The 230,686-nt window shown below is 50.7% G+C and carries 221 protein-coding genes and 2 tRNA genes (1 of these 223 cut by a window edge); 169 read left to right on the top strand and 54 right to left on the bottom strand.

Going from position 1 to position 230,686, the window contains the following annotated elements:
• From aceB to ABT56_RS10815, 3 genes are all read left to right on the top strand, one after another.
• Positions 1 to 1,579, top strand: the 3' portion of a protein-coding gene (aceB, locus tag ABT56_RS10825) for a malate synthase A (protein ID WP_047878871.1). The gene continues 32 nt to the left of window position 1, outside the view; only the last 1,579 of its 1,611 coding nucleotides appear in the window; its start codon lies beyond the left edge, outside the window; its stop codon occupies positions 1,577 to 1,579.
• Between the two features lie 107 nt (positions 1,580 to 1,686).
• Positions 1,687 to 2,994, top strand: coding sequence for an isocitrate lyase (gene aceA / locus ABT56_RS10820; RefSeq protein WP_047878870.1), 1,308 nt, complete (start codon positions 1,687 to 1,689; stop codon positions 2,992 to 2,994).
• Positions 2,995 to 3,167: 173 nt separating this feature from the next.
• Positions 3,168 to 3,680, top strand: coding sequence for a hypothetical protein (locus tag ABT56_RS10815; protein ID WP_047878869.1), 513 nt, complete (start codon positions 3,168 to 3,170; stop codon positions 3,678 to 3,680).
• 92 nt (positions 3,681 to 3,772) lie between these two features.
• Here the strand turns inward: ABT56_RS10815 and ABT56_RS10810 are convergent, their stop codons facing one another.
• Positions 3,773 to 4,240, bottom strand: coding sequence for a CBS domain-containing protein (locus ABT56_RS10810; RefSeq protein ID WP_047878868.1), 468 nt, complete (start codon positions 4,238 to 4,240; stop codon positions 3,773 to 3,775).
• Between the two features lie 218 nt (positions 4,241 to 4,458).
• On the opposite strand from ABT56_RS10810, the gene ABT56_RS10805 reads away from it, so the two are divergent.
• From ABT56_RS10805 to secF, 6 genes are all read left to right on the top strand, one after another.
• The gene (locus ABT56_RS10805) at positions 4,459 to 5,565 is read left to right on the top strand and encodes a S1 family peptidase (protein WP_053062443.1); all 1,107 of its coding nucleotides are present in this window, start codon (positions 4,459 to 4,461) and stop codon (positions 5,563 to 5,565) included.
• Between the two features lie 65 nt (positions 5,566 to 5,630).
• On the top strand, positions 5,631 to 6,683 hold the full coding sequence (gene queA, locus ABT56_RS10800) for a tRNA preQ1(34) S-adenosylmethionine ribosyltransferase-isomerase QueA (protein WP_047878919.1): 1,053 nt from the start codon (positions 5,631 to 5,633) through the stop codon (positions 6,681 to 6,683).
• A gap of 269 nt (positions 6,684 to 6,952) precedes the next feature.
• On the top strand, positions 6,953 to 8,083 hold the full coding sequence (gene tgt, locus ABT56_RS10795; RefSeq protein WP_047878867.1) for a tRNA guanosine(34) transglycosylase Tgt: 1,131 nt from the start codon (positions 6,953 to 6,955) through the stop codon (positions 8,081 to 8,083).
• Positions 8,084 to 8,099: 16 nt separating this feature from the next.
• Positions 8,100 to 8,432 (top strand): preprotein translocase subunit YajC, encoded by a 333-nt coding sequence (gene yajC / locus ABT56_RS10790; RefSeq protein ID WP_047878866.1) that lies wholly within the window; start codon positions 8,100 to 8,102, stop codon positions 8,430 to 8,432.
• A gap of 26 nt (positions 8,433 to 8,458) precedes the next feature.
• Positions 8,459 to 10,312: a protein translocase subunit SecD gene (secD, locus tag ABT56_RS10785; protein WP_047878865.1), complete on the top strand. Its 1,854-nt coding sequence runs from the start codon at positions 8,459 to 8,461 to the stop codon at positions 10,310 to 10,312.
• A gap of 12 nt (positions 10,313 to 10,324) precedes the next feature.
• Positions 10,325 to 11,272, top strand: a complete 948-nt coding sequence (gene secF / locus ABT56_RS10780; protein ID WP_047878864.1) for a protein translocase subunit SecF — start codon at positions 10,325 to 10,327, stop codon at positions 11,270 to 11,272.
• Between the two features lie 78 nt (positions 11,273 to 11,350).
• Here the strand turns inward: secF and ABT56_RS10775 are convergent, their stop codons facing one another.
• A complete protein-coding gene (locus ABT56_RS10775; protein ID WP_047878863.1) occupies positions 11,351 to 12,037 on the bottom strand; it encodes a leucine-rich repeat domain-containing protein in 687 nt (228 codons plus the stop codon).
• A 207-nt stretch (positions 12,038 to 12,244) separates the two neighbouring features.
• The gene (gene suhB / locus ABT56_RS10770) at positions 12,245 to 13,045 is read right to left on the bottom strand and encodes an inositol-1-monophosphatase (protein WP_047878862.1); all 801 of its coding nucleotides are present in this window, start codon (positions 13,043 to 13,045) and stop codon (positions 12,245 to 12,247) included.
• 237 nt (positions 13,046 to 13,282) lie between these two features.
• On the opposite strand from suhB, the gene trmJ reads away from it, so the two are divergent.
• From trmJ to ABT56_RS10660, 22 genes are all read left to right on the top strand, one after another.
• A complete protein-coding gene (gene trmJ / locus ABT56_RS10765) occupies positions 13,283 to 14,020 on the top strand; it encodes a tRNA (cytosine(32)/uridine(32)-2'-O)-methyltransferase TrmJ (RefSeq protein WP_047878861.1) in 738 nt (245 codons plus the stop codon).
• A 112-nt stretch (positions 14,021 to 14,132) separates the two neighbouring features.
• Entirely contained in the window at positions 14,133 to 14,639 is a 507-nt protein-coding gene (iscR, locus tag ABT56_RS10760) for a Fe-S cluster assembly transcriptional regulator IscR (RefSeq protein ID WP_047878860.1), read from the top strand.
• Between the two features lie 31 nt (positions 14,640 to 14,670).
• The gene (locus tag ABT56_RS10755; protein ID WP_047878859.1) at positions 14,671 to 15,885 is read left to right on the top strand and encodes an IscS subfamily cysteine desulfurase; all 1,215 of its coding nucleotides are present in this window, start codon (positions 14,671 to 14,673) and stop codon (positions 15,883 to 15,885) included.
• A gap of 34 nt (positions 15,886 to 15,919) precedes the next feature.
• Positions 15,920 to 16,306 (top strand): Fe-S cluster assembly scaffold IscU, encoded by a 387-nt coding sequence (iscU, locus tag ABT56_RS10750; protein ID WP_047878858.1) that lies wholly within the window; start codon positions 15,920 to 15,922, stop codon positions 16,304 to 16,306.
• A gap of 18 nt (positions 16,307 to 16,324) precedes the next feature.
• A complete protein-coding gene (iscA, locus tag ABT56_RS10745; RefSeq protein WP_047878857.1) occupies positions 16,325 to 16,648 on the top strand; it encodes an iron-sulfur cluster assembly protein IscA in 324 nt (107 codons plus the stop codon).
• Positions 16,649 to 16,728: 80 nt separating this feature from the next.
• Complete coding sequence (gene hscB, locus ABT56_RS10740; protein ID WP_047878856.1) at positions 16,729 to 17,244, top strand: co-chaperone HscB; 516 nt, start codon at positions 16,729 to 16,731, stop codon at positions 17,242 to 17,244.
• A gap of 39 nt (positions 17,245 to 17,283) precedes the next feature.
• Entirely contained in the window at positions 17,284 to 19,140 is a 1,857-nt protein-coding gene (gene hscA / locus ABT56_RS10735) for a Fe-S protein assembly chaperone HscA (protein ID WP_047878855.1), read from the top strand.
• Positions 19,141 to 19,142: 2 nt separating this feature from the next.
• Positions 19,143 to 19,481: an ISC system 2Fe-2S type ferredoxin gene (gene fdx / locus ABT56_RS10730; RefSeq protein WP_047878854.1), complete on the top strand. Its 339-nt coding sequence runs from the start codon at positions 19,143 to 19,145 to the stop codon at positions 19,479 to 19,481.
• Positions 19,482 to 19,615: 134 nt separating this feature from the next.
• Positions 19,616 to 19,816, top strand: a complete 201-nt coding sequence (gene iscX, locus ABT56_RS10725) for a Fe-S cluster assembly protein IscX (RefSeq protein WP_047878853.1) — start codon at positions 19,616 to 19,618, stop codon at positions 19,814 to 19,816.
• Between the two features lie 454 nt (positions 19,817 to 20,270).
• Positions 20,271 to 21,563: an aminopeptidase PepB gene (pepB, locus tag ABT56_RS10720; protein ID WP_047878852.1), complete on the top strand. Its 1,293-nt coding sequence runs from the start codon at positions 20,271 to 20,273 to the stop codon at positions 21,561 to 21,563.
• Positions 21,564 to 21,616: 53 nt separating this feature from the next.
• Positions 21,617 to 22,897, top strand: a complete 1,281-nt coding sequence (gene pepB / locus ABT56_RS10715; protein WP_047878851.1) for an aminopeptidase PepB — start codon at positions 21,617 to 21,619, stop codon at positions 22,895 to 22,897.
• Between the two features lie 98 nt (positions 22,898 to 22,995).
• Positions 22,996 to 23,424 carry a nucleoside-diphosphate kinase gene (ndk, locus tag ABT56_RS10710; protein WP_047878850.1) on the top strand — a complete coding sequence of 143 codons (429 nt, stop codon included), beginning with the start codon at positions 22,996 to 22,998 and terminating at the stop codon, positions 23,422 to 23,424.
• Positions 23,425 to 23,709: 285 nt separating this feature from the next.
• Positions 23,710 to 24,831: a dual-specificity RNA methyltransferase RlmN gene (gene rlmN, locus ABT56_RS10705; RefSeq protein ID WP_047878849.1), complete on the top strand. Its 1,122-nt coding sequence runs from the start codon at positions 23,710 to 23,712 to the stop codon at positions 24,829 to 24,831.
• 100 nt (positions 24,832 to 24,931) lie between these two features.
• The gene (gene pilW / locus ABT56_RS10700) at positions 24,932 to 25,690 is read left to right on the top strand and encodes a type IV pilus biogenesis/stability protein PilW (RefSeq protein WP_047878848.1); all 759 of its coding nucleotides are present in this window, start codon (positions 24,932 to 24,934) and stop codon (positions 25,688 to 25,690) included.
• Complete coding sequence (rodZ, locus tag ABT56_RS10695) at positions 25,680 to 26,660, top strand: cytoskeleton protein RodZ (protein ID WP_047878847.1); 981 nt, start codon at positions 25,680 to 25,682, stop codon at positions 26,658 to 26,660. The genes pilW and rodZ overlap by 11 nt, the downstream gene beginning before the upstream one ends.
• 15 nt (positions 26,661 to 26,675) lie before the next feature.
• Positions 26,676 to 27,791: a flavodoxin-dependent (E)-4-hydroxy-3-methylbut-2-enyl-diphosphate synthase gene (ispG, locus tag ABT56_RS10690; RefSeq protein ID WP_047878846.1), complete on the top strand. Its 1,116-nt coding sequence runs from the start codon at positions 26,676 to 26,678 to the stop codon at positions 27,789 to 27,791.
• Between the two features lie 103 nt (positions 27,792 to 27,894).
• A complete protein-coding gene (hisS, locus tag ABT56_RS10685) occupies positions 27,895 to 29,163 on the top strand; it encodes a histidine--tRNA ligase (RefSeq protein ID WP_047878845.1) in 1,269 nt (422 codons plus the stop codon).
• A gap of 13 nt (positions 29,164 to 29,176) precedes the next feature.
• A complete protein-coding gene (locus tag ABT56_RS10680; protein ID WP_047878844.1) occupies positions 29,177 to 29,788 on the top strand; it encodes a YfgM family protein in 612 nt (203 codons plus the stop codon).
• Between the two features lie 9 nt (positions 29,789 to 29,797).
• A complete protein-coding gene (gene bamB, locus ABT56_RS10675; RefSeq protein ID WP_047878843.1) occupies positions 29,798 to 30,955 on the top strand; it encodes an outer membrane protein assembly factor BamB in 1,158 nt (385 codons plus the stop codon).
• Between the two features lie 178 nt (positions 30,956 to 31,133).
• A complete protein-coding gene (der, locus tag ABT56_RS10670; RefSeq protein ID WP_047878842.1) occupies positions 31,134 to 32,630 on the top strand; it encodes a ribosome biogenesis GTPase Der in 1,497 nt (498 codons plus the stop codon).
• Between the two features lie 154 nt (positions 32,631 to 32,784).
• Positions 32,785 to 33,663: an alanyl-tRNA editing protein gene (locus ABT56_RS10665; RefSeq protein ID WP_047878841.1), complete on the top strand. Its 879-nt coding sequence runs from the start codon at positions 32,785 to 32,787 to the stop codon at positions 33,661 to 33,663.
• 403 nt (positions 33,664 to 34,066) lie between these two features.
• Positions 34,067 to 34,309 (top strand): zinc ribbon domain-containing protein, encoded by a 243-nt coding sequence (locus ABT56_RS10660; RefSeq protein ID WP_047878840.1) that lies wholly within the window; start codon positions 34,067 to 34,069, stop codon positions 34,307 to 34,309.
• Between the two features lie 66 nt (positions 34,310 to 34,375).
• Here the strand turns inward: ABT56_RS10660 and xseA are convergent, their stop codons facing one another.
• Positions 34,376 to 35,728: an exodeoxyribonuclease VII large subunit gene (xseA, locus tag ABT56_RS10655; protein WP_047878839.1), complete on the bottom strand. Its 1,353-nt coding sequence runs from the start codon at positions 35,726 to 35,728 to the stop codon at positions 34,376 to 34,378.
• Positions 35,729 to 35,974: 246 nt separating this feature from the next.
• On the opposite strand from xseA, the gene guaB reads away from it, so the two are divergent.
• The 3 genes from guaB to ABT56_RS10640 all read left to right on the top strand — a co-directional run bounded on the left by guaB (position 35,975) and on the right by ABT56_RS10640 (position 41,108).
• A complete protein-coding gene (guaB, locus tag ABT56_RS10650; RefSeq protein ID WP_047878838.1) occupies positions 35,975 to 37,438 on the top strand; it encodes an IMP dehydrogenase in 1,464 nt (487 codons plus the stop codon).
• A gap of 114 nt (positions 37,439 to 37,552) precedes the next feature.
• The gene (gene guaA / locus ABT56_RS10645; RefSeq protein ID WP_047878837.1) at positions 37,553 to 39,136 is read left to right on the top strand and encodes a glutamine-hydrolyzing GMP synthase; all 1,584 of its coding nucleotides are present in this window, start codon (positions 37,553 to 37,555) and stop codon (positions 39,134 to 39,136) included.
• A 412-nt stretch (positions 39,137 to 39,548) separates the two neighbouring features.
• Positions 39,549 to 41,108, top strand: a complete 1,560-nt coding sequence (locus tag ABT56_RS10640) for an AbgT family transporter (RefSeq protein WP_047878836.1) — start codon at positions 39,549 to 39,551, stop codon at positions 41,106 to 41,108.
• A gap of 68 nt (positions 41,109 to 41,176) precedes the next feature.
• Here the strand turns inward: ABT56_RS10640 and fghA are convergent, their stop codons facing one another.
• Together fghA and ABT56_RS10630 are read right to left on the bottom strand one after the other, a co-directional pair.
• Positions 41,177 to 42,022 (bottom strand): S-formylglutathione hydrolase, encoded by an 846-nt coding sequence (fghA, locus tag ABT56_RS10635; protein WP_047878835.1) that lies wholly within the window; start codon positions 42,020 to 42,022, stop codon positions 41,177 to 41,179.
• 62 nt (positions 42,023 to 42,084) lie between these two features.
• Entirely contained in the window at positions 42,085 to 43,215 is a 1,131-nt protein-coding gene (locus ABT56_RS10630; RefSeq protein WP_047878834.1) for an S-(hydroxymethyl)glutathione dehydrogenase/class III alcohol dehydrogenase, read from the bottom strand.
• 207 nt (positions 43,216 to 43,422) lie between these two features.
• On the opposite strand from ABT56_RS10630, the gene ABT56_RS10625 reads away from it, so the two are divergent.
• Both ABT56_RS10625 and tadA read left to right on the top strand, forming a co-directional pair.
• Positions 43,423 to 44,295: a LysR family transcriptional regulator gene (locus tag ABT56_RS10625; RefSeq protein WP_047878833.1), complete on the top strand. Its 873-nt coding sequence runs from the start codon at positions 43,423 to 43,425 to the stop codon at positions 44,293 to 44,295.
• A gap of 59 nt (positions 44,296 to 44,354) precedes the next feature.
• Positions 44,355 to 44,912: a tRNA adenosine(34) deaminase TadA gene (gene tadA, locus ABT56_RS10620; RefSeq protein ID WP_047878832.1), complete on the top strand. Its 558-nt coding sequence runs from the start codon at positions 44,355 to 44,357 to the stop codon at positions 44,910 to 44,912.
• Positions 44,913 to 44,955: 43 nt separating this feature from the next.
• Here tadA and ABT56_RS24585 read toward each other — a convergent pair whose 3' ends face one another.
• Positions 44,956 to 45,078, bottom strand: a complete 123-nt coding sequence (locus tag ABT56_RS24585) for a hypothetical protein (protein ID WP_276203181.1) — start codon at positions 45,076 to 45,078, stop codon at positions 44,956 to 44,958.
• 240 nt (positions 45,079 to 45,318) lie between these two features.
• Positions 45,319 to 46,860 carry a membrane-bound lytic murein transglycosylase MltF gene (mltF, locus tag ABT56_RS10615; protein WP_047878831.1) on the bottom strand — a complete coding sequence of 514 codons (1,542 nt, stop codon included), beginning with the start codon at positions 46,858 to 46,860 and terminating at the stop codon, positions 45,319 to 45,321.
• Positions 46,861 to 47,279: 419 nt separating this feature from the next.
• Between mltF and purL the strand changes: the two genes are divergently transcribed.
• The 4 genes from purL (at position 47,280) to glnB (ending at position 53,021) form a co-directional block, all read left to right on the top strand.
• A complete protein-coding gene (gene purL, locus ABT56_RS10610) occupies positions 47,280 to 51,185 on the top strand; it encodes a phosphoribosylformylglycinamidine synthase (protein ID WP_047878830.1) in 3,906 nt (1,301 codons plus the stop codon).
• A gap of 137 nt (positions 51,186 to 51,322) precedes the next feature.
• Positions 51,323 to 52,015: an HAD family hydrolase gene (locus ABT56_RS10605; protein WP_053062442.1), complete on the top strand. Its 693-nt coding sequence runs from the start codon at positions 51,323 to 51,325 to the stop codon at positions 52,013 to 52,015.
• 157 nt (positions 52,016 to 52,172) lie between these two features.
• Positions 52,173 to 52,577, top strand: coding sequence for a hypothetical protein (locus ABT56_RS10600; protein ID WP_047878829.1), 405 nt, complete (start codon positions 52,173 to 52,175; stop codon positions 52,575 to 52,577).
• 105 nt (positions 52,578 to 52,682) lie between these two features.
• On the top strand, positions 52,683 to 53,021 hold the full coding sequence (glnB, locus tag ABT56_RS10595) for a nitrogen regulatory protein P-II (protein ID WP_047878828.1): 339 nt from the start codon (positions 52,683 to 52,685) through the stop codon (positions 53,019 to 53,021).
• Between the two features lie 126 nt (positions 53,022 to 53,147).
• Here the strand turns inward: glnB and ABT56_RS10590 are convergent, their stop codons facing one another.
• Complete coding sequence (locus ABT56_RS10590; protein ID WP_047878827.1) at positions 53,148 to 53,768, bottom strand: YitT family protein; 621 nt, start codon at positions 53,766 to 53,768, stop codon at positions 53,148 to 53,150.
• A gap of 437 nt (positions 53,769 to 54,205) precedes the next feature.
• Between ABT56_RS10590 and glyA the strand changes: the two genes are divergently transcribed.
• The 10 genes from glyA (at position 54,206) to ABT56_RS10540 (ending at position 63,974) form a co-directional block, all read left to right on the top strand.
• A complete protein-coding gene (gene glyA, locus ABT56_RS10585) occupies positions 54,206 to 55,456 on the top strand; it encodes a serine hydroxymethyltransferase (protein ID WP_047878826.1) in 1,251 nt (416 codons plus the stop codon).
• A gap of 179 nt (positions 55,457 to 55,635) precedes the next feature.
• Positions 55,636 to 56,085 carry a transcriptional regulator NrdR gene (nrdR, locus tag ABT56_RS10580; RefSeq protein WP_047878825.1) on the top strand — a complete coding sequence of 150 codons (450 nt, stop codon included), beginning with the start codon at positions 55,636 to 55,638 and terminating at the stop codon, positions 56,083 to 56,085.
• A gap of 51 nt (positions 56,086 to 56,136) precedes the next feature.
• Positions 56,137 to 57,264 (top strand): bifunctional diaminohydroxyphosphoribosylaminopyrimidine deaminase/5-amino-6-(5-phosphoribosylamino)uracil reductase RibD, encoded by a 1,128-nt coding sequence (gene ribD, locus ABT56_RS10575; protein WP_047878917.1) that lies wholly within the window; start codon positions 56,137 to 56,139, stop codon positions 57,262 to 57,264.
• Between the two features lie 15 nt (positions 57,265 to 57,279).
• Positions 57,280 to 57,933, top strand: coding sequence for a riboflavin synthase (locus ABT56_RS10570; RefSeq protein ID WP_047878824.1), 654 nt, complete (start codon positions 57,280 to 57,282; stop codon positions 57,931 to 57,933).
• Positions 57,934 to 57,965: 32 nt separating this feature from the next.
• Positions 57,966 to 59,069 carry a bifunctional 3,4-dihydroxy-2-butanone-4-phosphate synthase/GTP cyclohydrolase II gene (gene ribBA, locus ABT56_RS10565; RefSeq protein ID WP_047878823.1) on the top strand — a complete coding sequence of 368 codons (1,104 nt, stop codon included), beginning with the start codon at positions 57,966 to 57,968 and terminating at the stop codon, positions 59,067 to 59,069.
• Between the two features lie 157 nt (positions 59,070 to 59,226).
• Positions 59,227 to 59,697 carry a 6,7-dimethyl-8-ribityllumazine synthase gene (gene ribH / locus ABT56_RS10560; protein ID WP_047878822.1) on the top strand — a complete coding sequence of 157 codons (471 nt, stop codon included), beginning with the start codon at positions 59,227 to 59,229 and terminating at the stop codon, positions 59,695 to 59,697.
• The gene (nusB, locus tag ABT56_RS10555) at positions 59,697 to 60,164 is read left to right on the top strand and encodes a transcription antitermination factor NusB (RefSeq protein WP_047878821.1); all 468 of its coding nucleotides are present in this window, start codon (positions 59,697 to 59,699) and stop codon (positions 60,162 to 60,164) included. The genes ribH and nusB overlap by 1 nt, the downstream gene beginning before the upstream one ends.
• Before the next feature lie 78 nt (positions 60,165 to 60,242).
• Positions 60,243 to 61,217, top strand: a complete 975-nt coding sequence (gene thiL, locus ABT56_RS10550) for a thiamine-phosphate kinase (RefSeq protein ID WP_047878820.1) — start codon at positions 60,243 to 60,245, stop codon at positions 61,215 to 61,217.
• 3 nt (positions 61,218 to 61,220) lie between these two features.
• Positions 61,221 to 61,706 carry a phosphatidylglycerophosphatase A gene (pgpA, locus tag ABT56_RS10545; RefSeq protein WP_047878819.1) on the top strand — a complete coding sequence of 162 codons (486 nt, stop codon included), beginning with the start codon at positions 61,221 to 61,223 and terminating at the stop codon, positions 61,704 to 61,706.
• A 288-nt stretch (positions 61,707 to 61,994) separates the two neighbouring features.
• A complete protein-coding gene (locus tag ABT56_RS10540; RefSeq protein WP_240478292.1) occupies positions 61,995 to 63,974 on the top strand; it encodes a hypothetical protein in 1,980 nt (659 codons plus the stop codon).
• A gap of 84 nt (positions 63,975 to 64,058) precedes the next feature.
• On the opposite strand, the gene dxs is transcribed toward ABT56_RS10540, so the two are convergent.
• From dxs to xseB, 3 genes are read right to left on the bottom strand one after another with little or no spacing between them, the layout of a single operon-like run.
• A complete protein-coding gene (gene dxs, locus ABT56_RS10535; RefSeq protein ID WP_047878818.1) occupies positions 64,059 to 65,921 on the bottom strand; it encodes a 1-deoxy-D-xylulose-5-phosphate synthase in 1,863 nt (620 codons plus the stop codon).
• A 38-nt stretch (positions 65,922 to 65,959) separates the two neighbouring features.
• The gene (ispA, locus tag ABT56_RS10530) at positions 65,960 to 66,862 is read right to left on the bottom strand and encodes a (2E,6E)-farnesyl diphosphate synthase (protein WP_047878817.1); all 903 of its coding nucleotides are present in this window, start codon (positions 66,860 to 66,862) and stop codon (positions 65,960 to 65,962) included.
• On the bottom strand, positions 66,855 to 67,097 hold the full coding sequence (xseB, locus tag ABT56_RS10525; RefSeq protein WP_047878816.1) for an exodeoxyribonuclease VII small subunit: 243 nt from the start codon (positions 67,095 to 67,097) through the stop codon (positions 66,855 to 66,857). Before xseB ends, ispA begins: the two co-directional genes overlap by 8 nt.
• A 256-nt stretch (positions 67,098 to 67,353) precedes the next feature.
• On the opposite strand from xseB, the gene pomA reads away from it, so the two are divergent.
• The 3 genes from pomA to thiI all read left to right on the top strand — a co-directional run bounded on the left by pomA (position 67,354) and on the right by thiI (position 70,774).
• Entirely contained in the window at positions 67,354 to 68,118 is a 765-nt protein-coding gene (gene pomA, locus ABT56_RS10520; protein ID WP_047878815.1) for a flagellar motor protein PomA, read from the top strand.
• A gap of 8 nt (positions 68,119 to 68,126) precedes the next feature.
• Entirely contained in the window at positions 68,127 to 69,056 is a 930-nt protein-coding gene (locus ABT56_RS10515; RefSeq protein ID WP_047878814.1) for a flagellar motor protein MotB, read from the top strand.
• A gap of 269 nt (positions 69,057 to 69,325) precedes the next feature.
• The gene (gene thiI, locus ABT56_RS10510) at positions 69,326 to 70,774 is read left to right on the top strand and encodes a tRNA uracil 4-sulfurtransferase ThiI (protein ID WP_047878813.1); all 1,449 of its coding nucleotides are present in this window, start codon (positions 69,326 to 69,328) and stop codon (positions 70,772 to 70,774) included.
• A gap of 98 nt (positions 70,775 to 70,872) precedes the next feature.
• Here the strand turns inward: thiI and ABT56_RS10505 are convergent, their stop codons facing one another.
• From ABT56_RS10505 to ABT56_RS10465, 9 genes are all read right to left on the bottom strand, one after another.
• On the bottom strand, positions 70,873 to 71,505 hold the full coding sequence (locus ABT56_RS10505; RefSeq protein ID WP_047878812.1) for a DJ-1 family glyoxalase III: 633 nt from the start codon (positions 71,503 to 71,505) through the stop codon (positions 70,873 to 70,875).
• A complete protein-coding gene (gene panE / locus ABT56_RS10500) occupies positions 71,495 to 72,394 on the bottom strand; it encodes a 2-dehydropantoate 2-reductase (protein WP_047878811.1) in 900 nt (299 codons plus the stop codon). The genes ABT56_RS10505 and panE overlap by 11 nt, the downstream gene beginning before the upstream one ends.
• Before the next feature lie 63 nt (positions 72,395 to 72,457).
• Entirely contained in the window at positions 72,458 to 73,288 is an 831-nt protein-coding gene (locus tag ABT56_RS10495) for a nucleoside-specific channel-forming Tsx family protein (protein WP_205626070.1), read from the bottom strand.
• A gap of 317 nt (positions 73,289 to 73,605) precedes the next feature.
• Positions 73,606 to 74,361, bottom strand: a complete 756-nt coding sequence (locus ABT56_RS10490) for an outer membrane protein OmpK (protein ID WP_047878809.1) — start codon at positions 74,359 to 74,361, stop codon at positions 73,606 to 73,608.
• A 340-nt stretch (positions 74,362 to 74,701) separates the two neighbouring features.
• Positions 74,702 to 76,087 (bottom strand): AmpG family muropeptide MFS transporter, encoded by a 1,386-nt coding sequence (locus tag ABT56_RS10485; RefSeq protein ID WP_047878808.1) that lies wholly within the window; start codon positions 76,085 to 76,087, stop codon positions 74,702 to 74,704.
• Between the two features lie 169 nt (positions 76,088 to 76,256).
• Positions 76,257 to 76,619, bottom strand: coding sequence for a hypothetical protein (locus ABT56_RS10480; protein WP_047878807.1), 363 nt, complete (start codon positions 76,617 to 76,619; stop codon positions 76,257 to 76,259).
• 45 nt (positions 76,620 to 76,664) lie between these two features.
• On the bottom strand, positions 76,665 to 77,219 hold the full coding sequence (locus tag ABT56_RS10475; protein WP_047878806.1) for a peptidylprolyl isomerase: 555 nt from the start codon (positions 77,217 to 77,219) through the stop codon (positions 76,665 to 76,667).
• Positions 77,219 to 77,788: a YajG family lipoprotein gene (locus ABT56_RS10470; RefSeq protein ID WP_047878805.1), complete on the bottom strand. Its 570-nt coding sequence runs from the start codon at positions 77,786 to 77,788 to the stop codon at positions 77,219 to 77,221. The genes ABT56_RS10475 and ABT56_RS10470 overlap by 1 nt, the downstream gene beginning before the upstream one ends.
• A 60-nt stretch (positions 77,789 to 77,848) precedes the next feature.
• Positions 77,849 to 78,982 (bottom strand): methyltransferase, encoded by a 1,134-nt coding sequence (locus ABT56_RS10465; RefSeq protein WP_047878804.1) that lies wholly within the window; start codon positions 78,980 to 78,982, stop codon positions 77,849 to 77,851.
• A 138-nt stretch (positions 78,983 to 79,120) separates the two neighbouring features.
• Here ABT56_RS10465 and bolA point away from each other — a divergent pair, with 138 nt between their 5' ends.
• The 10 genes from bolA (at position 79,121) to dinB (ending at position 88,681) form a co-directional block, all read left to right on the top strand.
• Positions 79,121 to 79,438: a transcriptional regulator BolA gene (bolA, locus tag ABT56_RS10460; protein WP_205626069.1), complete on the top strand. Its 318-nt coding sequence runs from the start codon at positions 79,121 to 79,123 to the stop codon at positions 79,436 to 79,438.
• A 718-nt stretch (positions 79,439 to 80,156) separates the two neighbouring features.
• Positions 80,157 to 81,497 (top strand): Na(+)-translocating NADH-quinone reductase subunit A, encoded by a 1,341-nt coding sequence (locus tag ABT56_RS10455; RefSeq protein ID WP_047878802.1) that lies wholly within the window; start codon positions 80,157 to 80,159, stop codon positions 81,495 to 81,497.
• Positions 81,498 to 81,500: 3 nt separating this feature from the next.
• Positions 81,501 to 82,745, top strand: a complete 1,245-nt coding sequence (locus ABT56_RS10450; RefSeq protein ID WP_047878801.1) for an NADH:ubiquinone reductase (Na(+)-transporting) subunit B — start codon at positions 81,501 to 81,503, stop codon at positions 82,743 to 82,745.
• On the top strand, positions 82,735 to 83,529 hold the full coding sequence (locus ABT56_RS10445) for a Na(+)-translocating NADH-quinone reductase subunit C (protein WP_047878800.1): 795 nt from the start codon (positions 82,735 to 82,737) through the stop codon (positions 83,527 to 83,529). The genes ABT56_RS10450 and ABT56_RS10445 overlap by 11 nt, the downstream gene beginning before the upstream one ends.
• A complete protein-coding gene (locus ABT56_RS10440; RefSeq protein ID WP_047876591.1) occupies positions 83,522 to 84,154 on the top strand; it encodes an NADH:ubiquinone reductase (Na(+)-transporting) subunit D in 633 nt (210 codons plus the stop codon). Before ABT56_RS10445 ends, ABT56_RS10440 begins: the two co-directional genes overlap by 8 nt.
• Positions 84,155 to 84,161: 7 nt before the next feature.
• On the top strand, positions 84,162 to 84,758 hold the full coding sequence (nqrE, locus tag ABT56_RS10435) for an NADH:ubiquinone reductase (Na(+)-transporting) subunit E (protein ID WP_047878799.1): 597 nt from the start codon (positions 84,162 to 84,164) through the stop codon (positions 84,756 to 84,758).
• A gap of 21 nt (positions 84,759 to 84,779) precedes the next feature.
• Positions 84,780 to 86,003: an NADH:ubiquinone reductase (Na(+)-transporting) subunit F gene (gene nqrF, locus ABT56_RS10430; protein ID WP_047878798.1), complete on the top strand. Its 1,224-nt coding sequence runs from the start codon at positions 84,780 to 84,782 to the stop codon at positions 86,001 to 86,003.
• A gap of 158 nt (positions 86,004 to 86,161) precedes the next feature.
• Positions 86,162 to 87,154: an FAD:protein FMN transferase gene (locus ABT56_RS10425; protein ID WP_420835125.1), complete on the top strand. Its 993-nt coding sequence runs from the start codon at positions 86,162 to 86,164 to the stop codon at positions 87,152 to 87,154.
• A gap of 10 nt (positions 87,155 to 87,164) precedes the next feature.
• Positions 87,165 to 87,386, top strand: a complete 222-nt coding sequence (gene nqrM / locus ABT56_RS10420) for a (Na+)-NQR maturation NqrM (RefSeq protein ID WP_047878796.1) — start codon at positions 87,165 to 87,167, stop codon at positions 87,384 to 87,386.
• 206 nt (positions 87,387 to 87,592) lie between these two features.
• The gene (dinB, locus tag ABT56_RS10415; RefSeq protein ID WP_084722215.1) at positions 87,593 to 88,681 is read left to right on the top strand and encodes a DNA polymerase IV; all 1,089 of its coding nucleotides are present in this window, start codon (positions 87,593 to 87,595) and stop codon (positions 88,679 to 88,681) included.
• 168 nt (positions 88,682 to 88,849) lie between these two features.
• On the opposite strand, the gene ABT56_RS10410 is transcribed toward dinB, so the two are convergent.
• Positions 88,850 to 90,310, bottom strand: a complete 1,461-nt coding sequence (locus ABT56_RS10410; protein WP_047878794.1) for an aminoacyl-histidine dipeptidase — start codon at positions 90,308 to 90,310, stop codon at positions 88,850 to 88,852.
• Between the two features lie 1,231 nt (positions 90,311 to 91,541).
• On the opposite strand from ABT56_RS10410, the gene ABT56_RS10405 reads away from it, so the two are divergent.
• The 6 genes from ABT56_RS10405 to ABT56_RS10380 all read left to right on the top strand — a co-directional run bounded on the left by ABT56_RS10405 (position 91,542) and on the right by ABT56_RS10380 (position 98,013).
• Positions 91,542 to 92,831, top strand: coding sequence for an NCS2 family permease (locus ABT56_RS10405; RefSeq protein WP_047878793.1), 1,290 nt, complete (start codon positions 91,542 to 91,544; stop codon positions 92,829 to 92,831).
• 54 nt (positions 92,832 to 92,885) lie between these two features.
• Complete coding sequence (gene gpt, locus ABT56_RS10400; RefSeq protein WP_047878792.1) at positions 92,886 to 93,344, top strand: xanthine phosphoribosyltransferase; 459 nt, start codon at positions 92,886 to 92,888, stop codon at positions 93,342 to 93,344.
• Between the two features lie 218 nt (positions 93,345 to 93,562).
• Complete coding sequence (gene frsA / locus ABT56_RS10395) at positions 93,563 to 94,822, top strand: esterase FrsA (protein ID WP_084722214.1); 1,260 nt, start codon at positions 93,563 to 93,565, stop codon at positions 94,820 to 94,822.
• A 188-nt stretch (positions 94,823 to 95,010) separates the two neighbouring features.
• Positions 95,011 to 95,424, top strand: coding sequence for a sigma factor-binding protein Crl (crl, locus tag ABT56_RS10390; protein ID WP_047878790.1), 414 nt, complete (start codon positions 95,011 to 95,013; stop codon positions 95,422 to 95,424).
• A gap of 113 nt (positions 95,425 to 95,537) precedes the next feature.
• Complete coding sequence (gene proB / locus ABT56_RS10385; protein WP_084722213.1) at positions 95,538 to 96,722, top strand: glutamate 5-kinase; 1,185 nt, start codon at positions 95,538 to 95,540, stop codon at positions 96,720 to 96,722.
• A 34-nt stretch (positions 96,723 to 96,756) separates the two neighbouring features.
• Positions 96,757 to 98,013 carry a glutamate-5-semialdehyde dehydrogenase gene (locus tag ABT56_RS10380; RefSeq protein ID WP_047878789.1) on the top strand — a complete coding sequence of 419 codons (1,257 nt, stop codon included), beginning with the start codon at positions 96,757 to 96,759 and terminating at the stop codon, positions 98,011 to 98,013.
• 314 nt (positions 98,014 to 98,327) lie between these two features.
• Here the strand turns inward: ABT56_RS10380 and ABT56_RS10375 are convergent, their stop codons facing one another.
• The 4 genes from ABT56_RS10375 to ABT56_RS10360 are packed head-to-tail and all read right to left on the bottom strand — an operon-like array spanning position 98,328 to position 100,752.
• Positions 98,328 to 98,546: a DUF2897 family protein gene (locus ABT56_RS10375; RefSeq protein ID WP_047878788.1), complete on the bottom strand. Its 219-nt coding sequence runs from the start codon at positions 98,544 to 98,546 to the stop codon at positions 98,328 to 98,330.
• Entirely contained in the window at positions 98,547 to 99,257 is a 711-nt protein-coding gene (locus ABT56_RS10370; protein WP_420835124.1) for a M15 family metallopeptidase, read from the bottom strand.
• Complete coding sequence (gene dapE / locus ABT56_RS10365) at positions 99,254 to 100,384, bottom strand: succinyl-diaminopimelate desuccinylase (RefSeq protein WP_047878787.1); 1,131 nt, start codon at positions 100,382 to 100,384, stop codon at positions 99,254 to 99,256. Before dapE ends, ABT56_RS10370 begins: the two co-directional genes overlap by 4 nt.
• Positions 100,385 to 100,398: 14 nt before the next feature.
• Positions 100,399 to 100,752 carry an ArsC family reductase gene (locus ABT56_RS10360; RefSeq protein ID WP_047878786.1) on the bottom strand — a complete coding sequence of 118 codons (354 nt, stop codon included), beginning with the start codon at positions 100,750 to 100,752 and terminating at the stop codon, positions 100,399 to 100,401.
• A 394-nt stretch (positions 100,753 to 101,146) separates the two neighbouring features.
• On the opposite strand from ABT56_RS10360, the gene ABT56_RS10355 reads away from it, so the two are divergent.
• On the top strand, positions 101,147 to 101,428 hold the full coding sequence (locus ABT56_RS10355; RefSeq protein WP_047878785.1) for a winged helix-turn-helix domain-containing protein: 282 nt from the start codon (positions 101,147 to 101,149) through the stop codon (positions 101,426 to 101,428).
• A gap of 121 nt (positions 101,429 to 101,549) precedes the next feature.
• On the opposite strand, the gene ABT56_RS10350 is transcribed toward ABT56_RS10355, so the two are convergent.
• Both ABT56_RS10350 and narQ read right to left on the bottom strand, forming a co-directional pair.
• Positions 101,550 to 102,176, bottom strand: a complete 627-nt coding sequence (locus ABT56_RS10350; protein WP_047878784.1) for a response regulator — start codon at positions 102,174 to 102,176, stop codon at positions 101,550 to 101,552.
• 5 nt (positions 102,177 to 102,181) lie between these two features.
• Complete coding sequence (gene narQ / locus ABT56_RS10345) at positions 102,182 to 103,879, bottom strand: nitrate/nitrite two-component system sensor histidine kinase NarQ (protein ID WP_047878783.1); 1,698 nt, start codon at positions 103,877 to 103,879, stop codon at positions 102,182 to 102,184.
• A 367-nt stretch (positions 103,880 to 104,246) separates the two neighbouring features.
• Here narQ and napF point away from each other — a divergent pair, with 367 nt between their 5' ends.
• The 6 genes from napF (at position 104,247) to ABT56_RS23555 (ending at position 108,818) form a co-directional block, all read left to right on the top strand.
• The gene (gene napF, locus ABT56_RS10340; protein ID WP_047878782.1) at positions 104,247 to 104,738 is read left to right on the top strand and encodes a ferredoxin-type protein NapF; all 492 of its coding nucleotides are present in this window, start codon (positions 104,247 to 104,249) and stop codon (positions 104,736 to 104,738) included.
• 2 nt (positions 104,739 to 104,740) lie between these two features.
• Positions 104,741 to 105,013, top strand: a complete 273-nt coding sequence (locus ABT56_RS10335) for a chaperone NapD (protein ID WP_047878781.1) — start codon at positions 104,741 to 104,743, stop codon at positions 105,011 to 105,013.
• Positions 105,010 to 107,496 carry a periplasmic nitrate reductase subunit alpha gene (napA, locus tag ABT56_RS10330; protein ID WP_047878780.1) on the top strand — a complete coding sequence of 829 codons (2,487 nt, stop codon included), beginning with the start codon at positions 105,010 to 105,012 and terminating at the stop codon, positions 107,494 to 107,496. Before ABT56_RS10335 ends, napA begins: the two co-directional genes overlap by 4 nt.
• An 87-nt stretch (positions 107,497 to 107,583) precedes the next feature.
• Positions 107,584 to 108,051 carry a nitrate reductase cytochrome c-type subunit gene (locus tag ABT56_RS10325; RefSeq protein ID WP_047878779.1) on the top strand — a complete coding sequence of 156 codons (468 nt, stop codon included), beginning with the start codon at positions 107,584 to 107,586 and terminating at the stop codon, positions 108,049 to 108,051.
• A 20-nt stretch (positions 108,052 to 108,071) separates the two neighbouring features.
• Complete coding sequence (locus ABT56_RS10320; RefSeq protein WP_047878778.1) at positions 108,072 to 108,647, top strand: NapC/NirT family cytochrome c; 576 nt, start codon at positions 108,072 to 108,074, stop codon at positions 108,645 to 108,647.
• 21 nt (positions 108,648 to 108,668) lie between these two features.
• On the top strand, positions 108,669 to 108,818 hold the full coding sequence (locus tag ABT56_RS23555) for a TIGR02808 family protein (RefSeq protein WP_084722212.1): 150 nt from the start codon (positions 108,669 to 108,671) through the stop codon (positions 108,816 to 108,818).
• 88 nt (positions 108,819 to 108,906) lie between these two features.
• Here the strand turns inward: ABT56_RS23555 and ABT56_RS10315 are convergent, their stop codons facing one another.
• From ABT56_RS10315 to ABT56_RS10305, 3 genes are all read right to left on the bottom strand, one after another.
• Entirely contained in the window at positions 108,907 to 109,116 is a 210-nt protein-coding gene (locus tag ABT56_RS10315) for a hypothetical protein (RefSeq protein WP_157037815.1), read from the bottom strand.
• Positions 109,117 to 109,183: 67 nt separating this feature from the next.
• Positions 109,184 to 109,663, bottom strand: coding sequence for a DUF1499 domain-containing protein (locus tag ABT56_RS10310; protein ID WP_047878776.1), 480 nt, complete (start codon positions 109,661 to 109,663; stop codon positions 109,184 to 109,186).
• Between the two features lie 86 nt (positions 109,664 to 109,749).
• On the bottom strand, positions 109,750 to 110,100 hold the full coding sequence (locus tag ABT56_RS10305; protein WP_047878775.1) for a DUF2956 domain-containing protein: 351 nt from the start codon (positions 110,098 to 110,100) through the stop codon (positions 109,750 to 109,752).
• Positions 110,101 to 110,602: 502 nt separating this feature from the next.
• Between ABT56_RS10305 and ABT56_RS10300 the strand changes: the two genes are divergently transcribed.
• From ABT56_RS10300 to ABT56_RS10290, 3 genes are all read left to right on the top strand, one after another.
• A complete protein-coding gene (locus tag ABT56_RS10300; protein WP_240478291.1) occupies positions 110,603 to 111,082 on the top strand; it encodes a DUF2919 domain-containing protein in 480 nt (159 codons plus the stop codon).
• A gap of 5 nt (positions 111,083 to 111,087) precedes the next feature.
• Positions 111,088 to 111,486, top strand: coding sequence for a hypothetical protein (locus ABT56_RS10295; RefSeq protein ID WP_047878774.1), 399 nt, complete (start codon positions 111,088 to 111,090; stop codon positions 111,484 to 111,486).
• Positions 111,487 to 111,792: 306 nt separating this feature from the next.
• Positions 111,793 to 112,686, top strand: a complete 894-nt coding sequence (locus ABT56_RS10290; RefSeq protein WP_047878773.1) for a Dyp-type peroxidase — start codon at positions 111,793 to 111,795, stop codon at positions 112,684 to 112,686.
• A 137-nt stretch (positions 112,687 to 112,823) separates the two neighbouring features.
• Here ABT56_RS10290 and crr read toward each other — a convergent pair whose 3' ends face one another.
• The 5 genes from crr to cysZ form a co-directional block, all read right to left on the bottom strand.
• On the bottom strand, positions 112,824 to 113,333 hold the full coding sequence (gene crr, locus ABT56_RS10285) for a PTS glucose transporter subunit IIA (protein WP_047878772.1): 510 nt from the start codon (positions 113,331 to 113,333) through the stop codon (positions 112,824 to 112,826).
• A 39-nt stretch (positions 113,334 to 113,372) separates the two neighbouring features.
• Positions 113,373 to 115,100 (bottom strand): phosphoenolpyruvate-protein phosphotransferase PtsI, encoded by a 1,728-nt coding sequence (gene ptsI / locus ABT56_RS10280; protein WP_047878771.1) that lies wholly within the window; start codon positions 115,098 to 115,100, stop codon positions 113,373 to 113,375.
• Positions 115,101 to 115,153: 53 nt separating this feature from the next.
• Positions 115,154 to 115,411 carry a phosphocarrier protein Hpr gene (ptsH, locus tag ABT56_RS10275; protein ID WP_047878770.1) on the bottom strand — a complete coding sequence of 86 codons (258 nt, stop codon included), beginning with the start codon at positions 115,409 to 115,411 and terminating at the stop codon, positions 115,154 to 115,156.
• A 312-nt stretch (positions 115,412 to 115,723) separates the two neighbouring features.
• Positions 115,724 to 116,692 (bottom strand): cysteine synthase A, encoded by a 969-nt coding sequence (gene cysK, locus ABT56_RS10270; protein WP_047878769.1) that lies wholly within the window; start codon positions 116,690 to 116,692, stop codon positions 115,724 to 115,726.
• Positions 116,693 to 116,868: 176 nt separating this feature from the next.
• Entirely contained in the window at positions 116,869 to 117,630 is a 762-nt protein-coding gene (gene cysZ / locus ABT56_RS10265; RefSeq protein ID WP_047878768.1) for a sulfate transporter CysZ, read from the bottom strand.
• 404 nt (positions 117,631 to 118,034) lie between these two features.
• Between cysZ and zipA the strand changes: the two genes are divergently transcribed.
• From zipA to ABT56_RS10230, 6 genes are all read left to right on the top strand, one after another.
• Complete coding sequence (zipA, locus tag ABT56_RS10255; protein ID WP_047878766.1) at positions 118,035 to 119,255, top strand: cell division protein ZipA; 1,221 nt, start codon at positions 118,035 to 118,037, stop codon at positions 119,253 to 119,255.
• A 114-nt stretch (positions 119,256 to 119,369) separates the two neighbouring features.
• A complete protein-coding gene (gene ligA, locus ABT56_RS10250; protein WP_047878765.1) occupies positions 119,370 to 121,385 on the top strand; it encodes an NAD-dependent DNA ligase LigA in 2,016 nt (671 codons plus the stop codon).
• 543 nt (positions 121,386 to 121,928) lie between these two features.
• Positions 121,929 to 123,296 carry an OprD family porin gene (locus ABT56_RS10245; protein ID WP_047878764.1) on the top strand — a complete coding sequence of 456 codons (1,368 nt, stop codon included), beginning with the start codon at positions 121,929 to 121,931 and terminating at the stop codon, positions 123,294 to 123,296.
• A gap of 141 nt (positions 123,297 to 123,437) precedes the next feature.
• The gene (locus ABT56_RS23895) at positions 123,438 to 123,620 is read left to right on the top strand and encodes a hypothetical protein (RefSeq protein WP_157037814.1); all 183 of its coding nucleotides are present in this window, start codon (positions 123,438 to 123,440) and stop codon (positions 123,618 to 123,620) included.
• A gap of 197 nt (positions 123,621 to 123,817) precedes the next feature.
• Positions 123,818 to 125,242: a glutamate--tRNA ligase gene (gene gltX, locus ABT56_RS10240; RefSeq protein ID WP_047878763.1), complete on the top strand. Its 1,425-nt coding sequence runs from the start codon at positions 123,818 to 123,820 to the stop codon at positions 125,240 to 125,242.
• A gap of 222 nt (positions 125,243 to 125,464) precedes the next feature.
• Positions 125,465 to 125,540, top strand: a tRNA-Ala gene (locus ABT56_RS10230).
• Between the two features lie 207 nt (positions 125,541 to 125,747).
• On the opposite strand, the gene ABT56_RS10225 is transcribed toward ABT56_RS10230, so the two are convergent.
• Both ABT56_RS10225 and ABT56_RS10220 read right to left on the bottom strand, forming a co-directional pair.
• Positions 125,748 to 125,824: transfer RNA gene (locus tag ABT56_RS10225), tRNA-Arg, on the bottom strand.
• A gap of 98 nt (positions 125,825 to 125,922) precedes the next feature.
• Positions 125,923 to 127,077, bottom strand: coding sequence for a flagella assembly protein FlgT (locus ABT56_RS10220; protein ID WP_047878912.1), 1,155 nt, complete (start codon positions 127,075 to 127,077; stop codon positions 125,923 to 125,925).
• 261 nt (positions 127,078 to 127,338) lie between these two features.
• Here ABT56_RS10220 and ABT56_RS10215 point away from each other — a divergent pair, with 261 nt between their 5' ends.
• Complete coding sequence (locus ABT56_RS10215) at positions 127,339 to 127,974, top strand: FlgO family outer membrane protein (RefSeq protein ID WP_047878761.1); 636 nt, start codon at positions 127,339 to 127,341, stop codon at positions 127,972 to 127,974.
• Between the two features lie 106 nt (positions 127,975 to 128,080).
• Positions 128,081 to 128,518 (top strand): LPP20 family lipoprotein, encoded by a 438-nt coding sequence (locus tag ABT56_RS10210; RefSeq protein ID WP_047878760.1) that lies wholly within the window; start codon positions 128,081 to 128,083, stop codon positions 128,516 to 128,518.
• 154 nt (positions 128,519 to 128,672) lie between these two features.
• Here ABT56_RS10210 and ABT56_RS10205 read toward each other — a convergent pair whose 3' ends face one another.
• The 3 genes from ABT56_RS10205 to flgA form a co-directional block, all read right to left on the bottom strand.
• Entirely contained in the window at positions 128,673 to 129,101 is a 429-nt protein-coding gene (locus ABT56_RS10205; protein WP_047878759.1) for a flagella synthesis protein FlgN, read from the bottom strand.
• Positions 129,102 to 129,122: 21 nt separating this feature from the next.
• Positions 129,123 to 129,443: a flagellar biosynthesis anti-sigma factor FlgM gene (gene flgM / locus ABT56_RS10200; protein ID WP_047878758.1), complete on the bottom strand. Its 321-nt coding sequence runs from the start codon at positions 129,441 to 129,443 to the stop codon at positions 129,123 to 129,125.
• Between the two features lie 114 nt (positions 129,444 to 129,557).
• Complete coding sequence (gene flgA, locus ABT56_RS10195) at positions 129,558 to 130,265, bottom strand: flagellar basal body P-ring formation chaperone FlgA (protein ID WP_157037813.1); 708 nt, start codon at positions 130,263 to 130,265, stop codon at positions 129,558 to 129,560.
• 152 nt (positions 130,266 to 130,417) lie between these two features.
• Here flgA and ABT56_RS10190 point away from each other — a divergent pair, with 152 nt between their 5' ends.
• From ABT56_RS10190 to flgJ, 11 genes are all read left to right on the top strand, one after another.
• Positions 130,418 to 131,335: a chemotaxis protein CheV gene (locus ABT56_RS10190; RefSeq protein ID WP_047878757.1), complete on the top strand. Its 918-nt coding sequence runs from the start codon at positions 130,418 to 130,420 to the stop codon at positions 131,333 to 131,335.
• Between the two features lie 22 nt (positions 131,336 to 131,357).
• A complete protein-coding gene (locus ABT56_RS10185; RefSeq protein WP_047878756.1) occupies positions 131,358 to 132,188 on the top strand; it encodes a CheR family methyltransferase in 831 nt (276 codons plus the stop codon).
• A 183-nt stretch (positions 132,189 to 132,371) separates the two neighbouring features.
• Positions 132,372 to 132,770: a flagellar basal body rod protein FlgB gene (gene flgB / locus ABT56_RS10180; RefSeq protein ID WP_047878755.1), complete on the top strand. Its 399-nt coding sequence runs from the start codon at positions 132,372 to 132,374 to the stop codon at positions 132,768 to 132,770.
• Positions 132,771 to 132,773: 3 nt separating this feature from the next.
• A complete protein-coding gene (flgC, locus tag ABT56_RS10175) occupies positions 132,774 to 133,190 on the top strand; it encodes a flagellar basal body rod protein FlgC (RefSeq protein ID WP_047878754.1) in 417 nt (138 codons plus the stop codon).
• 19 nt (positions 133,191 to 133,209) lie between these two features.
• A complete protein-coding gene (locus ABT56_RS10170; RefSeq protein ID WP_047878753.1) occupies positions 133,210 to 133,932 on the top strand; it encodes a flagellar hook assembly protein FlgD in 723 nt (240 codons plus the stop codon).
• Positions 133,933 to 133,950: 18 nt separating this feature from the next.
• Positions 133,951 to 135,264 (top strand): flagellar hook protein FlgE, encoded by a 1,314-nt coding sequence (gene flgE, locus ABT56_RS10165; RefSeq protein ID WP_047878752.1) that lies wholly within the window; start codon positions 133,951 to 133,953, stop codon positions 135,262 to 135,264.
• 246 nt (positions 135,265 to 135,510) lie between these two features.
• On the top strand, positions 135,511 to 136,260 hold the full coding sequence (locus ABT56_RS10160; protein ID WP_047878751.1) for a flagellar basal body rod protein FlgF: 750 nt from the start codon (positions 135,511 to 135,513) through the stop codon (positions 136,258 to 136,260).
• Positions 136,261 to 136,282: 22 nt separating this feature from the next.
• Positions 136,283 to 137,071 (top strand): flagellar basal-body rod protein FlgG, encoded by a 789-nt coding sequence (gene flgG, locus ABT56_RS10155; RefSeq protein WP_047878750.1) that lies wholly within the window; start codon positions 136,283 to 136,285, stop codon positions 137,069 to 137,071.
• Between the two features lie 17 nt (positions 137,072 to 137,088).
• On the top strand, positions 137,089 to 137,862 hold the full coding sequence (flgH, locus tag ABT56_RS10150; protein ID WP_047878910.1) for a flagellar basal body L-ring protein FlgH: 774 nt from the start codon (positions 137,089 to 137,091) through the stop codon (positions 137,860 to 137,862).
• A gap of 75 nt (positions 137,863 to 137,937) precedes the next feature.
• Positions 137,938 to 139,026, top strand: coding sequence for a flagellar basal body P-ring protein FlgI (locus tag ABT56_RS10145; RefSeq protein WP_157037812.1), 1,089 nt, complete (start codon positions 137,938 to 137,940; stop codon positions 139,024 to 139,026).
• Positions 139,027 to 139,038: 12 nt separating this feature from the next.
• On the top strand, positions 139,039 to 140,040 hold the full coding sequence (flgJ, locus tag ABT56_RS10140; protein ID WP_047878749.1) for a flagellar assembly peptidoglycan hydrolase FlgJ: 1,002 nt from the start codon (positions 139,039 to 139,041) through the stop codon (positions 140,038 to 140,040).
• A gap of 249 nt (positions 140,041 to 140,289) precedes the next feature.
• Here the strand turns inward: flgJ and ABT56_RS10135 are convergent, their stop codons facing one another.
• Positions 140,290 to 140,472 (bottom strand): hypothetical protein, encoded by a 183-nt coding sequence (locus tag ABT56_RS10135; protein ID WP_047878748.1) that lies wholly within the window; start codon positions 140,470 to 140,472, stop codon positions 140,290 to 140,292.
• A gap of 286 nt (positions 140,473 to 140,758) precedes the next feature.
• Between ABT56_RS10135 and flgK the strand changes: the two genes are divergently transcribed.
• From flgK to fliR, 23 genes are all read left to right on the top strand, one after another.
• The gene (gene flgK, locus ABT56_RS10130) at positions 140,759 to 142,726 is read left to right on the top strand and encodes a flagellar hook-associated protein FlgK (protein WP_047878747.1); all 1,968 of its coding nucleotides are present in this window, start codon (positions 140,759 to 140,761) and stop codon (positions 142,724 to 142,726) included.
• Between the two features lie 12 nt (positions 142,727 to 142,738).
• Complete coding sequence (gene flgL, locus ABT56_RS10125) at positions 142,739 to 143,965, top strand: flagellar hook-associated protein FlgL (protein ID WP_047878746.1); 1,227 nt, start codon at positions 142,739 to 142,741, stop codon at positions 143,963 to 143,965.
• A gap of 277 nt (positions 143,966 to 144,242) precedes the next feature.
• Entirely contained in the window at positions 144,243 to 145,664 is a 1,422-nt protein-coding gene (locus ABT56_RS10120) for a flagellin (RefSeq protein ID WP_047878745.1), read from the top strand.
• Between the two features lie 287 nt (positions 145,665 to 145,951).
• Positions 145,952 to 147,358 (top strand): flagellar filament capping protein FliD, encoded by a 1,407-nt coding sequence (gene fliD, locus ABT56_RS10115; protein ID WP_047878744.1) that lies wholly within the window; start codon positions 145,952 to 145,954, stop codon positions 147,356 to 147,358.
• Between the two features lie 9 nt (positions 147,359 to 147,367).
• Complete coding sequence (locus ABT56_RS10110) at positions 147,368 to 147,664, top strand: flagellar biosynthesis protein FliS (RefSeq protein ID WP_047878743.1); 297 nt, start codon at positions 147,368 to 147,370, stop codon at positions 147,662 to 147,664.
• 9 nt (positions 147,665 to 147,673) lie between these two features.
• Positions 147,674 to 148,072 (top strand): flagellar export chaperone FliS, encoded by a 399-nt coding sequence (gene fliS / locus ABT56_RS10105; RefSeq protein ID WP_047878742.1) that lies wholly within the window; start codon positions 147,674 to 147,676, stop codon positions 148,070 to 148,072.
• 284 nt (positions 148,073 to 148,356) lie between these two features.
• Entirely contained in the window at positions 148,357 to 149,814 is a 1,458-nt protein-coding gene (locus ABT56_RS10100; RefSeq protein ID WP_047878741.1) for a sigma-54 dependent transcriptional regulator, read from the top strand.
• 143 nt (positions 149,815 to 149,957) lie between these two features.
• Positions 149,958 to 151,022, top strand: coding sequence for a sensor histidine kinase (locus tag ABT56_RS10095; RefSeq protein WP_047878740.1), 1,065 nt, complete (start codon positions 149,958 to 149,960; stop codon positions 151,020 to 151,022).
• Positions 151,019 to 152,419, top strand: coding sequence for a sigma-54-dependent transcriptional regulator (locus tag ABT56_RS10090; RefSeq protein ID WP_047878739.1), 1,401 nt, complete (start codon positions 151,019 to 151,021; stop codon positions 152,417 to 152,419). Before ABT56_RS10095 ends, ABT56_RS10090 begins: the two co-directional genes overlap by 4 nt.
• 92 nt (positions 152,420 to 152,511) lie before the next feature.
• Positions 152,512 to 152,823, top strand: coding sequence for a flagellar hook-basal body complex protein FliE (fliE, locus tag ABT56_RS10085; RefSeq protein WP_047878738.1), 312 nt, complete (start codon positions 152,512 to 152,514; stop codon positions 152,821 to 152,823).
• 15 nt (positions 152,824 to 152,838) lie between these two features.
• Positions 152,839 to 154,587 carry a flagellar basal-body MS-ring/collar protein FliF gene (fliF, locus tag ABT56_RS10080; RefSeq protein ID WP_047878737.1) on the top strand — a complete coding sequence of 583 codons (1,749 nt, stop codon included), beginning with the start codon at positions 152,839 to 152,841 and terminating at the stop codon, positions 154,585 to 154,587.
• Positions 154,580 to 155,620, top strand: a complete 1,041-nt coding sequence (gene fliG / locus ABT56_RS10075) for a flagellar motor switch protein FliG (protein ID WP_047878736.1) — start codon at positions 154,580 to 154,582, stop codon at positions 155,618 to 155,620. Before fliF ends, fliG begins: the two co-directional genes overlap by 8 nt.
• A 30-nt stretch (positions 155,621 to 155,650) precedes the next feature.
• Positions 155,651 to 156,553 (top strand): flagellar assembly protein FliH, encoded by a 903-nt coding sequence (gene fliH, locus ABT56_RS10070; RefSeq protein WP_084722211.1) that lies wholly within the window; start codon positions 155,651 to 155,653, stop codon positions 156,551 to 156,553.
• Positions 156,553 to 157,872, top strand: coding sequence for a flagellar protein export ATPase FliI (gene fliI, locus ABT56_RS10065; RefSeq protein WP_047878735.1), 1,320 nt, complete (start codon positions 156,553 to 156,555; stop codon positions 157,870 to 157,872). The genes fliH and fliI overlap by 1 nt, the downstream gene beginning before the upstream one ends.
• 55 nt (positions 157,873 to 157,927) lie before the next feature.
• Positions 157,928 to 158,386, top strand: a complete 459-nt coding sequence (gene fliJ, locus ABT56_RS10060) for a flagellar export protein FliJ (RefSeq protein WP_047878734.1) — start codon at positions 157,928 to 157,930, stop codon at positions 158,384 to 158,386.
• A gap of 71 nt (positions 158,387 to 158,457) precedes the next feature.
• Positions 158,458 to 160,410, top strand: coding sequence for a flagellar hook-length control protein FliK (locus tag ABT56_RS23245; RefSeq protein ID WP_053062441.1), 1,953 nt, complete (start codon positions 158,458 to 158,460; stop codon positions 160,408 to 160,410).
• Positions 160,411 to 160,540: 130 nt separating this feature from the next.
• Entirely contained in the window at positions 160,541 to 161,047 is a 507-nt protein-coding gene (locus ABT56_RS10050) for a flagellar basal body-associated FliL family protein (RefSeq protein WP_047878733.1), read from the top strand.
• A gap of 7 nt (positions 161,048 to 161,054) precedes the next feature.
• Positions 161,055 to 162,110, top strand: a complete 1,056-nt coding sequence (gene fliM / locus ABT56_RS10045) for a flagellar motor switch protein FliM (RefSeq protein WP_047878732.1) — start codon at positions 161,055 to 161,057, stop codon at positions 162,108 to 162,110.
• Positions 162,110 to 162,499 carry a flagellar motor switch protein FliN gene (fliN, locus tag ABT56_RS10040; RefSeq protein ID WP_047878731.1) on the top strand — a complete coding sequence of 130 codons (390 nt, stop codon included), beginning with the start codon at positions 162,110 to 162,112 and terminating at the stop codon, positions 162,497 to 162,499. The genes fliM and fliN overlap by 1 nt, the downstream gene beginning before the upstream one ends.
• A gap of 9 nt (positions 162,500 to 162,508) precedes the next feature.
• The gene (fliO, locus tag ABT56_RS10035; RefSeq protein ID WP_047878730.1) at positions 162,509 to 162,922 is read left to right on the top strand and encodes a flagellar biosynthetic protein FliO; all 414 of its coding nucleotides are present in this window, start codon (positions 162,509 to 162,511) and stop codon (positions 162,920 to 162,922) included.
• Positions 162,923 to 163,004: 82 nt separating this feature from the next.
• On the top strand, positions 163,005 to 163,793 hold the full coding sequence (fliP, locus tag ABT56_RS10030) for a flagellar type III secretion system pore protein FliP (protein WP_047878906.1): 789 nt from the start codon (positions 163,005 to 163,007) through the stop codon (positions 163,791 to 163,793).
• Complete coding sequence (gene fliQ, locus ABT56_RS10025) at positions 163,790 to 164,059, top strand: flagellar biosynthesis protein FliQ (protein WP_047878729.1); 270 nt, start codon at positions 163,790 to 163,792, stop codon at positions 164,057 to 164,059. The genes fliP and fliQ overlap by 4 nt, the downstream gene beginning before the upstream one ends.
• Positions 164,060 to 164,069: 10 nt before the next feature.
• Positions 164,070 to 164,852, top strand: a complete 783-nt coding sequence (gene fliR / locus ABT56_RS10020; protein ID WP_047878728.1) for a flagellar biosynthetic protein FliR — start codon at positions 164,070 to 164,072, stop codon at positions 164,850 to 164,852.
• Between the two features lie 91 nt (positions 164,853 to 164,943).
• Here fliR and ABT56_RS10015 read toward each other — a convergent pair whose 3' ends face one another.
• Positions 164,944 to 166,554 (bottom strand): methyl-accepting chemotaxis protein, encoded by a 1,611-nt coding sequence (locus ABT56_RS10015; protein ID WP_047878727.1) that lies wholly within the window; start codon positions 166,552 to 166,554, stop codon positions 164,944 to 164,946.
• Positions 166,555 to 166,897: 343 nt separating this feature from the next.
• On the opposite strand from ABT56_RS10015, the gene flhB reads away from it, so the two are divergent.
• The 13 genes from flhB (at position 166,898) to ABT56_RS09950 (ending at position 181,772) form a co-directional block, all read left to right on the top strand.
• Entirely contained in the window at positions 166,898 to 168,028 is a 1,131-nt protein-coding gene (gene flhB / locus ABT56_RS10010; protein WP_047878726.1) for a flagellar biosynthesis protein FlhB, read from the top strand.
• 189 nt (positions 168,029 to 168,217) lie between these two features.
• Entirely contained in the window at positions 168,218 to 170,317 is a 2,100-nt protein-coding gene (flhA, locus tag ABT56_RS10005; RefSeq protein WP_047878725.1) for a flagellar biosynthesis protein FlhA, read from the top strand.
• A 93-nt stretch (positions 170,318 to 170,410) separates the two neighbouring features.
• Positions 170,411 to 172,084: a flagellar biosynthesis GTPase FlhF gene (flhF, locus tag ABT56_RS10000; RefSeq protein ID WP_047878724.1), complete on the top strand. Its 1,674-nt coding sequence runs from the start codon at positions 170,411 to 170,413 to the stop codon at positions 172,082 to 172,084.
• Positions 172,077 to 172,964 (top strand): MinD/ParA family protein, encoded by an 888-nt coding sequence (locus tag ABT56_RS09995; protein WP_047878905.1) that lies wholly within the window; start codon positions 172,077 to 172,079, stop codon positions 172,962 to 172,964. Before flhF ends, ABT56_RS09995 begins: the two co-directional genes overlap by 8 nt.
• The gene (locus ABT56_RS09990) at positions 172,957 to 173,676 is read left to right on the top strand and encodes an RNA polymerase sigma factor FliA (RefSeq protein WP_047878723.1); all 720 of its coding nucleotides are present in this window, start codon (positions 172,957 to 172,959) and stop codon (positions 173,674 to 173,676) included. Before ABT56_RS09995 ends, ABT56_RS09990 begins: the two co-directional genes overlap by 8 nt.
• 53 nt (positions 173,677 to 173,729) lie before the next feature.
• Positions 173,730 to 174,101 carry a chemotaxis response regulator CheY gene (cheY, locus tag ABT56_RS09985; protein WP_047878904.1) on the top strand — a complete coding sequence of 124 codons (372 nt, stop codon included), beginning with the start codon at positions 173,730 to 173,732 and terminating at the stop codon, positions 174,099 to 174,101.
• 29 nt (positions 174,102 to 174,130) lie between these two features.
• Complete coding sequence (locus tag ABT56_RS09980) at positions 174,131 to 174,850, top strand: protein phosphatase CheZ (protein ID WP_047878722.1); 720 nt, start codon at positions 174,131 to 174,133, stop codon at positions 174,848 to 174,850.
• Positions 174,851 to 174,859: 9 nt separating this feature from the next.
• Positions 174,860 to 177,247 (top strand): chemotaxis protein CheA, encoded by a 2,388-nt coding sequence (locus ABT56_RS09975; protein WP_047878721.1) that lies wholly within the window; start codon positions 174,860 to 174,862, stop codon positions 177,245 to 177,247.
• A gap of 206 nt (positions 177,248 to 177,453) precedes the next feature.
• A complete protein-coding gene (locus ABT56_RS09970) occupies positions 177,454 to 178,632 on the top strand; it encodes a protein-glutamate methylesterase/protein-glutamine glutaminase (protein WP_047878720.1) in 1,179 nt (392 codons plus the stop codon).
• An 11-nt stretch (positions 178,633 to 178,643) separates the two neighbouring features.
• The gene (locus ABT56_RS09965; protein ID WP_047878719.1) at positions 178,644 to 179,423 is read left to right on the top strand and encodes a ParA family protein; all 780 of its coding nucleotides are present in this window, start codon (positions 178,644 to 178,646) and stop codon (positions 179,421 to 179,423) included.
• Positions 179,413 to 180,771, top strand: coding sequence for a chemotaxis protein CheW (locus ABT56_RS09960; protein WP_053062440.1), 1,359 nt, complete (start codon positions 179,413 to 179,415; stop codon positions 180,769 to 180,771). Before ABT56_RS09965 ends, ABT56_RS09960 begins: the two co-directional genes overlap by 11 nt.
• A 78-nt stretch (positions 180,772 to 180,849) precedes the next feature.
• Positions 180,850 to 181,344 (top strand): chemotaxis protein CheW, encoded by a 495-nt coding sequence (locus ABT56_RS09955; protein WP_047878718.1) that lies wholly within the window; start codon positions 180,850 to 180,852, stop codon positions 181,342 to 181,344.
• Positions 181,344 to 181,772, top strand: coding sequence for a DUF2802 domain-containing protein (locus ABT56_RS09950; protein WP_047878717.1), 429 nt, complete (start codon positions 181,344 to 181,346; stop codon positions 181,770 to 181,772). Before ABT56_RS09955 ends, ABT56_RS09950 begins: the two co-directional genes overlap by 1 nt.
• Before the next feature lie 13 nt (positions 181,773 to 181,785).
• On the opposite strand, the gene ABT56_RS09945 is transcribed toward ABT56_RS09950, so the two are convergent.
• Complete coding sequence (locus tag ABT56_RS09945; protein ID WP_047878716.1) at positions 181,786 to 182,085, bottom strand: EscU/YscU/HrcU family type III secretion system export apparatus switch protein; 300 nt, start codon at positions 182,083 to 182,085, stop codon at positions 181,786 to 181,788.
• 40 nt (positions 182,086 to 182,125) lie between these two features.
• Positions 182,126 to 183,442, bottom strand: coding sequence for a hypothetical protein (locus tag ABT56_RS09940; protein WP_157037810.1), 1,317 nt, complete (start codon positions 183,440 to 183,442; stop codon positions 182,126 to 182,128).
• Positions 183,443 to 183,554: 112 nt separating this feature from the next.
• Between ABT56_RS09940 and ccmA the strand changes: the two genes are divergently transcribed.
• The 26 genes from ccmA to ABT56_RS09810 all read left to right on the top strand — a co-directional run bounded on the left by ccmA (position 183,555) and on the right by ABT56_RS09810 (position 210,802).
• Entirely contained in the window at positions 183,555 to 184,205 is a 651-nt protein-coding gene (gene ccmA, locus ABT56_RS09935; protein ID WP_047878714.1) for a cytochrome c biogenesis heme-transporting ATPase CcmA, read from the top strand.
• 6 nt (positions 184,206 to 184,211) lie between these two features.
• Positions 184,212 to 184,880 (top strand): heme exporter protein CcmB, encoded by a 669-nt coding sequence (gene ccmB / locus ABT56_RS09930; protein WP_047878713.1) that lies wholly within the window; start codon positions 184,212 to 184,214, stop codon positions 184,878 to 184,880.
• 311 nt (positions 184,881 to 185,191) lie between these two features.
• Complete coding sequence (locus ABT56_RS09925) at positions 185,192 to 185,923, top strand: heme ABC transporter permease (RefSeq protein WP_047878712.1); 732 nt, start codon at positions 185,192 to 185,194, stop codon at positions 185,921 to 185,923.
• 7 nt (positions 185,924 to 185,930) lie between these two features.
• The gene (gene ccmD, locus ABT56_RS09920; protein WP_047878711.1) at positions 185,931 to 186,137 is read left to right on the top strand and encodes a heme exporter protein CcmD; all 207 of its coding nucleotides are present in this window, start codon (positions 185,931 to 185,933) and stop codon (positions 186,135 to 186,137) included.
• A complete protein-coding gene (gene ccmE, locus ABT56_RS09915) occupies positions 186,134 to 186,619 on the top strand; it encodes a cytochrome c maturation protein CcmE (protein ID WP_047878710.1) in 486 nt (161 codons plus the stop codon). The genes ccmD and ccmE overlap by 4 nt, the downstream gene beginning before the upstream one ends.
• Positions 186,619 to 188,613: a heme lyase CcmF/NrfE family subunit gene (locus ABT56_RS09910; protein WP_047878709.1), complete on the top strand. Its 1,995-nt coding sequence runs from the start codon at positions 186,619 to 186,621 to the stop codon at positions 188,611 to 188,613. Before ccmE ends, ABT56_RS09910 begins: the two co-directional genes overlap by 1 nt.
• Entirely contained in the window at positions 188,610 to 189,200 is a 591-nt protein-coding gene (locus ABT56_RS09905) for a DsbE family thiol:disulfide interchange protein (protein ID WP_047878708.1), read from the top strand. Before ABT56_RS09910 ends, ABT56_RS09905 begins: the two co-directional genes overlap by 4 nt.
• Positions 189,197 to 189,775: a cytochrome c-type biogenesis protein gene (locus ABT56_RS09900; protein WP_084722210.1), complete on the top strand. Its 579-nt coding sequence runs from the start codon at positions 189,197 to 189,199 to the stop codon at positions 189,773 to 189,775. Before ABT56_RS09905 ends, ABT56_RS09900 begins: the two co-directional genes overlap by 4 nt.
• Positions 189,772 to 190,983: a c-type cytochrome biogenesis protein CcmI gene (gene ccmI / locus ABT56_RS09895; RefSeq protein ID WP_047878707.1), complete on the top strand. Its 1,212-nt coding sequence runs from the start codon at positions 189,772 to 189,774 to the stop codon at positions 190,981 to 190,983. The genes ABT56_RS09900 and ccmI overlap by 4 nt, the downstream gene beginning before the upstream one ends.
• 299 nt (positions 190,984 to 191,282) lie before the next feature.
• A complete protein-coding gene (locus tag ABT56_RS09890; protein WP_084722209.1) occupies positions 191,283 to 192,590 on the top strand; it encodes an ABC transporter ATP-binding protein in 1,308 nt (435 codons plus the stop codon).
• A 300-nt stretch (positions 192,591 to 192,890) separates the two neighbouring features.
• Entirely contained in the window at positions 192,891 to 193,820 is a 930-nt protein-coding gene (locus tag ABT56_RS09885; RefSeq protein ID WP_240478290.1) for an MlaA family lipoprotein, read from the top strand.
• Positions 193,821 to 194,707: 887 nt separating this feature from the next.
• The gene (locus ABT56_RS09880; RefSeq protein WP_047878706.1) at positions 194,708 to 196,357 is read left to right on the top strand and encodes a GspE/PulE family protein; all 1,650 of its coding nucleotides are present in this window, start codon (positions 194,708 to 194,710) and stop codon (positions 196,355 to 196,357) included.
• Complete coding sequence (locus ABT56_RS09875; protein ID WP_047878705.1) at positions 196,354 to 197,538, top strand: type II secretion system F family protein; 1,185 nt, start codon at positions 196,354 to 196,356, stop codon at positions 197,536 to 197,538. The genes ABT56_RS09880 and ABT56_RS09875 overlap by 4 nt, the downstream gene beginning before the upstream one ends.
• A 9-nt stretch (positions 197,539 to 197,547) precedes the next feature.
• The gene (gene gspG / locus ABT56_RS09870) at positions 197,548 to 197,967 is read left to right on the top strand and encodes a type II secretion system major pseudopilin GspG (RefSeq protein ID WP_047878704.1); all 420 of its coding nucleotides are present in this window, start codon (positions 197,548 to 197,550) and stop codon (positions 197,965 to 197,967) included.
• Positions 197,957 to 198,388, top strand: a complete 432-nt coding sequence (locus ABT56_RS09865; protein WP_047878703.1) for a pilus assembly FimT family protein — start codon at positions 197,957 to 197,959, stop codon at positions 198,386 to 198,388. Before gspG ends, ABT56_RS09865 begins: the two co-directional genes overlap by 11 nt.
• Complete coding sequence (locus ABT56_RS09860; protein ID WP_047878702.1) at positions 198,378 to 198,773, top strand: prepilin-type N-terminal cleavage/methylation domain-containing protein; 396 nt, start codon at positions 198,378 to 198,380, stop codon at positions 198,771 to 198,773. Before ABT56_RS09865 ends, ABT56_RS09860 begins: the two co-directional genes overlap by 11 nt.
• Entirely contained in the window at positions 198,770 to 199,462 is a 693-nt protein-coding gene (locus ABT56_RS09855) for a PulJ/GspJ family protein (RefSeq protein WP_169753897.1), read from the top strand. Before ABT56_RS09860 ends, ABT56_RS09855 begins: the two co-directional genes overlap by 4 nt.
• A complete protein-coding gene (locus tag ABT56_RS09850; protein ID WP_047878700.1) occupies positions 199,462 to 200,349 on the top strand; it encodes a type II secretion system protein GspK in 888 nt (295 codons plus the stop codon). The genes ABT56_RS09855 and ABT56_RS09850 overlap by 1 nt, the downstream gene beginning before the upstream one ends.
• Positions 200,350 to 201,492 carry a PilN domain-containing protein gene (locus tag ABT56_RS09845; RefSeq protein WP_047878699.1) on the top strand — a complete coding sequence of 381 codons (1,143 nt, stop codon included), beginning with the start codon at positions 200,350 to 200,352 and terminating at the stop codon, positions 201,490 to 201,492.
• Entirely contained in the window at positions 201,485 to 202,096 is a 612-nt protein-coding gene (locus ABT56_RS09840; protein WP_047878698.1) for a hypothetical protein, read from the top strand. Before ABT56_RS09845 ends, ABT56_RS09840 begins: the two co-directional genes overlap by 8 nt.
• A 1-nt stretch (position 202,097) precedes the next feature.
• Positions 202,098 to 202,598: a hypothetical protein gene (locus tag ABT56_RS09835; protein WP_047878697.1), complete on the top strand. Its 501-nt coding sequence runs from the start codon at positions 202,098 to 202,100 to the stop codon at positions 202,596 to 202,598.
• A 12-nt stretch (positions 202,599 to 202,610) separates the two neighbouring features.
• Entirely contained in the window at positions 202,611 to 204,764 is a 2,154-nt protein-coding gene (locus ABT56_RS09830) for a secretin N-terminal domain-containing protein (protein WP_053062439.1), read from the top strand.
• A gap of 1,251 nt (positions 204,765 to 206,015) precedes the next feature.
• Positions 206,016 to 207,491 carry a VapA family S-layer protein gene (locus ABT56_RS23240; RefSeq protein ID WP_053062438.1) on the top strand — a complete coding sequence of 492 codons (1,476 nt, stop codon included), beginning with the start codon at positions 206,016 to 206,018 and terminating at the stop codon, positions 207,489 to 207,491.
• Between the two features lie 431 nt (positions 207,492 to 207,922).
• The gene (locus ABT56_RS09820; RefSeq protein ID WP_047878696.1) at positions 207,923 to 208,324 is read left to right on the top strand and encodes a helix-turn-helix domain-containing protein; all 402 of its coding nucleotides are present in this window, start codon (positions 207,923 to 207,925) and stop codon (positions 208,322 to 208,324) included.
• Positions 208,325 to 208,751: 427 nt separating this feature from the next.
• On the top strand, positions 208,752 to 210,062 hold the full coding sequence (locus tag ABT56_RS09815) for an ABC transporter ATP-binding protein (RefSeq protein WP_084722207.1): 1,311 nt from the start codon (positions 208,752 to 208,754) through the stop codon (positions 210,060 to 210,062).
• The gene (locus ABT56_RS09810; protein WP_047878695.1) at positions 210,059 to 210,802 is read left to right on the top strand and encodes a sulfotransferase family protein; all 744 of its coding nucleotides are present in this window, start codon (positions 210,059 to 210,061) and stop codon (positions 210,800 to 210,802) included. The genes ABT56_RS09815 and ABT56_RS09810 overlap by 4 nt, the downstream gene beginning before the upstream one ends.
• Positions 210,803 to 210,886: 84 nt before the next feature.
• On the opposite strand, the gene ABT56_RS09805 is transcribed toward ABT56_RS09810, so the two are convergent.
• Positions 210,887 to 212,494, bottom strand: a complete 1,608-nt coding sequence (locus ABT56_RS09805; RefSeq protein ID WP_047878694.1) for a sulfatase-like hydrolase/transferase — start codon at positions 212,492 to 212,494, stop codon at positions 210,887 to 210,889.
• Between the two features lie 494 nt (positions 212,495 to 212,988).
• Here ABT56_RS09805 and ABT56_RS09800 point away from each other — a divergent pair, with 494 nt between their 5' ends.
• Complete coding sequence (locus ABT56_RS09800; protein ID WP_047878693.1) at positions 212,989 to 213,795, top strand: ABC transporter permease; 807 nt, start codon at positions 212,989 to 212,991, stop codon at positions 213,793 to 213,795.
• A gap of 152 nt (positions 213,796 to 213,947) precedes the next feature.
• On the opposite strand, the gene ABT56_RS09795 is transcribed toward ABT56_RS09800, so the two are convergent.
• From ABT56_RS09795 to rffG, 6 genes are all read right to left on the bottom strand, one after another.
• A complete protein-coding gene (locus tag ABT56_RS09795) occupies positions 213,948 to 216,125 on the bottom strand; it encodes a glycosyltransferase (RefSeq protein WP_053062437.1) in 2,178 nt (725 codons plus the stop codon).
• Positions 216,126 to 216,135: 10 nt separating this feature from the next.
• Positions 216,136 to 217,278, bottom strand: a complete 1,143-nt coding sequence (locus ABT56_RS09790) for a sulfotransferase family protein (RefSeq protein WP_157037808.1) — start codon at positions 217,276 to 217,278, stop codon at positions 216,136 to 216,138.
• 51 nt (positions 217,279 to 217,329) lie between these two features.
• Complete coding sequence (gene rfbC / locus ABT56_RS09785) at positions 217,330 to 217,869, bottom strand: dTDP-4-dehydrorhamnose 3,5-epimerase (RefSeq protein WP_047878691.1); 540 nt, start codon at positions 217,867 to 217,869, stop codon at positions 217,330 to 217,332.
• A 52-nt stretch (positions 217,870 to 217,921) separates the two neighbouring features.
• Entirely contained in the window at positions 217,922 to 218,797 is an 876-nt protein-coding gene (rfbD, locus tag ABT56_RS09780) for a dTDP-4-dehydrorhamnose reductase (RefSeq protein WP_047878896.1), read from the bottom strand.
• Between the two features lie 72 nt (positions 218,798 to 218,869).
• Positions 218,870 to 219,748, bottom strand: coding sequence for a glucose-1-phosphate thymidylyltransferase RfbA (gene rfbA / locus ABT56_RS09775; RefSeq protein ID WP_047878690.1), 879 nt, complete (start codon positions 219,746 to 219,748; stop codon positions 218,870 to 218,872).
• Positions 219,749 to 219,757: 9 nt separating this feature from the next.
• Positions 219,758 to 220,837, bottom strand: coding sequence for a dTDP-glucose 4,6-dehydratase (rffG, locus tag ABT56_RS09770; RefSeq protein ID WP_053062436.1), 1,080 nt, complete (start codon positions 220,835 to 220,837; stop codon positions 219,758 to 219,760).
• A gap of 336 nt (positions 220,838 to 221,173) precedes the next feature.
• On the opposite strand from rffG, the gene ABT56_RS09765 reads away from it, so the two are divergent.
• From ABT56_RS09765 to ABT56_RS09750, 4 genes are read left to right on the top strand one after another with little or no spacing between them, the layout of a single operon-like run.
• On the top strand, positions 221,174 to 221,557 hold the full coding sequence (locus ABT56_RS09765) for a GtrA family protein (RefSeq protein WP_047878688.1): 384 nt from the start codon (positions 221,174 to 221,176) through the stop codon (positions 221,555 to 221,557).
• A complete protein-coding gene (locus tag ABT56_RS09760) occupies positions 221,557 to 222,462 on the top strand; it encodes a glycosyltransferase family 2 protein (RefSeq protein ID WP_047878687.1) in 906 nt (301 codons plus the stop codon). Before ABT56_RS09765 ends, ABT56_RS09760 begins: the two co-directional genes overlap by 1 nt.
• A 9-nt stretch (positions 222,463 to 222,471) precedes the next feature.
• Positions 222,472 to 222,918, top strand: coding sequence for a hypothetical protein (locus ABT56_RS09755; protein ID WP_047878686.1), 447 nt, complete (start codon positions 222,472 to 222,474; stop codon positions 222,916 to 222,918).
• Positions 222,896 to 224,152, top strand: a complete 1,257-nt coding sequence (locus ABT56_RS09750) for a hypothetical protein (RefSeq protein WP_047878685.1) — start codon at positions 222,896 to 222,898, stop codon at positions 224,150 to 224,152. Before ABT56_RS09755 ends, ABT56_RS09750 begins: the two co-directional genes overlap by 23 nt.
• Before the next feature lie 86 nt (positions 224,153 to 224,238).
• Here ABT56_RS09750 and ABT56_RS09745 read toward each other — a convergent pair whose 3' ends face one another.
• Both ABT56_RS09745 and ABT56_RS09740 read right to left on the bottom strand, forming a co-directional pair.
• Positions 224,239 to 224,997, bottom strand: a complete 759-nt coding sequence (locus ABT56_RS09745) for a glycosyltransferase family protein (RefSeq protein WP_047878684.1) — start codon at positions 224,995 to 224,997, stop codon at positions 224,239 to 224,241.
• 175 nt (positions 224,998 to 225,172) lie between these two features.
• Positions 225,173 to 227,083 carry a nucleoside-diphosphate sugar epimerase/dehydratase gene (locus ABT56_RS09740; RefSeq protein ID WP_047878895.1) on the bottom strand — a complete coding sequence of 637 codons (1,911 nt, stop codon included), beginning with the start codon at positions 227,081 to 227,083 and terminating at the stop codon, positions 225,173 to 225,175.
• A 608-nt stretch (positions 227,084 to 227,691) separates the two neighbouring features.
• Between ABT56_RS09740 and ABT56_RS09735 the strand changes: the two genes are divergently transcribed.
• From ABT56_RS09735 to ABT56_RS09720, 4 genes are all read left to right on the top strand, one after another.
• Positions 227,692 to 228,636, top strand: coding sequence for an NAD-dependent epimerase/dehydratase family protein (locus tag ABT56_RS09735; RefSeq protein ID WP_240478289.1), 945 nt, complete (start codon positions 227,692 to 227,694; stop codon positions 228,634 to 228,636).
• Positions 228,636 to 229,211, top strand: a complete 576-nt coding sequence (locus tag ABT56_RS09730) for a sugar transferase (protein WP_047878682.1) — start codon at positions 228,636 to 228,638, stop codon at positions 229,209 to 229,211. The genes ABT56_RS09735 and ABT56_RS09730 overlap by 1 nt, the downstream gene beginning before the upstream one ends.
• A 73-nt stretch (positions 229,212 to 229,284) precedes the next feature.
• Positions 229,285 to 229,833, top strand: a complete 549-nt coding sequence (locus ABT56_RS09725) for an elongation factor P hydroxylase (RefSeq protein ID WP_047878894.1) — start codon at positions 229,285 to 229,287, stop codon at positions 229,831 to 229,833.
• Positions 229,834 to 229,894: 61 nt separating this feature from the next.
• Positions 229,895 to 230,161: a YfcL family protein gene (locus tag ABT56_RS09720; protein WP_047878681.1), complete on the top strand. Its 267-nt coding sequence runs from the start codon at positions 229,895 to 229,897 to the stop codon at positions 230,159 to 230,161.
• The last annotated feature ends 525 nt before the right edge of the window (positions 230,162 to 230,686 follow it).

The raw sequence follows: 230,686 nt of genomic DNA, 5'->3' as shown, positions 1-230,686 counted from the left end.
TAAATTATCCCTTCAGGCAGCATTGACCCCCGAGCAGGCATCTATTCTCAGTAAGGACGCTTTGCAATTTCTGGAAAAACTCGTTCAACGTTTTGCTTCCCGTGTCCCTGAACTTCTTGCTACCCGCGAACAGCGTCAGGCGGCGATTGACGAAGGTCAGTTGCCGGACTTCTTGCCAGAGACGGCATCGATTCGCCAAGAGGGCTGGAAGATCCAGAGTATTCCTAAGGATCTGCAGGATCGCCGAGTTGAAATTACTGGGCCGGTCGAGCGCAAGATGGTCATCAATGCCTTGAATGCCGATGTAAAGGTTTTTATGGCTGACTTCGAGGACTCTTTCTCACCCGCATGGGATGAAGTGATTGAGGGTCATCGCAATTTGCGAGATGCGGTGAATGGTACGATTTCCTATACCCAGCCAGAAACGGGAAAGCACTATGAGCTGGCGGAGGATCCCGCAGTGCTGATCTGCCGGGTTAGGGGGCTTCATCTGCCGGAAAAACATCTGTTTTGGCAAGGCGAGCCGATCCCTGGCTGCTTGATGGATTTTGCCCTGTATTTCTTCCATAACCACCGGCAGTTGCTTGAAAAGGGAAGCGGTCCGTACTTTTACATCCCCAAGTTGCAAGCGTATCAGGAGGCGGCATGGTGGAGCGATGTCTTCAGTTTTGCTGAAGATGAATTCGGTCTGGCTCGCGGGACAATCAAGGCTACGGTCTTGATCGAAACCTTGCCTGCAGTGTTTGAAATGGACGAGATCCTCTATAGCCTCAAGGAGCATATTGTCGGTCTCAATTGTGGACGTTGGGACTATATTTTTAGCTATATCAAGACATTGCGCAATCATCCCGACCGTATCCTGCCTGATCGCCAAGTCGTGACGATGGAGAAGCCCTTCCTCAATGCCTATTCCCGCCTGTTGGTGAAAACCTGCCATCGCCGTGGTGCATTTGCGATGGGGGGGATGGCGGCCTTTATTCCGTCTAAAGAGCCGGAGCAGAACGCTTGGGTGCTGAACAAAATTCAGACCGACAAATCTCTGGAGGCCAACAATGGGCATGACGGTACATGGGTCGCGCATCCTGGTCTAGCCGGTACGGCAATGGCGGTATTTGATGCCGTACTTGGTGAGCGCAGCAATCAGTTGGATGTCATGCGGCACGAGGATGCGCCGATCAGTGCCGCTGAGTTATTGGCACCGTGCGAGGGCGAGCGTACCGAGGAGGGGATGCGGCATAACATTCGGGTGGCCGTGCAATATATCGAAGCATGGATCTCCGGTAATGGCTGTGTCCCAATTTACGGTTTGATGGAAGATGCCGCTACGGCGGAGATCTCCCGAGCCTCTATCTGGCAGTGGATCAGACACGGCCAGTCATTGAGTAATGGCAAGGTCGTGACCAAAGCCTTGTTCGAGCAGATGCTCAGCGAAGAAATGCAGGTATTGGAGCAGGAGCTGGGCGAGGCGCATTTTGCCAAAGGGCGTTATGACGAAGCGGCTGTGTTGATGGCCCAGTTGACCACCAGTGATGAATTGGTGAATTTCCTGACCTTGCCGGGATACGAGTACTTGCCTTAGTCATAACAAGAAAGGAAGGCCGGTCGGCATTGGTCGGGAATGGCCTGAGTCAGTTCAATAACGAAATGTGATGCGAATTATCGCCAAATGAAACGAGGGACATCATTATGACATTAACTCGCCAGCAACAAATTGAAGCATTGGAAAAGGACTGGGCTGAGAACCCACGTTGGAAGCATGTAAAGCGTACCTACACCGCAGAGGAAGTGATTAACTTGCGTGGCTCGTTTGCGCCAGCCAATACCATTGCTCAGCGTGGTGCCGACAAGCTATGGGATCTCGTGAACGGTGGAGCCAAGAAAGGGTATGTCAATTGCCTAGGGGCATTGACTGGCGGTCAGGCGGTGCAGCAGGCGAAGGCCGGTATTGAGGCTATTTACCTCTCTGGCTGGCAGGTTGCTGCTGATAACAATACGGCCAGTTCGATGTACCCCGATCAGTCGCTTTATCCCGTAGATTCTGTACCTGCCGTTGTTAAGCGAATCAACAATTCATTCCGCCGTGCGGATCAAATTCAATGGTCGAACGGAAGTTCACCAGAGGAGGGGATTGATTACTTCTTGCCGATTGTTGCCGATGCCGAGGCCGGATTTGGCGGCGTACTTAATGCCTATGAGCTGATGCGTAATATGATTGATGCTGGGGCGGCGGGTGTGCATTTTGAAGATCAGTTGGCATCGGTCAAGAAGTGTGGCCATATGGGCGGCAAGGTATTGGTACCGACTCAAGAAGCGGTGCAGAAGCTGGTTGCTGCACGTCTGGCGGCCGATGTGGCAGGTACGACAACACTGGTTATCGCCCGTACCGATGCCAACGCGGCAGACTTGCTGACATCTGACTGCGACCCGTATGACAAGGACTTCATTGTTGGCGAGCGTACTGCAGAAGGTTTCTACCGTGTGCGTGCCGGTATTGATCAGGCGATAGCCCGCGGTTTGGCTTATGCCCCGTATGCTGACTTGATTTGGTGTGAAACGGCTACGCCTTGCCTTGAGGAGGCACGTAAGTTCGCCGAGGCTATCCATGCCCAGTACCCGGATCAGTTGCTGGCATATAACTGCTCGCCATCGTTCAACTGGGAGAAGAACCTCGACGCAGAGACCATTGCTAAGTTCCAGCAAGAGCTGTCGGACATGGGCTATAAGTACCAGTTTATTACGCTGGCGGGGATCCATAACATGTGGTTCAACATGTTTGAGCTTGCCCATGCTTACGCACAGGGTGAGGGCATGCGCCACTATGTTGAGAAAGTACAGCGTCCAGAGTTTGAGGCGGCCGAGAAGGGTTACACCTTCGTGGCTCACCAGCAGGAAGTGGGTACCGGTTATTTCGACAAGATGACCAACACCATTCAGGGGGGGAACTCATCAGTAACCGCCTTGACGGGCTCAACCGAGGAAGAGCAGTTCAAATAGCAGCATCAGCAGTAAACCTGCTGTTAGCAAGCAATAGTTCACCAAACGAAGAGCGCCGCTGAGGCGCTCTGTTTGTTTGTGGATAAAAGCGACACAGTCATTGCACGGGATTGGTGATGTCACTCGCTAATGTGGGCCGCTCTCCCCACTGAATCTTAAGTTATTGATAGTCTATGGTTTTGTTTGATGGCTGGTCAGCTGGGATTATTGACTTGGGTATGTATCTTAAAAGTGGCCTATTGATAGCAATAGGGGTTGGGGCAAGTTTGTCTGCTTGGGCGCAGGATAGTTATTGGCATGGTCGGGTAAATACGCTGTCAGAAAGCGAGCCCTGGACGGTTGAAATTGTGCTTGATCTTGCGGAAGGGGAGCTGGATACGACGGTATCGCAGTTGGCGTCTTGTGAACAGGTTACGGTAAGTATGGGCAATGACAGCGACTCTTTTCTTGACGCGATGCGGCATATGATGATCAAGCTGAATTACCGTCATGAGACCCTGTTGGCGATGCAGTTTATCAAGGAGAAGTATCTTAGCCGCGAGCAGGTATCTTTCACGGCACAATCACAGGGGGGGGCTGCTGTGGTTACGTCAGATTGCCACGTCTATTTTAGCCGGATCCAGTTGGAGAGCGATCCGCAGGGAAATGCACCGACAGTAACGTTTGTTAGTAACGGCCATATCTAAGCCATGCATGAGCTGTTTGCAAGGCAATTGAACCGCAAAAGAGTATGGCCAGAAAGCCTATCTCATGACTTTCTGGCGCTATTTGCTAATGGCTAAAAGTCTGTTTCGAGGTTATCCCCGTCTTCATCGATAGGCTCTATCTCTTCTTGTATCTCCAGTAAATTAATCGCAATCGAAACGAAATCGGTGTCAGTGATGATGCCGATTAATTTATTGTGGTTAACAATCGGCAAGCAGCCAATTTGGCGTTTTTGCATATACATTGCTGCTTCTTTTAGGCCTGCATTGGGAGCAACGCTGTGGAGCTGGCGGTGCATCGCTTGCTCGAGCGGGATATCCAGCGCAGAGATGAAGTTGCTTTTCGTAATGTGTTCGAGGCAGGACTCCTGGGCTGCCAGTATGTCCCGCTGGCTAACGAGGCCGATTAGGTGGTTGTCTTTGTCGGTCACCGGAATGTGGTGAACGTGGTGCTTGTCCATGAGGTGCTTGGCATCGGCAAGAGTGTGCGATGCTGTCAGGGTATGGGGGTGCGGGGTCATCATATCTGCGACGGTAAACATACAGGCCTCCAAGCTTGTTTTTACTGCCTGCATGAGCAGGCCTATAAGATCGTATTGCCTTGCTACTTATTTGACTGTAGCGAATCCTGCCATTCTCTCCTATGACGAGAGTCAAAGAATCGGAAGGTTGTTTGCTTGTGTCTCATTTGTTTCTCATAAGTTAATTTTCAATAGCTGTCATATACTCATTACATAGTATGTTATATAGGAATGTGTAGATGGGTAGGTCGTTGCTTTTGCTGTGCTTTATTTGCCTGTTTGGTACAGGGGAGAGTTGGGGTAGCGATCCTGCACCAGAACCTAGGGTCATAGGGGGGATTGTTTCAGGCAATAGTGAGTTGCCTTGGCAGGCATATCTCAATATGACCTATCGTACGAACGGCACGGTGAGGACATTTATCTGTGGTGGGGTGGTTATTAGTCCGGATGTCGTTGTGACGGCTGCCCATTGCCTACGAAATGACGGAGAGACGGTATCGGTTAATGATATTGAGGTGTGGGCGGGGATCACCAGTATTTTCAGTGCCAGCGCCTCTAACGCTGTGTCAGTAAGGGAATTGGTTATCCACCCTAGCTACAATGCCTTTCGATTTGCCAATGATATCGCGATTTTGAAGTTATCATCCGCGCTGCCTGATACGGTGGTACCGATTCAAGTGGCAACGACCGATGAGCAATTTGATGCTGACTTGGCTTTCAATAGCGGTTGGGTGGATAACGGCGAGCGTATCGCCAATCTGCTAGTTTCTGGCTGGGGGAGTACCGATCCTAGCGATCCCAACTCGGGATCGACTCGACTGCGTCAGACCTTACTTTCCGGTGTCCCGGATTTTCGCTGCGACAGTTTGTGGGGAGCCAATATCACCGGCCTTGATTACCCTATTTATCTCTGTGCCGGCTCGACATCGCCGGATTTAGCCCGCGATAGCTGTTTTGGTGATTCCGGCGGGCCGCTTGTCTGGCAGAACCCACAGCGGGCTGGGGATAGTGATTTTGGCTTGCGTCTGGTTGGGTTGGTCAGCTTTGGCGAAGGATGTGCCGGTCGCCTCCCTGGCGTGTACACGGAAACGGCGACATACCGTGACTGGATCGCCGCAGAGGTGGGAGAGTCGATTTTCGGGCAGCCAACGCCGAGTTTCAAAGTGAATCCCTTTGAGGCTGATTATCCGGCAGAGAACGAGGAGGGAGTAACCACTATCACCATCGACAACACCGGTGGCGACAGTGGTGGTGGTAGCTTATCGTGGTGGTGGCTATGTGCTGTGGGTTGGCTAGCCCTGTATCGTCGGAGGCGTGTCGTGCCTGCATCCTCGTTGCAGCAATAGTAGAGTCGACTCTCAATACCGCATATGGATATAATGGCGGCTTGCTGTAATTTAGGGCCATGATGATGCAAGTTTCCGATTTTCACTTTGATCTTCCCGATGAGCTGATTGCTCGTTACCCACAACCTGAGCGTACGGCGAGCCGCCTACTGCAGTTGGACGGCAATACCGGCGAGCTGACGCATAAAGGCTTCAAGGATGTACTTGATTTAGTTATGCCTGGCGATTTGTTGGTATTTAACAATACCCGCGTGATCCCTGCCCGTTTGTTTGGTCGCAAGGCGTCTGGTGGCAAGATTGAGGTACTGGTTGAGCGTATGCTTGACGACAAGTCGATTCTGGCACACGTACGTGCGTCAAAAGCACCGAAGCCGGGCAATGAGTTGTTACTGGGCGAAAATGACGATTACAAGGCAGAGATGGTCGCCCGCCACGACGCACTGTTTGAAATCCGCTTTGATAGCGAAAAGACAGTGTTGGAAATTCTCGAAGAAGTAGGCCATATGCCACTGCCTCCGTACATTGACCGTCCGGATGAAGATGCAGACAAAGAGCGTTACCAGACCGTGTATAACGCCAAGCCGGGTGCGGTTGCGGCACCGACAGCCGGTCTGCACTTTGACGATGAGCTGCTAGCGGCGATCAAGGCCAAAGGTGCAAGCTTTGCATTCGTTACCTTGCACGTTGGTGCAGGTACTTTCCAGCCGGTGCGGGTGGACAATATTCTTGATCACCACATGCATGCCGAGTACGTTGAAGTACCGGCTGATGTTGTTGCTGCTGTTAATGAGACCAAGGCCAATGGCGGCCGGGTGATTGCGGTAGGTACGACTTCTGTACGCTCGCTCGAGAGTGCCGCTCAGGATGCTGTGAAAAATGGCACTGAGCTGAAGCCGTTTTTCGGTGATACCGAGATCTTTATCTACCCGGGGTATGAGTTCCAGCTGATTGATGTGCTGATCACTAACTTCCACCTGCCTGAGTCAACGTTGATCATGTTGGTCAGTGCGTTTGCCGGCTATGAGCATACGATGAATGCTTATCAGCAAGCTGTTGAAAATAAATATCGATTCTTTAGTTACGGCGATTCGATGTTTGTTACTCGGCAGGTTAAATAATCAGCAATTAATTACATCTAAGTCAGTGTGACTTCAGGCTGCATTTGGTAAAATGCAGCCTTTGTCTTTTTTATTGGCTGAGAAAGTGTTTTTCGGCTGATAGCGAATTCCTCCGCTTGTCGATACGGCAAGGTGGAGAATAGGCAGCGGGCCCTTGCCATTGCTGCTTTAATGTAAGACTGGGTGGCGAATGGCTGCCTTGTCGGTCCTCTTGAACATTGTGTTCGGGAGGGGTATGTCAGATTGTTTCTCTGGCTGTTGGAGGCTGTGTGAAATTTGAATTAGATAAAACCCAAGGCAATGCCCGTCGAGGCCGCTTGGTGTTTGAACGTGGTACGGTAGAAACCCCGGCATTCATGCCAGTAGGTACTTACGGTACGGTAAAAGGTATGACACCGGAGGAAGTGAAAGACACCGGTGCGCAAATCTTGTTGGGTAACACCTTCCACCTGTGGCTACGCCCAGGTCAAGAAGTGATGAAGCTACACGGTGACCTGCATGATTTCATGAATTGGCAGGGCCCAATCCTGACGGATTCAGGCGGTTTCCAGGTATTCAGCCTAGGTGCTATGCGTAAAATCACTGAAGAAGGTGTGCATTTCCGCAACCCGGTAAACGGCGACAAGATCTTCATGGATGCAGAGAAATCAATGCAAATCCAATACGATCTTGGCTCTGATATTGTGATGATTTTTGATGAATGTACGCCTTATCCTGCGACGCATGATGAAGCGAAAACATCGATGGAAATGTCACTGCGCTGGGCACAACGTAGCCGTAACGAGTTTGACCGCCAAGAAAATCCAAATGCACTGTTTGGTATTGTTCAAGGTGGTGTATACGAAGACTTGCGCGACGTGTCTGTGGAAGGCCTGACTAAGATCGGTTTCGACGGCTACGCGGTTGGCGGCTTGGCCGTTGGCGAGCCGAAAGAAGACATGCACCGTATTTTGGAGCATACCTGTCCTCAGTTGCCACAAGACAAGCCTCGCTACCTGATGGGTGTGGGCAAGCCAGAAGACTTGGTTGAGGGTGTGCGTCGCGGTATCGATATGTTCGACTGCGTAATGCCTACTCGAAATGCCCGAAATGGCCACCTGTTTGTGACCGGCGGTGTGATCAAGATCCGTAATGCGAAACATAAAACAGATACAACCCCTCTCGATCCGCACTGTGACTGTTACACTTGTCGCAACTACTCGAAGGCGTATCTGTACCACCTAGATAAGTGTAACGAAATTCTGGGTGCGCGCCTAAATACAATCCACAACTTGCGTTACTACCAGCGTTTGATGGCAAGTATCCGCAAGGCGATTGAAGAAGATCGTTTCGATGCATTTGTAGAAGAGTTCTATGCGCGTCGTAACCGTGAAGTTCCACCACTAAACGACAACAACTAAACGAGGACGTTAGTAAATGAGTCTGATTTCTCAAGCACACGCAGCAGCAGAAGGTGCACCACAGGGCGGCAGCATGCAGCTGTTCATCATGCTGGGCCTATTTGCCGTTATTTTCTACTTCATGATTTACCGTCCACAGGCGAAACGCGTTAAAGAGCACAAGAACCTTATGTCTTCTATGGGCAAGGGCGATGAAGTGCTTACTAACGGTGGCCTAGTTGGCAAAATCACCAAGGTGTCAGAAGAGAACGACTACATTGTAATCGCGCTTAACGACAACAATGAAGTAACCATCAAGAAAGATTTCGTGACTGCCGTACTACCGAAAGGCACGATGAAGTCTCTGTAACAAATTTGCTTTGAAGGATCACAGCAGTGTTAAACCGTTATCCCTTGTGGAAGAACTTGATGGTAGTGTTCGCACTGATCGTCGGTTTGCTTTACGCACTTCCCAATGTATACGGTGAGGATCCGGCAATTCAAGTCTCCGGGGCGCGTGGCGCCTCGGTAGACATGGCTGCCCTGGATGCCGTCACCGAAGATTTGAAACAAAACAATCTCCCATATAAGTCTGTCGCATTCGAAAACGGTACTGTCTTGGTCCGATTCAACGACACTGACACTCAAATCAGTGCTCGCGATATCCTCAATGACAAACTGGGCGATGATTACGTCGTTGCCTTGAACCTCGCACCATCAACGCCAACTTGGCTAGAGTCTATTGGTGCTACGCCAATGAAACTGGGCCTAGACCTGCGCGGCGGCGTGCACTTCCTGATGGAAGTTGACATGGATGCTGCGATGGAGAAATTGCTTGGTCAGCAGGAGGAGACTTTCCGTACCGAGTTGCGTGAAGCCAAAATCCGTTACCGCGCGATCAGCAAGACCAAGGACGCGGTGGAAGTTCGCCTGCGTAATGCGGAACAGCTGGAACAAGCCTCACAGGCATTGGCGAAACTGCATCCCGATATGGTCTTTACCGACAGCGACAAGAATGGTCGTTTTGTCTTGAGTGCGACGTTTACGGAAGCCCGCCTACAGGAAATCCGTAACTACGCTGTTGAGCAAAACATTACTATCTTGCGTAACCGAGTGAACGAACTGGGTGTTGCCGAGCCATTGGTTCAGCGCCAAGGTGCCAACCGTATCGTGGTTGAGCTACCGGGTGTCCAGGACACAGCGCGTGCCAAGGAAATCCTTGGTGCAACCGCAACGCTTGAGTTCCGCGAAGTTGACAGCTCGGCTGATCTAGCTGCAGCTGCATCAGGCCGCGTACCTGCTGGTAGTGAAGTGAAGTACACCCGTGACGATCGTCCGGTGGTGCTGAAGAAACGCGTGATCCTATCGGGTTCACACATCACAGATGCAAGCTCAAGTGCCGATGAATATGGCCGTCCTCAGGTTAACATCTCGCTAGATAGCGAAGGTGGCAGCAAGATGACTGCTTTCTCGCGCAACAATGTCGGCAAGCTGATGGCAACTGTCTTTACCGAATACAAAGACAGTGGCAAGCGCGATCCTGACGGCAAAGTCATGCTTGAGAAGCACGAAGAAGTTATCAACCAAGCAACCATCCAGACTGCACTGGGCCGCAATTTCCGCATCACGGGAATCGACTCGCAGGCAGAAGCCCATAACCTGGCCCTGCTATTGCGTGCCGGTGCCTTGATTGCACCCATTTCCATTGTCGAAGAGCGTACCATTGGTCCATCAATGGGTCAGCAGAACATCGACATGGGCATCCAGGCGTGTATCTGGGGCATGATTGCCGTTATGTTGTTCACCGTCTTCTACTACCGTCGCTTTGGTTTGTTTGCCAATGTGGCGCTGATGATGAACCTTGTGCTGATTATCGGCATCATGTCGATGATTCCAGGGGCTACCATGACCTTGCCGGGTATTGCCGGTATCGTTCTGACAGTCGGTATGGCGGTTGACGCCAACGTTTTGATTTTCGAACGTATCCGTGAAGAGCTACGCGATGGACGCAGTCCGCAGCATGCGATTCAGCAGGGCTATGCCAACGCATTCAGCACCATTGCCGATGCCAACATCACAACGTTGATCACCGCGATCATTTTGTTTGCTGTGGGTACGGGTGCGATTAAAGGTTTTGCCGTGACTCTGTCTATCGGTATTTTGACTTCCATGTTTACGGCTATTATCGGTACCCGTGCACTGGTTAACTTGGTTTACGGCGGCAAGCGCGTCGATAAACTGTCGATCTAAGGAGACGCTGACATGTTTGAATTGATGAAGGCGGATAAAGTGATCGACTTTATGCGCTGGTCGAAGTTCGCTTTCGTGTTCTCGGCGATTATGATTGTTGCCTCGCTAGGCACTGTGGCCACCCAGAAGCTGAATTGGGGACTTGATTTTACCGGCGGTACCTTGATTGAGGTGAGCTTCGAGCAACCGGTAGAATTGCCTAAGATCCGTCAATCACTGGAAACTGCGGGTTTTGGTGATGCCATCGTGCAGAACTTCGGTACCGCCCGTGATGTGATGGTTCGTCTGCAGCCACGCGAAGATGCCAAAGGTGAAAAACTGGGTAACCAGATCATCGAGGCACTGAAGAGCGGGACTGGCCAGAACGTAGAGATGCGCCGTATCGAGTTCGTTGGCCCTAATGTGGGTGACGAGCTGGCAGAAGCGGGTGGTTTGGCCATTTTGGCGGCCCTGCTTTGTATCTTGCTGTATATCTCAATGCGTTTTGAATGGCGTCTGGCAGCCGGTGCGGTATTGGCACTGGCTCACGATATCATCATTACTATTGGTATCTTCTCGTTCACCCAGATCGAAATTGACCTGACGATTGTTGCGGCATTGCTGACGGTTGTCGGTTACTCGCTCAACGATACCATCGTTGTCTTTGACCGTATCCGTGAAAACTTCCGTAAGATGCGCAAGGAAACGGCTATCGAGGTGATGAACAGCTCGATTACCCAGACCTTGAGCCGTACCTTGATCACTTCGGCAACGACCTTGTTCGTGGTTATTGCCCTGTTCGTGAAAGGCGGTAGCATGATCCACGGCTTTGCTGCTGCATTGCTGATCGGTATCACTGTGGGTACGTATTCATCTATCTATGTTGCATCGGCGTTGGCGCTTAAACTGGGTATCACCCGTGAGCACCTGATGCCACCACAGGTAGACAAAGAAGGTGAGGAGTTCGACGCGATGCCATAAGGTATGGCTAGAACGACGAGATCAAAAACGGAGCTTCGGCTCCGTTTTTTATGTTTGTTGCCGTGAGGCTCAGCGCGATCAGTGCCGCCATTCGCTAGCTGGGCGTTGCTTGCCTCCGTTCATTTTGTTGCCTTTTTCAATCAAGCCCGTCAGTTTTTTGTTGTTGTTCAGATCAAGCGCGGTCAGCTCGTTGTCCATCACGTTCAGCTTTTTGAGTTCGCTGGCTGTACTTAGATCGAGCGCGGTGAGCTCGTTGGTGGGAACGGCAAGGTGGGAAAGACGTTTTGCCTTGCCAAGCTGAATGCTTTCCAGCTCGTTGTTGCCTGCCAGTACATCTTCAAGCTTGTGGTTGGCTCGAAGATCCAAGGTTTCCAGCTCGTTGTCGGTGACGATCAGGCTGCGTAGTTGTTCATTCTCGCTTAGATCCAGCTCATCAATTTCATTGTCCGCCAGATTAATGCTGCGGAGCTCAGGGTTGTGGGTCAGATCGATGGTCGTGAGGTGGTTATCTTTGAGGGAAAGCTCGCGTAAGTTTTCAAAGTACTTCAACTCGGCAACAGACTTGATATTGCTGTTATCGCACTCCAGCTCCGTGATGTCTTCGGAATACTGCTCGTCGGCTTCTAGGACGCAGTTGCGAAAGTTGTTGTCGGCAAATGGGATGGCAGCAACGGTCTCGTAATGCTTGTCGCAGCCACTGAGGAGCGTGGCGCAGAGAAGAGTGATTGCTGATAATGGGAGGATTCGAGGGGAAATGGTAGGCATGGCCGTCACCTAAGTTAGATAAACAAGCTGGCATTCTACATAACAATAGGAGACTCAATCTATTCGTTTCGTATTGTTTTAAAAGGTATTGTTTGGGTTTTCTGAATATGCGGGATGAGTATTTGGGTGACGGGTGAAATGGCGAGGATAAAAAAACGCCCCAGTACAGTGTACCGGGGCGTTTTAGTAATTAGGCAATCGTAATGATTACTTAGTTAGAGCATCGCTACCGTGTTCACGGATTTTGCTCAGTAGTGGCTTAACTACGCGAGCGTTACCAGCAACGATGTTGCCAGAAGTCAGGTAGTTAGTGTTGCCGGTAAAGTCAGTACAGATAGCACCAGCTTCACGCGCGATTAGTTCACCAGCTGCGATTTCCCAAGGCTTAAGGCCTAGCTTGAATACGCCGTCAACGCGGCCAGCGGCTAGGTAGCAAAGGTCCAGAGCAGAACAGCCAGACTGACGCATGTCGTCACAATCAACGAACAGGGCGTTCTGGATTTTCATGTAGCTTTCAGCGTGCTGTTTTGCAGCAAACGGCAATGCAGTAGCAAGTGTTGTACCAGTTAGGTCACGTGGCTGAGAAGCACGGATACGCTGGCTGTTCAACTGAGCGCCTGAACCGCGAGTAGCAGTGAAAAGCTCGTTACGGGAAGGGTCGTAAACAGCTGCAACTTCAGTACGGCCGCGCATGCGCAGTGCAACAGAAATTGCGTAGTGAGGATAACCACGAACGAAGTTCTTGGTGCCATCCACTGGGTCGATGATCCACTGACATTCTTTGTCACGGCCTTCGATTGTGCCGCTTTCAGCTGCGATAATGCAATGCTCCGGGTAAGATTTCCGGATTGTTTCGATGATGATAGCTTCCGCTTCATGATCGATGTTGGTAACAACATCATTACCTTTGTTAGCTACTTCGATAGCTTGTGTTTTTTCTAGTGATTTAATGACATGGTCACCTGCCTTTCGTGCAGCACGAATGGCGATGTTTAGCATCGGATGCATAGGATCTTCCCAACGGATGTTAAAGAACTAAAAAGCGGCGGCGAGTATATCAGAGCTAGACGAAAAGGGAAGTGGTTATTTTTTGCCCTGGCGATGATCTTACATGATCCGATGCGTTTTTCGTCAGTCGGGCAGGGGTTTGCGTTATTGGTATAATGTTTTTACATGTTTTCACCTATTTTAAAATCTCTGTGCTAAAATCCTCGGTTCTATTGAAGAGTCGAAGTTACACCTCCTATGTTAGATAAAGTCAGTGTGGTTTTGGTGGGGACATCCCATCCCGGCAATATTGGGTCTGCAGCTCGTGCGATGAAAGTCATGGGGCTGACCAATCTGGTTCTGGTTGATCCTCAGTGTGATATCGATGAGACGACCTATGCACTGGCTGCGGGGGCTGCGGACGTTGTCGAGAACGCCAGAATTGTGGCGACGCTGGACGATGCGATTGCCGATTGCGGTTTGGTGATTGGTTCTAGCGCCCGTTCCCGAACATTGGAGTGGCCGCAACTAAATCCGCGAGAGTGTGGCCGCCGCTCGATGGCTGAAGCACCTAGTCACCCTGTTGCTATCCTATTCGGCCGAGAACGTACCGGTTTGACGAACGAGGAATTGCAGCGCTGCCACTGTCACGTCTATATCCCGGCCAATCCCGAGTACAGCTCGCTTAACCTAGCGATGGCAGTTCAGACCATCGGTTACGAAATTCGCATGGCACACCTCGAGAATCAAGCCTTAGAAGGTGATGCCGAGCAGGATGATGCTGACTATCCCCGGATGAAAGAGCTGGAAATGTTTTACCAGCATCTTGAAAATGTCGCGACTCAAACCAACTTTATCAATAAAGATAAGCCAAGCATGGTGATGACCAAGTTGCGCCGGCTTTTTTCCCGCGCACGCCCTGAAGCTCAGGAGCTGAATATCTTGCGCGGCATCCTCACTGCCGTAGAAAAAACACTCAAAGGGCAGGATAAATAGTCACACTGTCTGAAAGGTTAAAAGCCTGACTAAATTGGTCAGGTAAATACTTGACCGTATTAGTCGGGTATGCGACACTGCTTCCATAAATTGACGTGGGTAGCGGTGTGTTATGAGATTGACATCAAAAGGAAGATACGCAGTCACAGCCATGCTGGATGTGGCATTGCATTCTCAGGATGGTCCAGTCCCTTTGGCTGACATTTCCGAGCGCCAGGGGATTTCACTGTCCTACCTGGAACAATTATTTTCTCGCCTACGCAAGGCCGGCCTAGTGGCCAGTGTGCGTGGGCCAGGTGGTGGTTACCGCCTTGGCGAAGATGCCAATAATATTGCTGTAGGCATGGTAATTGCGGCTGTTGATGAATCGGTTGATGCCACCAAGTGCCACGGGAAAGGGGATTGTCAGGGTGGCGTACGTTGCCTAACCCATACCCTGTGGCGTGATCTGAGCTCCCGTATCAGCGGCTTTTTGAACAACATCACTCTCGGTGAGTTGATGCAAGACAATGACGTACAAACGATTTCTGATCGCCAAGATCAGATCCTTAGTAAATCGTCATTTGGACATAAAAACACACACGACAGCACCACGATCGGTGTCGATGTTCGCTCCTAGAGACTAGACGTCCGTGTTTTCGGAGATGAAGATGAAACTGCCAATTTATTTTGATTATTCAGCTACTTGCCCGGTGGACCCTCGCGTTGCAGAGAAAATGATGCAATGCATGACGATGGATGGAAATTTCGGTAACCCGGCTTCTCGTTCACACCGTTACGGTTGGCAGGCAGAAGAAGCAGTCGACACTGCGCGTGAGCAAATTGCCGAACTGCTAAACGCAGACCCGCGCGAAATCGTATTTACGTCTGGCGCAACAGAGTCAGACAACTTGGCGATCAAAGGCGCAGCCCACTTCTACGGTAAGAAGGGCAAGCACGTGATTACCTGCAAGACCGAGCACAAAGCTGTGCTGGACCCTTGCCGCCAGTTGGAGCGTGAAGGTTTCGAGGTGACTTACCTTGAGCCAGAATCCAACGGTCTGATTGACCTTGCCAAGTTAAGCGATGCAATCCGTGAGGATACCGTGCTGGTATCTATCATGCATGTAAACAACGAAATTGGCGTGATTCAGGATCTTGCTGCTATTGGCGAAATGTGCCGCGACAAGAAAGTGATCTTCCACGTCGATGCTGCTCAGTCTGCAGGTAAGCTGCCAATCGATGTTCAGACGATGAAAGTCGATCTGATTTCACTGTCAGCGCACAAAATTTACGGCCCTAAGGGTATCGGTGCCCTGTATGTTCGCCGTAAGCCGCGTATCCGTCTTGAAGCGCAGATGCACGGTGGCGGCCATGAGCGTGGTTTCCGCTCTGGTACCCTGGCGACTCATCAGATCGTCGGTATGGGCGAAGCATTCCGCATTGCCAAAGAAGAGATGGACAAAGACTACCAGCACGCGCTGGCCCTGCGTAACCGCCTGCTTTCCGGCCTGGAAGGTATTGAAGCGATGACCATCAATGGTGATATGGAACAGCGCCTGCCAAATAACCTGAACATCAGCTTTGCCTTCGTTGAAGGTGAGTCGCTGCTGATGGCACTGAAAGATCTTGCTGTCTCTTCAGGTTCGGCTTGTACTTCTGCGAGCCTTGAGCCGTCTTACGTACTGCGCGCGCTTGGTTTGAATGATGAACTGGCGCATAGCTCAATTCGTTTCTCTTTCGGTCGCTTCACGACGGAAGAAGAAGTAGACTACGCAGTTTCACAAATCCGCGGTGCGGTAGAGAAACTACGTGACATGTCTCCGCTGTGGGATATGTACAAAGAAGGTATTGACCTCAACACGGTCGAGTGGGCACACCACTAAATCTTGCGGTCATCACGTATTCGAGGAAACTGTCATGGCATATAGTGAAAAAGTTATCGATCATTATGAGAACCCGCGTAACGTGGGCTCATTTGACAACAATGACAAAAACGTCGGCAGCGGCATGGTGGGTGCACCGGCTTGTGGTGACGTAATGAAGCTTCAGATCAAAGTATCTGAGGAAGGCATCATTGAAGATGCCAAGTTTAAGACTTACGGTTGTGGTTCTGCGATTGCTTCAAGCTCTCTGATCACTGAGTGGGTAAAGGGCAAGACCCTTGACGAAGCCGCTTCGATCAAAAACTCGGCGATTGCCGAAGAACTTGAGCTACCGCCTGTAAAAGTTCACTGTTCAATCCTTGCTGAGGATGCCATTAAAGCGGCAGTGAGCGATTACAAAAAGAAACACGAACAAAATTAATGTTTGAAGGGTTGTTGTATGGCCATCACAATTACTGAAGCGGCGGCAAGTCGTGTCGCTACTTTCCTAGAAAACCGCGGAAAAGGCATTGGCCTCCGGCTTGGTGTCCGTACCTCCGGCTGTTCTGGTATGGCCTATGTGCTGGAATTTGTCGATCACCTCGATGAGGGTGATCAGGTATTCGAAGAGAAGGGCGTCAAAATCATTGTTGATGCCAAGAGCTTGGTTTACCTCGAAGGTACTGAATTGGATTTCGCCAAAGAAGGCCTGAATGAAGGCTTCAAGTTCAACAACCCGAACGTGTCTAGCGAATGCGGTTGTGGTGAAAGCTTCAACGTGTAATCGCTAATCTGACCGAACCTGATCGCGGCCTCTTATTGGGCAGTTATCAGGTTCTGTCTTTTTCTAGATACTGATGCGATATGAATCATTTCGAACTCTTCGGGCTACCTTTTCAGTTTCAACTGGACGGTAGCCTTCTTTCAACGCAATTCCGGGAATTGCAGCGTCGTTTCCATCCCGATAATTTTGCCGTTGCTTCTGAGCGAGACCGCCTGTTGGCCGTCCAGAAAGCGGCACAGATTAACGATGCCTTCCAAACTCTGAAAAATCCGGTATCTCGTGCAGAGTACATGCTGTCAGTCAATGGTCACGAAATTCGCGGTGAGCAAAAAACGCTCCAAGATCCGGCCTTTTTGATGCAGCAGATGGAGCTACGCGAAGCGTTGGAAGAGATCCCCCAAGCCAGCGACCCTGAGTCGGCCCTGTTTGATTTTGAGCAGGAAGCATCGGCGTTGTATAAGACGCAACTGGCACAACTCGAACAATTACTCGATGATGAAAGCTGGGACTCGGCGGCAGATGCCGTGCGCAAGCTAAAATTTATTGTTAAGCTGCGTGAAGAAGTAGAGCGTTTGGAAGAGCGCCTGCTTGACTGAATTTGTCCGTACCCGGTACTAAACACCACAGGAACCAACATGGCACTGTTACAGATTGCTGAACCTGGTCAGAGCGCAGCCCCGCATGAGCACAAGCTTGCGGTGGGTATTGACCTTGGGACTACAAACTCTCTCGTAGCTGCAGTTCGCAGCGGCGTTCCGGAAACCCTCAAAGATGCGCAGGATCGTGCGATTTTGCCATCAGCAGTTCACTACCAAGCTAGCGGCGTGGTTGTCGGCCATCAGGCGCGTGAAGCTGCTCAGCAGGATCCGGCCAACAGCATCATCTCGGTAAAGCGGATGATGGGGCGTTCGCTGGCTGATATTCAGCAGCGTTACCCGCAATTGCCTTACCGCTTTAGCGCGTCAGACAACGGTCTGCCGCTGTTGGAGACAGTAACAGGTGCTGTTAATCCGGTACAGGTCTCAGCTGAGATTTTGAAATCGCTCAAGGCACGTGCCGAAGACAGCTTGGGCGGTGATCTTCAAGGTGTGGTCATTACCGTACCGGCTTACTTTGACGATGCGCAACGTGCTGGCACCAAAGACGCTGCCAAGCTGGCGGATCTGAATGTGCTGCGTTTGCTTAACGAACCGACTGCGGCCGCGATTGCCTATGGCTTGGATTCGGGCCAAGAGGGCGTGATTGCGGTGTTCGACTTGGGTGGCGGTACTTTTGATATCTCCATTCTTCGCTTGTCCAAGGGCGTGTTTGAGGTACTGGCAACCGGCGGCGACTCTGCACTGGGTGGTGATGATTTTGACCACCTGCTGGCGCAGTGGTTGGCGGAGCAGGCGGGCATGGCCGATTCGGCGCTGAGCGCTTCGCAATTGCGTATTTTGCAAGATGCGGCTCAGTCAGCCAAGGAAGCCCTGTCGGCGAGTGATGAAGTTAATGTAGACGTACTTGGCTGGCAGGGAACCGTGACCCGTGATCAGTTTGACGCTTTGATCCAGCCATTGGTGAAGAAGACCCTGATGGCCTGTCGCCGTGCGTTGAAAGATGCTGACGTGACCACCGACGAGGTGCTTGAGACCGTGATGGTCGGTGGCTCGACCCGTGTGCCGTTAGTTCGCTCTATGGTGGGCGAATACTTTGGCAAGCCGGCATTGACCTCGATCGACCCTGATCAGGTTGTGGCAATTGGTGCGGCTATCCAGGCGGATATTCTGGTTGGCAACAAGCCGGATGCCGATATGCTGCTGCTGGATGTGATCCCGCTGTCGCTGGGTATTGAAACCATGGGTGGTATGATCGAGAAGATCATCCCGCGTAATACGACAATTCCTGTCGCGAGAGCACAGGAGTTCACAACGTTCAAGGATGGCCAGACCGCAATGTCTGTCCATGTTGTGCAGGGCGAGCGTGAGATGGTGGACGACTGCCGCTCTTTGGCCCGCTTTACCCTGCGCGGTATCCCGGCGATGGCCGCGGGTGCTGCACATATTCGAGTAACCTATCAGGTTGATGCCGATGGTCTGCTGTCGGTCACTGCGATGGAAAAGAGCAGCGGCGTACAGTCATCAATTCAGGTTAAGCCGTCTTACGGGTTGAGTGATGATGAAATTGCGACCATGCTTCGCGATTCGATGACCCATGCGCAGCAGGACAAGGACGCACGTGCCTTGGCCGAGCAGCAGGTGGAAGCTGACCGGGTACTGGAAGGCTTGATTACAGCGCTGGCTCAGGATGGGGAAACCTTGCTGAGCACAGAAGAGCGCGAAGAGCTGGAAGCTGTGATGATGGAATTGGTTCAGCTGCGTCAGGGCAACGACCCGCACGCCATTGAAGCTGGAATTAAAAAGACAGATAAAGCTAGCCAGGAATTTGCGTCACGCCGGATGGATCAGTCAATCCGTCGTGCACTGGCCGGCCATTCGATTGATGAGGTTTAGGCATGCCTAAAATTGTTGTACTACCCCATGAAGATCTTTGCCCTGAAGGGGCGGTGCTGGAAGCGCAAGAAGGTGAAACCATTCTAGACGTGGCACTGCGCAATGGTATTGGCATTGAGCACGCGTGCGAGAAATCGTGTGCGTGTACCACCTGTCACTGCATTGTACGTGAAGGTTTTGACTCGCTTGACGAGAGTGACGAGCTGGAAGATGACATGCTGGACAAGGCGTGGGGCCTTGAGCCTGAATCTCGCCTAAGCTGCCAGGCCAAAGTGGCCGACGAAGATTTGGTGGTGGAAATTCCGAAGTACACCCTGAATCTGGCCTCGGAAAACCACTAAAATGATGATGCCACTTGCCGTGATTCGGCAGGTGGCATTTTTTTATTCCTCTAGCCTTTGCATGGCCTGCTCTAGCACGAGAGGCTTGAGGAATAACAGTCCATCGCCTTTATCTCAACTCGGAGGAATATGTTATGAGTTTGAAGTGGATTGATTCGCGTGAGCTTGCCATCGAGCTGGCAGAGCGTCATCCGGAGGTTGATCCGGTTACGGTGCGTTTTACGGATTTGCGCGACTGGATTTTGGCGATTGACGGGTTTGATGATGATCCCGAGCACTGTAGCGAGCGGGTGCTCGAAGCGGTGCAGATGTGCTGGATCGAAGAAGCCGATTAGTCCCATTCATTCATTTATTAGTGAGCCAGCCAGATTCATCGCGTGTTCGTCACGCCTTGCTGGCTGCTTGTTAGCCTCCTTTGACCTCCTGCGTCTCAATGCTCTGGCTCCCAGCAGCAAGATCCTGATCTTGATCTGACTCCTGTTGTAAACAGCTTGTTTATTTCATGCCCTCAAGGCAAGGTTGAAAAACTACTGGGAATAGCCATTTTTGGTGAATTTTTCCTCTGTGTTTTCTGTGAAATCTGGACGAGTTATCTGATTTTATTCGCAAAACCACGATACCCCCTTGTAATGCATTGATGTGCCCCCATTGAAACTGTTATCGGGGTAACATGATTGTCATCGAACTGTTATTCGAATACGTTAGGAAAAGGTATCGCACTGACTCGTTATCCACCTCTTTATGTTATCGGTCATGTTGGACCATAACAGACCAATCAAGGAGTAATTCATGTCTGCCAAAATGAACGTTCTTTTATCTAGGGAAGCGGCCGCCGAGCAATGGGGGAAAAATGCGCAGATCAGCTTTGCTGCCGATGGCGCAATCGTGCACCTGACCGATGGGAATGTATTGGCTGCCGTGCAGCGCGCGGGACGCAAGCTCGATGGCCAGGGGATCAAGCAGGTTCATTTGGCTGGTGATGGCTGGGATCTGGAGACGATCTGGGCATTTGTCCAAGGCCACCGCAATGCCAAGCCAGGCAACGAGGTGAGCTGGGGTGAGTTGGAGAGTGCCGACGAAGCCGAATTGCAGGCGCGTTTGATGGCGACTGGCTGGGTATGCGAGATCATCAACCAGCCGGCAGAGCTTGTGCGTCCGTCCCAGTTGGCGGCCCGTGCCGGCGAGCTGATCAAGGCATTGGCCCCAGAGCATGTGACTTACAAAATCATCAAGGGTAACGATCTGCTTGATGAAGGCTGGAACGGTATTCATACCGTTGGCCGAGGCTCTGAGCGCTCTCCGGCGATGCTGCGCCTTGATTACAACCCGACCGGTAACCCGGATGCGCCAGTGCATACTTGCCTTGTCGGTAAGGGGATCACGTTTGATTCCGGTGGTTACAGTATTAAGCCATCAGCCGGTATGACGGCAATGAAAACCGATATGGGCGGCGCGGCGCTGGTAACCGGTGCATTGGCACTGGCCATTGCCCGTGGTACCAACAAGCGAATCAAGTTGGTTCTGTGTTGTGCCGAGAATATGGTTTCTGGCCGAGCCTACAAGTTGGGTGATGTAATCACCTACAAGAACGGCAAGACAGTCGAGATCCTCAATACCGATGCCGAAGGGCGTTTGGTATTGGCCGATGGCCTGATTTATGCCAGCAGCCAGAACCCGGCGTTGATTATTGACTGCGCCACCCTGACCGGTGCGGCGAAGAATGCGTTGGGCAATGATTACCATGCGCTGTTTAGCTTTGACCATGCACTGGCCCAGAAAGCATTGATGGCCGCTAGCGATGAGAACGAAGGGTTGTGGCCGTTGCCGTTGGCTGAAATGCACCGTGGCATGATGCCGTCGAGTTTTGCCGACCTGTCGAATATTTCGATGGGCGACTTTACCCCGGGTGCCAGCACAGCGGCGGCATTCCTGTCGTACTTTGTCGAAGATTACCAGCATGGCTGGATGCACGTTGATGCCAGCGGTACTTACCGCAAGTCGGCATCGGATATGTGGGGTGTCGGTGCGACGGGCATGGGGGTGCGAACCTTGGCCAACATCCTGTGTGATGACGAAGAATAACAAACAACACTCACTGCCTCGATTTTCGGGGCAGTGTTCAAAAGGAAGGAACCATGCTTAACATTTCACTTTCGTCGCAGCCGCACTCCGGCGTGTGGGGCGACAATGCCTTGGTATCATATTCTGGTGACGGCGCCGTGATCCATTATGGCGGCGATTACCCGTTGCGCCGGATCCAGCAGGCGGCCCGCCAGCTTCAGGGGCAGGGCGTTACCGCAGCCAATCTTGAGGGCAAGGGATGGAGCTATGAGCGCCAATGGGCATTCTACTGCGGCTTTGCAACCACGAAAACAACGGTGCAGCTAAGCTGGGCCTCAATCGATGAGGACGAGCTGGAACTGCTCAATGCCCGCCGCCGCAGTGCTGATTGGGTGCGGCGGGTGGTCAATGCCGGCCCGCAGGAGATGTACCCGGAGAAATTAGCCGAGGAGGCGGTGGCCTTTCTCAAGGGAATTGCTGGCGATGCCGTTAGCGCCCAGCGTATTGTGGGTGACGAGTTGCTGGAGCAGGGCTGGATCGGAACGCACAGTGTCGGTCGGGGCAGTGTCCGCCCACCGGTGATGCTGACCGTTGACTACAACCCAACCGGCGATCCTGACGCCCCGGTGGCGGCCTGCTTGGTCGGCAAGGGGATCACGTTTGATTCCGGTGGTTACAGCATCAAAGCCAGTGCTGGGATGGTGACCATGAAGTGCGATATGGGAGGCGCGGCGACAGTCACGGCGGGCTTGGGGTATGCGATCGAGCAGGGGCTGCGCCAGCGGGTTAAGCTCATTCTGTGCTGCGCCGAGAACTTGATTGCCGGAAATGCTTACAAGTTGGGGGATATCCTGACTTACAAGAACGGCCAGACGGTAGAAATCGTCAACACCGATGCCGAGGGCCGTTTGGTGCTGGCGGATGGCCTGATTGCCGCGAGCGAGATGAAAGCGCCATTAGTGATTGATGCCGCGACCCTGACCGGGGCGGCGATGGTTGCGGTTGGGGCTGATTACAATGCCCTGTTCAGCCTTGACAGGGAGTTGCTGTCTAAGGCTCAGCAGCTGTCTGACTTGGTCAATGAGCCCGCCTGGCCGCTGCCGTTGGAAAAATGGCACCAAGGGCATTGCCCGTCCCACTATGCCGATACGGCAAACAGTGCTGTGCAGAAAGGGGGCGGTTTCGGCGGGGCATCGAATGCGGCGGCATTCCTCTCTCGTTTCGTCGATACGGATAACTGCCGTTGGCTGCATATGGACCTGGCCGCCTGTTTTCATGACAGCGGCAACGCCCGTTGGTCAGCCGGGGCGACGGGGTTGGGTGTAGCCAACATTGCTGCATTGCTGTTACAGTAGTTCTAAAGCTGTTAACGTGTATTAGCGCTATTTGCCTGAGGGGCGTTGTCGCCGGCTAGGTGGCAGCAAAAACAAACTGATTCAAAAGGATTATAATAATGACAATTCAAAAAACGTTCTCAATCGTCAAGCCAGATGCCGTCAAGCGTAACCTGATTGGTGCTATCTACCAGCGTATCGAACAGGCTGGTCTGAAAGTGGTTGCCGCCAAGATGATCCATATGGATGCCGACAAGGCCAAGGGTTTCTATGCTGAGCATGAAGGCAAGCCGTTTTTCGATGATTTGGTAGCCTTCATGACCTCCGGCCCGGTTATGGTGCAGGTGCTAGAAGGTGAAAATGCCGTTGCCCGCTACCGTGAGCTGATGGGCAAGACTAATCCTGAAGAGGCGGCCTGCGGGACGTTGCGTGCCGACTACGCATTGAGTTTGCGCCACAACTCAGTGCATGGTGCCGACAGCCCAGAATCAGCCGCTCGTGAAATCGCCTATTTCTTTGCTGATGACGAAATCCACACTCGTGGCTAACGCATAAATACAATCTTGTTACTAAGGGGGAGCGATGGCTCCCTTTTTTATTGGGTGACGGCCAGCGGAAGCAGAGTGGCTCTGGGGCGGAGGTGTTGGTAACTGGTGGAAACTCGCAGGCAAAGCCTGTACAATTTCGCGCCTTAAACCAAACTGAACATAAAATAGGGCGAAAGCCGGTTTGGTGATATCTCAGATATACAAAGGTCCTGTCGTATTCGGTGCCGGAGATGGCCCAATACCTAAGGTACAGACAACGTCACGCATAGAAAGAGGCAACAACCGATGACCACTGTTAAAACTAATCTACTGGATTTCGATCGCAAGGGGCTGCGCCAGTATTTCGCTGATGAACTGGGCGAGAAAGCGTTCCGAGCCGATCAGGTCATGAAGTGGATTTATCATTTCGGTTGCGATGACTTCGATCAGATGACCAACATCAACAAGAAGCTGCGTGAAAAGCTGAAACTGGTTGCCGAAATCCGCGCCCCGTATGTCTCAGAGGCCCAGCACTCTTCAGACGGTACCATCAAATGGGCAATGCGCGTTGGTGATCAGGATGTTGAAACGGTTTATATCCCAGATGAAGATCGTGCGACGCTGTGCGTATCCTCTCAGGTTGGTTGTGCGCTGGAGTGTAAGTTCTGCTCTACCGCGCAGCAGGGTTTCAACCGCAACCTTCGTGTATCCGAGATCATTGGCCAGGTGTGGCGTGCAGCCAAAGAGATCGGTGTCGAGAAAGAGACTGGTCGTCGCCCGATCACTAACGTGGTGATGATGGGTATGGGTGAACCGCTGCTGAACATGAAGAACTTGATCCCGGCGTTGGAGATCATGCTTGATGATTTGGGCTTTGGCCTATCCAAGCGTCGTGTGACCGTGTCGACGTCAGGGGTTGTTTCTGGTCTTGATCAGATGACGGGCAATATCGACGTGGCACTGGCGATCTCGCTGCATGCACCGACCGATGAGCTGCGCTCTGAAATTATGCCGATCAACAACCGTTGGAACATCGAAGAGTTCTTGGCATCAGTACGTCGCTATATCGCGTCGTCGAACGCCAACCGCGGCCGTGTAACAGTGGAATACGTATTGCTTGACCATGTCAACGATGACATGGAGCATGCTCGCCAGCTTGCAGAGGTGCTTAAAGATACCCCAGCCAAGGTGAACTTGATCCCGTTCAACCCGTACCCGGGTTCTCCGTACAACAAGCCGAGCAATTCTCGCATCGACCGTTTCATGAAGACGCTGATGGAGTACGACTTTACGGTGACAGTGCGCAAGACCCGCGGCGATGATATCGATGCAGCTTGCGGACAATTGGTTGGTGATGTGATTGACCGCACGAAACGTACCCAAGCAAAGCTTCAAAACGGTGAACAAATCCCGGTAAAATCAGTCTAATAGAAAATGTAGCTGGTATCTGTGATGTAATCGGGTACCAGCGATGTCTTGCTCACGGTGGGCAGGATACTTAGACGATGGATTGGAATGCGGGGATAGCATGGTACGGTGGACGGTGTACCCATTATTGTGTAGTTTATTAATCGGCTGTGTAACAGTGGATGAAAGCGGCACAGAGCAAAGGGAAGTGGATGAAATTCAAGCAGCTGAAGCAAGGATTACGCTTGGGCTGACCTATATGAAAAATGGCCAATGGCAGCGCGCTCGTGACAATTTGGAGCTTGCCTTGGAATATGCGCCAAAATATTACCGCGCTCAGAATGCTATGGCCTATTATTATCAACGGGTTGATGAACCCGAGCAGGCTGAGGCCATGTACCGCCAAGCGTTGCGCGATTCGCCGAAAAATGGCGATGTGAAGAATAACTTTGGGGTATTCCTCTGTTCTCAGGGGCGTTATGACGAAGCTATTAGTGCTTTTGAAGGCGCGATAAAGCAACCTTACTATTACCTGACATCAGCCAGCTACGAAAATGCTGGACTATGTAGCCTCAAGGCCGGAAATAATCCTGAGGCGAGAGAATATTTTACCAAGGCGCTGTCTTACGATCCTTACCGAGCGAAATCAATGTTGGAGCTGTCATTGCTTGACATTGAAGAGGGTAACCTTAACGAGGCAAGGGTGAGGCTGTTTAAATTTAATAAGAGATATGGGTACAAGGCCGACAGTTTGTGGCTGTTGGTGCAGCTGGAACATAAAGCTGACCGAGAAAGCTTGGTATCTAAATATGCAGGCATTCTCGAGCAGGAGTACCCTGACTCACTGCAATATCAAAAATATCTAGCTAATGAATACTGAACAGAACGAAGAACGCACAACAGAAGATATTATGCTTCCTGGAGACATGCTGCGTCAGGCTCGTGAAGCACAGGGCTATTCGCAGAAAGATGTTGCCAGCCGGCTCAGGCTACGCCTGTCAGTCGTCAATGATATCGAACAAAATAATTTCGAGCAGGCTCAGCTTGCCACCTTTACACGCGGTTACGTCCGCTCCTATGCCAGATTCGTCGGGATTGATGAGGCTGAGATCCTAGCTCGCCTTGATCAGCTTGGTCAGGCTCAGCCGCAAGAGCAGGAAATGCAAAGCTTTTCTCGTCGCACCAAGCGCGAGGCCCATGATAACCGCATTATGCGTTTGACTTGGGTGCTGGCAGCACTGTTTATCGGTCTGACCGGGGTATGGTGGTGGCAGAGTCTGCATATGTCGCCGGAGGCCGAGTTGCCAGCGACACTGACGACTCAGCAGCCGCTTGACGAGTCCCTTGCCAACTCTGGTACCAATCAAGCTGCGGTGGTGACAGTATCGCCTGATGCTAATCCCGTCGAAGAAGCCAGCGTCGTGACCACGGTTGACAGCCCGCTCGAGGCGAAGGTTATGCCGGCGGGTGATCTGAATAGCGAGCCGAAAGCTGAGTTTGCAGACAGCTTTACCGATCCGGAGCCCGCCGAGCCAGCGATAGTCGACAGTGCGGATAGTTTGGCTGCCGAGCAGGTGACCGAGGTTGTACCGGAAGCCCCAGTTGTTGTTGCTACCGGGCTAGAACTGACTTTCAGTGGTGATTGCTGGATTGATATTCGCGATGCCAAGGGGCGTCGCCTTGATTCAGGGATCAAAAAAGCCGGTGAGGTACTAAAGCTCGACGGGGACGCGCCGTTTAAAATTGTGCTTGGCGCCCCTGGCGTAGTGAGCATGAGCTATAAAGGCGAGCCAGTTGATTTGAGCCGGTATCCTGCCGGTAAAGTGGCACGCCTGAAGCTGCCGCAGTAATACAGAGTGAATGTAATGCATAACGAGTCTCCAATTAAACGTCGCCAGTCCACACGTATTTATGTGGGTAACGTACCTGTCGGCGATGGTGCACCTATTGCGGTGCAGTCGATGACCAATACCCGTACCACGGATGTGGATGCAACGGTGGCCCAGATTAAGGCACTGGAAAAAGTCGGTGCGGATATTGTCCGTGTTTCGGTGCCGACGATGGATGCCGCTGAGGCTTTCCGCCTAATCAAGCAGCAGGTCAATGTACCGCTGGTGGCAGACATTCATTTTGATTACCGCATCGCCCTCAAGGTCGCAGAATATGGCGTCGACTGTCTGCGGATCAACCCTGGCAATATCGGCCGTGAGGATCGTATCCGCGCGGTGGTAGATTGTGCCCGTGACAAAAATATCCCGATCCGTATCGGCGTCAACGGCGGTTCGCTGGAAAAAGATATCCAGCAGAAATATGGCGAGCCAACCCCTGAAGCCCTAGTTGAGTCGGCGATGCGCCATGTTGATATTCTTGACCGCCTGAACTTCGACCAGTTCAAAGTCAGCGTAAAAGCATCAGATGTATTCTTGGCGGTGGAGTCATACCGTCAGTTAGCCCGCCAGATTGTTCAGCCGCTTCACCTTGGTATTACCGAAGCTGGCGGTGCCCGAGCAGGTGCGGTGAAATCGGCTGTTGGTCTGGGCATGCTGCTCTCTGAAGGTATCGGTGATACGCTGCGTATTTCTCTGGCCGCTGATCCGGTCGAGGAGATCAAAGTGGGCTTTGATATCCTGAAGTCTTTGCGTATCCGCTCTCGCGGGATTAACTTTATTGCCTGCCCGACCTGTTCGCGTCAGGAATTTGATGTGATCGGCACGGTCAACGAGCTCGAGCAGCGCCTTGAGGATATTACGATCCCGATGGATGTTTCCGTGATCGGTTGTGTGGTGAACGGCCCGGGCGAAGCAGAGGCCTCGCATCTCGGTATTGCCGGCGGCAACCGCAAGAGCGCATTCTACGAAGACGGCGTGCGTCAGAAAGAACGCTTTGACAACGAGAATGTCATTGACCAGCTAGAAGCTAAGATCCGCGCAAAGGCATCAATGCTCGATAGTAAAAATCGTATTGATGTAGCAGAAAAATAACGAAATTCCGTTGAACCGCTGTTGTCTTTGACGACAGCGGTTCACAGTTTGCGTTATAACCTATATATTCAACTCCATTCCCCATCGGTTAACGAGAATAAACGTGGCGAAACAAATTCAAGCAATTCGAGGCATGAACGATTGCCTTCCAACACAATCCCCACTTTGGCAGAAAGTGGAATCGACCATCAAACACGTTGTGAGCGCATACGGTTACAGTGAAGTACGTATGCCAATCGTTGAATCGACGCATCTGTTTAGTCGAGCGATCGGTGAAGTGACGGATGTTGTTGAAAAGGAAATGTACACCTTCGACGACCGTAATGGTGACAGCCTGACCCTGCGCCCTGAAGGTACTGCGGGCTGTGTGCGCGCCGGTATTCAGAACGGCCTTCTGTACAATCAGGAACAACGTCTGTGGTACACCGGCCCAATGTTCCGCCACGAGCGCCCTCAGAAAGGTCGCTACCGCCAGTTCCACCAGTTCGGTGTTGAGGTATTCGGCCTGAACGGCCCTGACGTTGATGCTGAGTTGATCATGATGACGGCTCGCATGTGGCGTGAGTTGGGTATTCACCAGCATGTTCGCCTAGAACTGAACTCAATTGGTTCGCTAGAAGCGCGTGCTGATTACCGTCAGGCATTGGTTGCATTCCTTGAGCAGCATATCGATATTCTGGACGAAGACTGCAAGCGTCGCATGCACACCAACCCGCTGCGCGTGCTGGATACTAAGAATGCGGCTATTCAGGAAGTACTGGTTGACGCGCCTAAGCTGTCTGAGTACCTAGACGAAGAGTCAAAACAACATTTTGACGGTTTGTGTGAACTATTGGATGCCGCTGGTATCGAATATCAGGTAAACGAGCGTCTGGTACGCGGTTTGGATTACTACAACCGTACCGTGTTCGAGTGGATCACGGAAAGCCTTGGCTCTCAGGGTACTGTTTGTGGCGGTGGCCGCTACGATGGTCTGGTTGAGCAGCTTGGCGGCAAGGCAACGCCTGCAGTTGGTTTCGCGATGGGCCTAGAGCGCTTGGTACTAATGATGGAAACCCTTGAGCTGAACGATGTTCGCCGTGCGGTGGATGTCTACATGGTAACGGCGGGTGAAGGCACCATGATGGCGGGCATGAAGCTGGCTGAAAAGCTACGCGAAGAGGTTCCGGGTCTACGTGTGATGAGTCACTTCGGTGGCGGTAACTTCAAGAAACAGTTCAAGCGTGCCGATAATGTCGGTGCGGCAGTTGCATTGGTGCTGGGCGAAAATGAAATCGCCGAGAATACCGTGGTAGTTAAAGATCTTCGCGGCGGTGAGCAAACCACTATGTCGCAGGACGACGTGGCAGCTAAGCTGGCCGAATTGATTTAAGAGAGGACAGGAAGTGGACGGCAATATCACAGAAGAACAACAAGTTGAACAGATTAAGGCTTGGTGGAAAGAAAACGGTAAAGCCGTTGTTCTTGGCGCTGTGATTGGTCTGGGTGGTCTGACTGGCTGGCGTTATTACCAAGCCGAAGTCCAGTCAGCCAAGGAGCAGGCATCAGATGCATATACACAAGTGGTCAGTGCACTTGAAAGTGGCAGCGACAATGCTGTAGCTGACATGAAAGCATATATTTCCTCTCACCAGAGCAGCCAATACTCGGTGCTGGCTGCGCTTCAACTGGCTAAAGTTCAGGTGGAGAAAGGTGAGTTGGACGCCGCCGCCGAACAGCTGAGCTGGGCGATTGCCAATACTCAGGATGCGGCGATTCTGCCTATTGCCCAGACCCGTCTGGCCCGTATTTTTGCGGCCCAGCAGGATTACGACAAGGCACTGGCTGAGCTTGACAAGGTGACGGCAGAAAGCTGGAAAGGTAAGGTGGCAGAGCTTAAAGGTGACATCTTGCTTCAGAAAGGTGATGCGATTGCTGCCCGTGAAGCCTATGTCCAAGCCCAGCAGCTAGGCGGTTCGCCAGCACTGCAAATCAAGTTGGATGATTTGGCTCAGTAAGGTAGGGATATGCAGAAGGTGTTAAAGCAAGCAATCTCCATGGCTTTGGCAGCTGGCCTATTGGTCGGCTGTGCCAGTGAGGAAGATACGATTCAGATGGCACCGCTGCCGGCTGTTGAAAACCAGTTTAGCCCGGTCAAGGTATGGAGCTCTTCCATCGGTGACGGTGTGGGGAATTACTTTTCCAAGCTGTCTCCGGCCTTGGGGTACGGAAAGCTGTATGTTGCAGACCGTGCTGGCTTGGTCAAGGCGCTGGATCCGGCAACGGGTAAGCTGATCTGGGAGCAGGATCTGGAAGAGGATATTACGGCCCGTTTGTCCGGCGGGATTACCTTGTCATACGGCAAGGTGTTCATTGGTTCGGAAAACGCGGAAGTGATCGCTCTCGATGAAGAGACGGGTGCTGTGGTATGGCGCAAGCCGGTTGAAGGCGAAGTGCTGGCCAAACCGCTGGTCGATGAAGGTCTGGTTATCGTCAACACCAGCCGTGGGATCTTGCAGGCACTGGATGCAGATACCGGCGAGAGCAAATGGCAGCTTGGTAGCGAATTGCCAAACTTGACCCTGCGTGGTGACAGCTCGCCGGTCGCTATCTCTGGTGGTGTGTTCTGGGGGCAGGCTAACGGCCGTCTGGCTGGTGCCTTGATGGCCAATGGCCAGCTGCTGTGGCAACAACCACTGGGCGCACCGAAAGGTGCGACGGAAATCGATCGCCTGATTGATGTTGATGCATCGCCGGTAATTGATGGTGAGCGCCTTTACGCAGTGGGTTACAACGGCAACTTGGTGTCGATTGACCTGCGCTCGGGGCAAGCGGCGTGGAAGCGCAGCTACTCCTCGGCCACCGATTTTGCAGTAGCAGGCAATTTGCTGTTCTTGGTTAACGACAAAGACCATGTGGTAGCGGTGGATAACCGTAGTGGTACTGAGTTGTGGGTAAACTCCCAGCTGGAACACCGTCTACTAAGCGCGCCTGCGGTAATTGATGGTTATCTGGTTGTTGGCGATACTGAAGGTTACGTACACTGGTTTGATCCATATACCGGTGATCTGGTTGCCCAGCAGGATGTCGGCGGTGATGGTATCGCAGTGCCCCCAATGAAGCTTGACGATGGCTATTTGGTGGTTACCCGCGATGGCAGCATTAACAAAATGCAAATGCCGTAAATTGTCGCTATAATATGCGCCATTAAAATTTCTCGGCTCCTGCTGTGATACAGTCAGGAGCCGTTATTGTTATGTCCATTCGCTATATTATTGTCGGTTGAAGGTGCGGTGTATACCGGCTGGAGGCAAGAATGAATGGCAAATATGTCAGTAAGACTATGAATAGAAAGAGGTACTTATGATTCCTGTTGTTGCCCTTGTCGGGCGCCCAAACGTGGGTAAGTCGACGTTATTCAACCGTCTTACCCGTACGAGGGATGCACTGGTTGCGGACTTTCCTGGCTTAACAAGGGATCGTAAATACGGCAAGGCTGAGCTTGACGAGCACGAATTCATTGTGATTGATACCGGCGGTATCGATGGCACCGAAGAAGGCGTCGAAACCAAAATGGCCGAGCAGTCACTGGCGGCTATCGAAGAAGCCGATGTTGTACTGTTTTTGGTAGATGGCCGTGCCGGCCTGACGTCTGCCGACGAAGCGATTGCCAAGCACCTGCGCAGCCGTGACAAGCCAACCTTCCTGGTAGTGAACAAGATTGATGGCATTGATGCCGACTGTGCTTGTGCCGAATTCTGGAAGCTAGGCATGGACGGTATGTATCAGATTGCCGCAACCCAGAACCGTGGTGTGACCGCGCTGATGGAGCGAGCACTGGCCCCGTTTGCCGAAAACTTGAAAAAAACCAGCGGCGACGAAGAAATGCAGATCGAAGATCTGACGTCGGTTGAAGATATCGAGAAGGCTAATCTGTCTGAAGCAGATGCTGAAGCAGCGTACAAGCGTCTTCAGGAGCAGCCAATCAAGATGGCTATCATTGGCCGTCCTAACGTGGGTAAATCAACCCTGACCAACCGTATCCTCGGTGAAGAGCGTGTGGTTGTCTACGATATGCCGGGCACAACCCGCGACTCTATCTATATCCCGATGGAACGCGAAGGCCAGGAATATGTTCTGATTGATACTGCCGGGATCCGTCGCCGTAAGAACATGAACCAAGCGGTTGAAAAGTTCTCAGTGATCCAGACCCTAAAGGCGATCGAAGATGCCAACGTGGTTCTTCTGGTGATTGATGCGCGCGAAAATATCTCGGATCAGGATCTTAGCCTGTTGGGCTTTGTACTGAACTCTGGCCGTTCGCTAGTGATTGCCGTGAACAAATGGGATGGCTTGGACAACGACGTGAAAGAGCGCGTGAAGTCAGAGCTTGACCGTCGTCTTGGCTTTGTTGATTTTGCCCGTATTCACTTTATCTCTGCGCTGCACGGTACTGGTGTTGGCCACCTGTATGAATCAGTGAAGGAAGCCTACCAGTCTGCGACTAAGCGTATCAGCACCTCGTTGCTGACTCGTATCATGCAGATGGCACAGGACGATCACCAGCCGCCGATGATCCGCGGACGCCGCGTGAAGCTGAAATATGCCCACGCCGGTGGTTACAACCCGCCGATTATCGTTATCCACGGTAACCAGGTGAATGAATTGCCGGGTTCGTACAAGCGATACCTGATGAACTACTACCGTAATACGCTGGAAATGATGGGTACACCAATTCGTATCATGTTCCAGAACAGCGATAACCCGTTCGAAGGCAAGAGCCAGAAACTGACGATCTCTCAGCAGCGTCAGCGTAAGCGCCTAGAGAGCGCGCTGAAAAACCGTGACCGCAACAACTAAGTTGCCCTGAGCGGATATCCTATAAAGCCCGGCTTGATGCCGGGTTTTTTATTACCTGCATTTTGTTATTTGGGCGGCTATTGGCAGTGATTTGTTCTGGTGTATGATCAAGTTTTGCCATTTTCTCTCTTTCTACCAACAACTAAGGAATGTTATGACCGCTGTAACCGCAACCAAAGTGTTGTTCCCTGAGCACTGTTACCAAAGTGATGCCACCGTTCAGTTGGCTGTTGATGCCAATGGGGCCGGTTGCTATATCGTGACAGATCAGACGCCGTTCCATCCTGTGAGCCATATTTGGCCTGATCATCCTGCAGATCAGGGAACCTTGGTGGTCGGTGGAATTGATCATCCGGTTTTGGGATGCCATGTCGGAGCGGTAGAGCTTGCTACCGGCAAGTTGTTGGTCGGCAGTGATATTTTCGTTAAGCGTGGTACCGAAGGTTGGGTTTTTGTGGTGGTTCACCATATTGGAACCGGCATAGGGTTAACGCCGGGAACGTCGGTACATTTGCAGGTAGATGCCGCTTACCAGCAGGCGTTGAGCCGGGGCCATAGTGGTGGTCATCTGTCATCATTGGCGCTAAACAAAGTGCTGCATGAACAATTTTGGCGCAAGGATGCCTCGCGCAAAGACGAACTCGGTCATTATGATTTCCATAGCTATGCCCAAAGTGAGAGCCGTGTAACCGAGGATCTGAGTACGGATACCTATCGTTTGGGCAAGACATTGCGTAAGCGTGGTTTTAATACGGCTGAGATGCTGGAGGCCCTGCCGGAGATAGAGCAGCAGGTTAACTTTCTGCTGGCCCAATGGTGCGATAGTGGTGCGCCGGTAGTGATCCGCCGAGAGGGGGAGGCGTTGACAGATTCACGTTACTGGCAATGTGATTTAGGCGAAGGGGGCGTGGTGGAGATCCCCTGTGGTGGGACGCATGTTACTTCCTTGGCAGAATATGCTGGGCTGGAGGTTTCTCTGGTGGCGGCCAGTGAGCAGGAGCTGGTGATGTTGACAAAAGCATCGGTGGCGTGATCTGAACCGGATAATCTACAAATCAGGATGGATTTAGTTTAACTATTTGTTTTTAATGTTATTTATCAATAGATCTTCTTGTGATCAAGAATATAGGTTGATCTGTGTGGTGGATTTTACAAAATACTTGATCGTTAGGTTTGATCTCGGAAGTTGTAGTTTTATATATCGGATTAAATTGAAATGCAGAATATGTAACTTATGCTTTCGGGAAGTGTATTGATAAATGTTCTTTTGATAGGTGATCGCTGATCGCGGTGTATTTTGTCGCTGATCAAGAGATCGAGTAAAGATCATCGCCAGTGTCTATCATCGGGATAGTGCTAATTTACGCTGTATTCGTAATGAAATGATTGGGACAGGTGTACGATAGCTACCATTGGCGCTCAAGGAGGAAATAGAGATGAGCCAAAGTCAGAATTATTGTCCGGATTGCCAAAGTGAATTGGTTTGGCAGCCGGAGGGGTACTTTTGTGATTTTTGCCAGCAGCCATTTCGCAAAGAGGCTTACTGTAATGAGTGCGGTGTGCGGCTGGAAAAATTGCAGGCATGCGGCTCGGCCAGCTATTTTTGTCATTGCTGCAACGAGCTGAAGTCAAAGTCACGGGTGAAGATAGTTTTTGCTCCGCAGGCCGAAGCGCAATGATTGTGATTGCGAGATAATAAAAAACGTCACCGGGGTGACGTTTTTTTATGGGTATTACTTCATTGGCTAGGATTTAGAGACGACAGAATGTATCTCGCCGTCGGCGACGCTAGTCAGTAGGTGATCGCCGGGACGAACCTGTGCGGCACTGCGCACGACCTGTCCTGAGCTATCTTTGGTGATGGAGTAGCCACGCGCCAGTGTTGCCAGCGGGCTGACTGTTTCGAGTTTCTCTGCGGCCAGTGCCAGTTTGTGATTGGCCTTGACCAGCTGGCGGTCCAAGGCGGTTTTAAGGCGCTGTTGGAGCGTATCGAGCTGGGCTGTTTGCCGTTGTAGTTGGCGCTGTGGTGAATGCAGTGCCAGCTTGTATTGCTGTTTGTTAATGTGCTGCTGGTAGCGGTTGAGCTGCTCTTGCATTGCCTTGAGCATACGTGCAGAAAGCTCGTCAAGCTGCTGTTGCTGTTGGTTCAGCCGGATTTGCGGATGCTGGCGATCTAGCCGGTGTTGAAGGCGCAAGATCTGGGTAGAGTGGCTGGCCAAGCGGTTTTTTATCGCATGCTGCAAACGCTGGCAGCGCTGTTCAAGCTGTTGTTGCTGGTGGTTACTGTCACGGCTGATCAGCTCTGCCGCTGCCGAGGGGGTCGGGGCCCTGACATCGGCGACAAAATCGGCAATTGTTACGTCGACTTCGTGGCCGACGGCACTGACGATAGGAATTTGGCTGGCGACGATGGTGCGGGCTACGATTTCCTCGTTGAATGCCCAGAGATCCTCAAGCGAGCCGCCGCCCCGGCCAACGATCAGTACATCGCACTCCTGGCGGGCGTTGGCTCTGCCTATTGCTTGGGCAATGGAGATTGCCGCTCCCTCGCCTTGAACCATCGTTGGGTAGATGACCACAGGCAAGCTCGGGTCGCGTCGTTTGAGGACATGGAGGATATCGTGTAGCGCAGCACCGGTTTGGGAGGTAATGATCCCGACCCGTTTAGGTTGTGCCGGCAGCGGTTTTTTCAATGTTTGGGCAAACAGCCCTTCGGCTGCCAGAGCCATCTTCAATTGCTCGAACTGCTGTTGTAGGCGGCCATCACCTTCGGGCTGCATGCTTTCGATGATCAGTTGGTAGTCACCGCGGGGTTCGTAGAGCGACAGCCGTGCTTTGACCAATACTTGCGCGCCATTGGCCGGTTTGAACATGACCCGCCGGTTGCTGCCTTTGAACATGGCGCATTTTACTTGGGCGCGTGAATCTTTGAGGGTGAAGTACCAATGCCCCGACACGGGCATGGAAAAGTTTGAAATTTCACCGACCAGCCATACGACACCCATCTCGTTTTCCAGGATCAGGCGAACCTGGGCATTCAAACTGGAAACCGTATAGATCCGGTCATTGGCTTGGGATTGTTGGTTGAAAAGGCTCAAGCGGCAAGCTACCTGTTGTGGGGGAGATGGGCGGTATTGCGCGGATGGCGGAGTTTGGGCAGATCTATGGACAGATCTTGGTCGAAAAATGCCGACCGCAGCACCGGAAACTTAACCGAAATATACTACACATCAAGAAGAAAAAGTCAATTAAAAAAATTACTAGCCAAACGATTGCACCGTGCGTATAATTCGACCGCAATATTTTATACATCCTTTCAACCCACTCTGGTGTGAGATATTGCAATGTTACGAATCAAACAAGAAGCTTTGACTTTTGATGATGTTCTACTAGTTCCAGCCCATTCTACCGTTCTACCTAACACTGCCGATCTGCGCACCCGCCTGACGAAAGATATTTCGCTGAATATTCCGATGATTTCTGCATCGATGGATACAGTAACCGAAGGCCGCCTGGCGATTGCCCTGGCGCAGGAAGGGGGTATCGGCTTTATCCACAAGAACATGTCTATCGAACAGCAGGCCTGCGAAGTACGCATGGTGAAGAAGTTCGAAGCGGGCGTTGTCTCTGAGCCGGTAACAGTCAAGCCATACAATACGATTGAAGATGTGAAGCGCCTGACACTGGAAAACGGCTTTGCCGGTTACCCGGTTGTATCGGATAACAACGAGCTGGTTGGTATTATTACTGGCCGTGATGTTCGCTTCGTGACAGATCTGTCGCTTAAAGTCGAAGAGGTGATGACACCGAAGGACAAGTTGGCGTCAGCCAAAGAAGGCGCATCGCGCGAGGAAGTCGAGCAAATCATGCAGCAGCACCGCGTAGAGAAAGTGTTGCTGGTTAACGACGATTTCCAGCTGCGCGGCATGATCACCGCCAAGGACTTCCAGAAAGCAGAGCGCAAGCCAAACGCTTGTAAAGACGAATTTGGTCGTCTGCGTGTCGGTGCGGCAGTCGGCGCGGGCGCGGGTAATGAAGACCGCGTTAAGGCGCTGGTTGAAGCCGGTGTCGATGTGCTGCTGATTGACTCTTCTCATGGCCATTCAGAAGGTGTTCTGAATCGTATCCGCGAAACCCGCAATGCTTACCCTAACCTGCCTATTATTGGCGGCAACGTGGCAACAGCTGAAGGTGCCCGTGCTCTGATTGAAGCTGGCGTAAGTGCTGTGAAAGTCGGTATTGGTCCAGGTTCAATCTGTACGACCCGTATTGTTACCGGTGTTGGTGTTCCTCAGGTAACAGCGATTGCCGATGCGGCAGCAGTGGCTGATGAATACGGTATCCCTGTTATTGCCGATGGCGGTATCCGTTTCTCTGGCGATATGTGTAAGGCGATTGCTGCCGGTGCATCGTGTGTGATGGTCGGCTCGATGTTTGCCGGCACCGAAGAAGCTCCGGGTGAAGTGGAGCTGTACCAAGGCCGCGCCTACAAGTCATACCGTGGTATGGGCTCGCTGGGTGCGATGTCCAAAGGTTCTTCTGACCGTTATTTCCAGTCTGACAATGCGGCTGACAAATTGGTACCGGAAGGTATCGAGGGCCGTGTTGCCTATAAAGGCCACATGAAAGAGATCGTACACCAGCAAATGGGCGGCCTGCGTTCAAGCATGGGCTTGACTGGCTCGGCTACCATCGAAGAGCTGCGCACCAAGGCGGAGTTTGTACGTATCTCCGGTGCAGGTATGAAAGAGTCGCATGTTCATGACGTGACCATTACCAAAGAAGCGCCAAACTACCGTATGGGTTAATTTTCACCGCCCGTACCAACGGGTGGCGAAAACGTTTGCCTAACTGCAAAACTTGTATAAGATTGGGGGCGATTTTAGCCCCCACCTTTTAATAAATTCTTGAGACAGCTCGAAATGACCACTACCACAAATATTCATGACCAGCGTATTCTGATCCTGGACTTTGGTTCTCAGTACACGCAGCTAATTGCCCGTCGTATTCGCGAAATCGGTGTTTACTGCGAACTGTGGAGCTGGGATGTTGATGAGGCGGATATCCGCGAGTTCAACCCTAACGGTATTATTTTATCAGGTGGTCCAGAGAGCGTGACTGAGGAAGGTTCTCCTCGCGCTCCTCAGTATGTATTCGAAGCCGGTGTGCCAGTATTCGGTGTGTGCTACGGCATGCAGACAATGGCTGAGCAGCTAGGTGGTAAGGTTGCCGGTTCAAACGAGCGAGAGTTCGGCTATGCGCAGGTGCGCGTGGTAGAACCAACAGACTTCCTGCTCAATATCGAAGACGCTATTGCCGAAGACGGTACGGCATTGCTTGACGTATGGATGAGCCACGGCGATAAAGTGATTGAAATCCCATCTGATTTCGTCAAGGTTGCAGAGACCGAAACGTGTCCTTACGCAGCGATGGCCAATGAAGCTAAGCATTTCTACGGCGTTCAGTTCCACCCGGAAGTAACCCATACTCGTCAGGGTATGCGTCTTATCGAAAACTTCGTCCTTAATATCTGCCGCTGCGAGAAGCTGTGGACATCAGAGAACATCATCGAAGATGCCGTAGCCCGCATCAAAGAGCAGGTTGGTGACGACGAGGTGATCCTTGGCCTGTCTGGTGGTGTTGATTCATCCGTTGTGGCGATGCTGGTTCACCGTGCAATCGGTGACAAATTGACGTGTGTATTCGTTGACAACGGCCTGCTGCGCTTGAACGAAGGCGAGCAGGTAATGGATATGTTCGGTGACCATTTCGGCCTGAACATTGTTCATGTTAATGCGGAAGAGCGCTTCTTGTCGGCACTGGAAGGTGTTGATGAGCCTGAAGCCAAGCGTAAGATCATCGGTCGCGTGTTCGTGGAAGTGTTTGACGAAGAGTCGAAGAAGCTGCAAAACGCCAAGTGGCTGGCACAGGGTACGATTTACCCTGATGTGATCGAGTCTGCTGCTTCTAAGACAGGCAAGGCACACGTTATCAAGTCGCACCACAACGTGGGCGGCCTGCCAGACGATATGAAGATGGGCCTTGTCGAGCCGCTTAAAGAGCTGTTCAAAGATGAGGTTCGCAAGATCGGCCTTGAGCTTGGCCTGCCTTACAACATGCTATACCGCCATCCGTTCCCTGGGCCGGGCCTAGGTGTTCGCGTGCTGGGTGAAGTGAAGAAAGAGTACTGTGACCTGCTGCGCCGCGCCGATGCTATTTTCATCGAAGAGCTGCACAAAGCGGATTTGTACAACAAGGTCTCTCAGGCTTTCACCGTGTTCCTGCCGGTTCGTTCTGTAGGCGTGATGGGCGATGGTCGTAAGTACGATTGGGTTGTATCGCTGCGTGCGGTAGAGACGATCGACTTTATGACTGCGCACTGGGCTCACCTACCTTACGAGTTCTTGGGCAAGGTATCGAACCGTATCATCAACGAAGTAGACGGTATCTCCCGCGTGGTATACGACGTATCCGGCAAGCCGCCAGCAACGATCGAGTGGGAATAAGATTCTCCGTGTGAGGATTATCATTCTGGTTGTAAAAAGGGTCCCGTTAGGGACCCTTTTTTTATCGTCTACACTTTACCAGATTGCTAGGATATTTAACTGTTGTTGATTGAAAGTGATGTTGACGGTAACGAGCATTTTGTATCTTTACTCGCAAAGTTAGTTGAAAATTCCGTTGCTGACTTTTGTTGTTGTTGTGAGTTATATGTTTTTAGGATGTTTCGTATTAATATCCCCTTACAAAATGGTCTAGTAGTATTTTGTTATTAGTTAGATGAACATGCGTTTTCTTTTGATCTTTTCATTACAATCCTTGTCGGTTTTTCTATGTGGGTAACATGGGAATAGCGGCGGATAAATAATTATTACAGCACCGCAAACTAACAACATCATCAATAACCATGGAGTTCCCATGAGTAATCAAGCAGTAAATAAGGCACCGGACACACCGCCGAGTGCGATGGACAAATTTCTTAATGGCATTGAACGTGTCGGTAACAAGATTCCAGATCCAGCCCTTTTATTCTTTTGGGGATTGGTCCTAGTTTGGGTCCTTTCCGCAGTACTATCACAATTTGATTTTGGTCTGGTTCATCCTGTGACTCAGCAGGCAGTAGAAATTAAGAATCTACTTACCGGTGAGTCTATGGCGAGTTTCCTTGCCAATATGGTGAAAAACTTCACCGGTTTTGCACCTCTGGGAATTGTACTTGTTGCGATGCTGGGGGTAGGTGTTGCTGAAGCATCAGGCTTTATCAATACTGGCCTTAAGAAAATGCTGAATATCACGCCAGTTAAACTACTGACTCCTATGCTGATTTTGGTGGCGATTGTGTCACACACAGCAGCTGATGCGGGTTATGTACTGGTTATTCCACTAGGTGGTATCATCTTCCACGCTGCTGGCCGTCATCCTCTGGCGGGTATTGCGGCTGCATTTGCCGGTGTATCAGGTGGCTTCTCTGCCAACTTCATTCCATCGGGTATCGATCCTCTGCTAGCTGGCTTTACGCAAGAGGCGGCGCGGATTATGGATCCTGACTATATTGTTAACCCTCTGGCAAACATCATATTCACCGGGCTATCTTCATTCGTCATCGTTGCAATTGGCTGGTATATCACAGATAAGATTGTTGAACCTCGCCTATCCAAAGTAGCGATTGACGAAGACGCTGAAGAAGCTCCTGATATGGGTTCATTTACTGAACTTGAATCGAAAGCATTCTCTCTTGCAGGTTGGTCAATGATTGCGGGTATCGCATTGTTGGTGGTCGCTCTTATCCCTGAGTCATCGCCGCTACGTTCCCCGTCTGGTGAAATCGCGGCATTTAATGCTCCTGTGATGCAATCTATCGTACCGTTGATTTTCATCCTGTTTGTTATCCCGGGTATTATCTACGGTAAAGTTGCAGGTACCTTCAAGCAGAGCCAAGACGTGATTAAGGCCATGTCTACCACGATGGCGGGTATGGCTGGCTTTATGGTGATGGTATTTTTCATCGCCCAATTCCTTGTTGCGTTTACTCAATCTAATATCGGTACGCTACTGGCACTGTCCGGCGCTCAGCTGCTACAGGCGATGAACTTGCCAGGTCAGATCACTATCGTTGGTATGATTCTGCTAACGGCATCGGTCAACCTATTGGTGGGTTCTGCCTCTGCGAAGTGGGCACTGATCGGCCCAATCATGGTACCGATGCTGATGGCGGTAGGTATTTCTCCTGAGCTGACTCAAGCCGCTTACCGTGTAGGTGACTCTGTGTCTAACATCATTTCTCCAATGATGGTGTTCTTCCCGCTGGTGGTGGTTTACATGCAGCGTTATGTGAAGAGCGCAGGTATCGGTACGCTAGCATCTATGATGATGCCGTATTCCATTGCGATGTTGGTTGGTTGGACTATTTTCCTACTGGTTTACTGGGCAATTGGTATTCCTCTAGGTATCCAGGCTCCGTACACTTACACGATGTAATCTGGATCTTTGTAGCATTGTCGAAACCCGCTCGAAAGAGCGGGTTTTTTTATGGGTGGTAGGGACAGTTAATCCAACAGGTGCTGAGCGTGGAAGCGCAGGTGGTCGTCAATGAAGCTGGCAATAAAGTAGTAGCTATGATCAAAACCTTCTTGCATCCGTAGCTCCAGCGGGTAGTCAGCCGCTTTGGCGCTGGCCACTAAGGTCTCTGGCTTGAGCTGTTCGGCCAAGAAGTCATCTTGGTCACCTTGATCGACCAGAGCCGGAACCGGTTGGGCGGAGTTCCTCATCAGCAAGGCGCTATCGTATTGTTCCCAGCTGGTCTTATCTGAGCCGAGGTAGCCAGCAAAGGCCTTCTTGCCCCAAGGGCATTGGGTCGGATTGCTAATGGGGCTAAAGGCCGAGACAGACTGGTAGCGTGATGGATTGCGCAGGGCAAGCATCAAGGCACCGTGGCCGCCCATGGAGTGGCCGCTGATCGACCGCTTGTTGTTGACCGGGAAGTGGCTTTCGATCAGTGCTGGCAGTTCTTCCAGTACATAATCGTACATCCGGTAGTGGCGGTTCCAAGGGGCCTCGGTGGCGTTGACGTAGAAACCCGCACCGTGGCCGAAGTCATACGCACCCTCCGGATCATCGGGGACGTCTTCGCCGCGCGGGCTGGTATCCGGGGCGACGATGGCGATCCCCAGCTCGGCCGCCAAACGTTGCGCCCCGGCTTTTTGCATGAAGTTCTCGTCGGTGCAGGTCAGCCCCGACAACCAGTAGAGAACGGGAACCTTGTCGCCACGGGTAATGTGGGGCGGAAGGAATATCGCAAAGCGCATGGTACAGCCAAGCACTTCGGAGTAATGGCTATATTGTTTGTGCCATCCACCGAAGCTCTTGTTCCAACTGATATTTTCAATACTCATAAGGTCGCCTGTAACGAGACAGGGAGCTGTTGCCAGCTCCCTGAAAAATAGAGAATGGAGGATTACTTGTTGTAGTGAATCACGGTGCGGATGCTCTTGCCTTCATGCATCAGGTCAAAGGCTTCGTTGATTCCCTCAAGACCCATAGTATGGGTGATGAAGTCATCCAGCTTGAATTCCCCCGCCATGTAGCGGTCGACGATCTCCGGCAGTTCAGAACGGCCTTTTACGCCACCGAAGGCTGAGCCACGCCATACACGGCCGGTTACCAGTTGGAACGGACGGGTTGAAATCTCTTGGCCCGCACCAGCTACGCCGATGATGACAGATTCGCCCCAACCTTTATGGCAGCATTCTAGTGCCGAGCGCATAACGTTGACGTTACCGATACACTCGAATGAGAAATCGACGCCGCCATCGGTCATCTCGACGATCACCTCTTGGATAGGCTTGTCGAATTTCTGCGGGTTAATGCAGTCAGTTGCGCCCAGTTCTTTGGCAAGCTCGAATTTGCTCTCGTTGATATCAACACCGATGATACGGCTGGCACCTGCCATGGTCGCACCGATAATTGCCGATAGGCCGATCCCGCCAAGACCGAAAACGGCAACGGTATCGCCTTTTTGTACTTTGGCTGTTTTTAGTACCGCACCCATACCAGTAGTTACGCCACAGCCCAGCAGGCAGACTTCTTCAAGCGGTGCTTCTTTGTTCACTTTTGCCAGTGAGATCTCAGGCAGTACCGTGTACTCAGAGAATGTCGAGCAGCCCATGTAGTGGAAGATTGGCTGGCCGTCTTTGTAAAAACGGGTTGTACCGTCAGGCATCAGGCCTTTGCCCTGTGTTTCGCGGATCTTTTGGCATAGGTTGGTTTTACCTGATTTGCAGAACTTACACTCGCCACACTCAGGGGTGTAAAGAGGGATCACATGATCGCCAACTTCAACGCTGGTTACGCCTTCGCCGACCATTTCGACGATACCGCCGCCTTCGTGGCCAAGAATGGCAGGGAAGATCCCTTCAGGATCATCACCAGACAAGGTGAAGGCATCGGTGTGGCAAACGCCGGTGGCGATGATGCGAACCAGTACCTCGCCTTTCTTTGGTAGCATGACATCGACTTCTTCAACAGAAAGAGGCTGGTTTGGACCCCAAGCGATTGCCGCGCGTGATTTGATGAATTGTTCAGACATTTTGTTTCTCTCTATTTGTTATTGGGCACTGCCCGGTTGTTCCTACCTTTGGCTGTTTAATAAAAGTAGGAGAGAAAATGTCGGGAGACAGAGATATGTTTTAGTTCTCGTTCCCGTTGTGATGTGTGCAGTATATTTATTTCACATGAAATGATAATTACCATAAAATGCAAATTACTTTTTCTGTTTGGTAATAATGGTGCTGTGATGTTTGTCTGGGAAGGGGTCTCTGAATTTGTTGCGGTGGCGGAGAGCGAGAGTTTTACGGCTGCCGCAAAGCAGCTGGGTATTTCGACGGCGCAGGTCAGTCGGCAGGTGAGCGCGTTGGAAAACCGGCTCAACACCAAGCTGTTCTACCGAACCACACGAAAAGTATCGGTTACCGAGGAAGGGGCGATTTATTACCGTCATTGCAGGCAGGTGATGAATGGTCTGGCAGAAGCCGAGCGGGCGATCAGCGAGCGGCGCGACACGCCTCAGGGCAGTATCAAAATGACCGCCCCTGTGACCTATGGCGAGCAGTTCGTGATGCCGTTGGTCAATGAGTTCATGCTCCAGTTCCCCGAAGTCGAAGTGACGATGGAGCTGACTAACCGGCAGGTCGATTTGGTTGAAGGAGGCTTCGATTTGGCGATTCGCCTTGGGCGACTGTCAAGCTCAAGCATGATGGCGCGAAAACTGGCGAGCCGAACCCAGTATATCTGTGCCGCCCCGATGTACTTTGAAAAATACGGGGTACCGCATTCGTTATCTGAGTTGCGCCAGCATAACTGCTTGGTGGGCAATAGCGATCATTGGCATTTTATTGAGTCCGGCCGGGAGCGTAGCGTCCGGGTGAGCGGCAACCTGCGCTGTAATAGCGGTTTTGCCCTGCGTGATGCGGCGCTGAAAGGGCTGGGGGTGGTTCAATTGCCGGATTATTATGTGGCTGAGGATTTGGCCAACGGCAGCCTTGTGGAAATACTTGCCCCGTTTAGAGAGCCGGAAGAGGGGATTTGGGCGCTGTACCCGCACAACCGTCACCTATCGCCAAAAGTTCGCCTGTTGGTGGATCATTTGGCCAAGGCATGTGGGGCATAGCACGGAGTTGCGTTATAATCCCGCGCTTAACCTAACTAACAGCAGTGATATTCGTACCGATGACCAGTAACAAGCCCCTATACACAGACGAAGATTATATGCGCCGGGCAATGGTGCTGGCAGCCAAGGCCGAGGCTGAGGGGGAGGTACCGGTTGGTGCTGTTGTCGTCTATCAGGGGCAGGTGGTCGGAGAAGGCTGGAACCGTTCAATCACCCAGCACGACGCAACTGCCCATGCCGAGATCATGGCGTTGCGCCAAGCGGGCAAGGTAATCCAGAATTACCGCCTGATTGATGCCGTGATGTATGTCACTCTCGAACCTTGCCCAATGTGTGCCGGTGCTATGGTGCATAGCCGTATTGGTAAGGTGGTGTTTGGTGCTCATGATCTCAAGACCGGCGCGGCCGGCAGCATTATGAACCTGTTGAGCTATGCACAGGTCAACCATCATGTCGAGATTGAGTCGGGTTTGCTGGCAGATGAGTGCCGTGCCCAGCTTCAGGCTTTTTTCAAACGCCGTAGGGCCGAAAAGAAAGCAGAGAAGCAGGCGAGGCGGGTTGCCGAGTCAGGAGTGGATGATGAGGGCGGGCTTTCCGGTACGCACCGCAAACCATAGATATGTTAGGGCCGCTACGATAGCGGCCCTTTTTACATCCTGTTTATCGAGAAGAGCAGGGCATGGTGGCAACGGTATAGCGACGATGGCGGGCTAGGACTTTCTTACGATTGTTGGCTGCATGGCGCTTGCGGCGAATGGATGATTTCCCGCTATGCTTTCGCATTCCCTGCAGGGTTCTTTTTCTGGAAAAACGCATCATACCTCCGTGTTTATTGTTGTTAAATGAAGGCGTTGGGGAAGATCCCCAGAAGGCTATGGCATTAGTATCATTGAAAATCGCGCCGGTGTAGGCGAGGGCTGTCACATTTATTTTATGGCTGTTGCCATTGGCGTTGCGAGTGGTTGTGATTTGAGCTGAAAAAGAAACAGCCTGCTGGGCAGGCTGTTTGGGATAACCGATCAGCTATTGGTTGTGGCTGGTGGAATAGAAGTGGGAATGTCGCTCTGGCTTAGGCAGCGGTGTGAGTGCCGGAATGTCTGCCTGTGCCTGTGCCTGTGCCTGTGCCTGTGCCTCTTGGGTGATGTCCTTGACTTGCGGCATTGGCGTTGGGGTGATGGTATGCAGGCCATCCACTAGGCTGACTTCTTCTTGCTGCGGTTGCTGGCTGTGTGTTTGCTCATAGCCGATAATACTCTGGTAATAGCGGCGAATATTCTCGACATAGTTCAATGCCTCGTCGCCGCGTGCATAACCATAGCGGGTCTGGCGGTAGAACTTGCGCTGGCGTAGCAATGGCAGGCGCTGTTTGACATCGCTCCACGCATCAGGGTTTCCGCCCTGCGCTTTAGTTAGGCGGCGTGCATCCATTAGGTGGCCGAAGCCAACATTATACGAAGCAAGGGCAAACCATACTTTTTCATGGGTCTCGACACTGTCCGGGATCCGGTTGATCATTTTGCGCAGGTATTCAGTCCCGCCGCGGATGCTTTGCTCAGGATCAAGGCGGTTGGTAACGCCAACGGATTTAGCTGTTGGCAGAGTCAGCATCATCATGCCCCGTACCCCGGTCGGTGATACCGCTTTTGGATTCCAGTGTGATTCCTGATACGCAAGGGCGGCAATGAGTCGCCAATCAAACTCATTGGCATATTGTTTGAATAGCCCTTCCCATTTAGGTAACTTGCCCTCGACAGCTCGCAAGAAGGCGCGGGTATCGACATAGTCAAACTTGTCGACATGACCGAAGTACTTTTCTTCGAGCTTGGCCAGTTCGCCGCTTTGCTGGATTTCACCAAAGAATTCGATCAGCAGGGCATAAAGGCTGTCATCGGGGCGCTGGTTGACAAACCAGGCAATAGGCTCGTCCTCGGTCAGTTCGAGTGCCGTGGTGATATCAGGGTAGATACGCTGGTTAAGGGCGATATCAACCGAGTCGGCCATAGTGTAATCAATGTTGCCGATAGCCACTTGGCGCAGCAGTTCATCGGTGTCGATCTCCTCGGCGCTTTCCCAAGTCAGATCTGGGTATGTCTTTTTCAGGGCAATGAGGGTCTTTTCGTGGCTCGACCCTTGGGCGACGACCAGGCGGCCTTTGCTTTCTGCCAAGTTTTTAATATCGCGCGGGCGCCATTGGCCTTTTTTGTAGACCACTTTTTGGCTGGCATAATAATAGGCTGGTGCAGCGCGAAATTCCGCAAGACGCTCATCGGTCATGGTCAGTCCTGATGCCAGAATGTCGACATCGCCTCGCTTGAGGCTAGGGAACATGCCAGCCAGGCTGAGCATTGGTTTCATTTCCAGCTTTACGCCCAGTTTGTCGGCGAAGCGGCGGGCCAGCTCGTAATCAAGGCCTGTTGGCCCTTCGTTACCGATATAAAAAGACAGCTGGTTATTGAGGGTGCCTACCCGCAAGACACCGCTTTGCCGGATGCGTTCGAGGTCTGTCAGCGGCTCTTCTTGCCACAGGCAGCCACTTAACATTACCACGCTAACTAGCAAGGCCATGATATGTTTGAAATAACGTCTTGGTTGGATAATGCTCAACGCAACATGCTCTTTGTAATACTAGGGCGTTCTTTATACCAAAGCTGGCCTCAACCTCAAAACAATGCGGCATCAATTTCGTGCCAAAGATAGGATTTTGGCATACGCACATGGTTGTTTTTTGAACACCCAACGGTAAAAGTGCTTGCTGTCCGTAGTACTTGACAGGGAAATTGATGCGGATTGAAAAAAAAAGACGCAAACGGTTGCGTCAAGAGTTACGTCACAAATTTTTTTCCCTTATACTACGCCCCGTCAGCAGTAGGTTGGATGTTGAACAGGGACGAACGAGGTGAGATTGACGTGATTGTCCCGGTGACTTACCGGGGGATTAGGTCAATATCACCTTCATTCAACTGCTAATCGAGAGACGTACGCACATGGAAATTTTGCGTGGTTCACCCGCACTGTCTGAGTTTCGTATCAATAAGCTACAGGCTCGTTGCCGCGAATTGGAGCTCCCAGTCACAGGTATTTATGCTGAGTTCATGCACTTTGCCCACCTGTCTGCACCGTTAAGTGCCGACGAGCAAAGCAAACTGGTCAGCTTGCTCACTTACGGTCCGACGATTGCAGAACATGAACCAGTCGGTTTATTGCTGCTGGTTACTCCGCGTCCGGGCACGATCTCCCCTTGGTCATCCAAATCTACTGATATCGCCCGCAATTGCGGTCTGGCTCAAGTTAAGCGTCTTGAGCGCGGTACAGCTTATTATATTGAAACCTCTGCCGAGTTAAGTGCGATACAGTTGCAGGCACTCAAAGGACTGCTCCATGATCGGATGATGGAAGTTGTCTTTGCTGATATGAACGATGCCGCTGCATTGTTTGCCCAGGCTGAGCCCGCCCCCGTAGGCTGTGTTGATATCCTTGCCGGCGGCTACAAAGCGCTTGAGGATGCAAACGTTACTCTTGGTTTGGCTTTGGCTGACGATGAGATTGAGTATCTGGTGGAGAGCTTCACCAAGCTGGGGCGCAACCCGAATGACATCGAGCTGATGATGTTCGCTCAGGCAAACTCCGAGCATTGCCGCCACAAAATCTTCAATGCCGATTGGACTATCGATGGGATCGCGCAGGACAAGTCGCTGTTCAAGATGATCAAGAACACCTTTGAGCAGAACAGTGATTATGTGCTTTCGGCGTACAAGGATAACGCGGCTGTGATGGAAGGCTCCAAGGTCGGCCGTTTCTTCCCGGATCCGGACTCGCGCCAGTACAACTACCATCAGGAAGATGCCCACATTTTGATGAAAGTGGAAACCCATAACCACCCGACCGCCATTTCTCCGTGGCCGGGAGCGTCGACGGGCTCTGGCGGTGAGATCCGCGATGAGGGCGCGACCGGTATCGGCGGCAAGCCGAAGGCGGGCTTGGTCGGCTTTACGGTGTCTAACCTGCGTATCCCTGATTTCGAACAGCCGTGGGAGAGCGATTTCGGCAAGCCGGGGCGCATTGTTAATGCCTTGGATATCATGCTGGAAGGCCCGTTGGGCGGAGCGGCATTCAACAACGAGTTTGGTCGTCCCAACTTGCTGGGGTATTTCCGTACTTACGAAGAAAAAGTGACGTCCCATAATGGCGAGGAGATCCGTGGCTACCATAAGCCGATCATGATTGCGGGCGGTATGGGCAACATCCGTGCCGAACATGTCCAGAAGAAGGAGATCCCGGTGGGGGCCAAGCTGATTGTCCTTGGCGGCCCAGCGATGAATATCGGCCTTGGTGGCGGTGCGGCCTCGTCGATGGCCTCCGGCCAGTCTGCTGAAGATCTAGACTTTGCATCGGTCCAGCGCGAGAACCCTGAGATGGAGCGCCGTTGTCAGGAAGTGATCGACCGCTGCTGGCAGATGGGGGACGCTAACCCGATCGCCTTTATCCATGACGTCGGTGCAGGCGGTATTTCCAACGCCCTGCCTGAGCTGGTTGACGATGGTGAGCGTGGCGGCCGTTTCCAGCTGCGTGATGTGCCCAATGATGAGCCGGGAATGAGTCCGCTTGAGATTTGGTGCAACGAATCGCAGGAGCGCTATGTATTGGCGGTAGCCGCCGAGGACATGGCGATCTTTGACGCTATTTGTCAGCGTGAGCGTGCCCCGTATGCTGTTGTTGGCGAAGCGACCGAAGAGCGCCACCTGACACTGGAAGACAGTCATTTCGACAATACCCCGATCGACATGCCGATGGATATCTTGCTCGGCAAGCCGCCGAAGATGCACCGCGATGTGACAAGCCAGAAAGCCGAGGGGATCGCCCTTGACCGACGCGGAATCAATATTGAAGAGGCGACCCACCGGGTGTTGCGCCTGCCAGCCGTGGCCGAGAAGACTTTCTTGATCACTATCGGCGACCGCACCGTGACCGGTCTGGTTGCCCGCGATCAGATGGTTGGCCCTTGGCAGGTGCCGGTAGCCAACTGTGCCGTGACCGCAGCGAGCTACGATACCTATCACGGTGAGGCAATGTCGATGGGCGAGCGAACGCCGATTGCCCTGCTTGACTTTGCCGCTTCTGCCCGTATGGCGGTGGGCGAGTCACTGACCAATATCGCCTGTTCTGATATCGGTGATCTCAAGCGTATCAAACTGTCGGCCAACTGGATGTCTCCGGCGGGTCATCCCGGCGAGGATGCGGGTTTGTACGAGGCCGTGAAGGCGGTTGGCGAGGAGCTCTGTCCGGCGCTGGGTCTGACTATCCCGGTTGGCAAAGACTCGATGTCGATGAAAACCAAGTGGGAAGAGAATGGCGAGCAGAAGGAAGTGACGTCGCCGCTGTCCTTGGTGATTACCGCGTTTGGCCGGGTAGAGGATGTGCGCAAGACGGTGACGCCGCAATTGCGAACTGATAAGGGGGATTCGACCCTGCTGCTGATCGATCTTGGCTGCGGCAAGAACCGTCTTGGTGCAACGGCCTTAGCTCAGGTTTACAAGCAGCTCGGTGATAAGCCGGCAGATGTAGACAGTCCTGAGTTGCTCAAGGGCTTCTTCGAGGCCGTTCAGTCCTTGCTGCGTGATGGCAAGTTGCTGGCCTACCACGACCGCGGTGATGGCGGCCTCTACACAACATTGGCCGAGATGGCCTTTGCCGGTCATACCGGGGTTGAAGTTGATCTGAATACGACTGGCGGCGATGCATGCGAAGACGTATTGGCGGCACTGTTCAGTGAAGAGCTGGGTGCGGTGGTTCAGGTTCGTACCGATGATTTGGATAAGGTGCTGACGGTATTGGCCCAGTATGGCCTTGAGGCGTGCAGCCATGTGATTGGTACGGTTGTCGATGAAGACGTGCTGCGTATTTGGAACGGCAATGACCGTGTGCTGGAGCAGAGCCGTACCGAGCTGCGTACCATCTGGGCAGAAACGACTTACCAGATGCAGGCTATGCGGGATAACCCGGCGGGGGCGATGCAGGAGTTCGAGGCTAAACAGGATCCTGCCGATCCGGGCCTGAATGTGGCGCTGAGTTTTGATATTCACCAAGATGTTGCTGCGCCATATATTGCGACAGGTGCCAAGCCACAAATGGCAATCCTGCGCGAGCAGGGGGTCAACTCCCATGTCGAGATGGCAGCAGCTTTTGACCGTGCAGGTTTTGATGCCAAAGATGTCCACATGAGCGATATTCTGTCGGGCAGGGTACAGCTGGATGGCTTCAACGGCCTGGTAGCCTGTGGCGGTTTCTCTTATGGTGATGTGCTGGGGGCCGGTGAAGGTTGGGCGAAGTCTATTCTGTTCAACAATATGGCTCGTGAGCAGTTCGAGCGCTTCTTCCACCGCAATGATACGTTTGCCCTTGGGGTTTGTAATGGCTGTCAGATGATGTCGAATTTGCGCGAGCTGATCCCGGGTGCTGAGCTATGGCCTCGTTTTGTTCGCAATGAGTCTGAGCGATTCGAAGCCCGTTTCAGCCTGGTGGAAGTACAGCAGAGTGATTCGTTGTTCTTCAACGGAATGGTAGGCTCGCGGATGCCGATAGCCGTTTCTCATGGCGAGGGCCGTGTCGAGGTGCGCAATGGCGAGCATTTGGCTGCTATCGAGCAGTCGGGAACGGTTGCCCTGCGTTACTTAGATAATTACGGCAAAGTTACCGAGAATTATCCTGCCAACCCGAATGGTTCGCCGAACGGTATTACCGGCTTGACGACCCAGGATGGTCGCGTGACGATTATGATGCCGCACCCTGAGCGCGTGTTCCGTACCGTGGCCAACTCTTGGCATCCGGATGATTGGAGCGAAAACAGCCCATGGATGCGGATGTTCCGTAACGCAAGGGTTAATATCGGCTAAGCCGGCCAGATTGATGATTGAACAAAAAAACCGCTCTTGGTAGCGGTTTTTTTTGTTTTGTGCGTGTTTTCCTCGCCATTATGTCAAGACTGTGATTAATCTGATATCGCTGGGTAAGGGATAGCACAGGAGGCGGTATGATTTTTTTCGATCTCGATAATACCTTGCTGGATCATGATGGTGCGGAGCAGAATGCGATAGAAGCGTTTGCCGCGAGTCATCCGGGTGAGCTGGTGGCCGGGACCGAGGCTATCGGCAAAGCATGGCGTGATATATCGGACAGCCAGCGTGCCCGTTGGCGGGCTGGGGAGCTTGATTTTGAACAGTTGCGCCGAGCACGGATCAGTGCGTTGTTCCAGCGGCCGCTGACGGTTCGCGAGGCCGACAGCCTGATGGCCGAGTACTATGCCCTCTATCGCCAGCATTGGCGTCTGTTTCCTGATGTGCTTCCAGCCTTGGAGGCCCTGAAGGCTGTTGCGTCGATGGCGATTATCACCAATGGTTTCGCTTACCATCAAGAAGCCAAACTCAAGCAGATGGCTATTCGTGATTATTTTCAGTTCATGGTGATCTCCGAGCAGGTCGGCCATGCCAAGCCCCATCCCAATATTTTCCGGCAGGCCCTACGCCAGTCAGGACTCAGTGCCGAGCAATGCTGGTATATCGGCAATCATCCCGATAATGACGCCACCGCCGCCAGTCAGCTTGGGTTTAAAGCCGTGTGGTTAAATAGACATTACCAAGACACTCCCAGCCCATCCGTTCAGGTGAATACTCGGGTTGTCAGAACCCTAGGCGGCTTTGTCGAGCTGGTTAAAATGAACGGCTAGTACGATTGTCGGCATATCAGTACACGTAATGCGTGTTTATGCTCGACATTGAGCGAAAAATGTTCAAATAGTTATTGTGTAGATTGTAATAGCCACATAAAATGTGCGCCTATTTTATTAACCATATTCGTAATACTTTCACGGAAGAGAGAATAATATGGATCATTCACGCAAAGGATTAAACCGTGCCGCGCAGTTGCTGGCCGCCTTGGTCGTTGTCTGCTTGCTCCGCTATGCCGACAGTTTTGCGATTATTTTCAGTTTCATGCAACTCGGGGTTGTGCCGAGCATGGTAACAGCATTGATCCTGTTGTCAGGCGTGTTTGCTATCGTTGGCCTGTGTCGAGCCCATCGCTGGGGATTTATCCCGCTCTATTTTTTTATCCCAGCCGTTACCCTGTTTTTTGGTTACAGCTTGATCCCCTTCCTGCCCCTGTTATTTGTCCCCGAAGTCCGCCAACTTGTCATTCTGTTAAGCAACAGTGCAGTGATGCTGTTCTCAGTCATGCTGCTGCTGAAAATGATGGACACCGATGTCGTATTGCCCAAGGAAAAGTACTAAACCGGCTATCAACCATTTGTTATACTTGCCCCTTTAAAGGTCATGGTACCGCAGGGCAAGCAATGCTCCGGTCTCCAGGCCATAGCTCAGCTAAGGATGACGAGAATGAAGAAAATAGAAGCCATTATTAAGCCATTCAAGCTTGATGATGTTCGCGAAGCCCTTGCCGATGTCGGTATCACCGGGATGACAGTGACCGAAGTCAAAGGGTTTGGCCGCCAGAAAGGGCACACCGAGTTATACCGTGGCGCTGAGTATATGGTCGATTTCCTACCCAAAGTGAAATTGGAAATTGTCGTTTCAGACGAAGTCGCAGACCAATGCGTCGATACCATCATCGAAACCGCGCAAACCGGTAAAATCGGTGACGGCAAGATCTTCATGTTCGATGTGGAGCGTGTGGTGCGTATTCGGACTGGCGAGGAAGACGAGGACGCCATTTAAAGTTCGTTATGACGTTGCCGTTTCGCTCTCAGTCTGCATCGGAAGTACTCATTTATGCGTATAAACACCGGGCTGGATACAAAAAAGCGTGCTCATGGAGCACGCTTTTTTATTACGGTTAATTGCTTACGCTTCGGCTTGTTGCTTGACGTTGCCGACGTAGCGGCCGGGCTTGTGGTTCATGGCCAGTACCAGGTTGAGCATGAACGCCCCGATCACCGAATAGAGCAGAATCATTGGGCTGACCAAGAAGAACGAGGCAGTCAGGATGGTTAGGTCAATGCCCATCTGCAGTTTGCCGGCCGACCACCCGAATTTCTCTTGTAGGTACAGTACCAGGACGTTGAAGCCGCCGAGGCTGGTTTTGTGGCGGAACAGGATCAGCATACCCAGTCCCATGAGTATACCGCCGATCACCGCGCAGTAGAGCGGCTCAAGTCGGCTGATTTCCAATACGTGGTGGAGGTTGTCTGTGATGATAGAAACCAGTCCGCCGGAAAGGATGCTGGTCAGCGCGAAGCTGCGTCCCATTCTAAACCATGCCATCAGGTAGAACGGGGTATTGGCCATGAAGTAAAGTTGACCGAAACTCAAGTCAACAAACTGGCTCAGTAGCAGGGCAAGGCCCGTGGTGCCGCCGGTTAGCAAATTGGCTTGCTGGAGGAAGAATACCCCCTGAGAAACCACGAAAGTACCGGTCAAAATAGCAATGAGATTTTCTTTGTGAGAATGGGGGATACCGCTCAAGACAACGCTCCTTATGATTGAGCGGGCTATGATACTGGTGAACGTAATATGTGCGCAGAGGGGGCGTCGAATTGCCCTTGTTGGCACTGTACAATTTTATTTCCGCAGTTGTAAAAAAATAATTGTCGGTGTGACTTGTCTCGGTATGTGTTATCGGCTGGCGGAATCTAGAACAAATTGAAAACAATTCATCCCCATATTGAAATAAATGCCAATAAAAAATCACATTAGGGACTATCTGATTTAGATCAAATTCTGTAAAATACGACGTTATCTACCGGTGCAACGAAAACGTTTGCGTCCACGTGGCGCCTAGCTTTCCGTTTTTTCATATTTGTGCCAGAAATGTGTGTTTACCGTCTTTTGGTAACAGTGGCAGGGTAAGCTCGCTCCTGTTAACAAATGGGTTTGAGAACAATCTGAGTCAGGAGATACAGATGCTAAAACGCGACATGAACATTGCCGATTATGACGCTGAACTATATGCAGCTATTCAGGAAGAAACTGCGCGTCAGGAAGAGCATATTGAGCTGATTGCCTCTGAGAACTATACCAGTCCTCGAGTAATGGAAGCACAGGGTTCCCAGCTCACCAACAAGTATGCCGAGGGCTACCCGGGTAAGCGCTACTACGGCGGCTGTGAGTTCGTGGATAAGGCTGAGCAGCTGGCCATTGACCGTGCTTGCCAGCTTTTTGGTGCTGAGTATGCCAACGTTCAGCCGCACTCTGGCTCACAGGCCAATAACGCGGTGTACATGGCGCTTTTGAATGCAGGCGACACTGTCTTGGGTATGAGTCTGGCACACGGTGGCCACCTGACCCACGGTTCACCGGTGAATTTTTCGGGCAAGCTGTATAACGTTATTCCTTACGGCATTGATGCCGATGGCCAGATTGACTACGCAGAAGTCGAAGCGTTGGCGCTTGAGCACAAGCCTAAGATGATTATTGGCGGTTTCTCTGCTTATTCGCAGATCGTTGATTGGAAACGTATGCGTGAAATCGCTGACAAGATCGGCGCGTATTTCTTTGTCGATATGGCTCACGTTGCGGGTCTGGTTGCTGCGGGAGTTTACCCGACGCCTGTGCCGCATGCCCATGTCGTGACCACCACTACCCACAAGACTCTGGCTGGCCCTCGTGGTGGCTTGATCCTGTCTAATGGCGGTGAAGACCTATATAAGAAGCTGAACTCGGCTGTTTTCCCTGGTGGTCAGGGTGGCCCACTGATGCATGTGATCGCCGCTAAGGCTGTGGCATTCAAAGAGGCGATGGAGCCTGAGTTTGCAGAGTATCAGGCGCGTGTTGTTGAGAATGCCAAGGTCATGGCGGGTGAGTTCATCGAGCGCGGTTACAAGATCGTCTCTGGCGGTACCGAGAACCACCTGTTCCTTGTGGATTTGATCGACAAGGGGATCACCGGCAAAGAAGCTGATGCCGCGTTGGGTGCTGCCAACATCACCGTGAACAAGAACAGTGTACCGAATGATCCGCGCAGTCCGTTCGTGACGTCGGGTATTCGTGTTGGTACACCGTCGATTACACGCCGCGGCTTTACGGCGGAAGATGCCAAGCAGCTAGCTGGTTGGATGTGTGATGTGATGGACAACATCGACAAGCCAGAAGTGATTGAGGCGACCAAGGCCAAGGTGCTGGATATCTGTAAGCGCCTTCCTGTGTACGCTTAATTGTGCTTTGCGCCAGTCATGGCGCATCAAAATAGAGGGCTGGCCGTTGGGCCGGCCTTTTTTGTTTTGAAAGCGGTCGACGCCTATTTACGCGCTGGCAGGCGGTAGTTTTTCATTTGAAAAAACGCCATAAGGGATTGAAATGGGTTACACTGGGGTATCGAAAGAGAGGAGGCAAGATGCACTGTCCTTTTTGTGGTGCAAACGACACCAAAGTTATCGATTCGCGTCTGGTGGCTGATGGTCATCAGGTGCGTCGCCGTCGCCAGTGTTTGGCGTGTAACGAGCGTTATACCACGTTCGAGACGGCGGAGTTGGTGATGCCAAGGGTAATCAAAACCAATGGTAACCGCGAACCGTTTAACGAAGACAAACTGAGCGGCGGAATTCAGCGCGCGCTGGAAAAGCGGCCGGTCAGCACCGACGATATCGAGCGGGCTATCAACAATATTAAATCTCAGCTTCGGGCAACCGGTGAGCGGGAGGTTCCATCGGAAATGGTGGGTAACTTGGTGATGGAAGCGCTCAAGGAACTCGACAAGGTTGCCTATATCCGATTCGCATCGGTTTACCGCAGCTTTGAAGATATTCGCGAGTTTGGTGAGGAAATTGCCAAGCTGGAAAAATAAGCTAAGACCGGGAGCGTTGCTCCCGGGTAGTCTCTCATGAATCAAAATCAGATTTTCTCACCGAATGACCACGCCATGATGCAGCGAGCCATCAGTCTGGCAAAACGTGGTCGCTACACGACAGCACCTAACCCGAATGTCGGCTGTGTGATCGCACACGGCGAAACGATTGTCGGCGAAGGTTTCCATTATCAGGCCGGTCAGCCCCATGCCGAGGTTTTTGCCTTGCGAGCCGCGGGCGAACAGGCGCGCGGCGCAACCGCCTATGTCACCCTCGAACCATGTTCCCATTATGGTCGAACCCCACCTTGTGCCGAGGCATTGGTAAAAGCCGGTGTTGCCCGGGTAGTGTGTGCGATGGTTGATCCCAACCCGAAAGTGGCCGGCCGCGGGATAGCAATTTTGCAGGCTGCTGGCATCGAGGTTCAAAGCGGTTTGCTTGAAGCCGATGCAGAGGCGCTTAATCCCGGTTTTATCAAGAGGATGAAAACCGGTATGCCGTTTGTCCAGCTCAAGCTGGCATCCAGCCTTGATGGCCGCACCGCATTGGCCAATGGTGAAAGCAAATGGATTACCGGCCCGGCGGCACGGGCGGATGTTCAGCGGTTGCGTGCCTGTGCCGGAGCGATTCTTTCGACCAGCGCCACGGTGCTCGCTGATGATCCGTCACTCAATGTTCGCTGGGATGAACTGGGGGCTCAGGTGCAGGAGATGTATCCGCAGCAGAACTTGCGCCAGCCGGTGCGGGTGATCATCGATAGTAAGAATAGGGTCACGCCTGAACATCGCCTGTGCAGTTTGCCTAGCGAGATCGTTTTGGTACGCCATAGTGATGATGGCGAACAATGGCCGGATCATGTTCGCTCGTTGCTATTGCCACAAGCGAGCGCTGATCAGGCGGGTATTGATCTGAAGGCAATGATGGCGGCATTGGCTCAGCAGGATATCAACCATATTTGGGTCGAGGCCGGTGCCGGGCTCGCTGGTGCCTTGTTGTCCGCCGGTCTGGTCGATGAGCTGATCGTCTATCAGGCGCCGAAATTGATGGGCAGCGACAGCCGCGGCCTGATTGGTTTGCGCGGTCTGACGGCGATGGAGCAGGTGCCGGAACTGGCGATTTCCGATTTGCGTATGGTAGGTGGTGATATCCGTATTACCGCTGCTATCAAACAACATTGATTAAGAAGGGTATTCATGTTTACTGGCATTATCGAGGCAGTGGGTACGATTGCGGCCATCACCCCGAAGGGAAAAGACGTTTCTGTGACGGTTGAATCCGGCAAGCTGGATCTTTCCGATGTAAAATTGGGTGACAGTATTGCCACCAACGGTGTCTGCCTGACCGTCGTTGCCTTGACAGGCTCAGGCTATGTGGCCGACCTGTCACTGGAAACCTTGCAGCGGACGGCATTTGCCTCATACCGGGCAGGCGAGAAGGTGAACTTGGAAAAGGCGATGCTGCCGACAACCCGATTCGGTGGTCATATGGTATCTGGCCACGTAGATGACGTCGCTGAGATTATTGAGCGCAACCATACCGGTCGGGCGATTGAGTTTTGGGTCAAGGCACCGGCGCATTTGGCTAAATATATTTCCGAGAAAGGCTCGGTATCGGTTGACGGGATCAGCCTGACGGTCAATGCCATTCGTGGCAATGAGTTCAAGCTGACCATCGTGCCGCACACTGCGGCAGAGACGACGATGGAATCGTTCAAGGTCGGTCGCAAGATCAACCTCGAGGTTGACGTTATCGCCCGTTATCTGGAGCGCCTGATGCTGGGTGATAAGGCTGCCGAAAAATCGTCGGTAACCCTAGATTTGCTGGCTCGCAGCGGTTTTCTGCGTTAGTCCCATTTATGACAACAGGATAGGTACCCTCTATGGCATTGAGCAGTGCAAAGGAAATAATTGAAGATATCCGTCAGGGCAAGATGGTGATCCTGATGGATGACGAAGACCGCGAGAACGAAGGTGACCTGATCATCGCCGCGGAAAAAATCACCCCGGAAGCGATCAATTTCATGGCGCGGCATGGTCGCGGCCTGATCTGTCTTACTCTGACCAAGACCCGTTGCAAGCAGCTTAACCTGCCATTGATGGTGCAGGACAACACCGAGCAGTTCAGTACCAACTTTACCGTTTCGATTGAGGCCGCCCACGGGGTGACAACCGGTATTTCTGCCGCCGACCGGGCCACTACCGTGTTGGCTGCGGTTGCCGGCTCGGCCTCGCCTGCTGATATCGTGATGCCGGGGCATATCTTCCCGTTGATGGCGCAGGAAGGCGGGGTGCTTGCCCGTGCCGGCCATACCGAGGCTGGTTGTGATGTTGCGCGCCTGGCTGGGCTTGAGCCGTCGAGTGTTATCGTAGAGATCCTCAACGAGGACGGTACGATGGCCCGCCGCCCGGATTTGGAGGTCTTTGCCGCCCAGCATGGCCTCAAACTGGGGACCATCGCCGATCTGATCGAGTACCGCAACAATAACGAAACGACGATAGAGCGGGTTGCTGCCTGCAAGCTGCCGACTGAGTTTGGTGAGTTCGAGATGGTGACTTACCGTGACACCATCGATAACCAGATTCACTACGCGCTGAAAAAAGGCGAAATCACCGCCGATATGCCAGCCTTGGTACGTGTCCATTTGCAAGATACTTTCAAGGACATCCTCCATTCGGGGGCATCGCAGTGGACGTTGCCGACGGCAATGAAGCGCATTGCTGACGAAGGCGGAGTACTGGTGGTGCTCAGCAAACCGGAATCGCAAGAGGCATTGATTGGCAAGATCTTGAATATGGCTGCGGCAGACGAGGGTCGCCCGGCAATGAAGGTCAATCCGAAAGACCAGCTTCGTCAGGTCGGAGTCGGCTCGCAGATCTTGGCTGATCTCGGGGTATCAAAGATGCGACTGTTGTCATCGAGCACCCAGCGTTACCATTCACTGGCAGGTTTCGGCCTCGAAGTGGTGGAATATATCTGCGAGTGATAGGTCTGGCCGTTTAATCGTGCCAGTTACATCGTGTTATCCGGTGGGGATGGCGGGGGAAATCAGCGATGAATATGCCAATTGGTATAACGCATAAAGTGTGATAGACTCCCGCGGTTTCTCATACCGGAAAAAAGACATAGTCACAGGAAGGCCCATGAAGGTAATCGAAGGCGCCATCGCGGCACCAAACGCAAAAGTTGCTATCGTAATTTCACGCTTCAATAGCTTCATCAATGAAAGCCTGCTTGAAGGCGCACTGGATGCTCTGAAACGTCAGGGTCAGGTGAGTGATGACAACATTACTGTTGTTCGCTGCCCAGGTGCGTATGAGCTACCTTTGGTTGCTCAGCAAGTAGCAAAGAGCGACCGTTATGACGCGATCGTTGCGCTTGGCTCTGTGATCCGTGGCGGTACACCGCATTTTGATTATGTTGCCGGTGAGTGTAACAAAGGTCTGGCACAGGTAGCTCTGGAGTACAACACTCCGGTCGCTTTCGGTGTCTTGACTGTAGATACTATCGAACAAGCCATCGAGCGTGCCGGTACCAAGGCTGGTAATAAAGGGGCAGAGGCTGCACTAAGCGCGCTTGAAATGGTTAATGTCCTGTCCCAAATTGAATCCTAATGGGGGTTAGTGTGAAACCAGCCGCACGTCGTAATGCACGTCACTTTGCTGTACAAGCAATTTATTCTTGGCAAATCACCAAAGGCAATGTTGCCGATATCGAGCAGCACTTCCTTTCGGGTGATCACTTCGAAGAAGAAGCACATCAGGCAGAAGCCCCAGTTATGGCTGTGCCACACACAGACGTTGCATACTTCCGCGATCTGCTAACAGGTGTTGTTCTGAACCACCAGGAACTGGACAGCAAGATGCGTCCATACCTGTCTCGTCCTCTACAGGATTTGGATCAGATGGAACTTGCGCTGCTGCGTCTTGCTATGTACGAGATGCTAAAGCGTGATGACGTACCTTACAAAGTTGTGATCAACGAAGCTATCGAACTGGCGAAAGCCTTCGGTGCAGAAGACAGTCACAAGTTTGTGAATGGTGTGCTGGACAAAGCAGCACCAACACTTCGTAAGAAGTAAGTAATACGAATTAAAAAGGCCAGCTTTGCTGGCCTTTTTTCTATGTAATGATATTTGAGATAGACACGCAGATTCACTATGGCTTCAAATGAATTTGACCTAATTGCCCGTTATTTCGAGCAGCAGGCAGTGACCCGCAAGGATGTTGCTTTGGCTATCGGGGATGACTGTGCCTTGTTGGATATTCCAGCAGGAAGCCACCTTGCCGTGAGTACCGACTCGCTGGTGGCCGGTACCCATTTTTTGGCCGAGGCCGATCCGCAGTGGGTTGCCCATAAAGCATTGGCTTCAAACCTGAGTGATTTGGCGGCGATGGGTGCGGCACCTGCCTGGGTATCGTTGGCATTGACTATGCCAGCGCCGGACGAGGCATGGTTGGCAGAGTTCTGTAAGGGTTTCTTTGCCCTGGCAGAGTATTACAATGTTCAATTGGTCGGTGGCGATACCACCAAGGGGCCGCTGAGCATCACCCTGACGGTACATGGCTTTGTGCCACAAGGGCAGGCACTGACCCGAAGCGGGGCAAAAGCCGGAGACTGGTTGTATGTGACCGGCAACCTTGGTGACAGTGCGGCAGGTCTGTCGTTGATCCTCGGTGAGCGGGCGTGCCGTGATGAGGCGCTGGCAAGCACCTTGATTGACCGCCATTACCGTTCGCAGCCGCGGTTGCTGGCTGGGCAGGCCCTGCGCCAAATTGCTTCTGCGGCATTGGATATCTCTGATGGCCTTGTTGCCGATTTGGGGCATATCCTCAAGCGCTCCGGGGTGGCCGCCGAGATCGATGTCGATAAGCTGCCGTTGTCAGATGAGCTGCGGCAGTTTGAACCTGATTTGGCCAAAGCCCAGCAGCTAGCCCTTAGCAGCGGCGAGGAGTACGAGTTGTGCTTTACTGTGCCGGAGCAAAATCGTGGCGCGCTGGAAACGGCCTTGGCCCATACCGGGGTTAAAGCAACCTGTATCGGCCGGATCCGAGTTGGCAGCGGGCTATCGTTAGTTAAAGCCTCTCAGCCGTTGGACTGGCAGTTGACCGGTTATGATCATTTTGCGGAGTAAGTTGTGGTAAATCCGAAAGAGAAAATCATTCTGAGCAATCCTTGGCATTTGTTGGCGACGGGATTTGGTAGCGGCCTGTCACCGGTTGTACCGGGAACGATGGGCACATTGGCCGCCGTGCCGTTTTATTTTTTGCTGGCCCAATTGCCGTTTGTCGCTTATCTGGCAGTTATTGCCGTCTCTGCTGTTATCGGGGTGGCAATTTGCCAGAAGACTTCCGACGATATGGGCGTGCATGATCACGGCAGTATCGTCTGGGACGAGTTTGTCGGCTTTTGGATCACCATGGCGATAGCCCCTGCGGCAACTTGGCAGTGGGTGCTGGCAGGTTTTGTCCTGTTCCGCTTCTTTGACATGGTCAAGCCGTGGCCGATCAGCTGGCTCGACAAGCATGTCCACGGCGGATTTGGGATCATGGTGGATGATATTCTGGCTGGTTTCATGGCGATGATTGCACTGTGGGGCGTGGGTAACTGGCTTGGCTGGTAATCGTGCCGTTATCGGCGAAGGCCCCTTGTTATGAATGGATAACGAGGGGCTTTTTTTTATCGCTCTGATCAAGGTTTCCTCCACGATATGCAACCGCTCGTCTAGGCTTGAAAATAGCGATGACAAGAGTGGTGTGATATGGATGGATTACGTAATGTATTGATATTGTTATTGGTGTTTTTATGGGGGGGAGGTGGCAGCCCCCCTAGTGCGATAGCACAAGTGTACCCCTCTACGGCGACAGGGTGGGTGCTTCCGGGAGCATGGCAAAAACCATTAGCACCTGCCATGTTTAAGACCCCCGATGATGTCAAACAATGGGAAGCCGCCCATGCCGATATTATTTTTGGCAGTTTGCAGGATGTTGCCAAAAATACCCAGACCATTGCTCTGGGCTATATGTACAGCCAGAAATGGGATTGTCGCCCCGGGCGTCAAGAAGCGTGGATGCACCGACAGGCCATGCGGCAAGGGTTCGATCCTGAGAATATGTATCTGCACTATGGTGAGGATACTGTATTGAAGGTACCTGTGATTAATAGCGGAATGGCCGCTCTGCTGAACGGGAAGCCATATCATCTGCTGTTAGTGCGTGACGGTAACTTTTCGACGGCTCGTTTGCCAATGCGTATCACCTCCGCCGACACGCTTTTTGCGATTTCAGCATACCCTAGTCAAGATGTCATTATTGACGCCCATGCTACGCCAACAGTGGCGTTGAGCCAGCCAAATACCGCGGGGGATATCGGGCAATGGCGCTCAGTAAAGATGGCATGGCAGCCTGTTAACGCGAGCAATTCCCCCTCAGCGGGCTCGGCATGGCAAGGGGAACGGTTAGATCAGATCACATGGCAGCCTGCATTGGCTCGTTATCAAGGGCGAATGTTGAATTCAGGCCTGAAAGCCTTGGATGACGGGCTGCCAGTATGGGTCATGGCATTGTCGTGGCCTGTTGACGGTACGGTTCACGCAGTGACGTTTCAGCCGTGGATCACCACAAAGGGCGATGCCATGCATTTCCCGGGGTGGGATGATCGAAATGATCAGGATGGCGATGGCTGGGTGAATAATCAAGAGTGGGGGGCACGTGCTAATACTGCGGCCAGTGCCCGCTTTCGTCATCAGGCCCGGGTCATTCCGGCTGGGCACATGTGGCCCAATACCTGTTGGTATCGCACTAATTTTACCGCTCCAGCCATCAATACCCTGCATGCGCAATGGTATCGCCATGATTGGCAGCAACAAGGTCTGAGCGGGGCCTATAACGATGATATGGCAAAACTGCTTGGTGAAAATCAGTTTTCTCTGTTGTCGGGGGGAACTCTCATTGAAATCACCCACCCCGTCGGCCATCAACACACCTCAATGATTTATGCCCAACAGATGGCCAATTTCTTACAGTTGGTGAAGACAACGACGAAAACACAGTGGCTTGCTGCCAATATATCGGAGTTAAACCTCTGGGAATATGCAGCGTGGCCTACTGCTTTTCGGAATGTCGTGGATGTATGGCTGCGGGAGCATTATTTGAGCCCGGCTGTGGGTTTGGAGCGTTTGCAACGAAAATGGGACAGCTTTGCGCTGGCGAAACGTGATGATAAAAGTCTGATTATGGTGACGACCAAAGGCGGGCGAAGCAGCCAGAACCCTCTTAGCCCTGAGGCATGGAACCAAGATATAGCCACCGGGCTGGCCTTGTACTATTTATTTAACATTCCAGGCCAGACGTATTACCACAGCTGGAATCAGACATTCTACTACGGCAGCGGTAATACTGACGTCAGTCAAGATAATCCCACAAATTCGACGTGGTATCGTGGTGGCGTGCCGAAGAACTGGGCCTATCAACCTAGCGCCATGCTGCGAGTCGCCATCGGTAGCCCCGTTAATGCTCCGGCTGGCTATCCCCCAGTATATTGGCAGAGCAAGGTAGACAAAGCGCCCTCATCGCATGATGTGATTAAAATCAATCAAACAGAGCGCGTGCCACTCAATCCTGCAAACTGGTTTTGGCTGTACCGCAGTGGTTGGTGGGGGGAGTTTCCGGAAGAAGGGGTGATTGCCCGTCAATATAGCGAGGGGCTGGTGGTATACCGAGCCACACGCATTCATGATGATCCCCATTTTTTCCATGCCACACCGCGTCGCGTCTCATTGCCCGGCGAATATCAGCGCGTGAATGTCGATGGGTCACTCAGCCAGCCTGTGCGTCACATTGAGTTAAAAGGGTATGAAGGGGTGGTGTTAAAGCGCTACCCCAGCAGGTAATTTGCGCTCAGGCGAAATAAAAACACCTCATGACGAGGACTCGAACATGAGGTGCTTATTTAATCGTGATACCGATTGCTGTGGTTAATCAGCAAGGTAGGCGCGGATCTGCTTTTCAATACCCGGGCCATCGATCTCAAGCATGGCATGAAGCTCTGCTTGGGTTCCCTGCTCGATAAAGCGGTCCGGCAGGCCGATGTTTAGCACGGGGCGCAGGACTTTTTTCTTCATCAGCAGCTCGTTGACACCACTACCGGCACCGCCGGCAATCGCATTTTCCTCTACTGTTACCAGCACATCATGCGATGCCGCGAGTTCGAGGATCAGGGCCTCGTCGAGCGGTTTGACAAAACGCATATCGGCAACGGTAGCGTTGAGGTTTGCTGCTGCTTCAAGAGCATAGGCCAGCGTCGTGCCAAAGTTGAGGATAGCAACGCTTTCGCCTTCACGGCGAACGATGCCTTTGCCGATTGGCAAGGCCGTCATGGTTTTTTCTGGTACCGCACCGGTACCGCTGCCGCGTGGGTAGCGAACCGCGCTTGGACCATTGTGGCGATGGCCGGTATAGAGCATTTGGCGACATTCGTTTTCATCGCTCGGCGTCATGATCACCATGTTGGGGATGCAGCGCATGAAGCTCAGATCGAACGAGCCTTGGTGGGTTTGGCCGTCGGCACCGACTAGTCCGCCGCGGTCAATGGCAAACATGACCGGGAGATCCATGATGGCGACATCATGGATCAGCTGGTCGTAACCGCGCTGGAGGAAGGTCGAGTAAATCGCCACGACCGGATTGTAACCGCCAATGGCCAAGCCCGTAGCCAGCGTCACGGCATGCTGCTCGGCAATCGCCACATCGAAGTACTGGTCAGGATATTCTTTGGAGAAGCGTACCATGCCTGAGCCCTCGCGCATCGCGGGGGTGATCGCCATCAGTTTGCTGTCTTCGGCTGCCATGTCGCACAGCCAGTCGCCGAAGATGTTTGAGAACGTCGGTTTGCTCTTGGCTTTGGGGATCGGATTTTGGGTCAGATCGAACTTGGGTACGGCATGGTAGTTGATCGGGTCGGCTTCGGCCGGAGCATACCCTTTGCCTTTCTTAGTCATGATATGCAGGAACTGCGGCCCTTTGAGGTTGCGCATATTCTTGATGGTCTTGACCAGCTCTTCGACATCGTGTCCGTCGACAGGACCGATGTAGTTGAAGCCCAGTTCTTCGAACATGGTGCCAGGGACAACCATGCCCTTCAGGTGTTCCTCTGCACGCTTGACCAGCTCTTTGATCGGCGGTGCACCGGAAAGGACTTTCTTGCTGCCTTCTCGGATCGTGGTGTATAGGCTGCCGGAAAGCAGGCGGGCAAGGTGGTTGTTCAGCGCTCCGACGTTTTCCGAAATAGACATTTCGTTGTCGTTGAGGATCACCAGCATGTCAGGATGGACATCACCGGCATGGTTCATCGCTTCGAATGCCATCCCCGCGGTGATAGCCCCGTCACCGATCACACTGACCACTTTGCGGCCTAGGCCTTCTTTCTCGGCGGCGATAGCCATGCCTAGCCCGGCGCTGATCGAGGTCGAGGAGTGGCCGACAGACAGGACGTCATACTCGCTCTCTTCACGCCACGGGAACGGGTGGATACCATTCTTCTGGCGGATCGTCTGCATCTGCTCGCGGCGTCCGGTCAGGATTTTATGTGGGTATGCTTGATGACCGACATCCCAGATCAAGTGGTCGAACGGAGTGTTGTATACATAGTGCAGGGCGACCGTCAGCTCGACGGCACCTAAACCAGAGGCAAAGTGGCCACTGCTTTGGCTTACCGACTTGAGTAGGTAAGTACGTAATTCGTCACACACTGCAGGCAGGCTTTCGACTGGCAGCAGGCGGAGCTCATCTGGCGTATCGGCCAGAGCCAGATGAGGGTATTTTGAAATATCCAGTGTCATATCATTCACGGCGCTTGTGGTTATCAGGTCAGCTAACCCTAGTTATTGCGCTCGATGACGTATCGGGCAAAAACTTCTAATTGCACTGTATTGTAGGGTATCGCATCTAATGCGTGTAGCGCCTGTTGATACAGTTGTTGTGCTTTTGCCTTTGCGCCATCCAACCCGAGAAGAGCGGGATAGGTACTTTTGTCCAGCTCGATATCCGAACCCTGCGGTTTGCCGAGGGTCTCGGTATCACTAATTACGTCAAGAATATCGTCTTGGACTTGAAACGCCAACCCAATTGCATCGGCATAGTGATCGAGCTGCGGTAAAACCGCGATCCCTTTTTCGCCGGCAGCCAGCGCACCAAGACGGATGGCGCAGCGGATCAGGGCACCAGTTTTGTGGCGGTGGATGGTTTCAAGCTGCTCAAGGCCGACGTGTTTACCTTCGGCGTCTAAGTCGAGCGCTTGCCCCATGCACATACCAGCCGCACCCGAGGCGCGGGCCAATTCCTGAACCATCGCGATACGTTGACTATTGCCATCGTTACTGAGCGGACCGCTGGCAAGAATTTCGAAGGCCAGGGCTTGTAGCGCATCACCGGCAAGGATTGCATTGGCTTCGTCGAAGGCAATGTGGCATGTTGGCTGGCCGCGGCGCAGGGCGTCGTCGTCCATAGCCGGCAGATCGTCGTGGATAAGCGAGTAGGCGTGGATGCACTCGACGGCGGCTGCCGGAGTGTCCAAGTCTTCCTGCTGCGCTCCCAGCATCATACCGGTGACATAGGTCAAAAACGGGCGAGCTCGTTTCCCGCCAAGCAAGGTACCGTGCCGCATTGCTTTGATCAGGGTCTGATCAGCAAAAGGCTGGCGATCAATCCAGTCACCCAGTTGTTGGTTGTTGCGTTCCTGGAAGTGCAGCAGGGACTGCGATAGTGACGACATGTTATTCATTATCGGTTTCAAAATCAGTCAGAGGCGCATTGTCATCGGCTTGGAGCAGGATCTCAACACGCTGTTCGGCTTCGGTCAGCTTTTGCTGGCTGGCTCGGGCCAGTGCGATACCGCGCTCGAATTTTCTCAGTGCGTCTTCTAGTGCGATATCCCCAGATTCCAGCTCATTGACGAGGGAATCGAGTTCGTCCAGTGCGGCTTCAAAAGCCATATTTTCCGGTTTCTTGGCTGCCATAATCTTGTCGTTTCTTTTGTCGTGTCCGCAAAATAGCGTAGAGCGTAATAAGGGTCAAATTATCGCACAGGAATGTGTGCCGCAGGCAAAAAAAATCATCTTTTACGCTTTGAGGCTAAATCAATTTAGTGTTCTGCCGATAAAACGAGGAACTTAATTGTCGTGGTTTTGCCAATCGTCTATTGAAAGACCCTTGCGGTAGGATAAAATGCCGCGGTTTGAATCACATAATAATGTAACAGCAGGAGACTACTAGGTGGATTTAGCGACCCTTATCGGATTGGTTGGGTCCTTTGCTTTTGTCATTATGGCAATGGTGATGGGCGGAAGCTTCGGCATGTATGTCGATACCCAGTCGATATTGATTGTAGTATGTGGCTCTATGTTTGTTGCAATGATGCAATACAGTATTGGCCAGTTTTTCGGTGCCGCGAATATTGCGTTGAAAGCCTTCATTTTCAAATCTGACAATCCTGAAGATTTGATCGCCAAGATCGTCGAAATGGCTGATACGGCACGTAAGGGCGGTTTTTTGGCATTGGAAGAAATGGAAGTGGAGAACAGCTTCTTACGCAAGGGCATTGATCTGCTGGTTGATGGCTACGATGCGGAAGTGGTACGCGCTACCTTGCAAAAGGATATTTCGCTGACCAATGAGCGCCATGAGCAGGGTATCAGTATTTTCAAGGCGCTGGCTGAGGTTGCCCCGGCAATGGGGATGATCGGTACGCTGGTTGGTCTGGTGGCGATGCTGTCGAATATGGATGATCCGAAATCGATCGGTCCGGCGATGGCTGTTGCGTTGCTGACAACGTTGTACGGCGCGATTATGGCCAACATGATGCTGTTGCCTATTGCCGCTAAGCTAGGGTTACGCAAGGACGAGGAGAAGCTTAACCGCCGCCTGATCCTTGATGGAGTATTGGCAATTCAAGATGGTCAGAACCCGCGGGTGATTGATGGTTATCTGAAAAACTACCTCCATGAAAAGAAACGTATAATCGCAACTGACGAAGAATAGGGGGCGTAATGGAAGACGGACATAAGTGCCCTCCTCCCGGTTTGCCGCCGTGGATGGCAACTTTTTCGGATTTGATGACGTTGCTGATGTGCTTCTTCGTGTTGCTGCTATCGTTTTCCGAGATGGATGTATTGAAATTCAAGCAGATAGCCGGTTCTATGAAGTTCGCTTTCGGTGTCCAGAATATGCTGGAAGTGAAAGACATCCCGAAAGGAACCAGTGTGATTGCCCAGGAGTTTAGGCCGGGACGTCCCGAGCCGACGCCGATTGAGGTGATCATGCAGCAGACGATTGACATGACCAATCGCAGCTTGGATTTTCACGATGGGGATTCGGCCCGCGCTGGCGGTACGATGCGAGATGCCGGTGATAAAAACGGTGGTAAGCATGCCGATACCTCGGTGCTTGATCTTGATACAGAAAGTGCTGAAGAGCCTAGCGAGGCCCAGAACAAGCTGAAGAACTCCCTTGAGATTGCGTTGAACCGTGAAATCGAGGAAGGCTCGATAGAGCTGGAGAACCTCGGCCAGCAACTGGTGATCCGCATTAAAGAGAAAGGGGCGTTCCCTGAAGGTTCCGCCTTCTTGCAGCCGAAGTTCCGGCCGCTGGTCCGGCAGGTGGCGGAATTGGTGAAGGATGTCCCTGGTATCGTCCGGGTATCGGGCCATTCTGATAATCGGAAGCTGGATTCTGAGCTTTACCGTTCCAATTGGGATCTGTCTGCACAGCGAGCGGTATCTGTCGCTCAGGAGATGGAGAAGGTGAAGGGCTTTGACCATATGCGCCTGCGTGTGCTGGGTCTGGCTGATACCCACCCACTCAATAAGAACAAGACCCCGGCTGAGCGTAAGGCCAACCGACGGGTGGAAATCTCGGTGATGCAGGGTGAACCGTATTACACCGATGAAATTCCAAGTGAAGCCAGTAAAACCAAGTAAACCATTCAGCCTCGCGAGTCGAGGCTGAATTTTTTGTGGCAGGCAATTAGTACAGTGCGGGCAGGGATAAAAAAACTGCCTACACTATAGAGAAATACGGCGTTCCTGCCCGTGTGGCATGGGGCGGCGGTAAACCCATTTTTCTGGGCGGGCAAGTGAGCTTACATCATGCAGGACGACATCCTTGTTTCGGCAATAGCCCGCTTGCTGTATAATCCGCGCCTTTGATCCTTTTTGGCAATGTTTGGCCCAGTGTAGCGAAGCGTGTTATGAAATTTATCGTTAAACCCCATCCTGAGATTTTCGTCAAGAGTGAGTCTGTTCGTAAGCGCTTTACGCGAATCTTGGAGTGCAACATCCGCGTGATCCTTCAGCGCGTGTCTGATTCCATCGCGGTTTACAACCGCCGTAGTTATATCGAAGTGTCTTCGAAAGACGAGTCGCTGCGCGATGACGTGCTGACAGTACTGACGCAGACTCCGGGTATTCACCATGTGCTTGAAGTGAAACAAAGTGAATTTACCGATCTGCACGATATCTACGAACAGACGCTGGCACATGTTCGCGACCAGCTGGAAGGCAAGACATTCTGTGTTCGTGCCAAGCGCGTCGGCAAGCATGATTTTACCTCTATTGAGCTTGAGCGCTATGTAGGTGGTGGCTTGAACCAAGCGGTTGCAACCGCCTCTGTGAAGCTGAAGAACCCAGATATCACCGTCCGTGTCGAAGTTGAAGACGAAAAGCTCAACCAGATCCTTGCCCGTCACAAAGGCCTTGGTGGTTTCCCGCTGGGCACGCAGGAAGATGTACTGAGCCTGATTTCCGGTGGCTTTGACTCCGGCGTATCTAGCTACCTGCATATCAAGCGCGGCAGCAAAGTGCATTACTGTTTCTTCAACCTAGGCGGTCCGGCTCACGAGATCGGTGTTAAGCAGGTTGCCCACTTCTTGTGGAAGAAGTACGGTTCGTCGGCTAAGGTGAAGTTTATCTCCATTGACTTCGATCCGGTTGTTGGCCAGATCCTTGAGAATATCGACGACGGCCAGATGGGCGTTGTGCTTAAGCGCATGTTCATGCGCGCTGCTGGTATGGTTGCCGAGCGTCTGGGGATCCAGGCTCTGGTAACGGGTGAGGCGCTAGGTCAGGTATCAAGCCAGACTCTGACCAACCTACGTCATATCGATGGCGTGACGGAATCTCTGATCCTGCGTCCGCTGATCAACTGGGACAAAGAAGACATTATCAACGTGGCGCGTGAAATCGGCACGGAAGATTTTGCCAAGACCATGCCTGAGTTCTGTGGCGTGATCTCGAAGAGCCCAACCGTGAAGGCGGTCAAAGAGAAGCTGGAAGCCGAAGAAGCGAAATTTGACTTCACGATCCTAGAGCGAGTGGTTGCCGAGGCCCGTATTATGGATATCCGTGCGATCGAGAAAGAGAGCCAGGAAAAAGCCCCAGAAATCGAACTGGTAGACCAGATCGACCAAGGCGCAATTGTGCTTGATATCCGTAGCCCGGACGAAGAAGACGAGAACCCGCTGGAAATCGACAACGTTGAAGTCAAGCACCTGCCGTTCTACAAACTGGCAACCCAGTTTGGCGATCTGCCGCAGGACAAGACGTACCTGCTTTACTGTGATCGCGGCGTGATGAGCCGCCTTCAGGCGCTGTACCTGAAGGAAAACGGTTTTGACAACGTGAAGGTATACCGTCCGTAATCGGGCAGTAGCTGGAAATGACAAATAAAAACGAGAGCCTAGGCTCTCGTTTTTTTTTCGTCGCAACAGCTGGTTTGTCAAACCGAGAACGATGCTTATTAGCGTGTTTCGCCTTTTGGCATGATGTCAAAGTGCATGTGCGGCCACATCACCATCGGCTCGGCGACATCTGCGGCAAGGGGTTTGCCGGCTAGCTGGGCGATGATCGCCAGTGCAAATTCCTGCGAGGTGCCGGGACCTTGGCTGGTCAGCAAGTTGTCATTTTTGTCATAGACAACCCGCTTAACGCGGAGCTGTTGCTCCGGAATATGGCTGTGGAAGGCTGGGTGGGCGGTCATGATTGCCTTGGGGAAGAGTTGGTGGTGGACAAAGACCAGCGCCGGCGCCGCACAGATAGCAGCGACCAGTTTGCCGTCGAAATGGTGCTGTTTGACGAACTCGATAACCAACGGGCTGTCACGGAAACATTCCGATCCACCAAGTCCGCCCGGCAGTACCACGCAGTCGAACTGCTCGTCGGCAATTTTGGCCAGTGCGACATCGGCGACCAGCTTGATCCCGCGTGAACCGGTGACGATCAGCTCGCCGTTGGAATCGGCGCTGGCGGTGGTAACGTCGAAACCTGCCCTTAGCAGGATATCAATCGTATTGATCGCCTCCATTTCTTCCGTACCCGGTGCAATGCAGACGGCCACGCGGATGGGGGTTGCGGTTGACTGATCAATGGTCATGGTAGTGTTGCTCCAGTTGTTTGATTTGCTGCCACAGGGCGCGGTTGGCCGGTACGGCGATGCCGTGGCTATCGGCCCGGGCTATCAGATACCCGGTAATATAGTCGATTTCGGTCGTCCTTTGGTGATAAACATCCTGATTCATGGATGATTTGTTGGCAGCCGTCGCCGAGATGACGGCGGAGGTTTGCTCGAGCAGGTCGGTGACTGTTGTCGGGTAGCCCTCAGCGGACATGACAGCGGCCACTTCTTCGCAGATCTGTGTAAGCTGCGGGGTAAATTCATTCAGTGCCAGATGGCCGTTACGGCATTGCAGAATCGCAGTCAGCGGGTTGATCGCACAGTTGATGGCCAGCTTTTGCCACAGGGCCAGACGAATATCCAGAAGCCATTGGCATGGGGCAAGGGCCTGATCGAACACGGCGGCCAAGTGTTGGTATTGCTTTCCAGCCAGGTTCATCGCCCCGAGCCGGGTCGGCCCCAATCCGGTATGGGTAACCCCCTGTTCGGTGCGAAGCGCGCCCTGAGCCGTGGTCGCGTAGAGTATCGGATGGTCGGGCAGTTGGTTGAGTACGGTATCGTGAGTGCCCATACCATTGTGCATCACCACGATAGGGGTACTGGGTGGGAGCAGGTCTTCCACTGTTGCCAGTGCCGCATGTAGCTGGAATGCCTTGACCGTAAAGATCACGATATCCGCCTGTGCAAGCTGGGTGGGGTCGTTGGCCTTAAATGGCCATGTCTGGATTTTTTCCTCTCCCAATGGCTGGAAGCGGATTTCGCATTGGTCGGTGTTATGCCGGGTCCAGAGATGTACCTGATGGCGGGCGGCGAGCCGACAGGCCCATAGTGAGCCGACGGCTCCCGCCCCGACGATGGTGATTTTCAACAGTCGTATCCTTTACTCGTTGGCAGGAGGTTAGGATACCACTGCTGGGTAAATTCCGCGGAATCAGAATTTATAGGTGACTGAAAAGTAGTGGCTGATCCCGGTGGACTCGAAGCTGTCGCTGTCTTCTATCAAGTAGACATCGTTATAGAGCTTGAATCCATAGCCGACCGAGTAACGGTTGGAGTGCCAGTAGAAGCCATTGAACATCACCCCACCGTGATTGGCCTGCGAGTTGCCCTTGAAGGTGTCGTCAGCGGCAAATTGGTAGTCGATATAGCCCTGATAGGCAATAAAGCTGTCGTTGCTGAAGGTGTAGAAGGGCTTGAACCAGTTGGTGGAGAGTTGGAGACCATTCCAGTCTTTGTTGTTGATATCGTAAAGGCCGTAGAGGTTAAGCCCCACCTTGCCAAACCACGGGACTTGGATGTCGGAGCCTATTCCCCAGAACGAATTGTTGACTGGTGGGAAGTCGCTCTCTTTCGAGTAGCCGCCGTCCCAGTTGAATAGGGTAGCGATGTAGAGTTCCTGAACAGGCCCGAACGAGAGGTCGGTTTTGGTCATGGCGTCAAGAGATGCCCGGGGGGCAAATTTCATAAATATCTTCGGGCGGTTATTCTTGTCACTACCGTCATGGTCGGTGAGGTCGAAGACGTCGACGTAACCATAGAGGTCAAAGATTCCAGAGCGGCCGCCAAATTCCATTTCTAGATAATCGTGTCCGGAAGGATCATCGGGAGCGCGAGGGAGTTCTTCGAGGGCATACATCAAGTTGAACTGCAGCCATTTGTAATCATTCTTATGGATGTCATCGGAATAGTCGACGGCCAACCCCAAGGGGGAGAAGGCGAGGGAAGCACCTAAACAGGATAATTTTAGAATATTATTCATGATGAGATCTCTAACCATTTGCCATTGCTTGTTCTCTGAATTTCCTTTTCGGTGCCGTGATGGGACCGCAGGAAAAAGACCAGAGTATTGTGATTGTCGAGGAGGGACTCCTCTTAGTGATAAAGGCTAGTGGAAACTCTCAAGTGTGGGGCAGGGTCTTCACGACGTCGCTGCTATCGTGCAAATTGGGAGGGATTCGTCTTGAAAAGAGCTGTAATAATAAGCACTAAACTGCAATGTCTCGTTAGTGATTACTATCTTAGTATTGAGAGGGTATAAAAAAAGCACCCGAAGGTGCTTTTTTTATGTAAGAGAACTTATTAGAAGTTGTACTTAACAGAGTAGATCATTGCGTTGTCGTGACCCTGCTGGCCTAGCTTGTTGTAGGCGTAGCGGTACTGAACACCGGTAGTTACAGACTCTGTAACGTTCCACCATAGTGCCAGCGCGCCGTTTGCTGTTAGGTCGTCGCTTTCGCCAGACGTTGCTAGGTATGCGTCGTCACGGGCAAATTCTGTTTCGTGCCAGTTAGACACCATGAAGCTCTCGCCGAATGCCTTGAAGTTGTACATTGCAGACCAACCAAGCATACCGCCGTTCATGCCTGAGAACGAACCTGTCGCTTCTGGGCCGAATGTCTTGGTAGTGATGGTGTGGTGGAAACCAACCCATGGATTGAATGCCCAGTTGTCACCGCTGAAGCTGTAAGACATACCCAATACGGTGTTTTGTGCTGTGAAGCTGTTGCTGTTGGTGTTGTACAGCTGACCGTAACCGCGTAGTTCTTTCAGGCCAGTTTTAACCGCGATAGAACCTTTGATTGACGTACGTACATCGTCAGTACCGTTTTCTAGGTTTTCTAGATCCGCGAAACCGTATAGTTCACCCCAGCTAAAACCTGCACCGCCTTCAAGCTCAAGGTAGCTGAAGTCTTCTTTGCCAGAACGGTTTTCTGTGCCGTTTGACCAGTCAAGGTAGTTTACGCTTACGTTACCAAAACCGTATAGGTATTCAGCTTGGGCAGGAACCGCTGCCGCTGCAGCCAATACGCTCAGTGCTACTAGTGATTTACGCATGGGTTAAACTCTCGCTAATTGTGTATGTCATAACTGGGCTTTTGGGCTGCCCTTATTGTGTTGGGAGGATTCTATTGCTTTACATCACCTTTGGGAATGTAACGGTTGCGCAAACCTTTGCGAGTTGTGACCATGATCTCCTGTAATCGATTACATTTCCTATGTAAAGTGAACTGGCGCGTATTTTTTACGCAAGAAAAGGTATTTTTTTTGAGCTTGATGTGAATGAGATCAAGAGGGGGGGCAGCGTAGTATGCCGATTTGGGTGGGGAAAAATTTATTTTTTGGGGCGGCTTGATGTTTATCAACAAAAAACCGCCCCTAAATGCCAATTTGGAATTTATTTGTTGGGGTTTGGCTCGCTGCGGTGGAACAACGCTTGCCGTTTGGTGATCATTGAAATCAAAATCAGTACCGGTAACCCGATCAGCGCGGTTGTTAAGAAGAAGGTATTGTAGCCAAAGTTGTCGACATAGACCCCGGAGAAGCCAGCAATGAACTTGGGGAAAAGCAGCATGATTGAGCTGAACAGTGCGTATTGGGTGGCCGAGAAGGCGACATTGGTCAAGCTCGACATGAAGGTGATAAACGCCGCTGTCGCGATGCCTGCGCTGAGATTATCCATCGAGATCACGAGAGCCAACATCGGCAGTGAATTGCCAATCAGTGAGAAGATCATGAAAACCAAGTTGGTGGCGGCTGATAGTACCGCACCGAGGGCAAGAACCCGCATGGTATCGTATTTGCTCACCAGCATGCCGCCTAGCGCCGCACCGACTAGGGTCATAACAACCCCGTAGATCTTCGAGACCGAAGCGACATCGGTTTTGCTAAAGCCCATGTCATAGTAAAAGGCATTGGCCATTACCCCCATCACGACATCGGAGATTCGGTAGCAGCTAATCAGTGCCAGCAATAGCATCGCATGTTTGCCATAGCGGTCGAAGAAGTCTTTGAACGGCATGACTGCAGCGGTATAGAACCAGGCGGTCAGGCGGGCAGTACGTGGTGAAAACCCACGCTCAAGCAATTGGTTGCGATACTGTTTTTCGACATTGTCAATTTGGCTGCTGTCGATCTTAGGCTCGTGGATGCAAAGGGCTGTGATGAGGCCGACCAGCATTAGGCTGGCCATGATCAGGTAGGCGATCATCCAGCCGCTCGGATCATAGCTTGTATTGGATCCAAACCAGGCAGCAAAGGCAAGAGCCCCGGCTCCGGCCATGATCATTGCAAGACGGTAACCTGTCATATAGGCGGCTGCGAGGGCGGCTTGCAGTCGCTCTGTCGCCATTTCGATCCGGTAGGCGTCGATGACAATGTCCTGCGAAGCTGACGAGAATGCGACGATCACGGCAAATACTGCCAGCTGGATTAGATCACCCTGCGGGTTGCTAATTGCCATGCCCGCCAGTGAGGCGATGATCAGCAGTTGCGAGAACACCATCCAGCCCCGTCGCCGGCCAAGTTTGTGGGAGAAGAAGGGGACAGGGAAGCGATCAATAAGCGGTGACCAGATCCACTTGAAGCCGTAGGCCAGTGCGACCCAGCTGAAAAAGCCGATATCGGTACGGCTGACTCCTGCTTCCCTCAGCCAGAATGATAAGGTGCCGAAGACCAGCAGTAGCGGTAGGCCGGACGAGAAGCCGAGGGCAAGCATGATCAGGACTTTTTTCTCGAGATAGACCCGCCAGCCTTGTTGGTTGTTGTCGAACGATTGCTCCATGGCTTCCTCTGATAAGTGGGACAGTACTGCGAAGGCGCATTATATCAGCGCTGGGGTTGAAATCGGTATAGTAGCAAGCCGTGAGGCAAATTCAGTAAAAATCACGTAAAAGCGACAGAGGAGGAGAAATCGAGAGACGAGGCTTGGCGGCGCTACCACCGCCGACTGACTAAGGCCTGATCCCTTGGATGTTGGCGGGACGATCGCCAATGCCCAATAGGTACTGGGCGGCACAACTGACTTTGTATTGGATGAAGTTATTGCCCAGCAGCTCGTGTTCTTCGAGAGATTCCAGCAAATGCATCAGATACCAGTAGGTTGATTCGTAATTATTTTGTGGTGAGCCGGAGGGGATGGAGAGTTTCCACCAATCGTGAAGGTGCTCAGTGACGGTGATCTTCATCGACTCATAGTCGACATCACCATAAATAGTCCCTAAGGCACTGATGGCGATGGCGGGGGCATATTCTTCGATATGCAGGGCAATTTGCTCGGGAGGAAGCTCCGGGGCGGAAGCGATGATTTTAAGCATAACGGTCACCTGGCCATAGGGCAGGCCAAGTGACCTTACCTATGTCTACTTTTTGAGAACTTCAATAGCTTCAATAACTATAGGCTGCTGAGGGACATCTTTCATACCCATAGATCGGATAGTCGTGGTCGGGATTTCAGTCATTTTTTCAATAACTGAGAAGCCTTTCACAACTTTTCCGAAAACGGCGTAGCCCGGATTCATCGGACTCGCATCAAGGAAGTTGTTGTCCTTGTAGTTAATGTAGAACTGGCGGGTTGCTGAGTTTGGATCTTGGGTACGAGCCATCGCAACAGTAGCCCGCAGGTTACTTAGGCCGTTCTTGGCTTCGTTCTTGATAGGTGCGTAGCTAGGCTGGCGTTTGAGATCTTTATCAAACCCACCGCCTTGAGCCATGAAGCCCGGGATCACTCGGTGGAATATGGTGCCGACATAGCTGCCGTCTTCAACATAGCGCAGGAAGTTCTGGCTTGATACCGGGGCACTTTTCTCGTCAAGCTGGATGACAAAATCCCCTAGGTTGGTATCGACTTTGACCTGAGTGGCTGCGCTGACGGGCAGCGCCAGACAGAGTAGCAATGAGGCAAGGGCGCGGGCCATTATAGGTTCTCCTGAAGGTAATGGTTTAGCTCTGGATCAGCATAGATGTCTTTGAGCACCGCGGTGATCAGGTTATCCATTGCCGTTTGCATATCTTCGATGGATGCGCTCATCGCACCGGTACGTTCTGACTTGCCCGAATAGCGCTTGATGAATTGGCCTTTCGGGGTCTCGACGACAAGCTGCAGTTGTAGCTTGCTGATAAGATCGTGGCTCATCACGCTGTGCTTGACGTTGACCATCGCCTCAAGAATATCCAAGCGCAATGTGTCTTTGCTGTCGGCACTGATGGTGTAGCCTTGGGCGCTCAACTGACGGTTCAAGGCGTCTTCAAGGGTGGTACGCAGGTTCTGTGAGCTATGCAGAGGCTGGACATTTTCCCGGCCACTGTCGACAACGGCGATGAACTGTGCGGTACGCAAATCACGGCTGTTGAGAGACAGGGTCTTGCCGTTTACGCTTGGCTGGGCGGCAATGACGGGTTGCGGGGTCAGGGTAAGCTGGGGCTCCGACGGTGTCGAGCAGGCTGTCAGCGCGAAAACCGAAGCGGCCACAAGAAGCTTTTTCATAGTGATACTGTCCTTAACAAAAAGAGCAGCTGCTTGGCAGCTACTCGCAAAGAGGCGATATTATGACTTAGTCGATTGATAGATAACAAACTTGTTGTTTTGTGCCACGACAGTGACATTGCCAAACAAGCGTTTTAGCTTGTCGTTGTAGCCTAGATGGCGGTTACCGATCACCCATAGTTTGCCGCCTTGACGCAATACATGGCGGGCATCGCAGAACATCTGCCAGGCAATATGGTCGGTGATGGTGTTTTGCTGGTGGAACGGTGGGTTGCACAGAACCAGATCCGTATCGTCAGCAGGCATCCCCTCAAGGCAGTTGTTGACGACTGCCGTTAGCTGGCTTGGGTCGGAGAGGTTGATGTTTGCATTGTGGCGGCAGGAGGCTGCGGCCATGAAGCTTTCGTCAACACATACGATCTTGGCGTCGGGATTGAGTTGGGCTGCTTTGATGCCGATCACCCCGTTACCACAGCCTAGATCGACAATTTTCTCATAACGGTTGTCAGCAGGAAGGTGCTCAAGGAAAAAGCGGGCGCCGATATCCAAACTTTCGCCAGAGAAAACGTTGGCATGGTTGGTAAGGGTCAGCCCATGCTCTTGAACTTGCCATTCGAGAGGGGCGGGTAGCGGTTGTGACAGCTCAGGATTGACTTGGCAGAAAATCAAACGTGCCTTCTTGACCGCCAGCGAGGTCTTGGTGTCCCCAAGGTATTTTTCGAATAGCTTGAGGGTCGATGTATGGATCTCTTTCGCTTTTGCTGCGGCAATGACCATAGTACCAGCAGGTAGAGACTGGCAGAGTTGTCGTAGCTGCCAGCTTAGCAAGCGGTTGTTTTTCGGTAGTTTCAGCAATACCAGTTGCGGGGCATCAGGGAGGGCCGCAAGACAATCGCTGAGAGTGACCTCATCTAGCTGGTTAGCATTGAGGTTGGCGAGTGTCGCTTGCTTGGCGATAAATGAATCCGTGACCGAGACGACCTTGCCGTACTGGGAATACCAGCATCCCAGTGCTCCGAAGCTGTCGTTCATCAGCAGAATAGGGCGGTCTGGATCCAACGCGTCGTAATTCTCACTGACGTAGTTGATCAGGTATTCATCTGCTGCATCCCATGCCTGCAGGGTTTCGTTTTGCCTTACTGGATAGCGCTGCAGCTGCAGCGTACGCCCGTGTAGGGATAGCTCAGGTTTCATTAACGGTTACTTTACGGTATGTTTACTCAATTGGCTGATATTTTCGCAAAACCAGCCTGTCCTGCAAACTTATTTATGACCTTGAAGAGAAAACATGGCTGCACCGTTGGCGGATGAAGCCCGAGGATAAGTACGATGATAGTCCAGCAACGAATTAAAGAAAAATTGGAACAGGCGTTCTCCCCCCTCCAGTTGGAAGTGGTCAATGAGAGCTATATGCACAATGTTCCTGCTGGTTCAGAAAGCCATTTCAAAGTGGTGGTCGTTAGTGCCCAGTTTGAAGGAATGCGCCTGATCGCTCGTCATCGGGCGGTGAATGCGGTGTTGGCAAATGAGCTGGCCAATGATATCCATGCCCTTGCGATGCATACCTATACCGAAAGCGAGTGGCAAAACCTATTTGACGGCGCGCCTGATTCACCGGCATGCCGCGGCGGTTCCAAATTTGACCAGTAGGCCTCTGTTATTAAGAGGCGGGCGTTTTTGATGTTCGCCGAAGATATGAAAAACCGCGTTGAAGCGGTTTTTTTTTCGCCGAAAATTTGAATGTGACGACAACAATCTTTGATTATTTTGTATACAATTCGGTATTCGCACACCACGGCCGGGTCTCTACGTGACTCCCGTAAAAGAAAGCAAATGGTATGCCTTAGGGGTATCAGAGCAATGGTGGTGGGGCAAGCTGCTATTATTATCCGGGTGGTAGACTCGGCGTGTCAGTAGGTAACGCAGAATGCGTGAATGCAGCGAACAATGTTAACAGCCATTAACATTGAGACATCTTTGAAACAATAGGCTTATCGGGTTCTTTGCTTGTATGTTGCTGATGTAGACGATTTGTTGGCCTTTTATTAACCCTGAAGCAAAAGTGAAAAAAACATTATAAAAAGCATGGATTTTTGCTTTTGTGCGTTAGTTCAAAATAATCAGCATATGACAGTATTGCGTTTAAAGAGTTAGCCGATTTTCAGCCTGTTTAGTGTGGTTTGGCATGGTAAAATCCCGTGGATTAATGGTAAAATCCCGGCCTCAAATTTACTCGCGGCGTAAGTTGTGACGAGTAGGTAAATTGGATGTTGCGGTGCTGGTGGTTACGTCAGCTTCGGACGAAGGAAAGTCGTGTCTAAATTGCGCAATAGAAAAATTTTTTCCCGTTAATGTAGTGCAAGTGCGTATGATTACAATAAAGAAGGGTTTGGATATCCCAATTTCGGGGACTCCTGCCCAGGCGATAAATGATGGCAAGGCCATCACCCGTGTCGCCTTGCTTGGCGAAGAATATGTTGGTATGCGTCCTACAATGCATATCCGCGTAGGGGATGTAGTGAAAAAAGGTCAGATTCTTTTTGAAGACAAGAAGAACCCTGGCGTTAAGTTCACTGCTCCAGCCAGCGGCAAGGTTGCAGAAATTAACCGTGGTGCGAAGCGTGTTCTTCAGTCTGTAGTGATTGATGTAGAAGGCGACGAGCAAGTTACGTTCAACAGCTATGAAGCAAACCAGCTAGCGCAACTAGAGCGTTCGGCAATTGTGGATCAGTTGGTTGAATCTGGTATGTGGACTGCGCTTCGTACGCGTCCTTTCAGCAAGGTGCCTGCCATCGATGCTGAAACCCAGGCTATCTTCGTAACAGCCATCGATACTAACCCACTAGCAGCTAACCCAGAAGTTGTTATCAACGAGCAAAGCGACGCGTTTGTTGCTGGCCTGACTATTTTGTCTCGCCTAACAAGCGGCAAAGTCATGGTTTGTAAATCTGGTGCTAGCCTTCCTCGTTCAAACGAAGCCAATATCGAAGAGCACGTATTCAACGGCCCGCACCCTGCAGGTCTGGTTGGTACGCACATTCATACTCTATTTGGCGCAAGCGTGCAGAATGTGGCATGGCACATCAACTATCAGGACGTGATTGCTTTCGGTAAGCTGTTCCTGACTGGTGAGCTATTCACAGATCGCGTTGTTTCTCTGGCTGGTCCAGTTGTGAACAAGCCACGTTTGGTACGTACTCAGATCGGTGCATCTCTAGAGCAGCTTACTGACTCTGAGCTGATGCCAGGCGAGCTACGTGTGCTTTCAGGCTCTGTTCTGAACGGCATTCACGCAGTGGGCCCGCATGCTTACCTTGGCCGCTACCATCTTCAGGTTTCTGCTCTTCGCGAAGGTCGCGAGAAAGAATTCCTGGGCTGGATTGTTCCTGGTAAGAACAAGTTCTCTGTAACCCGTTCTTTCATCAGCCAGTTCTTCCCTGGTCAGTTGTTCAACATGACAACGACAACCAACGGTTCTGAGCGTGCGATGGTGCCAATCGGCAACTACGAGCGTGTCATGCCGCTGGATATCGAACCAACGCTACTTCTTCGTGACCTGTGTGCAGGTGATATTGATAGTGCAGCCCAGCTTGGTGCACTTGAGCTTGATGAAGAAGATCTAGCACTATGTACGTTCGTATGTCCAGGTAAGTATGAATTTGGTCCAATGCTACGTCAGTGCCTGGACACAATTGAGAAGGAAGGGTAATTCATGGGTCTCAAGAATTTACTCGAGCAAGTTGAGCACCACTTTGAGCCAGGTGGTAAGCACGAGAAGTGGTTTGCGCTGTATGAAGCGTTTGCGACTCTTATGTATACCCCAGGTCAGGTAACACGTGCTGGTTCTCATGTGCGTGACAGCATTGACCTGAAGCGTATCATGATCATGGTATGGTTTGCGGTATTCCCAGCGATGTTCTGGGGTATGTACAACACTGGTCACCAGGCTATTGTTGCGCTAAACCACCTATACGCTGGTGAGCAGTTGGCTGCAGTTATTGCAGGTGACTGGCACTACTGGCTGACTCAGATGCTGGGCGGCACCATGTCAGTTGACGCTGGCTGGGGTAGCAAAATGCTACTGGGTGCGACCTACTTCCTACCTATTTACGCAGTTGTTTTTGCTGTGGGTGGTTTCTGGGAAGTCCTATTCTGTATGGTTCGCAAGCATGAAGTTAACGAAGGTTTCTTCGTAACATCAATTCTGTTTGCTTTGATTGTACCGCCAACACTACCACTTTGGCAGGCAGCCCTAGGTATTACCTTTGGTGTTGTTGTCGCAAAAGAAATTTTCGGTGGTACAGGCCGTAACTTCCTGAACCCTGCGCTTGCAGGCCGTGCGTTCCTATTCTTTGCATACCCAGCTCAGATCTCTGGTGATCTAGTATGGACTGCAGCGGATGGTTTCTCTGGTGCAACTGCACTGAGCCAGTGGGCTCACGGTGGTCAGTCAGCAGTGGTTAACACGGTAACTGGCGATGCAGTAAGCTGGATGGATGCCTTCATTGGCCGTATTCCAGGTTCAATCGGTGAAGTATCAACGCTAGCCATCATTCTTGGTGGTGCGATGATCGTATTCATGCGAATCGCTTCATGGCGCATCATTGCCGGTACTATGGTCGGTATGATTGCGACGTCTACGCTGTTCAACATCATCGGTTCTGACACTAACCCAATGTTCAGCATGCCTTGGCACTGGCACCTAGTTCTGGGTGGTTTTGCGTTCGGTATGATGTTCATGGCAACCGATCCAGTGTCTGCTTCATTTACTAACAAAGGTAAGTGGTGGTACGGCGCACTAATCGGTGCAATGGCTGTTATGGTTCGTGTGGTAAACCCTGCGTACCCAGAAGGTATGATGCTAGCAATTCTATTTGCTAACCTATTCGCACCTCTATTTGACAACCTTGTGGTTCAGGGCAATATCAAGCGGAGACTAGCTCGTCATGGCAAGTAATAACGATAGCATTAAAAAGACGCTGATTGTTGTTATCGCACTGAGCCTAGTGTGCTCTATCGTGGTATCAGCTGCAGCTGTTGCACTGCGTCCTCTACAGCAGAAAAATGCGGTACTTGACGTTCAGCGTAACATCCTTTCAGTGGCTGGCCTTCTGCAAGACGGTACTGACGTTACTGAAACTTACCAGAAGTTCATTGAGCCTAAACTGGTAGATCTTAAAACCGGTGAGTTCGTTGCTCAGTCTGAAACAGGTGCTACACCTGCTCAGTACAAGCAGCGTGATGCAGCGAAAGATCCTGCGCAGTCTATCCGCCTTACTGGCGAGCAAGACAAAGCGAAGATCATTCGTCGTGCTGACATCGCAACTGTTTACCTAGTGAAAAATGCGAACGACAAAGTTGAGAAACTGATCCTGCCTATCCACGGTGGCGGTCTGTGGTCAATGATGTACGCATTCATCGCAGTAGAAACTGACGGTAACACCCTTGCGGGTATTACTTACTACCAGCAGGGTGAAACTCCTGGATTGGGTGGTGAGATTGAGAACCCAACATGGCGTGCTCAGTTCGTTGGTAAGAAGATGTTTGATGACAACAACAAACCAGCAATTCGTATTGTTAAAGGTGGCGCTCCAGAGGGTGACATCCACGGTGTTGACGGCCTATCTGGCGCAACATTGACTGCGAATGGTGTTCAGCACAGTTTCGACTTCTGGTTGGGTGACATGGGCTTTGGTCCATTCCTAGCTAAAGTGCGTGCAGGAGAACTAAACAATGGCTGATACTAAAGAAATGAAGAAGATTCTGTTCGGGCCGTTTATCGACAACAACCCGATCGCGCTTCAGATCCTTGGTGTGTGTTCTGCTCTGGCAGTAACCACTAAATTGGAAACAGCTTTCGTAATGACACTCGCGGTAATGTTTGTAACCGCATTTGCGAACTTGTTTGTTTCTCTGATCCGTAACCACATTCCAAACAGCGTACGTATCATCGTTCAGATGGCGATCATCGCATCATTGGTAATCGTGGTTGACCAGGTGCTAAAAGCTTACCTGTACGATATCTCTAAGCAGCTATCTGTATTCGTAGGTCTGATCATCACCAACTGTATCGTAATGGGCCGTGCAGAAGCGTACGCAATGAAATCTGCGCCATTGCCATCGTTCCTTGATGGTATCGGTAACGGTCTAGGCTACGGTTTCGTATTGATCACTGTTGCTTTCTTCCGTGAACTACTAGGTTCTGGCAAGCTATTCGGTATCGAAGTGCTTCCTCTAGTGTCTAACGGTGGTTGGTACCAGCCAAACGGCATGATGATCCTAGCACCATCAGCGTTCTTCCTGATCGGCTTCATGATCTGGGTTATCCGTACCATCCGTCCAGAACAAGTAGAAGCGAAGGAGTAAGGGGACCATGGAACATTATCTAAGCCTTCTAGTTCGTTCGATCTTCATCGAGAACTTGGCACTGTCGTTCTTCCTAGGTATGTGTACATTCCTAGCGGTATCGAAAAAAGTGAAAACTTCTTTCGGTCTGGGTGTGGCAGTAACAGTGGTACTGGCTATCGCCGTACCAGCCAACAACCTGATCTACAACCTGCTGTTGAAAGACGGCGCGATTGTGGCGGGTGTTGACCTTAGCTTCCTGAACTTTATTACGTTCATCGGTGTGATTGCAGCACTGGTACAGATCCTAGAAATGGTTCTGGACCGCTTCTTCCCACCACTATATAACGCGCTAGGTATCTTCCTGCCGCTGATCACCGTTAACTGTGCGATCTTCGGTGGTGTATCTTTCATGGTACAGCGTGATTATAACTTTGCTGAATCTGTCGTTTACGGTATTGGTTCAGGTATTGGTTGGACGTTGGCCATCGTTGCGCTTGCGGGTATCCGTGAGAAGATGAAGTACTCAGACGTACCTCCAGGTCTACGTGGCCTAGGTATCACATTCATCACCGTTGGCCTTATGGCGTTGGGCTTCATGTCCTTCTCCGGCGTTCAGCTGTAATCAGGATAAAAGGAATAATCAATGGATATTATTCTTGGTGTAGTTATGTTCACCCTGATTATCCTGGCTCTAGTTCTAGTGATTCTATTCGCTAAATCTAAGCTGGTACCATCAGGTGACATCACTATCTCAGTAAATGGCGACCCAGAAAAAGCGATTACAACCGCTGCGGGTGGCAAGCTGCTAGGTGCCCTAGCAGGTAGTGGTATTTTCGTATCATCAGCGTGTGGTGGTGGTGGTTCATGTGGTCAGTGCCGCGTGAAAGTTAAATCTGGCGGCGGTGACATTCTGCCAACAGAGCTTGACCACATCACAAAAGGTGAAGCACGTGAAGGCGAGCGTCTGGCGTGTCAGGTAAACGTGAAGTCCGATATGGACATCGAGCTACCTGAAGAAATCTTCGGTGTTAAGAAGTGGGAATGTACTGTTCTTTCTAACAACAACGAAGCTACCTTCATCAAAGAGCTTGTGCTTCAGATCCCTGAAGGTGAAGAAGTACCGTTCCGTGCCGGTGGTTACATTCAGATTGAAGCTGAACCACATCACATTAAATACGCTGACTTCGATATTCCAGAGGAATACCGTGGTGACTGGGACAAGTTCAACCTGTTCCGTTACGAGTCTATCGTGAAAGAGCACTCGATCCGTGCTTACTCTATGGCGTCATACCCAGAAGAGAAAGGCCTGATCAAGCTGAACGTACGTATCGCGACTCCGCCGCCAAACAACCCAGACGTACCACCAGGCGTAATGTCTTCGTACATCTGGTCTCTGAAGGCTGGTGACAAGTGTACTATTTCTGGTCCATTCGGTGAGTTCTTCGCGAAAGACACTGATAACGAAATGGTATTTATCGGCGGTGGTGCTGGTATGGCACCAATGCGTTCTCATATCTTCGACCAGCTTCTACGCCTGAAATCTAAGCGTAAGATGACTTACTGGTACGGTGCCCGTTCTAAGCGTGAAATGTTCTACGTAGAAGATTTCGATACGCTAGCGGCGGACAACGAGAACTTCGAGTGGCACGTTGCCCTGTCTGATCCACTACCAGAAGATAACTGGGATGGTTACACAGGCTTCATCCACAACGTGATTTACGAGAACTACTTGAAAGATCACGAAGCACCAGAAGACTGTGAATACTACATGTGTGGTCCACCGATGATGAACGCAGCCGTAATCGGTATGCTGAAAGATCTTGGTGTTGAAGACGAAAACATCCTACTGGATGACTTCGGGGGCTGATAAGCCTTGACCCGCTAAATACTGGCTGGCTCTGTATGGAGCCAGCCTTTTTTCATAATAATAGATACAAGTTATGTTGTCAGAGGGTGGCAGCAAACAAACTAGTCTTTCATTTGGGGAGTTGTTGGATGAAGACGTTCCTGAACCGAGCATTGATGATGCTCGTATTGGCATTCGCCCTGTCGGCCTGTAGTGAGCAGCGTGAGCTCATCCATCTTAACGGTGCGACGATGGGCACCTATTATTCGATTAAGTTGGTTAAGCAGGAAGGCTTGCCGTCTGCGTCGGAGCTTCAGGCTGAGATTGATCGCCGATTGGAGCTGGTTAACGACCAGATGTCGACCTACCGCAAGCATTCCGAGCTCAGCCAATTTAACCAGCATCGCTCAAGCGAGCCGTTTGAAGTATCTGCCGATACAGCCAAGGTGGTTACCGAGGCATTGCGTCTGTCTAAGCTGACTGACGGAGCACTTGATGTAACTGTTGGCCCAATCGTTAACCTGTGGAGCTTTGGCCCGGAAGCGCGTCCGGAGAAAACCCCGACGGCGGACGAGTTGGCAGAGCGCCGCAAGGAAGTGGGTATCGAGCATTTGAGCGTTAAGGGTAATACTCTGATCAAGGATATTCCTGATCTGTACGTTGATCTGTCGTCGATTGCCAAGGGCTTTGGGGTTGATGTTGTCGCAGATTATTTTGATCAGCTAGGCGTTGCCAATTACCTCGTCGAAGTGGGTGGTGAGTTGCGTCTAAAAGGCAACAACCTAGAGGGCGTGCCTTGGCGTATCGCGATCGAAAAGCCGACCGAGGATGGTCACCGCGCAATTCAAGAAGTGATTGAACCTGGCAACATGGGTGTGGCAACATCAGGTGACTATCGCAATTACTTCGAGCAAGACGGTGTGCGTTACTCGCACCTGATCAACCCGAAGACCGGGATGCCAATTGACAACCATGTGGTATCGGTCACTGTGTTGAGCCCTTCATGCATGACGGCGGACGCGCTGGCTACGGCGTTCTCTGTGATGGGTGAAGAACAAGCATTGGCTCTGGCCAACAAAGAGCAGATTGCCGTGCTGTTGATTGTGAAAACCAAGCAGGGGTTCAAAGAGTATCCGTCCGATGCCTTTGTCCCTTACATGAAACAGAAATAGAGACATTTGAATGGCTATTTATCTAACAACCTTTGCTGTATTTTTGCTGGTGATCGCGGCGATGGCCGTTGGGTACATTTTCCAGCGTAAAACGGTTAGTGGTAGTTGCGGTGGTCTTGACGGTATCGGTATCGCTAAAGAGTGTGACTGCCCTGAGCCGTGCGATGCGCGTAAAAAGCGTGAGGCGCGAGCGGCCCGTCAGGAGGAGTGGAAGAAGAACCAGATTATCTGATCAGTTTTTCTGACCGCCAGACACGTCACGATTAGGTGTGGCGTGTCATCAACCACAAAGCCCGGTGAGTCCGGGCTTTGTGTTATTTGTACCTTCTATTGCCCTGCTTGCCATCCTGTATTGTCACGCCTTATTCCCCCTTTATTTGTCCGTTACTTTGCCTATAATACCACTGTATAAACGACCAGTTATTAGGTGATGTCGGCATGCTGTCTTCGCGTCCTAGCGCTCAATTAGAAAAACAGAGAAAGATCATCCATGTAGACATGGATTGCTTCTTTGCGGCGGTTGAAATGCGCGATAACCCGGCGTTGCGTGATATCCCCATTGCCATCGGTGGCCGCTCTGAGCAGCGTGGAGTGATCAGTACCTGTAACTATTTAGCGCGAAAATACGGTGTGCGTTCGGCCATGTCGACCGCCAAGGCAATGCAGCTCTGCCCGCACTTGACGTTGGTTTCCGGTCGCATGGCGGTGTACAAAGAAGTCTCCGGGCAAATCCGCGAAATTTTCCAACGCTATACCGATAAAATCGAGCCGCTCTCGCTGGATGAGGCATACCTTGATGTCACAGACTGCGAAATGCACCACGGCTCTGCAACCCTGATCGCTGAGGACATCCGCCGGGTGATCCGCGAAGAGCTGGATCTGACCGCCTCTGCCGGTATTGCACCGGTTAAATTCATTGCCAAAATTGCCTCTGACATGAATAAGCCCGATGGGCAGTTCGTCGTGACACCTGCTGAAATCCCTGCGTTTGTTGCCGATCTTAAATTGGAAAAAATTCCGGGGGTAGGGAAGGTCACTATCCAGAAGTTGCATGAAAAAGGGTTGTATGTCGGGCGTGATGTTCAAAATTATGATCGTCATCAGTTGTTGCAGCAATTTGGCAAATTCGGCCAGTCGTTGTGGTCGCGTAGTCACGGGATCGATGAACGCGAGGTGGTGGTGTCCCGCGAGCGCAAGTCGGTAGGGGTCGAACGCACATTTTCACGCAATATCAGTAGCTATGAGCAATGTTGGGACGTTGTCGAGCGGCTTTATCCCGAGCTGGAAAATCGCCTGAGGCGGGTTAGGCCGGATCTTGGCATTGCCAAGCAAGGGGTGAAGATAAAATTTGCCGATTTTCAGCAGACTACGGTCGAGCATACTCAGCCAACCCTCGACAAGCAGCAGTTTGTCGGTTTGCTCAAGGAAGCATTGACCCGCCAGCAGGACCGTGAAATTCGCCTGATAGGCATTAGTGTTGGTCTAGAGGTCGGCACCCGTGCCCAACAGCTATCGTTTGATTGGTAGTTTTTCGTTTACTTGTTTTTATCGTTTGACGGTTTTTGATCCCACCTTCGCCCTCCACTTGAAAAGGGGGGAGTTACTTGAAAAAAGGAGGGGGGGCTAGAGGTGGGCTATGGCATAAAAAAGAGCCCCGAAGGGCTCTTAATATAGTATGCCTTGTTGCAGCAGCACTTAGCCTTTAACCGGAATATTCTTCAGGATGGCAACCATCTGCTCCCAGAACAGACCAACGGTTTCGATGTTGACCATCTCATCTGGCGAGTGTGGGAATTTGATTGTCGGGCCGAAGGAGATCATATCCATTTCAGGGTAAGGCTCTTTGAACAGGCCGCACTCAAGACCAGCGTGGATCACCATGATGTTAGGCACGCGTCCGTAAATTCCCTCATAGGTTTCACGGAACAGGTGCATCACTTCCGAATCGGCATCCGGCTTCCAGCCCGGGTAGGCGCCAGAGAACTCGCAGTTCGCACCGGCCAGTGAAGCAACGGCTTTCAGCATGCCTTCGACATTGCTGCGGCCAGAATCAATTAGTGAGCGGATCAGGCAAAGCACGGTGATTTTGTCTGCATCGGTTGTGATCACACCGACGTTCAGCGAGGTCTCTACCACACCGGCAATATCATCGCTCATGCGGATCACACCATTAGGGCAGGCATTAAGCAGATTGACAAAACGGTTTTGGGTCTCGGCGGTGATAATGTCGGCAGGCGTATCCGCAGCTTCGGTGAACAGGTTGATATCAGTCTCAACGCGACCCAGCTCAGCGCTCAGTAGTTCACGGTAGTGGTCAAATAGGCTGTTTAGCTGATCAACGTTGGCCGCCGGCAGGGTAACAATGGCACTGGCTTCGCGTGGGATGGCATTGCGCAGGCTACCGCCGGTGATGTTGGCCAGACGTAGGCCCAATTCGTCGGCATGGCCGAATAGGAAACGGCCAAGCAACTTATTGGCATTGGCACGGCCAGTATGGATATCACAGCCAGAGTGGCCGCCTTTAAGCCCCTTGATAACAAGCTTGACGGCTTGGTGATCGGCCGGCACAGCTTCGCGCGCTGTCGTTAGGGTGATCGCACCGTCAACTCCGCCAGCACAGCCCATGTAGACTTCGCCTTCCTGCTCAGAGTCGGTATTTAGCAGGATATCACCTTCCAGCCAGCCGGCTTCAAGGCCGAACGCGCCCGTCATACCGGCTTCTTCATCGATAGTCAGCAGAACCTCCAGTGGGCCATGCTCGATATCTTTGGCGGCCAATACCGCAAGGCAAGTTGCCATGCCGATACCGTTATCGGCACCTAGGGTTGTGCCCTTGGCTTTCACCCACTCGCCGTCAACGTATGGCTGGATGGGATCCGTCGTGAAGTCATGAGCTGTGTCTTCGTTCTTCTGCGGAACCATATCGATGTGGGCCTGCAGGACGACGCCCTTGCGGTTTTCCATACCTGCCGTTGCTGGTTTTTTGATGATTACGTTGCCAGTTGTATCGCGGCGAACATCCAGACCTTCGCTTTTCGCGAATGCAATGATGTGCTGGGCAAGTGCTTCTTCATGCTTCGACGGGTGAGGGATAGAGCAGATTTGATCGAAAAACTGCCACACAGGCTGTGGCGCTAGTTGACTGATTTCAGACACAGCAGTCTCCTTATAAACCTTCGTAGATTAGCGATTGTGGTAGTACATTGTGATGAAAAATTTAAATATTGCAGAACAATTACCTATCGCAGTTAACCTTAAGCATATCACCGTGTACGAATTCGTAACAGATAAATATTGTGCCCAGCGGTGTGTTACAGGTTTTTATGACCGCGCCGATGTTTTTTATCCCGGTAGCACGGGTTTTACGTGTTCATTTGGTTTGTTGAATGTGCTCGGTAGGTATATCTGATGTTGCAATGTTGTGGTTATTGAATTTCTCACGCTGTAATAAAATTACAATGATAGGGGTGAAATGAAGAATGAAACGCAAAAGTGTGATGAAGTTAAAGAAAATGCTTGAAACTTTATTACGATAAGATTATAGTTTGATCATCTTCTGATACGAAGACGAACGACATAGCAAAATGCTCAGGACGAGCCCGATACATCGCCTCCATGGAACTGAGATTAAGTCGAAGCCAAGACGGCCTAGCACTATTGTTTATGTGTTTTAAACGCTTAATTAATCAAGGTGATAATAATGAAAATTTTTGAATCTGTTGCAAATTTCTGGAATAACCGTGCTGTTTACACTGGTAACTTCACGTACCCAACTTCGTTCGGCTACTAATTTTTGATTTTGTTTTGCTGGGTACTCAACCTGAGTGGTGCCGAGCAGAACGATGGAACTGTATTGTTCACCCCCCTATATTTTTGAGAATTTCTGGTAACCGCCTTTCGGTAACCGTCACATTCTTAACGCCACTTCTGATTGAAGTGGCGTTTTTTTTGTTTTCGCCCAGCTCCCATTTCTACAATCCCTTCTTTCTGGTATTTACGGGCTTCAATTGCACGCATCGCAATGTATTCGATTACATTATGGGTAGGCGGCCAAATAGCATGCTTATAAATGGAATATTATCGTTTGCGTAACAGAGATAAATTTTGATTGTTCAATTGTTGCACATGATAATAAGATGTTAATCCATTGATTTTTAATAATTAAATTCAAAAGCGTTAAGTAATGGATGTTTTTTATGCGGTTGTTGCACATCTCTAGTGATAATTTCCTTATTTTCTGGAAATCAGTGAGCAAGGCGCATATAATCGCCCCCCAAAAATAGATGACGCAAACGTTTTCTATTTTCGGCGGCAGCCTTGCTGGGATGAGTGAAGAGCAAGGCTGTGCACACTTAGCGGCGTAACCATCTCCAAGGAATCGAGAGCAATGCTTGAGAAACTATTCAAACTCAAAGAAAACGGTACTGATGTACGAACTGAGCTGTTAGCGGGTTTAACGACCTTCCTGACTATGGCCTACATTATCTTTGTTAACCCGACGATGCTTTCGCAGACAGGGATGGATCAGGGCGCAGTATTTGTTGCAACCTGTGTAGCGGCAATGGTGGGCTGTTTCATCATGGGCTTTGTTGCCAACTATCCGGTAGCACAGGCTCCGGGCATGGGTTTGAATGCCTTTTTCACTTATGGCGTTGTATTGGGGATGGGATACACCTGGCAGGTGGCATTAGCCGCTGTTTTCCTGTCTGGCTTGTGTTTTATTGCATTGAGCGTGCTGAAGGTTAGGGAGTGGATCATCAATGCGATCCCTCATGCCCTGAGGACGGGGATCTCTGCCGGTATCGGTTTGTTTCTTGCGTTTATTGCTCTGCAAAGCTCGGGTATTGTTGTCGATAATCCGGCGACCTTGGTGCAGGTGGGTGATTTTACTAGTTTCCCGGCGGCCATGGCTGCGCTGGGCTTTTTCCTGACCATCGCCCTTGTTCACCGCGGCTATAAGGCGGCGGTTTTGATTGCAATCTTGGCGGTGACCGCGATCGGTGTCGTGACGGGCAACGTCCAGTACGGTGGTATCGTCTCAATGCCGCCGAGCATTGCGCCAACCTTCATGCAGATGGATTTTTCCGGTGCAATGGAAGTGGGTCTGGTTTCTGTGGTATTTGCTTTCTTGTTCGTCGATCTGTTTGACACGGCAGGCACTTTGGTTGGTGTTGCGACTAAGGCCGAGCTGATTGACAAAGACGGCAAGCTGCCTCGTTTGAATCGCGCGCTGCTGGCTGATAGTACTGCGACCTCGGTGGGGGCGGTACTGGGTACGTCAAACACAACGTCATTTGTCGAGAGTGTATCGGGCGTTGCTGTTGGTGGACGAACGGGTCTGACGGCGGTGACAGTCGGGGTATTATTCCTGCTGGCCTTGTTCTTTGCACCGTTGGCGAGTATGGTGCCAGCGTATGCAACAGCAGGAGCATTGTTCTACGTTGCCATCCTGATGATGTCCGGATTAGTGAGCATAGACTGGCGTGACTTAACAGAAGCAGCACCTGTAGTTGTAGTTTGCCTGCTGATGCCGTTAACATATTCTATCGCCGAAGGTATTGGCCTTGGTTTTATTACCTATGCTGCTGTGAAAGTCATGAGCGGCAAAGGGCGTGATGTCAATATCAGCGTTTGGGTTATTGCCGCGCTGTTTATTGCTAAAATTATTTTCTTATAACAGTTTTATAAATACACCTAGCGGCCTGGCCGCTGACTCAGAGGTTCATCGGATATGAGTAATAAGTTCATCATTACCTGGGATAACATGCAGATGTATACCCGCCAGCTAGCTGAGAAGCTACTTCCTGCAGACCAGTGGAAAGGTATCATTGCGGTAAGCCGTGGTGGTTTGGTCCCGTCGGCAATCCTGGCCCGTGAACTTGGCATTCGTTACGTTGATACCGTTTGTATCTCAAGCTACGACCATGATCACCAGCGTGACATGAAAGTACTTAAGCAGGCTGACGGTGACGGCGAAGGCTTTATCGTGGTTGATGACCTTGTGGATACTGGCGGTACGGCAGAGATGATCCGCCAAATGTACCCGAAAGCTAAATTTGTAACGGTATGCGCCAAGCCGGCCGGTAAGCATCTTGTTGATGATTACGTGGTTGATATCCCTCAAGATACATGGATTGAGCAGCCATGGGACATGGCGGTAACGTTTGTTGAGCCGCTAGGCAAAAAATAACCGTTGTTGAGATTTACGCCGAGATACGAAAAAAGGAGCCGCAAGGCTCCTTTTTCTTGCCTGCCGTTTGATACCGGTAGCGTTAACGGCGGGGTATGGGTGATATACTCTGAGTATTATTTGGAAATTCCGCCGTTCTGACCGGCCACTGTTCGGCCGGTGCACTGTTTACCTGTCTTGTCAGGCTGTTGGCGGAACCACAATTGATGGAGTCTATCGTGTCCGAACAGTCCAAAGTTAATCTTTCCGAGAAGTTATTTGCCCCACGACAGACCAGTAAGGAAACCTCCAGTTTGGTGAAGCTGGCAGGGTTTGCCGATATGCCTGTTCATAATGCCCTCGACGGTGACAGCGAACATGGCTGGTATCGAATACTGCGCCGTCCGCAGTGGATCTGGCAGGGGATCGATCCGATTGAGATGGAAGCGGTTTTCTCTCGCATGGCGAATTCGGACGCCCCGCGAACCCGCGATGATCTCTTGGATACGGTTATTGGTTATAAGCCGGGTAACTGGGTCTACGAATGGAGCCAGCTTGGCGGCGAGCACCAAAAAGTGGCCCGGTATCTTATTGAGCAGGGACGGGGCGAGGAAGCTGCCAATGAGCTTCTCAATGCCAGTATGCACTATAGCATCGCGGCCTACCCGCATCTCAAAGGCGATGCGCTGGCAGCACAGGCTGAGGTGCAGGCCAACCAGACCTACCGTGATGCGATGGAGTACATGCCGCACCAGATGCGGACCATTGACATCAAATATGAAAACAAGACCTTTCAGGCGTTCATCCACCTTCCCCGTACAGACAAGCTGTTGCCCACCGTCGTGGTGAGTGGCGGTCTTGATACCCTCCAATCGGATTTGTGGCGTTTGTACCATAAGTATCTTGGTCCTGCCGGCTTTGCTATGGTGACCTTGGATATGCCGTCTGTCGGGCACAGCAGCCACTGGTCTTTGACCGAGGATACCAGCCGGTTGCATCAGGCTCTGCTCCAGCAGATCAAAGAGGTGCCTTGGGTTGACCATACCCGGGTGGCCATGCTTGGTTTTCGGTTTGGGGGTAACGCGGCGATTCGACTCGGTTTTCTCGAGCCGACCCGGCTTAAGGCCTGCGTGAGCGTCGGGGGCGTACTGCACAGTGGTTTGGCGGAGGCCAAGCGGCTGGAGTCGATGCCGAGGATGTACCTTGATATGCTGGCATCCCGGCTGGGTAAGCACGGCGTCTCCAAAACCAGCCTGATCTCTCACTTGTCGGCCTGGTCACTGAAAACTCAGGGGCTGTTGGGGCGTCGTCGGAGTGAGGTGCCGATGTTGGGGCTTGGCCTCAAGGGCGATCCGGTGTGTTCCGAGATGGACAACCAGTTGGTGGCGATGTCTTCGCGGGGAGGCAAGGCCGTGACTTTACCGGCCAAGCCACTGCATGACGGTTACCACCGCGCGATGGTGATGGCTGTGGACTGGCTCAAGGAAAAGCTGGAGTGACGGCCGGGGGAATAGGCTGATAGCGTGAGAGTGGGGCTATAACTGGTACGATTGTGAATAAGTTGTTGCAAATCGTGATAAATATAGCTTAAATGGAATATACACTCTATGGCTTATCCCCGTCACTCAATGATGAGCGGGCCTGCTGCAGAGTAACCGTTGATGATGACTAGGGATGGAGATGACGGATGACGACTACTGCAAAGACGGCAAATTTTCCGCCTCACGGACGATTGATCACCAAGCTTACGGCATTGGGTCCTTACCTTCGCCAGCAGCATTCGTCTGATGGGTATTATTTTTTTGACTGCCTGTCGAGTTGTATTAGTGCCAAGAAAGCCCCGGAGGAACGTGAGTTCTGGGGGTGGTGGTTGATTTTGCAAGCCACCGAGCAGGGATTCGAGTACCAGTATTTCTTCGGTCGCTACAATGATTCCGGTGAATGGCAGAAAGAGCCAGTGCCAGCTAAGCATGAACAGGCAGTGTTGCAAACTCTTGACGATTTCTATCCAAAATTGAAAGGATTGTTACACGATGAGCTGGAGCTGTCTTTATCGGCAGCAAAGGAGCTCGAAGGGCCTGAATTAGGTAGTGCCGCTTAAGTTGGGAACAGATCAAAGATTGAAGAATAATGCGCCAAACTGGCGCATTTTTCTTGTGCTTTTTAAAGGGTGTGATACAACAACGGTCTATTTATCATTTTTGTTAGATCCCCATGGCAGAGACAAATACCCTCAATGTACGCAAGACGGACCTGGCTGACAAAGCCGCAGTGCATGACAGTCACGCCGTCAAATCCGCATCACACACGATCGTTGTAAAACTGGGTACCAGCGTTTTGACTGGTGGTACTCTCAAGCTTGATCGCGCTCATATGGTTGAGCTAGTCAGGCAGTGTGCTTTGCTGCGCCGTAATGGCCACAAAGTGATTATCGTGACCTCTGGCGCTATTGCCGCCGGCCGTGAACATTTGGGGTACCCCGAACTGCCCAAAACCATGGCGAGCAAGCAGTTGCTGGCCGCGGTGGGGCAGAGCCGCTTGATCCAGGAATGGGAAAGTCTGTTTGAAATCTACGGCCTGCATATTGGCCAGATGCTGCTGACCCGCGCCGATCTTGATGATCGCGAGCGTTTTCTTAATGCCCGCGATATGATTGTGGCCCTGCTCGACAACGGGATTATTCCTGTCGTCAACGAAAATGACGCCGTGGCGACCACTGAAATAAAAGTGGGCGACAACGACAACCTTTCTGCGCTGGTGGGTATTCTTGCCGGTGCCAACAAGCTTTTGCTGCTTACCGACCAGCCAGGTCTTTTCACCGCCGATCCGCGCAACAACCCGGATGCCGAGCTGATCCGCGAAGTGCATACGATCGACGAAACACTGCGTCGCATCGCCGGCGGCAGTGTCGGTGGTTTGGGCACGGGTGGCATGGCGACCAAGCTGCAGGCTGCCGACGTGGCCCGCCGTGCCGGTATCGAGGTGATCATTGCTGCAGGCAGCCGCCCGGATGTGATTATTGATCTGGCGAATGACGAGTCAGTTGGGACACGCTTCCTGCCACTTGAGTGCCCGCTTGAAAGCCGTAAGCGCTGGATCCTTGCTGGTCCTCCACCAGCCGGGGACATCGTGATTGACGACGGAGCCGCAGCTGCCGTCCAGTTGCGCGGTAGTAGCCTGTTGTCGAAAGGGATCACCGATGTACGCGGTGAGTTCGAACGCGGCGAAGTTGCCCGGATCTACAATACCAAAGGCGAGCTGTTGGCCCGTGGCCTGAGCCGTTACTCAAGTCGGGATCTGGGTAAGATCGCCGGTAAGCACAGCCAAGATATCCATAGCGTACTGGGCTACGAATATGGCCCGGTGGCCGTACACCGTGATGACCTTGTCGTAATCTGACGCCAAGCAACCGAGTACGAAAAAGGAACAGATGATGAATTTAGAATTGATGGGGCAGGCAGCCCAGCAAGCGGCGTTCGAACTGGCCACCGCTTCGACCAAGCAGAAGAATCAGGCGTTGGCGATTATTGCCGATGAACTAGAAGCCAATGCCGAGGTGATTCTTGCCGCCAACGCCAAAGATATTGCCGCCGCCAAAGAAGCGGGCATGACCGATGCCCTGATTGACCGCCTATTGCTTAACGAAGCTCGCTTGGCGGGCATTGCTGCTGATGTGCGCAATGTCATCGGCCTCAATGATCCGGTTGGTGCCGAGCTGGACAGCAAGGTACTTGAGAACGGGATGCGCCTGAGCCGCCGCCGTGTGCCGCTCGGCGTGGTAGGGGTCATCTACGAAGCCCGCCCGAACGTGACCATCGATATCGCAGCCCTGTGCCTGAAAACCGGTAACGCCAGCATTCTGCGCGGCGGCCGCGAGACATTCCATTCCAATATGGAGCTGGTCAAGGTGATCCAGTGCGCGCTGCAGAAAGCCGATCTGCCACAAGCATCAGTCCAGTACATTGAAAAGCCGGACCGCGAACTGGTTACCCAACTGCTCAAGCTTGACCAGTACGTTGATATGATCATCCCGCGCGGTGGTGCTGGTTTGCACAAAATGTGCAAGGAAAATAGCACGATCCCAGTGATTATCGGTGGTTTTGGTATTAGCCACATTTATGTGGATGACAGTGCCGATCTGACTCGCTCGCTAGATGTCGTCGAAAATGCCAAAGTGCAGCGCCCATCAGCTTGCAACGCACTCGACACCCTGCTTGTTAGCGAGAAAGTGGCAGAAACCTTCCTGCCGCGTTTGGCCGAGCGCATGAATGCCAGTCAGGTGACCCTCGTTGCAGATGAGTCAGCCTTCGATTGGCTGGATGGCAAGGCCGCGAACCTACGCCCGGTCGCAGAAGGTGACTTCGATACCGAATGGCTAAGCTATACCCTTGGCGTCAAAGTGGTCGCCGATGTCAACGAAGCCATCGCCCACATGCGCAAGCACAATGCCAGCCATTCAGATGCCATCATGACCAATGACCTGAACGCCGCCGAGCGTTTCGTCAATGCCGCAGGATCAGCTGCAGTTTACGTGAATGCGTCAACACGTTTCACAGATGGTGCCCAATTTGGCCTAGGTGCAGAAGTGGCTGTATCGACCCAGAAGTTGCATGCTCGTGGCCCGATGGGGCTTGAAGAGCTGACAAGTTATAAGTGGGTGGGAGTAGCAGACTACCTATCCCGCGCTTAATATCTATCACTGTGTCAGAATCAGCGATAACGGCATCGAAAGTACTCATTTATGGTCATAAACTCCGTGCTTTCTTTTTGTTCTCACTGATTCTGACTGCGTGCTAGCCATCAAGCGTGTAGGGGACGTAAACGTGCTTCGTAAACTCCGCGCTTGCGCTTTGTTCTCACAAGGCTGACTTAGAAATCCTTCGTTATCAGAGATAAGGATTTCGGCGGAATTAGCGCGATAGCGGTATTACAAGTATGCATTTGCGTTCGTTGATGCGTTGCTGCTTAGAATTGAAATCCCCAGCCTTTCGGCTGGGGATTTTTTTATGACTGGTTTTTGTGGCGGAGGTTTTGGTCGTTCTCGGCCTGTTTGCTGATGAGATCGTCTAGCTCCTGCTCGCGTTTGTTTTTCTCATGGGTGCCTTTCACTTTTCCGTGTTGGCCGAACTTCATATGGGCGGTGTACTTCAGCGCTGCAATATTGCTGACCACCACCGCAACCACGATGATACTGATCACCCACGGGTTGAGTAGCCATTCCATTTACACCTCGCAGATATTCTCAATGTACTTTAGATACAGACTATCAAGGTTTTCGAGGATCTGCGACTTTCCGGCGATATCGCTGTGGCTAAGTGTGCGTTTGAGCAGGTCGGGGCTGAGTTGGCGTAGTAGGTACCGGCTCACGGGAAAGTAGCTGATATGCCAAGGCTCGCATGCGACCCCTTGCCGTTCTTTGGCATAGGGCAGGTAGAAACCATATTCAGGCATGGTCTGATGCAGCCATTGGGCAAAGGTGTGCTGGTGGCCACCAGCCTCGTACTCCCACGGTTCCAATTGCAGTGAAGTACCGTCGGGCAGGCAGTTGGCGGCATAGACGTCGACATCCGTCCCCCAGTGGTGGCGGCTGCCCCCCGGCAGGGCCGACCAGCGTAAAATCGCATGGATTTTTTCCAGATCAGTCAGGGAGTCTGGCTCCAGCGGCTGGCTGTTGCTATCGAGAATAGGGCGCTGGCCTGTGAACTTGTTGTTCCAGATCCACAGTTGGCGGTCAAACGGTCGGAAGGCGCTGGCCAGCCGCATGTCAAATCCTGCCTGTTTGGCGGCATCCTGCAAGGCCTGGATCGCCGGAGCCATTTCTTGGTGCACCAATTGCCCGCTATCGGGGTTGATGATAACCAAGTGGCTGGTATCTTGGCCGGTGAGTTGCTCGGCCGTATGGGGCCGAGCATGGGTAGGGTGAATGAGTTTCAAAGGGCTTTTTCCAACACTTTTTTGTACATGTCTGTCAGCTTTTCAAGGTCAGCAACTTTCACGCATTCATTTACCTTGTGGATGGTGGCATTGACCGGCCCTAGCTCGACAACTTGCGCACCGGTGCGGGCAATGAAACGGCCATCGGAAGTGCCACCGGTTGTCAGAAGCTCAGGCTGCTGGTGATTAACTTCTTCAATCGCGCTGACGACGGCTTCTAGCAGCGTTCCCTTGTCGGTTAAGAACGGGTGGCCGCTGAAGGTCCACTTGAGTTCATAGTCGAGGCCGTGGGCATCCAGTACCGAATGCACCTTGCGCTTGATGTCATCGACGGTCAACTCGGTACTGAAGCGGAAATTGAACTGGACGTGGAATTCGCCCGGAATCACGTTCGAGGCCCCGGTGCCCGCAGACAGGTTGGCAATCTGGAAGCTGGTTGGCGGGAAGTAGGCATTGCCGTTGTCCCACGTGGTGGCTGCCAACTCTGCCAATGCCGGCATGGCTCGGTGAACCGGGTTGTCGGCCAGGTGAGGGTAGGCCACGTGGCCCTGGATCCCTTTGACCACGACATCACCGGTGATGGAGCCACGGCGTCCGTTTTTCACCACATCGCCCACCTCGCGGGTGCTTGACGGCTCACCGACAATACACATATCGATTTTTTCGTTGCGGGCCTCAAGGGTATCGATGACCCGGGTGGTACCGTTGATGAATGGCCCTTCCTCGTCGGAAGTGATCAGCAAGGCGATGGAGCCCTTGTGATCCGGGTGTTCAGCCAAGAAGCGTTCGATAGCAACGATCATGCAGGCCAGAGAGCCTTTCATGTCTGCCGCCCCGCGCCCGTGTAGGTAGCCGTCGATAATGGTTGGCTCGAACGGCGGCGTGTGCCATTTGTCCGGATTGCCCGCGGGTACTACATCAGTATGGCCGGCAAATACAAATAGCGGTGCTTCGCTGCCGCGGCGAGCCCATAGGTTGGTGGTATCTTCGAAAACCATGGTTTCGATGGTGAAGCCGAGCTGCTCAAGGCGCGCAATCATCACATCCTGGCAACCTGCGTCTTCCGGGGTTACCGATTGACGACTGATAAGGTCTTTTGCCAACGAAATAACGGGGCTGTCTGACATCCTTGTATCCTTTATTACTTGTCTTTGAAAATAGCGTGGTATTGATCAGGTTTGAAACCAAGATGGTACTGGTTGTTGTGTACCAGCAGCGGGCGCTTGATCATCGCTAGGTGCTCCAGCATCAGTGCAATGGCACTTTGTTGGTCAAGACCGGATTTCTGCTCGTCGCTCAGTTGGCGGTAGGTGGTACCGCGCTTGTTCACCATTGCCTCCCAGCCTACAGCTGCTTCAAATTTTTCCAGCATGTCGCGGTCTAGGCCGTCCGTGCGGTAGTCGTGGAAGCGGTACTCGATCCCTTCAGCTTCCAGCCATTTCTTCATTTTCTTGATGGTGTCGCAGTTCTTGATTCCGTAGGCAATTGTATTCATTTTTGTAGGCTGACTTGTTTTGTGAACTTGGTCTCCCTTTATAGCGGGAATCCTCAACAGGCGCAACGGGTGCCCGTTGTCTCGTTTCACCTAGATCGCCTTTGAGGTTTTTCCTGCTGGGCATTGCTTCTAACTCTGTTTGTGTCATGTTTTTCTTCGGGGGACATGGTTAGATTGGGCCCCGAAGTTGGTTGTTGATAATATTGTCCGATAAATCAACTTATTGATTATTTGTTGTTTTCTTGTGTTCTGCTTATTAAATCGCCATAAAAGTGAGATCTTGATCACTTTCGTCTTCAGATGTCATTGCGAAATCCCACCTCAACTTGATCAAACTCAACACCCTAGCGGGAGAAGTCGGAATAATAAAAATCCTTAGATTATGGAGGTCTCAATGGAACTGAATCCGGTTTTTGCCCGTCGTCTTTATCTTGCTCTACTGGTTGAGCATTTAGAGCGCCCGAATGTCCCTAAATTGATTGAAATTACTGGTTGGCCACGTCGTACTATTCAGGATGTATTAAAAGCCCTTCCGGGGTTTGGTATTGAATTGTCTTTTATTCAGGATGGTCGACGCCACAACGATGGTTATTATCAACTCAGTGACTGGGGGCCTTTTGATCTCCAGTGGGTGGAATCTCGCGAGCAAGATATTATTTCTTCACTGTCCCACTAAGCATTTGTTGTCGATGGTACCGATGCAGGATAAAACCTGCGTACGGGCCACGAAACCGCGCATCAGCGCGGTTTTTTAGTTTTTGGCTCGGTGTTTGTTTGATTGTTGCGGACAATTGCCATTATTGTCCCTGCGATTCCAGAAACAGTACCGTTGCGGCGGTGCGCGACTTGACCTGCAGTTTTTTGAGCAGGCTCTTCATGTGTACCTTCACCGTGGCTTCTGAGATAAACAGGGTATCGGCGATTTGCTTGTTGCGGTGACCCTTGGCAACCTCTTGCAAGATCTGGGTCTCCCTGTCGGTAAGGGTGTCGAGCAAATTGGCCTGATCCGTACCGTTATCGAGGAATTCGCGCACCTGTTCGCTGTAGGCTTTGCCGCCGCATAGCGCCATTCGTAGTAGGGCGATAAGCTGGTCGGGCTCAGTATCCTTGAGCAGGTAGCCATCAGCCCCAGCGGCAATCAGAGTCCGGATGTCCGAACGGCTGTCGGAAACGGTCAGGACGACGATGCTCGCTTCAATCCCCTCGGCCCGCATGGCATTGAGGGTATCAAGCCCCGACATACCTTTCATATTCAAATCGAGCAAGATCAGATCCGGTTCTTTTTCCACCGCCAGCTGGACGGCCTCTGCCCCGTTACTGGCCTCGCCGACGACGGTGAAGTCACTTTCAAAGCTGAGCAATTGGCTGATCCCACGGCGCATCAGCGGGTGGTCATCAACAATCATTATTTTCCAACACGTCATAGTTATTATCCTTGGGATGCCAGTGTAAAGCGCAGGGTGATCTCGCTGCCGTTGCCCTGGCTGGTTTCAATCTTTAGTTCGCCGTTAAGGCGTGATGCTCGTTCTGCCATGATGGCTAGGCCATAGTGGTTGAGCTTTTCGTTGTGTGGATCAAATCCGAGCCCGTCGTCTTTGATACTGATACTTATCTCATCGCCGTGCTGAGTACAGGTTACGACAATCTCATCGCTCTTGGCATGCTTGATTGCATTGAGTACCGCTTCGCGGATCAGTTGGAGCAAATGGACCTGATGATGGGCATCCAAGTTAAGCGATGAAATTTGGTTGTCGATAATCAGCAGGGCATCACTTTGCTCGTCCAGTGGTTTTAGCATTTCGGCCAGTGCCTCGCCAAAATGCGGCTCTTTGATGGTCAGGCGGAAGGTGCTGAGCAACTCGCGGAGCTGGGTATATGCCCCCGATAGCCCACTGTCTATGTCGCCGATAATGCCCATTAGCTTGTCTTGGTCATCTTGGCCAAGTTGGCGCTTGAGCAGGGTGACTTGAATTTTCAGGTACGACAGGGACTGAGCCAGCGAGTCATGGAGCTCCCTCGCAATGGTGGCGCGCTCTTCCATCAGCAGTAATTGCTCTGCTTGTTTCTGGGCTCGGTTGTAATAAATCCCGCGCGCAAGGGTGCGGCTGATATTCTCGATCAGGCTTTTGTCGGGACACGGCAGGGTATATTGCCACCATAGTTGGCCGAGAATTTGGCCGTCAATTTCGAGATCCTGATAGTGCCAGTTGTGCGCCGTCGGTTCGCCGGAGAGGATCTCGGTATTAGCCCCGCAGCTCTCTTCGATGATCAATTTTGTCGCGGTGAGTCCTTCAATGCTCAGCAGGGTGTCGAGCATCGCAGCGAAATTCCTTGAGCTCAGCCGACTGGCTTTGAGTTCCTGAGAGCAATCATAGAGTACCTGTAGCGAGTCGTTGGCCTGACGTAGCCGACGGGTTTTCTCATCGACTTTGTTTTCGAGGTTGCGGTAGAGCTTGCCTAATTCTGCGGCCATATTATTGAAGGTTTCGGCGAGCAAACCGAGCTCGTTGTCACTTTTTATAGTGATTTGGAGATCGAACTGGCCATTTTGGATCTGCTTGCTGGCCATGACCAGTTGGTTTAGCGGCTGGACGATTTTTTTCTGCGTAAAGTGAATGGTAAAGAGTGCCGAGAGCAGAATGAGGGTTAGCCCGAGCCCGCCGATAATCGATAGGACTTGCAGTTTTATCTCTGAAAACTCTTGTAATTCGAAAACAAACACGTCGATACGGTCAACGAATTTAGCGACTTCGGCAAGGAATTGCCGCTCGTTGCCGTTATCGAGCAGTGGGCGGAGGTTGTCCCATCGCGCAATGAGATCGCCATAGTGTAGCTTGATGTCCCCGGGTACGGTCCAGTGGTCGAGAGCGGCCATTGACGGTGCAAACAACGAGCGCTCGAATTTGTCCAGATGTGTGGGCAGGTTCACCGAACCGGTCTCGATGTCATAGGCGAGTCGGTAACTTTGCATTCTGAGCGAGCCGGAGACATTGACGGCCTCGGCGTCATTGAGGCTTGAGGCCAGCGTTAGCAGGGCAAAGCTGGTGGTGGCGACAGAGAGCAGCAGTATCACCAGCATGGCACGGGCAATAGTGCTGGTCACAGGCTTGAGCGGCCGGTCTTTCACGCGTTTTCCTTTTGGTATGGCGAGGCGCAGTGGATGGTGCCACGCGTCAACTATAGTGATGTAAGGGGATATTGGTTATATGACTATTTTGTTGTGATTGAGGCCAGCGGGTCTTGCTGGCTTGTTTATAGTGTGAGCTGCATCATTTTGATTTATTGATCCAAAACAAACCACCCCTCCAATTACCCCTAACTGGGTATTTAAGCATTTATTACGGGATTTACACTTGCTGTGTAAAAAAATGACAGCTTGTTAATGGTTATTGCTGGCCGAGGCTGTGTTTCCGGGTGACATGCTCTTTCCTTGCAGTAGGCTGCCAATCCGTAGTGCTTAATACATTCATAATCTTTCACTAAGGATGATGTCAATGTTTGATCGTTCCCGCCGTCGCTTATTTATGCGCCGGCGTACCCCAGACTTGCCGCGGATGCCATGGGTGATCAGCGAAGCGGAGTTTAGCGAGCGATGTAGTCGGTGCAACCGCTGCGTGGAGGCGTGTGAGACCCAGATTATCGCAAAGGGTGACGGTGGGTTTCCGGCCGTCGATTTCGGTCGTGGCGAATGTACATTCTGTTATCGCTGTGCCGAGTCTTGTCCGGAGCACTTGTTCCGCCCGCAGACCGAGGCGGCTTGGCCAATCGTGGCCAAAATCGGTGAGGGGTGTCTGGCCCATCAGAAGATCGAATGCCGGAGTTGCGGCGATATGTGCGAAGTGATGGCGATCCGTTTCAGGCTCCAGCCTGGTGGTGTCGCCCTACCTGAGCTTGATAGTTCAAGTTGTACCGGTTGTGGTGCCTGCGTGTCGGTTTGCCCGGTATCGGCTATCACCATGGTGTTCGAAGAGCAGGAAGAGGAATAGCAATGGCATTGCAAGAAGTACATATCTCAAGCTTGGTTGTCCATATTAAGCCGCAATACCTGAGCGGGGTGAAGGCACAGATTGCGGCTTTGCCCAACGCAGAGATATACGGCGACAGCGAAGAGGGGAAGGTCATCGTGGTGCTGGAAACCGAGAACCAGGGCTTTGTGACTGAGACGATCGATAAAATCAATAATTTAGAACACGTGTTAAATACTTTTTTGGTCTACCACCAAATCGAACATTTTGACTCGCAATCTGAGGAAGATTCATGAAAATGACAAGACGTGCATTTGTGAAAGCAAATGCCGCCGCATCGGCTGCTGCCGTCGCAGGGATCACACTACCTGCATCGGCCACTAACTTAATCGTTAGTTCTGATGAAACCAAAATTAAGTGGGACAAAGCGCCTTGTCGTTTTTGTGGAACGGGCTGCTCGGTGTTGGTCGGGACTCAGAATGGCCGCGTTGTTGCCACTCAGGGGGATCCTGAAGCCCCGGTAAACCGTGGCCTTAACTGTATCAAGGGATATTTCCTGTCCAAGATCATGTATGGCAAGGATCGTCTGCAGACACCGATGCTACGTATGACAGACGGTAAGTACGATAAGAATGGTGATTTCCAGCCTGTTTCTTGGGATCAAGCCTTCGATATCATGGCCGAGAAGTGGAAGGACGCGCTCCAAAAGCAGGGGCCGTCAGGGGTCGGCATGTTCGGCTCCGGTCAGTGGACTGTAATGGAAGGTTATGCGGCATCGAAAATGATGAAGGCGGGCTTCCGTTCAAACAACATTGATCCGAACGCCCGCCACTGTATGGCATCGGCGGTTGTAGGCTTTATGCGCACCTTCGGTATCGACGAGCCGATGGGCTGCTATGACGACTTCGAACATGCAGACTCGTTTGTCCTGTGGGGCTCCAATATGGCAGAGATGCACCCGGTACTGTGGACGCGTATCACTGATCGCCGTTTGAGTCACCCGCACGTCAAGGTGAATGTGCTGTCGACCTACACCCACCGTTCGTTCGAACTGGCTGACAACGGTATGGTGTTCGAGCCGCAGACCGATTTGGCCATCGCTAACTTTATCGCTAACTACATTATTCAAAACGATGCGGTGAACTGGGATTTCGTCAACAAATACACGCATTTCAAGCGTGCCGAGACCGATATCGGCTATGGCCTGCGTGATGATGATCCACTGCAGTTGAAAGCGGCGCACCCTAACTCGGGCAAAATGTACACGATGACATTCGAAGAGTACAAGGCCTCGGTTGCCGAGTACACGGTAGAAAAGGCCTCCGAGATGTCAGGTGTCGCGCAGGACAAGCTGATCGAACTTGCCAAGCAGTATGCTGATCCTGACCGAAAGGTGATGTCGCTATGGACGATGGGGATGAACCAGCATACCCGCGGCGTGTGGATGAATAGCCTGGTCTATAACATTCACCTACTGACGGGCAAGATCTCCCAGCCGGGCAACAGCCCATTCTCGTTGACTGGCCAGCCATCAGCTTGCGGAACGGCGCGTGAGGTTGGTACTTTTGCTCACCGACTGCCTGCCGATATGGTCGTGGCGAACCCCAAGCATCGCGCTATCGCCGAGAAGATCTGGAAATTGCCGGAAGGGACGATCCCGCCGAAGCCGGGTTACCACGCGGTTCTGCAAGACCGTATGCTCAAGGACGGCAAGCTCAATGCCTACTGGGTGATGTGTAACAACAATATGCAGGCGGGGCCGAACATCAATACCGAGCGCCTGCCTGGCTACCGCAACCCTGAGAACTTTATTGTCTGTTCCGACCCGTACCCGACGGCAACCGCCCAGGCTGCTGATTTGATTCTGCCTACCGCGATGTGGGTTGAAAAAGAAGGGGCATACGGGAATGCCGAGCGCCGTACTCAGGCATGGTATCAGCAGGTTCCGTCACAGGGCGAGGCGAAATCGGATCTGTGGCAGCTGATGGAATTCTCCAAGCGCTTCAAGATTGAAGAGGTGTGGGGCGAAGAGCTGCTGGCCAAGGCTCCGCAGTATCGCGGCAAGACCATGTATGACGTTCTTTTCCGTAATGGTCAGGTAGATCAGTTCCCGCTCTCTGAAGCTCAGCCGCTCAATGATGATGCCAAGGCTCAGGGGTTCTATATCCAGAAAGGCTTGTTTGAAGAGTACGCTAGCTTTGGTCGGGGTCACGGCCATGATCTGGCACCTTATGACATGTACCACAAAGTACGCGGCCTGCGCTGGCCTGTGGTTGATGGTAAGGAAACCCAGTGGCGTTTTGCTGAAGGTTCTGATCCTTATGTTCCAGCGGGGGAAAAGTTCCGTTTCTACGGTTATAAAGACGGCAAGGCCAATATTATCTTTGCTCCGTTCGAGCCTGCGCCAGAGGTGCCTGACAAGGATTACGACTTATGGTTGTGTACTGGGCGGGTACTGGAGCACTGGCATACAGGTACCATGACGCGCCGAGTTCCCGAGCTCTACAAGGCGGTGCCTGATGCCTTGTGCTATATCCACCCGGAGGATGCCCGTGCCCGCGGCCTGCGCCGTGGTGACGAGGTGCTGCTGCAATCCCGCCGTGGTGAGGTTCGCTGTCGGGTTGAAACCCGTGGCCGTAACCGCCCGCCAGTTGGCTTGGTTTTCGTGCCTTTCTTCGATGCGCGGATCTTGGTCAACAAGCTGATTCTGGATGCGACGGATCCGCTTTCCAAGCAGACCGACTTCAAGAAGTGTCCAATCAAGATCAGCAAGATCTAAGTTAGCGATAAATAACAAGGTGGCAGCCTGCCTGTGGCGCAGGCCGCCCGACCTTTACCTGAATGTAGCCAAATGGCGGAGAATACAATGAAACAACTTGTTTTGGCGGTGATGGCGCTGGGCATGGTATTGACAGGTGCTGCCCATGGCAGCGAAAAACTCGACAACCCAGGTGGAACGGGGGGGATTGAGTCACTGCGCGGGGCAACCCAGCTTGAGGAGACCCGTCCGGCTGATCCAATGAAGCGTTTTCCCCGAGATCAGGGGGTGATTGATAGTGACTATGTCTACCAGCCGCCGTTGATCCCGCATACGGTCCGTAACTATGAAGTCTCGCTCAATGCGAATAAATGCTTGGCTTGTCATAGTTGGAAAAACGCCAATGAGATGGGGGCGACTAAGATCAGCGTGACCCACTACCAATCACCGCGAGAGGGGCAGGTGTTGTCGGATGTATCACCGTCGCGTTATTTCTGCTTGCAGTGCCATGTACCGCAGGCCGATGCCAAGCCGTTGGTCGAGAACAATTTCAAGCGTGTTGATTCGCTGAACTAACCCGACGAGAGAGGCATGCTATGAAATTATTGAAATCCTTCTGGCGACGTTTCATGTCGCCGAGCAAGGTGGCGGTGGGGTTGGTTTTGTTCATGGGCTTTATCGGCGGCCTGGTGTTTTGGGGAGCATTCAATACAGGGATGGAAGCGACCAATACGGAGGAGTTCTGCGCTGGTTGCCACGCACCGATCGTGAAAGAGATCCGCGAAACCATTCACTATTCCAACCGTTCGGGGGTTCGGGCTATCTGTTCTGATTGCCATGTACCGCATAATTGGACGGATAAGATGATCCGCAAGGTGCAGGCATCCAAAGAGCTGGTGGCCCATGCGATGGGGACGATTGATACCGAAGAGAAATTCCAGGCCCGCCGCGCCCATTTGGCGAACCGGGAATGGCAGCGGATGAAGAAGAATGACTCGCAAGAGTGCCGTAACTGCCATGAGTTCGAGTACATGGATTTTTCCGAGCAGGGTACACGCAGTGTCAAGCAGCACTCTACGGCATTGGCATCGGGTGACAATACTTGCGTGGATTGCCATAAAGGGATCGCTCACAAGCTGCCGGATATGAAAAATATTGAAGGCTGGCAGTAGCTAAGCGCTAAAGGAGAGAGGATGAGTACGTTTGAATCAATTTTTTGGCATGTTCTGGGTTATGCCGCAATGCCGGTGATTATCCTGTCGGGTTTTGCTGCTGTTGCCGTGGTTTGTATAGGCATGTTGGCGTTGGGCAGAGACAGATCGCAAGGTCAGGATAACAATTAGCCGCTGGGCTATTGAGATAAAGTGGACGGTCGTGCTGAGTAGTACGGCCGTTTCTTTTATTTTAGGGGGGAAGAAGAGGCTGGCTTGCTTATCCTTGAGAGTGTTTATTCGCTGTGGCAGTCAGGGCCGGGAAGAGTCCGATTGCAAGCATTGCCAGCCAGATGGTGTCGACAAGTAGCCATTCAACCGCAGAGGATGGGTTCATGCCCTGGTTGGAGAGCGACAGTTCCCCTAGCTGCAATACCAGCATGGATAGACAACCGATAATACTGAACATGAGGAAACTGGATCTGGACATAATGATTCTCCGCTCGTTCATCGCCAATACGACGATTATAAATACAAGTGAGAATTATTATCAAGTGTTAGTTTTGGGGTTCTTGAGCGATGAAACCGTGATGATTGAGTAGTTGGCGGAAAAGCTCGGCACGATCACGGTTTACTCCGAAATCAGAATAACCGACGCGTGATTCTGAGCGGACAATCAGCTCCGCGCCTTTCTTGCGAACTTCAAAATCGTCGACAAAACGGAATACGGTGCTGGTGCATTCCAGCCGAAAATAATCCTTGCTGGCAGCTGCGAGTTTGCTGCCGGGCAGTTGCAGCGCCAAATGCTGGATCTCAGGCCAGTGGGCAAGGCCCTTGGGACTTAGTTGAAATGGCGGGAGAAGGTAGTCATCCCGTGTATCGAGGGAACTGACGCAGTTGGGCTTGTCTCCACAGGGGAGGTTGATTTTGTAAGTTGTGCCTGCATCAGGAGGCGGGCTTCCACAACCTACAAGCAATAGGGCTGCAGATAACGTGAGAGTCTTGGCAAAGGGGAGTGGCGTTAAGCGATCGTTCATCCTTGATGTTCCTATAGTGTATCCCCAAGCTTCCTTAGATGGCACATGCGTAGAGTTTGCACATTGAGGTAACTTGGGTATATGCGTTAGCCGTAGAGATATGTATAGGCAATAAAGCCAACCCAAGACAAAGCCAGTAATAGCCACGGCAGTAGAGATTGGCGTGGTGTGCTTGCCGAATACTGCGAGGGGGCATCGGTTGTATTGGGTTCTACGGAGGTGTTTTTATCCCTGGTTTGTTTTTTCTTCAGTTTGTCTCGTTCGCGGGCTTTGGCTTTTTGTTGCTTTTTATATTGTTCGATGCCGTGCTGGATCCCTTGTGCGATCAATTTAGTTTGTTCTTTTGTCTGCCCGGTTTTCTGAGTTGCCTTGGCAATGCGCAGGGCCTCTTGCTGCGTTTCTACGGATGGGGCTGACGATGATTTTTTTATTGTCATGGCGATGGGATACCTTGGTTATCGATGACGCAATTCTAGGGGGAGATTATATACCCAAGTTACCTCAAGATGCTCACAACCCCACAAAAAGTAATTATATTTCATATTATGAATGGCTTATTAATTACATATTAATGTGATATTAATTGAGCGATTTATGCAATTTTCTATTAAAAAACAAAGATTAAGTGAGTTAATGTCGCAATTGTTTGAATAATCATTTTTGTCGCGATTTCTGTAATAAAACTAGAAAAAAGTGTGTATCCCGTCGATAAAACGTGATCCTAACTACAACTTAATCGCTAAAAGAGTGCGTTGAACCACAGAATTTTCTTCTTTGGCTGGCAGTCATTGATGAAAAGATTATCGTGATTAGGTAGACAGAGAAATAGCACAACGTACAGGTCGCGCTCCGACAGTATTTTGTGGAGATAAGGCACGAATTACTTTGGCCAATCATTGAAAAACGATGTTGCCACCACCATTGCTAAGACGTGTAGTAATGGATAGGAAAAGAGATGTGCTTTATCCAATAGAAGCCTATGACAAAAATGGCTTGTTAAAACCCTCACCATTGCTTTGGTTGGTGATGTTATTTAGTGCCAAGGGTTGGGTTGTATTTGTAATGGCAGGGGCGAGTCGCCAACAAGGAGCTAAAATCCTTGAGCTTCTCTACCCGATACCTGAAAACTTGTACCTAGCAATGGCCATTGGTCTGCCAAGTTTGCTGCTGATGTGGTTGGCAGGCCTGAGACACAAGAACAACAAATTTATAAATATAATTTGGCAGCAGGGGAAATGGATCCTACTGGCTGCCTATATAACAGATTGTGCTTTGCAAATGCATCAACTGCTTCTCACCCATGGTGAGTTCAGTTGGACTCGGGCTGTTAGTATGCTTCTCACTCTTTGGTTGGGGAGTTACTTGCTCCGCAGCTCTCGGGTTAGGCATACATTTGCAGACAAGCCCATAGAGAGGTAAAGCGTATGAACGAGTGGGGTAAAGGGCTGGTGCTGTTCAGTGCACTACTAAGCCCGCTAGCGATGGCCGATTGGCTGTTGGATGTGAATTTCGAGCTGACAGGTTCGGATCGTTCCCAATCGGTGAACACATCGCTGTCGCTGCTGCCTGGTGAGGAAACAGTATTCTTCGGCTCTGCGAACGATAATGAGCGTGAGTTGGTTGGCCGTGCTGAGCTGTTGGAAGTATCGGCAGAATCGGTAAAGATTGCCTTTCGGGTTGAAGAACGGCTTGATGACGGTGGCTGGCGAACAATCATCGCACCAACCCTGTCAACGGGCTTAGATGCCCCGGTGACATTCGAAGGCCTAGATGACAATGGCGACAATCAAGTTAAGCTTGAAGTGGCCGTCACAACGGTTTAATCCCACTCAGTATCATATGGGTACAATGATGAAGGCGCTCCTTAGGGAGCGTTTTTTATTGTCGTTAGCCAGGCCGCAAACAAGCGAGTGAATAATCAAGCAGCAGTGAACAGATAGCGGCTTGCTGCCTTGGACGCATCGTGTAATGCCGTACTCGGTAATACTGACAATAATCAACAATAAAATAAGTTACCGCGTTATAATCGTTCGCAGATTTAGCCTAAAAATGGCCTGCCAGCCCTGTGAGCGAGGGATTTTTCCTACGGGTTAGGCAGGGCACATATAACAAATACTTAGGAGTTAATTATGGCGACTTCACAACCATTGATTCTGCCAGGCGCTGGCCCGTTTGCACTTTACACCGTGTTTAAGGTAACCGGTGATCGTGCAGCCGTTGTCAAGCAGTGCCAGCAGGTTCATCAACTGGTGAAGACATTGAATGAACAGCAAGATGCCGATCTGCGCGCCAGTATCGCATTTGGCAAGTCATTCTGGCTGGGGTTTGAGCAGGGTTGTCCGGAAGGACTAACCGAGTTCGTTGAGTTGGGTAAAGGGGATGTGACCGCGCCTGCTACCGGTGGCGATATTCTGCTTCACCTGAACTCAAGCCGTCATGATCTGAACTTCCTATTACTGCGTCAGTTTATGGAGCCGATTGCCGATCAGCTTGAGGTGATGGACGAAACATACGGTTTCAAATACCTTGATGCGCGCGACATGACGCATTTCATCGATGGTACCGAGAACCCAAGCACTCTGGAAGCGCGCCAGGACGTTGCCGTGATCAAAGACGGTGAGTTCGCCGGCGGTAGTTTTGTCATGCTCCAGCGTTTTGTACACAACCTACCGGCTTGGAATCGCCTGAATATTCAAGCTCAGGAGAAAGTCATTGGCCGTACCAAGCCTGACTCGGTAGAGCTAGAGAATGTTCCTGCTGCGTCTCATGTTGGCCGTGTTGATATTAAAGAAGAAGGTAAGGGCCTGAAGATTGTCCGTCATAGCCTGCCATACGGCACGGTAAGCGGCGATCACGGCCTGCTGTTTATCGCCTACTGCCATACCCAGCATAACTTCGAGGTGATGCTAGAGAGCATGTACGGCGAGACAGACGGTAAAACCGACCAGCTACTGCGCTTTACTACGGCGGTGACGGGGGCTTACTTCTTTGCTCCTTCGCTTGAACTGCTTAACGCGCTGTAATCATTAAGCTCCTATGAAAAATCCCCGGCCAGTGTCGGGGATTTTTTTATGAAGTGTGCAGTGAGTTTCGCTGGTGGGGCTGATTTTCAGGCAAAAAAAACGCTGCCATCAGGCAGCGTTTTCAATTCAGAAGTCGATTACTTCTTGATGCGTAGAACTGGAGTTTCACCAACAGTTGTTGCACCAGATAGCTTGTTCAGCTCTTTGATTTCGTCCATGTTAGAGATAACAACTGGAGTCAGAGTTGATTTTGCTTTTTCTTCTAGCAGAGCTAGATCGAATTCGATGATAGTGTCGCCAACTTTAACAGTCTGACCTTCTTGAGCGATGCGAGTGAAGCCTTCGCCTTTTAGTTCAACTGTGTCGATACCGAAGTGTACGAATAGCTCGATGCCGTCGTCAGATTCGATAGAGAAAGCGTGGTTAGTTTCGAAGATCTTACCGATAGTACCGTTTACTGGTGCAACCATTTTGTTGCCAGCAGGTTTGATAGCGATACCGTCACCAACGATTTTCTCTGCGAAAACAACATCTGGCACGTCTTCGATGTTCACGATCTCACCAGATAGTGGTGCGATGATTTCAATTGCGCCCGCTTCAGTGTTGTCGTCAGAAACCAGCTTCTTAAGTTTGTCAAACAGACCCATATCGTTGCTCCTAAGCGTTTTCTTTTATCTGCAGCTATATTAGCAGATGGTCTTTTCTGCGATGAATTTTTCTACATGTGCTTCAATTTCAGCAGCAGTAGGCATAGCAAGCGCTTGCTCGGCCATAGCTTTAACATCAGCAAAGTTAGCGTTGCGGATAATCTTCTTAATGCGTGGAATTGAAATTCCGCTCATGCTGAATTCGTCCAGGCCCATACCCAATAGGAGTAGGGTTGCACGCTCGTCACCCGCTAGTTCGCCACACATACCTGTCCACTTGCCTTCCTTGTGAGAAGCATCGATAACTTGCTTGATCACAGTCAGTACCGCAGGTGATAGTGGGTTGTATAGGTGAGAAATCAGCTCATTACCACGGTCAACCGCAAGAGTATACTGGGTTAAGTCGTTAGTACCAATACTAAAGAAGGCAACTTCTTTCGCAAGGTGGTGAGCAATTGCCGCTGCAGCAGGTGTTTCGACCATTACACCGATTTCGATGTTTTCATCAAAAGCGTGGCCTTCAGCACGTAGTTCTGCTTTGTATTCTTCGATCGCAGCTTTTAGTTCGCGGATCTCTTCAACAGAGATGATCATCGGGAACATGATGCGGATCTTACCGTGAGCCGATGCACGCAGAATACCGCGTAGCTGGTCACGTAGAATTTCGCGACGGTCTAGGCTAATACGTACTGCACGCCAGCCTAGGAATGGGTTCATTTCTTTTGGCAGATCCATGTATGGTAGATCTTTGTCACCACCGATATCCATTGTACGGATAATCACTGGCTCGCCATGCATGGCTTCAGCAACTTCTTTGTAAGCTGCATACTGCTCTTCCTCGGTAGGAAGTGCGTCACGGTCCATGAATAGGAACTCGGTACGGTAAAGGCCGACACCCTCACCACCGTTGCGCTGAATACCGTCACAGTCTTTTACTGTACCGATGTTACCGCAAACTTCCACTTGCTGGCCGTCAAGAGTGATTGCTGGCAAATCTTTAAGCTTGGCCAGTTCTTCTTTCTCGGCAATGTGCGCGTCACGGATCGCTTTGAATTTGGTCAGCTCTTCGTCAGTTGGGTTGATAACGATCTGGTTGTTGATCGCATCAAGGATCAGCATGTCGCCGTTTTTCACGCGAGATGTGATGTCGTTAGTACCCACGATAGCTGGTAGTTCTAGCGAACGGGCCATGATAGAGGTGTGCGATGTGCGGCCACCGATATCTGTGATGAAGCCCAGAACGTAGTTAAGGTTGATTTGTGCTGTTTCAGAAGGAGTCAGGTCGTTGGCAACCAAGATAACTTCTTCGTTGATAGCACTTAGGTTAACGATGTTGATACCCAGTGCGTTTTTCACGAAACGGTTACCGATATCGCGGATGTCGGTTGCGCGTTCTTTTAGGTATTCGTCGTCAAGAGACTCAAGGGTAGATGCCTGCTCTTCGATGATCGCATGAATTGCGACATCTGCAGATGCCTTGTTGTCTTTAATGAAGGCTATGATTTCTTCTTCTAGCTCTTCATCTTCTAGCAGCATGATGTGGCCTTCAAAGATGGCTTCTTTCTCTTCACCGAAGGTGACACGCGCTTTTTCTTTGATTACTTCAAGTTGCTCTGAAGATTTTTTACGAGCGTCGAAGAAACGCTGAATTTCGTTCTCGATTTGGTCTGCAGCGATAGAAGCTTTGTTTAGAACAATCTCTTCTTCTTGCAGTAGTAGTGCTTTACCAAAAGCAATACCAGGAGACGCCAGGATACCTGAAATCATAGCCTTACCTTAAATTGACTTAAAACTAGGGGAAGTAATAAACGGACTGCGAATTAGTGCAGTTCGTCCATTAGGGCAACTAGGTGGTCAACAGCTTCTTGAGCCTGAGGACCTTCTGCAGAGATAGTTACTACAGTGCCTTTTACTAGACCTAGAGTCTGAAGCTTGAATAGGCTCTTAGCGCTTGCGCTTTTGCCGTTTGAAGTCACTGTGATGTCCGCTTCGAAAGCTTTTGCTTCTTTAACGAACTGAGCCGCTGGACGAGTGTGTAGGCCGTTTTCTGCAGTGATCTCAACTTGCTTCTGATACATTTTTCACCCCGATATTTAATATTTATTTAATTGTAACGTAACTGAAAGAAAGCTTAACCCTTTTAGGCTTGGCTTGCTAATCTGGAGTATAAACTACCCCAACAGTCCGGTGCTTGAGATTAATCCAAGTCAATTTTTTGTGATTTTTCTCTCTTTATCTCCCTCAGAGTGGCCGTTTTGTGACCTTTTATTTTGAGGCTGGAAATAAAGCACCTCGGTTTTATATTAGAGCTAAGGATTAAATGCAACAAAAAAGCCCCCAGTGGGGGGGCTTTTAAGTAACAAACTTGAAGTTATCATTGAAAAGTGTGATCACTGTTGGGTTTCTTTGTCGGTAAAGATACCGGCAAATAGTGCCGTTGACAGGTATCGTTCACCGGAGCTTGGCAAGATCACTACAATATTTTTCCCTGCATATTCAGGCCGTTCAGCGATGCGATTTGCCGCAATTACCGCCGCACCTGATGAAATACCCGCCAGAATACCTTCTTCTTCCATTAGGCGGCGAGCCATATCGATAGCATCGTCAGAACTCACTTGCTGTACTTCGTCAATCAGTTCTAACTCAAGGTTTCCAGGAATAAACCCTGCGCCAATACCCTGAATTTTATGCGGTGCCGGCTTGATTTCATCGCCGTTCAGCGCTTGGGTGATAACCGGGGATTCGCTGGGCTCAACGGCCACGGTGGTAATGGCTTTGCCTTTCTGACGCTTAATATAGCGGCTAACACCTGTTAGTGTACCACCTGTACCCACGCCCGATACAAAGACGTCGATCTCGCCGTCGGTTGCATCCCAGATTTCAGGGCCTGTTGTCTTTTCGTGGATTTCTGGGTTGGCAGGGTTGTTGAACTGCTGAAGTAGCAGGTACTTGCTTGGATCCGAAGCAACAATCTCTTCTGCTTTTTCGATTGCCCCTTTCATGCCTTTTGGCGCTTCAGTCAGAACGAGGTTTGCCCCTAGCGCCTTGAGAAGTTTGCGGCGCTCCAGACTCATGCTTTCAGGCATGGTGAGTGTTAGCTTGTAGCCACGGGCGGCGGCAACGAAGGCTAGGGCAATGCCGGTGTTACCACTGGTTGGCTCAACCAATTCAACACCTTCTTTCAAAATGCCTTTCTTCTCGGCATCCCAAATCATGTTGGCGCCGATACGACACTTTACACTGAAGCTTGGGTTGCGGGCTTCGATTTTGGCAAGCACATTACCCTTGCTGACGCGATTTAGGCGAACCAGCGGTGTGTTACCGATTGTTAGGGAATTATCTTCGTAAATCTTACTCATTGTAGTCGTTCCTTCGTAACACCAACATATTAGACAACACTAAGCATAACGCCAGAAAGCCAATTGAAAAGGAATTTGTGGTTATATCTTATTGTTATATAGGAGAGGAAGAGAAAGGCGTTACCGATACGGCAACGCCCTTGGTGTACTTCGTTACATATTGCCGCGATTTGCTATTAATAGTGGCGGTAATGGTCACGGTAGTGATCGACCCACATGGCCGTGGCCCCGCATACTGCCACAGGCATCACGAACAGGTTGATGATTGGAGTCATGGTGCAGAACATCACCAAGCTGCCGAAGCTCAAGGATTTGCCCCGGTGGGCCTTGAGGGCATCGCGCATGGTGACGAACGGGACCTTGTGGTTGTCAAACGGGTAGTCGGCGTATTGAATGCTCATCATCCATGCGCTGAACAGGAACCATAGTACCGGGCCGACTGTTTGGCCGATGGCCGGAATCCACAGCAAGATAAACAGGCCAATGGCTTTGGGTAGGTAGTATTTCAGTTTGACCCACTCGCGATGGAGGATCCGGGGTAGATCCTTCATGATAGCCTTTAGACCCGCATCAGGTGCGGGTTGGCCGGTTAGCTTGGCTTCGAGGTGCTCGGCCAGAAGGCCGTTGAACGGGGCCGCAATCCAGTTGGCAATGGTACTGAAGAGGTACGAAAAGGTTACCAGCACCGCAATCGCCAATAGTGGCCATAGCAGGTACGAAAGCCAATCGAGCCAAGTAGGTAGCTGGGCCATCCAGCCATCAATCCAGTCACCTAGCTGGGTCAATACCAAGCCGAAGGCCGTGCCGAACAAGACCATATTAATCAAAAGAGGGAATAAGACGAAACGGCGGGTGCCCGGTTGCATGGCAAGCGATAGTCCGCGGAAGAAGTAGCCAGCACCGCTGATGGGGGAATGCTGGTGACGAGAGGGTTGCATAGAGGCTCCTTGTCATCAAGAGCTATGGTCTCAGCCATAGAAGAAATTGGGGATATATTGAGCACGATATTAGCCTTGATATGAGACGTGACGCAAATTGCTGCTTTTTTGTGGTGATATCCTGACCAAACAATGACCTAATTTGTGCTCAAGTGCACTATCCTCCACCTTTAGGCATATTCACCTTCTCATTCCGATTTGAGTTTTGATACATTAGAGTAGTGTTTACCAAGTAACTTGGTTGCGACCACGTCCTTGAGTGGTCGTAAAATATGATAAATGGACTTTTTTGCTTGCTTTGGTTTGGTTAAGCGAAGAAGTATATGTACGTCTTTGCCCTTCGGGTGGAGAACTTGTGGTGTTGGTTGTCCCTCGGTGGGCACAAGGATATTCAGAGTAGTCATATGCAGGAATTGCGTCTGGTTTTAATTATTGTTGGTGTGCTAGCAATAGCTTCACTGTTGCTGCATGGCCTGTGGAGCAGCCGAAAAGAGAAACCCGCTAAATTCGGTGAGAAGCCGTTAGGCAAACTCGACGAGGGCACGCGCGATACCCAAGGGTTCGATCAAGATGGTGTTGGTTCTGTTCGCGTGGTAAATAGCGAAGACAATCCGACAGAGCACTCGCGTACAGAGCGCAAGGAGCCGGCTTTCCACTTCGGTGCGAAATTGGATTCCGATCCTCTATTAGATGCCGATCCGTTGCTCGATACTCCGCCTAAGCAGCCTGCGCCAGCCGCCGTTCAGACCATGGCTGCCGCCGAGGCAGTGGTAACCGAAAGGACTGTTGTTGAGCCAACGGTGAGTGTTCCTCCGGCTGCCCCTGAGCCGGCAGTTGTGCAAAAGGCCGAGCCTCAGCCTGTCGTGGCTTCCCAGCAGCCTGTAGCAGAACCCGTTGTGCAGCCTGCGGTAGAACAGCCCGTACCGACGAAGGCTATGCCTGCAGAGCCTGTTGCGGATAAAAAGATTGTTGAGCCTGTAGCTGCAAAAGAGCAGCCGGTATCGGCGATGAAATCGGTGCATATCGAACCGACGTTGACGATTGAAAATATCAGCTTTTCTGATGACGTGACAGAAAAGGTCGAGGCGAAAGAAGAACCATTGCAAGAGGCTATCCGTGTTGATAGCTTTGCTGAACCTCAGCCGGAATTGATTTTGCCTTCTGCAGAGCCAGAGCCAGAGCCAGAGCCAGAGCCAGAGCCAGAGCTGCCACCTAGCTTCCTCGTTCTGAATATTCACGCCCGTCATGGCGAGTTGCTAAGAGGCAATAAGCTGTTTATGGCGCTGGAGCAGAACCACCTGATCTTCGGCGAAAACTCGGTTTACCATCGCCATGCCGATGCCCTTGGCAATGGCCCGGTAATATTCTCGGTTACCAATATGGTACATCCAGGCCACTTCCCTGAAGGCGGTGGTGAACATTTCGAAACTCCGGGTGTTGCTTTCTACTTGATGCTGCCATGTGAAGCTGGCCGAGCGGACCAGAACTTCAACTTGATGCTGCAAACCGTGCAGCGCATTGCTGATACATTGGGGGCTGACGTGCTTGATCATGAGCGCAACCTGATCACCCCGCATCGTATTACCGAGTACCGAGAGAAGGCGCAGCGCTACACCAAGCACTAAACCAGCCTGATCTAATAAGATATCCCAGCCCTTTATACCCTTGTATAAGGGGCTTTGTTTTTGTTGCCATCGGGAGATGATGCTCACGCGCATGGCATAGCTTAGGAACACAACATGAGTCATGATATTCAGCAGCAGCTAACTGAGCTGCGCGACCTACTTACCTATCACGGACATCGCTATTATGTTGAGGATAATCCGGAGATCCCGGATGCTGAATATGATCGCTTGATGCAACAGCTTCTGTCTTTGGAAGCTGATCACCCAACGCTGGTGACGTTGGACTCACCAAGCCAGCGGGTTGGTGGCAAGCCGTTGGATGGCTTTACCCAGATCACCCACGAAATACCGATGCTGTCGCTCGACAATGCATTTAACGACGAAGAGCTTGAGGCATTCGAGAAGCGGATGCGTGACCGCCTGCCGGCTTTGGCCTCGCTGGCATACTGCTGTGAGCCTAAGCTGGATGGTTTGGCCGTTAGCCTAATGTACGAAAACGGCGTATTGGTTCAGGCCGCGACGCGCGGTGATGGTATGACGGGTGAAAATATTACCGAGAATGTGCGTACCATCCGTTCAATCCCGCTTAAATTGCGAGGCGATGACTGGCCGGCAAGGCTTGAAGTTCGCGGTGAGGTTTTTATGCCCAAGCAGGGTTTTGATGCCCTTAATGAAAAAGCCCGCAAGAAAGGTGAGAAGACCTTTGCCAACCCGCGCAATGCGGCCGCAGGTAGCCTGCGCCAGCTTGATCCGCGTATTACTGCAACCCGCCCACTGAGTTTTTATGCTTACGCTGTTGGCGTAGTGGAAGGCAAAGAGCTTGCTGGAAGCCAGTATGAGCGCTTGGTACAGCTGAAAGAATGGGGCTTGCCGATGTGTCCGGAGGTGCGCCAGCTTGACAGCATGAAAGAGGTTATCGCTTACTACCAGTCTATTGGTGACAAGCGTGCTACGTTGCCTTATGAAATCGACGGGGTGGTGATCAAAACCGACGATATCGCCACTCAGCTCCAGCTCGGTTTCGTTTCCCGTGCGCCGCGCTGGGCGATTGCCTACAAGTTTCCGGCTCAGGAAGAGATGACGCTGCTTAACAATGTCGAGTTCCAGGTTGGTCGTACTGGTGCCATTACGCCGGTCGCCAAGTTGGAGCCTGTGTTCGTGGGCGGTGTGACGGTGAGCAATGCAACCTTGCACAATGCCGATGAAATTGAACGTCTTGGGGTGATGGTTGGTGATACCGTGGTGATCCGCCGCGCCGGTGACGTGATCCCTCAGGTGGCGTCAGTGGTGCTGTCACGCCGCCCTGATGATGCCAAGCCGATCGTTTTTCCTGCTACGTGCCCAGTGTGCGACTCCAAGGTAGAGCGGATCGAAGGCGAAGCGGTTGCCCGCTGCTCTGGTGGTTTGTTCTGTCAGGCACAGCGTAAGGAAGCCCTCAAGCACTTTGTGTCGCGCAAGGCGCTGGATGTTGATGGCTGCGGTGAGAAAGTGATCGAGCAGTTGGTTGACCGCGAAATGGTTACCACCCCTGCCGATTTGTTCAAACTCTCTGCTGGGGTGGTAACAGTACTTGAGCGAATGGGGCCGAAGTCAGCCCAGAAGCTGGTTGATGCCTTTGCTGCATCCAAGCTGACCACGTTGCCGCGTTTCCTATACTCACTGGGGATCCGTGAGGTGGGAGAGGCTACGGCGGCGAACCTTGCCAATCATTTCGAAACATTAGACGCGATCTTGGCTGCAGACAAAGAGCAGCTTATCAAGGTGCCTGATGTCGGTGATATTGTTGCCGCCCACGTTTACCATTTCTTCCGTGAAGAGCATAACATTGCGGTGATTGATGATTTGATCGAAGTCGGAATCCATTGGCCTGCAATCGAAAAGTCAGAGGCTGAAGGTGAGCGTTTGCTCGAAGGTAAGACGGTGGTATTGACAGGAACCCTGTCGCAGTTATCCCGATCTGATGCCAAAGAAGCCCTGCAAAAACTCGGTGCCAAGGTTACGGGTAGCGTTTCGAAGAAAACAGACTTGCTAGTTGCCGGTGAAGCCGCCGGTTCAAAATTAGCCAAAGCGCAAGAGCTTGGGATAGAAATTTGGGATGAACAGGCATTGGTAGATATATTGTCTCGCTAAATGTTACAGAAATAGCATATTAAGTATCGACAGTAACCTCTCATTATTTTTATCGTGATGAGAGGTTTTTTTTATCAAACATTATCAAATGTTATTTTACAGGTGTAAAACAAGGGGCGGAATTTGGCTTTTTTTGATATCAAAGAATCTTGAAATCAAATTTTGAGATCCTTTTAGTAATGGAAGATGTGTCGCATATTTGACGGATGTTTGTTTCTTAACTTATTGTTTATTATTGTTTTTATCGTTGCTTTTAGGTTTGTTGATAACAAAGCATGATCGTGATCACTGATGGCTATAAAACTTTGCACTGAGTCATATTTTTTAAACAATAAATTAAGTTCTGATTGATGTTTTTTGGGGCGAAAGTAGTCTTAGTGAGGAAAGGAGACCGAGATTAGAATAAATAGTTCAATCGAAGTCCAAAGAATATGGATTAGTTGATTTCTAATCAGCTGACATATCGGGAGAGTGACTTGAAGCCTTCGGCGGCCAACCATTCAGGCTCAAGCACAAACAGCTAGTATTATTAGGAGTTTTTCCATGGAAAAAAGTTCAAAGCTTTTTAAAGTTTCTGCGCTAACCGCAGCAATGCTAGGTTCACTGGCTGCAATGCCTGTGCTTGCAAATGAAGCGAGTGCCGGTGGTGAAGGCTATGTTGAAGCAGTAGATAGTTTTGTGAATGATGCAACATTTACAGGTGCGGTTGTTGTTGATACTCGTTATCGTGGTCGTGGTAATGGTGCGGCAGCAGATGATGATATTCGAACTCGCCTGAACTATTCCACTTATAATGTATTATTGAATTTCAATTCTGGCTACCATAACGATTTCATTGGCCTTGATCTGGGTGGTTATTTCTCTGGTGATATTTATAACGACAGTATTGCTGATGGTAAAGGGAATCGCCTGTGTAACGAAATTTCACTTTGTCAAACAGGTGATTGGACAGATGGTAGTTTTGGTTTTAAACCAACGACAATTGCTGCTAAATTCAAGTTTGGTGAAAGTACATCGGCGTCTGCTGGTTTTATTCAAGGTGGTGTAGGTACGATTGGTAACGTTTGGAGTTTTGCTCCGGGTACTTATCGTGGTTTCAAGATCTCAACAGAATTCGGCAATGGTATGACATTGGCGTATATGGGAGCAGATCAACATACTGCTCCATGGTTGTTAGATTGGGATGATGCTGTAGAGCCTTGGTATAAGCAAGACTTTAATTATTTACATTCAATTGGTTTGACCGGTAATGCAGGTGCATTTTCATATAACTTTGGTATCGGCCAAGCGTTAGATGTTGACTATGGTCAGGGCGAACAAGATAACTTGTCGTTCAAAATTTATGGTCGTTATGCAATCAATGATGCTCTATCTATCGCCTACGATATGTATGGTGTAGATGATGATGATATGTATGATGGTTTTGCTGCTCATCATGGTTTAGTCTTGGATTATGCAATCAATGATAATTGGGCATTTACCTCTCAGATTCAATACACTCAGTTAGATGAAGATTCTGCGATGGGTGAGTTTGCGCCTCGTACAATGGCTCGTTATGGTTCGAATAATGGTAACTGGTCTCTATGGTGGGATGCATTGTCTGATTGGAATATGCCGGGTGAAATTGCATGGTACAACCGAATTTCTCACAATACTGGTACCGGCTGGACGTTTAACTTAGGTGCAGGCTACGGTGGTGGTGCGGAAGAGTCGAAGAATGCTGGCTTCTCTTATGAGAGTGAGTGGGCTGTTAACGGTGATATTATCTACAGCATTCAAAATGGTGCTCTAAAGGGAACAACATTTAAGTTGCATGCAACACATCTTCAGCGTGATGCGTTTGAAGGTAAAGAAGAGCGAAACGAGCAAGATCTGCGTTTTGTCGTAATCGCACCGTTCTCTTTCCTATAATTAGCAATTAGAAATTTGAAAAAGCGATGGTTAGAGCCATCGCTTTTTTTTTTATATAAAATTATAGTGGTTTAGTGGCAGAGGCTTACATCTTATCTATATTTAAATTGTGATAATAATCTCATATATAGGTAAATAGTTATGAAGTTTGTTTGTAAGATTGTTTTTGGAGTGTTGTTTGCTGCGCTGTTTTCTTCCTCTGTTTTGGCATCAGGAGGCGGTCGTAATACAGAATTTGGTCAAAATGCATGTAAGCTGCCATCTGGCGAATATATTTTTGTGCCTTGGCATGTATGCTTACTCAAAGGCGGACGTTCAATTTAAGGTAATAATTTAATCTGGAGAATGGATTCTCCGGCTTTTCGCTCCTCCTGCCTCTCTTACACCTTCTTCTGGTTGCTCTCTCCCTGCGGATAACTATGAGCAGTGATTGTAGAATTATCAGACAGTGTTAAAATAGCGACCATCATTTTCGCGGCAGCGTTCGACTGCATGCTAAATCGTAAATTAGGTAATGTTCAATGACGGTTAAAACTCGTTTTGCACCTAGCCCAACCGGCTTTCTGCACGTAGGTGGTGCGCGTACAGCGCTATATTCTTGGTTGTTTGCTAAACACATGGGTGGCGAATTTGTACTTCGTATCGAAGATACAGACCTTGAGCGCTCTACACAGGAAGCGATCGATGCCATTATGGAAGGCATGGAATGGCTGGAACTGAATTGGGATGAAGGTCCTTACTACCAGACCAAGCGTTTTGATCGTTACAATGAAGTGGTTGATCAGCTACTTGCTGAAGATAAAGCTTACAAGTGCTACTGCCCTAAGGAATTGCTTGACGAGATCCGTGAAGAGCAAATGGCCGCTGGTCTGAAGCCTCGTTATGACGCTAATCACCCTAAAGTGATTGCGGCTAACGCGGCGGCGACAGAAGAATCTCCATTCTGTATTCGTTTCCGCAACCCGAAAGAAGGCACTGTTGTTTTCGATGACAAGATCCGTGGTCGCATTGAAATCGCAAACAGTGAGCTTGACGATCTGATCATCCGTCGTACAGACGGTAGCCCAACATACAACTTCTGTGTAGTGATCGACGATTGGGATATGGGTATCACCCAAGTGGTACGTGGTGAAGACCATATCAACAACACCCCGCGTCAGATCAACATCTACGAAGCGCTTGGTGCGCCAGTGCCAGAGTTTGCGCACTGTGCAATGATCCTGGGTGACGACGGTGCGAAGTTGTCTAAGCGCCACGGTGCGGTAAGCGTAATGCAATACCGTGACGAAGGCTACTTGCCGCAGGCACTGCTTAACTACCTAGTGCGCTTGGGCTGGTCACATGGCGATCAGGAAATCTTCTCACTGCAAGAGATGATTGATCTGTTCAGCTTGGAGTCTGTGAGTAAGTCGGCGTCTGCTTTCAATACAGACAAGCTACTATGGTTGAACAACCACTACATCAAGACTGCAGATCCTGAGTATGTGGCGAAATACCTTCAGTGGCACCTTGACCAGAAAGAAATTTCTACTGACAACGGTCCAGCGGTTACTGACGTGATCAAGCTAGTTGGTGAGCGTTGTAATACGTTGATCGAGCTTGCTGAGCAGTCTCGTTACTTCTTCCAGGATTTCAGCGAGTTCGAAGCTGGTGCCGCGAAGAAACACCTGCGTCCAGTAGCGAAAGAAGCACTAGAGCTTGCTCTTGCCAAAGTAGATGCTCTGACTGAGTGGACTACAGAAAATCTACACGCTGTGATTGCACAGGTGTGTGAAGAACTTGAGCTTGGTATGGGCAAGGTGGGTATGCCACTGCGTGTTGCGGTAACAGGCCAAGGTCAATCTCCATCTGTTGATGCGGTGATGGCTCTTGTTGGTAAGGAGCGTGTTGTTGCTCGTGTCAAGATGGCGCTGGCTTACATCGCTGAGCGTGAAGCAAACAGCTAATTATCTGTCTAAGCAGATAATGAGATAACAGCAAGAGGGAGCCGGTGGCTCCCTTTTTTTGTAGGGGGGTAGCGGAAATAGACGTGGTAGCCAACTAGCCAATAGAATGGGGCATAAGCCTTCTCTGTGACGTTTTTCACAAATTGCTCATCGGCTAGAGTAATCATTGATAGCATGTATTGACATGATTTAACTAAGTTTTTATTATCGGCATCAAGGTTTGGGGCTATAGCTCAGCTGGGAGAGCGCTTGCATGGCATGCAAGAGGTCGGCGGTTCGATCCCGCTTAGCTCCACCAAATTTTACGGGAAAGCCGTTCCAGAAATGGGACGGCTTTTTTGCGTCTGGGTTTTGACCAGTCGGAACCATTCCATTTAGCCTGTATGTGGCCTGAGGGCAGTACTTGTCATTGCAAGGCGATAAAAACCACGGAGTCGTAGGTGAAATGGCGGATGTGTGGTGTTACTGATGCAAAAAAGCCCAGCAGATGCTGGGCTTTAGAATATGGCGCTCCCTACAGGAGTCGAACCTGTGGCCTTCCCCTTAGGAGGGGGACGCTCTATCCTGCTGAGCTAAGGGAGCATAGCACCTGACAGGCTGTTATCATACCAATGGTATAGGCCTGTTGGGCTGTGTTCCTCTATTATACAAAAACATTCCAAGAAATTAAGCTATTAGCTTCACTTTCCTTGCTGTTTGGTTACTAAATCACCTGGCTGGATGCTGGCAGCCAATTCTGGCTGGTTGACAAGTAGCTCGGAGGATTTTTCATAAACCCTGTCAACAGTCAGGGTTATGTGGGTCTGTACCATCCGGTTTCTGGCGATACCGTTCTGGTCGATGAATCCCGCTGAGTGCCAAAGAGTCAGTTCGTCACCGGGTTCTACCCCGTGGATTCGGCCGACATTGATTTGGACCGTGTTGCCAAAGGTACCGATGACCTCGGGCAGGCTGGCACGGCAAGACAATGCCGATTCCATATCGAGCATCATATTTCGGCTTACCCTAAGGACAGCCTGACCATATTTTGACTGCCAAAAGCGAGCGCTGTTGGTATCAACCTGGCTGACTCGGCTAAATGGCCATTCGGCGATCTCTCGGTAGTTATTTTGCAGCAATATCTCACCAGTCTTACCGTCAATGATCTGCATGTTGGCCGCAAATTGGCGGTTGATCTGGTCATCCCGCAGCAGTTTCTGATCGAGCGTTGAGGTGAGATCAGAAATCGATCCTGTAATGATGTACTGGGCATCCTGATCTGAAGCTAGCATGGTGACGGCATTGGGCTGGCTGAGATCGACTGGGTAGCGATTGATATCCGAAACGACAAAGCTCTGTGATCGTTTGGCGATCTGCTTTTGTAGGATATTGGTGAAAGACTGGCCGATTTGGTAGACCCCACCCAGAGAGGCGTGTTGGGGGGACTCTAGACGAAATTCGCTTAGCAGCAGGCCTTTTTTGTATTGTACCTGGTGGCAAGATTTTGCCGATGGGTAAATATCAATGCGCGCGGTTAGGTAATATTTGCCGCTTTTCTTTTGTGATTTGACAACCGAGATATGGCGGATCTCGCTGCCGCTGAACTGGTATTGGTCGCGGTCATTGGTCAGGTAGGGTTTGATATTGTTGAAATTACCAATATCGGCTCCGGCTGAGTCCATCGCTTGTAGTACCGCATCTTCGAGGGCATTACGGCGTGCCTCGGTGTTGCTTTCCATAATTACCGCACTGCCGGTGACTTCATACCAAGCGGCGTGGGCCTGACTTGAGCCAAGCGAGATTAATAGAGTGGCAAGCAGGGAACGCCATGCCGTTGTGGGGCGGAAATTTCGCATATTCTCGGTCATTTTTAACTTGGGTACGAATTTTGCTTGTATTAATGCCTAGTGGCGGTTTGGTAACTGGGGATCATTGATGATGTGGTCCAGTTATTTTATCGGTCATGATGGTTTTGTTACTCAGCAAAGTGTATGCAAATAATGTTCCCAAATAGGCAGACACTGCAGGTTTTTCTATATCTCCGTTTAAGAAAATAAGTGCAATGGACGATAAGAGGTAAGAAGTAACATAATTTATTTCATCTGGAGCGGGTTTGAATGAAAAAATGGATCGTCTTGGTACTGGCAATGGCATCGGTATCTTGTGCTTACTCTCCCATTTATAATGGTAAGGCACCTTATCATGGCAGTAAGTTCCTATTAGAGGAGACCCCTCGGCATACGATCGATTACTTTATTGAGGGAATGACAGAGCAACTGGTGGCCTCTAACCAGTATCTAACAGCCAAAACCCCGCTTGCCGTGACATCTTTTGTTGATCTGCAGAATATGGACGAGACAAACTGGCTGGGCAATACGGTAACCGAAGGTTTTATGTACCAGATGCAGCAACGTGGTTATACCGTGGTGGACTACAAAGCAACGGGGGCCATCAAGGTGACCTCAGAAGGCGATTTTTCCATTACCCGAAACTGGCGCGAGTTAGCTGGCGAACAATCTATCGATTATGTACTGACAGGTACGATGTTGCGTCAGGGGGCCGGGGTACTGGTCAATGCCCGGATCATCGGGATGCGTTCGAAGGTAGTGATTGCCACTGCGCAAGGTTTTCTGCCGGCAGATCAAATCGGTCGTGACATTGACACGATGAACAAGGTACGGTTCGACAATGGCGTGATTATTCGCGACGATACTCTGTCTTACGACCGCAATACTGTAGTGATAAAGCCCTAGTTAGGGCTTGGCTTGCTTGTTGTATCAAATACAATAGCAGCCCTGAAATAAAAAGTGCTGGCGTCCGATGGGCGTCAGTACGTTTGAACATAATGAGGAACAAGTAATGCGTAGTTGGCTGGTTGCCACCATGATGCTGTTGCTGGCCGGGTGTCAGCCATTGGTAGACATGCGACATAACGGTGAAGGTAAAGTACTTAATGCAGTAGGTTACGCTTCAATTAGCGAGCAGCGTGGCCGTACGGACGAGGAAAAACGTACCCGGGCGATGCGGGCATCGAAACTGGATGCCTACCGCGAGTTGACCGAGCAGGTCTATGGGATGCGTGTCAGTGCCCGTGCAGGGATGGAAGATCAGGCATTGGGCATTGAAACAACCGATGGTTCGGCGGATGGTATTATTCGTGGTGCCGAAGTGGTGCGCAGCTATCCGGTCGGTGACAACTATGTGACCGAAATGAAGTTGGATCTCAACAAGATGGAAATGATGAAAGGGTATGGTGAGGTATACCATGTCCCGGCATCGCAGGATCTACTGTTCTAACAGTGATCTCCATTTTGCTAGCGGTGCTACTTTCTGCCCCATGTCTTTCTCTTTCTGTATGATGTGCAACATCGTAGCGGCATGAAAGACAAGGTGAGGAGGAAGTGGCCTGCTTGTTGGGTTTCTATGGCTTCAGTTGTTTGAGCTTTAGGGATTAGGCTTTCAGGTTTGTGCCGAAAGATCGCACATTCTGAGCGATACCTTCACTGTTGTAGGTCATCTGATTTTTGCCACGGCTTTGCTGAATAAGATTATTGAGCATATGGAAGCTGCGTTGTGCCCTTAGCAGCGCATCGCCGTTGAGATTATTGATGATATGGCATTCGGCAAGGTTTTCCCTGATGGATTTGACTTGCGCGCGCAGTGCTTCATTGCTTGTGATTTCCGCCGTATCGACATGGTTAGCCACTTGGTGGTCAACCAGCTTGATTTTATCGAGCAGGGCAATTTTTTGCCGTGCCAAGCTCGTGATGTCTTCTGACTGGCGATTGACAATCGCCCGCTGCTCGTCATTTAGCAGAGTCAGTAGCGAGGCGAGGTTGTCTTGCTGTTGTTCAAGCAGCGATTGAAGGCTGGAAGTCATAGTCGGTTGTTCTCGGCAGCATTAAATATCTTTGAGTTCGTTTTCGAACTTGAGCATGTTGGCTGCTAGTTTATCGGCATCAATAGTGTAAGAGCCATTGGCAATGGCTTCTTTGATCTGGTTAACCTTGACGTCGTCGAAACTCGGTTCGGCAGCAAGGTGCTGGTGAATTTGACCGACAGACCTTGCTTGTGAGCTAAGTGAGATCGAGTCACTGGTATTGGCATCGCTGCCGTGTGCCGCTTTAGTTTGAGCTGACGACGAAGCTCCGGCACTGGTTGTCGTGCTGTTGCGCTGGGTTGCCAGCGGCTGACCCGAACGAAGTAGGTCGATACTTGCCATAATCTTAGTCCTTGGACAATGAGACAATAATCAGAGAATACACATTATTCGGCAGTCTGTGAGATTACTTTAGCTGTATTATCGCAATTATTGCACTTTTGCTGGCAGAGTGTGTCAGTAATTGACGGTGACTTCGCCCACATCAGTGACGATAGCATCGACGATTCGCCGTGATTTGCTGTTTTGCACCCGGATTTGCTCGCCCAGCGAGCCATCGGAGAGTGCAGAGCCCTTGGTGATGATACTCAGGCCACCATTGCCGGCTTTGATATTGACGGCATCGTTGCGGCAGACAAGGCAGATGTCGCTGCCCATAACAGCGTCACCGAGCTGGACAGCTCGTTTGACTTTTGAACCAATAATTTGCGTCGGATTATCGAAGGTGACCCCGCGCTGCAGGCGTACCTCAACCATTTGTACAGTCAGGTCACTGTTCGCTAGTGTCATGCCTCGGGCGAGGGGGCGGCTGGCGACAACTCGTGGTAGGAGCAGTTTAGTACTGACTGGGACGTAAACTTGCCATCCGTCGGCAGGACAGCTCACCAACACGGTCACATTGCCTGATAGGGATTGTTTGCCCGGGATGTTGGTTTCCAGCGGTGTTGGGCAAGTGGTTAGGCGGATGCGGCTGTCGAGGGCGGCAGCTTCAATATGGAGTTCTCCGCGCGCTGGTTTTTCAATCTGTTGAGAGACAAATAATTCAGCAGCCTTGCGTACGTCATTGATGTTATCTTGCGTTTCTGCGAGAAGAAATGTACTAAAGAATGTGGCCATTAGGCCGATAAATACAATTATCAAACGAAAAAATGTTCTCGGGTTCACGGTTAATGCTCTTTTCTATGCCCATGTATTGCAGTCTTGCGGTGTGGGAAGTATGGGATGGTGGTAGAGGCTGATTATGATCAGCGCTGTTATCATAAGCCAATCAGTGAATGCGTATCAAAAATAAAAACGAATAACACGGAGTCATCCTTATGTCGGGGATCCTGGATTCAGTCAACCAGCGAACGCAACTTGTCGGCCAAAACCGCTTGGAATTGCTAACATTCCGTTTGCAGCGCCGTCAGCGTTACGGGATTAACGTATTTAAAGTTAAAGAAGTGTTGCAGTGTCCAAAGCTGACAACCATGCCCAACCTTCACCCGTTGGTAAAAGGGATCGCCCATATTCGTGGCCAGACGATTTCTGTTATTGATATGAGTCTGGCGACCGGTGGTCGTCCGATTGATGATTTGGATAACTGCTTCGTGATTATCTCTGAGTTCAACCGTTCGATTCAGGGATTCTTGGTTTCTTCGGTTGAGCGCATCATTAACATGAACTGGGAGTCAATCCTGCCGCCGCCGAAAGGCGCGGGTAAGGCCAACTACCTGACAGCCGTCACCGAGATTGACAACGAGTTGGTTGAAATCCTCGATGTTGAAAAAATCCTCGATGAAATTTCGCCGGTGAACACTGATATTACCAACACGGTACTGGAAACCTTGGTGGATGACTTGCCGCCGGTAAGCCGAGTATTGGTTGCCGATGACTCCAGTGTTGCTCGCAAGCAGGTTCAGCGTGCCATTGAGGCGATCGGCTGTGAGTGCGTATTGGTGAAAGACGGCAAAGAAGCCATCAATACCCTGCGTAGCATGGCGAAGGAAGATGATATCCACAAGCAGCTTGCGCTGGTGATTTCGGATATCGAAATGCCTGAAATGGATGGATACACCCTGACAGCGGAAATTCGTAACGATCCAAACCTGAAAGACCTGCATGTTATCTTGCACACCTCATTGAGCGGTGTGTTTAACCAGGCGATGGTTGAGCGGGTAGGCGCCAATGCGTTTATTCCGAAATTCAACCCAGATGAACTGGGCGCTGCTGTAAAAGCGGCAATGCCAAATTAAAAACAAAGAAATTGAGTAGTAAATGACAGCTGTAACGATAAATGATCAGGAATACCGTGAGTTCTGCCGGTTTCTTGAAGGCCAGTGCGGCATTGTACTCGGCGACAGTAAGCAGTATCTGGTACGTAGCCGTTTGAGCCCTTTGCTTAGCCGTTTTTCGCTACCGTCACTGTCTGAACTGCTTCAGCTGGTGATTTCCGGTCGCAATCGTGATTTGCGTGTGGCCGCGGTGGATGCGATGACAACCAACGAAACCCTGTGGTTTCGCGATACCTACCCGTTTACGGTACTGGCCGATAAAATTCTGCCGGAACTGGCCGCCAACAAACGCCCGCTCAAGGTGTGGTCGGCTGCAAGTTCATCGGGTCAGGAACCTTATTCGATTGCGATGACCGTGCTGGAAACTCAAGGCCGTCGTCCGGGAATGCTGACGGGCGGGGTGCAGATCACCGCGACCGATATCTCCCAGACTATGCTGGATACCTGCCGTGTCGGGGCATACGATAACCTGGCTCTGAGCCGTGGTTTGTCGCCTGAGCGCCGCCGGATGTTCTTTGAAGACAACGGCGATGGCCGGATGAAGGTCAATGACAAGGTGAAGCGGATGGTGAACTTCCGCCCGCAGAACCTCAAAGACAGCTATGCGCTGTTGGGTAAGTTCGATATCATCTTCTGCCGAAACGTACTGATCTACTTTTCGCCAGAAATGAAAGCCAAGGTATTGAACCAGATGGCGGCAAGCCTTAATCCTGGCGGTTACCTACTGCTTGGTGCATCGGAGTCACTGACCGGGCTGAGTGATAAGTTTGAGATGATTCGCTGTAACCCTGGAATTATCTACAAACTGAAGTGATTGGCGGCAGCTGAAAATTCTGAAGTAGAAAAGCCCCTGAGCTGAAATAGGCTCAGGGGCTTTTTTTACGTCCATTTTCGTTCCCAGCGTGCCGGGATCGTCTGGATAAGGGCAAAGTTGGAGCGCTAACAATAAGTTGGCACATCATTTGCTTATTATTGGCCAGTGAATGATGGAGGCAGTATGTCGATTTCTTTTGATAAAGCACTGGGTGTACACCAGTACACGGTTGGCGTTAGGGGCAAGCGCGCCGAAACCTTGGCCAGCAACCTTGCCAATGCCAATACCCCAGGCTATAAAGCCAAAGATATTGACTTCAAGCGAGCGCTCAATGCGGCAACCTCGGGGGCAACAGTTGGCCTTAGCCGAACCAATGGTCGGCATATTGCTGCCTCTTCGTCGCACGTAATGGGTGAGCAGAAGTACCGGGTGCCAACCCAGCCAGATACAGGCGACGGCAACACCGTGGACGCGCAGCTTGAGCAGAACTTGTTCATGCAGAACGCAATCGAATATCAGGCATCACTGGATTTCCTCGGTTCAAAATTCAAGAACCTCTCAAAGGCATTGAAAGGAGAGTAATCAATGAGTTTGTTCAATATTTTCAATGTCTCCGGCTCGGCTATGAGTGCGGAGTCCGTACGACTCAACACCACATCGAGTAACCTGGCCAACGCCAACAGCGTGAGTAGCTCGGCTGAAGAAACCTACAAGGCCCGCCACCCAATCTTTGCGGCGGCCCTGCAAAGTGCTAGTTACCAGCGCGAAGACAGTGTGCCGGTACAAGTGAAGGGGATTGTCGAGAGCCAGAAGCCGCTCAACGCTGAATATAACCCGGATCACCCTCTTGCCAATGAAGAGGGCTTTATCTACAAGTCTAATGTCAATGTTATGGAAGAGATGGCCAATATGATCTCGGCCTCGCGCTCTTACCAAACTAACGTGCAAGTGGCAGATGCCGGCAAGCAGATGCTGATGCAAACCTTGCAGATGGGCAAATAAGGCATAAGGAGAGAACCTGATGAGTGCAATTAACGGTAGCATCGGCCAAGGCGGCAGCCTGACCTATATGGACCAGCTTAAGGAAATGCAGGAAAAGAAAGTCCTGGACGAGCAAAAGGTTACGGGTCAGAACGAGCTAAAGCAGGAAGATTTCCTGTCGCTGCTAACCAAGCAGTTGGCTCAGCAGGACCCGTTCAAGCCAGTGGGCAACGACGAGATGATTGCCCAGATGGCCTCGTTCGCCACGGTGGACGGGATCACCCAAATGAATGAACAGTTTGGTCTGCTTAATACTGCCATGACATCCAACCAAGCACTACAGGCATCGTCGCTGGTGGGACAGGATGTGTTGATCCCGAAATCAACCAGTTATAAGACTGAGGAAGGCGGGATCAGCGGTCAGGTTCGCTTGACTAATTCGCTTGATCAGGCGGTCATGCGGATCGAAACACCGCGCGGTGAACTGATCCGTACCATCGATCTTGGTGCGAAGGGTGCTGGCGAGCATGACATCGCATGGGACGGGCTGGACGAAAACGGCAAACCTTTGCCTGCTGGTCAGTACACCATCAAGGTATCCGGTATGGTCAGCGGTCAGAACAAAGAATTTGACGTCTTTACCAATGCAAGCGTGAACAGTGTGTTGCTTGGCAAGGGTGAGGGCGGCGTCATGCTTAACCTTGCTGGCTTCGATAAGCCATTTAACTTGGCTGAAGTTGTGCAGATTGGCAAGGCAAAATAATAACGAGGTATAACGACAATGAGTATGAATATTGCGTTGAGTGGCTTGGGTGCGGCTCAAAAAGATTTGAACACAACCAGTAATAACATCGCCAACGCCAATACTTATGGCTTCAAGGAGTCTCGAGCCGAATTTTCCGACGTGTATTCGAACTCAATTTTCTCCAACAGTAAGACTACAACCGGTGGTGGCGTTCAGACGTCAATCGTTGCCCAGCAGTTTCACGAAGGCTCGAGCATCTACACCAACAACCCGCTTGATCTTCGAGTGACGGGTGCGGGTTACTTTGCTGTTGCGCCGAACAAGAACGAGCCATCGAATAATGCTCTGACGCGTAACGGTGCCTTCCACCTTAATAGCAACAACGAAATCGTCAACTCTGAGAACCAGTTCATTCTTGGTTATGACGTAAACAGAGAAACCGGTTCGGTATCCTCTTATGAGCCGAAAACACTGAAGATTGAAGATACCTTCGGCTCACCGAAGCAATCTGGCAATATTGAGATTGGCCTTAACCTGCCAAACAGCGAGAGCAAGCCGATCAATTCACCGTTTGATTTCGCTAACCCTGATTCGTACAACAAGTCGACCTCATCGACCATGTACGATTCGCTAGGTCAGCCATACAAGCTATCGACCTACTATGTGTCAGAAAGCCCGACTACGCCAAACTCATGGCAGGTCTACTACACCGTGACGGATAAAAACGGCGTAGAGACTGGTCTGGATATTGATTTGCCTGCATCTGACAAGCACTACGTGACCAACGGTAGCTTGGTTGGCCATAAGATGACGTTTGACTCAGCTGGCCAGATGACATCGCCTGACAAATTCCCGACGGTGGATTTCAAGACTGCAGGCGTTAACGTTGGCGGTGCCGATGACACCCAGAAGCTGTCGATGAACTACAGCAATACTACCCAGTACTCTTCGCCGTTCGAAGTTCGCCGCTTCCAGGATGCTGACGGTGCGACGACCGGTTACCTGTCGAATGTGGATATCGATCCTGATGGCAACATTTTGGCCTCTTACTCTAACGGTAAGGATGTGGTCGTTGGTCGTGTGGCATTGGTTCGCGTACCTAACGATCAGGGCTTGAGCCAGCAGGGCGGTACTATGTGGAAGGTGAGCCAGGAATCGGGTGCACCGATTTGGGGTGATGCATCACAGGGTTCGTTCGGTGCAATCAAGAACGGCACACTGGAGCAGTCCAACATCGATATGACTCAGGAGCTGGTGGATCTGATCTCTGCCCAGCGTAACTTCCAGGCCAACTCGCGTGCTCTGGACGTGAACAACCAGCTTCAGCAGAACATTCTGCAAATCCGCTAATTCAGTTAGTGCGCATATTATATTGCCGTCTTGTTTCAAGGCGGCAATTGTTTTCCCCTCATTACTTTCCCCCAATGCTCCACCTTCCGCTTTGCTCGCTTGCCGTCTTGCGATCTTTTCGTCCTCTGCGCGGTATGTAGTAGCCTGCTAACCCATGAGTTTATCGTGCGCTGGTGACGAAATGCTGGCGAATTTAGTGGCATAATTTTTGCATTAAAGCGATATCTTTTGATTGGAGAGTCAAGAATGGATCGTGCTCTGTATTTGGCCATGAGCGGTGCCAAGCAGGATATGTACGGGATGCAACTGCATGCCAACAACCTTGCCAACGTTAGAACAACCGGCTTCCGTGCTGATTTGGAGCAGGCGCGTTCGATGCAGGCCTACGGTGAAGGGCTTCCGAGCCGTGTGTTTGCGATGACCGAAAGGCCTGGGCAGAACTTTGCTCAAGGCTCGGTAATGACCACCGGGCGAGATTTGGACGTGACTGTCCAAGGTGACGGCTGGATGGCGGTGATGGATCCCTCTGGCGAGGAAGCCTATACCCGTGCTGGCGGATTGAAGATTGACCAGACGGGCATGCTGCTCAACAGCACTGACAACTTAATGGTTGGTGAGAGTGGCGGGCCTATTTTTATCCCTCTCCCAATCAGCAAAATTGAAATTGGCACAGATGGTACTGTTTCGGTATTGCCACAGGGCGCGCCGCCTGATGCTATGGAAACGATTGATCGTATCAAGTTGGTACGTCCGAACAATGGTGATTTGTTCAAGGACGTTAATGGCTTGTTCAAATCGAAAAATCCCGGAGAGGTCTTTGATGCCGATGCTGGGGTCTCTTTGCTGACCGGCGCCTTAGAGGGCAGTAACGTGAACGCAGTAGGTGAGATGACCAGTATGATCGATCTGCAGCGTCATTTCGAAATGCAAGTCAAGCTAATGAAAACCGCCGAAGAGATGGACGAGGCATCGTCATCACTGCTGCGACTGGGCTAATAACGGATAGAAGGAAACAACAATGCATCCAGCATTATGGGTGAGTAAGACTGGCCTTGACGCCCAGCAAAGCAATATTTCGACGATTTCGAACAACTTGGCTAACGCCTCGACCGTCGGTTTCAAAAAGAGCCGTGCGGTGTTCGAAGATCTGTTTTATCAGAATATCAACCAGCCAGGCGGCCAGTCTACCCAAGACAGCGAGATGCCAAGTGGCTTGATGTTGGGTGCCGGCTCGAAAGTGGTAGCGACCCAGAAAGTCTTTACCCAAGGCAACAGCCAGACGACCAGCAATGCTATGGATATGATGATTGAAGGCGATGGCTTCTTTCAGATCCTGCTGCCGGACGGCAACATGGGCTATACCCGAAATGGCCAGTTCACGGTCAACTCTGAAGGCCAGATGGTTACAACAGGCTCGGGTTATCAGCTTCAGCCTGAAATCGTGATCCCAGAAGATGCGGTGGGCGTGACTGTCGGTACTGATGGTGAGGTGTCTGCCCGTATCCGTGGTCAGCAGGAAAATCAGGTACTTGGCCAGATCGCCACGGTATCATTTATCAATCCAGGCGGCTTGGAGCCAATTGGCCAGAACTTGTACCTACCGACCGGTGCCAGCGGTGATCCTCAAGAAGGTGTACCGGGCTTGGAAGGCCTGGGTTCAATTCGTCAGTCGATGCTGGAATCTTCCAACGTCAACGTGACCGAAGAGCTGGTTAATATGATTGAAGCCCAGCGCGTATACGAAATGAACTCGAAGGTTATCTCGACGGTAGACCAGATGTTGAGCTACGTGAACCAGCAGCTATAACGAGGCGGCTGCACATGATGAAAAAATACCTTTTTTTGATGGTGGTTTTGGGACTTGGTGGCTGTGCTCAGTCACCTGAGACGCAAGAATCGGATGTGGCTCAGGCGACTACCACGGTTGATGCGGTCGAGGGGACCAACGAGAAAAAGAGCAAGGGGCTGGTGGATCTTCTGCGCAAACGCGAAGATCCAGAAGCTGGCGATCCTGCTTGGAGTAGTATTCGCCCGCAGGAAAAGCCGGCTCACTATGCCACCTCAACCGGGTCGCTGTTTAGCATGAGTCATGCGCAAGATCTGTATGACGACACCAAGCCGCGTGGGCTGGGTGATATTGTCACCATTATGCTGGAAGAGCAGACCCAAGCGAAAAAGAGCGCTAGTTCCGATCTCGATAAATCCACGGATTTGTCGATGGATCCGCTGATGCTGGGTGGCCAGAAGCTGAATATTGGCAGCCATGATATCTCCTACGGGGTATCGAACGCCAACAAGGTCGAGGGAAGCAGTTCTGCTGACCAGAGCAACAGCATCAAAGGCTCGGTGACGGTCGAGGTTGTCGATGTTTTGCCAAACGGCAACTTGGTGGTGCGTGGCGAGAAGTGGTTGCTGCTCAATACTGGCGAAGAATACATTCGCTTGAGTGGTACTATCCGCCCGGATGATATCTCGCAGGAAAACACGGTGCTTTCTACCCGCGTTGCCAATGCGCGTATCCAGTACTCCGGCACGGGCGACCGGCAGGATGTTCAGGATCAGGGCTGGTTGTCAAAATTTTTCAATGTCACCATCTAATGTACGGCCCACCTTCGGTGGGCCTTCTATTTTGGAAATACTTTTGCTAATGAAACATAACGGAGCAGGCAAGGCATGTTGAAACAGCTATGGGTAGCGTTACTGGTACTGGCAGCCTTGCCGGTACAGGCTGCGAGGATCAAAGACGTTGCCGAGGTGGCCGGGGTGCGGAGTAACCAATTGGTTGGTTATGGTCTGGTTGTTGGTTTGCCGGGGACCGGCGAGACGACGCCGTTTACCGACCAGAGTTTTAACGCCATGCTGCAGAATTTTGGTATTCAGTTGCCGCCGGGTACCAAGCCGAAAACCAAAAACGTTGCCGCTGTGGCGGTAAATGCAACCTTGCCGCCGTTTACCAAGCAAGGCCAGACGATTGATATTACGGTATCGTCAATTGGCTCGGCCAAAAGCCTGCGGGGCGGTACCTTGCTGCAAACCTTCTTGAAAGGTCTGGACGGCAAGGTCTATGCCGTTGCCCAAGGCAGCTTGGTGGTTGGGGGCTTTAGTGCCACAGGTGCTGATGGCTCGAAAGTGGTCGGCAATACCCCGACGGTCGGTCGGATTTCTAACGGGGCAATGGTTGAACAGGAGGTGCCAAATCCTTTCGGTCGCGGCGATTACCTGACGTTTAACTTGTTTGAGTCTGATTTCACGACTGCGCAGCGAATGGCCGATGCAGTCAATGGTTTTCTCGGTCCGCAGATGGCTTCCGCTATCGATGCGACCTCGGTGCGGGTACGTGCTCCGCGCGATATCAGTCAGCGGGTGGCATTTTTGTCCACGCTGGAAAACCTAGAGTTCGATCCTGCCGATGGGGCAGCAAAAATCATTGTCAATTCACGCACCGGCACCATTGTGGTTGGCCAGCATGTGAAACTCAAGCCAGCTGCGATCACCCACGGCGGAATGACGGTATCGATCAAAGAGAACTATTCGGTTAGCCAGCCTAACGCGATGTCGGGAGGCCAGACGGTGGTCGTTCCCAACAGTGATGTGAATGTGACTGAAGACAATGCCCGGATGTTCAAGTTCGAGCCGGGTGTCACCCTTGATGAGTTGGTGCGGGCGGTTAATCAGGTTGGGGCGGCACCGTCGGATCTGATGGCTATTTTGCAGGCACTCAAGCAGGCCGGCGCTATTGAAGGCCAGTTGATTATCATTTAACGGAGTATCACGATGAAAACGACATCACCGGGCTTTATCAATGATTTTTCCAGCCTCGATCGCCTGCGTGCGGGTATCGGCAATGACGAGGAGCAGTCGCTGCGTGCGGCTGCCGAGCAGTTTGAATCTATCTTTACCCAGATGCTGTTCAAGTCGATGCGTCAGGCCAACGAGGCATTCGAGTCGGATCTGATGAGCAGCAGTAACACCAAGTTCTTCGAGCAAATGCACGATGAGCAGATGGCCAGTGAGCTTAGTTCAAACGGTACGCTTGGGCTGGCTGATTTGATTGTGGAGCAGCTCGGGGCGGTGGCTGGTATCTCAGAAACAGAGAAAAAGCCGGAAGCAGAGGCTGAGCAAACATTTCTTCGGCCTCAGGCGGCTGATCCGTCTACCCGTTTGGCGCGAAATGATAGCGAGCGCGAGTTGCAGGTACGCCAGCAGTTTGCCGCAGCCATTGATGCGGCACGCAAACCGGATCCTATGGCGTCTCAGGGCTCAGAGTCAGCGGTTGCGGCAGCCAAGCCCGTAGTGAAAGCCCCGCGTTTTGACTCGCCGCAGAGCTTTGTCGATGCGATGAAACCGTACGCGATGAAAGCGAGTAAGGCGCTTGGGGTCGATCCTGGCGTATTGATTGCGCAGGCGGCGTTGGAAACGGGCTGGGGCCAGAAAGTGATCACCAATGCGGCAGATCACAGCCATAACCTGTTTAATATCAAAGCCGATAAGCGGTGGGATGGGAAAAAGATTGCCACCCAAACACTGGAGTTTCACCAGGGTATTCCGGTCAAGGAGACGGCTGCATTCCGTTCTTATGATAATTATGGTGAGAGTTTCGATGATTATGTCCAATTCCTCAAGCAGAACCCTCGTTACCAGAAAGCGCTAGAGCAAACTCAGCAGCCGGAGGCGTTTGTTCGGGAATTGCATCAGGCTGGCTATGCCACCGATCCGAATTACAGCGAAAAAGTATTGCAGGTTTGGGATAAGGTCAGCGGCATCATGGATAAATAAGCCACAGCAATCATGGCAGATTCGGCACATTCAGTTTCAATAAATAAGCGGCGCTAGGATAGCGATAGTCCTACAACGTTTATGGGATAGGGAGCTGGGTGTGCTGAATTTGTATTAGAGCGAAGTGATTTTGCAGGGGGCTACATGCCTTGTTATTTTGACGTAGAGCGGTGATTGTCCGGCACTACGTCTTGATAAAAAAACACGTCAGTCTCGCGGATGCGAGAAAATTGAGGCAGTTTGAGGATTTTAAACAAAAATATCGACGATTGAGGTAACAGCTCTGAGCGTATCTTCACTGGCAGAGATAGCCTTATCAACCTCACTTGATTCAACAGGTGGTTCTTTTTCGACATCCATGCCGTCGAGAATGATCGGGGCAACGATCTCTTTGATCGCATAGCCTAACAGGGTGGCAACACCTATGTTCATAATGACTCTCTATACTATTTTGTGTTTTTTTATCTGTTTTTACTGACGACATTATAAGCCGCTAAAAGCAAAAAACTAGGGGTATCTGTTTTATTTGGTTTTTTTGACCGCATTTGCCCGCCTTATGATGCTGGGTCTAGCAATCAATTTTTCCTCTCGGTTTATCCTTCTTGGTCGATATATAGGATCTGGGTTTGTACAGGTACTAAAATATGGCCTGATTTTTGCATTTATTACGTCGCTATAGATAGGTGATTGGCGCGTTGGCGCAACTGGGAGAGAGGCAATGGCGTTAGATTTGATGCAACTGGGTATGAGTGGTCTGCAGACGACTCAGAAGCAGTTGAATGTGACTGGCCACAATATAACCAATGTTAATACACCGGGTTACAGCCGTCAGGCAGCCGAGCAGAAAACCAATGATGCTTTTTGGCATGGTGGTAATCATTACGGTACTGGTGGCTACATTGATAACGTCAGCCGAGCTTATGACCGCTTTGCTGCCCGGGAGCTGACGCTGACCACCACGCAATTGAATGAGAGCTCCGAAAATGCCTCTCAGCTCAGCGTGATGGATGAGTTTATCTCCAGTAACGCCAGCAAAACCGTGAATAGCATGAATGACTATTATGATGCGGTGAAGAGTTTGGCCGATCACCCTAATGATATGGGCTCGCGCAAGGCGGTACTATCTACGGCTGGCCTAGTGGCAAGCACGCTAAACAGCGCCAGCGAAAACCTTGACGATATGCACAAGTCGGTAAGTGATCAGCTTGGGGCATCAGTGACGCGCGTCAATACGATAGGGCAAGAAATTGCCACCTTGAACGCCCGTATTCTTGAAAACCCTAATGTCGAAAACAACGATCTGTACGACAAGCAGCAGACGCTGATTAACGAGCTTGCTCAGTACGGCAACGTGACCGTGCTGGAAAATAAAGGCAACCCGGCCTTTACCGTCATGATCGGTGGTGGTCATGCCTTGGTTTCAGGTATTGAGTCAGCCAAGTTGACCGTGACGAGCGGCAATCCGGATCCTCGTCAGACTCAGGTCGGCATCGAGAACGGCAATACGACCAAACCGATCGACAGCGAATCGTTGGGTGGCAAGTTGGGCACATTGATGACATTCCGCGATAACGTGGTTGATCAGGCGCGTGACGAAATCGGCCGGATGGCCCTTGGCTTTTCCAGCCAAATTAACGATATGCAGCGACAGGGTTTGGATCTTGAAGGTAATCAGGGCAAAAACCTGTTTACCGATGTCAATGATCCTAAAATTCAGAAACAGCGCGTGTTTGCACCAGTTGGCAGTACGGCTGACATCAGCGTTGCGATTGATAATGTCAGCGAGCTAAAAGCGACTGAGTACCGCCTGAAAACCGAAGTGGCGACGACCGGCGGCAACACAACCTATAGCTACTCGCTGTATAACAGTGACGACGAGTTGGTGGCTCAGCCAGGAGCCTCAACGTCCGAGGCGCAGAAGATTGAAGTTGACGGCATGGTGATTGATATCACCAAGGCCGCCCAGCCGGATGAAACCGTGCTGATCCGTCCTGTTCGCAGTGCTGCCAGCGATATTGCACTGGCAACCGACAAGCCTAACGCATTGGCGGCGCAGCGCTATGTCACCGAAGGTGAGAACAATACCGGCAATGCCACGGTTGAAGCGGTAGCGGGTAGCGGGATCAAAGGGACATACCAAGTTAAAATTTCTGATGACGGCAGCAAGTTGTCGGTGACGGACGCAGCTGGTGCGGCTGTCGATTTGAAAGATGCCGATGGCAAAACTGTCGCGGCGTTGGACTACCCGCTAGGCGATAACCTGATCCGCTTTGATGACGGTAGCGCCAACGGAACAGCGGCACTGAAAATTAACCGCAGTGCCGAGGCAAAAGACAGCTACACCGTACAGCTAGGTATGCGCCCGGCAGAAGGTGACAACTCCAACCTGATCAATATCCAGAAAGTCCAGACAGACAAAACCATGAACGATGGCCGCTCGTCGGTGATCGACCTGTTTGAAGGGCTGACCAGTGATATTGGTATTCAGAAGATGAATGCGGAAAAATTTAGCCAGATCAGCCAGCTTGATTTCGATGCCGCTACCGAGCGGGTCACCGGCTTGTCTGGGGTTAACCTTGATGAAGAAGCAGCTAACCTGATGAAGTTCCAGCAGGCTTATATGGCCTCGTCGCGGATCATGACGGTAGCACAAGAAACTTTCGATACCCTGATGCGTGCGGTGTAATAGGGAAGCAGTATGATTAACCGAGTAGCGACATTTACCCAGTATCAAAACCTCACTTCGAACCTGATGCGCAAGCAGGGCCAGATCAACGTGACCAACGAGCAGTTGGCGACGGGCAAGCGGATGCAAACCGCGGGCGATGACCCGGTGGCATCGGTCTCTACCCAGAACTACAAGCAGCAGTTGGTGCAGTTCGAGCAGTTCCAGAAGTCAATCACTTTGGCTGGCAACCGTCTCAATAGCCTTGAAACGGCGTTGACTGATGCCGAAGGCCAGATTGACCTGACCAAGCAGCGGGTGATCGGGATGATCAATGGTGCGATGACCGGCGACGACCGTGGTGCGTTCACCTTTGAACTGGAAACCATGTACGACAGTATGTTGGATCTGGCTAACAGCCAAGATGAAGGCGGTAACTTTATGTTTGCCGGTAATCAGTTCAACAACAAGCCGTTTGTTGCCGATGCTTCTGGTACGATCAAGTACATGGGCGATGACGGTCACCGCGAGGCGAGAATCGACACCTCGGTGTTTGTTCAGACCAGCCAGCCGGGTGAGCAGGTCTTTATGGGGATCGAAAACCCGTATGGTGATTACCGTCCTAATTTTGCCGGTTTGCAGAGTGGCTCGACTTTGAACGTGCAGTCGGCGACCAATAAGGATCCGAATGACACCAATGAATACCGGGTTGCCTTTGTCGATAACGGCAATGGCGGGCTGAATTATGAACTGTACGATGACACCAACGGTGTCCAGTTGGCGACGGGTGCCTACGATGCCACCAAGGGGATCCAGTACAAGGACGCGACGGCAGGCAGTGCCATCGATTTGGATTTCCAGTTCGATGGCGACATCAAGCCTGATGACGAAGTGAGCCTGAATCCGGGCAAGACGTTCAGCTTGTTTGATACCATTAAGAGCGCGATTGATTACTCTCAGTACTCAACCTCATCGGCTGAGGCACAGGCTGGTTTGCAGCAGACTATCGATGATTTGACGGCCGCGTATGTTCATATGAACCAACGTCGCTCGGAAGTGGGAGTCGGTCTTAAGCAGCTCGATACTTTTGAAGAGCAACACAAAGACTTTGAATTGGCCGTTAACAATGCCAAGGGTAGCCTTGAAGACATCGATTACAGCAAAGCGGTCATCGATATGAACCAGAATATGGTGGCGATGCAGGCTTCTCAGGCGGCGTTTAACAAGACCAAAGAGCTGTCATTGTTTAACTACCTGTAATTGGCATTCTATTTGGGTAGCAACAAAAAGCGGCAGGAGACTGCCGCTTTTTTATGTTCAATTATTCCTCTATCTTTCCCGCTATTTTTCATTATTGAACGCGTTTTGTTTGCTCTGAACCCTATATATTCCGCGATTTCAAAGCACTAGAAGAAAAAATTAAAAAAAATCCTAAAGGAATCATTTCGGGTGCCGTTAACAAAAGTACTGAAGCAAAACTCTTTAATCCCAAGCCCCCCGCTAATCTAGCTGGGTTGCTATCAACAGGAAGCAAATTATGGCTGTTACAGTTAATACTAACATTTCTGCAATGACTGCCCAGCGCAACCTAGGCAATGCAACTAACAACGTAAGCTCAAGCATGGAGCGTCTGTCTACTGGTCTGCGTATCAACAGCGCAAAAGACGATGCCGCTGGTCTGCAAATCTCTAACCGTCTAACTAGCCAGAGCAACGGTCTGAACGTTGCAATGCGTAACGCCAACGACGGTATCTCTGTTGCGCAGACAGCGGAAGGTGCAATGCAGGAATCTACCAACATGCTACAGCGTATGCGTGACTTGGCCCTGCAGTCTGCTAACGGCTCAAACTCTGATGACGACCGTGCGGCAATCCAGAAAGAAGTTTCTGCACTGCAGGCTGACATGAACCGTATCGCTGAAACAACCACTTTCGGTGGCAGCAAGCTGCTTGACGGTAGCTACGGCACTAAAGAATTCCAGATTGGTTCTAACGCAAACGAAACTATCGGCGTTAGCCTAGGTGATATCTCTGCGGATGCAGTGGGTAACAACGTTCTGACTGGTGGTGGTTCGAAGTTGGGTTCAGCTGTTGCTGCAGCTGAGGGTGCAACATTTACGGGTATTGCAACAGCTGGTTCTGTTAATATCTTCGGTCCAGAAGGTAAGACTGAAGTTGCATTGGCCGCTGGTGATAGTGTGACTGCTGCTGCTAAGAAACTTAACGACAACAACAGTGGTGTTGAGGTTGAAGCGGTAGTTAGTACGAAACTGGAGAATATGACAGCGACTGAAACCGGTAAGTTGGTGATGGGTGCTGGTGCGGATGCTAAGGAATACGAACTGAGCCAGTATGCTGGTGATATGGGTCGCTTGGCAGAAGACCTGAACAAAGATGGCTTCTCAGCATCAATGGACAAGCACGGTGCGCTGGAAATTACCGCGAAAGATATCGATGGTATCAAAGTTGAAAATGCCTCGAAAAATGGCGTGAAGCTTGGTGGCGTTCAGGGTACAGCTGCAGCAGATCTTGAGTTGGTAGTAAATGCTCAGTTGTCCATGACTTCTCACGACAGTTTCTCGGTTGCAAATAAAGATGCAGCGAAAGATGTTGCTGCTGAAATTGTTGGTGGAACAGCATCGTCAAAGAACAGTGTTGCTAATATCGACTTGACTACGGCTAAAGGCTCACAGGATGCGATTGCAGTAATCGATGCGGCTATCGCGGGTATCGACTCACAGCGTGCAGACCTTGGTGCGGTACAGAACCGTTTCAACCACACACTGAACAACCTGTCTAACATCAACGAGAACGTGACTGCGTCTAACAGCCGTATCAAGGATGTGGATTTCGCATCAGAAACGACTAACCTGACTAAGAACCAGATCCTGCAGCAGGCAAGTACCTCTATCCTTGCTCAGGCTAAGCAGACTCCACAGGCGGCACTAAGCCTACTGTAAGGTCTATTTCGCTTAGACGAAGAGTTGAAAGGCCCGGCTTTGCCGGGCCTTTTTCGTATCCATTCGGCAATCTCTTGCCATGCTTTAACTGTCTTTGTGGTGGGGGATACAATCGCTTCCATTTTTATAGAAAAGAGTGGGACGATTAATTATGAGCTACTTAATACAATGAGTAGGACTCAAAGAAAAAACGGTATAAAAATTGCATTGATTTTTTATATGACTGCTGAGAAGTTTGAGCTTAACGTTGGGCTTGAGATGGCAGTGAGGATTACACAGAGGTATCTATGGGATTATCAGCCAGCGGTTTGGGCTCAGGGTTAGATGTAGCAGGCATGACGCAGCAGTTGGTAGCAGCCGAACGTACGCCTAAACAGCAGCGATTGACCGAGCAGATGGCTAAGGTCGAGGTGTCACTAAGCGCCTATGGCCAAATCAAGTCATCTGCCAGTGGTTTGCAAGAAATGTTCGAAAAGTTCGATGAAGATGATGTGTTTGACAATAACCAAGTGACAACGTCGAATCGTGATTTTGTTGAGGCCAGTGTTGAGAGTAATGCGCAAAACGGTCGTTATTCGATAGAGGTTAAAGCTATGGCGCAAAGCCACCGTTTAGCCAGTGCCAACAGTTTTGATGCTGACCCCAATGCTAAGATTGGTAGCGGTGACTTGGTGTTTACGGTTGGCGATAAATCGATGACGGTTAACATCGATCCTAATCAGAGCAGCCTTAAAGACGTGGTAACCGCCATTAACAAGGCCAAAGACAACCCAGGGGTTACCGCCACTATCATGACCGATAAAGATGGCGCCAAAATTGTCTTTTCCAGCAGTAAAACTGGTAAGGAAAACTCGGTCAAGATTGATGCCAGCGGGGCAACAGGTGAGCTGTCTAAATTAAGTTTTGATCCGGCGACGCCAGATGGTAATGCGGAGATGAAGCAGATCCAGCCAGCCCAGGATGCATACATCGTTATTGATGGTTTCTCGCATGTGTATAGCGATACCAACAAGTTTGAAGATGTGCTTGAAGGTGTGACCCTTGATGTCAGTAAACTGACAGGTACCACGGGGTCGGGCAAGCCAACCGATGATGAAGATGTCAAAAATGTGATCATTGAAATTAGCAATGATACCTCAAAGCCGAAAGACGCCATTAATCAACTTGTTGAATCGTATAACGGTTTGTTTGAGATGATTGAGGAACAGTCGAAATTTGATGTAGAAAAAAAGAAAGGTGGGCCGCTAGTTGGTGATAGTTTGGCTAATTCCTTGCTTGGCCAGTTGCGCAGCTTATTCAACAACCCGATCACCGGCTCGGATGGTAAGACTTATCAGATGTCTGATTTTGGTATCACCACCACGCGTGAAGGTGTACTTGAGGTTGATGATGAGATCCTTGAGGAGACGATCAAGGATAACTACGGTTCGTTATCGGCATTTTTCTATGGCGATGAGGGCTTTTTGAAGAAAGCAGATAAGTTGTTGGAAGGCTTTATTGGCAGTGAAGGGTCGTTGACCAATAGGGAAAATAGCCTGAAAAGCGAGCAGGAGCGGATTGAAGACGGGATGACAGATCTCAATGAGCGGATGGCGGCCTTTGAAGCACGTACCTATAAGCAATTGACCGCGATGGATGCCGCGATTGCCAAGATGAATACCGAGCTTTCCACGATGCAGAGCCTGCTAATGTAAGGGTGAAAGATGGATGAACTAACTCAGCTAGAACAGCAAATCTCATCATTGCTGGCGGCAGATGAATACAATGATGATTTTCCCGAGCAACTGCAAAAGCTGGTTGCGGCACGCCATCAGCAAGTGACCCAGTTGCTGCGTGATCAAAAAAGTTTAAGCCGCAGTAAATTTGATGATATTCAGGCGCGAACCCAGGATTTGAAGCAGCTGTTAGAGCAAAACAGTGCCCGGATTAGAAGTAAGTTACTGAGTAACCAAAAGGCTAAGAAGTCAGTAGCTGTTTATCAAATGATCAGAAATAATTAGGAAAAAAGTATGCGCGGCATTCTTCAAGCATATAAGAAAGTATCGGTGGATTCGCAGTTGGCAAGTGCATCGCCGCACCGTGTGGTGCAGATGCTGTTTGCGGGTGCGATAGAACGTTTGGTTCAAGGCAAGGCGGCCATGGAAGCGGGTAATATCGCGATGAAAGGTGAGCGATTGAACAAGGCGTTGGCGATTATCGGCAGTTTGCGCGAGAGCTTGTCGATGCAAGATGGCGGTGAAATTGCAGTGAATCTTGATCGTCTGTATGACTTCATGATGCGTCATGTTATCGAGGCTAATGCGACCAATAATCCGGAAAAGATCAGTGAGGTCATTACACTGCTGACGGATATCAAATCAGCATGGGATCAAATCCCGGAAGAATTCCATTACCAGACGGAAAAATAATCAGTCGCCGATCGTGGTTGATTAGAAATTACCAGAAATATTTTGGAAGCAAGATCAAAGTTTGGATCAATAGCAAACCTTGATAGGGCCTGTGCACCCAGCTTTTCGGGATGCCAGTTGCCTTCTACCGCACATCTATTACAATGGTTGCCAATTTACCCGGCAACCATTTGCTCTATGCTTGGCATAGCCACCTCCGTGGCCTTGCTTCGGCATACTATGGCGTACCGTCCATAAACAGGGTGCCAATCATTAGAAACACCAAAGGCAGGCAATTCTTTTCTATGCAAGGTTTAGCAAAAACCCTCGTTATTGATGATGACGCACAGCATCGCCATGATCTCAGTGTCATTCTATTTTTTTTGGGCGAGCAGTTCGAAGTCTTGTCGTCAGAAGAGGTCAATGATTCGCACTGGGAAAAAGAATGGAGCGCCTGTTTATTGGGGAATATCAGCAAGGGGAAATCCCTGACGCAGATCCTCGATTTCTTGCGGATTCAGCATCATATTCCAGTGGTTGCGCTCGCTAATTATGAACGTGAGCTGTCAGGGCTGCCGAATTACATTGGCAATCTTGATTACCCGCTGAGCTATAGCCCGATGACAGAGGCGCTGCGTCACTGTCAGGAATATTTGGGCAAGCAGACCTATCAGGTTCCTCAGTTGGGCCGCAAAAATACCCTTTTCCGTTCTATGGTCGGCCGAAGCGAGGCCATTAGCCAAATTCGCCATTTGATCGAGCAAGTGTCGGCAACCGATGCTAGCGTGCTGATCCTTGGTGAATCGGGTACCGGCAAAGAGGTGGCGGCACGCAACATTCATTACCACTCTTCGCGTGGCAAAGGGCCGTTTGTACCTGTTAACTGTGGTGCTATTCCTGCGGACTTGCTGGAAAGTGAGCTGTTTGGTCACGAGAAAGGCGCCTTCACGGGGGCAATCTCCGCTCGTAAGGGGCGTTTTGAGCTGGCTCAGGGCGGTACCTTGTTCCTTGATGAAATCGGCGATATGCCGATGGCAATGCAGGTCAAGTTGTTGCGGGTATTGCAGGAGCGTTGCTTCGAGCGGGTAGGTGGTAGTGAAACCATTAAGGCAGATGTGCGGATAGTGGCTGCGACTCACCGTAATTTGGAAGTGATGATCAAAGACGGGACTTTCCGCGAAGATCTTTACTACCGTTTGAATGTTTTCCCAATCGAAATGCCGGCATTGCGCGAGCGTATCGAAGATACCCCGCTTTTGCTGCAAGAATTGCTGGCTCGCCTTGAAGCCGAAGGGGCAAAGCCGGTGTTCTTTACGCCGCGTGCCATTAATTCGTTAATGGAGCATGACTGGCCGGGCAATATTCGTGAGCTGGCCAACTTGGTCGAGCGCTTGATTATCCTCTATCCGGGCGAAATGGTGGATGTTACGCACCTGCCGATGAAATATCGTCATTGCGACCTTCCGGTGTTCCGGGCGGAAGAGAATTTCCTCGCAGTGGAAGATCAGGAGCGAACAGCATTGGCTGATATGTTTGCTTGTCAACCTGTTGAACATGACGAGTTTTTGGCTGCGACAGGTCTGCCGCCAGAAGGAGTTAACTTGAAAGAGATGCTGGCAGATCTTGAAGTAGACATGATCCGTCAAGCACTTGAAGCCCAGACAGGCGTGGTGGCAAGGGCTGCCGACATGTTGGGGATGCGCCGTACCACCTTGGTGGAAAAAATGCGCAAGTACGGCTTGAATAAAGAAGACGTACGCTAAACCCTTCCTGCAGCGTCATATTCTTGACGCTGCAACAAACACTCTAGTGAACACAAGTCACTGAAATTAAATATTTTTAGTTGGCATGAAAAATGCTTTATCATCGTAAAATCGACGATTAATAAGTATTTTAGGTCCGCTTTATGGGTGGTTATTCGCCTTCTTCAGATAATCTACCCCAGCAGGTAGCCCGTTATCAGCAAGCTTTTGATGTTATGCCATCTGGGGTTATTTTTTTGGATCCCAAAGGGGTAGTTGAAGAAGCCAATCCAGAAGCCTATCGCTTACTGGGCGAACCGTTGGCGGGCGAGCGTTGGGTGGATATCATCCAGCGGGCTTTTTCGCCGCGTGAGGATGATGGCCACGAGGTCTCTTTACATAATGGCCGTCGGGTACGGTTGGCCATTTCGGCATGCCAAAGCGGACAGCTGATTTTTATCACCGACATGACGGAAACCCGTTTGTTGCAATCGCGGATCAGCGAGATGCAGCGCCTTTCCTCGTTGGGGCGAATGGTGGCTTCGCTGGCTCACCAAGTTCGTACACCTCTGTCGAGCGCCATGCTTTATGCTGCCAACCTACGGACGCAGACGATCAATGCGGTGACACGTGATCGCTTTCAGACCAAGCTTCTTGATCGCTTGCATGATTTAGAGAAGCAGGTCAACGACATGCTGCTGTTTGCCAAGGGCGGGGATAACAAGGTGATAGAAGCTTTTTCCCTCGGGGCATGGCTAGACGAGCTGGAGCGGATGGTCGAAAGCCAGGTGATGGCCAATGATGTCGATTTCAGCCTTGATTGCGATGATGAGACTCGACAAATTATGGGCAATGCCAATGCATTGGCCAGCGCCGTTGCCAATGTGATCACCAACGCGATCCAGATGGCGGGCAAAGCGTGCCGGGTCTCACTGGATATCACCACCGATGCGGGGTGGGCACATATTCGAGTGACGGATAACGGCCCGGGTATCGCACCCGATATCAAAAAGCGAATTCTTGAACCGTTTTTTACCACCCGTAAGCAAGGTACCGGTTTGGGGCTTGCGGTGGTGCAAATGGTTGTCAAAGCTCACCATGGCCAGCTCCATGTCTCTTCGGAGCCGGGGGAGGGGGCGTGTTTTACGATTTCTGTTCCGTTGATAGAACCGCAAAGCGGTATGAATAACGAAAAACAACAGGTAACCGCTGCAGGAGAAATGCAATGAGACAGAGCCGGATATTGGTCGTCGAAGACGATGAAGGCCTGCGCGAGGCATTGGTTGATACTTTGTCGCTGGCGGGTTATGACTGGCTTGAGGCCGAAAGCGCTGAGCAGGCGTTGCTGCTGTTGAAATCCAACGAGGTTGATATCGTTGTATCCGATGTTCAGATGGCGGGTTTGGATGGGCTTGGTCTGCTACGTAGTATCAAGCTGAGTTGGCCTAAGCTGCCGGTATTGTTGATGACGGCTTATGCCAATATCGAAGATGCGGTATCGGCGATGAAGGAAGGCGCGATTGACTACATGGCTAAGCCGTTTGCGCCGGAAGTACTGCTGAATATGGTTAGCCGTTATGCGCCGATCAAGGCCGAAATGACTCAGGCGGTTGCGGCTGATCCGAAATCGCTCAAGTTGTTGGCTTTGGCCGAGAAGGTGGCGCGCACCGATGCCAATGTGATGGTGCTGGGGCCGAGTGGCACTGGCAAGGAAGTGATGTCGCGTTATATCCATGACCATTCTCTGCGTAAAGACGGCCCGTTTGTTGCCATTAACTGTGCGGCGATCCCTGACAATATGTTGGAAGCGACTCTGTTCGGTTATGAGAAAGGGGCGTTTACCGGTGCGGTACAGGCTTGCCCGGGTAAATTTGAACAGGCGCAGAGAGGGACTATCTTGCTTGATGAAATCAGTGAGATGGATTTGAACCTACAGGCCAAGCTGCTGCGGGTATTGCAGGAGCGGGAAGTTGAGCGTCTAGGCGGACGCAAAAGTGTGAAGCTGGATTTGCGGATCATCGGCACCAGTAACCGTGACCTTAAGCAGTATGTTGTTGATGGCTTGTTCCGCGAAGATCTCTATTACCGTTTGACAGTATTTCCATTGACGTGGCCGGCCTTGGCCGAACGTCCAGGGGATATCGTGCCATTAGCAGAACATTTGTTGCAGCGTCATTGCTGCAAGCAGGGAATGCCGGTTCCGGTACTGGCTGAGTCGGCGCGACAGAAGCTGTTGCAGTATGCTTGGCCGGGTAATGTTCGTGAGCTTGACAATGTGATTCAGCGAGCCTTGATCTTGGCGAGCAATGAATGCGTCGAAGCGGGTGACATCCTGCTGGAGGGGCTCGATTGGCTCGATTCTATTGCGCTGCAAGAGAAAGTTGCGGCAGGCGTTTCGTCTTTTTCTCTGCCAGCTGGTGAGCCAGAAATGGCAGAGCAGGAAGGGCAAGGGTTTGACGGGTTAGGAAATGAGCTGCGTGAACAGGAGTTTTCGATTATTCTAGAGACCATTCGCGCTTGTGATGGCCGACGCAAGGATGTTGCTGAAAAATTGGGAATTAGCCCACGAACTTTGCGCTATAAAATGGCAAAAATGCGCGATGCTGGAATAAAGATCCCAGTTTGACCCCTCAAAATCGGCTGCGACTCGTCATGCTGACAAACAAAACAATATCATAATGCCCTCTACTAACATCTTTTGACGGGTTGGAGTAAAGAATGAAAGTTAACGGATTACAGGCCGAAATGCAGGCCATGAAGCTTGAAGCGAGCAACACTAACCGCCCGGCGACTGGCCAGCAGGTTAGTGCGGATTTTGGCGCGTTGCTCGGGGATGCAATCAAAAGCGTTAATAATATCCAATCACAGTCGAGTGAATTGGCTACCCGTTTTGATCAGGGGGACCGCTCGGTGTCTCTTTCTGATGTGATGATTGCCCGCAACAAGTCAAGCGTGGCCTTTGAAGCGACCGTACAGGTTCGCAACAAGATGGTCCAAGCCTACAAAGAATTAATGAATATGCCGGTTTAATGCAGGAATAATTGAGTGTCGGATATCTCTACAAATAATGGGCTGGCCGCCGCTGGCAGTGCCCCGGCGCCTGCTTTGACTGATAATGCTCTAGATCTGAGCAGTTCGGACCAAGCAGAAAAAAGTTCGAAGCGGGTTAATGGTATGCTCGGCAACCTTGACCTATTGCGTCAGATTATATTGGTGTTGTCGGTCGCTATTTGCATGGCGCTTATCGTCATGGTTGTTATTTGGCTCAAAGAGCCGGAAATGAGGCCGCTTGGTACTTACGATACCAGTGAGTTGATTCCGATCCTAGACCATTTTGACCAGAAGAAAATCCAGTACGAGCTTGATGGCAACACGATCCGGGTTCCCGTTGAAAATTATTCGAGCCTTAAGTTGGAGCTGACCCGCGTTGGGTTAGACGCCAAGGTCGACGAAGGCGATGATATTTTGCTTCAGGATATGGGTTTTGGTGTTTCTCAGAGACTAGAGAAAGAACGCCTTAAGCTAAGTCGCGAGCGTCAGCTGGCTCGAGCTATCGAGCAAATTCGTCAGGTCCGCAAGGCACAAGTACTGTTGGCAATGCCGAAACAGAGCGTATTCGTGCGCCATAACCAAGAAGCATCGGCAACGGTATTTTTAACCCTAGGTGGCAATGCCATGCTGGGTCAGCAGGAAGTGGATTCAATTGTCGACATGGTGGCGTCGGCAGTACCGGGGCTTAAGCCGACTCGGGTGACCGTGACCGACCAGCATGGTCGTTTGCTGAGCTCGGGCAGCGAGGATCCGAGTGCAACCGCACAGCGTAAGGAGTACGAGCTTGAGCGTAAGCAGGAGCAGGCCCTACGCGACAAAATTGATGCCATATTGATTCCGGTATTGGGCTTGGGTAACTATACCGCTCAGGTCGATGTCTCTATGGATTTCAGCGCAGTGGAAGAAACGCATAAGCGCTATGATCCGTCCAATCAAGCAACCCGCAGTGAGTTTACGCTTGAAGATTACAATAACGGTAACGTGGTTGCTGGTATTCCTGGCGCGTTGAGCAATCAGCCACCTGCTGATAGTTCCATTCCGCAGGATATTGCTAACCTTCAGTCGGGCAAGGGCTCAAGTGATGGTTCGGTCCACCGCGAGTCGACCCGTAACTATGAATTGGATACGACCATTCGCCACAAGCGTGCCCAAACGGGTACGGTTCAGCGTCAGACGGTATCTGTTGCCGTGGATTACAAGCAATCGGTTGATCCAAAATCGGGTGAGGTCACCAAGGTGCCGCTTACTGATGCAGAGCTAGTTAAGATCAGTCGTTTGCTAAAAGGTGGTATTGGTTTTTCCGACCAGCGTGGCGACGTAATCGAAGTATTATCAGTGGCGTTTGTCGCACCAGAACCTGAGCAGGTCGCGAACTTGCCGATTTGGGATCATCCTAACTTTAATACGTGGATTCGCTGGTTGGCGGCTGCGTTTGTGATTGTGGTGGTGATCTTGGTGATGGTTCGTCCGGCGATGCGCAAGCTGCTGTACCCGAACCAAGCTGCCGACGGTACGCCGTTGGATGAAAACGGTATGCCAGTTCATCAGTCAGGCAATAGTGATAATGTCGATCTTCTTGGTAATGGCCTTGACGGTGCTGAAGCCTTTGAGCTGGGTAGCACCCTTGAGCTACCTAGCCTCCATAAAGATGAAGAGTTGTTGAAAGCGGTTCGTGCCTTGGTGGCTAACGAACCGGATCTGGCCGCACAGATCGTGAAGAGTTGGGTAAACGAAGATGGCTAATGAAATTGCGACCACTGAAGAAGTTAAATTTGATGTCTCCTCACTGAAAGGTAGCGAGAAAGCGGCAATTTTGTTGCTCAGCCTGAGTGAGGAAGATGCCGCCAGTATTATTCGCTACTTGGAACCGAAGCAGGTTCAGCGAGTAGGTGGTGTGATGGCCTCGATGTCTGACTTGAATCAGGAGAAGGTGTCGTCGGTTCACCGCCTGTTCCTTGAAAGTATTCAGAAGTACACCAGTATCGGCATGGGTAGCGAGGACTTTGTCCGTAATGCTCTGGTTGCTGCGTTGGGTGAAGATAAAGCCAATAACTTGGTTGATCAGATTCTGATGGGTAGCGGTTCGCGTGGCTTGGATTCGTTGAAATGGATGGATCCTCGTCAGGTGGCCAGCATTATTCTCAACGAGCACCCGCAGATCCAGACAATTGTCTTGTCTTATCTCGAACCGGAGCAGTCGGCTGAAATTCTGGCCCAGTTCCCTGAGCGGGTACGCCTTGATCTGATGATGCGAATTGCCAACCTGGAAGAAGTCCAGCCAGCGGCACTTCATGAACTTAACGATATCATGGAGAAACAGTTTGCTGGTCAGGCTGGTGCTCAGGCGGCCAAGATTGGCGGCTTGAAGGCTGCTGCTGAAATCATGAACTACCTAGACAACAATGTTGAAGGGTTGCTCATGGATCAGATTCGAGACAACGATGAGGATCTGGCGACCCAGATTGAAGATCTGATGTTTGTCTTTGACAATCTTGCCGAGGTTGATGACCGCGGGATCCAGATCCTGCTGCGCGATGTGCCTCAGGAACTACTGCAAAAAGCCCTCAAGGGAGCCGACGATATATTGCGTGGCAAGTTCTTGCGTAATATGTCCAAGCGTGCTGCCGAGATGCTGCAAGAGGACCTCGATGCGATGGGGCCTATCCGGGTTGCCGATGTCGAGGCTGCACAGAAAGAGATCCTATCTGTTGCCCGTCGTTTGGCTGATTCCGGCGAGTTGATGCTAAGTGGCGGCGGTGCCGAAGAGTACCTTTAATGATTGATAGCAAGCTAAACAGGTTGGGTTATGTCCACTGAACAACGCCGAGGTTTTCTCCGGGTTGCCGACCATCAGGCTCAGGAGCTAGAACGCTGGGCTTACCCAGATTATTCCGATGAGGTTCCGCTTTCCAGCGAGAACGCGTTGAACTATGTTCCGTCGTGGCATGATGAGGCGGTCGAAGAACTGGAAGAGCCTGAGCCGCCGCCGTTGACGGCTGCGGATCTGGATGAAATCCGCCAGTCAGCTTTCGAAGAAGGCATTGCCGAAGGTCGTGAGGCGGGTTACAGCCAAGGGCATGAGCAGGGTATCGCCGATGGCTTCGAGCAAGGTCATGCCCAAGGTCTTGAACAAGGTCTGGCGCAAGGCCTTGAAGATGGGCAGGCGCAAATCAACCAGCAAGCTGCCGTGCTTGTTCAGTTGGCCGACCAGTTGGCCACACCGTTGGCAAAAATTGATGGCGAAGTCGAGCGTCAGCTGATCCGTCTGGTGACCACGATGGCCCGTGAGTTAGTGCAGGTTGAACTGCAAATTAACCCGCAGGTTATTTTGCAGACGATCCGAGAGGGTATTGCTGCCCTACCAGTGGCAGGCCAGAAGGTCATTATCCAGCTGCATCCCGAAGATTTGGCTCTGGTGCGCGAGGCGTATGGTGACGATAATCTTGCTGAGCGCCAATGGTCGTTGCAGGGCGAGCCCGCGATGAATCGTGGTGATCTTCATCTTGCCAGCGGAACATCGACGGTCGATTTCCCGATGGAGCAGCGTATCCGGCAGGTGCTGACTCAATTTATCGGTCGTAATAGCCAGCAGTTGGCAGCGACCGAACACCAACCAGAGCCTGTTTCTGAGCAAGCGGCTGACGCAGAGTCTGCCCATCAGCAAGATGATGCCTTATCAGAGACAGCTTCTGCTGCGGAGCCGGCATAATGGCATCGTTGGCAGAGCGCCTTTCTCACTATCAGGCTGATCAGCTGGGATACAAACCAGTCGCGTCCGGTCGCCTGGTGCGTGTTGTCGGCCTGACGCTTGAGGCCATTGGTTGCCGGGCTCCGCTCGGTAGCTTGTGCAAGGTAGAAACCCTGACTGGCGAGATGGAAGCCGAAGTCGTCGGTTTCTCTGGCGAGACGCTTTATTTAATGCCGAGCGAACAGCTGACAGGGGTAATGCCGGGGGCCAAAGTGACGCCGGTATTGCAGGCGGCAGGCTTGCCTGTCGGAATGGAATTGCTCGGCCGGGTAATTGACGGTGTTGGCAATCCCCTCGATGGGATGGGTGAGATCTATACCGCCGAGCGAGCATCGTTCAACGCCGAACCGATTAACCCCTTGGCGAGAAAGCCGATCAAAGAGCCGCTTGATGTCGGCCTCAAAGCGATAAACGGTCTGTTGACAGTTGGCAAGGGCCAGCGTATCGGCCTGTTTGCCGGTTCGGGTGTCGGTAAGTCGGTGACGCTCGGGATGATGACCAGAGGCACCACAGCACAGGTTGTGGTGGTCGGTTTGATTGGCGAACGTGGCCGAGAAGTTAAAGAATTTATTGATGAGATCCTCGGTGTTGAAGGTCGGGCCCGTGCTGTTGTTGTGGCCGCGCCAGCTGATGCCTCGCCGTTGATGCGTCTTAAAGGTTGCCAGACGGCCCTGACGATTGCCGAATACTTTCGTGACCAAGGGCTGGACGTTTTGTTGCTGATGGATTCATTGACCCGTTTTGCCCAGGCCCAGCGCGAAATCGCCCTGTCTGTCGGCGAGCCGCCAGCGACCAAGGGCTATCCGCCGTCAGTGTTTGCCAAGCTACCGGCTCTTGTTGAGCGGGCTGGTAATGGCGGCGAGCACCAAGGTTCGATAACTGCATTTTTTACCGTATTGACCGAAGGCGATGATCTGCAAGATCCGATTGCCGATGCATCCCGTGCGATCCTCGATGGTCACATTGTATTGTCGCGGGAGATGGCCGATGCGGGTCATTATCCTGCGATTGATGTAGAACGCTCTGTGAGCCGGGTAATGCCTGCCATTGTTAGCGAAGAGCATATGCTGATGTCGAAAGCGGTGCGACAAATTTTGTCGATTTGCCGTAAGAACCAAGATCTGGTCTCGATTGGGGCGTACAAGCCCGGAACCGATCAGTCCATTGATCAGGCGTTCCATTTCAAACCGAAATTGGATGGCTACCTGCAGCAGACCATGAAGGAATCTGTTCCTTATGCGATGTGCGTCAATATGCTCCGCTCTATATTGGGCGGGTGATAATCGAGGTGAGCGGCGATGTCGCTGTTACTGCAACCCCCAAAGCTGAATTGATATGTCTGACCGATCGTTACAATTGATCCTCGAGCGCGCGCAAGAGGATGAGCATCAGGCATCTTTAGCCCTGAATCAGGCGCGGATTGATCTCGATAGCTACCGTGAACAGCTAGCCCAAATTGAGCAATATCGATTTGATTATTGCCGTCAGCTGTCTGAGCGCGGTATGGAGGGATTGTCAGCCAGTGCCTACAACCATCTTCAGAAGTTCCTCAACCAACTTGATGAGACACTGCTTAGGCAGCGAGAGGCTGGCCGGCATTTTGAACAGCAGGTCGAAATATGCAGTGGGCAGTGGCAGGATGCTCGCAAGCAGCGTCGTTCCATCGAATGGCTGCTGGAGAAAAAGCAGCACGAGCGCCAGCTCAGGCTTGAAAAGCAAGAACAGAAACTGATGGATGAGTTTTCGACCTTGCAGTTTGCTCGTTTGATGGCAAATCGGCGTTCTGAGCAATAATGTCAAAGTGTATAATATGGCGTACTTTTTGCTTTGAAAAAGCTAACCATCACCAACATGAATGATTAACTATGCTTTCTTCTTTATTTTCACAGATGCCTTCCGCGCCAGCTGCGCCGACAGGGGCAGCGAGCACAAGTAAAAGTGTGGCCGGAGAACAGGTGGCAGGCGATGTGTCGTCATCTGGCGGTGAGGGCTTGGATTTTCTCCAAAGCCTGAAAAGCATTTTGAACGAAAGCACTCCCGAGCAGGCGAAGGATGCTAAATCCTCCGGGCTGTTACCCTCTTCCTCGGAGCACGATGAGGCAGTTTCTGGTGAAGTATCAGAAGATAGCGAGCTGATAGACGGTGAGGTTGTTGATGGCATAACGGATGAGAGCGCGGTGGAGAGTGGCTCTGTACCGGGGGCGGAGAGTGCGTTGGCCGTTGAGGGTACGTCGGCATTAGATGCCGAAAACGTCGATGAGGCCAATACACCATCTGATCTCAGTCAAGTGAGTGATGGCTTGAATGTACCGTCTTCCTCCGTGGGGGGGGGCAAAGCGGCAGATTTGAGTGCAGATAAAACAGCAGACGATTCTGATAGTACTGATGATGCAGAGCAGGCTGTTGCAGATGTGTTTGCGTTTTTGCAGCATCTATCAGCATCGAGCCGTCAGTTGGCCGATGGTGAAAGCGTGACGCAAAGCGATGTGGTGGCCGAAATCACACAAGCTGGTGATTCTCCTTCTGAATTTTCAATGCTGGCCAAGTTGCAGCTTAAAGGCAAGGATTTGCCGGATGGCCTGTCGCTATTGGCTGCGCAGGCAATGGTTGAAGAGGGGACAGGCGTGCCCGCCGAAAATCAGACAGCTGTTGAGAATCTGGCTGATATTGATGCTTCTGCCGATGGGGATGCGTTGAGTGCTCTGTCTCGTCTGCTGTCGGGCAATTTTGTTTCCGATAAAGTGGTTAAGGGCGATCAGGCCGGTGATGATTCGGTTATTGGTAAAGAAGCTGCTGTTGATGAAATCACTGTTGGTAAAGAAACGTCAATCGGCAAAGGTTCTGATATCAGTAAAGAAGGTGTTATCGGTAAAGGTTCTGATATCAGTAAAGAAGGTGTTATTGGCAAAGGTGCTGATATCAGCAAAGATGCAATTATCGGTAAAGAAGCAAGCATTGATAAAGAGTTAGTTGCCAAAATAGCGGCGTCCCAGTCGGCTGATGCTAAGGCGGTGGATGGTAAGGTGGCGGCACAAGCGGCCCCCGATACCGCGGCTAAGTCCGACTCAACGGTTTCGGCTGATCTTGAGCGGGCTCTTACCCGCCATAAGCAGCCTGCATTGGGGGGCGAAGCCCATGTAACGTCTGATAGCGTGGCAAATTCTCTGACGGCTGATGATATCTCATTGCTTGTGGGCGGTGCGGCTAAAGGCGAGCACATGATGGCCGATGCGACATTAGCCAAATCTGAAGCCTCGTTGGCGACCCAGCATCTGACGGCATCTGGTGCAACGGGGTCGAACCGAATGTCAGCAGAATCAGGCCAAGTGGCCAATCAGCAACCGCCACTGCAACTGAGTGAATCTCAAGGGCATGATGAACTGGCAGAGCGAGTGCAGGTGATGGTCTCCAAGAACTTGAAACACGTTGATATTCGCCTTGACCCACCAGAACTTGGAAAGTTGCAAATTAAGTTGAGCGTTAACAACGATCAGGCCAATGTGCAGTTTACGGTAGCCAATGCGCAAGCTCGGGATTTGGTCGAGCATGCGATGCCGAGGTTGCGTGAAATGCTGGCTCAACAAGGTTTGCAGCTAGCTCAAGGCAGCGTACAGCAAGATGATGGCCGCCAGTCTGCGGGGCAGTTCCAGCAGCAAGCCCAACAGCAGCAGGCTCAGCAGGGCGGAGCCGGTCAATCTGGTGGCCGCGGTCATGCTACAAACAGCGGCTTACCTTCTGGTGATGGTCAGCATAGCACTGCGGAACCTGCATCAATGTGGGTTAGCCAACCGGATGATGGGGTCGATTACTACGCCTAGTTCACATACTGCACATAGCGCGAGTGCTGAAAACGTAGGATTAAGACAGATATTAATGCACCCGTCATAATGACGGGGGACACAATAGAGATGGCTCAGGAAATAAGCCGTGGTACAGAAGGGTTGAAAAATGGCAATTGATGCCAAGAAAGAAGAAAGAAAAAAACAGTTGATCGTGCTGGCATTTACCTTGCTGCTTATCGTTGTTGGTTCGATAGGTACTTGGGCTGTCTTGGAGAACAAGAAGGATGGCGCGCGTGAGATCATCATGGGCAGCAATGGGCGCGGTAGCGTAGAGAAGGCTGCGGATGTAGAAGGTGAAGCCTACTATGTTACCATCCCCCAACCCTTTATCTTTAACGTGCTGGGCGACAGCCAAGACAGGATGGTGCAGATTTCCGTCCAGCTGTTGGTGCGAGGGAAAAATAATGACCGTGTTGCTATCCAGCACCTGCCACTGATTGAAAGTACCTTGCTGCAAACATTTGGGGCGGCAACGGTCGAGCAACTTCGCAGCCCCAATGGCCGGACGGATCTTAGCCGTTTGGCTAAGACCGCGCTGCAAAGCACGCTGCTCAAAGTCTCGGGTCAGCAGGTTGTTGAGCGAGTTCTGTTTACTGGTTTTGTAATGCAATAGGTTCAACGTGAGTGATTTATTAACCCAGGATGAAATTGATGCTCTGCTTCATGGAGTCGATGATGTCGATGACAATGATAGTGGTGGAGAGTCGGGGGTAATTTCGTTTGATTTTTCCTCGCAGGACCGAATTGTTCGCGGACGAATGCCCACCCTCGAGCTGATCAATGAACGCTTTGCCCGCCATATGCGAATTAGCCTGTTCAATCTGCTCAGGAAAACGGCCGAAGTCTCGATTAACGGCGTCCAGATGATTAAGTTCGGTGAGTACCAAAACTCGCTGTACGTACCTACCAGTCTTAACATGGTGCGCTTTCGTCCTCTGAAGGGAACGGGGCTGATCACGATGGAAGCTCGGTTGGTATTCATTCTGGTGGAGAACTTTTTCGGCGGTGATGGCCGCTTCCATGCCAAGATCGAAGGCCGGGAATTCACCCCGACCGAACGACGCATCATCCAGATGCTGCTCAAGTTGATATTTGAAGATTACCGCGAGGCTTGGTCACCGGTGATGGGGGTTGAATTTGAGTACTTGGACTCAGAAGTAAACCCGACAATGGCGAATATTGTCAGCCCGACGGAAGTCATCGTGGTCAGTTCGTTCCATATCGAGCTCGATGGTGGTGGTGGTGATTTCCATATGGTGATGCCTTATTCGATGGTGGAGCCGATCCGCGAACTGCTTGATGCCGGTGTTCAGAGTGACAAGATGGATACCGATGTCCGTTGGAGCAAGGCGCTACGCGATGAGATCATGGATGTACCGGTTAACCTGCGGGCCAAGTTGCTTGATGTGGATTTGACTTTACGTGACTTGATGGAGCTTCAAGCCGGCGATGTGATCCCGATTGATCTCCCTGAGTCGGCAACGGTTTTTGTCGAGGATTTGCCAACGTATCGAGCCAAGATGGGCCGTGCTGGTGACAATGTTGCCTTGAAGATTATTGAAAAAATGAAACGCCCTGATTTGGTTAAGAGCGACTTGTCGTTCCTTGACCGCGATGAGCTCAGCTCAGCGCTGCTCAATGCCAATCGGGATAGTTATGAAGAGAGTAGAACATAATGCAAAACGATCAAAAATCGGCTGATGATTGGGCAACGGCCCTTACTGAGCAAACTAACGATGAAGGCGCTCAGCCTGCTCCCCTTGAGGAGTTGATCGATGATGCTTCGCCAATCGGTGACGATGAGCGACGCAAGCTTGATACGATTTTGGATATTCCGGTGACGATCTCGATGGAGGTCGGCCGTACCCAGATCAGTATTCGTAACCTGCTGCAATTGAACCAAGGTTCGGTGGTTGAGCTTGACCGTTTGGCCGGTGAGTCTCTGGATGTATTGGTCAACGGTACCTTGATCGCCCACGGTGAAGTGGTCGTGGTCAACGATAAGTTCGGTATTCGTTTGACTGATGTGATCAGTCAAACTGAACGTATTAAGAAACTGCGCTAAGGAGCGGGGATGAAGACCTTGGCGTTAGCGCTGCTGGCAACGCTTGCGATGCCGGCAGCTGCCGGAACCACAACCACAGCCGTCACCAATGCACCTGATTTGAACATAGCCACATCGGTGGCCTCTTTGATGCTGGTGTTGGTGATTATTGTGGTGTTGGCATGGCTGCTAAAGCGGATGCGATTACCGGGTGTTCAGGGCGGGCCTGGCGGCCTCAAGATCCTGCGCCAGATTGCGGTTGGCCAGCGTGAGCGGATCGTTCTGCTGCAGGTCGGCGAGGAGCAGATGGTGGTGGGGATCACCCAGCACAATATTTCGTTGCTGAGTAAACTCGATACCCCGTTGCAGCCTGATGAGACTGAGGGGGGGAATGATTTTGCCGCCCATCTGGGCAAGCTGATGGGCAAACATGGCAAACAATAATATGGCGGTTGTAGGTGTACCGGCAGGCTGGCAGGTGCGTGTCAATCAATGGGTGGCAGTAGCGGTTTTGTTGCTGGCATTTATGTTTGTCGCGCCCAATAGCGCAATGGCGTCAGGTGATCTCTCTCAGAGTGTAACACTCAAAGAGATGCAGAACGAAGCGGGCTCGACCCAGATGAGTCTCACCAAGGGGGGCGGCGGTATCCCGGCGTTCTCGGTGACGGTCAACAAGGATGGTAGCGAAGACTACTCGGTTTCCTTGCAAATTCTGGCGATGATGACCGCGCTCGGCTTTTTGCCGGCGATGGTCATTCTGATGACCTCTTTTACCCGGATTGTAGTGGTGATGTCGATCCTGCGACAGGCAATGGGTTTACAGCAGACACCATCGAATCAGGTCATCATCGGCATCGCCTTGTTTCTGACCTTTTATATTATGTCGCCGGTGATCGACCAGATTAACGCCAAAGCTATTCAGCCGTATATCAATGAGCAGATCACAGCCGGTGCGGCACTTGAAGCGGCTCAGGATCCATTGCGGCAGTTTATGCTCAAGCAGACCCGGGTCAAGGATCTTGAAACCTTTGTCAATATGTCTGGTTCGACGGCGACGGATCCGCAACAGGTTCCGATGACAGTGCTCGTTCCTGCATTTGTGACTTCCGAGCTGAAAACGGCATTCCAGATCGGCTTTATGTTATTTCTGCCGTTTTTGATTATCGATTTGGTAGTTGCGTCGGTACTGATGGCGATGGGTATGATGATGCTGTCGCCGATGATTGTTTCGTTGCCGTTCAAGCTGATGTTGTTCGTGCTGGTTGATGGTTGGAACCTGATCTTGTCGACCCTTGCAGGGAGCTTTGGGACATGACCCCAGAAGCGTTTGTAGAAATTTTCCAAGAAGCCCTTTATATGGTGCTGATTATGGTTTGCGCCATTATCGTGCCGGGCTTGCTGATCGGGTTGGTGGTCGCGGTCTTTCAGGCGGCGACCTCAATCAACGAACAGACCCTCAGCTTTTTGCCTCGTTTGATTGTAACCTTGTTGGCGCTGATGTTTTTCGGCCACTTGATGACCCAGATGTTGATGGATTACTTCTTCCGAATTATCGAGCGCATTCCGCAGATCCTGTATTGAGCATGCCCGGATGAATTTCAGCTCTGCCTTGTTACTTGACTGGATCGCCATTTTTTTCTGGCCGTTGACCCGCATCTCCTCGATGATGATGGTCATGACCTTCTTCGGTGACCGATTTGTCTCGCCGAAATTGCGTTTGTACTTGGCGGTGGCGATCACGTTTGCCGTAATGCCGGTGCTGCCGAAGGTGCCGCAAGAGATTGCCCTGCTGTCTTTTCAGGGATTCTTGACCGTGGGGCAGCAGGTAATCATCGGTGTGGCGATGGGTTTTGTTACCCAGTTTGTCAGCCAAGTGTTTGTCTTGGTTGGTCAGATCTTGGGGATGCAGTCTAGTATCGGTTTTGCCTCGATGATCGATCCGGCCAATGGTCAGAATACGCCAGTATTGGGCCAGTTCTATATGATGCTGTCAGTGATGTTGTTTTTGGCATCTGACGGTCATTTGGCCCTGCTTCAGATGGTAGTGATGAGTTTTCAGACGTTGCCGATCGGCAAGGCGATGCTTCAGCCCCAGCATTTCTATGAGTTGGCCGGCTGGTTCGGGATTATGTTTAAGCTCAGTCTTAATATTTCACTGGCGGGTATTATTGCTCTACTGACGGTTAACCTCTCTTTCGGGGTTATGACCCGTGCAGCCCCGCAGTTGAACATATTCTCGCTGGGCTTTTCGTTTGCCCTGCTGCTTGGTTTTGTGATCAGCTGGTTTCTGGTGGCCGGTATCTTGCCTCAGTATGAGAATGCCTGGACGCTGGGCGTTGGGCAAATTTGCAGTTTGATTGGGGTGGACTGCTAACCGGATGATATTTAACGGAATACCGCAAGCATCATCAAAACGGGGAAGCATCAGCTTCCCCGTTCGTTTATATATTTACTATCAATTGAGATTAATTGAGTTTGAAGCGGCTGATTAGCTGATCTAAGTCGGTGACCTTTTGCTCTAGCTGGGTAACGGCGCTGTCGCTGTCTTTGCTGAGATCAAGGGAACGGCTGGCAATATCGTTAATGAAGGTGATATCGGTGGCAATTTCTCGGGTCACGGCAGATTGCTCTTCGGTTGCGGTGGCGATGGTATTGATCATGCCCTGAACCTGGCTGGTGCTGGTGACAATTTGCTCGAGGGCGGCAACCGCGCCATGGCTCTCGTTGACGCCATTTTCCACTTGCTGGCAGCTGTCTGAGGTATAGCTGACCGCTTCGGCCATCCCGGTTTGAATCGTTTGGATGATCCCGGCGACTTCTTGGGTTGCCTTGGTTGTGCGTTCGGCCAGCGCCCTGACTTCATCGGCAACGACGGCAAAGCCACGGCCGAATTCTCCGGCTCGGGCTGCTTCGATGGCGGCATTGAGGGCCAGCAGGTTAGTTTGCGCGGCGATATCCTCGATAACTCGGATCACGCTGCCAATTTTTTCGCTGTTGGCATCAAGCTGTTCGATATTGGTGGACATTGCCTGCATCTGGACAGACACGCGTTGGATGCTATCGACCATAGTGACAATGGTGCTCCGGCCATCGACGGCTGCCAGTTCGGACTGCTGGGCATGTTCGGCCGTGGTGTGCGTTTGCTCTGCGACCTCAGTAATGGTCAGTGTTAGCTCTTCTGAGGCCGTCGCGATCAGGTTGGCTTTTTCAGCTTGCTGTGCTGTACCTTCGACGATATGGCGGCTGGCCTCGGTCAAGGTTGTCGTGGTTGATTGAATATCGTTTGATACCGAGGCGATCGCACTGATAAGGCTGACCAATGAGTTCTGCATTTGGGAAATAGAATTCCCTAGCGTGGTTAACTCATCGTTTCCGCTTATTGTTAGTGGCGGTAGTGACGGATTACCCGCGGCGACTTGTTGCGCAATGTGGTTGAGGCTTTCTAAGCGGCTAGTGATTGAGCGTGCCAGTAAGTAAGCGATCAAGCAGCCTGTACTGAAGGCGAATAATGTCATCCAGAGCATAGTTTGCTCAATGGTTTCTAGAGAGTCAGCGAGAAAGTTTAGGCCCTGTTCAGCTTCCTTTCGTTCTGCACTTGTGGCTATGTCGAGCTCGTTTTCTAGTTCGATAAGTGTCTTTTTTTCAATGTGTTTTAGTTGGATAAATAATTGTGCTGAAGGGGTTATGTTTAACGCTGGTACTATTTTTTGTTCAAATTGGGTTGTGAATTCGATGAAGTATTGTTTGATTCTCTCTAGTCGGCGCGCATCTGTAGGATTGCTTTTTTCTAGAGGTTGTAGCAAGTCGTAGGCGTCAAGAAACTGCGCTTTATTTTGCTCGTAACTAGTAAGAGCATTGTTATAGCCGCTGATACTCAGTAGAGCATCACGGTGAATATCTCCTGCGTCATCGATGAGCGATGTGTAAAGTTGAAGCCCTGGGGTATCATCGAGCCTTACTTCATTGGCGATTCGGTGTGAGTGATAAACTTCATATGCACTGATGATAACGGTGAGTACCATAATCATCAATACGCTGAGAAAGCCAGCGTAAAGTTTGTGTTTTACCGAGTGCATAGTATGTATTGCCTGTCGTTTAGATAATGCGAGAGGCGATGATATCGATACAGTAAACAAATTGCTTAATGGGAATTGTGTAACATAGTGTTTTTTTTATTGTATTAGTGACAGCAAAGGATTGCTCTCAGAAGAACGCATCATACGATGTGTCATGAATAGCTCAAATCAATCCCTTTGGAAATGTTAAGGGGCTGTATTGTATTTGTTGGCGGTATTTTCTTTGCTACGAACTTAAAAGACAGGTATCGGTAATGCGCCTAAATAGCGTTGAATAGCCGTATCTTGTGGATATAATAGCGCCAACGAATAGGGTAGTCGGTAAAAGCCGAACTGAGAGATTATGTCGGACAGTGACGGGCAGGAACGTACCGAAGAAGCCACGCCCCGAAGGCTTGAGCAGGCGCGGGAAAAGGGGCAAGTACCGCGCTCAAGAGAATTAGCTTCAGCGGCCGTATTGGTGGCCGGCGCCGTGAGCCTGATGTGGTTCGGGGAATCGCTGGCTACCAGTATGGCTCAAATGATGACCAAGTTGTTTTCCCTGTCACGGGAGGATGTGTTTGACCTTAATCGACTGTTCGCGGCGATGGGGGCGGCTGTCTGGCATGTGATTGGACCGTTATTTATTGTGCTGGCCTTTTTGTTCATCGCTGCAACGCTGGGGGCGATTGGGCTTGGCGGCGTGCAGTTTTCGACAGAGGCTGCAATGCCGAAGATGTCGAAGCTCAGTCCGCTCAATGGCCTCAAGCGGATGGTTGGTAAGCAGAGCTTGGTTGAGTTGGTTAAATCGATTCTTAAAGTGTCATTGGTCTGTGGTGTGGCATTTATTTTGTTGCGTGCCAGCCTCACGGATCTGTTTCAGCTTACTGTAGAGGTTTATCCTCAGAATATTTTCCATGCGCTCGATATATTATTGCGCTTTGTTTTGCTCATTTGTTGTTCTTTATTGGTTGTTGTGGCGATCGATGTACCATATCAAATGTGGTCGCACAGTCAGCAATTAAAAATGACCAAGCAGGAAATCAAAGACGAATATAAAGATAGTGAAGGTAAACCCGAGGTCAAAGGCCGGATCAGGATGCTTCAGCGTGAAATGGCTCAGCGCCGGATGATGGCCGATGTGCCTACCGCCGATGTTGTTGTGACAAACCCTGAGCACTTCTCGGTGGCTTTGCGTTATGATCCTGAAATTGATTCCGCACCTGTTGTTGTTGCTAAGGGAACGGACTTCATGGCGCTGAAAATACGTGAAATAGCCAATGAGCACAGTATTGATATTGTGCAGGCACCACCGCTAGCCCGTGCTATTTACCATACGACGGAGATTGAACAGCAAGTGCCCGACGCGCTGTTTACTGCCGTTGCGCAGGTGTTGGCTTATATTTTCCAATTGAAGCAGTACCGTAAGGGCCAAGGGCGCAAGCCTGTCCTATCTAAGGACGCGAACAAGATCCCAACAGGCTACCAGTATTAATCTCTTTTCTGGATAGCGAGCCGTCAAAATATTGACGATATTTTCTCGAAAGACTTATTGGGAATATTTTTATCAATAAGTAGGTGGTTAATTGACCTAAACACTCACTTTCGAATTGGGTTTATTTCTTTTTAAACATATGCCGTTAGAATAGCGGCTTGAATAACGCTAAGCACCAAGCAGTATTAAATGAAACTTTCAGTTCCTTTTGCCGATAAGCTCCCGCTTTCTCGCCTGCAGTCGATGCCTGCCATTGGCGCCCCTGTCATCGTTCTTTCAGCATTGGCAATGGTGGTATTGCCAATGCCACCGGTGCTGCTTGATATGGCGTTCTCTTTCAATATCGCACTCGCGCTCGTGGTATTGTTGGTGACGGTATATACCCGCCGCCCACTCGACTTTGCCGCATTCCCGACCGTGCTGCTGATTTCGACCTTGCTCCGCCTTGCGCTGAACGTTGCGTCGACGCGAGTCGTTCTGCTATACGGCCATGAAGGGCCGGGGGCCGCCGGTCAGGTGATTGATGCGTTCGGTTCAGTGGTAATTGGCGGTAACTATGCCGTCGGTCTGGTTGTCTTCCTTATCTTGATGATCATTAACTTCATGGTTGTTACCAAAGGTGCCGGCCGTATTTCTGAAGTGAGCGCCCGTTTTACCCTTGATGCCTTGCCGGGTAAGCAGATGGCGATTGATGCCGATTTGAATGCCGGTTTGATTGACCAAGAGCAGGCGCGTACCCGCCGTGGCGAAGTGACCAAGGAAGCTGACTTCTACGGTTCGATGGACGGTGCCTCGAAGTTCGTAAAAGGTGATGCCATTGCCGGTATCCTGATCCTGTTTATCAACATCATCGGTGGTTTGGTGATCGGTATTGGTCAGCATGGTCTTGGTTTTGGCGAAGCGTTGCAGATTTATAGCCTGTTGACCATCGGTGACGGTCTGGTTGCTCAGATCCCTTCATTGTTGTTGTCAATTGCCGCTGCGATGTTGGTGACTCGTCAAAATACCGACGAAGACATGGGCCAGCAGATGATATTCCAGATGTTCAACAACCCGCAGGCGTTGGTGATCACCGGGGTGATTTTGTTTGTCATGGGTATCGTACCGGGTATGCCGCATATCCCGTTCCTGTTGCTAGCCGCACTGATCGGCGCGGGGGCGTACTGGCGAATCAAGAAAGCCGAACAGCTCGCCAAAGCCGAAGCTGAGGCGCCAGCGACCGAATTGGCCGTGCAGCCCGCCCAAAAAGAACTGTCGTGGGAGGATGTCCAGCCGGTGGATACCATCGGTCTTGAAGTGGGCTACCGTTTGATCCCTATGGTGGACAAAGAGCAGGGCGGTGAACTGCTTGAACGCGTCAAGGGTGTCCGTAAGAAGCTGTCACAAGACTTTGGCTTCTTGATCCCACCAGTTCATATCCGCGATAACTTAGAGCTGCCGCCGAACACTTACCGTATCAGCCTGATGGGGGTCGCGTGCGGTGAAGCCCATATCCATCCGAATATGGAACTGGCCATTAACCCGGGCCAGGTATTTGGCAGCATTGATGGTGAAGTGACCTTGGATCCGGCCTTCGGCCTGGAAGCGGTGTGGATCACTCAGTCTCAGCGAGAGCATGCTCAGGCACTGGGTTATACCGTGGTTGACTCGGCGACCGTACTGGCAACCCACTTGAGCCAAATCCTGACCAACTGTGCCGCTCAATTGATTGGCCATGAAGAGGTTCAGAACCTGCTTGAATTGTTGGGCCAGAGTACGCCTAAGCTGGTGGAAGGGTTTGTGCCTGATCAGATGCCGCTGGGTGTGGTGGTGAAGGTGCTGCAGAACCTGCTTCATGAAGAGATCCCAATCCGAGATATCCGCACTATTGTCCAGACATTGTCCGAGTACTCCACTAAGAGTCAAGATCCTGACATTTTGACGGCTGCCGTACGTATTAGCTTGAAACGACTTATCTGCCAAGAAATCAATGGTATAGAGCCAGAATTGCCGGTTATCACACTTGTCCCAGAGTTGGAACAAATTTTGCATAAAACCATGCAGTCATCCGGTGGTGAATCCACTGGTATTGAACCTGGTCTTGCAGAACGTCTACAGCGCTCATTGACCGAAGCCACCCAGCAGCAAGAGCTCAAGGGTGAGCCTGCTGTCCTGTTGACATCAGGCATGTTGCGCTCGACGCTGGCCAAGTTCGTCAAGAACACAATCCCTTCGCTGCGGGTACTCTCTTATCAGGAGATACCGGATGAGAAGCAGATTCGTATTGTTCACGCCGTCGGTAACCAATAACCCGTAGTGCCTGTGATAAACGGGACAATCGCAAGCTGGTACAGGCCAGCCGTGCTAGTGCGCACCGTTGCGTGATAAGTCGAGATTACAACTTTGAAGATTAAACGATTTTTTGCAAAGGATATGCGAGCCGCCTTGAGCCAAGTGAAGGAAGAGCTCGGGGCTGACGCGGTTATCATGTCAAACAAGAAGGTCAATGGCGGCGTCGAGATTGTTGCTGCCGTTGATGCCGAAGCGCCTAGCTTATCGTCGCCAGCGTCCTCCTCAAACCGACAGGGGCTGGCAGAAAGCCTAGGGCAAGCCAAACGAAAATTGGCTGACGATAAGGTGCAGCTGCAACAAAGTGGCGGTCGTTTTGCCAATGTACTAAACCGCTTTGCCCGTAATGACAGTGCCGACGCTGGCACAGAGGCTGAAAGTGAAGCTGACTCACTGTCGGCCTTGCTCAAGCGGCAGTCCCAGCACCGCGATCAGCCCGCGCGCCATCAGGAGATGTCTCGTCTTGCCGACCATCATGGGCAGGAGCGCGGTAATGAACGCCAGTCGCGGGGGTATGAGCCTCGTGATAGCCGTTATGACGACCATGAGGGTTGGGCTGGCAAGCCCCAGCAGCCGTCGCGTCAAGGCTATAACTCACCACGTAGTCAACGGGGCTCTCACGGCACGGATTCAGGGGACTATCGCTATTCATCAGCGCAACCGGAAATGAATAGCCGCTATGATGAGTACTCAGCTTCCGCTGCGGCAGAAACTAGCCGTGGCAGCCAGTTTGGCGGTAACCGCCTTGATCCGTCGCGCTATGATGCCAATTCGGCTAGTCAGAACTTTGATGAAATAGCCTCTATGCGTCATGAGCTGGTATCGCTTCGCCGCCTGCTTGAACATCAGGTATCAGGCTTGATGTGGCAAGAGGTCGAACGTCGTGAGCCGATGCGGGCGATGATGATCAAACGCTTGGAGAAAATGGGCTTGTCGCCGGAACTTGCGGATCAGCTAGCTTGTTATATCCCGGAAGATGTTCCTGCCAATGAGGCATGGCCGGCACTGCTTGACCTTCTCGCTGACCAGTTAGTGATCAGCGACGACAGTATTTTGAAGCTCGGTGGTGTCGTTGCACTGCTGGGGCCGACCGGTGTCGGCAAAACGACGACGATTGCCAAGTTGGCCGCCCGTGCCGCGATGGAGTTTGGTCCGGAGCAAATTGCCTTGGTCACCACGGACACTTTCCGTATCGGTGCCCACGAACAATTGGCCACATATGGTCGAATTATGGGCTGTCCGGTCCGCGTTGCTAAAGATGCAGAGGAACTGGCCGATATTCTACATCAGTTGCGCCATCGTCGGTTGATTTTGCTTGATACGGCCGGGATGGGGCAGCGCGACATTCGATTGTCGGTACAGCTTGATACTTTGATGCAAAACAGCGGGTCGAAAATTCGCAGCTTTTTGGTTCTCCCTGCCACGGCACAGCGTCGGGTGCTTCAAGAAACTATTGAACATTTTCGCCGTATCCCGTTATCGGGCTGTGTGCTGACCAAACTGGATGAGTCACTCAGTCTTGGCGAGGTGATTTGTGCTGCAATCCAGCATGCGTTACCGGTCGCCTATTTGGCTGATGGGCAGCGGGTGCCGGAAGACATCAAGGTTGCGACAGGGAATTACCTTGTTGCCCGGGCTAATGAACTACTAGAACAAGAGTTAAGTGAGCAGTCCCATTTCTGGGCTAGCGATAGCTCTGATGATCAAGCCGCAGATTTTTATGATTGAGAACAGCATGTATGATCAAGCTAGCGGCCTGCGCCGTATGACACAGCTAACCTCTACCAAGGTGATCACGGTTACTGGCGGCAAGGGAGGCGTGGGAAAAACCAATGTTGCTCTAAATATGGCAATTGCCATGGCGCGTGAGGGAAAACGTGTAATGGTGCTTGATGCCGATCTTGGTCTTGCTAATGTCGATGTGATGCTGGGCCTGCGTGTAGGGCGAAATTTATCGCATGTTCTGGCCGGTATGTGCGATCTCAAAGACATCGTGGTCGAAGGGCCGCATGGGGTGAAAATCATCCCCGCGTCATCGGGCACCCAAGGTATGGCTGAGCTCACATCGGCTCAGCATATGGGGTTGATCCGCGCTTTCAGCAACCTTGAGGACGATATCGATGTGTTGCTGGTTGATACTGCGGCCGGTATTTCCGATATGGTGTTGAGCTTTTCGCGTGCAGCTCAAGATGTACTGGTGGTGGTGTGCGACGAGCCGACGTCAATCACCGATGCCTATGCGATGATCAAGATTCTCAGCCGCGAATATGATGTACAGCGCTTTAAGATTGTTGCCAATATGGTGCGCAGCTATCGTGAAGGTCGCGATTTATTTGCCAAGTTGACTCGGGTAACCGAGCGCTTTTTGAATGCCAATCTTGAATTGGTAGCCTGTATCCCTCTTGACGATCGTGTTCGTCAGGCGGTGAAGTGCCAGCGGGTAGTTGTGGATGCTTTCCCACGCAGTCCCGCATCGTTGGCGATGACATCGCTGGCTAACAAGGCCTGTTCTTGGCCTGTGCCGCAAAACCCGAGTGGACATCTGGAATTTTTTGTCGAGCGTCTACTGGTAAAACGAACAGCAAAAGAGGTAGTGGCCTGTGAATAAGGCGTTGGCATATGGATATCAACCGAGCCCGCAAGCCTTTATTGAGCGTTATTCCTCGTTGGTGAAGCGGATAGCCCACCACCTAATGGCACGTTTGCCACCAAACGTGCTGCTAGAAGATTTGATTCAGGCCGGGATGATCGGCCTGCTTGAAGCCCAGCAGAATTATGATCCGAGCAAAGGGGCCAGTTTTGAAACCTTTGCCGGGATCCGGATTCGTGGCGCGATGCTTGATGATATCCGGCGCGGCGATTGGGTGCCGCGCTCTGTATACAAGAACAGCCGCCGGATCACCGAAGCACTGGCGATATTGGAAGGCCAACTGGGGCGAGATCCTAATGATCAGGAGATCGCCGAGTATCTTGAAATGACGCTCGACCAGTATTATCAGGTCCTCAATGATGTCAATTGTGGGAGGTTGATCGGCATAGATGATATCGGAGTTTCCGAAGATGCAGTGGCAAATGAGGAATCTCTCGAAGAAAATCTTCCATTTCAGGGGGTTGTAGATGATAATTTTCGCCATTCGCTGGCGGAGGCCATCAAAACCTTACCTGAGCGGGAAGCTTTGGTCTTGTCTCTTTATTACGACGAAGAGTTGAATCTTAAAGAGATCGGGGCCGTTATTGGGGTAAGTGAATCCCGGATTTGCCAGATACATAGTCAGGCGATGCAACGATTGCGGTCCAAGCTCAAAGCGTGGACTGTGTGATAACCATTAAACAAAACACTGCGACCTCAGTGGAGGCAACTTTGAACAAAAACATGAGAATCCTGATTGTCGATGACTTCTCGACAATGCGCCGTATTGTTAAGAACTTGCTGCGTGACTTGGGTTTCAACAATACCCACGAGGCGGATGACGGATTGACGGCATTACCATTGCTGAAAAAAGGTGATTTTGATTTCGTCGTGACTGACTGGAACATGCCAGGCATGCAAGGTATCGATCTGCTTAAGTACATCCGTGCCGATGCGGAGCTTCGTCATCTACCTGTTCTGATGATTACTGCAGAAGCCAAGCGTGAGCAGATCATTGAAGCTGCGCAGGCTGGCGTAAACGGTTATATCGTTAAGCCATTTACTGCTGCAACGTTGAAAGAGAAGCTGGATAAGATTTTCGAACGTATGCAGTAAGACTGCCGGGCATAAGGATAATAACAACAATGATTACACTTGATCAGGCAAAGCAGCTTGTCAGCATGCTAGAGGAAGGCAATCAGGATGATGCCAATGCCATGCTGAATCGTCTAGTGTCCGATAACCGTGATCCGGTACTTGCAGAAGTCGGCAAGTTAACTCGCCAGCTTCATGATTCGCTGGTTGATTTCCGCCTTGATCCACGTATTTGTGATATTGCAAAAACAGAGATCCCCGATGCCCGTGACCGTCTAAGTTTCGTGATTGATAAAACGGAAGCGGCGGCCAATAAAACAATGGATGCGGTTGATAGTATTCAACCGCTGGCCGAACAATTGGGCGAGACATTAGAACAGGTTCATCCACGTTGGCAGCGCCTGATGGGTGGGCAAATCGCACTTGAGGAATTCAAGTCGCTTTGCCATGACATCGAGGGACTGCTCACTCAGGTCGAGAGTGACAGTACCGTGTTGCGTAGCCAGTTGACAGAAATACTCATGGCACAGGATTTCCAGGACTTGACCGGGCAGATTATCCGCCGGGTTATTGAACTGGTTCACGAAGTGGAAGATCAATTAGTCGAAATCCTCAAGGCATTTGGCATGGAGCAGGAAGACCGTACAGAGCTGTTGCGAGAGCAACGCGTACTGTCGCCGGAAGGTCCAATCGTCAATAGCGAAGTTCGTGAGGATGTGATGTCAACTCAAGATGACGTTGATGACTTGTTGTCGAGCTTAGGATTTTAGGGGAATGTTATGAGCTTTGATTTAGACGAAGATATCCTGCAGGACTTTTTGATCGAAGCCGGGGAAATTCTGGAGTTGCTGTCTGAGCAGTTAGTAGAGCTTGAACGCAGCCCAGAGAACGCGGATTTGCTAAATGCAATATTTCGTGGGTTCCATACGGTAAAAGGCGGTGCGGGTTTCCTTTCGCTGACCGAATTGGTTGAGGCCTGTCACGGCGCAGAAAACATTTTCGACCTACTTCGCACAGGTAAGCGCAGTGTGACACCTGAGTTGATGGATGTGATCCTCGAAGCATTGGATACCATCAACGTGATGTTTGGTCAGGTACAGGATCGCGAGCCAGTCGAGGCGGCGGATCCAGCGTTGCTTGATGCCTTGCATCGTTTCAGCCAGCCACCGACAGCGGAAGAATTGGCGCAATCAGCACCGGTTGTTGAAGCTGCTGCTCCTGTGGTAGACGTTCCGGCGCCTGTCGCTGTGGAGATGCCGCCAGCCGCTCCGGAAGTGGTATCGAATGATGCCCCTGCCGTTATGGATGAGCAGGCTCAGCATGCGATTGCCGGTGATTCCGTGGATGACATCACTCAGGATGAATTCGAACGTCTACTTGATGAGCTTCATGGCATGGGCAAGGGGCCATCAGCCGAGTCTGATGCCGCGATCGAACCTGCACTGGGTGCAGCTGCTTCGGTAATGCCATCGCAGGGTAGTGCTTCTGGCGATATTATCAGCCAAATCCAAACTGAAAGCGGTGATATTACCGATGATGAATTTGAGCGCTTGCTCGATGAATTGCACGGTACAGGTAAAGCTCCGGGCGCGGATGACTCAGTGATCCCTGCGGCTTCGGCAACAGTGACTGACACTGTTAAGCCTCAATCGCCAGTTGTTTCAAACCCAGTGTCAGCTGCAGCATCAGGTGATGATGACCTGATGACTGATGACGAGTTTGAACGCCTGCTTGACGAATTGCATGGTGCTGGTAAAGGGCCTGCGGCTGAAGAGCTGGAAATGGCCACCATGACGGTTGCCGAGATGATCGGCAACGACAGTGCCGATGCCCAGCTTGATAGCCTAGTGGCTGACTTGGCCGCGGCTGCATCTCAAGAGCCGGCGGTTGAGCCGATTGAAATTCCGCCATCAATGATGGCAGCTGTGGCGCAGGCTACAGCGCAAGCAGCACCGGAACGTCGTGCCAAGCCTGCAGCAGGTAAGGAGAGGGCGAAGGCCGGTGATGCAACAGTCCGTGTTGATACCTCTACGCTCGATACCATCATGAACATGGTCGGTGAGCTGGTATTGGTGCGTAACCGCCTAGTCAGCCTTGGTCTGAACAGCAACGATGAAGAAATGTCGAAGGCTGTCTCCAACCTTGACGTGGTGACTGCTGACTTGCAGGGCGCGGTGATGAAGACCCGGATGCAGCCAATCAAGAAAGTATTCGGCCGCTTCCCTCGCGTGGTACGCGATCTTGCCCGTAGCCTGAAAAAAGACATCGTGCTGGAATTGCGCGGTGAGGAAACCGATCTCGACAAGAACCTGGTAGAGGCTCTGGCCGATCCATTGGTTCACTTGGTGCGAAACTCGGTTGACCACGGTATTGAAATGCCTGAGGTGCGCGAAAAAGCCGGTAAACCGCGAGTAGGTACCGTTCTGCTTTCCGCCTCACAGGAAGGTGACCATATCCTGTTGACTATCGAAGATGATGGCGGCGGTATGGACCCAGACAAACTGCGCTCGATTGCGGTTGAGCGTGGGGTGATGGATACCGATGCGGCATCGCGCCTGACGGATACCGAGTGCTATAACTTGATCTTTGCCCCTGGCTTCTCGACCAAGAAAGAGATCTCCGATATTTCGGGTCGCGGCGTTGGCATGGACGTGGTGAAAACCGGTATCAGCCAGCTTAACGGTTCGATTTCTATCGATTCCGCACTAGGTAAAGGTACTCGGATTGACATCAAGGTACCGTTGACGCTTGCTATCTTGCCAACCCTGATGGTGGGCGTGGCCAAGCAGCCATTCGCTTTGCCGTTGGCGAGTGTGAATGAGATTTTCCACCTTGACCTGCGCAAGACCAATTTGGTTGACGGTCAGTTGACCATTATCGTGCGCGACAAGGCCATTCCGCTGTTCTATCTCCAGGACTGGCTATGCGGTGTTGGCTTGCCAAAACGCGAGCGAGACCATGGCCACGTAGTGATTGTTCAGATTGGCCACCAGCGTATTGGTTTTGTGGTTGATACCTTGATTGGTCAGGAAGAAGTGGTAATCAAGCCGCTGGACGAATTGCTGCAGGGCACCCCGGGCATGGCGGGTGCGACGATCACCAGCGATGGTCATATCGCCCTTATCCTAGATGTGCCTAACTTGCTTAAGCACTATGCCGGGCGCTAAGGCCTGCTGAGTGTCGGATCCGATCGGATCTGGCGCGTTATGCCCAGGCGCTTAGCCTTCTGCTAGTCAACCTGCCAGAATACCGGCAGGTTGGCTAGGCATTCATAGAAAAGCGTCTTTGTCGTTTATTCTCAGCTTATAGTTGCAACCCGACGTACTTGATATCAGCAAGGCGTGCGGGTGTTAGAAACGGGATACAATTCAACATGGCAGTAAAAGTATTAGTCGTTGATGATTCGAGCTTTTTCCGTCGTCGCGTCAGCGAAATCCTCAGTGCGGACCCTCGCCTTGAAGTGATTGGCAATGCGGTAAACGGGAAAGAAGCGGTTGCGATGGCGCAACAGCTGCAGCCTGATGTCATTACTATGGACGTTGAAATGCCGGTCATGGATGGTATTACCGCAGTACGTGAAATCATGCAGTCAAACCCGACGCCGATCCTGATGTTCTCGTCGCTGACCCATGACGGTGCCCGTGCGACCCTTGATGCACTGGATGCCGGGGCACTGGATTTTCTGCCGAAAAAATTTGAAGACATTGCCCGCAACCGCGAAGAGGCAGTGTCATTGCTACAAAAGCGAGTTAGTGAACTGGCCCGCAAACGCATTTTCATGCGTCGCAATATCCGTCCTGCGGCGGCTCCAGTATCATCTGGCTCTGCATCTGAAGCCTTACGCGCTGCTAACCAGCGTGCACAGGCTAGCACAGCAGCACCTGCCGCCTCGGCGATGCGCCAGCCGGCTCGCCCTGCTGCTGCACCTACACCAGCAGCGGCCCGCCCGGCTTTGCGCTTCAAGGCCACGGGCAAGAAATACCAACTGGTGGCGATCGGTACTTCAACCGGCGGTCCGGTTGCGCTGCAAAAGATTCTGACAAAGCTGCCGGCCAATTTCCCTTATCCGATTGTTCTTATCCAGCATATGCCGGCGACGTTCACCGCTGCCTTTGCCGCACGCCTTAACAACCTGTGTAAGATTGGTGTTAAGGAAGCTGAAGACGGTGATACCCTGAAGCCGGGTATGGCCTATTTGGCTCCGGGCGGTATGCAGATGATGGTTGATGGACGTCCGGGCGCCGCTAGGCTGCGGGTTATCGACGGCGGTGAGCGTATGAACTACAAGCCGTGTGTTGATGTTACGTTTGGCTCTGCCGCCAAGGTCTATCAGGACAAAGTATTGTCGATGGTATTGACCGGTATGGGGGCTGACGGTCGTGAAGGGGCGCGTATGCTTAAGAGCAGCGGCTCGACGATCTGGGCCCAGGACGAAGACAGCTGTGTGGTATATGGTATGCCACAGGCGGTTGCCAAGGCGGGGATTTCAACCGAAGATTTGCCACTGGACAGAATTGCCGAGCGGATCCTGGTTGAGGTTGGCTTGGCCTAAAGGAGACCGTAGTGATTGTTTGGAGTATCGCTAACCAGAAAGGCGGGGTGGGTAAAACCACCACGACTGTGTCGTTGGCCGGGTTGCTCAGCGAGCGTAATAAGCGGGTGCTGTTGGTCGATACCGATCCCCATGCCTCGCTATCGACCTACCTCAATCTGGATACCGATGCGCTGCCTGCTAGTCTGTTTGATTTATTCCAGCTGACTACCATTAGCCGCGGAACGGTACAGCCGTTCATTCAGCGGACGGCTTTCAACAATATCGATATTATTCCGGCCCATATGTCTTTGGCGACGTTGGATCGGGTAATGGGCAATCGTGGCGGAATGGGGTTGGTGCTCAAAAAGGTGCTGAATTGCCTCGCCGATGATTATGACTATGTGTTGATTGACTGCCCGCCGATCCTCGGCGTGATGATGGTTAATGCGCTGGCTGCCAGCGACCGGATTTTGATCCCAGTGCAAACCGAGTTTCTGGCCATGAAAGGTTTGGAGCGAATGATGCGCACCTTGCAGATCATGGAGAAATCGCGAGCTTCGGGATTCAGGGTGACGATAGTCCCTACGATGTATGACAAGCGTACTCGGGCTTCGTTGCAAACGTTGCAGGAGCTCAAAGTGCGTTTCCCCGAGCAGGTGTGGGCATCGGCTGTCCCAATTGATACCAAGTTTCGCGATGCCAGTATCAAGCATATGCCGCCATCTATGTTCTCGCGCAGTTGCCGAGGCGTGTTCGCCTACAAAACATTACTGAACTACCTGGAGCGTCTGCAACAAGATGAGCAGTGATAAGCCTTTGTCGGGCGAACAGGCACTCGACGATTACTTTTTTGATCTGCTGATCGAGGTTGACGACGATGAGGCTGTTGCCTCAGACGTTGATGAGCCGATGCTCCTTGCCGAAGCCGAAGCCGAAGCCGAAGCCGAAGCCGAAGCCGAAGCCGAAGCCGAAGCCGAAGCCGGGCAGTTAATGCCGGAAGAGGCGGCGCTTGCGCCCAGGCGAGATGAGCCTTCGGTATTACCTGAAACTGATGCTGAACGAGTCGTCGCGACAGAGCAGGCGGTAACATCAGCGGCGGATTATTGCTCGCCGTATGACTTCTCGGTGATGGACAGTTCAGCCTCCGGGATAGATAGCCCTGTCGCCGAACCGTTCCGGCTTCAATCGCTGCACCGGGAACAATACAGTCCTTCGCGTGATTGGCTCGAGGTAGAGCTGGCACCGGGCTCACTGAGCCATGTTGAACGGCTTCTGAGCCAAGTCAGCTCGCTCAACTTTGACGAGCCGGGTACGGAGGATGAATCCGTTCTTGAGGTACTGCCTGAACCCGACGCATCACTTGAGCAAGATTGGCAGTTGGTTATGGCCCATGAGACTGGGCAGAATCAGCTCGCCGCCGAGCCAATGGCAATAGCCGATACCCAGCTTGATCTGCCTCGCAGCGAAGAGCCAGTGGTGTTTGTGGCTGACGCGGCTCCGGCCGAACCGCTTCCGGTGGCTGAGGCCACCCCGGTTGCGGATGCGCTCGAGACTGTTGAAGCGGTCGAGGTGATCGCGGAGAGTGTACCGGACAGTGCCACCGAGCAAGGTACGGCGCACTCTGATGATACCCAATGGGCGCTGGAGACAGAGGCATCGGCGGATCTTCCGCCAGACAACGGGCAGCACCAAGAGCCGTTGAGCAATGAATTTCAGGCGTTGTTCTTTGAGGTTAACGGAGTGACATTCGCGGTACCGCTGACCGATTTGGGAGGCATCCACCAGCTTGGTGAAGTCAATCACCTGTTGGGACGCCCTGCGTGGTATCTCGGGTTGATGACCGGACGTGATCACCAGTTCGACGTGGTCGATACGGCCCGCTGGGTCATGGCTGACAGGCTGAGTGATGATGAGCACCGCGAGGGATACAATTACGTGGTGATGCTCAGCGACAGTAAATGGGGCCTTGCATGTAATGCCCTGCAGGGTACCGAAACCTTGACCGAAAGTTGCGTGCGCTGGCGGGAAAATGTCGGCAAGCGCCCGTGGCTGGCTGGCATGGTAAAAGAAAAAATGTGCGCGCTAATTCATGTTAGCGAGCTGATCTCGATGCTAAATGCGGGATTGGACGTCAATACAAAGCTGGAGCAGGCCTGATCGCCTCCTGTCTCGTGGGTGAGGCGGAGGGGGCAGAGCACCAGCATAACTTATATAGCTGCAAAATGAGGAAACAGCATGTCACAGGTGAGTGTCGCTGAAATACAAAAAGAAGACAGTAATGATCAGGTCCTGCAGTGGGTGACCTTCCAATTGGAAGATGAAACTTACGGTATCAATGTAATGCAGGTACGTGAAGTACTGCGTTATTCTGAAATTGCCCCGGTACCGGGTGCGCCTGATTACGTGCTGGGTATTATCAACCTGCGCGGCAATGTGGTAACCGTTATTGATACCCGTGCCCGTTTTGGCCTGATGCCAGGTGATATTTCTGACAATACCCGTATTGTGATTATCGAAGCTGAGAAGCAGGTTATCGGTATTCTTGTCGACAGCGTCGCTGAGGTTGTTTACCTGCGCAGTTCTGAAATTGATAGTACGCCAAGTGTGGGTACCGAGGAGAGCGCCAAGTTCATCCAGGGTGTAAGTAATCGTGATGGCGAGTTGTTGATCTTGGTAGATTTGAATAAACTATTGTCAGACGAAGAATGGGATGAAATGGCGTACTTATAATGCTTGAATTGTTGTTGCAATGGTTACCACTGGTTTTGTCGCTGCTAGCAGTATTTACTGCTTGGTTTATGCTCAAGCAGGAGCGCGCTGCGCGTCAGGCTCTGGAAGGTAAATTTGCAGCGACAGAGCTTGTACTGAAGAATGCCCGCCAGCAAAACGAAAGTTTGCGTAAACAGTTTACCGAGCTGCGTACTGGCACAATGGGGATGGGACAGAAATTGTCCGAGATTGCCGAGCAGCTCGAAGAGCTGGCCGAGCGTCAGGGCGAGTTGGCGCTGCAGGATCCAGATAGCCGCCTTTATAGCCGAGCCAGTAAAATGGTCGAGCTGGGGGCGGATGTCAATGAACTGATGGAAGAATGTGACTTGCCCAAGGCCGAGGCAGAACTACTGCTTCGCCTTCAGAAAATGCACCATGCCCGCCGCTGAAGCGGCGGTAGGTTCAGATTACTTCCTCAATCCCCTCAACCCCTTCCCATCCGGGAGGGGGTTTTCCGTTAAGGACCCACGAAAAAGCAATTAGCTCGGCAATGATCCGGTAGAGCTGTTCTGGAATTTCATCCCCTTGCTCAAGCTGGTTGAGGTAGTTAGCCAGTGCCTCGTCCTCGTGGATCAGCCCACCTTGTTTTTTGACCTGTTCGATAATGTGATCGGCCAACGGGCCGTAGCCCTTTGCCGATACGGTAGGCGCACCATAGCCGGTATAGTGCAGGGCAATAGCTTTCTTGTTGTAGTCTGTCATAGGTATCAGCAATGGTTATCGGGGGATCCCAAGTTTCGGGTTAGATGACGATTTCAAATCCGCCCCGGTTCTCTTCCCTATTATCGACGGTCTTGGCCTTTAGCTTAAATGCCGGTGTGTCGGTTTCTATTCCCATACTGGCTAATCGGTGGGTAAGCAGTGGCGTCGCCCGCTCGGTACGGTTTAGCAGTACGCGGTTCTCCGAGGCGAAGTCGAGGCTTAGCGATTGTGTGTCCCAACCCGCGGTAACATCGAGGGTGTCTTGTGGGCCGACAGGCAGGTTAAGCCGGATCACCCAGCGCGGGCGGTCTTTCCCTTTTTTCTCTTTGCGTGCCTGCTCCTGTTCGACATGGAGTTTGAGCTCGCGCCCGTCAGGGCCGATCAGGCTCCACTGCATATTGGTTGGCACTGGTTCGGCTTGTGGCTGCGGGGCATGTTGGGCGGTGGCGGCTGGTTGTCCGGCGCGGTTCTCGCCGGATACCCGTTGTTCGCCAAGCATCCGCAGTAGGGCGGTGAGATCGTCCTGCTGCGACTTGGGTAACTGTTTGAGCCACTGGTTGAGCTGGCTGCCCGGCTGGCCGAGTTGGCGCAGCAGTTGTGACAGCAGCTGGCTACTGCTTGATTGGCTCAACCATTGTCCGAGCGCAGCTTGATTGGCCGGGATGGTCAACTGGCTGACAAACTGCTGCACGAGGCTTGGGATCTGGCCTGTCAGGGTTGCCGATGGCGAAGGTGCAGCGCCGAGCTGTCCGGGGGCCGGTTGGCCAGCCTGTTGGGCTGTGAGTTGAGAAAAAGTATTTAGGCTTGTAAACAAACGTTGCAAGGCATTGAAGTTCGTTAACATCTTTCCAAGCTGGCTGGTCGGCAGCGAGGCCGGTGCCTGTTTGTTTACTGGCTGCGTGTCTGTTTGTTGGTTGTTTGAGCGATTGATTGGTGTTTGGGCAATAATTTTGCCTTCGGTTGGCACTTTTTGCGTGCTAGATTGTCCACCGCTCTGGCCTGTTGCAAGATTGGCGGTATTGGTTGTTGTGGTATTGGTTGCTGCGGTATTTTGCCCCGGCAACTGGCTGGCAGCCTGATTGAGCGTTTGGTTTGCAGCCGGCCCCGGTGTCGCTGGCTGAGGTACGGTTGCTTGGCCCGGTGTCGCCCCCGGTTGTGCGGTTGGCTGTCCGCTGGCTTGTCCGTTGTTTGGCAAGGCATTTTGCTGACCGCCGGGCTGGGGGATCGCTTGCTGTCCACCCGGTAGCGGGGAGGGCTGTGGTGCCGGCAAAGTGGCGGCTTGGCCGGGTTGTTGGTTACTAGGCGGTGTTGCCGGCAGAATCGCAGGCTGTGGCATGGCGGGAATTGTCGATATCACAATTACATATCCGGTATGGGAATAATGTCCAAGGGAAGCTTGGGTATAACACAAGAACCCACGCTGTGATACTATTTGGGATCCATTGTGTCACCTAGGATACACCATTTTTATGTTGTCTGTTGAAGCGTTAAGTATCACCCGCGATGAACGGGTTTTGTTTGAGGATTTGGCTTTCTCTGTTACCTCAGGGGAGTTGGTTCAGATAGAAGGCCACAATGGTGCTGGTAAAACCACACTGCTTCGAATCTTGGCGGGATTGGGCCGGGCAGACAACGGTAGCGTGTACTGGCACGACGAGAATATCGAGTCGGCGCGTGAATATTATCATCAGGATCTGTTGTTCCTTGGCCACCAGACCGGGGTTAAGCGTGAGTTGACAGCCTATGAAAACTTGGCCTTTTTCCAGTCGATGCATATCAGCAATCCAGAGGTTGCTCTGGCTGGCGAACCTAAGGTTACGGGTGATAACAGCTTGTGGCAGGCGTTGGCCCATGTTGGTCTGGCTGGTAGGGAAGATGTGCCTGCCGGGCAGCTATCTGCAGGCCAGCAGCGCAGGGTCGCCTTGGCGCGACTGTGGCTGAGCAACCACAAGTTGTGGATCCTCGATGAGCCGCTGACGGCTATCGACAAGCAAGGGGTCAAGGTGCTGGAGCAGCTGTTCCTGTCCCACGCCCAGCGCGGCGGGATAGTTATTCTGACCACCCATCAGGATATGTTTGCAGACAGTAACCATCTTCGAAAAATTAAACTGGGGCGCTAACGATATATGATCCGCGAACTAACCCAGGTGATCCGCCGTGAGCTGCTGATCGCCTTTCGACGTCAGGCTGAGATTTTCAACCCGTTGTGGTTTTTCATCATAGTGATCACCTTGTTTCCGCTCGGTATCGGGCCTGAGCCAAATCTGTTGGCGCGCATTGCTCCGGGGATCGTATGGGTTGCCGCGTTGCTGGCGGCGTTGCTGTCGATGGAGCGTTTGTTCCGTGACGATTTTGTCGATGGCTCGTTGGAGCAAATGTTGCTGATGCCGACCCCGTTGCCGGTATTGGCGTTTGCCAAGATGCTGGCCCACTGGCTGCTGACAGGGCTGCCGCTGATCTTGATCAGCCCGTTGCTGGCGATATTGTTGTCGTTGGATTGGGCGACTTGGAAAGCGGTGGTGCTAACCCTGCTTATCGGTACGCCAACGTTGAGTTTTCTGGGATCTATCGGGGTCGCCCTGACCGTCGGGTTGCGAAAAGGTGGGGTTTTATTGAGTCTGCTCATTTTGCCGCTCTATATTCCTGTGCTTATATTCGCGACCTCCGCGATAGATGCGGCGGGCCTAGGGATGCCATACAACGGTCAATTGGCATTGATGGGGGCGATGTTGGTCGGTTCTGCCACCTTGTCTCCGTTTGCTGTTGCAGCTTCGTTACGCATAAGTGTGCAATAAATGATTACAATTAAGTAACCTAATCAGATCTTTTAGCAATTAACTGATAATGCTTACAATAGGTGGCAGTTATTTGCTTTAGACTTAAATGGGTTGAAAATTTTTTGATCTTGCCGGTAGGGATTCGGTGAGAGTTTGAGCAAACACAAGGAAGCGACCGATTGATGACGGAATACCCATTTGGGAGTATTCCACAGAGATTGGTCTAAGAGAATGATGAATAACGTTTTCTCTACTCAGGCAGCGCATGTGAGTGAGCTATCTGGTAGGCGGGAACGTACATATTACTATTACACGAGTAGAGCAGAATTATGTGGAAGTGGTTACATCCCTACGCGAAAGCTGAGAATTGCTACCGCCTTTGCGGCAGCTTGCTACCCTGGTTTTCGGTGATTGCCTTGCTGTCGATTGTAATTGGTACGGTATGGGGGCTTATGTTTGCCCCGACTGATTACCAGCAGGGCGACAGTTTCCGAATCGTTTACCTACATGTACCTGCGGCCATTTGGTCGATGGGGGCCTACATGTCAATGGCGATAGCTGCCTTTATTGGCCTGGTTTGGCAGATCCGTCTGTCTGATTACGCCGCATTGGCGATGGCTCCGATTGGTGCCGTGTTTACCGTGATTGCCCTGCTGACAGGTGCTATCTGGGGTAAGCCGATGTGGGGCGCATGGTGGGTGTGGGATGCTCGCCTGACTTCCGAGCTGATTCTGCTCTTTCTCTACCTTGGGGTGATTGCCCTATACAATGCGTTTGACGATCAGAAGACCGCTGCCAAGGCCGCCGGGATCTTGGCGATTGTCGGCGTGATCAACCTGCCTATTATTCATTTCTCGGTGGAGTGGTGGAATACCCTGCACCAAGGCGCAACGATTACTAAGTTCGACAAACCTTCAATGGATGCCAGCATGCTATGGCCACTGTTGTTGAACATTATCGGTTTTGCTTGTTTCTTTGGTGCGCTGACGCTGGTGCGTCTGCGTAATGAGATCATTGCCCGTGAAAGCCACCGCCCTTGGGTGCGTGAAATGTTGAAGTGAGGCTGCTATGCATTTTGAATCATTCAGTGACTTTTTGGCGATGGGTGGCTATGCCCCGTACGTCTGGAGCGCCTACGGTATCTCCTTTGCTGCGATGCTGTGGATCATGGTGTCGAGCCTGAATACCAAGCGCCGCATTGCGGCTGAAATCAAGAATAAGATTGCGCGCGAGCAGCGCATTAAAGAAGCGGAAAAACTGGAGAACACACTATGAACCCGAGACGTAAAAAGCGCCTGACCCTGGTGTTGGCGCTAGTGGTAGGCCTCGGCGCAACCATTGGTTTGCTGCTTTACGCGTTGAACCAGAACATGGACCTGTTCTATACCCCGACTGAACTGGTTAACGGCAAGCCTGACGGCACTAAGCCTGAAGTCGGCCAGCGCCTGCGTATTGGCGGTATGGTCGTGGCGGGGTCGGTAGTGCGTGATCCGCAATCGCTGCAGGTCAGCTTCGATGTGGCTGACGTTGGCCCTGCAGTTACCGTGAAATACGATGGTATCCTGCCGGATCTGTTCCGTGAGGGGCAGGGTATTGTGGCCCAGGGTGTACTGGTTGATTCTCGTACTATTGAGGCTCACGAAGTACTGGCCAAGCACGACGAAGAATACATGCCGCCAGAAGTGGCCGAAGCAATGAAAAAGACTCACGAGCCGCTGCAATATTCCGAAACACAACTGCAAGGTAGTTCGAACTAATGATTATTGAGTTAGGCAACTTCAGCCTGATTGTTGCGCTTGGTCTGTCGATCTTGCTCAGCATCTACCCGCTGTATGGCGCATCGGTGGGTAATCAATCTTTGATGCGGATGGCACGTCCGTTGACCTACGGGGTGTTCGGCATGATCTTGCTGTCGTTCATCATCTTGAGCTGGGCGTTCTATAGCAACGATTTTACGGTTGCCTATGTCGCCAGCAACTCCAACTCAATGCTGCCGTGGTACTACCGCTTGTCGGCGGTGTGGGGTGGCCATGAAGGTTCTCTGCTGCTATGGGTGCTAATCCAGGCGGCCTGGGCGGTGGCGGTGGCTATTTTCAGCCGCGGTATGCCGTTGGAATCACTGGCGCGCGTGTTATCGGTGATGGGTATGATCGCCATCGGCTTCTTGCTGTTTATTGTCGCGACCTCTAACCCGTTCTTGCGTACCCTGCCTTTCTTCCCGGTTGATGGCCGTGACCTTAACCCATTGTTGCAAGACCCAGGTCTGATCATTCACCCGCCATTGCTTTACATGGGTTATGTTGGTTTCTCGGTGGCGTTTGCCTTTGCGATTGCCTCGCTGATGACCGGCCGTCTTGATACTGCGTGGGCGCGTTGGTCGCGTCCTTGGACGATTGCTGCATGGTCGTTCCTGACGCTGGGTATTGCTCTGGGTTCTTGGTGGGCATACTACGAACTTGGCTGGGGTGGCTGGTGGTTCTGGGATCCGGTTGAAAATGCCTCGTTCATGCCTTGGCTGACAGGTACGGCGCTGATGCACTCGTTGGCGGTGACCGAGAAGCGCGGTACGTTCAAAGCATGGACCGTGCTGCTGGCGATTTCTGCTTTCTCGTTGAGCTTGCTGGGTACCTTCCTGGTGCGCTCTGGCGTATTGGTTTCTGTTCACGCGTTTGCCTCTGATCCGGCACGCGGTATGTTTATCCTTGGTTTCCTCGTCGTGGTGATCGGCGGCTCGCTGCTGCTGTATGCCCTGCGTGGTGGCCAGGTTCGCTCGCGTGGTAACTATAGCCTGTTCTCCCGTGAGAACCTGCTGCTTGCCAACAACCTGCTGTTGGTTGCCGGTTTGCTGGTGGTGCTGATTGGTACTCTGTTGCCGTTGGTGCACAAGCAGATTGGCCTAGGCTCGGTGTCTATCGGCGTGCCGTTCTTCAACACCCTGTTTACTTGGTTGATGATCCCGTTCGCCTTCATTTTGGGCGTGGGTCCGCTGGTTCGTTGGAAGCGTGACAACCTGTCTAGCATCAGCAAGCAGATGATCATCTCGGCCTTGGTGACTATCCCGTTTGCGGTTGGCTTCGTGTGGCTGTTTGCCGATGTGATCGAGCCAATGGCGGTATTGGGTATGGCAATGGCCGCATGGATCGTGGTGATGCACGGTTTCGAGCTCTACGGGCGAGCGACCCACCGCCACGATTTGTGGACGGGGCTTGGCAAGTTGGGCCGTAGCCATTGGGCAATGGTGCTGGGCCATATCGGCTTGGCGGTTAGCGTTATTGGTATCACTCTGGTGTCAAACTATGACATCGAGCGCGACGTGCGCTTGGCCCCGGGGCAGAGCGTAGAGGTACAGGGTTACAACTACCAGTTTGCAGGCCTGCGAGATGCAGACGGCCCGAACTATGATGGCTACATTGCCGATTTCAATATCAGCCGCAATGGTATCCATGTCACCACCTTGCATGCCGAGAAGCGTTTCTACAGCGTGGCGGGCTCGATGATGACCGAAGCGGCGATTGACAGCGGTGTTACCCGTGACTTGTACGTCGCGATGGGCGAGAAGCTGGGTGATGGTGCATGGGCGGTACGTATCTACTACAAACCGTTCGTGAACTGGATTTGGGCCGGTGCAGCCCTGATGGCACTGGGTGGCGCATTCGCAATTAGTGACAAGCGTTACCGTTTTCGCCGGAAAGCGACTAAGAAAGTGGCGGCGAACAACAAGCTGAATAAAGAGGCGAAGGCAAACGGATGAACAAGAAGCTGTTATTTATTCCCCTGGTACTGTTCCTAGGGTTGGTGGTGATGTTCATGGTTCAGCTGACCCGCAATGCAGGCGGCGATGATCCAACCAAACTTGAATCGGTATTGGTTGGCAAGCCTGTTCCTAAGTTCAAGCTTGAGGACTTGGTCGAGAGCGGTAAGCTTTACCAGCAAGATATCTTCAAGGGTGAGCCTCTGCTGCTTAACGTATGGGCGACATGGTGTCCGACCTGCTATGCCGAGCACACCTACCTTAACCAACTGGCCAGCGAGGGGGTTAAGATTATCGGTTTGAACTATAAGGATGAGCGCCTAAAAGCCGTGAAGTGGCTCAACGAGCTAGGCAACCCGTATATCCACAGCCTGTTTGATGGCAACGGGATGCTGGGGATGGATCTGGGGGTTTACGGCGCACCGGAAACCTTCTTGATTGATGCCAACGGCATTATCCGCTACCGCCATGTTGGCGATGTGAACGACCGTAATTGGAATGACAAGCTCAAGCCAATGTACGAAGCGATGATCAAAGAGGCTCAGGCGGGTCAAGCGAATGTCGCCAGTCAGGAGGCGAAAGGATGAAATCTGTAAACCTGTTCAAAGGCGCTTGCTCGGCGTTTTTTGCTGCGGCGCTGACAGTAACGGCTTATACCTCGGTGGCGGCCTTGACGGCAGTTGCAACAGCCCCGGCAGCCGTGGCTGCGATTGATGTTTACGAGTTCAAAGACGTTGAGCAGGAGAAGGAGTTCCATGAGCTGACCCAGACCCTGCGCTGTCCTAAATGTCAGAATAACAGTATTGCCGATTCCAATGCCCCGCTGGCGCAAGATATGCGTCAAAAGGCATTCGAGATGCTTAACGAAGGCAAGAGCAAAACCGATGTTGTTGATTACATGATTGCCCGTTACGGGAATTTTGTAACCTACAACCCGCCAGTGATGATGTCGACCATCATTCTTTGGGCCGGTCCGGTGGTGTTTATTCTGGTAGGCTTTACCGTACTGGTACTCCGTTCGCGCAAGCGTGGTGAACCGGTGACGGACAGTAAGTTCGATGCCGAGGAGCAGGCCCGCCTCAAGGCCTTAATGACTGAACTTGACGCATCGGAGAACGATGGCAACAACGCTGACAACCAGAACGGGAAGGTGAGCAAATGACGATGTTTTGGCTAATTACCGTTCTGTTGGTGCTGGCTGCTATCTTGATTTTTGTTCTGCCGATGTACCTTGGCAAAGAGCAGGATGACGATGCGAGTCGTGACGAACTGAACAAGGCGTTCTTCAAAGATCGTATGACCGAGCTGGAATCGGAAAGCAGCGAAGGCTTGGTAAGCAATACGGATGAGCTCAAAGTCGAGCTTCAGCAGTCGTTGCTTGATGATGTGCCGGCCAATGCCAAGCAGCAGGCGAGCCATGTCAGCCCTATGATGCTGATCCCTGGCCTGATTGTACTGGTGGCAGTGTGTTACGGCATGTACATGAAAGTTGGTAGCTTGGATAAGGTGCAGAAATGGCAGGATACTATTGATCGTTTGCCTGAGCTGACCCAGCGTTTGATGAAGAGCGATGACGAGCCGCTGACCGATCAGGAAATGAGCGATCTGTCGCTGGCGTTGCGTACCCAGATGCAGAGTCGACCAGATGATGCGACTGGCTGGCTGTTCTTGGGTCGCATTGGCATGGCGAACCGTGATGCTGATACCGCGCAAAGTGCGTTGGAGAAAGCCTACCGCTTGGATCCTAATAATCCGGATGTACTGTTGAGCTACGGTCAGGCATTGCTGATGATTGGTGACCCCGCTCAAAGTGATAATGCCCGCCAGTTGCTGCGTCAGGTGATCCGTATTGATCATACTAACCTGCAGGCGATGTCGCTGTTGGCATTCGATGCCTTCGAAAAGGGCGAGTTCGAGCATGCGGTGGCTTACTGGAGCATGATGAAGCGCCTGATCGGTGAAGATGACAGCCGTAACGAAATGCTGGATCGCAGTATCGAGCGCGCCAAGGCCCAGATGAAAACGGCAGGCAACACGGCAGATTCGGTTTCGGTGAAGGTATCGTTGGCGCCTAGCGTTGCTGTACCAGAGCAGGGTATTGTGATTATCTCTGTACATTCAGCAGACGGCGCACCTATGCCGGTGGCCGCCAAGCGACTGCCGTTATCGGCGTTCCCGCTCGAGCTGACCCTGACAGATGGTGATAGCATGATCCCTGAGCGCCCAATGACATCGCTTAAAGAGATGACCATCAAGGCTCGTATCGATACCGACGGTAACGTTATGACCAAGAAGGGTGACTGGTACGGTGAAAGTAAGGTCGTTCCATTGGGCGGCGATGCTCAAATCGTTATTGCCGAACAGTATTGACGGTATCTTTCATCTCGAATTGAAAACCAAAAGCCAGATGCGGGAAAGCATCTGGCTTTTTTTTCAGTTGAAGGTGCAGCCCAAGGATCCGTAACAGGGAAATGGGGGAAACTTGTGGCTATAGCATGATGTTGATACTATCAACGGCTTGAAAATAAAGTGCTGTATTCACAAGTTAGTTACCTTTTAAGTATATTTATTAAAGGTAACATTTGCTGTGGCGGTAATACGATAGCTTTCTTTTCGCCTTTCCAAGAGGGTGAATGCAGTTTCCTGAAGTGATGTAAGGCAGTAAGATTATGACAGCAATAAGCGTTAGAGATATTGAAAAAACATACGTGGTTTATGATACGCCATTGGATTTACTGAAAACATCTCTGCTGAAAAACAAGGCCAAACGCGAATTTGCTGCATTGAAAGGGATTACTTTCGATGTGAAAAAAGGTGAGACAGTCGGCATTGTCGGACACAATGGCAGTGGCAAGTCCACCTTGTTGCAAATCATAACCGGTGTGCTGAAGCCTACCTCGGGAGAGGTGGAGGTATCAGGGCGAATTGCGGCATTGCTGGAACTGGGTTCTGGGTTCAATCCTGAGTTTACCGGCCGTGAAAACGTCATTTTCAATGCGTCGATTTTGGGCTTGAGCAAAGAAGAGATCGATGCCCGTTTTCAGGATATTGTTGATTTTGCGGCGATTGGGGATTTCATCGATCGCCCGGCCAAGACCTACTCGTCAGGAATGATGCTGCGTCTAGCATTTGCGGTTGCCATCAATATCGACCCAGAGATCTTGATTGTTGATGAGGCATTGGCTGTGGGTGATGACGCGTTCCAGCGCAAGTGCTTCTCACGGATCAAACAGCTTCAGGATCAAGGCGTTAGTATTTTATTGGTTTCACACAGTGCGGGAAGCATTGTCGAACTATGTGATCGCGCTGTCTTGATCGATCATGGTGATCTGCTTATGGATGGCAATCCCAAAGATGTTATTAATAACTACCATAAGTTGCTGCATATGGAACCGTCGAAGCGTGATGCCTTCAGACAGCGCATTATCGATGGTACATTGGATGACGAGAAAGCCGAAGAACGTAAAAAAGAGGTTGAGGTAAAAGTCGACCAGTCGCTATTTAATCCCGAACTCAAGCCATCCACTACCGTGTGGTATGCAGGTCGCGGGGCGACGATTTCCAACCCGCGAATGACCAACGAGCAAGGTAACATTGTTAATATCCTAACTTCGGGCAAGCCGTATACATTCTGTTATGACGTCGATTTTTCAGAAACCGTATTTGGTGTCGGCTTCGGTATGATGATTAAGACCTTGTCTGGGTTTGAAGTGGGCGGGGCAACCTCGCATAAAGATTCTCAGGTAGTGCTTGATGTGGTGGATGCCGGATCACGCGTATCGGTACAGATTCAATTTAACTGCATGGCAAGAAATGGCACCTATTTTATCAACTGTGGCTGTACCGGGATGATTGACGGGGCGCTGGAGTTCTTGCACCGGGGCGTGGATGCATTGATGTTCACCGTGATTGAAGAGAGTCAGCGCAGTACCGGTATTGTTGATTTTTCGCCGCAGTATAACTTCACGATTAACTGATGGTTTAGTTGTCGGGCATATTCGTAGCCATGACCATCTTGGTCATGGCTTTATTGCATATCAGCTCGACAAAAACAAAGATTCTTTGATGAAACATCTCGTTGCCACTCGAATCGGTATAAGATACTTGTTAAAAAGTGGCGAACGGTCGCTAGTTATCTTTATGGGTGTTGTTGTTTGGCCTGCAATTTCCGGCACTCAACACTGCTGCTCATCGCAATGAGCATATTAAGGTAACTTGGGTATAATATTTATATGCTTTTTAATAATGGTTAGGTAATTGACTTCATGGTTCACCCTTTGAAATACAAGCGTGTATTGGCGTTCGCTGTTGCATTGGCTATGTCCGGATGTGCCCAGACTCCATCTTCAACTTCAGTATTGGAAACGAGCGACGAAAGTGTTGCTGGTGGTGTCCAGAGCGGCACCAGTGAGCAGGCAGAAACAGTGGCGCTGGCAGTAACAGCACAGTCGGGGGATAGCGGTGATGAAACTGATGCCGAACTGCTGGCCGAAATAGAAGCGGAAGTGGATGAGCAGGGTGATTACCCGGTTCCCGGCGTCTATGATCCTTTTGAAAATTTTAATCGCGTGATGTGGAGCATTAACTACGATTACCTTGACCCGTATATTGCCCGGCCGGTATCGATAGCGTATATGGATTATGTTCCTTCTTTTGTTCGTACTGGCATCAAAAACTTTCTCGCCAACCTTGATGAACCTGCCAGTATGATCAATAGCGCCGTGATGCTGGAAGGTGAGCAGGCGGTGGCGCATTTCAACCGCTTCTGGATCAACAGTACCTTTGGGGTCGCAGGCTTGATTGATATTGCGTCGGCTGCGGATATACGTAAACCCAACGATCGTGAATTTGGAGACACTATGGGGCGCTACGGTGTACCGAATGGTCCTTATTTCATGGTGCCGATGTATGGTCCGATTACCTTGCGTGAAGGCGCAGGGGATATGGTCGATGATTTGTACTTTCCGTTAGATTTGTTGACGTTCTGGCAAAGCTTGGGTAAATGGGCATTTGAAGGGATGGAATCACGGGCAGCACTGGTACCGCAAGAGGCCTTGTTGAAAGACTCGCCAGATCCTTACATTTTTACTCGTGATGCTTATATCCAGAATAAGAATTTCAGTGCAACAGGCGGTGTAGTGAGTGAAGATACGGTAGAGGAAGATACGTATCTTGATGATTACCTAGACGAAATCGACGCCGAATAGGTTACCGTATTTTTTATCGTTTAATAAAAGCCAGCATGATTGCTGGCTTTTGTTCGTTTATTGAGCACTTGAATATTATTTTTTGATTTTGAGTGCAACAAAATATAACCCGACATTTAATGCAAGTGAGTGTTTGAATCGAAGGCGAGAGTGAATAAGCACAAAAGAGATCGGTAAAAATGTTTGTGCTTTAAGGTTGTACTTGATTCATCATTTACGGATAAGATTTACTAGAGATAAATGGATACAAAGGGGTAATAATGACAAGGTCGTACACGCTGTTAGTTTTTTGATTATTTTTTTGTGTTTAATTAATTATCCCGAATATATGTCCATTCATTAAATTGTGATATTGAACAATATCTCTTGGTATATATTTTTGGTCGTATTTAGGTTTTGTTGCCTCTGTCTTTGTGATGTCCAAATATAGTCGTCGCACTTATATCTTATTGTTATTTATGATATTTTTTATTTTGCTTTCGTTGTTGGTGTTAATCTGAACTTAGCGGTGTAAATAAACAGTTTGTTTTTCATTTTCACTTGAATTGATTTATCATGAGGCTCCTTTGATATAAGGCTGTTTTTTGGATGTGACTTATATCATCAATGCAGATAAAAATGTGACACAGCGCTTGTTATTTTCATAAATGATGGGGCTTATTGTAAATATGCCTTTTTAGATTGAAGTTTGTATATTAAAGCAATATGTATTCCCCTTGGAAATAACCTGTCTTGTTTCACGTACTATTCTGTCGGTTATAAAGATAAAACGAAGGCGATTTGCAGTGTGAGTACGGGTATGCCGAAGAAAGCTCGCACTGTGCTGGATGTATCGCAAATAGCACACTTTTTGCTGCAGGCAGAAAAGAGTCGAATTAGGTCGGGGTATGACTAAGAAAATAGGGCAAATACTGGTTGATAACCGAGTTATCACCACTGAGCAATTAGATGAAGCGTTAGCCGCTCAGCAAAAAGACAGCCGCCTTGTGGGTGAAATACTCATTGCTTTGGGTTATTGCTCAGAGGAGCAGTTGCTTGACGGTTTGTCTTTGCAGTTGAGCGTCCCTCGACTCAGTGGGTTTCTTGAACTGCAAAATATCCCGACGATTGAAGATTTAGTATTCGAGGACTTTGGTCTCAACCCTTCGTGGTGGGAGCAGCATCAGGCGTTTCCGCTTGAAGCAGCGACCGATGTTATTTGGATTGGTCTTAATGATGTTTTCGATTCATTTGTTATCGAGGCATTGGAAAAAGCCACCGGTAAGCAAGTCATTCCTGTCTTTTGCAGTACGTTCGAACTGCGCAAGTTATTTTCCAATGTTGAAAAACAGCCTACCGGCAGTGTGTCGGCCGATGTGCTGGATGACTCGTCTGCACCGGTCGTTAAGTTTGTCAACGATATCATTCAACGGGCGATTACTGCCAAGGCGTCGGATTTGCACTTTGAGATTTTCAAAGGTGTGTTCCGGGTACGTTTCCGTATTGATGGCGTGATGCAGGTTGTGGATCAGCCCGGATTGGCGATGCATGCTGCTGTTATTTCTCGCCTGAAGCTAATGGCTTCACTTGATATATCGGAAAAACGTCTGCCTCAAGACGGGCGTATTCGCGTTCGCCTGGCGGGGAAAGTGGTTGATATTCGTATGGCAACGACGCCGACGGTACATGGTGAAAACGTCGTTTTACGTTTGCTGACCAACGAAAATAGCCAGGCGTCTACCCAGTTGACCATGTTCCCTGATCATATGGTCGATTTGCAGGAAGTGATCCGGCAGAAAAACGGTATCTTCCTGATCACCGGCCCGACAGGTAGTGGTAAAACGACATCGCTGTATACCATTCTCAATCAGCTCAACAACGAAGATACCAAGATTATTACCGTTGAAGATCCGGTTGAATACCAGATGGCGGGACTGACTCAGATTCAGGTTCATTCGGAAATCGGCCTGACGTTTGCCAAGGTATTGCGCTCATGCTTGCGTCAGGATCCCGACGTAATGCTGGTGGGTGAGATGCGAGATACCGAAACTGCCCAAATAGCTATTCAGGCCGCGCTGACGGGTCACTTGGTGCTCTCAACGCTCCATACCAACGATGCGCCGAGCAGTTTTGTTCGCCTTAAAGATATGGGTATTCCCGATTACCTGATCAAATCCTCCATTGTTGGTGTGATGGCCCAGCGACTGTTGCGCAAGTTGTGCCCGCATTGTAAGTCTCCGCATCATCAAGGTCATGAGAAGGCGCAGCAGCTGGGGCTACCCGCCATTATGGAGGCGTATCCCGGTCTTGTTGAACAGCCGGCTTTTTTCCAGCCTCAAGGTTGTCCGCAGTGTAATGAAACCGGTTATGTCGGGCGTTTTGCTGTTTTTGAACTGCTCAATATCACCACTGATGCCGATAAATTGGGCGAGATGACGACCAAAGAGCTCGAGGCATTGGTGGCGAGCAAACAGATGCGAACCTTGAAGCAAGACGGCCTGTTGCGTGCTGCACAGGGACTGACATCGCTTGATGAAGTATTAAGGGTGCTGGGATGAGTTTTTTCCAGTACATCGGCCGTAATCCCCACGGCGAAACGGTAGAGGGCTGGATAGCAGCCGATTCTATGCCCATGGCCAAGGAAAAACTGGAAGCCAAGCGGATTCAGCCTTTGGTTGTACGCAAGGGTGTTGAGCGCATTCCACTGAAAGTAGACCGCGAAGCCCTGCTAACCAGCTTGCGGGAACTGGCCAGCTTGCGCAAAAGCGGGATGGGATTGGACAAGGCGGTGAATGCCATTGCCGAACTTAGCGAGGACAAGCACCTCAAGCAGGCATGGAAGAAAGTCCACGAGTTTCTGCACAACGGCTTTAGCTTGTCAGAAGCACTGGAATGCCAGCCCTTTGTATTTCCTCGTTATGTGCCCTCTATGGTGCGGTTGGGCGAAGCCAATGGTGATCTGCCAACAGCGTTGTACAGCATTGCCCAGCGGGTAGAGAAAGAAGCTGAGTTGGTCGGCGAGATCAAAAGTGCCCTGACTTATCCTGCGTTTCTGGTGGTGTTCAGTATTTCTATCTTGCTGTTTCTATTTAGTTTCGTACTTCCTAACTTTGAATCTATGGTGGATTCGGAGAGTGGGCAGAGCTCTGCGTTGGCGACCTTGCTTGCGGTGGCTGATTTCTTTAACAGCAACATGACGATCGTCATGACGGTGTTGATTTTTACTGTTGGCCTGACGGTGTGGGGCATTCAGGAAGGGCGGGTGCAGGCGACGTTTTACCGCATTGCAGGCCGGCTGCCGTTTACCCGCGACGTGATTGCCTATTGGGACATCATCGAGTTCTCTTCCAGTATGTCCCGGATGTTGGGGGCCGGTGTAGACCTGCTTGAAGGGGCATTGCTTTCGGCCGAAGGCCTCTCCCAAGAGCGGTTGAGACGGCGGCTCGCCGACGCGGTGAACGGCATTAAGCAAGGGGAGTCATTCTCTGATTCGCTGCGCAAGAAAGAAGTATTCCCTAACTTGGTGATCCAGATGATCGCGGTTGGTGAGAACGGGGCGACATTACCAGAGAGTTTCGGTGAAATCGCCGTATTGTACGAGCGCCGCATGAAAAACGCGTTGAAGCGGGCCATTACCCTGCTTGAGCCCTCAGTCATTGTCGTGATGGGGGGATTGATCGGCTCCATCATGATCGTCCTTATCTCGGGCATTATTTCAGTTAACGATATCGCAATATAGGTTGTTCTTATGAAAGTTGAAAAACGCGGTCAACAGCGTGGCTTTACCCTGATCGAAATGCTCGTTGTTTTGGTGCTTATCTCCTTGCTGGCCGGTCTGGTCGGGCCCAAATTATTCAATAAGGTTGGCTCGTCAAAGACCAAGGTCGCCTCGGCACAAATCGAACTGTTCTCCTCGGCATTGAATACCTACCGCCTTGATGTCGGTGATTATCCGACAACAGAGCAGGGCTTGCCTGCATTGATGAGTGCCCCGGGCTCTGCCGTGGGTTGGGATGGTCCTTACCTGGCCAAAGATGTGCCTGCTGACCCTTGGGGCAAGGCATATATGTACAAACTCAAAGATAATGGCGACTTTGCCCTTTACACCCTAGGTAAAGACGGCAAAGAAGGCGGTACCGGTGAAAATGAGGATATCGGTGTCTTCTAAGTCGCATCAGGGTTTCACGCTCATTGAACTGATGGTCGTGCTGGTGTTGATATCGTCAATGGTCGGTTTTGCCGCCCCCAAGGTATGGAACTTCTATGCCAAACGGGTAGAGCAAGGCGAGGTCGATACCGTTGTTGCTCGTATCGCAGCACTAAAGCGTGAATATCGCCGGGCAGGCAAGCCGCTCATTATCAATCAGGGTGATTACTTGTCTCAGGATCGGCAATCAGCCTCCCGGCTCGCTTTGGTTACTTTGCCTGAGGGCTGGGCGGTTGCCGAGGCCGAGCAATTGCGTTTTTTGGTCAACGGTGTAACCAATGGCGGCGAGGTGTTTTTGCAGGCCCCATCTGGTTTGAGTTGGCGCATTTGGTACCGCCCGTTGGATGGTGATGTAGAGGTATCGCAGGTTTATGCGCAATAGCAAAGGCTTTGGTCTTATTGAGGTTTTGGTTGCCTCGGTTGTCTTGGTGAGCTTGCTGGCGGCGGTCCTTCCATTGTTTGATGCCGGGCAGAATCAGTTGGCAAAGGCCGAGAAGGTCGCCGTTATGCTGTCGGCAAAAAAGCGGATATACCATCGTATTGCCGAGGTAAACCCGGCGGAGCAAAGCAGCGGCAAGGGTCATGACGGTCATTGGGAGTATCGCTGGCAAGCCCGGCGGATTTCTGATTTTCGCCAGCAGCATTCCCGAGAAGCACTGGTTCGCTATCAGGTCGCGTTGTACCAGATTAACGTCAGTATCTACCCCAATGAGAGCCAACAGGCGTTGGATCAGTTTCGGTTTAAACATCTGGGATGGAAGAAGTGAAGCGGCAACAAGGTTTCACCATCATAGAGCTGCTGGTTGCATTGACGATTTTCTCGTCAGTATTGGCGATTACGCTGACGGCGTTTGACCAAGGGGTAAATACCTGGAAGCGTTCGCTGCGAGGAATGAGCCAGCAGCAATACGTATTGAAAAGAGAAGCATGGTTCTACCCGCTTTTCGAGCAGGCGATTTCGGCCCAGTATGTGTATCCGGGCGGTTCGCTTGGCGCATATTTCGAAGGTTCCCCAAGTGAGATGCAGTTTATTTCGGCTTCGCCAGTACTGACGGGCCCAGGTCGAACAGCAGCTATTCAGCTTAGGGTTAAGGCCAATGGTAGTGGTTTTAATCTGGAGTATCGTCAGAAATTCAATGCAGATATTCAGCGTGGTATTAACTGGGGCGATGAACAGTGGTTTGTACTGCTCGAAGGTATGAAGACAATTCGCTTTAGCTATTATGCCGGTCAGCATTTACCTTTTAATGGCGATGTCCGCAGTGTTGAACTCCGCTATCAGCAGTATTACCGAGATGCTCCCGAGTGGATTACCCATTTTACCGCCAAGCTGGAAGAGAGTTTGCCCAACCGAGTTGGTATTCAATTTGAAACGGCAAATAGCCAAACATGGCAGTGGGAGTTTCCCGTTATCTATCACAGTGATGCATTGTCACCGATGTTCGGGAGGGGCTGATGAAAAAAGAAAAAGGGGCGATTCTACCGTTAACCCTGATTGTTATGGCCATTTTGTCAGTATTGGCGATGGGTGTAATGGCAAAAGCCCGTAGTGCCATCGAAGAGGTTGCCGATAAAAAGCAGGAATTTAGTGATTTCTTGTCAGTCAGCGATGCGGTGCAAGAAATTGTCTTTGTATTGTCAACCGGAACACCTGAGCCGGGACGCTTTATGCTCGAGGGCAAGTCAGTTCCCGTTGATGGCTCGCTTTTCAATATTGATGGTGTTGAGGCGAGCGTGCAGGATAACGCTGGGCTGATCAGCTTGGCATTGGCTTCTCAGGAAAACTTGTTTCGTCTATTTCGTCTTTATGTCGAGCCCTCAGAGGCCAGTGATTGGGCGAGTATTGTTAACGAGTGGCGCAAGCCTGGCGGTTTTGGCCGGATGCCTACTATGGGCGACGATGATGAAGTGCTGCCACGTAACTCCTTTATGCGTGGTGTCGACGAGTTATTGGAAATATCGGTCATAGCGCAAAGCGGAGTATTCAACACAGGCAACGAAAAAGTCCCTCACGGATTGAGGGATTACTTGGTAGTCGGTGGTGTTGGTTGGCAAAACTATGCCTCAATGCCAGCAGAATTGCTGGCTGGTGTGTTTGGTGTCAGCGAGTCACAGTTAGAGAAATTGGTTGAAGCTCGAGAGAAAGGAGAATGGCAGCAGTTTGCGCAGTTGCAGCGCGCTGCCGGGCTGTTTGACGAAATGGGTAGCGTAGCCAGTAACCGTTTTTTGATCCGGTTGCATGGCAAGGCTTTTTCAGCAAGAACAATGGTTGAAGTAGCGGCCGGAGGCTTGCCGCTTTACAAACGGACGTTATGGCAATACCCAGATGCTGCAAGGTATTAAATGAAAGACAAAAATAGCAAAACATGGATTGCGCATTACGAAATCGTCGCCGATGAGCAAGGCCATCGAATGACGTTGGGTGGCGAGCCGTTGGCTGGCCCGGTTAATGCCCAAATATTGGACAAGGTAATCTGGCTCGTTCCGCCTCAGCGCTGCTTGTTCAAGCAGCTTGAATACGATGCGGAATATGTGACGGCCGGAGAAATAGCCGAATGCCTGAGTTCAGATATCGAGCAATGGACCATTTGGCCGCAGACTGCCTCGTATTTTCAAACCCAGAAAGTGGGTGAGTCTTGGCGGGTCGCGGTATGGATCTGGGATGAAAGTGTCGAGCAAGGTTTGCTTGGCGATATAGCGCCAACCCATATTGTGCCTTTGAGCGCTTATCTGGCCAGCGCGGTAGGGCCGCAGCAGGTACTGCTGCACAGTGTGCTAGGACAGCATTGGTCATTGGCAGTTGACCAACATGGTTTGGTTCAGGGGGTACACCCTGTTACGACACCATTACAGCAACAGCAGTGTGAGCGCCGTTATCAACGTTGGATTGCCAGCAATGATGCCCTTTTCCAAATGGGTTACCGAGGAGAGTGGAACAAAGATGCGTTGCCACTGGAGTTCAAACCTAAGCGCAGTGTTATCGCTGCCGGTAAGCGCAAGGGCGTTACAGACTTCACCGATATACAGACATACCTCAAGCCGCTTGGCGCAATCGCCTTGGCGGCAGTGGTATGGATTGCCGGTGATTATTTGATTGTCAGCAGCACTCAGTCTGAGCTCGAAGCGCAATCTGCGTCATTGGCGATGCCGAGTCGCGAAGCTGTGACTATTCGTCAACATCTGGAGTTCGAAAAGAAAAAACTCCGTGCGATTACGCATTACAAGCAAGAGCAAGTAGCCATTGGCCAGATCCTTCAGGCTCTTAGCAAACAGCTCCCTCATGATACTTATCTCACTGCGATAGAGGTAGAAATGCCGACAGTCACTTTGGTTGGGCAAGGGGTTAATGTTGCTGAGTTGCCAGCGGTGTTAGAACAGTGGGAACAAGTGAAAAGTGCGGCATTTATCAGTGATATCCGCCAAGTTAGCAATAACCGAGAGAGCTTCCGTTTGCAGCTTGAATTGAAGGAGGCTAGCCATGATTAAGCAGTTACAGCCTGTTATGGACAAGCTGGATCACGAACTTGATAGTCCATTGATTCGGTGGTCGTTGTTATTGATTGCCATTTGTCTGTTTTGGTCGGTTGTTATTAACCCATATTTCAGTTGGCGTAGTGGTGCGATAGAGCAAATAGAGCGCCAAACGGTGCAGATTGCTAAGCAGCAGCGCGCTGTTGATAGCCTTGTCAAGCTGCGTGAACTTGAGCAAGACGTCAAGGCCATCAATGCCGGTAATGCCAATGCTTTGCTCAAGGAAACCTCTGACTCTTCGGCACAGGGAGGGCTGATGGCGCTATTGAATCCGTTAATTCGTAACAATGATCTTAAAATTAACGGTCGCCGTTTCGATGTTGGTCCAGTAGTGCCGAATCTGGGGGCTGAAGTGTTAATACGCCTGACTCTGAGGGGAACCACTAAGCAGATCATGACTTTTCTAGACGGAGTGACTCAGTCAGACACGTTGATTGTAGCCAAGCCCGTACAAATAAGAACGTTGCAGGATGCCACTGAATTGCAGGTCACTGTATCGGCTTACCGTAAGTTGCCAGACAGCGAACTGAAACAACTGTCGCAGGCAAAGAGGAATTAACATGACATCAATGAAGGTAGGTGTATTGGCTTTGGTTTTGACGGTAGCCGGAGGATGGGGGGCGACATGGCTCTCTCTTGCTGATCATGAGGAAAATTATGATCCGCTGGCTCTAGCTGGGGTTAAGCAAACGGAAGTGATAGCACCTCATTGGTTGGATAACTATGCCAGCAGTGATTTGTTCAGTAGGGATCGCAGCCCGCTTGGAGAGGGAATACCTGCACAACTTGAGGAAAGTAGCGAAAAGTCAGCATCTACACAAAGTGATCAAGAGATTACCAAGCAACAGGTGGCCGGAAAACAATGGAAATTGGTTGCCATTATCAAGGAAGACAAAGCACAAGCCCTGATTGAAATGGCGGATGCCAGTTTTATGACCTTGGGTGAAGGGGATGAGCTGCCAGACGGTAGAACCATCAACAAAATTGGTACTCGTCAGATTTGGTTGGCAGATAAAAATGCCGCTGCGTTGACGCAGGTTGAACTATTTAGATTTGAGTAAGTGGAAAACATAATGAAACAGCGAACAGCCAGAGGACTGGCAGTAACAGGGATTGTGCTAATGTTAGGCGGATGTGCCGCCCGGCCGTATGGGGTTGAGTCGCTACCACCGGCCCCGACCAATCATACCGAGCGCAACAGCCAGCTGAAAGTGTCTGAAGGGCAGGCCAAGAAAATGGAAGCCGGTCAGACACAATTCAACAATGGACCGGCCGTTCCGATGTTGCGTGCGAACCGGGACTCGAACTTGGCGGCAGAAACGCTGAAGTTGTCCACGAATCCTGTTACGGTGAATGCGCAGAGCCTGGCCCTGAATAAGTTTATCAACCTCACGTTGGGTGAAATTCTCGGGGTGAACTATATCGTCGACCAGTCATTGGCGGATAATACCCAGCCAGTGACTTTGCATATTTCAGAGCCGGTCAATCCGGGTCGTATGCTGGGTTTGGTTGAAGAGGTGCTGCGCCTGTCAGATGTCGCTTTATTGCAAGACAAAGGGCTGATCAAGGTCGTACCGCTGTCAAAGGCGACTAACTTATCGCCGGAAATTGTCGAGCGCAACATGAAACGCCTGCTACGCTATGGTCAGGTTATTGAGTTTGTGCCCGTCAATCACTTGCCGTTGGGGCAAGCCTCGCAGTTGGCGATGACATTTGTAACCCAGGGCAAAGGCCGAGTATTGTCACAGGCTCATTTGAATTCGTTGATTCTTGTTGGCGAACAGCAGGATATTGCGCGGTTTCGGGAGCTGTTTACGCTTATCGATGTACCGTCACCAGTATCGAATTTTACTACTATAGTTACACCAGCGTTTATTTCGGCAGATGAGTTGGTTGTGAATGTTAATCAAACATTGCCATTGCAAGGTGTCCCGGTTGTTAATACTCAAGTCAGTGAAAAAGGTCTTGTGAGCCAATCGGGAGTTACTGGCGTGTCGATTACCCCGATTGGTGATAGCAACCGAATTTTGCTGACCGCCAGCAGTCGCAGTTGGTTGGATTTTACCAAGCAGTGGATCCGCCAGCTTGACAGGCCAAAGCAGACCGTTGCTGGTGAAATGAACATTTTTACCTACTTTATGCAAAATGCCCAAGCGCAAGATATTACCGACGTGATTAATCAAGTTTTTGGTAATAGTAGTGGTGCCGGCGTTTCTACCAATAAAGCTGAGACCAAGAAGACAGAGTCGGCGGTGCGGCCAGCTACTCTTGCAGGCTCTGGATCATCATTGGATAAAAGTAAGTCTTCTTCGTTATCGGCGGTGACTGTCGGTAACGATAAGTTCAAGATTGTGGTTGATGAAACTCGTAATGCACTGATCTTCATGGGAACCTATGATGAATATGCGCGAGTGGTTGAGTTGCTTAAAGTTCTGGATCGTCGTCCGCGTCAGGTATTAATTGAAGCCTCCGTAATGGAAGTGACCCTTGATGACAGCTTGGATCTTGGCGTGAACTGGAACGTCAAAAACGGCAATGTCGATGGTGGCAAAATCAATGGCGGCACCAGTGGTGAGGGTGGTATCAAATTGGCGGCTGGCGGTTTGCTGCTCAATGGCACGTTTGGTGATTTTACTGCCAATTTGAGTGCGGCGGCGAAAGATGGCAAGGTACATATTCTGTCCAGCCCGCGTTTGCTGGCCAAAGATGGTGAAGAGGCCAAAATTTCTGTCGGTACTCAAATTGCCGTGAAAACGGGATCAGTAACTAGTGGTGAGAGTAACGGTTCAGTAACGGATAGCTTTACTTATGTAGATACCGGCGTGATTCTTGAACTGATGCCAACCATTAACGAAAATGGCTTGGTTGAGCTTGCTGTTTCTCAAGAAGTGAGTGAAGCGGGAGAGAGCGAAGGAAATACTCCGCCAATTTTGAAGCGCCATGTTGAAACGGTATTGGTGGCAGAAACCGGCCAAACTATCGTCTTAGGTGGTTTGATTAGCCAGAACCAGAGTTCAACGGTGACCAAGGTGCCATTGTTGGGTGATATCCCCGTGTTGGGACACCTATTTAAGGCAACTAATGTAAAAGATCGTAAGACCGAGTTGATTATCACGATCACTCCACACATTATCTACAACCGCTCAGATGCTGACTTCTATACTCAGGAATTTCGCAGTTTGTTTGGTTGGGATTTGGTACCGCCACAAGTCGGTATCGAACTGTAACACGTAAATAGTTAATAAGTGCAAAGGCCAGCTACGAAAGTAGCTGGCCTTTTTTATTTTCGCAGTAAGGACATACGGTTTAGCGTCATGTTGATTAGGCATGAAACCACGTATAAGCCATAGCAATAGCTCGGTTATAGAATAGGTAGTACAGTTTGACAGGAAGCAAATAGGAAGAGTTTTGTCATGCATTCAGCATCTGATAGGGCGTAAGTGAAAGTCCGCCAGTATGTGGTGGCCTATAAGAACGACAAAGCAGTATAAATTGTGGTGGTAACACAGCCCAATCACGTTAAACCCCGCAGGGGAACTGTGAAATGACGCACATTATTACCTATAGCCATAACCATTCGACACGATACTCTGGTTGACCGGGAAGGGGCAGTTTAGGTTTTTTGATACTTAAATCTCGCTTCAAACGCTGAGGTGGTTGATATATAAACAGATGAAATAAAAAGATATTCTTGTAGAAGAGTAAGAAGTAGGCAAATGTGACCATTGACAAAAAAAATTATCAAGCGTCTGCTCAATAATCATACAGTTATGAGCTTATCGTACAAACTGCTCGGTATAAGTTATTGTCCATCATGATAGCTGCTACTTTGATGGTGGAAATATTAGGTATAAATAATTGATCGTTTGCGCCGAAGTGTTTAGCCGCCAACCATTATAACCTGCAATTATTAGGCATCTATAATTAAAAATCCCACCCACTAATTTTCAAATCGTATACACATCCTCACATTAAAATTTTGATCTAAATCACGCCAACTTACTTAGTAAAGTATGGCTAATGCGTGATGGGAATTTAATGCCTATTTAGGATGCGTCGATAATTAGTGTGTAATATGTATTACCGATTAGATCAAAATCTTATGCCGATATATATTATTTAGATTATTGTTGATTATTTTCTTATGCCGACGAGATATGCTCCATATATTTTGGTTCATGTTTTTCGGTATTAATATCTGATCTGTTTTTTTGTTCCTCTTTGCTGTCTAACTTATTGTTTTTAAGGTAATTTTTCTTTTTTGCTGAGTGTGTATTTATTTATCCATGAAATTGATGAATTCTTGTTGTGTTATTTTGATCGAGTTTTGAACGTTGACACCAAAATAAAAATAGAACAAAATTCTCAGCACTTATAAGTGGAAACGAACCCACTTTATAAGTGGAAGAATAATAACGAGCAAGGACTCCTTATTGTTTTAACCAATATTAGTGGGAATTATTCGAAGGATATATTCAATGTTTAAGAAATCAGTTGTCGCGGCAGCACTTACCCTTGGCCTAGGCCTTGCTGGTTCAGCAAATGCTTTTGATCTACCAGCAGCAGCAGACCATATCAAAGAACAGAAAGTTGCTAACCAGTCTACTCAGGCTGTTCTACAGTTCCAAATCGGTCAGGGCGATGCTACGTTCTCTGTAGAGAAAGTTCGTGAAGAGCTAGGTTTTGCAAATACTGCAGGCACTAACTACCCTGTAATTGATTCTGTAATGGTTCGCCTTGAGCTAACTGGCGGTGCTAAGTGGAACCTAGATAAGGTTACTGAAGATAAGCACATCAAGCAATTCATCACTGCAACTACAACAGCTAAAGGTGCTGCGGTAGCAACTGACATTACTGATTTTGTATTTGTTGGTGCGCCTCGTCTAGTCGCTGATAACGTTCTGATGATTCCAGTTAAGAGTCTTGATCCAAAAGCTGCTGCTGGTCAGACTTGGGGTGACGAAAAAGCTGGTGCAGTGAACCGTTTCAATGTTGATTTCGCTAAGACAGGTGTGTTTGATCTACGTCAAGCAACAGGTTCAGTACGAGCTAAGATCGGTCTACAGACAACAGACGGTTCTTTCACTGGCGAGCCAGAACTAACTAAAGTTGCGTTCCAAATGCTAGATGTGTTCACAGTAGCTGTTGATGAAAATCACATCTCTGATAACGAAGCTAAAGTTGCTAACCAGTTCAAGTCATTTGACCGTGAAGGTAAAGTATTTACTACTGCACCAGCTTTCGCAACTATCAAGAACCAGACTAGCGATCAGCCAGTAAACAAAGAAGTACTTAAGCTTAAGCTAACTGGTGATTTCTCTGATGTTACTGCTCTAAATGCTTCTTCTCAGACAACTGCTTGGTCTATCAACGCAGCTAAGACTGAAGCATATGCACGTGTTACTTCTAACCTAGAAGCGGGTGCAACAACTGTTATTGCTCTTCCAAGTCTGAAATTCTCTGGCAAGAACCCAATTCCAGTGATGGACTATGATTTCACTGCATACATGGATTCTAACGCTACTTTCAACGAGTTTTCTCGTGGTGCTGAAGGTACTTACGAAATTACTCACGACGGTTTCACGTTTGATACAGTAACTACTGGTACTACTGCTGACAACCAGATCTTCATTCGTGATATCTCTGGTAACCTTCCAAAAGCAGGTGGTTCCATCAACGTAACCGTATGGGAATACGATGCGAAAGGTAACTCTACTGAGCTAGTTAAAGGCAAAGCTCTGTCTGTTAAACTTGCTAACAAGGGTGCTGTTACTCTAACTCCTGCTCAGATTGCTAAAGATCTGAATATCGAAGTTACACCAGCATCTCAGGCTCGTTTCCTATTCGAAGTTGAAACAGAGAAAGGTGAAGCTGCAGTTAAGAAACAAGTTTCTGGTGTTGGTATCGATATCCAAACTGGTCGTAACCATTTCGACACTGCTGCAACTCTATAATTGAGTTAAAGTTAACACGTAATATAAAGGGAGCCTAATGGCTCCCTTTTTGTTTATTATTATCGTGATGACAGTATTTGTTATTGTATATAAGGCTATAATTATTTAGCTATTCCAGTATTACGCGGGTAATTAATCACTAATAGTGCTTAATGAGTCGTCTTGATTTACTGTGGTTTAATAATAAAAAGCTTGTTTCCCTACAAATTGACATAATATAAGTGTTATAGAAGCTCTTTTGAGAATAAATTAACTATAATATTCCAAATGAAAATGTAATATTTATTTTTTAATCGTATATATTACGGTTAGTCATCTTAAGTGTTAATAAAACGACCTGTAGTGTGATCTTGCTCACGTCTAATGGTATGAAATAAGACGTGAATATGATTAAATATTACATGGTGACGTATGGATAATTAATAAAAACAATGGATACTTTTGATTCAACAAATTTCCATCAATTAGCGCGTAAAGAGAAGAATGGCCAAAAGCGTATTCGTCTTTTGGCATTGGCGCATTTTAAGGATGGTAAAAACAGAACTGAAATTGCACGCTCATTGAAAGTGAGTCGTTCTAGTGTCAATAATTGGATTTCTCGTTTTTTGAAAGATGGTTTAGCTGGTTTAGAAGATAAACCACGTTCTGGCAGACCTGCTATGCTTTCATCTGATCAGCTGTCTCAGCTTAATGATTATATTGAAAAGTGGAATAGCCGTTGTGACTCAGGAAAACTGAAGGGGTGTGATCTTAACCTTTATATCAAAGAGCAGTTTGATATTGAGTTCGAACCCTCACATATTTATCGAATTATCAAGCAGTTAAATAGTTAATCGGATGGGGCGTAGCTCTATATCTTCAACGGTGGTAACGGTTGTTGTAGGTGTGATTCTATTGGGCTCAAATAAGTCAATTCTAATTAGAAAATAATGCGGTTGTGTGTCTAGATTACCAATAAGTAATTTGATTCATAAAATTAAAATAACGTATTCTATTTAATGCCAATTGATTCCTTTTCGGTATTTATTTTTGTGCATAACCTCCCTTTGACATTTATAAAATCTAGTTTGGAATAAATCCTATTGATTTTTGATTTTTGATTTTGTTGTTGATGGTGAATTTGAATAAATGTAATGATAGAAAAACAGCAATAGAAGAGTGTGCAACTTGTTTGCAGTGCAGGTTATTTCACACTCTACTTTTCATTATTTCTAAAGGTTAGGGGATTATCCATTGGTTCAAAATCAGTGGTAGAGATTTATGGAACAAGTTATTCAAGTTAGTCAGGTATCAAAGTCGTTCCTGATGTATCAAAATCCGTTGCAATTGCTCAAGGCTCATTTGTTTTCTTCTCGTGAGGAGTGCCAATATTTTCAGGCATTGACTAATGTTAATTTTGTAGCAAAAAAAGGTGAGACGATTGGCATCGTCGGCCACAATGGTTCAGGAAAATCGACCCTGCTACAGATAATTTGTGGCGTTATGCAGGCTACCGCCGGAGAAGTGAATGTATCAGGCCGTGTTGCTGCATTATTAGAATTGGGTTCGGGTTTTAATCCAGAATTTACCGGGCGTGAAAATATTTATTTCAATGCGGCATTACTAGGATTATCGACCGAAGAAATTGATGCGCGTTTCGATGATATTATTGCCTTTGCCAATATTGGTGAGTTCCTCGAGCGTCCAGTCAAAACCTATTCAAGCGGCATGATGTTGCGCTTGGCATTTTCAGTTGTGATTAATACAGACCCTGATGTATTGATTATCGATGAGGCGTTGGCGGTAGGGGATGACGCTTTCCAGCGTAAGTGTCATGCGAGGCTGCGCCAACTACAGGCGAATGGCGTTACGCTTTTGTTTGTATCGCATTCGGCGGGGCAGGTTATTGAGCTTTGTGATCGGGCTATTCTGCTTGATCGCGGCGAAGTGCTGATGGAAGGCAAACCGAAGGAAGTGGTTCACAACTACCATAAGCTCTTGCATATGGAAGGTGACGACCGACAGGTTTTCAGGGCGCAACTGCTCTGTGGCCAAACACCCCAGATTGAAGCCGTGGCCGAAAGCCAGCAGCCGTCGGATGATAGCGGCGCGTTTGATTCGGCGCTAACGCCGACGTCTACGGTATGGTATCAGTCTAATGGTGCTTTTATTGAAGAGCCCCATGTTCGTAATTTGAATAACCAGCGGGTCAACTTGCTGGAAGCCGGCCATAGCTATGACTATTGCTTCAAAGTGCACTTTGATCGCGAGGCGTTTGAAGTCGGTTTTGGCATGCTGATCAAAACCGTGTCAGGGGTGGAGCTGTCCGGTGCGACCACGACCAAAAACCATCAAAAGCGCATTCCTTATGTGTCTGCTGGGCAGACTGTTGAGGTGAGATTCCGGTTTAAGTGCCAATTGCGCAACGGTACTTACTTTATGAATTGCGGCTGTTCTGCATTGGTAAACGGCGAGCGTAAGTTTTTACATCGTGGGGTTGATTCTGCAATGTTTAGCGTCGTTCAGGAAAATCCAGATGCGACAGGTGTTGTCGATTTGGGTATTGAACTGCATACCGAGTTGGCCTCATGAAACGCGTTAACCTATTTATAGTCGGGGGGCAGAAATGCGGTACGACGGCTTTAGCCAGTTTTCTACAGCAGCATCCGGATATTTGTCTTGTTGATGGTAAAGAGGCGCATATCTTTGATTTTATGCCTGTTGAACAGCGGTGCGAGCAGACGTTGGATCAGGCATATGGTCAATTGACGAGCCATTACCAAGGGGAGAGATACCTTTGTGATGCCACGCCGATATATAGCTACTGGCAGGATATCCACGGGGATTTGGTTGAGTACTCGCCTGATGCCAAAATTATCTTTATGCTGCGGGATCCGGTCGAACGGGCTGTTTCGCAGTATCAGATGGAATATGGTCGCGGTACCGAGGACAAGGGCATCATTGAGGCTTTTATCAGTGAATCCTATCGGTTAAAGAGAGCTCAGGGTGACAGGAGCCAGCACTCATCGTGGCGGTTGCATTCGTATATTGACCGTGGTTTTTTCTCTCATCAGTATGACAATTTGCTGAAGCATTTCGCACCAGAGCAAATACTGCTGATTCATAATCAGTCATTGCGTAAATATCATGACAAGACCCTTGAGAAAGTGTTCGACTTTCTTGAGCTGCCAAATTGTAAAATACCTGAAAAGACCGTATTTTCAGGTAAATATAGTGAGACAGGCCCAACAGTAAAGTTGGCGAAGTTGATTGCTCATTGGCGGTTGCATCAGGAGCGTGAATTCGTCAAGCAGTTTGAAATCATTGACTGACCGAGGGCCTGGCTAGGCGACTAGCCAAGCCCTTGTTGTTTATTATTGCGGATGCTCTGAAGGCCATTGCCGGTAGGGCGAAGGTTACTGTTGGTTGCACTGGAAATTTTCAATCGGTGCTATTTTGTTATCCGCTGTCGCGTAGATGTTCAGGATGTCGACCAATGCCAGAGTAATATCGCAGTGCTCTTGGTGGCGGTCTTGGGTTTCTCCTGCATCTTCGCGCAAATTATACAGTTCCAGCTTAACACTGTTATTGCCATAGACAGCCCAGGTTGTGGTATCGGGGGTTGGCTCTAGTCGGACTAACTTCCAATCCCCTTGCCTGACTGCCTGTAGGGTATGTGCTTTCTCGTAGAGCGGTTCTTCAGACTTGTCATAATGGTGTTGCCAATATAGATGGGGAAGAGGCTCCACGCGCTCCCGGTCAAGCACCGGAACAATAGAGCGGTTCAGCGGTTCGCCAGTTGCTAGCTCCAGAATCGTGTCTTTGAGCTGGTACTGGGCAAAAGGGGTTTCCTCAACCCCGGCGCGGATACCGTTATAGTACATAATGGTAGGAACCCTGATCCCCCCTTCGTAAATGGTCCATTTTCCGTCTCGGAGTTCGCCGGAAGAGCGGAAAAATTCGAAGTCATTCATTCCTCCAGCCAAATGAGCACCATTGTCGCTGCTAATAATCACCAAGGTTTTATCCGCAATACCGAGTGCTTCGAGTTCATCAATGACCATACCGACATGCTGGTCTAATCGCGTGATCATGCCAGCTAGTTCAGCGCGGGGCTCATCGACATGGCGGAAGAATATATGGTTGCCGGTCCAAGGCGTTTCCGGAAAGATACTTTTACCGTTCTGCTGGTAGAGTTTTTTTGTGTCTGGGTGAGAAACCAATTCGGCATGGGGGAGCGTTGAGGATATTAGCATGAAGAACTTGTTGTCTTTGACAGTACGCAAATGGGCAATCGCCTCGTCCATGATCACATCGGGCAGGTATTGATCTGGGGTGGTTTTGTAGCGTTTTACTTCGTCGCCGATCAGTTGGAATAGATCTTGGCGTACACCCTCATAGTAGGGGTGATAGGGGGTGGATTCTTCAGGTGTTTGTGGGCTGTCATGATAATGGACATGCGCATCGCGGTGCTGCATAAAGCCTACGAAAGTGGTAAACCCGGCATCTGCGGGTCCGTTGATAAACTCCTCTGGCAGCTTGCGGATCATATCGTCTTGAGTCATGTTGGAGCACAGCGGGTAAGTATCCCGGATAAATTGTGCGGCGCTGTCATCGGCATGGGACATGCCCCATTTGCCGAAGATAGAGGTGTCATAGCCCCGGGCTTTGAGAACATCAGCAATGGTTTCTTCTTCGCCAAACATATCGACAGGGTTTTTCCAGTTGCTTTCGCCGGTATGTAAACCTGTGAGCAGGCTGTTTCGAGCTGGCGGGCAGTAAGCTGCAGATGAGTAGAACTGGGTAAAGCGAATACCTCTGGTGGCGAGGTCATCCATTCTTGGGGTCTGTATCAGTTGTTGTCCATAGGCACCGACCTGACCAAAGCCCAAATCATCAGCATAGATGATAATGATATTTTCAATTTGTGTTTTGGCTGTTGCTCGGGAGCTGGGATTTTCTTGTTCTTGGCAAGCGCAGAGCAGAAATAATGACACGACAAAAAATGACAACTTAAACGGCATAATTTAATCCTCATTTGTGTCATTTGATCTTAGGATGATGCCGTAAATGCGGTGTTTTAATATTGAGATAGCAGGCTTAGTTATTAAAATTGATAACAATAAAGTACTTACATTTCGTTAACAACGGTGTGATTTTAAAATAGAATTTTTTATATGCATGTATCTGGTCAACATTGAGCTTTGCCTACTTATCTGTGCATTTGCGTTTGTGTTGCACTACATCAAGATAGTCGAGGCCAAGACATTTCTCGGCATACCGGATCCGTTGGGAGCGATTCAGTACAATTATTTCAGAGTCAGATGCCGTTTAAAGGGAAAATCTATACCCTCAGACTGTTACCTAGAATGGGATATGCTGTCGCACTGAATCTGGCACCTTGAGGTAACTGGGGTATCACCTTGTGGGGGTAGCGTGATCTTGTTAAAATTCGCCGCTTACTGATAGGTGACGCTGCATGCGCTAGCCTGGTTAATAAATATTGGGAACGTTGCAGATGTTAACGAACTATAACTTTCTATCCCCGCTGTTACAGCACAAAGGCTTGATTTGGACGATGGCAAAGCGTGATCTTGCCATGCGTTACAAAGGCTCTGTGATGGGAATGCTGTGGACGTTTTTCAACCCATTGCTGATGTTGGCAATTTATACATTCGTATTTCAGTATGTATTTCGTTCGAAATGGGGTATGGAAGGGGAGATGAAAACGGGTTTTGCCATCATTTTGTTTTCTGGCCTTATTTTGCATATGTGGTTGACGGAAGTCTTTAGCCGTTCTGTATCCCTGATGTCATCCAATGCCAATTTTGTTAAAAAGATCGTCTTTCCGTTAGAAGTTTTCCCGTGGGTCGTTCTGCTTTCCGCAAGCTTCCAGTTTGCAATTGCATCCTTGGTGCTGGTTGGGTTCATGGTTGTTGAAGGCGCAAGCTTCACGATGAGTATGTTGCTGGCTCCTATCACCGTGGCACCGCTGGCCCTGTTGTTGCTCGGTTCGTCTTATCTGTTTTCGGCGCTAGGGGTGTTTGTGAAGGATCTCGAACAGTTTATTGGTTCTTTCGTCACAATCTTGCTCTTTACCAGTACGGTATTTTTCTCCCTTGATAATGTTCCTGCCATTATCCAGCCATTTATCAAGCTTAACCCGTTGACCATTCCCGTAGAGGCATTCCGTGGCGCAGTCATTTGGGGTCATGTCGACAACTGGTTTGAAGTTGGTATTTATACGGTAGTGAGTATTCTTTTCACATTGGTCAGTTATGCATTCTTCAAGAAAGTGAAAACCATCTTTCCTGATGTTATGTGATGATAGAAAAGAATTTGCTGCCGTTGTCGAGAGTCCTAACAAGCTAGAAAGGCCTGTTGCTGGCTACGGTGGTATGAACCACTCATCACTTTATTACCGACAATAAAAAACGAGGAGGCCATCAGGCCTCCTCGTTTTTGTTAGGGTATGGACTATTTCATTAGTTCATGGATTGGTCGCTTTGATAGCATGCGCTTCACTTTTCTTTGCAGTGATACAGGCACCATACGGGCGAGTTTGGCAACAACCGGGTGGCCACGCAGTTTGATCAAGTAACGCAGGATCTGTTCATTTCGCTCTAGCTGATGTTCGATGTCTGATGTTAGGAACTGCTTTAGCAGTGAATCAGGCATTGAGATTGGCGAGGCTGGTTTGTCGACAGCTTTGATATCTTGTAGGTAGCTGTTGAGATAGAACGCAGGCTCAGCTTGGTATGCCCCATCTTTGCAGGCATTGAACTCAGCGCGGCCCTGCTTTAGTTGTGACCAGAACTCACACCATGCTTCCGTCGACTGCTGCCACGGCGCAATAATGGCACGCTTGCAGTTTACTAGTCGCTCTGGGAAGGCACCGATATCCGGCGCGACAATAACAGCATCGCACTGTAGGGCAGAGCTTAGAGTATAACAGTAGGTTTCGGGCCATTGGGCCGGGAACCAGATTACATCCGGATTGATCTCGTTAATCAGCGAGACAAGATCGTTATTGTCATAAGCGCCGTGCGTGATAACAGCGTCCAGTTCACGGAAGGCATAGCCCATTAAATGGAACTCGATGTCCTTTTGAGGGATCTGTTTGGCGACATCCTCAAGAACGACGGCCCCTTTTTCCATGCTCAACGCGCCCAGAACGACGACTTTAAGTGGCTGGCTGCTATCGGCTGTTTTCGGCGCGTACTTATCTGTGAGTAGAGCGTCTCTTTCGGTATCAAGGTGCCATGCGGCGATCCCGTTTGGCAACGAGTAGAAGCGATTGTAGATATCCAATGTCGAACGCGATGGGAAAATAACACGCTGGGCATTTTCCAAGAAACGGGCCTGGCTCTTTTGCCATACGTCAACAGATACATGAAGAGGGTAGCGTTCTGCGCATTGCTGCTCGAAATCGGTATCTTCCAAGCAGAAACGGCCATCGACATTGGTCAGGGTCGGGTTGCCGTTGATGAAATAGAAATCATGAACCGTGACATCGTAAGCGCAATCCAGATCATGGTGCAGGTTAAGCACCTTTTCCGATACACCCATAATGTGATGGTAGTGCACTAGGCTCACATTCATTGCTTTCAGCACGCAAACGAGCTCAGCAAATTGCGCCTCGTTAGAGAAGTACATCAAGTCGTTGCACTTGGTGCCTGTCTTGAATGTCAGCTTCACAATGCTGTCACTGATAGGTTGCAGCAATAAGGTTATCAACTCGTCAGCATAATATGACTCGAGCTCATCGATATGATGAATAACCCCACCGCCCATACCGTGGGCAACCATGACGACTTTTTTGCGCTTGTCGTCAGCAATGATAGACATCAATGCCTTGATCCGTGCTAGCTTGGCAGGATCATCGGCAATAAACGCCATGACATCCGGTTGGTAGTTAGGGTGAAGATCATTGAGGATCACCAGTGCTCTTTCTTTGCGAGGATCTTGCTCGGCCGCGAAGCTTACCCCGCCTTTGTGGTAAGCAAATACATTGAGCTGGTGGGTATTGAGCCAGCCCTTTTTGATGGCGCGCTGGCACCAATCATTTTCTTCGCCGTAGCCTTTGCCGAAGGTTTCAACATCAAACAGGCCAACATCGTCAAGGCATTTGCGCTTGATGTACATGCAGAAACCGACACCCGTCGGAACAGAGACGTAGTTTTGTTCCAGCTGAAGCTGGCTGAAATGTTGATCTAGCTGATCAACGCTAAGCCCTAGCAATAGTTCGTTGTCTTCACAGAAGTTAGGGAAGCTACAGATAGTGGCATTGTTGGAAAACGGCGTCACGCTACCGATGGTGTCATCGGCGTAGGCTCCCTCGCGGATGCGCTCGAGCCAGTTGGAGTTTGCTACTTCGACATCGCTGTTTAGCAATAAAACGTCATTGTCTTGGTTCAGTGACATACCGAAATTCACGGTAGCGACGAACCCCAAATTATCCTTATTTTCATGAAGTGCGTAGTTATATGCTGTTGAGTTGTCACGCAGCCACTGTGTCAGTTCCGGCTCTGGAGAGCAGTCATTGATAACGACAAGGTTGGCCCACGTTGGCAAGGATCGCGCAGCGGTGACGATACAATCTCTTGTCTCATCAAGCCCCCGATACACAGGAATAATAACATCAACGTTATTCATTAAATTCTACTCACTTATAAAAAATTTTAGCTATGTTCTTAATTGGCCACTTGTCTAGCAGTATCTGCTGAGTGTCTAGTTGTTCTTGCTGAGCGGCAGTGGTTTCCGACAGAGACTCAATTTGAGCTTTCAAGTCTCGGGTCTCTTGCTCGTAATAGGCTAATCCGGCATCCTTTTCTGCGATAACATCGTGGCAGTGGCTGGTGTACTGGCCATTTTCTTCGATGGTATGGTTCAGCTCTTGGATCTTGGCGTCCCGCTCGCGAATAACACTGATGGCATAGTCGTGCATCTCGCCGACCTCTATCGATTTGGCAATCGCGAGGTTAAGGCGGCTGAACGACTCCGTCATATTGGCGATAAATAGCGGGTTGGCCGCGATATTATCAAGTAATCCTTGCCATTCTGTCTGCCACTGGATGTCATCAAGCGGCGCTTCTGCTGCAGCAATGCGCTGATTTAGGCTATCGACAGAAAGCGGTGGCTGTACCGATGTATGCCGGGATATTTTCGGCTCGACAAATTGTGCCGCCGAGCAGGATAGAGATATCGTTAGTTCAGCAAAGATCTGGTTGATTACCGCCACTGTGTCTTGCATTAAATGACGATGCTCAACCCAGATACGAGCCAGATTTTGGCTATGCTCCACGGCCGCGATCGTATAGTACTCCCATAAATACTGAGAGTGTAGGGGGGTCATTTGGTCTCTGGTTTTCAATGAACGAGAAACCTGCGAACAATCCCGATTCATAACGACGGCGCAGGCTGTGTCGCCGATTTCATTGATAACATCGAGCCAAATCGGCAATAGCAATGACAATCGCGGATCTTTGAGGCCGCAATAATGGTGCTCGGCAAACTGCTCTGACTTTAGCAAGCCCACCATCCGCTGCTTGAGAGACTCATTGAGTTGGTAGTTACCTAACCTGTGATGTAAATCGAAACACGAGAACCAGCTTTGGCCCAGTTCTGTGAGAATTTCCTCATTGATCGCCACCAACTCTCGGTTTTCAAAAAATCCTTTTTGATTGACAGCTTCAATGTCTTGAATGAAATCGTCACCAAAGCAAACTCCCTGAGCATCAAGCTCACCAGAGAGGGCACTGGTACCGCTACGGTGCATTCCTAGCACCAACAACCATGTTTTACTCAAACTATTTCTCTCATACCGCGGAAGATAGGGGCCTAACGTTGTCAGGGCAAGTTACAGGCAAGGGCTATCGTTCAATGTCAGTGCTGCTTCGTCTTTAGCAGACAAAGAAGGTTCGCCGTCGAGCGGCCACTCAATCGCCAGTTGTGGGTCGTTCCAAGCAATTGAGTGCTCGGCAGATGGATTGTAGTAATCAGTACACTTGTAGACGAACTCTGCTTCTTCGCTTGTCACATAGAAACCGTGAGCAAAGCCTTCAGGAACCCATAGCTGGCGCTTGTTCTCGGCAGAAAGCAGTACGCCAACCCACTGGCCAAATGTTGGCGAGCCTTTGCGTACATCAACCGCAACGTCATACACTTCGCCTGATACGACGCGAACCAGTTTGCCCTGAGTGTTCTCGGTCTGGTAATGCAGGCCGCGTAGGATCCCTTTCTTCGATTTCGAATGGTTGTCCTGTACAAAGGTACGCTCTGCTACCAGTTGGCAGAATTTTTCCTGCTGCCAAGTTTCCATGAAGAAACCACGCTCGTCACCAAAAACAGCGGGTTCGATAATCTTAACGTCCGCAATGGCGGTATCGATAACTTTCATCGTCTATTCTCTTTGCAAAGGCGCCCGGGCAGAGCCGAGCGCAGTCAATCTATCAGATGCCGTAAGGGCGAATATCCGTCAGGGCTTTTTGCCAATCGCAGGCGTCGATGCCAAATTCCGCCCCGATCTTGTCCATCGATAGGCGCGAATTGGCTGGGCGCTTGGCGGGGGTCGGGTAGTCTGCGGTGGTGATGCTGTTCAGTGCCGGAATATGCTCAAGTACGCCTTGCGCTTTGGCGGCATCGAAAATGTAGCTGGCAAATTCAAACCAGCTCACGCTAGGCAGGCCAGCGTAATGGTAGATCCCCCAGGCCACATCGGTGCCCGCCTTGTAGCGCTCGGCAATGGCGATCAGGGTCGCGGCGATATCGCCGGCATAGGTCGGGCCGCCAAACTGGTCACCGACAATTCCCAGTTGGTTGCGGTCGCGGCCAAGGCGGATCATTGTTTTGACAAAGTTGTTGCCGGTTTCGCCGAACACCCAAGCGGTACGCAGGATAATATGGCGTGGACAGGTCGCGACAACGGCCTGCTCGCCAGCCAGCTTGCTCTCGCCGTAGACGCCTTGCGGCGCGGTCAGATCGGTTTCGCTGTAAACCCCGTCCTTGTCGCCAGAGAATACGTAGTCGGTTGAAATATGCAGGATTGCCGCCCCTACCTGCTCGGCAGCACGAGCCAAGTACAGCGGGCCGTCGCGGTTGATTTGGTAAGACAGCTCAACCTCTTCTTCGGCACGGTCCACCGCGGTATGGGCCGCGGCGTTGATGATGGCATCAGGCTTGAATGCAGTTACTGCATCCAATACGGCCTGCTCGTCGGTAATATCAATCTGGTCGCGGTCAACAGCCATCAGCTCGGCTTTGCCGGTCAGCTGTTTTACCAGCAGGCTGCCCACCTGCCCGTTGCAACCGGTAATGAGTACTTTCAGCATTCGGAAACCCTTTGTTGTTTGGTCACGCACCGCGGGGTTAGTTGGCCGCGATGCGTGTTGTCGCGTTATTTACACCGGGCGTTTCTCGGCGGACAATGCCAGCAGGTAGCGGCCGTATTCGTTCTTTAGCATTGGCTGGGCTTTCTCAATCAGTTGCTCGTTGGTCATCCAGCCATTGCGCCATGCCACTTCTTCAAGGCAGGCGACTTTGAGGCCCTGAACGTTCTCGATGGTCTGAACAAACGACGACGCCTCGTGCAGGCTTTCATGGGTGCCGGTATCCAGCCATGCGAAGCCGCGGCCGAGCAGCTCGACGTTCAGTGAGCCGTCTTCAAGGTACATCTGGTTGATGCTGGTGATTTCAAGCTCGCCGCGCTCAGAAGGCTTAACGCGCTTGGCAAAATCGACCACCCGGTTATCGTAGAAATACAGGCCGGTGACCGCATAGTTTGACTTGGGTACGGTTGGCTTTTCTTCAATCGATACGGCTTTCATTTCGCTGTCGAACTCGACGACGCCGAAACGCTCGGGATCTTTCACCTGGTAGCCGAACACGGTCGCGCCGTGTTCGCGCTCTGCGGCATTGCGCAGGGTGCGGGAGAACGACTGGCCGTAGAAGATATTGTCGCCGAGGATCAGGCAGCAGCTGTCATCGCCGATGAACTCCTCGCCGATAATGAAGGCCTGAGCGAGGCCGTCCGGACTCGGCTGGATCGCATACTGCAGGTTGATCCCGAAATCAGAGCCGTCGCCCAGCAGGCGGGTGAAGGACTCGTTGTCTTCCGGCGTGGTGATAACCAGTACATCGCGGATCCCCGCCAGCATAAGGGTAGCCAGCGGGTAGTAAATCATCGGCTTGTCGTAAACGGGCAATAGCTGCTTTGATACGCCGCGCGTGATCGGGTACAGGCGGGTACCTGACCCGCCAGCAAGAATAATACCTTTCATGTTGTGTCCTTAGCCTTGGTTGCCCTGTTGGTTGCTGCCCAAACGTTCCATGCTGTACGAACCGTCAAGAACGCGGCTCCACCATGTTTTGTTGTTTAGGTACCATTGCACGGTTTTGCGGATCCCCGTTTCGAATGTCTCTTGCGGCAGCCAGCCCAGCTCTTTGCCAATCTTGGTGGCATCAATCGCGTAGCGGACATCATGCCCTGGGCGGTCGGTCACATAGGTGATCAAATCTTCGTAGCGTGCAACGCCTTGGGGTTTGTTCGGCACCAGCTCTTCAAGTAGGGTGCAGATGGTCTTCACCACCTCGATATTGGCTTTCTCGTTGTGGCCGCCGATGTTGTAGGTCTCGCCGATCTCGCCTTTGGTCACTACGGTGTACAGGGCGCGGGCGTGGTCTTCAACAAACAGCCAGTCGCGGATCTGCATGCCGTCGCCATATACCGGCAGCGCCTTGCCGTCCAGCGCATTGAGGATCATCAGCGGGATCAGTTTTTCAGGGAAATGGAACGGGCCGTAGTTGTTCGAGCAGTTGGTCACCACGGTCGGCAAGCCGTAGGTACGCAGCCATGCGCGCACCAGGTGGTCGCTCGATGCTTTTGATGCCGAGTACGGGCTGCTCGGAGCATACGATGTGGTTTCGGTGAACAGATCGTCGGTACCTTCCAGATCGCCGTAGACCTCATCGGTAGAAATATGGTGGAAGCGGAAGGCCTCTTTGGCTGGCGCGTCCAGTTGGTCCCAGTATGAGCGAGTGGCTTCCAGCAGGGTGTAAGTCCCCACGATATTGGTTTCAATAAACGCAGCAGGCCCGTCAATAGAGCGGTCTACGTGGCTTTCGGCGGCCAGGTGCATCACCACATCCGGCTTGTGCTCGGCGAACACGCGGTCAAGTGCAATGCGGTCACAAATATCAACTTGTTCAAAGGCATAGCGTTCGTGGTTTTCAACACTAGTCAGTGACTCCAAGTTACCTGCATAGGTCAGCTTGTCGACGTTAACAACTGAATCTGTAGTATTTTCAATGATATGACGCACAACAGCCGAGCCAATGAAGCCCGCACCACCAGTTATCAAAATCTTCAAAATATAAGCCCTAAATGATTAAAAAAACGCCATCTCGAGATGGGGGATTTCACTAAAAAAATTACTATAATTATAACAAAATTGGGAAATAATTTAAGGGCAATCTTGGATGAGAGGGGGTATATTACGCGATATCTATCACGATAAGCATTGGGTTTTATAACTAATCTGCTTTATGCTATATCATTGTAAAAAAACGATATTTAACTAATCATCTTTGAGAATGAGTCGCTTCTGCCCTCTCTAATAACATGCCAGGATAGATTGGCTCATACCCTTAGGGGATGATGGGGTTTTGGGGTAGAATCAGCTCCCTTCAATCAAGCGAACTAAAAAATGCACATATCATCCTCCAGTAAATCGATAGAAACACTTTTCAGGCGGTATATTTCTGTTGGAGTCGTCAATACACTTATCCATTGGTTGGTATTTTATATCGCACTAAGTATTGGTTTTGACCAAGGAATCTCGAATTTAACCGCTTTTGCCGTTGCTGTGACTTTCTCATTTGTGGTTAATGCAAAATATACGTTCAGTCGGGATCCTTCATTTGTAAAGTATTTAATTTATACAAGTTTTATGGGCCTGATGGCGCTGACTATTGGTTATGTTGGGGAGAGGGTTCAACTTCCTGCCATTGTTACGCTCATTACGTTTTCTGCTATTAGTCTAGTAATGGGCTTTATCTTCTCTAAATTTGTTGTCTTTAAGGAATCATAATGAAAATTTCACTCGTTGTGCCTGTATTTAATGAAGAGGAAGCCATTCCTATTTTTTATCGTACAGTGCGAGAGACGTTAAAAGACGAGTTGGTTGAAATCATTTTCGTTGATGATGGTAGCTCAGACAACACGGCTAAGTTGATCTACGAGCTTGCCGCGCAAGATGATTTGGTCAAGCCATTGTCATTCACCCGTAACTTTGGCAAAGAGCCTGCGTTATTCGCCGGTCTAGAGCATGCCGAAGGGGACGCCATTATCCCAATCGACGTTGATCTCCAAGATCCGATCGAGGTTATTCCTGAGTTGATTGCCAAATGGCAGGAAGGGGCCGACGTGGTCCTTGCCAAGCGCGTTGACCGCTCGTCCGACAGCTACCTAAAGCGTAAAACGGCCGAATGGTTCTACCGTTTCCACAATAAGATCAGCAAGACCAAGATTGAAGAAAACGTTGGTGATTTCCGCCTGATGTCACGCGACGTGGTAGAAAATATCAAGCAGCTGACAGAAACCAACCTGTTCATGAAAGGGGTACTGTCATGGGCCAGCAACAATGTGGCCATTGTGGAGTATACCCGTGCCGAGCGTGTTGCCGGTGACACCAAGTTCAACGGCTGGAAATTGTGGAACCTTGCTCTTGAAGGGATCACCAGTTTCTCGACCCTGCCGCTCCGAGTGTGGACGTACATTGGATTTGCCATTGCGGCGTTGTCATTCAGCTATGGCTTTTGGATGATTATCGACAAGCTTATCTGGGGCAACGAGGTGGCGGGTTATCCTTCCCTTCTGGTTTCAATTCTATTTCTTGGTGGCGTACAGCTTATCGGTATTGGTGTGCTTGGTGAATATGTCGGCCGAATTTATATGGAAACTAAGCGCCGCCCGAAATATATCCTTAAGAAATAAAGGCTTTATATGAGCAGTAAGTCTGTTAATTATTTTTTCATGGGAATGGTTGTCATATCGGTATTGTTTGCGCTGCTTGCATTTAAAACATGGAATCCGAGCAAGGAATATGACCTTCAGCCAGACAAAGCATTAACCCATTTTCATGTGGACCAATGCCAGTTTGTCAAAAACAGGGTAACGGTTTCCGGCTGGGCATTGGTAGGTGGTGAGAAGCATATCAAAACCGATGTTTACCTTGAGCAGGAAGACGGTAAATATACCAAGATGTTTACCCGGCATACCTCGCGCCCCGATGTGAGTAGCTATTTTGATTCTGGCAATCTGTATGATTTATCCGGGTTCAAGGCGGCGCAGCGAGTGAATAGCATGCCATCAAATACGGCATTGAAGATTAAAATTGTGTCTAAAATTACCAACGGAGATGTTTACAGTGCATCATATATTTGCGAATAACAAAGGGAAATTAGCCGCCCTTTTTGTGATCGTACTGTACTTGTTAGGTATCGGGCTCAATGTCAAGCTGTTGAACTGGGGGGATGATGCTTTCTTTACCGGCGTTCTCCACGGGACAAACCTTATTGATTGGGGGCTGGATCGATATGTAAGCTGGTCAGGACGGATCATTATTGATGCGCTAATGGTATCCACCATCAATAGCCCTATAGTGTGGACATTGTTGCTTCCGGCCTCTATTTTGCTGGCATCATACTCCATGGCCAAAATTGCCTTCAAAACCGTCAATGTGTATTGGGTCATGTTGGCAATGATGCTGATTGCGATCATACCACCGCTGATTAGCTCCGAGGCGATTATTTGGGTAACCGGTTTTTATAATTACCTGCTACCCTTGTCTTTGGCTATCTTTACCGTTTCTGTGATGCTTGATGAGAAAAGCTGCGGGGCGAGCAAATTGTTCGCTTTGCTTGCGATTTTCATTTTCTCTTACCAAGAGCAGGTTGTGATTATCTTTATCATCACGGCAGTATTGCTGTTGATTCAGTCATATAATCATTTCAAACTGTTGGGTTTGTTGCTGTCGCTGGCGAATGCTGCGGTGTTGTTCATGGCACCAGGCAATTACAATCGGCTTTCAACCGAAGTATGGCGTTGGTATCCGCAATATATGGATTACGGCTTTGTAGAAAAAGTCATGCTTGGCTACGACAAGCTCTACCAAGCCTTTACCATGCCGCATAACTGGCCGCTGCTTGTCTTCCTTGCGTTGGCCGTCTGCCTGACGGCAACCAAGAAAAATATTGCCGTGGCAGAGAAGGTGTCAATGTCAGTGATTGTGGCGTTTATCGTGTTTTCGCTGCTTCACCTACAGACATTCCCATACCAGCCAAACTCGAGCATTATTTCGTTCTATCGAGGTGAGATTAACCCGGATGTCATCGTAAGAAGCCATATGTATATCTGCTATGCATTTGTTCTTGTCACGATGAGCTCGGTGCTGACCTTGCTGGTGGGTTTGCTCAACGGTAGCCGTAACATTGTCGGTGCGATTATCGTAACGCTGTTCGCGGCAATGAGTATCGTTATGATTGGTTTCTCGCCAACGGTTTACGCCTCAACGTGGCGGGTCGATTTTGTGTTTGAAGTGATGCTTATTATGGGGACGCTGTTCCTTCTAAATGAGATGATCGAAAAATACAACCTCACCCAGAGCACGCGCGAAGCCCAGTAGCGTGAGCGTCAAACGCCAGATCCTGATTTGAATACAGGTCATGAATAGAAACAGCCCCTGCAAGTCGTGCTTGCAGGGGTTGTTTTTTAACGTGTTGTCAGCGTCGATAAATGGTAGGTCAGGTAGCTTTTGACGTACCACCAGAAATGTTTGGAGAAGATCTTCCGGTTGGCATAGGCCCCTTTGTGAACTGCTTTGATATCGGGCAGATAGGTCAGCCGGTAGTTGTGGTTATGGGCCCGTTTGCAAATATCGACATCCTCAAAATACATAAAGTATTTCTTATCGAAACCACCCAGACTCTCAAAAACGGTGATATCAAAGAGCAGGAATGAACCGGCCGCCCAATCAACATCGCAAGGGGCATCGATCGCCGCTTTGTTGTAGGCATCTGAGCGTTTCTTTCGGCTTATCAAACCTTTGAATGGGCCGCTAAGTAGGGGAAATGACTTGATTGATAGCTCAGGAATGCTGAACGCATCGTCATGGAACAGGTTGATGGTATAGATATCCGAACCTAGACGGCGGGCATGGCTCTCAAGTTGCGACAGGGCGGCCAATGTGATGGTGATATCAGGGTTCATCACCAGAAAGTAATCCTCCTCGTTAATCGTAGCGGTGCGCTTAACGTACTCGAATACGTAGTTGTTGTTCTCGCCAAATCCAAGCTGATGATGCTCGTCAAGCAGGAGAATATTGCAGCGTTTGGCAAACTCGGTTAGCGCCGCGCTCGCTTTGGTGTTCGATTTGATAATAACCGTATATGTTAGGGCAATAGTCACCAGCTCTTTATTGCGAACAAGGAGTTCATCATGGTTATGGTTGATTATGCTGATGTAAATCATAGGGCTGATTGTTCTGTCGCTTAGTGGATAAAGTGCCGAGTTGACCGTGCAAGTATTTGCAATGTGCTAGTTTGTCAGCCCGCGCAATGACTCTGGCGGGTAACCAGAATCATATACGAAGGCACGGTTATCGGTAAGATGTTGTTGTATGTTTATACTGCCGAATTTACCGTTTTTAATGCAGCGTCTGGCAGGGCTGAACCGTGGTAATTGCAGGGGGCTGGGTGGGTGTATACCCGGTATGGGCCGTCAGCAGTACCAACTTAATCGCCTCAAGGTCGAAATTGTGGCACAAGGTGTCCAGCTCTCCCAGCAGTATTTCCATCTCGGCCCAGCTGAGTCTGTCGTCTTTGGCGGTCATGATCGAAGGGTGGGCGGTTCCGGTCACGTCTTCGCCGATCAGCAACTCCTCATAGAGCTTCTCGCCGGGGCGCAATCCCGAAAATTCAATTTCTATGCTATTGTCGAGCGGCGTACCTTCCGGATCGAACGGCTCCTTGCCCATCAGGCGGATCATCCGCTTGGCCAGATCGAGAATTTTGACCGGCTGGCCCATGTCCAGCACGAAAACCTGCCCGTTATGGGCCATTGCCCCGGCCTGAATCACTAGCTGCGCCGCCTCGGGGATCAGCATGAAGTAGCGGATGATATCTGGGTGGGTCACGGTAATTGGGCCGCCTTGGCGAATTTGCTCTTTGAACAAGGGCACAACCGAACCGGAAGAGCCCAGCACGTTACCAAAGCGAACCATCGTAAATGTCGTCTCGTCTTGGCGCTCGGCCAATGCCTGAAGGATCAGCTCGGCCATGCGCTTGCTGGCCCCCATGACATTAGTAGGGCGAACCGCTTTGTCGGTTGAGATCAGGGTGAAGTTTTTCACCTTGGCGGCAATCGCCGCTTCTGCGGCCGAGAAGGTGCCGAACACATTGTTACGGATACCCTCGACAATATTGTCTTCAACCAGCGGAACATGTTTGTAGGCTGCCGCGTGGTATACCGTTTCGACCTCATGGTGGGTCATGAGGTATTGCACTCGGTTCTGGCGCTGTACGCTGCCCAGTGCGGCGACAATCTTGGTGTTGAGCTTCATCGAGGTCTTGATCGCTTGGATCTCGCGCTCGATCGTATACAGGTTATATTCGTTGAGCTCGAACAGCACTAAGGTTGAAGGCTGTTGTTTGATTATCTGGCGGCACAGTTCCGAACCAATTGAACCGCCAGCACCGGTCACCATCACAGACTTGTTAGTAATATGGCGGGTAAGCAACTCTTCGATCGGCTCTACCGGGGTACGGCCAAGCAAATCCCCAATACTCAGATCCTTGATTTCATCGAGACGCGCCTGACCGGCGGCAATATCCTCGATAGAAGGCACCGATTGGATTGCAATCGGGTAGGCGGCACATTTCTCGATCAGCTGGTGGCGCTTTTCTTTGGAAATATTGTTAATCGCCAGCAGTAGTTTTACCGGCTCGTAGAGCGACTGTAGTTTGGCATAATCAGAACTGTGATGTACCCGTAATCCGGAAATGATCTGGTCGACTTTGTTCGGGTCGTCGTCGAGAATTACCACCGGGTGGTATTCATTGCCGTTGATCAGCGAGTAGGCCAGTTGGCGGCCTGTTGATCCCGCCCCATAGATGAACACATTGGGTTTCTTGCGGCGATGATAATGATAGTAGACGGTACGAATTAGAATCCGAGGCCCGCCGAGGATCAAAAAGGCAATTCCGGCATAGATAAACGGTACGCTTCGCGGTACGAACGACTGGAAGAAGAAACCGCACAGCGAAAGTACAAAAGCCGAAATCATGATCGCCGCGAAGATGTGGCCCAGAGCAGGGATCATCATATAACGCAGTACTGCTCGGTATAGTCCGAACCGCATGAAGGCGAAGATCGAAATGGCAATGGTGACGATCGCACTGAAAACTTCAGGAAGATTAAGATCGAATGTCCAAGTGTCGAGGCGGATCACTACCGCAAGATATAAAGACAGCGTTAGAGCCGCTACATCGTAGGTAATGGTGATCATTCTTTTCTGTTTGCGCTCTGCTTGAAGAAGCAGTTTTAATGGTGTGAACATAAATAAATGGCCGAACTTTACGAGTGGAGTAGCTATTAACACCAATTTTTTCATAAATTTACTGCCAGAATTAATGTGACAAAATAGTAAGCTCCAATAAATAAAATCGAGCTGCAATATAATTCTTAGCAATAAAATGCTGTTGTGCGATTTAAATATGATGTTTATCGTTATTGCGAATAATTCTCATAGGTTAATATGGATATTCTAAGGGAATATAGTTCAAATTGCGAATAAAAATGCCAATGTTGATTGTATTTCATGCATTGTTTTTTGTTCTTTGATGTCCAATTTAACTTACATTATAAGTTTATAGTAGCATTTTCTTAATTGCTTTTTTTTGAACGAAATCTAATATAAATATTATTTATCAGTTGCTTACTTGTCAGTGGTTATAAATATTTGCCGATTTTCATGATTTTGTTTTTACTTGTGATTAAGGTATTTATTGGCTGTAATTATATGCGTTTATGTGAATCTTATATATTACATGTGGTTATTAACTGTTTTCTTGAAAGTTTTCATGGGTATAGGTTTATAATTAGCTGTACAGTAATGGTTGTAGAGTATAATAATGCTCGTTAAGTTATTAATTTCGGTATATAAGTTTGGCGAAAAAAATTTTAGTTACTGGTAGTAATGGGTTTGTCGGCCGCCGTCTGGCAGTGGCCCTGCAGGCACAAGGCCACCATGTTACGGGGACAGTCCGATCTCGTCCCTCCAATAATCAACTATTATGTGATTTTTCCGGCGAAAATGACTATAGCCAGATCGTTGAGGGGCAAGATTGGATCGTCCACTGTGCCGCGCGCGTTCACCAGATGCAAGATACGGCCAGCGATCCTGTGGCTGCTTTTGCCAAGGTCAATACCGATGCCACGCTTTCGTTGGCGCAGGCGGCGGCCAATGCGGGCGTAAAGCGGTTTGTTTTTGTTAGTACTGCTAAAGTGTGTGGTGAGAGCTCTCAAATAGGTTGTCCGTTGCGCGAAGATATTGCCAATGAAACCCCTGATGATCCCTACGCTATCAGCAAGAAGGCGGCTGAAATAGGTCTGCGCAAGCTGGCCGAGCAAACGGGCATGGAGGTTGTGGTGATCCGGCCGCCACTGGTCTATGGGCCGGGTGTCAAAGCCAATTTCGCCGCCTTGATGAACTGGGTCGGAAAGGGGCTCCCGCTGCCGTTGGGGGCGGTAGATAATAGCCGCAGTTTTATCTTTATCGATAACTTGATAGATGTCATCTGCCTGAGCCTTACCCACCATGCGGCCGCCAACCGTACCTTCCTTGTTTCTGATGACGATGATGTATCAACCACCGACCTGCTCAAGCAACTCGCTGTTGCAATGGGCAAACCCTCTCGCCTTATACCCGTGCCGCCGTCGTGGTTGCTTGGGGCAACTCGCCTGTTGGGTCGGCCCCAAATCGGCGAACGCCTATGCGGCTCTTTACAATTGGATATCAGACAGGTAAAAGAAGCACTCAATTGGACCCCGCCATTTACAATGCAGCAGGGGCTAGAGCAAATGATGTCTGAAATTAGTGAGAAGTCGTAATGAATAGTGGCCTAGTGCGTATGTTGGATTGGACAATGGCGTTGTGTGGTTTGATTGTCCTGTCGCCGGTAATGGTCATTGTTTGGATATTGGGATACAAGGAAACCGGCGCTCCGGTTTTTGTTCAAGAGCGTGTCGGTAGATTGCAGCGTCCGTTCAACCTCTATAAGTTCCGCACCATGCATCCGTCCACCGCCTCGGTGGCAACCCACATGGTCGATGCCAACGCTGTGACCCCGCTCGGTCAGTTTTTACGTAAAACCAAGATTGACGAGTTGCCGCAGCTGGTTAACGTGCTAAAGGGCGAAATGAGCCTTGTTGGGCCACGCCCGTGTTTGTTTAACCAGCAGGAGCTGATCGACGAACGCGAGCAGCGCGGTGTCAACCAAGTGCTGCCGGGGATCACCGGGCTGGCACAGATCAACGGTGTCGACATGTCTCAGCCGCGCCAGCTGGCAGAGCTAGACAAAGAAATGATCACGACCTTCAACCTCAAGGCCTATTTCGGCTATATCTTGCAAACCGCCATTGGTCGTGGTGCCGGTGACCGAATCAAACACCACAATAATAAATAAAGCCTGCTCCCCATGCGTGAGTCGGCGTAGCAAAAACCAGCCTAAAGAAAGTAGCTCAATGCAACCTAGCTTAATTGAACACAGTAACCATGATTTGATGGCCATATTTAATGGCTGTTTCCTTGCCAGCTTCAATACTGAGCTGGTACTTGGCGGCGACGAGCCGATTTATCTCCCTGCTGATGCCGAACATCCCCATCACCGTGTTGTTTTTGCCCGTGGCTATTTTGCCTCGGCGCTGCATGAAATAGCCCACTGGTGTATTGCCGGAGCCGAGCGCCGTTTGCTTGAGGACTATGGCTATTGGTACGAGCCCGATGGTCGTAGCGAACAGGTACAGGCCGAGTTCGAAAAGGTCGAGGTAAAACCACAGGCCGTAGAGTGGATACTGGCGGCAAGCTGTGGTTTTCGCTTTCAGGTGAGCTGTGATAATCTGAGCGGCAGCTGCCAACCTGACCGCGTCGGTTTTACCAACAAGGTACGAGAGCAGGTATTACGTTATTTAGCCGAGGGAATGCCGCAAAGGGCGAAGATCCTGTCTGATGTGTTGCGCGAGCATTATGGTATTGCACCGCTGCAACCTGCTGATTTTCCCGCTATGGCACCCATTGATGCCATCTAGATGCCGGGCACCTATAGCATCCTATTTGATAGCAAATTGAACTGAATAAGCTGAGAAAACCATGATCCATCAATACGAAGAAACACTACTTACCTTGATTGACCAGATGGTTGAAACCGCATCTGATGACGAACTGTTTGCGGGTGGCTACCTGCGCGGGCATATCTCGTTGTCGGCCGCCAACTGCGAGCGTGATGGCGAAAATACGGTAACGGCGATGAATGAACGAGTGGAAAGCAGCTTGTCTGAAGCGCAGTCGGAGCTGAATCCGGCAGACCAACAAATTGTGAAGAACCTTTGGCACCATTTGGTGCATTTAGTGTCATAGTTAAAGAAAAGGCATCCGATGGATGCCTTTTTTATGTTTGCTTAATTTTCACTCTTTTACACTAAATTTTCAGCTGTTAATAATCTTGAGAAAAAATGTTTTAAATTTAGTGAATGTGATAAAAAATCGTTTCTAGTTTTAGTTGTTTGAACTAATGTATTTACGTTTATAGTCAGAGGCTTTGGCAAAAACAATGAGAGGTAGTGAAAGCACGAGAAGACCAATACTGTATTCTAGTGCATTATTAGCAAGTAATTGATAGCTGCTAATAATAAATATAGTTATAGTTAACAATAAGTTAGCTGTATGAAGAATAGGGTGCTTAACAGAAAAATGCGCATATGCCCTAAACATAAATCGTACCTCATGAAAGCTTCGTCAATTTACTGACGGTATTTAGAATTTATAGGCTGGTTTGCTAGTGGAATTATTCCATTATTAATAGGTATATTAGCTTAAAAATTGCTTATATAAAGCTGTATTTTTATTTAAGTGGTAAATTAATGTGCGAGGTGCGAGGTGCGA

Origin of the sequence: Photobacterium aquae (genome assembly GCF_001029445.1) — a bacterium.
Classification (GTDB): Bacteria; Pseudomonadota; Gammaproteobacteria; order Enterobacterales; family Vibrionaceae; genus Photobacterium; species Photobacterium aquae.
This window is presented reverse-complemented; position numbering and strand designations above follow the sequence as displayed.

Excerpts from the sequence above, each read along its gene's own strand:
- aceA (WP_047878870.1), top strand. The coding sequence starts at position 1,687 with ATGACATTAACTCGCCAGCAACAAATTGAAGCATTGGAAAAGGACTGG.
- ABT56_RS10815 (WP_047878869.1), top strand. The coding sequence starts at position 3,168 with ATGGTTTTGTTTGATGGCTGGTCAGCTGGGATTATTGACTTGGGTATG.
- ABT56_RS10810 (WP_047878868.1), bottom strand. The coding sequence starts at position 4,240 with ATGTTTACCGTCGCAGATATGATGACCCCGCACCCCCATACCCTGACA.
- ABT56_RS10805 (WP_053062443.1), top strand. The coding sequence starts at position 4,459 with ATGGGTAGGTCGTTGCTTTTGCTGTGCTTTATTTGCCTGTTTGGTACA.
- queA (WP_047878919.1), top strand. The coding sequence starts at position 5,631 with ATGCAAGTTTCCGATTTTCACTTTGATCTTCCCGATGAGCTGATTGCT.
- yajC (WP_047878866.1), top strand. The coding sequence starts at position 8,100 with ATGAGTCTGATTTCTCAAGCACACGCAGCAGCAGAAGGTGCACCACAG.
- secF (WP_047878864.1), top strand. The coding sequence starts at position 10,325 with ATGTTTGAATTGATGAAGGCGGATAAAGTGATCGACTTTATGCGCTGG.
- ABT56_RS10775 (WP_047878863.1), bottom strand. The coding sequence starts at position 12,037 with ATGCCTACCATTTCCCCTCGAATCCTCCCATTATCAGCAATCACTCTT.
- suhB (WP_047878862.1), bottom strand. The coding sequence starts at position 13,045 with ATGCATCCGATGCTAAACATCGCCATTCGTGCTGCACGAAAGGCAGGT.
- trmJ (WP_047878861.1), top strand. The coding sequence starts at position 13,283 with ATGTTAGATAAAGTCAGTGTGGTTTTGGTGGGGACATCCCATCCCGGC.
- iscR (WP_047878860.1), top strand. The coding sequence starts at position 14,133 with ATGAGATTGACATCAAAAGGAAGATACGCAGTCACAGCCATGCTGGAT.
- ABT56_RS10755 (WP_047878859.1), top strand. The coding sequence starts at position 14,671 with ATGAAACTGCCAATTTATTTTGATTATTCAGCTACTTGCCCGGTGGAC.
- iscU (WP_047878858.1), top strand. The coding sequence starts at position 15,920 with ATGGCATATAGTGAAAAAGTTATCGATCATTATGAGAACCCGCGTAAC.
- iscA (WP_047878857.1), top strand. The coding sequence starts at position 16,325 with ATGGCCATCACAATTACTGAAGCGGCGGCAAGTCGTGTCGCTACTTTC.
- hscB (WP_047878856.1), top strand. The coding sequence starts at position 16,729 with ATGAATCATTTCGAACTCTTCGGGCTACCTTTTCAGTTTCAACTGGAC.
- hscA (WP_047878855.1), top strand. The coding sequence starts at position 17,284 with ATGGCACTGTTACAGATTGCTGAACCTGGTCAGAGCGCAGCCCCGCAT.
- fdx (WP_047878854.1), top strand. The coding sequence starts at position 19,143 with ATGCCTAAAATTGTTGTACTACCCCATGAAGATCTTTGCCCTGAAGGG.
- iscX (WP_047878853.1), top strand. The coding sequence starts at position 19,616 with ATGAGTTTGAAGTGGATTGATTCGCGTGAGCTTGCCATCGAGCTGGCA.
- pepB (WP_047878852.1), top strand. The coding sequence starts at position 20,271 with ATGTCTGCCAAAATGAACGTTCTTTTATCTAGGGAAGCGGCCGCCGAG.
- pepB (WP_047878851.1), top strand. The coding sequence starts at position 21,617 with ATGCTTAACATTTCACTTTCGTCGCAGCCGCACTCCGGCGTGTGGGGC.
- ndk (WP_047878850.1), top strand. The coding sequence starts at position 22,996 with ATGACAATTCAAAAAACGTTCTCAATCGTCAAGCCAGATGCCGTCAAG.
- rlmN (WP_047878849.1), top strand. The coding sequence starts at position 23,710 with ATGACCACTGTTAAAACTAATCTACTGGATTTCGATCGCAAGGGGCTG.
- pilW (WP_047878848.1), top strand. The coding sequence starts at position 24,932 with ATGGTACGGTGGACGGTGTACCCATTATTGTGTAGTTTATTAATCGGC.
- rodZ (WP_047878847.1), top strand. The coding sequence starts at position 25,680 with ATGAATACTGAACAGAACGAAGAACGCACAACAGAAGATATTATGCTT.
- ispG (WP_047878846.1), top strand. The coding sequence starts at position 26,676 with ATGCATAACGAGTCTCCAATTAAACGTCGCCAGTCCACACGTATTTAT.
- bamB (WP_047878843.1), top strand. The coding sequence starts at position 29,798 with ATGCAGAAGGTGTTAAAGCAAGCAATCTCCATGGCTTTGGCAGCTGGC.
- der (WP_047878842.1), top strand. The coding sequence starts at position 31,134 with ATGATTCCTGTTGTTGCCCTTGTCGGGCGCCCAAACGTGGGTAAGTCG.
- ABT56_RS10665 (WP_047878841.1), top strand. The coding sequence starts at position 32,785 with ATGACCGCTGTAACCGCAACCAAAGTGTTGTTCCCTGAGCACTGTTAC.
- ABT56_RS10660 (WP_047878840.1), top strand. The coding sequence starts at position 34,067 with ATGAGCCAAAGTCAGAATTATTGTCCGGATTGCCAAAGTGAATTGGTT.
- guaB (WP_047878838.1), top strand. The coding sequence starts at position 35,975 with ATGTTACGAATCAAACAAGAAGCTTTGACTTTTGATGATGTTCTACTA.
- guaA (WP_047878837.1), top strand. The coding sequence starts at position 37,553 with ATGACCACTACCACAAATATTCATGACCAGCGTATTCTGATCCTGGAC.
- ABT56_RS10640 (WP_047878836.1), top strand. The coding sequence starts at position 39,549 with ATGAGTAATCAAGCAGTAAATAAGGCACCGGACACACCGCCGAGTGCG.
- fghA (WP_047878835.1), bottom strand. The coding sequence starts at position 42,022 with ATGAGTATTGAAAATATCAGTTGGAACAAGAGCTTCGGTGGATGGCAC.
- ABT56_RS10630 (WP_047878834.1), bottom strand. The coding sequence starts at position 43,215 with ATGTCTGAACAATTCATCAAATCACGCGCGGCAATCGCTTGGGGTCCA.
- ABT56_RS10625 (WP_047878833.1), top strand. The coding sequence starts at position 43,423 with ATGTTTGTCTGGGAAGGGGTCTCTGAATTTGTTGCGGTGGCGGAGAGC.
- tadA (WP_047878832.1), top strand. The coding sequence starts at position 44,355 with ATGACCAGTAACAAGCCCCTATACACAGACGAAGATTATATGCGCCGG.
- ABT56_RS24585 (WP_276203181.1), bottom strand. The coding sequence starts at position 45,078 with ATGCGAAAGCATAGCGGGAAATCATCCATTCGCCGCAAGCGCCATGCA.
- mltF (WP_047878831.1), bottom strand. The coding sequence starts at position 46,860 with ATGGCCTTGCTAGTTAGCGTGGTAATGTTAAGTGGCTGCCTGTGGCAA.
- purL (WP_047878830.1), top strand. The coding sequence starts at position 47,280 with ATGGAAATTTTGCGTGGTTCACCCGCACTGTCTGAGTTTCGTATCAAT.
- ABT56_RS10605 (WP_053062442.1), top strand. The coding sequence starts at position 51,323 with ATGATTTTTTTCGATCTCGATAATACCTTGCTGGATCATGATGGTGCG.
- ABT56_RS10600 (WP_047878829.1), top strand. The coding sequence starts at position 52,173 with ATGGATCATTCACGCAAAGGATTAAACCGTGCCGCGCAGTTGCTGGCC.
- glnB (WP_047878828.1), top strand. The coding sequence starts at position 52,683 with ATGAAGAAAATAGAAGCCATTATTAAGCCATTCAAGCTTGATGATGTT.
- glyA (WP_047878826.1), top strand. The coding sequence starts at position 54,206 with ATGCTAAAACGCGACATGAACATTGCCGATTATGACGCTGAACTATAT.
- nrdR (WP_047878825.1), top strand. The coding sequence starts at position 55,636 with ATGCACTGTCCTTTTTGTGGTGCAAACGACACCAAAGTTATCGATTCG.
- ABT56_RS10570 (WP_047878824.1), top strand. The coding sequence starts at position 57,280 with ATGTTTACTGGCATTATCGAGGCAGTGGGTACGATTGCGGCCATCACC.
- ribBA (WP_047878823.1), top strand. The coding sequence starts at position 57,966 with ATGGCATTGAGCAGTGCAAAGGAAATAATTGAAGATATCCGTCAGGGC.
- ribH (WP_047878822.1), top strand. The coding sequence starts at position 59,227 with ATGAAGGTAATCGAAGGCGCCATCGCGGCACCAAACGCAAAAGTTGCT.
- nusB (WP_047878821.1), top strand. The coding sequence starts at position 59,697 with ATGGGGGTTAGTGTGAAACCAGCCGCACGTCGTAATGCACGTCACTTT.
- thiL (WP_047878820.1), top strand. The coding sequence starts at position 60,243 with ATGGCTTCAAATGAATTTGACCTAATTGCCCGTTATTTCGAGCAGCAG.
- ABT56_RS10540 (WP_240478292.1), top strand. The coding sequence starts at position 61,995 with ATGTTTAAGACCCCCGATGATGTCAAACAATGGGAAGCCGCCCATGCC.
- dxs (WP_047878818.1), bottom strand. The coding sequence starts at position 65,921 with ATGACACTGGATATTTCAAAATACCCTCATCTGGCTCTGGCCGATACG.
- ispA (WP_047878817.1), bottom strand. The coding sequence starts at position 66,862 with ATGAATAACATGTCGTCACTATCGCAGTCCCTGCTGCACTTCCAGGAA.
- xseB (WP_047878816.1), bottom strand. The coding sequence starts at position 67,097 with ATGGCAGCCAAGAAACCGGAAAATATGGCTTTTGAAGCCGCACTGGAC.
- ABT56_RS10515 (WP_047878814.1), top strand. The coding sequence starts at position 68,127 with ATGGAAGACGGACATAAGTGCCCTCCTCCCGGTTTGCCGCCGTGGATG.
- thiI (WP_047878813.1), top strand. The coding sequence starts at position 69,326 with ATGAAATTTATCGTTAAACCCCATCCTGAGATTTTCGTCAAGAGTGAG.
- ABT56_RS10505 (WP_047878812.1), bottom strand. The coding sequence starts at position 71,505 with ATGACCATTGATCAGTCAACCGCAACCCCCATCCGCGTGGCCGTCTGC.
- ABT56_RS10490 (WP_047878809.1), bottom strand. The coding sequence starts at position 74,361 with ATGCGTAAATCACTAGTAGCACTGAGCGTATTGGCTGCAGCGGCAGCG.
- ABT56_RS10485 (WP_047878808.1), bottom strand. The coding sequence starts at position 76,087 with ATGGAGCAATCGTTCGACAACAACCAACAAGGCTGGCGGGTCTATCTC.
- ABT56_RS10480 (WP_047878807.1), bottom strand. The coding sequence starts at position 76,619 with ATGCTTAAAATCATCGCTTCCGCCCCGGAGCTTCCTCCCGAGCAAATT.
- ABT56_RS10475 (WP_047878806.1), bottom strand. The coding sequence starts at position 77,219 with ATGGCCCGCGCCCTTGCCTCATTGCTACTCTGTCTGGCGCTGCCCGTC.
- ABT56_RS10470 (WP_047878805.1), bottom strand. The coding sequence starts at position 77,788 with ATGAAAAAGCTTCTTGTGGCCGCTTCGGTTTTCGCGCTGACAGCCTGC.
- ABT56_RS10465 (WP_047878804.1), bottom strand. The coding sequence starts at position 78,982 with ATGAAACCTGAGCTATCCCTACACGGGCGTACGCTGCAGCTGCAGCGC.
- ABT56_RS10455 (WP_047878802.1), top strand. The coding sequence starts at position 80,157 with ATGATTACAATAAAGAAGGGTTTGGATATCCCAATTTCGGGGACTCCT.
- ABT56_RS10450 (WP_047878801.1), top strand. The coding sequence starts at position 81,501 with ATGGGTCTCAAGAATTTACTCGAGCAAGTTGAGCACCACTTTGAGCCA.
- ABT56_RS10445 (WP_047878800.1), top strand. The coding sequence starts at position 82,735 with ATGGCAAGTAATAACGATAGCATTAAAAAGACGCTGATTGTTGTTATC.
- ABT56_RS10440 (WP_047876591.1), top strand. The coding sequence starts at position 83,522 with ATGGCTGATACTAAAGAAATGAAGAAGATTCTGTTCGGGCCGTTTATC.
- nqrE (WP_047878799.1), top strand. The coding sequence starts at position 84,162 with ATGGAACATTATCTAAGCCTTCTAGTTCGTTCGATCTTCATCGAGAAC.
- nqrF (WP_047878798.1), top strand. The coding sequence starts at position 84,780 with ATGGATATTATTCTTGGTGTAGTTATGTTCACCCTGATTATCCTGGCT.
- ABT56_RS10425 (WP_420835125.1), top strand. The coding sequence starts at position 86,162 with ATGCTCGTATTGGCATTCGCCCTGTCGGCCTGTAGTGAGCAGCGTGAG.
- nqrM (WP_047878796.1), top strand. The coding sequence starts at position 87,165 with ATGGCTATTTATCTAACAACCTTTGCTGTATTTTTGCTGGTGATCGCG.
- dinB (WP_084722215.1), top strand. The coding sequence starts at position 87,593 with ATGCTGTCTTCGCGTCCTAGCGCTCAATTAGAAAAACAGAGAAAGATC.
- ABT56_RS10405 (WP_047878793.1), top strand. The coding sequence starts at position 91,542 with ATGCTTGAGAAACTATTCAAACTCAAAGAAAACGGTACTGATGTACGA.
- gpt (WP_047878792.1), top strand. The coding sequence starts at position 92,886 with ATGAGTAATAAGTTCATCATTACCTGGGATAACATGCAGATGTATACC.
- crl (WP_047878790.1), top strand. The coding sequence starts at position 95,011 with ATGACGACTACTGCAAAGACGGCAAATTTTCCGCCTCACGGACGATTG.
- proB (WP_084722213.1), top strand. The coding sequence starts at position 95,538 with ATGGCAGAGACAAATACCCTCAATGTACGCAAGACGGACCTGGCTGAC.
- ABT56_RS10380 (WP_047878789.1), top strand. The coding sequence starts at position 96,757 with ATGAATTTAGAATTGATGGGGCAGGCAGCCCAGCAAGCGGCGTTCGAA.
- ABT56_RS10375 (WP_047878788.1), bottom strand. The coding sequence starts at position 98,546 with ATGGAATGGCTACTCAACCCGTGGGTGATCAGTATCATCGTGGTTGCG.
- dapE (WP_047878787.1), bottom strand. The coding sequence starts at position 100,384 with ATGTCAGACAGCCCCGTTATTTCGTTGGCAAAAGACCTTATCAGTCGT.
- ABT56_RS10360 (WP_047878786.1), bottom strand. The coding sequence starts at position 100,752 with ATGAATACAATTGCCTACGGAATCAAGAACTGCGACACCATCAAGAAA.
- ABT56_RS10355 (WP_047878785.1), top strand. The coding sequence starts at position 101,147 with ATGGAACTGAATCCGGTTTTTGCCCGTCGTCTTTATCTTGCTCTACTG.
- ABT56_RS10350 (WP_047878784.1), bottom strand. The coding sequence starts at position 102,176 with ATGACGTGTTGGAAAATAATGATTGTTGATGACCACCCGCTGATGCGC.
- napF (WP_047878782.1), top strand. The coding sequence starts at position 104,247 with ATGTTTGATCGTTCCCGCCGTCGCTTATTTATGCGCCGGCGTACCCCA.
- ABT56_RS10335 (WP_047878781.1), top strand. The coding sequence starts at position 104,741 with ATGGCATTGCAAGAAGTACATATCTCAAGCTTGGTTGTCCATATTAAG.
- napA (WP_047878780.1), top strand. The coding sequence starts at position 105,010 with ATGAAAATGACAAGACGTGCATTTGTGAAAGCAAATGCCGCCGCATCG.
- ABT56_RS10325 (WP_047878779.1), top strand. The coding sequence starts at position 107,584 with ATGAAACAACTTGTTTTGGCGGTGATGGCGCTGGGCATGGTATTGACA.
- ABT56_RS10320 (WP_047878778.1), top strand. The coding sequence starts at position 108,072 with ATGAAATTATTGAAATCCTTCTGGCGACGTTTCATGTCGCCGAGCAAG.
- ABT56_RS23555 (WP_084722212.1), top strand. The coding sequence starts at position 108,669 with ATGAGTACGTTTGAATCAATTTTTTGGCATGTTCTGGGTTATGCCGCA.
- ABT56_RS10315 (WP_157037815.1), bottom strand. The coding sequence starts at position 109,116 with ATGTCCAGATCCAGTTTCCTCATGTTCAGTATTATCGGTTGTCTATCC.
- ABT56_RS10310 (WP_047878776.1), bottom strand. The coding sequence starts at position 109,663 with ATGAACGATCGCTTAACGCCACTCCCCTTTGCCAAGACTCTCACGTTA.
- ABT56_RS10305 (WP_047878775.1), bottom strand. The coding sequence starts at position 110,100 with ATGACAATAAAAAAATCATCGTCAGCCCCATCCGTAGAAACGCAGCAA.
- ABT56_RS10300 (WP_240478291.1), top strand. The coding sequence starts at position 110,603 with ATGGATAGGAAAAGAGATGTGCTTTATCCAATAGAAGCCTATGACAAA.
- ABT56_RS10295 (WP_047878774.1), top strand. The coding sequence starts at position 111,088 with ATGAACGAGTGGGGTAAAGGGCTGGTGCTGTTCAGTGCACTACTAAGC.
- ABT56_RS10290 (WP_047878773.1), top strand. The coding sequence starts at position 111,793 with ATGGCGACTTCACAACCATTGATTCTGCCAGGCGCTGGCCCGTTTGCA.
- crr (WP_047878772.1), bottom strand. The coding sequence starts at position 113,333 with ATGGGTCTGTTTGACAAACTTAAGAAGCTGGTTTCTGACGACAACACT.
- ptsI (WP_047878771.1), bottom strand. The coding sequence starts at position 115,100 with ATGATTTCAGGTATCCTGGCGTCTCCTGGTATTGCTTTTGGTAAAGCA.
- ptsH (WP_047878770.1), bottom strand. The coding sequence starts at position 115,411 with ATGTATCAGAAGCAAGTTGAGATCACTGCAGAAAACGGCCTACACACT.
- cysK (WP_047878769.1), bottom strand. The coding sequence starts at position 116,692 with ATGAGTAAGATTTACGAAGATAATTCCCTAACAATCGGTAACACACCG.
- cysZ (WP_047878768.1), bottom strand. The coding sequence starts at position 117,630 with ATGCAACCCTCTCGTCACCAGCATTCCCCCATCAGCGGTGCTGGCTAC.
- zipA (WP_047878766.1), top strand. The coding sequence starts at position 118,035 with ATGCAGGAATTGCGTCTGGTTTTAATTATTGTTGGTGTGCTAGCAATA.
- ligA (WP_047878765.1), top strand. The coding sequence starts at position 119,370 with ATGAGTCATGATATTCAGCAGCAGCTAACTGAGCTGCGCGACCTACTT.
- ABT56_RS10245 (WP_047878764.1), top strand. The coding sequence starts at position 121,929 with ATGGAAAAAAGTTCAAAGCTTTTTAAAGTTTCTGCGCTAACCGCAGCA.
- ABT56_RS23895 (WP_157037814.1), top strand. The coding sequence starts at position 123,438 with ATGAAGTTTGTTTGTAAGATTGTTTTTGGAGTGTTGTTTGCTGCGCTG.
- gltX (WP_047878763.1), top strand. The coding sequence starts at position 123,818 with ATGACGGTTAAAACTCGTTTTGCACCTAGCCCAACCGGCTTTCTGCAC.
- ABT56_RS10220 (WP_047878912.1), bottom strand. The coding sequence starts at position 127,077 with ATGCGAAATTTCCGCCCCACAACGGCATGGCGTTCCCTGCTTGCCACT.
- ABT56_RS10215 (WP_047878761.1), top strand. The coding sequence starts at position 127,339 with ATGAAAAAATGGATCGTCTTGGTACTGGCAATGGCATCGGTATCTTGT.
- ABT56_RS10210 (WP_047878760.1), top strand. The coding sequence starts at position 128,081 with ATGCGTAGTTGGCTGGTTGCCACCATGATGCTGTTGCTGGCCGGGTGT.
- ABT56_RS10205 (WP_047878759.1), bottom strand. The coding sequence starts at position 129,101 with ATGACTTCCAGCCTTCAATCGCTGCTTGAACAACAGCAAGACAACCTC.
- flgM (WP_047878758.1), bottom strand. The coding sequence starts at position 129,443 with ATGGCAAGTATCGACCTACTTCGTTCGGGTCAGCCGCTGGCAACCCAG.
- ABT56_RS10190 (WP_047878757.1), top strand. The coding sequence starts at position 130,418 with ATGTCGGGGATCCTGGATTCAGTCAACCAGCGAACGCAACTTGTCGGC.
- ABT56_RS10185 (WP_047878756.1), top strand. The coding sequence starts at position 131,358 with ATGACAGCTGTAACGATAAATGATCAGGAATACCGTGAGTTCTGCCGG.
- flgB (WP_047878755.1), top strand. The coding sequence starts at position 132,372 with ATGTCGATTTCTTTTGATAAAGCACTGGGTGTACACCAGTACACGGTT.
- flgC (WP_047878754.1), top strand. The coding sequence starts at position 132,774 with ATGAGTTTGTTCAATATTTTCAATGTCTCCGGCTCGGCTATGAGTGCG.
- ABT56_RS10170 (WP_047878753.1), top strand. The coding sequence starts at position 133,210 with ATGAGTGCAATTAACGGTAGCATCGGCCAAGGCGGCAGCCTGACCTAT.
- flgE (WP_047878752.1), top strand. The coding sequence starts at position 133,951 with ATGAGTATGAATATTGCGTTGAGTGGCTTGGGTGCGGCTCAAAAAGAT.
- ABT56_RS10160 (WP_047878751.1), top strand. The coding sequence starts at position 135,511 with ATGGATCGTGCTCTGTATTTGGCCATGAGCGGTGCCAAGCAGGATATG.
- flgG (WP_047878750.1), top strand. The coding sequence starts at position 136,283 with ATGCATCCAGCATTATGGGTGAGTAAGACTGGCCTTGACGCCCAGCAA.
- flgH (WP_047878910.1), top strand. The coding sequence starts at position 137,089 with ATGAAAAAATACCTTTTTTTGATGGTGGTTTTGGGACTTGGTGGCTGT.
- ABT56_RS10145 (WP_157037812.1), top strand. The coding sequence starts at position 137,938 with ATGTTGAAACAGCTATGGGTAGCGTTACTGGTACTGGCAGCCTTGCCG.
- flgJ (WP_047878749.1), top strand. The coding sequence starts at position 139,039 with ATGAAAACGACATCACCGGGCTTTATCAATGATTTTTCCAGCCTCGAT.
- ABT56_RS10135 (WP_047878748.1), bottom strand. The coding sequence starts at position 140,472 with ATGAACATAGGTGTTGCCACCCTGTTAGGCTATGCGATCAAAGAGATC.
- flgK (WP_047878747.1), top strand. The coding sequence starts at position 140,759 with ATGGCGTTAGATTTGATGCAACTGGGTATGAGTGGTCTGCAGACGACT.
- flgL (WP_047878746.1), top strand. The coding sequence starts at position 142,739 with ATGATTAACCGAGTAGCGACATTTACCCAGTATCAAAACCTCACTTCG.
- ABT56_RS10120 (WP_047878745.1), top strand. The coding sequence starts at position 144,243 with ATGGCTGTTACAGTTAATACTAACATTTCTGCAATGACTGCCCAGCGC.
- fliD (WP_047878744.1), top strand. The coding sequence starts at position 145,952 with ATGGGATTATCAGCCAGCGGTTTGGGCTCAGGGTTAGATGTAGCAGGC.
- ABT56_RS10110 (WP_047878743.1), top strand. The coding sequence starts at position 147,368 with ATGGATGAACTAACTCAGCTAGAACAGCAAATCTCATCATTGCTGGCG.
- fliS (WP_047878742.1), top strand. The coding sequence starts at position 147,674 with ATGCGCGGCATTCTTCAAGCATATAAGAAAGTATCGGTGGATTCGCAG.
- ABT56_RS10100 (WP_047878741.1), top strand. The coding sequence starts at position 148,357 with ATGCAAGGTTTAGCAAAAACCCTCGTTATTGATGATGACGCACAGCAT.
- ABT56_RS10095 (WP_047878740.1), top strand. The coding sequence starts at position 149,958 with ATGGGTGGTTATTCGCCTTCTTCAGATAATCTACCCCAGCAGGTAGCC.
- ABT56_RS10090 (WP_047878739.1), top strand. The coding sequence starts at position 151,019 with ATGAGACAGAGCCGGATATTGGTCGTCGAAGACGATGAAGGCCTGCGC.
- fliE (WP_047878738.1), top strand. The coding sequence starts at position 152,512 with ATGAAAGTTAACGGATTACAGGCCGAAATGCAGGCCATGAAGCTTGAA.
- fliG (WP_047878736.1), top strand. The coding sequence starts at position 154,580 with ATGGCTAATGAAATTGCGACCACTGAAGAAGTTAAATTTGATGTCTCC.
- fliH (WP_084722211.1), top strand. The coding sequence starts at position 155,651 with ATGTCCACTGAACAACGCCGAGGTTTTCTCCGGGTTGCCGACCATCAG.
- fliI (WP_047878735.1), top strand. The coding sequence starts at position 156,553 with ATGGCATCGTTGGCAGAGCGCCTTTCTCACTATCAGGCTGATCAGCTG.
- fliJ (WP_047878734.1), top strand. The coding sequence starts at position 157,928 with ATGTCTGACCGATCGTTACAATTGATCCTCGAGCGCGCGCAAGAGGAT.
- ABT56_RS23245 (WP_053062441.1), top strand. The coding sequence starts at position 158,458 with ATGCTTTCTTCTTTATTTTCACAGATGCCTTCCGCGCCAGCTGCGCCG.
- ABT56_RS10050 (WP_047878733.1), top strand. The coding sequence starts at position 160,541 with ATGGCAATTGATGCCAAGAAAGAAGAAAGAAAAAAACAGTTGATCGTG.
- fliN (WP_047878731.1), top strand. The coding sequence starts at position 162,110 with ATGCAAAACGATCAAAAATCGGCTGATGATTGGGCAACGGCCCTTACT.
- fliO (WP_047878730.1), top strand. The coding sequence starts at position 162,509 with ATGAAGACCTTGGCGTTAGCGCTGCTGGCAACGCTTGCGATGCCGGCA.
- fliP (WP_047878906.1), top strand. The coding sequence starts at position 163,005 with ATGTTTGTCGCGCCCAATAGCGCAATGGCGTCAGGTGATCTCTCTCAG.
- fliQ (WP_047878729.1), top strand. The coding sequence starts at position 163,790 with ATGACCCCAGAAGCGTTTGTAGAAATTTTCCAAGAAGCCCTTTATATG.
- fliR (WP_047878728.1), top strand. The coding sequence starts at position 164,070 with ATGAATTTCAGCTCTGCCTTGTTACTTGACTGGATCGCCATTTTTTTC.
- ABT56_RS10015 (WP_047878727.1), bottom strand. The coding sequence starts at position 166,554 with ATGCACTCGGTAAAACACAAACTTTACGCTGGCTTTCTCAGCGTATTG.
- flhB (WP_047878726.1), top strand. The coding sequence starts at position 166,898 with ATGTCGGACAGTGACGGGCAGGAACGTACCGAAGAAGCCACGCCCCGA.
- flhA (WP_047878725.1), top strand. The coding sequence starts at position 168,218 with ATGAAACTTTCAGTTCCTTTTGCCGATAAGCTCCCGCTTTCTCGCCTG.
- ABT56_RS09995 (WP_047878905.1), top strand. The coding sequence starts at position 172,077 with ATGATTGAGAACAGCATGTATGATCAAGCTAGCGGCCTGCGCCGTATG.
- cheY (WP_047878904.1), top strand. The coding sequence starts at position 173,730 with ATGAGAATCCTGATTGTCGATGACTTCTCGACAATGCGCCGTATTGTT.
- ABT56_RS09980 (WP_047878722.1), top strand. The coding sequence starts at position 174,131 with ATGATTACACTTGATCAGGCAAAGCAGCTTGTCAGCATGCTAGAGGAA.
- ABT56_RS09975 (WP_047878721.1), top strand. The coding sequence starts at position 174,860 with ATGAGCTTTGATTTAGACGAAGATATCCTGCAGGACTTTTTGATCGAA.
- ABT56_RS09970 (WP_047878720.1), top strand. The coding sequence starts at position 177,454 with ATGGCAGTAAAAGTATTAGTCGTTGATGATTCGAGCTTTTTCCGTCGT.
- ABT56_RS09960 (WP_053062440.1), top strand. The coding sequence starts at position 179,413 with ATGAGCAGTGATAAGCCTTTGTCGGGCGAACAGGCACTCGACGATTAC.
- ABT56_RS09955 (WP_047878718.1), top strand. The coding sequence starts at position 180,850 with ATGTCACAGGTGAGTGTCGCTGAAATACAAAAAGAAGACAGTAATGAT.
- ABT56_RS09950 (WP_047878717.1), top strand. The coding sequence starts at position 181,344 with ATGCTTGAATTGTTGTTGCAATGGTTACCACTGGTTTTGTCGCTGCTA.
- ABT56_RS09945 (WP_047878716.1), bottom strand. The coding sequence starts at position 182,085 with ATGACAGACTACAACAAGAAAGCTATTGCCCTGCACTATACCGGCTAT.
- ccmA (WP_047878714.1), top strand. The coding sequence starts at position 183,555 with ATGTTGTCTGTTGAAGCGTTAAGTATCACCCGCGATGAACGGGTTTTG.
- ccmB (WP_047878713.1), top strand. The coding sequence starts at position 184,212 with ATGATCCGCGAACTAACCCAGGTGATCCGCCGTGAGCTGCTGATCGCC.
- ABT56_RS09925 (WP_047878712.1), top strand. The coding sequence starts at position 185,192 with ATGTGGAAGTGGTTACATCCCTACGCGAAAGCTGAGAATTGCTACCGC.
- ccmD (WP_047878711.1), top strand. The coding sequence starts at position 185,931 with ATGCATTTTGAATCATTCAGTGACTTTTTGGCGATGGGTGGCTATGCC.
- ccmE (WP_047878710.1), top strand. The coding sequence starts at position 186,134 with ATGAACCCGAGACGTAAAAAGCGCCTGACCCTGGTGTTGGCGCTAGTG.
- ABT56_RS09910 (WP_047878709.1), top strand. The coding sequence starts at position 186,619 with ATGATTATTGAGTTAGGCAACTTCAGCCTGATTGTTGCGCTTGGTCTG.
- ABT56_RS09905 (WP_047878708.1), top strand. The coding sequence starts at position 188,610 with ATGAACAAGAAGCTGTTATTTATTCCCCTGGTACTGTTCCTAGGGTTG.
- ABT56_RS09900 (WP_084722210.1), top strand. The coding sequence starts at position 189,197 with ATGAAATCTGTAAACCTGTTCAAAGGCGCTTGCTCGGCGTTTTTTGCT.
- ccmI (WP_047878707.1), top strand. The coding sequence starts at position 189,772 with ATGACGATGTTTTGGCTAATTACCGTTCTGTTGGTGCTGGCTGCTATC.
- ABT56_RS09890 (WP_084722209.1), top strand. The coding sequence starts at position 191,283 with ATGACAGCAATAAGCGTTAGAGATATTGAAAAAACATACGTGGTTTAT.
- ABT56_RS09880 (WP_047878706.1), top strand. The coding sequence starts at position 194,708 with ATGACTAAGAAAATAGGGCAAATACTGGTTGATAACCGAGTTATCACC.
- ABT56_RS09875 (WP_047878705.1), top strand. The coding sequence starts at position 196,354 with ATGAGTTTTTTCCAGTACATCGGCCGTAATCCCCACGGCGAAACGGTA.
- gspG (WP_047878704.1), top strand. The coding sequence starts at position 197,548 with ATGAAAGTTGAAAAACGCGGTCAACAGCGTGGCTTTACCCTGATCGAA.
- ABT56_RS09860 (WP_047878702.1), top strand. The coding sequence starts at position 198,378 with ATGCGCAATAGCAAAGGCTTTGGTCTTATTGAGGTTTTGGTTGCCTCG.
- ABT56_RS09850 (WP_047878700.1), top strand. The coding sequence starts at position 199,462 with ATGAAAAAAGAAAAAGGGGCGATTCTACCGTTAACCCTGATTGTTATG.
- ABT56_RS09845 (WP_047878699.1), top strand. The coding sequence starts at position 200,350 with ATGAAAGACAAAAATAGCAAAACATGGATTGCGCATTACGAAATCGTC.
- ABT56_RS09840 (WP_047878698.1), top strand. The coding sequence starts at position 201,485 with ATGATTAAGCAGTTACAGCCTGTTATGGACAAGCTGGATCACGAACTT.
- ABT56_RS09835 (WP_047878697.1), top strand. The coding sequence starts at position 202,098 with ATGACATCAATGAAGGTAGGTGTATTGGCTTTGGTTTTGACGGTAGCC.
- ABT56_RS09830 (WP_053062439.1), top strand. The coding sequence starts at position 202,611 with ATGAAACAGCGAACAGCCAGAGGACTGGCAGTAACAGGGATTGTGCTA.
- ABT56_RS23240 (WP_053062438.1), top strand. The coding sequence starts at position 206,016 with ATGTTTAAGAAATCAGTTGTCGCGGCAGCACTTACCCTTGGCCTAGGC.
- ABT56_RS09820 (WP_047878696.1), top strand. The coding sequence starts at position 207,923 with ATGGATACTTTTGATTCAACAAATTTCCATCAATTAGCGCGTAAAGAG.
- ABT56_RS09815 (WP_084722207.1), top strand. The coding sequence starts at position 208,752 with ATGGAACAAGTTATTCAAGTTAGTCAGGTATCAAAGTCGTTCCTGATG.
- ABT56_RS09810 (WP_047878695.1), top strand. The coding sequence starts at position 210,059 with ATGAAACGCGTTAACCTATTTATAGTCGGGGGGCAGAAATGCGGTACG.
- ABT56_RS09805 (WP_047878694.1), bottom strand. The coding sequence starts at position 212,494 with ATGCCGTTTAAGTTGTCATTTTTTGTCGTGTCATTATTTCTGCTCTGC.
- ABT56_RS09800 (WP_047878693.1), top strand. The coding sequence starts at position 212,989 with ATGTTAACGAACTATAACTTTCTATCCCCGCTGTTACAGCACAAAGGC.
- ABT56_RS09795 (WP_053062437.1), bottom strand. The coding sequence starts at position 216,125 with ATGAATAACGTTGATGTTATTATTCCTGTGTATCGGGGGCTTGATGAG.
- rfbC (WP_047878691.1), bottom strand. The coding sequence starts at position 217,869 with ATGAAAGTTATCGATACCGCCATTGCGGACGTTAAGATTATCGAACCC.
- rfbA (WP_047878690.1), bottom strand. The coding sequence starts at position 219,748 with ATGAAAGGTATTATTCTTGCTGGCGGGTCAGGTACCCGCCTGTACCCG.
- ABT56_RS09765 (WP_047878688.1), top strand. The coding sequence starts at position 221,174 with ATGCACATATCATCCTCCAGTAAATCGATAGAAACACTTTTCAGGCGG.
- ABT56_RS09760 (WP_047878687.1), top strand. The coding sequence starts at position 221,557 with ATGAAAATTTCACTCGTTGTGCCTGTATTTAATGAAGAGGAAGCCATT.
- ABT56_RS09755 (WP_047878686.1), top strand. The coding sequence starts at position 222,472 with ATGAGCAGTAAGTCTGTTAATTATTTTTTCATGGGAATGGTTGTCATA.
- ABT56_RS09745 (WP_047878684.1), bottom strand. The coding sequence starts at position 224,997 with ATGATTTACATCAGCATAATCAACCATAACCATGATGAACTCCTTGTT.
- ABT56_RS09740 (WP_047878895.1), bottom strand. The coding sequence starts at position 227,083 with ATGTTCACACCATTAAAACTGCTTCTTCAAGCAGAGCGCAAACAGAAA.
- ABT56_RS09730 (WP_047878682.1), top strand. The coding sequence starts at position 228,636 with ATGAATAGTGGCCTAGTGCGTATGTTGGATTGGACAATGGCGTTGTGT.
- ABT56_RS09720 (WP_047878681.1), top strand. The coding sequence starts at position 229,895 with ATGATCCATCAATACGAAGAAACACTACTTACCTTGATTGACCAGATG.